Genomic DNA, 214,931 nt, shown 5'->3' with positions numbered 1-214,931 from the left:
GTGGGGGAAACGCCCGGTCCCATTCCGAACCCGGAAGCTAAGACCCACAGCGCCGATGGTACTGCACCCGGGAGGGTGTGGGAGAGTAGGACACCGCCGGACACACATTAACAGGGGAGCCCCGATCACGACGGTCGGGGCTCCCCCCATTTAACACCCCAACAGCTCAGGTACTGTCGTGGGATGAATCTCACCCGGAACATCCCCTTTGACGCCGCCCACACCGCGGACGGGCGCGGGCCATTGACCTTGCGCCCGTTGGAGTTCCAGGATGCCGGCCCTTTGGCCGCTGCCTACACGCGGAACCGTGAGCACTTGGCCCCATGGGACCCCCAACGGAGCGAGGAGTTCTTCAGCGAAGTTGGTCAGGCCAGGGACGTGGAAGCCAAACTGAACCTGTTCGCTGCCGGCAGCGAGGTGCCCTGGGTCCTCACCGCAGGCCTACGGATCATCGGAAGATTCACGCTCTCCGGCCTCGTTCGCGGACCGTTTCTCAGCGCGAACATGGGGTATTGGATTGACCAGGAGTTCACGGGCAGAGGCCTGGCATCTGCCTCCGTGGGTCATGTCCTGACCATGGCTGCGGATGAGTTGGGACTCCATCGCGTGCAAGCCGCGACCCTGGTCCACAACCTGGCCTCGCAGGCGGTACTCAAGCGCTCCGGGTTCGAGCGGATCGGGATGGCGCCAGAGTATCTGCAGATCGCCGGTAAGTGGCAGGATCACGTTCTCTTCCAACGCATCCTGTTCTGACAGGACCGGACGACTGCTCCCTGCCGACGGCGAAGGGTACGCCAAGGGCGTAAAGCGGTCCCAAAAACCCCTAAATTGCGGTGATTTTGGTCAAAAAGGCGCGGAAACACGCGGAATTTGCTGGCCATGGCTGCCCAAGCTGGTAAGTTTTCGAACAGTGGCTTGCTCGCATTCCGCTTGAAAGCTCAAAAACGTATGAGTCCAGGAGGACGTAAATGGCTAAGAACCGTAGTGAACTCGTTGCAGAGGTAGCAGGCAAGGCTGGCACCAGCCAGGCAGCAGTCAACTCCGTGCTCGATGCACTGTTCGAGGTTTTCGAGACTTCTGTCGCCGCTGGCGAAAAGATCACCATCCCGGGCTGGCTCGCAGTTGAGCGCACCGACCGTGCAGCTCGCACCGGCCGCAACCCGCAGACCGGCGAAACCATCCAGATCGCAGCCGGCCACAGCGTCAAGCTGACCGCTGGCTCCAAGCTGAAGGCAGCTGTCGCCAAGAAGAAGTAATTACTCTTCGGCGAACGCCTTGAAGGGACGGCAACCTGATGGTTGCCGTCCCTTTTGCTGTTAGTTAATGCACATAGCGCGCCTTACGATTCGCAGCCCGGGAGCGGGTAGCGGACAATGGATAGGTGCCGTCAGCAAGAAGCTCCGCAACTGCCCCTTCGCCCGTTCCTAAGCCGGGAACGCGTGGAGGTGACTCCGTCGCGGGAATTTCCATTCCATGGCAGCTGGCCGGCTTGGCGGTCTTGTTCCTGGTTCTGGCCGGGGCACTGATCTTCTCCGGCGCTGCCGCAGCCCGGCAGGTCTCCGATCCCGGCGCTCTGGTCCGATGGGGTCTTCCCATTGCAAAAGCCGTACACAACATTTCTGTGGCCACCGTCGTGGGTGGGCTGATCTTCGCCGTCGGCATCCTGCCCAAGAACCTCGGCGGCTCCCGGTCACGGGAGAAGGACCTGGACGCTCCGGAGCATCCGGCGTTTACCCGGGCCCTTGGAGTTGCTGCGGCCGCCGGTGCCGCCTGGACGTTGTCGGCCGTAGCGGTTCTCGTTCTGACGTACGCGGATGTCGCTGGCCAGGGACTCTCCGGTGACGCCGAGTTCACTCGGGCGTTGGTGTATTTCATGACCGACATCGACACCGGTAAGGCGTGGCTCGCGGTCACCATTATCGCCGCAGTGGTCACCACGGCACTGTTCGGCGTCAGGTCATTGACGGGCCTGGCTTTCACTCTTCTTTTGGCCCTTATTGGTCTCGTTCCTACTGCCCTCATTGGGCACTCTTCAAGCTCCAGCGACCATGAAGGTGCCATCAACTCCCTGGGCCTTCACCTGGTGGGAGTCTCAACATGGGTGGGTGGCATCATCATGCTCGCCGTCCTGTCAGGACTCCTCACGGGTTCACGAAGCCAAGGGCGCCCGGACATCACGGAGCAAACCCTCCGGCGCTTCTCCGCCCTGGCAGGCTTCGCGTTCGTTCTTGTGTTCGCCTCGGGTGTCATCAACGCAGCCATCCGGGTCACCAACCCGGCGGACCTTTTCGGTTCGCCTTACGGCCAGCTGATCGTCGCCAAGGCGCTGGCCACCCTGGTCTTGGGCGGCATTGGTTTCATGCACCGTCAGTGGGTCATCCCCCAGCTCGGCAAGGGCGGTTCGATGTCCGCGCGCCGCGTGCTGTGGCAGTTGGTGCTGGTTGAACTGCTCGTGATGGGTGCGACGTCGGGCCTCGCCGTGGCGCTTGGGCGCTCGGCACCACCGCAGCCCACCACCTACGCGCCGGACGCGTCGCCGTCGTTCATCCTCTCCGGCTACGAGCTGCCTCCCGAACTGACGCCCGAGCGGTGGCTCACTGAGTGGCGTTTCGACTGGCTGTGGGTAGGTGTAGCGCTCTTTGGCGCAGTCACGTACGTCATGGGCGTCGTAAAGGTCCGCAAGCGTGGAGACAAGTGGTCCTGGTTCCGGGCTGCGAACTGGACGATCGGCCTGGTGGTACTCACGTACATCACGTCAGGTCCGCCCGCTGTCTACGGCAGGGTGCTGTTCTCCGCGCACATGGTGGACCACATGGCCCTCACCATGGTGGCGCCGATCTTCCTGGTCCTCGGGGCGCCGGTAACCCTCGCCTTGCGCGCCCTCCCGGCCAGGGGCGAAGGAGCCCAGGGCTCCCGGGGACTGCGCGAGTGGTTGCTGTTGTTTGTCCACTCCAGGTTCTCGCAGATCGTCACCCACCCGCTGTTCGCCGCAGCGAACTTCGCAGGGTCGATCGTTTTGTTCTATTACTCGGATCTCTTCGGCCTGGCGATGCGCGAGCACGTTGGCCACGAGCTGATGAATGTCCACTTCCTGCTGACCGGATACATCTTCGTGCTCAGCATGATCGGCAGCGACCCGCTGCCGCGCCGTGCCCCTTATCCAATGCGCCTGCTTCTGCTGCTGGCCACGATGGGCTTCCACGCCTTCTTCGGCGTGGCCATCATGGGTGGTACGGGCCTGCTCGCCGCGGACTACTTCGGAAACCTCGGCCGTGCGTGGGGCCCGTCGGCCTTGGGAGACCAACAACTGGGTGGAGCCGTGGCCTGGGGCATCGGCGAGATACCCACGCTGCTGGTGGCGATCGGGGTGGCTGTCATGTGGTCCCGTTCCGATGAGCGCGAGACCCGCAGGGTGGACCGGGCGGCCGACAGGAATAACGACGCCGATCTCAGTGCTTACAACGATATGTTTGCCCGCCTGGCTGATCGTGACGCCAAGATGGCGGGCCGGAGCACGCAACCTGCCCGGACGGACCCCACCACGGACCCCGCCGGGCAGACTGAACCACAAACCAAGCTGGAAGGACGCTGATGAGCGAAACCGTACGCACCCAACTCCGGGTCCGGGCCTCCGAACTGGAGGGCCGCGGCTGGCTCAACACGGGCGGCAAGTCACTGGATCTCGAATCCCTGCGGGGAAAGATCGTGCTGCTCGACTTCTGGACGTTCTGCTGCATCAATTGCCTGCACGTCCTGGATGAGCTCCGCCCGCTCGAGGAAAAGTACTCGGACGTCCTGGTGACGGTAGGCGTGCACTCGCCCAAGTTCGAACATGAGGCCGATCCGGTGGCCCTGGCATCAGCCGTTGAACGCTACGAAATCCACCACCCGGTCCTTGACGACCCGGAGCTTGCCACCTGGAAGGCCTACACGGCCCGCGCGTGGCCAACGCTCGTCGTGGTCGATCCGGAGGGCTACATTGTGGCCCACCTGTCGGGCGAGGGCCACGCAGGCGGCCTGGCCGTGCTCCTGGAGGAGCTCGTAGCCGAGCACGAAGCCAAGGGAACCCTCCACCGCGGCGACGGTCCGTACGTGGCTCCAGAGCCGACGTCGGGTACGTTGCGCTTCCCCGGGAAGGCCACCCAACTGGCCAATGGCAACTACCTCGTGGTGGACTCCGGTCACCACCGGCTGGTGGAGCTCCGCCCGGACCTTGAGACCGTGGAGCGCGTTATTGGCTCGGGGACCAAAGGCTACTTGGACGGACAAGCTGAGATCGTTCAGTTCAACGAGCCGCAGGGCGTAGCTTTGCTCCCGTCTGAGCTCGCATGGAAGCTCGGATACGACGCCGTGGTGGCCGATACGGTCAACCACCGGCTGCGCGGAGTGACGCTCAGTTCCGGCTATGTGCAAACCGTTGCGGGCAACGGAGTGCAGCGCCTGCTGGACGCCGGTCCCGCCCGGGTCACCGACTCGGGTGCGGGTACGTGGTCCGAACACCACGACGACGGTCCGGCCGACTTTGCGGCGGACTCCGTGGACGTCGGAGCACTGGGACTTGGCACTGAAGTTTCCCTGTCCTCGCCCTGGGATGTGGTCTGGAGCCAGAAGCTGCAGAAGGTCGTCATTGCGATGGCCGGAACCCACCAGATTTTCGCTTTCGACCCCCTGACCAACGAGGTTTCGATCCTTGCCGGTTCCGGGCTTGAAGGCCTGTTGGACGGCAAAGCCGAGGAAGCCTGGTTCGCCCAGTCGTCCGGCCTTGCGATCGACGCGGACGACAACATCTGGGTTGCCGATTCTGAGACGTCCTCCCTGCGCCGCCTGGTTCTCAGCGACTCCGGCGTGACCGTCGAGACCGCTGTAGGCAAGGGCCTGTTCGACTTCGGGTTCCGCGACGGTGACTTCGCGGAGGCCCGTCTCCAGCACCCCTTGGGCGTCACGGTCCTCCCTGACGGTTCAGTGGCCATTGCCGATACGTACAACGGCGCCGTTCGCCGGTACGACCCCGCCGCCAAGTCTGTCTCCACGTTGGCGAGGGGCCTCGCCGAGCCGAGCGACGTCGTCGTGGTTCAGGTGGAAGGCAGCGAGCCGTTGCTTGTCGTGGTGGAGTCGAACAAGCACCAGCTGGTCCTGGTTCCCATCCCGAAGGAAGCCCAGCAGGTGGACGAGGGCGCGTCGCAAACGCACCGCCCCAAGAGCCCTGTCACGCCGGGAAACCTTGAGCTTGCCGTGCGGTTCAAGGCCCCCACAGGCCAGAAGCTTGATGATCGCTGGGGTGACCCGACGCAGTTGAAGATCTCCTCCACACCCCCTGAGCTGCTGGTTTCAGGTGGAGGGACGTCGGTGGGCTTGCTCCGTACCCTTGAACTGTCTGCCGACGTTCCCGAGGGCATCCTGCACATCACGGCACGTGCTGCCGCGTGTGATGGACCCGAGACCGAAGACGGCGAAATCCCGGACCACGCTGCGTGCCACCTCTATCAGCAGGATTGGGGCATTCCCGTGGTCCTGCAGGCCGATGGCGAGTCCGAGTTGGTGCTGGACCTCCGCGGCATGGACTAAGAACCCACGGACAGGCCTCAGAACGTCAGCATGGGCGTCACCGTCACGGTGTCGCCGCTGACGTCCAACTGGGTGGTGAAGCTGAAGTCGTGCTCAACGCTGAGGTCTTTGCCTGCGCCCGTGAAGAGGTCGATTTCGCGGGCGGTCAGCGTTGCCTTGCCATTCAAAGGCGCTACGACCCACTTGCCGCCAAAGGGCTCAATGGTGACCTTGGGGTATTCCGTGATGGCCCATTTGATGGTTCCGTCCACTACCCGGGCATTGCTGACGTGGTAGAAGGGGCAGTCCGGCTGGAGGCGTTGCTGTTCCGTCGCCTGGACGGCGCACGTGTCCAGGAACTCCTTGACTTTGCCCGCGACGGCGTCATTCATGGCCTTCGTGGACCGCGTCAAGAGGTTCAGGGGCGCTTGGCCGCCGTCGCGGGAGGACACGAGGGCGGAAGCCGGCGGAGCCTCGAAATAGGTGCCGTTCAGGCTTGCTTCGTATTTGCCGGGGAAGAAAACGGCGAAGGTGTTGCGGCCGTTGGGCATGTTGACGGGGACGCCGTTGAGCGTTGCTTCGCTGGCATTCACCACGGTGACGTCAATGGTGGGCAGGGTGGTGGGCACGAAGGCCCACTTGGTGAAGAACAGCCACTGGGTTCCGGTCCGCTCCATCAAGAACTCGGTGTGGAGGCGGTTGCCGTCCAGGGTGTATTCCACGGGTACGGCCATCCGGTTGCTGCCACGCGCTTCGGGGTTCCCCACCTTGACGTCTGACATCTTGGAGGCGGCGGTTTGTAGCGCAGTTCCGTCCAGCATTGCGGCGTTGGCGCTGGGAACTTTGGCCCTCAGCAGCCCCAGTGCTTGTGCGCCGTCACCCTTTTGCAGGGCTTGGAGGTATTCCTTGACGGGCTGTTGGGGACTGGCCACCGAGGAGCTCACCAGGTTGATGCATACTATGGCTCCGGCGGCAGCAAGCATCAGACCGAGCAGCCACCCGGCTGCGGTCCTGACCATCGCTTGACTCAACTGCACGCCCTTTACGTTACCTGCCGCAGCCGAAATCACTGTGCACGAAGGCGTCGGAGCGACTTATGTCCACCGTGTGGAGAAGGCACGACGGCGGGCGGCAGCTTATGGTGCCGCCGCCCGGGCCCGGCGAAGAGGGTTAGCGACGCCGGCGCGAGGAGGTGCCGAAGACACCCCGCATGAGGTCACGGCCAAGCTGGGTGCCCATGGACCGGACCATGCTCTTGAGGCCACCGCCCAACGCACCTCCCAAGGCGCCGGCGATGTCACCAAACATTCCGTCCTGTGGGTTGGGTGCCGGGGCAGGCGCGGGAGGGGCCGGCATGGGCGGGGCCGGGTAGGACTCGGGGGTGGAAGGCCGGGAGCTTGGACGGCCGAGGATTTCCTCCTCGATACGGCGGGCTTCGGCGTCGATGTCTGCCTGCGATGTTCCCGTGGAGGAAGCCGGCGCGGGCGGCAGGCCCGGTGCGGGGTCGCCTGTGGAGGCGGCAACCTGGCCGTTCAGCTTCTCGTACGCGGAGACGTTGTCCACCGCGGTACCGTACTTCGACAACAGCGCGGACGCAGCCACCGTGCTCCGGATGAGCTCGTCGGTGCTGGGTCCCATGACGGACTCGGGCGCCCGGAGGCGGGTCAGGGCAACAGGCGTGGGAGCTCCTTTTTCGTTCATGACGGTGATGACAGCTTCGCCGATGCCGGCGGAAGTCAGTGTTTTCTCCAGGTCGTAGTCGCTGACCGGGAACGTGGACACCGTGGCTTTGAGCGCCTTGGCGTCCTCGGGGGTGAAGGCCCGCAGGGCGTGCTGCACCCTGTTGGCCAGCTGGCCCAGGATGTCGGCGGGAACGTCTTTGGGAGTTTGGGTGACGAAGAAGATGCCCACGCCTTTGGACCGGATGAGCCGGACTGTGGTGGTGATGGCTTCAAGGAACGCCTTGGAAGCGTCGTTGAAGAGCAGGTGGGCCTCATCCAGGAAGAAGACCAGTTTGGGCTTGTCCAGGTCGCCGGCTTCGGGCAGGTCTTCGAAGAGGTCGGCGAGGAGCCACATCAGGAAGGTTGAAAACAGCAGGGGCTTGGTCTGCAGCGTCGGGAGTTCCAGGCAGCTGACCACTCCGCGGCCGTCCGGTGCTGTGCGGAGCAGCTCGGCGGTATCGAACTCCGGTTCGCCGAAGAATTTCTCCATGCCCTGTGCTTCCAATCCCACCAGTTCGCGCAGGATCACACCGGCCGTGGCTTTGGAGAGGCCGCCCAGGTTTTCGAGCTCCGCTTTGCCCTCGTCGGAGGTGAGGAACTGGATGACGGCACGGAGGTCCTTGAGGTCGATCAGTTCAAGGTTTTTCTGGTCGGCGAAGTGGAAGATCAGCTGGAGGCTGGACTCCTGGGTGTCGTTGAGGTCCATGATGCGCGAGAGCAGGATGGGCCCGAAAGAGGTAATGGTGGCGCGGACCGGGATGCCGTTGCCGTCGCCACCGAGCGACAGGAACTCAACGGGGAAGTTCTTCGCGGACCAATCCTGGCCCAGCGCAGAGGTACGGGCTGTCAGTTTCTCGCTCCCGGTTGCGGGCGTCGCCAGCCCGGACAGGTCGCCTTTGATGTCGGCGAGGAAAACCGGGACACCCGCCGTCGAAAGCTGTTCGGCGATCATGTGCAGCGTGACTGTCTTGCCGGTACCGGTGGCGCCGGCCACCAGACCGTGCCGGTTCATCATGGCCAGCGGGAGGCGGACCTGCGCCTCCTTGTGGACTTCGCCGTCCACGATCGCTGCACCAAGCTCAATGGTGGCACCTTCCAGGGTGTAGCCCTGCTGGATGGTGGCTAGTTTTTCGGCAGTGCTTTTGTTGGCCATGCGCATAGCTTAGCTGTGCGCGGCAAGATCCTTGCTGAAAGCCAAATGCTTGATTTCTTCGGGGTCTGCGGCGAGGTCGAACAGCGCCGTATACCCTGTGGCCAGGTACAGGTTTTTGGCCTCCGGCTGCCGGGGACCCGTGGTCAAGTAGAGCTTGGAGTAGCCGCGGCGCAGGGCCTCGGCTTCGAGCTCAAGGAGCACCCGCCGTGCCAGGCCGCGACGGCGATGCGCTGAGTGCGTCCAAATCCTCTTGAGTTCGGCGGTGTCCTGGTCATAACGGCGGAAGGCGCCGCCGGCCACTGATTCGCCGTTCTCCTGGAGGATGATGAGCGCACCGTGCGGAGCCGCGAACTCTTCGGCAGGGTAACGGTTGAGTTCCTCGGCCGCGCCCTCACTGCTGAACAGATTCCCGTAGCGCGTCTCATATTCGACGGCGAGCTCGTCCAGGAGCGGGCGGACGCGAGGATCGTCCATTGGCAGGCTCAGGACGGTGATGTCCGACGTCGAGAGGGTCGGCGAAGTGGTCATGTCATGCCTTTCGTGAACGGATACCAACCAGGTCACAGCTGCGAACTAGTTGGGTTGGAGCGCGGGGACGGCGGCAACCGCGGACAGGATCCTCCGCGCCAGGGCGTCATTTTCCCGGAACGGAGCTGCGTTGGTGTTGGGACGGGCAAAGGCGCCCGCGCCCCAACCGGAAGTCCATGGTCCCACCGCAAACAAGCCCTTCTGTGGAATACCAACAGGGGACAATACTTCGTGATTCCCGGAAACCAGGAGTTTCCCCGTTGAGTGGGTTCCTTCGGAGGTGAGCAGCCGCTGTTCGGTTCCCCATCCGGCGTCGTGCAGGTGCAGCAGGGCAGGGTTGGCGGACCGTTCCACCGACGCCGAGGGCAACCGCGCCTCGATATATGCGGACGAGTCAACCACCACGGGGGACTGGAAGGAGCCCGCGACGAACCGGCCAAGGGATTCATCAGCGCGAACCCACATGCCCGGGCCCAGGAATTTCAGGAGCCCGGCCCTGTGCAGCGCGAGCATCTCACGGAGGCGGTGGGAAGGGGGCCCGGAGTCAACGAAGCTGAAGAAACCGTGCCACCAGCCGTGGATCGCCTGCTGGGAGCGGGCGTTGAGCCGCTCCTGCGGGACAAGCCGGCCGAGATCCATGTACACAAACAACAACGCGGTGAACAGTGCGAGGGTTTCGGAGTGGTCGCTGCTGGTGCGGAGGTTGAGGTCGTTCTGGATGTACGCGGCCACCGAACGCTGCACGGCGTCATGGTCGGCGAAAGCGCAACCGCTCAACGGGTGGTCGAGCTTCTCCAGATCCAGCCGGAGGGCCGGATCCGGCACGGATACGGCCACCAGCTCTTCCCGTGCCGAGCTGTACCACTGGACGGCGTCAAAGTGCGCTTCGAAGCTCTCCCACGTTCCCAACACCCGTGACGGGTACCCGGTGAACAGTTCCCGGTAGTAGGCGTAGCCGGCATCCTTCGCGATCAGGGGCCACAGTTGGGTGCGGAAATCGAGCTCCTGATGCTCGGCCAACAACGACTGGACAGCCTCTGCAGTGAAATACCGGGGGCGGGCAATCGGCTCGCCGCGCAGCTCCGAGGAGATCTTGGAGTGATACGGCACCCCGCGCCGCGACCCTGCCCAGACCCGGGGTTCGGCGCCGGATGGCACGTAGTCGAGTTCGCCGTCGGGCCTTTCCTCGAACCTTCCGCCGCGACCTTCGAACAACAACACCAGCAGGTCAACGAACGCGAGCCCCATTCCGGAGACAATCACGTCCTGGCCTGCTTCCACGGCGGAGTAGTCCACATCAGTGGTGTACGACGGCGGCGCATGGAACCCGCCGTACGTGGCAGCGAAATCGCTGAGGCGGGCGGACTCGGGATCCAGCAAGGAGTCGGTGTGGCCGAGCGCGTAGACCACGACGTCGGCGACCACCACAGCGCCGGAAGCCAGCCGCACGTGGTGGGAACCGTCGTCGGAAGCGCGTTCGACGGCGGTTGCCGTGTCCTGATGGACCGTGACTGTCACATCTGTGCCGAGCGAAGAGACAGCCCGACGGAAGAACCACTCAAGGTACTTGCTCTGGAGTTGCCTGGTGGGAAAGGACGACGGCGTCAGCGAGCGGAGCTGTGCAAGCAGGTGCGGTTCCAGCGCTGGAACGTCGCGGATGGTGCCATCCAGCACTCCCGCGGCCCAGGTTGCGAGGCCCGGCCCATCGACGGAGGGTCCATCGCACGCCACCGACGCGTCAGTGAACATGGTGACGTCCGCTGCCGTTGAGTTGAGCAGGAGGCCGGGGTCCTGGTCGTAGCGCCAGATCCTGCCCGAGCCCGGCTGATGCGGCTCGATGACGTGGATGTCCAGGCGGCCGTCGAACAACGCGGGGCGGTTGGCTGCCAGCCGTTCCAGGACGCCGGCCGTGCGCGGACCGCCGCCAATGAAGGCGAGGGCGGGAACTCGTGACGGCATGGGATCTCCTGGCAAACAGTGGTTGGTGCAGTCCAATCTAGGGACCTCGGAGCGCGCCGGTCGAGGAGCGGGTAACGGCCGTTCACCACGCGTAACACCGCGTTAAGGCACGCAAAATCCCGACGCATATGGCGCTTGATGACAGTGATTGTGACGCCGTGCGAAGCCTTGCGAAGCCTTGCGAAGCTCCGCGAAGTCCAGTGAAGAAGTGCAAATTCCCGCCTTGCTGGCGGCTTCGGCGCGCCCATAGATTGGCAGCCATCCACTAGACAACAACCGATCTGAAATGAGGTGGCGCATGAGTGCAATAGCACCGCCTGCCACGGCGGACACCGCACCGCCCACCCCGGACTACTCCGAATACAAACTGGTCCCGGCCCGCCACCCCTGGCGTTGGGTGGGTACCGTGCTGGTTGCCGCCGGCGTTGCGGCCATCGCCTGGTCGCTGGTGACCAACCCCCGTTGGGAGTGGGGCGTGGTGGCCCAATGGTTCACCGCGCAGTCCGTTGTCAACGGTTTGGTGGAGACCCTCAAGCTCACGGCCATCTCCGGTGTCCTGGGCTTTGTGCTCGGGTTCATCCTTGCCCTCATGCGCTTGTCTGCCTCGCCGTTGCTGGTTTCAGTGTCCTGGACGTTCTCCTGGATCTTCCGCTCCACACCGCTGCTGGTCCAGCTCCTCCTTTGGTACAACCTGGGCTACCTGTACGAGAAGATCAGCCTGGGCATCCCCTTCACGGACGTCCGGTTCTTCGAGGCCCAGACCACCACGCTCATCAGCCAGTTCGCTGCTGCCGTGCTCGGCCTCACCCTGAACCAGGCGGCCTACTCTGCGGAGATCATCCGCGGCGGCATTCTCTCCGTGGACCAGGGCCAGCTGGAAGCAGCATCGGCATTGGGCATCCCTGCCTGGAAGCGTTCTACCCGGATCGTGCTGCCGCAGGCCATGCGCGCCATCCTGCCCAATGCCTTCAACGAAATCATCGGCCTGGTCAAGGGCACATCGATCGTCTACGTCCTGGCCTACTCCGAACTTTTCTATACCGTCCAGGTCATCTACAACCGGACCCAGCAGGTGCTCCCGCTGCTCCTGGTTGCCACCCTCTGGTACGTGGTGATCACCTCCGTGCTGAGCGTCTTCCAGTACTACATTGAGCGCCACTTCTCCAAGGGCGCCCTCCGGACGCTGCCGCTCACGCCGCTGCAGAAGGCCCGGAAGTTTTTCGCCACCCACGTTGCCTCTTCCCCCACGAAGGACGCCCGATGAGCATCATCGCCGCACGCAAGCAGAAAACGACGGCGGCACAGGCTGCCGCTGAAACCGCAGCCGCGGAGGCGGCCGGGGCAGCCGGCGAAACCACGGGCTCTACCGGGTCAGCCCAGGCCGCCAACGACTCAGCCCAGTCCAAGGCCGGCACCCGCGGCCAGGTCGATATCGCCAATGTCCGGAAGTCCTTCGGCGCCACCGAGGTCCTCAAGGGAGTTTCCCTCACCGTGCAGCCTGGTGGCGTGGCTGTGATCGTCGGACCGTCCGGGTCCGGCAAATCCACGCTTCTGCGGACCATCAACCACCTCGAAAAAGTCGACGGCGGATACATCACCATCGACGGCGAACTGGTGGGCTACGAGGTGCGCGGCAACAAGCTCCACGAACTGCGCGAGAAGGACATCCTCAAGCAGCGCACCAACATTGGCATGGTGTTCCAGAGCTTCAACCTGTTCCCGCACCTCACAGCCCTGGAGAACGTCGTTGAGGCGCCGATCGTGGCGCAGAAACGCTCCAGGGCCGAGGCCCGGAAACGCGGGCTGGAACTCCTGGACCGGGTGGGCCTGAAGGACCGTGCCGACGCCTACCCCCGGCAGCTCTCCGGTGGCCAGCAGCAGCGCGTCGCCATTGCCCGTGCGCTGGCTTTGGACCCCAAAATCCTGCTGTTCGACGAGCCCACCTCCGCACTGGACCCTGAGCTGGTCAATGAGGTCCTGGACGTCATCCGGGAACTGGCCAAGTCCGGGACCACGCTGATCATCGTGACCCATGAGATGGGCTTTGCCCGGGACGTGGCAGACACCGTGGTCTTCATGGACGACGGGTTGATCATCGAATCCGGTTCACCTCAGGAGATCTTCGCCAACCCGCGCGAGGAACGCACCCGGAGCTTCTTCTCCAAAGTCATCGAGCCAGCTTTCAACATCTAGGACACCCCATGCTTCGCACTACCTCCGCCGTCGCCGCGCATGAAACCAAGCTGCGCCCCACCAAACGCAGCCTTCTGGCACTCGCTGTACTTCCCGCCGTCGTGCTCCCCGTGCTGGCCGGTTGCTCCGATCCCGGAGCATCGGCAGCCAAGCCGGAATCGGCGGCCGCCAAGAACGGCATTGTGTACAACACCTCTGTTGACCAGAACCGGATCCGCGACGAGAAGGACGCCGCAGCGTCCGCCAAGGTACCTGCCGCCATCGCCAAAGACGGCAAGCTGACCGTGGCCACCACGGCGGGCTCCATCCCGCTGTCCTTCCACGCCACGGATGACAAGACCCCCATCGGCGTGGAGGTGGACATCGCCCAGCTCGTGGCCGACAAGCTCGGCCTGGAACTGGACCTCCAGGTGACCTCGTGGGAGAACTGGCCACTGAAGACGCAGTCAGGCGACTTCGAGGCTGTGTTCTCCAACGTGGGCATCAACGCCGCCCGCGTGAAGTTGTTCGACTTCTCCACGTACCGCGCCGCCTACATGGGGTTTGAAGCGAAGAAGAGCTCCAGCTACGACATCAAGGGCTCGGACGACATTTCCGGCCTGAAGGTCTCCGTAGGGTCCGGCACCAACCAGGAGAAGATCCTGCTGGCGTGGAACAAGGAACTCGAAGCCAAGGGCAAAGCACCGGCCACGCTGCAGTACTACTCCTCCGACGCGGACACCATCCTGGCGCTGTCCTCCGGCCGCACGGACCTGAACCTCGCTCCCTACCCGTCAGTGACGTACCGTGAAAACACCCGCGACGACCTCAAAGTGGTGGGCAAAGTCAATGCCGGCTGGCCCGCTGAAACCCTGGTCGCCGCCACCACGCTCAAGGGCAACGGACTGGCCCCGGCCATCACGGACGCATTGAACTCCACCATCAAGGACGGCTCCTATGCCAAGGTCCTGGAACGCTGGGGCCTCTCCGAGGAAGCCGTGACGGAATCGAAGACCGTCACAGAAGCGACGTTTGGTACCGGCAAATGAAGTTCCAGGTCCTGGACATCATCCCGCACCTGAAGAATCCGGTGACGGGGGAGATCGTCTCCACTGCTGATCGGCTCAACCAGGTAGTGGAGACGGCCCGCCGCGCAGAGGAGCTCGGCTTCGACAGCTTCTCCGTGGGGGAACGCCACGCCGGCGAGTTCGTCTCGTCATCCCCGACGACGGTCCTCGCCGCGATCGCCGCCGTCACCAGCCGCATCCGCCTCCAGACCGGGGTCACAGTGCTCTCCGTGCTGGATCCCGTGCGGGTGGCCGAGGACTACGCCACGATCGACCAGCTGAGCCGTGGACGCCTGGAACTGGTGATTGGCAAGGGCAACGAGGTGCTGCAGTACCCGCTATTCGGCCTAAACCTGGACGACCAATGGGACCTGCTCGCCGAAAAGTATGCGCTGCTGCGCACGTTATGGCGCAAGGAAAGTGTCACTTGGTCCGGCCGCTTCAGGCCCGCACTCACCGAACCAACGACGACGACGCCACGCCCCTTTGCGGGGTCGCCCCGGATTTGGCACGGCTCGGCTACAACCCTGACATCAGCTGCGCTCGCCGCCAAGTGGGGCGATCCACTGTTTACGGCCAACGCCATCCAGCCGCGGGAAAACTACAAGGTCCTGATCGACCACTACCGGGAAGAGTACGAGCGCCACGGCCATGATCCACGGCACCAATACCTTGGCTCGGGCAGCGGCGCAGGTGGAGTGTTCATCGCGGACACCACCCAGGAAGCCATCCGGCAGTACGGTCCCGTGTATGAGGGCCTGACCGCCGGGCGCAACGTTCCAGGGAACAACTCGCCTTTCCGAGATATCCAGCACGCAGTCGCCGAGGGCCCGGCATTGGTGGGCAGCCCGGAGCAGGTGATCGACAAGATCCTCAGCTACCACTCTTTGTACAGCCACGATCTCCAGTCAATTTCCTTGCCAACCACCCTGCCTTTCGAACAGCAGCTCGAGATCCTGGAACGCTTTGCCTCTGAGGTCGTCCCGGCCGTCCGGGCTGCGGCCCCCACCACGCTGTGGGAAGCAGGGGATCCTTTTGGTGGCCGCCCGGAGTTCGCCGGGGCCACCGAACCGGATGCCGCAGCAGCAGTCACCTCCGACCACGCATTGAACAGGAGCGACACCGCAAATGTCTACGCACACTGAAACTGCCCGTGAAACCTTTGAACAGGACTGGCAGGACTGGCACGACGCCCACGAACGACACCGCGCCCACCCGCACGGGTTCCTTGCCGTCACCCACCTGCACTGGCTCAGCAGCGAGGCGACCCGGCTGGAAGGTGCGCCTGGCATCTGGAGTGCGGAGGACGACGTCGTAAGTGTCGTCCTGGAACCGGGCGAAAGCCTGGAGCAGGACGGTGTCGCGCTCAGTGGCCGCATCGCCTTGGGACCCATCGCCGAACGCGGCGGGATCAACCTGGTCTCCGGCGATACCGTGATCGAGGTAGCCAAGCGTGGTGGCGAGTACATCGTGCGGCCGCGCAACCCGGAAAATGCCCTTCTGCAGGAGTACCAGGGCACGCCCACGTACACTCCCAATGCAGCTTTCGCGGTGGAGGGCACGTTTGTTCCCTTCGACGAGCCCCGCGCCACCACTGTGGGCGCAGCGGTGGAAGGTATCCAGCATGTCTATGAAGCCCCGGGTCAGATCCGCTTCAAGTTGGCCGGCGAGGAGCTGGCGCTGACTGCGTTCAACGGCTACGCGCCGGGATCGCTGTCCGTGCTGTTCACCGACCAGACCTCCGGTAAGACCACGTATGCCGCCAACCGCTCGCTGTCTGTCACCCCGGCAGCCGACGGAACCGTTCAGCTGGACTTCAACCGCGCGGTGAACCTGCCGTGCGCCTACACCGACCTCGCGACCTGCCCACTGCCGCCGGCCGAAAACCGGCTTCCGGTGGCCATCGAAGCCGGCGAAAAGATCCCCTACGAACGTCAGGACCAGAAGTGAGCAGCAACAACAACCAAGCCGGTTTCCTGGCCATTGAACTGGACGGGGCGGGCTACGCAAACCTGGCAGGTGCCGTGCTCGCCGCAGAATCAGCCGGGTTCCACGTGGCAACATTCAAGGACGCACCGGCGGCCGGCCGGGTCAACGCACTCCAGCGCGCAGCTTTCGCCGGGCCCATCACGCGCACCATCGCCGTCGTGCCGGAAGTGGACACCGTCTACACGGAGCCGTTCCACATCTCCACCCAGCTCGCCAGCCTGGACTACGTCTCCGGTGGCCGTGCCGGGTGGATCGCTACCGCCGCGGAATCGCCCGAGTCAGCTGCCGCCGTCGGACGCACCTCCGTGGAAGGTGACGTCCTGGCGCAGGAAGCTGCCGCCTCCATCGAGGTCGGCCGCCGCTTGTGGGATTCCTGGGAGGACGACGCCGTGATCCGCGACGTCGCCACCGGGCGCTACATCGACGTCGACAAGCTGCACTACGTCGACTTTGAAACTCCCGCGGACTTTGCCGGGACACCATATTCGGTGAAGGGTCCGTCCATCATCCCGAGGCCGCTGCAAGGACAGCTGCCTGTGCTCGCCGCCGCGTCGTTGGTGGGGGAGGGCCTGGTGCCGGCGGATGTCGTCGACGCAGTGCTCGTCTCAGCGCCAACCGCGGAGCTGCTGGCTGCCGAGATCCGGGACGTGCGGGCCCGGCTTGGTGCCGCTGTTGCGGTCATTGCGGAGCTCGACGTCGTCCTGGACTCGCGCGGGCAGGACGCCGCAGCGCGCTTGGCGGCTTCCACGGAAAGCGGACGCGCGCGGTTCGCTGGCACCGCAGCCGACCTGACGGAACTTCTTGACTCGCTTCTTCATGAGGCCGACGGCGTTCGCGTCCACCCCGCTGAGGTGGACGTGGACCTGGAGGAATTGGCACGTCTGGTCCTTCCGGAACTCAGGCGCCGTGGCTCGCTGCGGGCGCCCATCCAGGACGGGTCGTTCCGGGATGTGTTGGGGCTGGGGCCGGCGGAGAACCGCTATTCGACATCTGCCGCGGCTACCGCCGCCGGAAAGTAAGGGACCACCATGACACGAGACATTTTCCAGCCCAGCGGCCAGATCCAATTCGGCATCTTCTTCCAGGGCGTTAACTCCGGCACCATCTGGAAGGCGGAGGAATCGGGCTCACAGACGGATTTCGAATCCTTCCGCCACATCGTCCAGACCGCCGAACGCGGCAAGTTTGCTGCCTTCTTCCTCGGAGAAGGACTGCGGCTGCGCGAGCACCTGGGGCGCCCCCATGCGCTGGACGTGGTGGGCAGGCCCGATGCACAGACCATGCTCGCAGCGCTCGCCGCCGTGACCCGGAACATCGGCCTCGTTGCCACCCAAAACACCACGTACAACGATCCCGCCGATCTGGCCCACCGGTTGTCGTCGCTGGACCTGATCTCCGGGGGCCGGGCCGCGTGGAACGTGGTGACCACGGACAATGCCTGGACCGGGGCCAACTTCCGCCGGGGCGGCTACCTTGACCATGCCGACCGCTACAAGCACGCGGAAGCCTTTGTCGAAACGGCCAAGCGGATCTGGGACTCGTGGGAAACAGCCACCGGACCCGCACGCCACATCAGGCATGAAGGGCAGCACTACACCGTGGATGTCACACCGCGATTGCCGCGCAGCGCCCAGTACCGGCCTGTGCTCTTCCAGGCAGGTGACTCCCCGGAAGGCCGCGACTTCGCTGCCCGCCAAGCCGACGTGATCTTCTCGGCACACCCCAAGTTCGACGACGCCGTGGAATTCCGTCGCGACATCGTGAGCCGCTCCGTCGCTGCCGGACGGGGTGCCAACGCCGTGCAGATCATGCCGGCAAGCGAGTTCATCCTCGCCGCGACCGATCAGGAAGCGCAGGAGAAAAAGGCCTGGGTCCGCAGCCTGCAGATCGGTCCGCAGCAGGCCATCGCGTATCTGGAACAGTTCTGGGGGCGCGAACTCTCCTCCTACGATCCTGACGGTCCCCTCCCGGAGATCGATCCCGTGGTGGAGGAAACGTCAGAGACCCGCGGCAGCGGTTTCCACGGCGCCAAGGCCCGGCAGCTCGCCGATCAGTGGAGGGCCGAGGCCAAGGACAAGGGCCTGTCCATCCGCGGTTTCGTTACGTCCAAGACGGCGCGCATCGACTCAACGTTCACAGGTTCGTACTCCGCGGTGGCGGACCACCTTGCTGAGTACGCACGGGTGGGTGCCGTGGACGGGTTCAACATCTCGCCGTGGCTCATCCCCACCGGCCTGGACGACATCGTGAACCACCTGGTCCCCGAACTCCAGGAACGTGGCGTGTACCCCACGGAGTACCGCGGGACCACCCTGCGGGAAAACCTTGGATTGGAGACGCCGGTGCGGTCCGAAGAGTCGGTACGGGTCTCGTGAAAACGGGCCTCTTGCTGCAGCTTTGCCGTCGCTGGTTCGGTTTCTCGCCGGACCAGCACGGCGCAGCGCCCGACGGCGGCGAAGCGGCTGCCGCCGTCGTCGACCCTTCGCGCGGGACCATCAGCCTTCAGCTGACGGTGCTGGGGCAGCCGCTCTAAAGCAGCTCCTTGAAGACGTTCCAGCCTCGGCCGATGGGCCCATACGGACCGTACAACGCGCCGGTTGACGCGCCTGTGGTGTAGCCGAGAAGGTTGCCGTCCGCGTCCACGGCAGAGAGTTCGTTGTATTTGGAGTGGCCGGAACTGCCCAGTCCGGCCACGACGGTGAACGACTCCCATCCGACGCCGACCTGCGAAGGCTGCTCCCAGCCGCCTTCGCCGTCGGAGGGATACTGGTACAACTGGCCATATTGATCGAGGCCGAAAACATCCACCGCACCGTCGGCGTTCATATCGCCGCCTGTGATGATCTTCTTCATGACCTGCCAACCCCACCCCACCTGCTCGGGCGCAAGCCAGCCACCTTCGCCGTCGCCAGGGTAAAGGAACAGGCCGCCGCCGGTATCGCGTGCCAGCACATCGTTGGTGCCATCGCCGTTGAAGTCACCCGGTCCCACGATGGTATTGAAGACGCCCCAGCCCTGGCCCACCTGGCGGCGGGGCAGCCAACCGCCCTCGCCGTCACCCGGGTAGAGGAAGAGCTTGCCAGCGGCGTCCCGGCCCAGGAGATCGTTGAAGCCGTCGCCGTCGAAGTCGCCCGGGGAGAACACGATGTCAAAGACGTTCCAACCCTGCCCCACCTGCTGGGGTTCGTCCCAGGAACCCCTGTACGCAGGGCAGGGGCCTTCACACATGCCCTTGTAGTACGTGTAGGTCCGTGGGTAAAGGACGAGTCTGCCGTCGGTGGTCCGGGCCAAGGGCTCGAAATTGCCGCGCCCCGTCCATCCCATCGCCCGGCTGGAGGCTTTGACGGGCAGCGTTTCCGCGCTCAATTGCGTGCCTGTGGGACAACCGGCCTGGCCTGGGGTAAGCGGGTGCACCCTCAGCGATATCCGCCCGTCCCTGTCCTCCGGGAGGATTTTCAGGACGTCGCCCTGACGCTCCTGGGGAAGGGGAACACCGTCCCGCAACCATTCAAGCGTGATCCCGTCGCCGGATCCGTCAGGGTTCCGGCAACCGCTGTAGCTGTAGTCGTACTGACGGCGCATCTCGGCGCCCACGTACGGTACGCCGTCGATGGACGGTGTTGGCTGGGACGCTGCTTCGGAAGGGCCAGTGCCCAACAATCCCGCCGCCAACCCCAAGACCGCCGCCGATGCAAACCTGACAGTGCGCGCTCGAATAATCCCCATTGTTTCCCCCCGGAAGCCGGCATCGATGGTGCGTAGGTTTGTGCTGAGGCTACCGCACCGGGGGCGCTCCAGTCAGGGGGTTGCGGTAGAGACCATGAAAACGTCGATGGCATCCTCGGACTCCAGCACGAAGCCATGGCGTTCATAGAGTCGCCGCGCAGGGCTGCCCTGCAGGACGTCCAGCCGGAACGGCCGGTGGTCCGCCGAACCTTCCATGACGTGACGGAGCACGGAACCGCCCAGTCCTTTGCCCTGATGGGCCGGAGCCACGTAGAAGTGTTCGATCCACAGCGCATCCGCTTCCGGGCGAACCGCAATCACCCCGGCATCCACCCCATCGGAATGGATCACCGAAGTATGTTCCGGCTGGAATCCCTTCAGGAAACGCTCGCGGACCCGCACCGGATCGAATCTTCCAAGGCGCTCCAGGTCCGGGCGCATCACCACCGCACGAAGCTCGGCGATCCACGCCGCGTCGGAGGCTACGCAGGGACGAAGAATGAAATCAGCCATGCGAACCAGCCTATGCGCTCGCTGCCCGTGGCAGCGTCGTCACCTTGGCGACCTTAGGATGAAACGGACGAAAGGTGCCTCCCACATGGTCACACGCGAAGAAGTCGAAGCCGCATATTCCCGGACGTCAGGCTGGGTCCGCCACACACCTGTGGCCGAAAGCGGGAGCGCCGAGCCTTACCACCTGTGGTTCAAATGCGAATACATGCAACACACAGGCTCCTTCAAGGCCCGCGGTGCGTTCAACCGGCTGCTGACGGCGAAGGAAAACGGCGAACTGGATCCGGACGTCGGGATCGTGGTTGCCTCAGGAGGTAACGCCGGGCTGGCCAACGCCTACGCCGCAGCCAAGCTGGGCGTGCCAGCAACGGTGTTCGTCCCCGAATCCGCGCCGGCCAACAAGGTACACAAGCTTTATGCCATCGGCGCCACCGTGGTCCAGGGTGGCGCGGAGTACGCGGAAGCCTACGCGGCGGCCGTTCGTTTTGCGGAAGAGAAGGGCGCCGTCTATTGCCACGCCTACGATCAGCCCGAGATTGTGGCCGGCGCCGGCGGTGTGGGGCTTGAGCTGCTGGACGAACTGCCCGACGTCGACACCATCCTGGTCGCTGTGGGCGGCGGCGGGTTGATAGGCGGGATCGCCGCCGCCACCGAGGGCAGGGCACGCGTTGTGGGTGTAGAACCGGAGACGGTCCCCACCCTGCACACAGCGCTCGCACAAGGCCAACCCGTGGACGTGCCGGTTTCTGGAATCGCCGCTGATTCCTTGGGCGCCCGGCGCATCGGGGAGATCGGCTTCGGGGTTGCCCGGCGGACCGGCGTGCACAGCGTGCTTGTCAGTGACGAGGACATCATCCAGGCCCGGCGCAGCCTGTGGGAGAACCACAGGATCGTCGTGGAGCACGGTGCCGCCGCGGCTTACGCGGCGCTGCTCTCCGGAGCATATAAACCGCACGACGGCGAAACGGTGGCGGTCATTCTCTGCGGCGCCAACACTGACCCCGCGCACTTCTAACAGAGCCACAGCGCAAGAATCCCCGCCGGTTGGTGTCCGGCGGGGATTCGGCGTCGGCAGGTCTGCCCTGCCACAGCTGGCGTCCTACTTCTTGGGCAGACCCGCCGGGTTCAGTTCGGATGCCGGGATAGCCTCGGATGACAGCCCCCAACGGTCCAGGATCTTGCCGTAATCGCCGTCCTTGATGAGGGTGTTCAGCGCAGCCTGGGCCGCGACCGCCAAGCCGTTGCCCTTCTGGGTGGTGAACGCGATCTCGGCCTTCAACGGCCAGCCGCCTTCCAAGGTGCCTACTTGCTTGGTCTTTCCGTCCTTGGCTGCCTTGTATGCTGCCGAAGCATTGGGGCCAAACGTCAGGTCCGCGCGGCCGGACTGAAGGGCGAGCTGGGAGGCGGAGTCGTCGTCGTAATACTGGAAGGCGACCGGCTGCAGGCCGTTCTTCTTGTTCTCCTCGTCCCAACGCACCAGGATGGCCTCCTGGTTGGTGCCCGAGCCGACGATGATGCGCTTCCCGGCAACGTCCTTGGCTTCCTTGATCTCGCCGATGTCCGAGTCGCTCTTGGCGTAGAAGCCCAGGAGGTCGTTGCGGTACGTGGCGAAGTCGAACTTTTCCTTGCGGGCCTCAGTGACGGTGACGTTGGAGAGAACGGCCTCATACTTGCCGGATTCAACGCCCAACGGCCAGTCCGCCCACGCCACCGGAAGGACTTCGACCTGAAGGCCCAGGGTCTCACCCACGGCGTATGCGATATCCACCTCGCTGCCGATGAGCGTCTTGTTGTCCGTGGCGAACGTGCTCAGGGGCGGGGTGCCTCCCGTGGTCACCACCGTCAACTTGCCATCGGCCTTGATGGCATCGGGGACCAGGGCGGCGGCAGCCGAGTCGACGGCGACTTTGATGCGGTCCTGCTGCGGCGTCAGGTTGAACTCTTTGGTCGTGGAGCCGGACGAAGCGTTCGACGACGGGGCAGTTGCGTTGGTGGCCGCCGTCGCGCCCGGGTCCGAGCAGGCCGCGAGCCCTAACAGGGCGGTAGCGGCCAGCGCCGCGGTGACGCCGGTCTTGACTGCAAAACGTGCCATGGTTACTCCTCGTGTTCCCTCATTGGGAGGTCTGATGCGTGCTGTTGGCTGCAACTATCCGGTAGCTGCGAGAGCCGGGTCAAAGCGCTCTGAAACGCAGGGATACAGGCGTTCATGGCGCTTAATCGGGCGTCGAACGGGGTCACAAAACAGGCCCAGCAAGGCGGAAAAAAGGGGCGCGACGCAACTCACAGAAATAAGGCGGCCATTGTGGTGGTTGTCGCTAGAGTGCCGGCAATCAACCGTGCCGGCACCGCGAAACGTACCGAAAGGCATTTCTTGTGACTGTTCCTCTGTCCATCCTCGACCTGGCGACCATCGGGAAGGGCCAGACGGTGGCGGAAAGCCTCGCGGGCAGTGTTGCCATGGCGCAGAAAGCCGAAGAACTCGGCTACCGCCGTGTTTGGTACGCCGAGCACCACAACATGTCGGCCATTGCTTCCTCCGCTACGAGCGTGTTGATCGCACACGTCGCAGCGCACACCAACACCATCCGCCTCGGTGCCGGCGGCGTCATGCTGCCGAACCACTCGCCGCTGACCATAGCCGAGCAGTTCGGAACCTTGGAGACCCTCCACCCGGGCCGGATCGACCTGGGGCTGGGACGCGCCCCCGGCAGCGACCAGAACACCATGCGGGCCCTCCGCCGCGACCACACGTCCTCGGACAGGTTCCCGCAGGACGTCCTGGAACTGCAGGGATACCTGACAGGACCCACCCGGATCCAAGGCGTGGAAGCCACCCCGGGCAAGGGCACCAACGTTCCCCTGTACATCCTTGGATCATCCCTTTTTGGTGCCCAGTTGGCGGCCCAGCTCGGCCTGCCCTACGCGTTCGCCTCGCACTTTGCGCCTGCCGCGTTGCAGGACGCCGTGGCCATCTACCGGCGCGAGTTCAAGCCGTCGGAGCAGTTGTCCGAGCCACATGTGATCGCCGGCGTTAACGTCACTGCCGCCGACAGCAATGCCGAAGCCCAGGCAATACACCTTGCCGTGAAGCGTGCCCGCGTTTCGCTGTTCTTTGGCGGCGGCCGCGAGTTCACGGACGACGAAGCGGATATGGTCCTCGACTCCCCGCAGGGACAGCACATCGCCCAAATGATGAAGTTCTCCGCCGTGGGCACCCCCGACGTGGTGCACGACTACCTTGACGAGTTCGCGGCGTTCGCCGATGCCGATGAACTGATCGTGGCGCACCAGAGCATCGGTACAGGGGAACGCCTTCGCTCGGTTGAACTGGTGGCCGAAGTTGCAGGGCTCATTCCCGCCTAGGCTTTCAGGTCTGTCAGCCCTTTACTGTCCCCTTATCAGGTGGGCCAGAAGTGCTACGTGCAGCGAGGTGCGCGATTCGGGGTCGTCCAGGTCCACACCCAACAGTTCTTCCAACTTGGCGAGCCGGGCATAAAGCGTTGGCCGGCTAAGGTAGCCGCTGCGTGCCATAGCGGCTTTGTTGCCCCCGGATCCGAGATAGCGGCCCAACAGCTCCAAATATTCGCCTTTGCCTTCGGCTTCAGCACGGAGGACGGCAGACAACTCGGACTCCACGAATTGCTGGACCCGGGGATCCTTGCGCAGGAGGGCGAGCAGCCCGCGAAGGCGCACATCAGTAGCTCGATAGTAGGGTTTGCCTGTTTCCCGTAGTGTGGCGGCGCTTTCGGCTACGTGGGCCGCTTCGTCAATGCCCGCCGCGGCTTCCAGGAGCGTGGCCTTCATGCGGCCAACACCAATGATCCAGGTTGGAGGAATCGCGGGGATGGGGCGGACTCCGGAGCCGGCCACAACCACTGGGCCTGCGGCGGCTTCGGCCAATATCTGCAGCGTCGGTTCCTCCTGCTGCCGGGCCGGGAGGGCAAGGATCATTCCGACTGAACCGGACTGGATACTTGCCGCCAAGGCTGTTCCGGCGGTGGACTTCAAGGCTTTCGCCAGTCGCTCCAGAAGTTCGCGTTCGTCCTGCTGCCCCGCGAAGGGGTCGGTGGGCAGCACAGGGAGACCCCACGCTGGGAAGGCGGTCCTGAAAACGAGCGGCACGTAATAAGAGGAGCGTTTCAAACCCAAGGAACCAGCACGTGCCAGCGCCTCCGCCTCACTGAGTCCGCGGGGCTGGCGCAATGAGTTCAGAAGTCCGGCCTGGGCATGATGGCTGAGCTCTCGCTGATCGCGGTCCGCCAAGCGGTTGATCGCCAGGGTCTGGGCTGCCCGCTCAAGAACCATGACGGCCATGTCCTCATCGGCGCCACCAGCTGGCGGAGGCATCGGCACCACCAGCCTGCCCCATACCTGTTGCCTTACCCCCACCGCTGCCTGCAGCCACTGCTCCGGCCCGGACCTGCCGGTGAGCGACGGAAACGGCGTGGTCCTGGAGCGCCGCCCCCAATCGTCCAAGAGATCCGCGGTGGTCACGTGCCGGCCCGCATAGGCGAGCACCAAGTGCGAGAGGTCCTCCAACACGACAGGGGCGCCGATCATCGTGGCCGCCTGCTCCACGACGCGTTGGGTGTCTGCGCTTTCCAGGCTCAGCACAGTGAATGCCTCATGGACGTCCCGGGCCCGTTCCACGCGCTCAAGTTGGTCCGCGACGATCATCCTGTGGACGATCTCCGTGACCTGGACGAACCGCACCCGGCGTTCAACGATGACCACGGGAATCGAGGCTGTACGGGCTGCTTCCTCCAGGGCTTTCCGGCTGCGTTGCCGCTGGCCGACGAGTTCCACGATCAGGCCGGCCGCTCCGGCGGCCTCCAGGGAGTCAATGAACGACGCCGATGCTTCCGGTGATTTTTCCAGCTCCAGTCCGGTGGTGAGCACCAGCTCCCCGCCCGACAGCAGCCCGCCGACGTCGAGTATTTCGCTGACGTGCACCCAGCGGACCGGTGCGTCCAAACCGTTTGCGCTGCCGAGCACAAGGGGATCCGCGGCGCGCAGCACGGGGAGTTCGAGGACGGCACCGACGGTAGGAAGCATTTACACAGTGTAAGGGCGCAGTCCAATAACCTTACAGACGTCTCCTTATATAAGCGGTGGTGCGCGGCAAGACTTGTCCCAGGCCACCTACCAAGGAGAACTCTTGAACACCATCGAGCACTGGATCAACGGCAGCTACGTCCCGGCGGGCGACCGCACCGCTTCTGTCACCAACCCTGCCACCGGGAAGGTGACCGGACAGGTCGCCTTGGCCAGCGTCGAGGACGGCAACGCCGCCGTCGCTGCCGCGAAAGCCGCTTTCCCGGCTTGGCGCGAAACCTCCCTGGCGCGCCGCACCCAGATCCTTTTCGCTTTCCGCGAGCTCCTCAACTCCCGCAAGGACGAGCTTGCTGCGATCATCACCTCCGAGCATGGAAAGGTCCTGGACGATGCTCTGGGCGAGGTAACCCGCGGACAGGAAGTCGTAGAGTTCGCGTGCGGTATCCCGCACCTGCTCAAAGGCAGCTACACCGAAAACGCCTCCACCAAAGTGGACATCCACTCCATCCGGCAAGCACTGGGCCCGGTCGCAATCATCAGCCCCTTCAACTTCCCGGCGATGGTCCCCATGTGGTTCTTCCCGATCGCGATCGCCGCGGGCAACACCGTCATCATCAAGCCGAGCGAAAAGGACCCCTCGGCCGTCAACTGGGTGGCCGAGCTGTGGAAGGAAGCCGGCCTGCCCGACGGCGTATTCAACGTCCTGCACGGCGACAAGGTCGCGGTCGATACCCTGCTGACGCACCCGGACGTTAAGGCCGTCTCCTTCGTGGGCTCCACCCCGATCGCCAAGTATGTCTACGAGACCGCCACCGCCCACGGCAAGCGGGTCCAGGCCTTGGGTGGGGCGAAGAACCACATGATCGTCCTTCCCGACGCCGACCTGGACCTCGCTGCCGACGCCGCAATCAACGCCGGCTTTGGTTCCGCAGGCGAACGGTGCATGGCTGTTTCGGCGCTCCTGGCTGTAGGCGAGATCGCTGACGCACTGGTGGACAGGATCGCTGACCGGGCCCGGAACCTGCGCACCGGCGATGGGCTGCGCGGTTGCGACATGGGCCCCTTGGTCACCTCCCAGCACAGGGACAAGGTGTCGGGTTACGTCGACGCCGGTGAAGCCGCCGGTGCCACGCTGGTGGTCGACGGCCGCGGCATCGTTCCCGACGCTGAAGGCGATGGCTTCTTCGTGGGCCCAACACTGTTTGATCACGTCACCACCGACATGTCCATCTACCAGGACGAGATCTTCGGGCCGGTGCTCTCGGTGGTCCGGGTGGACAGCTACGACGAGGCGCTCGCCACCATCAATGCCAACCCGTACGGCAACGGTACGGCGATTTTCACCAACGACGGCGGTGCCGCCCGCCGCTTCGAGAACGAGGTTGAGGTGGGAATGGTGGGCATCAACGTTCCCGTCCCCGTACCCATGGCCTACTACTCGTTCGGGGGCTGGAAGAACTCCTTGTTCGGTGACACGCACGCCCACGGCACGGAGGGCGTCGGCTTCTTCACCCGCGGCAAGGCCGTCACTACCCGCTGGCTGGACCCCAGCCACGGCGGGATCAACCTCGGTTTCCCGCAGAACTCCTAAGCGCCAGAAAAAATTGTCAGTGCCAACGTCAGGACAATCACTATGACCGCCATCCTTGAACCATCACTCACGGACCCTGGGGCAGCCCAACGCGCCTACGAGCTGGACCGCAAGCACGTCTTTCACTCCTGGTCCGCGCAGGACACCCTGGATCCCATGGTCATCAGCGCAGCGGAGGGGTCGCACGTCTGGGACGGTGAGGGCAACAAGTACCTGGACTTCTCTTCCCAGCTGGTGAATACGAACATCGGGCACCAGCACCCGGCCGTTGTGGCGGCGATCGCGGCGCAAGCAGCCAAGCTGTGCACGATTGCTCCCAGCTATGTCAACGACGCCCGATCAGAGGCCGCGCGGCTGATCGCGGAACGGACCCCGGGAGAGCTGGACCGGATCTTCTTCACCAACGGTGGCGCGGATGCCAACGAACATGCTGTCCGGATGGCCAGGCTGCATACGGGCCGGCACAAGGTCCTTTCCGCCTACCGCTCGTACCACGGCGGAACACACCTGGCAGTCAACATCACTGGCGACCCCCGGAGGTGGGCCAGCGACCACGCCTCCACCGGCACCATCCACTTCTTCCCGCCCTACCTCTACCGCACGGCCTTCCACTCGGCCACGGAGGCAGAGGAAGCCCAGCGGGCATTGGAGCACCTGGAACAGCTCATCGAGTTCGAAGGCCCATCCAGCATCGCTGCGATCATGATGGAAAGCATCCCAGGAACGGCAGGGATCTACGTTCCGCCGGCAGGCTACATGCAGGGGGTCCGGGAGTTGTGCACCAAGCACGGGATCGTCTTCATTGCCGACGAGGTCATGGCCGGTTTCGGGCGCACAGGCAAATGGTTCGCCGTCGAGCATTTTGACGTCGTCCCGGACCTGATCACCTTTGCGAAGGGCGTGAACTCCGGATACGTACCGCTCGGTGGCGTAGCCATCAACCCGGAGATCGCGGCCACCTTTGGTACCAGGGTCTATCCTGGCGGATTGACCTACTCCGGTCATCCACTGGCCACGGCGGCAGCAGTCGCCACCATCAACGCCATGGAACGTGAAGGCATTGTGCAGCACGCGGAACGCGTTGGCACCGACGTGATCGGTCCGGCGCTGGCTGGATTCGTCGAACGTCACCGTTCTGTAGGAGAAGTGCGGGGTCTCGGCGTTTTTTGGGCCATCGAGCTGGTCAGGAACCGTGACACGCGGGAGCCGCTGGCGCCGTACGGTTCCTCCAGCCCCGAGATGAACCAACTGGTGGCGGCGTGCAAGTCGCGGGGCCTCATCCCGTTCGCGAGCTTCAACCGTATCCACGTGGTTCCACCCTGCAACATCAGCGTCGAGGACGCCCGCGCAGGCCTGGCCATTGTGGATGAGGTCCTGGATATGGCGGACGCTTTCACGGAGTAGGCAGTTCCAAATGTTTTACGCATTTGCAACGAATAAAGCATGACGGCGAAACCGTACGGGCGGAAACTGGATCTATCCGCTTCGGAAGGATTCCCCATGCCTACTCACTTGAACCAGTCGGTTGCCGATTCAGCACTGCTGATGAAGTCCCTTCCGCTCGGCCTGCTCCGGACTGCCCTTCAGTCCGACTCGCCAAACGGCATCACGCCGCAGCTGTTCTCGGAGCTCCGGGTCCTGGCCCGGGTTCCGGGCCTGCTGGTGGCCTGCAACTATGGCGGGACTCTCTGCGCGGCCGAAGGCGTGTCCACGGAAACACTGCCTTTGGACAGCGCCGCCGTGGCTTTACGGGCGCTCGCAGCGTTGCCGAACACGCACACCGCCATCATTTCCGGCCGCTCACTCAGGGACCTGGCAGCAGTATCAAGGCTGCCGGCGGAGGTGCATTTGGTGGGTTCGCATGGCGTGGAGTTCGACATGGGTTACGCCTACACCCTGTCCCTTGCCACGGAACAACTGCTCCAGCAGGTGGCCACGGCGTTGACCGAAGCCGTCGGGTTCGAAAAGGGCATCAGCGTGGTCCGGAAGCCCGTGGGCGTAGCCGTGCACACCCGGCCCGCGACACCGGAAGTCGTGGACCGGGTGGTCTACGCTTCGCAAAAGATCGCCATTGAATTTGGTTTGTACTTTATTGTGGACGGCACAGTCCTGGACCTCACTGTCGAGGAGCCTGCCAAGGGGCAAGCCTTGGAGCAGCTCCGGGCGCGGCTGGGCGTCAGCGCCGCACTTTACGCAGGAGACGCCGAGAGCGACGAAAAAGCGTTGGGGACCCTGCGCGGACCGGACCTTGGTTTGCACGTCGGTTCGGGGGATACGACGGCGGCACACACCATCCCGGATCCGGAAGCCTTCGCGAAGGTGCTGGCTTTATTGTTCGAGCTGCGCCGCGCCTGGCTCTTCGGTGAGGACGCCGTGGGGCTGGAACGACATTCGATGATCGGCAACGGCAGCTCCACCGCGTTGCTCACGCCCGACGCGAAAGTCTGTTGGATGAGCCACCCCCTGCCGGACTCGGGATCACTGTTCGCCCATATCCTTGGCGGGGATCCTGCAGGCCACTTCAGCGTAGAGCCAGTTAAGCCCTCGCAGGTGCTGGCCCAACGCTATGTGGATAACACCATGATTGTTGAAACCCGCTGGGCCGACGTCACAGTGACCGACTATCTGGAACCGGCACCGGAAGGCATCACCAGCCTGGTTCGCGTGCTTTCGGGAACAGGCACGGCCCGGGTGGTTTTCGCGCCGAGGCCCGACTACGCCAATGCACCGTTCGACATGGAGATCCGCGGCGATGACGTCCACATCATCGGCACCTCGGACCCCATCATCCTCTCTGCCCCGGGAGTTGCTTTCCAGGTCACCAGCGACGGCAGGTTCGCAACGGCAACAGCAGAAGTGGCGCTCAACAACGGACCCGTGGTGCTGAACATGCGTTGCGGTGACACCGAGCCGCCACCCGCGGACCCGGTGGGTGAGCCCCACCGGCGTGCCGCCGTCGGACTCGTCACGCGCGAGTGGGTCAAAATGCTGCAGCTGCCCACCATGAAACCGTCGCTGGTGCGGCGCTCGGCACTGGTGTTGAAGTCGTTGGTCCACGAGCCGACAGGTGCTGTCCTTGCCGCGCCGACAACATCGCTGCCTGAGGGGATCGGCGGCACCCGGAACTGGGACTACCGGTATTGCTGGCTCCGGGACGGTTCCATGACGGTCAACGCCTTGGTCAGCCTGGGCTCAACCGAGGAGGCTGAGGGATTCCTCAGTTGGCTGGGCCGGATCCTGGAGAACGCGCCGGGGCCGGAATGGTTGCACCCGCTCTACTCGGTGACCGGGGCTCCACTGTCAACGGAGGCGATCGTTGAGAGCTTGCCAGGCTACGCGGGTTCGCGGCCCGTGCGGATCGGCAACGCAGCAGACCACCAGGTTCAGTTGGACGTGTTCGGTCCAATTGCTGAGCTGATCCATGATCTCGCTGAGCGGAGGGGCTTCCTCCCGGACGACCATTGGTTCCTCGTGGAGCAAATGGCCCACGCCGTCCTGGCCCGCTGGCACGAGCCCGACCACGGTATTTGGGAGGCCCGCCGCGCGCCCAGGCACCATGTGTACACCAAGGTCATGTGCTGGGTGACGTTGGACCGGGCCCTCCGGGCTGCGGCGCTGCACGGCCGCGAACCTCACCCGGATTGGGAGCCTGAGGCCCGGACCATCCGTGAGGAAGTCCTCCGGGAAGGGTGGGACGGTTCGGCCGCGTCGTATTCCGTGGCCTACGACAGCCCGGACCTCGATGCCGCTGTCCTGCACGTCGGACTGTCGGGCCTCCTTGATGTCCAGGACCAGCGTTTCCTGGACACCGTCACTGCCGTCGAGCGGGAGTTGCGGGTGGGGCCCACGGTCTTCCGGTACAGGTACGACGACGGCCTGCCGGGCTTGGAGGGCGGCTTCCACATCTGCACCACCTGGCTGATCGAGGCCTACTTGGCCGTGGGGCGCCTGGATGATGCGCTGGAGCTGTTCAACCAGTTGGTGGCACTGTTCGGGCCCACAGGCCTGTTGCCCGAAGAGTACGACCCCGGCACCGAAACACACCTGGGAAACCACCCGCAGGCGTACTCACACCTGGGCTTCATCCGGTGCGCACAGCTCCTGGACCACTACCTGGCAAGCGCGGATGTGGAGTAAAACGGGCTAGGCGAGCAGCAACGCCACGCCGATCATGGCGGGCACGGCCACGATCGTGGTGATGAGCACGGTGTCCTTGGCCACGGTGATTCCGGCCTGGTAGCGGTTGGCTGCGACGAACACGTTCTGGGCTGTGGGAAGTGCGGACGTCACCACCACGGCAAACAATGCGTGGCCGTCCATTCCCAGGGCAAAGCGGGCAAACAGGTACGCGACCAGGGGATGCACGATCAGCTTGAACCCGCTGGCCAGTAACGTATCGAGCCGCCGTCCGGCGTCCTTTTGCAGTGGCCGGGACCCGTTGAGGCTCATGCCGAACGCCATCAGCATGGCCGGAATCGCTGCGCCGCCAATGAGGTGGACCGGTTCCAGGATGAGCGCCGGCACCTGGAATTCGGTACCTGCCACCAGCAAACCCAATGCCGAGCCCACGATCATGGGGTTCTTCACGATCATCAGCACGAAGCGCAGGGGAGTGGTGCGGTGCGAACTGGTGCTGGCATCCAGTGCCATCAGGTACATCGGGGTGAAGAACGCCAACTGGAAGATCAACAGCGGGGCCACATAGCTGGCATCGCCGAGGACAAAAACGGCGATGGGGATGCCCAGGTTCGCGGAGTTCGCCAACGACGCACTCATGGAGGACATGAGGGCTTCGGGCATCGAACGCTTCAGCCAGAATTTCACGATCAGGAAGAACAGCAGGCCAGTGATGACAGCGCCCACGGCCGTGACAAGAAGCGGTGCAGCGAACACGTCGTGCAGCTTGGCCTTGCTCAGTGTTTCAAAGAGCAGCGCAGGGCTCGCCACGAAGAATGTCAGCGAACTCAGGACGGACCGGGCGTTCTCGCCCAGAATGTTGCGGCGTCCCACGAACATGCCCACCAGGATGATGGCCCAGACAACAAAAAATCCCGACAGGACGCCGATCATGGCAGCGTGCGGGCGGGGGCTCTTTGGGTCACGAACTACAGCCTAGCCAGAACCGCCCGGCGAGTAAGCGTTTTCTGCCGGGTGTTCCGTCATATGGACGCCCATAACGCGCTCGACGTCGGCACCCGGATGGGTACCGACGTCGAGCGCTGCTGAGGCTTAGCTGAGGTGCGCCGCGTTGTTCAACGCGTGCGGAGGGCGCATGAGCCCGGGGGTGTGCGCCTCTGCGGGGTCGTTACCCAACTGGAGGATGTGGTTGTCCTCTCCCACGTGGACCACCTTGGGCTGGTAAGACCTGGCCTCTTCGGTAGTCATCTGCGCGTAGGTGATGAGGATGACCAGATCTCCTACGTGGACCTGGTGGGCGGCGGCACCGTTGATCCCGATCACGCCGGAACCGCGCTCGCCGGCGATCGTGTACGTCTCCAGGCGGGCACCGTTGGTGATGTCCACAATGGAGACGAGCTCGCCGGGAAGGATGTCCGCGGCGTCCAGGAGGTCCAGGTCGACAGTGACCGAACCGACGTAGTGGAGGTCGGCGTGGGTCACCGTTGCGCGGTGAATCTTGGACTTGAACATTGTGCGGATCATAATGCGACCAGTTTAGCGCGGCACCCTCGTCCGGCGCTGTGACGTACCAGACTCCTGGCCCTGAGGGGAGGACGCCCATGGGGTAACGTCTTTTGCGGTGAAGTGACCCCGATCGAAAGGCCCAAAGCGTGCTGGAGTCTTACGCGCAGGGGAGACCGCTGGAGTATTGGCTCTCGGCCGATCTGGCCAAGGTCAGTCCTCCCCAAGCCCCTTCCCGTCTGCGCCAACTTGCCGATGCGCAGGGTGCCTTGGCAGCGGCCTGGAGCGGTGCGATCGGCGGTGGCCCCTTGATGCTCCTTATCGGCACCGTTGTTTCCACGCTGACCGGTAATCCCGCGTGGGTACTGTCTTTGGGACTGCCGGGAATTGCCCTGGGCTGGCTTGGTTGGCGGGGCTGGAAGAAGGTCCGGAGCAGACTGCCGGACACAAACAAGCTGCTCATTAATCGCGGACCGGGATCTGCCAAGGGTGGCGTGTGGGCGACCCTTGGGATGGCGGGCCTGCTGGCTGCTGGTTTTGCTTTGGCGGTTCCCTCGGCATTTGAACGAGGATCACTCGCCACGCTGTCGGGCGTCTACTTCATGATGGTGCTCCTGTTGGTGGTGGGTATCCTCATACCTTCCGTAGTCATGGGCAGGGCGCGTGAGTCGTTCCGGGAGAGGTTGCTGGTGGATCCGGACCTCCGCCGGGCGGTGGAGGCGGACATGGCCACGTGGAGGGACCCGCACGGCGGAAGTACGGCGTACGGGCCACTCTGAGGTTCGACTTTAGACCGGGTTGCTCATCAACGCAGGCTGGTACTTTTCCAGCGCAACCCCGGAAGCAGCCAGCGACCTCACTTCGGCCAGGTCGCCTTCCACCACGCCGCCGGCGCGTGCCTGCACCAGGACATTGCCCAATGCAGTGGCCTCTACGGGACCGGCAATGACGGGTTTTCCGGTAGCGTTCGCGGTCAGTTGGCACAGGAGCCGGTTTTGCGAGCCACCACCCACGATGTGCACCACTGTGGTGTTGCGGCCGGTGAGCCGTTCGGCGTCGGCCAGCGTACGTGCGTAACCGGCCGCGAGGCTGTCCATAATGCAACGCACGACGGCGGCAGGACGGTCCGGAAGGACGTCGCCGTTGTGCCGCACGGCTGCGCGGATACGGTCCGGCATGTTGTCCGGTGCGGTGAAGGCGGGATCATCGGCGTTGATCTGCGGCCCGTCCTGGGGGAGTGCCGCAGCTGAGTCCAGCAGTGCCGGCAGGGACTGGCTGAATCCTTGTGCGGCCCAGGAACGCTGGCATTCGCTCAACAACCACAGGCCGCCGACGTTGCGCAGGTACCGGATGGTGCCGTCCACTCCGCGCTCGTTGGTGAAGTTGGCCTGGCGGCTTGCCTCGGAGAGGACGGGCGAGGGGAGTTCGACGCCCACCAAGGACCACGTCCCGGAGGAGATGTACGCAAAATCCTGGCCCTCAGCGGGGACTGCGGCCACGGCGGAGGCGGTGTCGTGCGAACCAACGGCCACCACCTTGGTGTCAGCTGAAAGGCCGGTCCGCTCAACAATGGCGGGCAGCAAGGTACCAATGGTCTCGCCGGGCTGAATCAGCGGCGGGAAGATATCCCGAGGCAAGCCCAATGCATCAAGGAACCCCAATGCCCACTGGCCCGCTACGGCGTCGAAAAGCCCGGTGGTGGAAGCGTTCGTGGCCTCGGTCCGCCGTTCGCCGGTGAGCAGGAAAGCGATGAGGTCCGGAATCAGCAGGGCCTGGAGTCCATCCACGTCCTTTTCCGTGGCTAGTTGATACAAGGTGTTGAACTGCAAGTACTGCAAGCCGGTGGTGGCGTAGAGCTTCTCGGGCGGGATCACTGCGTGTACCCGCTCCACAGCGGCCCGGCTGCGTTCGTCGCGGTAGCTGTAGGGCTGCGCGGTCAGTTCGCCGGCGTCGTTCACCAATCCGTAGTCAACCGCCCACGTGTCGATGCCGATGCTCGCGATGCGCTCGCCGCTGCCCGCCGCCACGGAAGCAGCGGTAGCGAGTCCCTTGAGCACCTCCGCGAAGAGGGCGTCGAAATCCCAGTGGAGGCCGCCGTCGAGCTCTATGACGCCGTTGGGAAAGCGGTGGATCGTTTCCAGTGCGACGCCGGACGTCGGCGAGACGCGGCCCAGCATGACGCGGCCGGAGGACGCGCCGATGTCGATGGCTACGAAAACCTGGTTTGTTTGCGGAGAGGACACCGCCCCGGCGTGGGCCGGGGCGGTGTCCGTGGCGGTTCCGTTCGTCACTGTTGGTCCTAGCGGAGGAAGGCGGCTGCCACGCCGGCGTCCACGGGGATGTGGAGGCCGGTGGTGTGGGAGAGCTCGTTGCTGGTGAGCACGGACGCGGCATTGGCCACGTGTTCCGGGAGGACTTCGCGCTTGAGGAGCGTGCGCTGGGCGTAGTACTTGCCCAGCTCCTGCTCGTCCACGCCATAGACGGCTGCGCGCTTGGCGCCCCAGCCGCCAGCGAAGATGCCCGAGCCGCGGACCACGCCGTCGGGGTTGATGCCGTTCACGCGGATGCCGTGATCGCCCAGTTCAGCGGCCAGCAGGCGAACCTGGTGCGCTTGGTCTGCCTTGGTGGCGGAGTAGGCGATGTTGTTGGGGCCGGCGAACACGGAATTCTTGGAGGAGATGTAGATGATGTCTCCGCCCAGGCCCTGGTCGATCATCACCTTCGCCGCGGCCTTGGACACCAGGAACGAGCCTTTGGCCATGACGTTGTGCTGCAGGTCCCAGTCCTTCTCCGTGGTTTCCAGCAGCGGCTTGGAGATGGACAGGCCGGCGTTGTTGACCACCAGGTCCAGGCCGCCGAACGCGAGCACTGCCTCCTGGATCGCGGCTGCGATCTGGGCTTCGTCGGTCACGTCGGCCTGGACGCCGATGGCGACGTCGGAACCGCCCAGTTCCTCGGCTACCTTTTGGGCGTTCTCCAGGTTCAGGTCGGCAATGACCACGCACGCGCCGTCGGACGCCAAACGCGTGGCGATCGCCTTGCCGATGCCCGACGCCGCACCCGTCACCAGCGCGATGCGGGTGGCGTGGGACTTGGGCTTGGGCATCCGGGCGAGCTTGGCTTCTTCCAGCGCCCAGTATTCGATGCGGAACTTCTCGGATTCCTCGATCGGCGCGTAGCTGGAGATCGCCTCGGCGCCGCGCATCACGTTGATGGCGTTGATGTAGAACTCGCTGGCCACCCGGGCGGTCTGCTTGTCCTTGCCGAAGGAGAACATGCCAACGCCAGGGACCAGCACAATGGCCGGGTCCGCGCCGCGGAGGGCCGGGCTGTTTTCGTCTGCATGACGGTCGTAGTACGCCTGGTAGTCCTCGCGGTACGCGGCGTGCAGTTCCTTGAGGCGGTTGGTTGATTCCTCGATGGTGGCGTCGGCCGGCAGGTCCAGGACCAGCGGCTTGACCTTGGTACGCAGGAAGTGGTCCGGGCAGGAGGTGCCCAGCGCGGCGAGGCGTGGGTGCTCGGTGGCGGCGAGGAATTCAAGGACGACGGCGTCATCGCTGAAGTGCCCCAGCTGCGGTTTGTCGGTGGAAGCCAAGCCGCGGATCACCGGGGCGAGGGCGGCTGCCTTGGCCCTGCGCTCGGTCTCCGGCAGGGCGCCGTAGCCGGGGAGCTTGGCGCCGAAGGGTTCGGTCTTGCCGTTGTCCTTGATGTAGTTCTCGGCCTGATCGATGATCCACAGCGAGTTCGCTTCGGCCTCTTCGGTGGTGGCGCCCCAGGCGGTGATGCCGTGGCCGCCCAGGATGGTGCCGATGGCCTGCGGGTTGGCTTCCTTGATCGCCGCGATGTCCAGGCCCAGCTGGAAACCGGGGCGACGCCATGGAACCCACACCACTTTGTCGCCAAACACCTTGGAGGTCAGCGCCTCGCCGTCCACCGCGGTTGCAATCGCGATGCCCGAGTCCGGGTGCAGGTGGTCAACGTGGGCAGCGTCCACCAGCCCGTGCATTGCGGTATCGATCGACGGCGCCGCGCCGCCCTTGCCGTGGAGGCAGTAATCGAAGGCGGCCACCATCTCGTCTTCACGTTCGACGCCGGGGTAAACATCCTTGAGTGCCTGGAGCCGGTCGAGTCGGAGTACAGCGAGGTTTTCGGCTTTCAAGGTGCCGAGGTCGCCGCCGGAGCCCTTGACCCAGAGAAGCTGGACGTCCTGGCCGGTGACGGGGTCCTTCTCGGTGCCCTTCGCTGACGTGTTGCCGCCAGCGAAGTTGGTGTTCCGCTTGTCCGCACCCAGGCGGTTGGAACGGTTGATCAGCTCTTCAACAGTGGTGTTGTCTGTGTTCTGCATGTTCATGCCTTTACGCGCCCCATCCGGCTTGCTGGCCGCCTGCGCGGTCCTCGTTGATCTTCTTCTGGTAACCGCTGGCCTTGTAGGCGGCCATCGGATCGGCGGGCAGGCCGCGGGACTCGCGCCACTGCGCCAGGATCGGGCGGACATCGGTGAAGAAGGCATCGTTGAAGATGCCGTTGGCGGCCAGGACGTCGCCTGCACGCTGTGCTTCGTTCAGTGCAGCGGAATCCACCAGGAGGGCACGGGCCGTCATTTCCTGGACGTTGAGCACCGAACGGATCTGTCCCGGGATCTTCTCCTCCAGGTTGTGGCACTGGTCCAGCATCAGGGCAACGCCTGACTCCTTGCCGAAGCCACCGCCGCGGATCACCTCGTGCATGATGCGGAACAGCTGGAAGGGGTCGGCCGCACCAACAATCAGATCATCGTCGGCGTAGAAGCGGGAGTTGAAGTCGAAGGACCCCAGCTTGCCCAGGCGCAGGAGCTGCATGACGATGAACTCGATGTTGGTTCCCGGGGCGTGGTGGCCGGTGTCGAGGCAGACGAAGGCCTTCTCGCCGAGGGCAAGGGTCTGCGCGTACGAGGTACCCCAGTCAGGAACATCGGTGTGATAGAAAGCGGGCTCGAAGAACTTGTATTCAAGGACCAGGCGCTGCTGGTCACCGAGGCCCGCGTAGATCTCCTGAAGGCTTTCCGCGAGGCGGTCCTGCCGGCCGCGCATGTCGTCCTGGCCCGGGTAGTTGGTGCCGTCAGCCAGCCAGATCTTCAAATCCTTGGACCCGGTGGCGTGCATGATGTCGATGCACTCCAGGTGGTGATCGATGGCCCGGCGACGTACGGATTCGTTGGACGAGGTCAGGGAGCCGAACTTGTACTCGTCATCCTGGAAGGTATTGGAGTTGATGGTGCCCAGGCCAACGCCCAACCCTTCGGCGTATTCGCGGAGTGCGGTGTAATCGTCCACTTTGTCCCAGGGGATGTGCAGGGCCACGGTGGGAGCCAGCCCCGTGAGTTCGTGGACCTTGGCGGCGTCGGCGATCTTTTCCTGGACGGTGCGCGGAGTACCCGGGGTGCCGAACACCTTGAACCGGGTGCCGGAGTTGCCGTAGGCCCAGGACGGCACTTCAATGGCCAGTTCCCCGAGGCGGCCAAGGGCCGATTCTGTGGTGTTCATGCTTGTTCCTTTGGGTGTTCGTGGGCTGGGTCTATGTCTTTGTGTGCGGTGCCGGTGGGGTCTGTGGCGATCCCCGCAGCGGCCAGTTGATCGTCCAGGTTGAAAACTTCCTCGATGATTTCGAAGCCCTGGTCGGGTGGGAGGTCGCTGCCTGCGAAGAGGGTCGCCATCTCGGCCTGCCAACGGGCATTGACGTCGGTCAGGGCCATGCGTGCCTGCGCTGCCCGGTAGTCTTCGCATTCCAGGTAGCCGATCAGCTGGCCATCAGGGGCGAGGAACAGGGAGTAGTTGTTCCAGCCCGCACTCTTCAGCGCTGACAGCATCTCCGGCCAGACGGCCGCGTGGCGCTCCTTGTACTCGTCCATCAGCTCCGGCTGAACGGAGGAGCGGAAACAAACCCTCATATGGGATCTCCGGGTTACTCGTCTTTGAATCGTTTCATTTGTTACGATTCAAATTACCCTCGGAAACGGGAGGGTGTCAAGGCGTTTCCAGCACTTTGACTTCGGCCCACGGAGATCGGAAAGCATGTCCACGACAGCCAGCATCAAAGACGTTGCCACCCATGCACAGGTAGCCGTGGGAACTGTTTCCAACGTGCTGAATTATCCGGACCGCGTTTCCCAGCGGACCAAGGAACGGGTCCTCAAATCCATCGCTGAGCTGGGTTTCGTACGCAACGACGCCGCCCGCCAACTCCGGGCAGGACAAAGCCGGACCATCGGCCTGATTGTGCTCGATGTCGGAAACCCCTTCTTCTCCTCCGTGGCCCGTGCGGCTGAGGACGCAGCTACGGCCCTGGGAAGCGTGGTGCTGGTGGGGGACAGCGGCCAGGACGCTTCCCGCGAAGCGCACTACATGGACTTGTTCCAGGAACAACGGGTCCAGGGCCTGCTGATCTCGCCCGTCGGCGATGTGGGCCAGCGGATCGATACGCTTCGCGAACGCGGAGTGCCTACCGTCCTGGTGGATGAACTGGCCGACACCGGGCGGTGCAGCTCAGTATCCGTTGATGACCAGGAAGGCGGATATTTGGCCGCCAAGCATCTGCTGGACATTGGCCGCCGTCGTTTGGCCTTTGTCGGAACGCCGACCATCCGCCAGGTGGCCAGCCGACTCAAGGGCGCGCAGCGCGCCGTCGCCGAAGTATCCGGAGCCAGCATCGAGGTGCTCGACTCCGAGGGGCAGACCGTCCTGACAGGCCGCAAAGTGGGCAACAGCCTGGTGGAACGTTCTCCGGAAAAGCGCCCGGAAGCTGTCTTCTGCTCGAACGATCTCCTGGCCCTGGGCGTCATGCAGTCCCTGACCATGCTGCGGACAGTCCGGATTCCGGAGGACATTGCTTTGATCGGCTATGACGACATCGATTTCGCCATCTCCGCTGTAGTGCCGCTGTCCTCGATCCGCCAGCCCACGGAAGCGCTCGGCCGCACGGCGATCGAGCTGCTCGCGGAAGAACAGGAGAGCGGCGGGACCAAGCACCGGTCCGTAGTGTTCACGCCCGAGCTGGTGGTCCGCCAAAGCACTGCGGGCGCAGGAAGCTAACGCCCGGCCCGTTGAGTGCTACAGAGCGTAGATGCTCCAGGATGCCGTGTGCTCAGCGCCGGGCTCAAGCCGCATCAGGTTCGTTCCGCTGTTGAACGCATCCGGTGGGCAGGTCATGGGCTCCACGGCCAAGCCGATCCGGCTCGGAATGGGGGCCGGCTTGTCGGCCGTGTGGATCTGTAGCCACTGGCAGCTTTCGTCCCAGGACATTCCGACGCCGGTGCCCGCCGGATCCCGCACGGAAAGCCGCGCCAGCCCGTCGTCGAACGTTATGCCCGTAAAGGCGTGATCGATCTCGGTGCTGCCGATGGCGCGCGGAGCGCGGAAATCGAACTCATGACCTGCCACGGGTGCCAATGAAAGCGGCAGCAGCCTGTCCGGCGTGACCTCCAGGAACGAGTCCGCGGCGAAATCCAGGACCCACTCATCCAGCGGCGACGAACCGGCCACAAGGTATGGGTGCGGGCAGACTCCGTAGGGTGCTGCCACGTCCGCGGCATTCACAGCCGTTACGGAAGCGTGCAGCCCGGAATCGTCCAGCACGTACCGGGCCGAAAGTTCCAGGGCGAACGGGTAACCCGCGGTCGGACCTACCGTACACGTCAAGGTGACCGAACCGGCGTCGGACTCCTTCATTGTCCAGTCGAGCGGGAAGGCGAGGCCGTGCAAAGCCGTGCCGCGTTCCGGTTCGTTGACCGGCAACTGGTGCGTGACGCCGTCAAAGCTGTACCTGCCATCCGCGATCCTGTTGGGCCACGGTGCAGCGATGATGCCGCGATAGTCCGGGATGGGTCCACCCTGGGGAAACTGGACCACCAGGTCCCGGCCGTGGAACTGCAGGACGCGGAGCGCAGCCGCGCGGGCGGTCACAACAGCCGTGTAACCGCCCGCGCTCAGCGTGAATTCAGTACTCACAGGCCGCCGGCCAACTTGTAATAGGCGGCGTTCCAGGCGAGTTCCTTCTTGAACTGTTTGATGGTGGTGTCCTGGTCGATGGTCAGGAGTTCGGTCTTGGCGATTTCGGCGAAGTCCTCGAATACCTCCAGGCCCACCTGCGTGGACAATACCGTGTGGTGCGCTGCGCCGGCGGTGAGCCACGCGGCGGCCGAGGTAGCGAAGTTCGGCTTGGGTTCCCACAGCGCGCGGGCGACTGGCAGGTTGGGGAGCGGTTGGTCGAGGTCGACGACGTCCACCACGTTCGCCACCAAGCGGAAGCGATCGCGCATGTCGGACAGGGCCACCACCACGCCGGGGCCGGCGTCGGTGTCGAAGACCATGCGGACGGGATCTTCCTTGCCGCCAATACCCAGCGGGTGGATCTCAACGCGCGGCTTCTTGGCGGTCAGCGACGGGCAAACCTCCAACATGTGCGCGCCCAGGATCTTCTCGCTGCCGGGCTCCAAGTGATACGTGTAGTCCTCCATCAGCGATGCGCCGCCGGGCAGATCCCCACCCATGACCTTGGCCGCGCGGACCAGGATGGCGGTCTTCCAGTCACCCTCGGCACCGAACCCGTAGCCATCGGCCATAAGACGCTGGACGGCCATGCCGGGGAGCTGGCGCAGTTCGCCCAGGTCCTCGAAGGACGTGGTGAAGGCCGCAGAGCCGTTGGCTTCCAGGAAGCTGCGCAGTCCCAGCTCGATGCGTGCACTGTAGCGCAGCGACTCGTGGCGGTCGCCCCCTGCCTTGAGTTCGTCAACCACCTCGTAAAGGCGTTCGTACTCCGCGACCAAAGCGTCGACGTCGGATTCCGCGGCGCCGTGGACAGCCTCGGCGAGCTCGTTCACGGACCAGGTGTTCACCGAGACGCCGAAGCGCAGCTCGGCCTCGGTCTTGTCGCCTTCGGTGACTGCGACGTTGCGCATGTTGTCACCGAAGCGGGTGAGCTTCAGCGTGCGGACGGCGGCCCACCCGGCCGAGGCGCGCTGCCAGGCACCCACCTGGCGGGCTACCTCGGGGTTGCTGACATGCCCGACGACGGTCTTCCGCGGCACGCCCAGGCGGGACTGGATGTACCCGAACTCGCGGTCACCGTGAGCTGCCTGGTTGAGGTTCATGAAGTCGAAGTCGATATCAGCCCACGGCAGGTCCCGGTTGGCCTGGGTGTGCAGGTGCAGCAAGGGCTTGCGGAGGGCGTCCAGGCCCTGGATCCACATCTTGGCCGGGCTGAACGTGTGCATCCATGCGGTCACGCCGATCACGGAATCGTTGGAGTTCGCTTCCAGTGCGGTGCGGCGGATGGCGTCCGAGTCGGTGAGGACCGGCTTCCAGACGAGTTTGACCGGGACGTCGTTGCTGGCGTTGAGGGCGTTGGCAATCTCCTGCGACTGCGCTGCGACCTGCTTGAGGACGTCCTCGCCGTAGAGGTGCTGGCTGCCGGTGAGGAACCAGACCTCGTACTGCTCAAGTGACGTGTTGTTGGCCTTTGCCATGGGGGTGCTCCTGGGGTTGTGTTCTTGTCCGGGCTGGCTGCTGAGGGCTTAGCGGCCGTAAACGTTTTGGTAGCGGTCGTACAGCGATTCGATCTTGGCCCGGTCAATGGGAAGGGGTTCTCCCAGCTGTCGGGATATGTGTACGGTCCGGGCCACTTCCTCGCACATGACAGCGGCCTTGACCGCGGACCGGGCGTCCTTGCCGATGGTGAACGGCCCGTGGTTCTGCATCAGCACCGCTGGTGAATTGGAGTTTTTGAGCGTCTCGACAATGCCTTGGCCGATCGAATCGTCTCCGATCAGTGCGAACGGCCCTACCGGGATGGGGCCACCGAATTCGTCGCCCATCATGGTCAGGACGCAAGGGATTTCCTCGCCGCGGGCAGCCCACGCCGTGGCGTAGGTGGAATGCGTGTGCACCACGCCGCCAACCTCGGGCATGTGGCGGTAGACGTAGGCGTGCGCGGCTGTGTCCGAGGACGGCGAAAGATCCGGATTTCCCCAGTCAACGGTGCCCGCGCTGCCGGTGTTCATGCCCCGGACCGGTGTGCCGTACAGGTCGGTGACCACCATGAGTTCCGGTGTGAGGTCGTCGTAGGAAACCCCGGAGGGCTTGATGACCATCAGGTCGTGGCCCGGGATGCGGCCCGAGACGTTCCCGGCGGTCCACACCACCAGTTCATACCTGGTGAGTTCTGCATGGAGTTCGCAGACTTCCTTGCGGACCCTCGCGATGGTGTCCAGGAGCGCGCTCATGCGGACACCCGCTCAGCTTCGTCAGTGGAAGGGTTCGACGCCGGTTCGGTCACCGTCGCGGCGCCCTGCGCCTCGCGCTGGATCGCCTTGAGTCGGTGCATGACATTGTTGGTTCCGCGGCCGAAGTAGTCGTGCAGTGTCCTGTATTCCTGGAAGAGGACGTCGTACGCGGCAACGTTTTCAGGAATGGGCGTGTACACCGCGCCCGGAGCTGCGGCCATGGATGCGGCGGCCTCGCGGATGTCCTTGTACTTCCCGGCAGCGACTGCAGCGTGGATCGCCGAGCCGAGCGCGGGTCCTTGTTCAGAGCCGATCGTGGAGAGTTGCAAGCCGGTGATATCCGCGTAGACCTGCATGAGGAAGGTGTTCTTCAGCAGGCCGCCGGCAACGATGAACTCCTTGACCGGGACATCGGAATCGCGGAAGGCATCCACGATGGTGCGGGTGCCGAACGCCGTGGCCTCCAGCAGGGCCCGGTAAGTGTCCTCAGGCTTGGTGGCCAGGGTTTGGCCCACCACGATGCCGGAGAGTTCATGGTCAACCAGCACTGACCGGTTGCCCGAGTGCCAGTCCAGGGCGATGAGTCCATGCTCGCCAATGGCCTGTTTCTTGGCGAGTTCGGTGAGATGTTCGTGGATGCTTCTACCCTGGGCTGCGGCGGCCTGGTGGTATTCCGGCGGGACACCGTTCTTAGTGAACCAACCGAAGATGTCGCCTACACCGGACTGGCCGGCTTCGTAGCCCCACAGGCCGTCAACGATTCCGCCGTCGACGACGCCACACATGCCCGGGACTTCGCGCAGGACGTCGCCGTTCATGACATGGCACGTGGAAGTACCCATGATGGCAACAAGCTGCCCAGGCTCCACGGCATTGGCTGCCGGTGCGCTCACGTGCGCGTCAACGTTTCCCACGGCTACGGCAATCCCTGCCGGAAGCCCCGTCCATGCGGCGGCTTCTTCCGTGAGCTGTCCGGCGGCCTCGCCCAAACGGCCGATGGTGTGCTCGAGTTTGCTGCTGACGAAGTCCTTGAAGTCAGGATTAAGCGCTGCCAGGAAATCTTCCGACGGGTACTTTCCATCCTGGTAGATGCCCTTGTATCCAGCGGTGCAGGCGTTCCGGACGTAGCTTCCGCATAGCTGCCAGACGATCCAGTCGGCGGCCTCAACCCAGTGGTCCATGGCGCCGTAGACTTCGGGGTCCTCTTCCAGGAGCTGCAAACCCTTGGCGAATTCCCATTCGGAGGAGATCAGGCCGCCGTAGCGGGGGAGCCAGGATTCGCCGCGCTTTTCAGCAAGCTGGTTGATGCGGTCCGCTTGGGGCTGGGCGGCGTGGTGGCGCCACAGCTTCACGAACGCGTGGGGTCGGTCAGCGAAGCGTTCCAGTTCGTTCAGCGGCGTGCCGTCCGCCGTCGTCGGAACCATGGTGCAGGCGGTGAAGTCAGTGGCGATGCCCACCACGTTCTTCGGGTCGATGCCGGCATCGGCGACGGCGGCCGGTACAGCATTGCGAAGGACGTCGCGGTAGTCGTTGGGGACCTGGAGCGCCCAGTCGGCGGGCAAGCGCTGGCCGCTGCCGGGAAGCTTTTCCGTGACCACGGCATGCGGGTATTCGAACACGCCACTGCCGAGCTCGGCGCCGTCCGAGACACGAACGACGACGGCGCGGCCGGACAGGGTGCCGTAGTCCACGCCGATAACGAATTGCTCATCGAGTGGGGAATTTTCTGAGGTATTCATGAGGTCTCCATCCGGCTGGCCAGGGCCTCATTGCCGGGGTTCGGGGTGGAAAAGTGAAGAAGGTCTGATGCAATTGTTAGCGCTCACAACTTTGATGTCAAGAGCGGTTCGCCGCTGTGTCCAAGTCCGCTCACGGGTAGGCTGGCAAGACAAACTGTTTGGGGGAACATTGAGATACCGCGAGATGAAGTCCGCTGCCGCCGCTGTGGCGCTCCTGCTGCTCGCCGGGTTGCTTGCCGGGTGCTCCGGGATTGCGGCCGTACAACGGCCCGCCGAGGCTAAAGATGCACTGCCCGCCGATATTCGGAGCAAAGATCCGGAAATGCCCTCAGGCTTCCGATTTTTGGCTGAGGACGACGGGGTTCAGTACTTCGCGGCAGAAAGCCCCGAGCGCACGACGGCCTGCATCGCCGCCTATCCCGTCGACAAGCCGGACCAGTGGATGCTGGCTTGTTCCGATGGGATTACCGGTGAACGGGAAATCGTAACCACCAGCCACATGGGGCAGCCCACTGTGAAGCTGGTGACAACCGGCTTCGACACCAAGGCCCTCGAAGCAGAGGGCTGGCGCAAGGTTCACGCCAATGTTTTGGTGGGGGCCGTGGCCAACCCCTAAGCCTGCCCCTCGGCAGGGTCCGGGCTAGGCGGTTCGGGCCTGGGCGGTGGTGGAGCGGACAACCAGGCGAGGCGTGACCGTCGCCGGCGCCTGCGATGTGCCCTTGTCCAAGTGCTCGAGCAGCAGATCGATGCAGCGCTGGCCCAACTCTTCGAAGTCCTGGGCAACGGTGGTCAGGGGTGGAATGAAATACGCGGATTCCGGCTGGTCATCGAAGCCCACCACGCTGATGTCGGCGGGAACCTGGACGCCGGTCTCATTGAAGGCCCGCAGGACCCCCAGGGCCATCTGGTCGTTGGCAACAAAAAGAGCCGTCATTGAGCGCTCCGCCGCGATCTTCAGGCCTTCGCGATAACCGCATTCAGCACTCCAGTCGCCCTCGATGAGTGTCGCCGGCTCAAGCCCCGCCTCAGCCAGGGCATCACGCCAGCCGTCGATGCGGGCCGCAGCGTCGATCCAATCGGCCGGCCCGGACAGGTGGCCTATCTTGGTATGGCCAAGGTCCAGGAGGTGGTGGACTGCGAGCCGGGCACCTTGCCGTTGGTCGACCGTGGCACCGCTGAGGTTCTCATCGCCCACAGACCCTACGGCCACCAACGGAACCTGGGCTGTAATGTCCCGCAGGACGTCGAAAGTTCCAGGGTGTGGCACCGTCACCACAATGCCGTCCACGCCCTGGTCCATGAAGTGCGCGATGGCGTCCTTGATGGTTTCCGGGGTGACCTCGCGCAGGCCTGCAACGCTGACGAAATAGCCGGCATCCCTCGCAGCCTGCTGAACGCCCAGCAGTGTGTGGGATGGTCCGTACTGCGCCAGCTCACTGCCGAGCACTCCAATGGTTTGGGAGCGCCGCGTCACCAGGCTGCGGGCGGCTACGTTGCGGCGGTAACCCAGATCGGTGATGGCCTGTTCGACGCGCTCGCGGGTCTTGGAACTCACGTTGGGGTGGTTGTTGAGCACCCGTGAAACGGTCTGATGGGACACCCCGGCAACGCGGGCGACGTCTTCCATGACCGGCGGGCGGGTTGGTGCAGTTCGTTCAGAGCTCACCCTGTCACGATAGAGCACTGGCCACGATGATCAGCCGATGGCCGCCCTTGCGGCGTAATGCCGGTACCTCGTAAGAAAGGCAGCGGGCGCGTCGCCGTTCCGTGCGCTCACGTTCACGCCTTCCGCCGGCCAGTCAGGCACCGTGCCCGCCAGGACACCCGCTGCCTGCCGCGCGGCACCGTCAGCAACGTACTCGCCCGGCTTCGGCACGAAGACCGGAACCCCGAATGCGGCGGCGGCCACCTGTTGGACGGCTTCGGATTGTGCGCCCCCGCCCACCAGGATGATGCGCTGGGCTTCGACACCCTGGGCCTGGAGGGCTGCCAGGCCATCGGCGAGTGAGCACAGCACGCCCTCGACTGCGGCCCGGGCCAGGTTGGCAGGGGTGTAGTTGGAGAGGGTAAGTCCGTGGAGCGAGCCGGTGGCGTTCGGCAGGTTGGGTGTCCGCTCGCCCTCGAAATACGGCACCATGGTCAGTCCACCGGATCCCTCCGGCGCGGTCAACGCCAGCTCCCCCAGTTCCTGGAGCGTTACTCCCAGCAAAGCGGCGGTGGAGTCAAAAATCCGTGTGGCGTTGAGCGTGCACGCCAGCGGAAGGTAATTCCCGGTGGCATCAGCGAAACCAGCCACCAGCCCGCTGGCGTCGCGTGAGGAAACATCCGAGACGGCGAATACTGTCCCTGATGTCCCAATGGATATGACTACATCGCCGACTCCGGCATTGACACCCAGGCCCGCGGCAGCGTTGTCGCCGGCACCCGGCCCGATCAAGGCACCGTCCGGAGTCTTGCCTGCCACTTCCAAAGGCCCCACGACGGTAGGCAGCACCGGCACGTGCCCCAGCGTGCTTCGAAGTACTTCGGGAAGATACTCGCCGGTGGTGGCCGAAAAGTAGCCGGTGCCGGAGGCATCGGACCTGTCGGTGCGGAGGAGCTCCAGCGACGCAGGCCCTGTTCCGGGACCGTTACCTGCCAAGCGCCAAGACAGCCAATCATGGGGAAGGCACACCGCGGCCGTACGGGCGGCGTTTTCTGGCTCATTGCGGGCCAACCAGCGCAGCTTGGTGGCCGTCAATGAAGCGACCGGCACGGTTCCTGTGCTGGTTGCCCACTGGGCGGCACCGGCCACTGAATCGCCATCACCGGCCTCGCGGATGAGATCCTCGGCATCCGGTGCTGAACGTGTGTCGTTCCACAGCAGGGCCGGGCGAACAACGTCTCCGGATTCGTCCAGGCACACCATGCCATGCTGCTGCCCACCGATGGAGACGGCGTCCACATCATCGAAACCGCCCGCGTCCGTGATCGCTTCCTGCAGCGCAGTCCACCAGTGCTCAGGGTGAACCTCGCTTCCCTCCGGATGGGAAGCCCGGCCTTGTCGCACCAAGGCGCCTGTGGCTGAGTCCCGGATGATCACCTTGCAGGACTGGGTGGAGCTGTCTATCCCGGCTACGAGTGGCATGGGTAAATCCTTTGGGGGACATACCGGACGCGCCCTGAAAACAAGGGCACGTCCGGCATGGATGGTGGTGGACGGGAGTGGCTTAGCGGGCGCCGAGGAGGTGCTCGATGGCCAACTGGTTGAGGCGGACGAAGGCGAACGAGCGCTCCGCGGCCTGGTCGGCGTCGAACGTTTCGAAAGCGCTGGCATCAGCCAGCAGGTCCGCGGTGGTCTCGCCGGCGCTAAGAGTCGGCTCGCCCAGCTCGAACACGCCTGAGGTGGCCAGTGCTTCCTGGACCTCGGGATCCGCGCGGAACGCAAGCGCACGCTCCTTGAGCAGGAGGTACATGGACATGTTGGACTTTGCGGATTCCCAAACGCCGTCGTAACCGTCAGTGCGGGACGGCTTGTAGTCGAAGTGGCGTGGGCCGTCATACTTCGGTCCGCCGTTCGGGAAGCCGTTCTCCAGGAGGTCCACGGTAAAGAAGGCGCTGGTGAGGTCGCCGTGGCCGAAAACAAGGTCTTGGTCGTACTTGATTCCACGCTGGCCGTTGAGGTCGATGTGGAAAAGCTTTCCGGCCCACAGGGCCTGTGCGATGCCGTGGGTGAAGTTCAGGCCCGCCATCTGCTCGTGGCCCGTCTCGGGGTTGAGGCCCACGATGTCACCGTGTTCCAGCTGCGCGATGAACGCCAGACCGTGGCCGACAGTGGGAAGGAAGATGTCGCCACGGGGTTCGTTCGGCTTGGGCTCCAGGGCGATCCGGAGGCCGTAACCCTTCTCCTTGATATAGCCGGCCGCTGTGTCAACGCCTTCCTTCATGCGGTCCAGTGCGGCGGAAAGGTCCTTCGAACCGTCATATTCGCTGCCTTCGCGGCCGCCCCACATCACGAACGTCTCGGCGCCAAGCTCGGCGGCGAGGTCGATGTTGCGGAGGATCTTGCTCAGGGCGAAGCGACGGATGGAGCGGTCGTTCGACGTGAAGCCGCCGTCCTTGAAGACGGGGTGGCTGAAGAGGTTGGTGGTCACCATGGGTGTCTTCAAGCCGGTCTCGGCCAGTGCGGCCTTGAAGTTCTTCAGGATCAGTTCGCGTTCGGAGGCCGTGGCATCGAAGGGGATCAGGTCATTGTCGTGGAAAGTGATGCCGTAGGCGCCGAGCTCGCTGAGCTTGTGCACGGCTTCTACCGGGTCCAGGGCCGGGCGGGTTGCGACGCCGAATGGGTCCGCGCCAGTCCAGCCAACGGTCCAAAGGCCAAAGGTGAAACGGTCCTGGGGGGTGGGCTGCAGGGTCATTTTGCTCCTTTGCAAAGCACTGGGAAGGGACGGAAAGTCATGCCCTCCAATTAGTTTTCAATCTGAACTATATGGGGGATGATGGATTATGGTCAATGGAAGCCGGCAGAAAGTTTTTCGAATCCGCAGGGAGGTCCCTTACCCGTGATTGACGCAACCGCGCCGGGGCGCGTAGGTGATGTCCGCCGTCGTAATCTTTCGCTCGTGCTGGACTCCATTGCCAAGACGGGCGATGCCAAGCCCAGCCGCGCGCAGCTTGCCGCCGGAACCGGACTTACCAAGGCTGCGGTGTCCAGCCTTGTCGCCGATCTCGTGGAGTCGGGGCTGGTCGCCGAGGTGGGCCTCTACCGCGACGGCGAGCGGGGGAGGCCTGGCCAGGGCCTGGAGCTCAGTTCCCGGCGCGGCGTGATCGGCATGGAAATCAACGTGGATTACTTGGCCGTAGGCGTGGTGGACCTCGGTGGCAACCTGCGCTTCCATTCAAGTGTTGAGTCGCCCAACCGGGGCTTGGGGCCGGCGACGGTGATGGAGCGTCTCGGCGCCTTGGCGGCCGAGGCGAAGGCTGCTGCGGCCGCCGAAGGCATAGCCATCCTCGGTGGCGGCCTGGCTGTCCCTGGGCTGGTGGACGAGCAGCGAAGCGTCGTCCTGTCCGCCCCCAATTTGCATTGGGAAAATGAGCCGTTGAATCCACGGGCCCTCCTGGAGGGGGCCCCGCTTGGAGTGCGGTTGTCCAATGAAGCCAACAGTGCAGCGCTGGGCGAACTTTGGTATGGAGGTGGGCCCGCCGACTTCCTCTACGTATCCGGAGAAGTGGGTGTAGGCGGCGGCGTCATCATCGCGTCCGAGCTGTACACGGGGCCGGGTGGCTCCGCGGGAGAGTTGGGGCATATCGTAGTGAACCCGGACGGGCCGTCCTGTTCGTGTGGCGGGGCGGGGTGCCTGGAAACCTTCGCTGGTCAAGAGGCGATATTCGAGGCGGCGGGCATTCCGCCCGGCGCGTTGGAGGAGCGCGCTGAGTTGCTGCTCGCGGCTCTTCGGCAGCGGGATCCGCAGGCCAGGAAGGCAGTCGACGACGCCGGACGTTACTTGGGAGTCGCACTGGCCTCCTCTGCCCGGTTGATGGATATCGAGGCTGTAGTGCTCGGCGGACACTTTGCCGTGCTGGGAGAGTGGCTGCGACCAGCCCTGTTGGCCAGTCTGGAGCGCCACGCGCCCGGGCTCCTGGATCCGGAGAACCTGACATTGTCCGGCTTGGAGCATTCCGGAACGCTTCTGGGGGCAGCCGGCCAGGTGATCCGTTCTGTGATTGAGTCGCCGTTCGAGTTCCTGCTGGCCGCGAAGCTGGCGTAGTTTCCGGTGAAAGTCGGCGTGGGTTCTTCCTAAAGAATCATCAGCATGCTTAGTATTGATGGGTCAGTTGTTCGCGCAACCTACCCCCACGGACGAGTGCCCCATGACTACACAAGATTCAGCCCACACAAGCACTGCGAAGGCGCAGACCGCACCTTCCCCGGAAGACTCGCGCAAGCCGGACAGTCCCAACGACCTCGTCAAGCCCACTTGGATGTACATCGCCAAGAGGACCCTGAGGGAGTTCACCAAGGACCAGTGCCCGGACGCTGCGGCAGGCTTGACGTACTACGGTGTGCTCGCGCTCTTCCCCGCCCTCCTTGCCTTGGTTTCGCTTCTCGGCATATTTGGCGATGCAGGCAAGACCACGTCGGCATTGCTGGACATCGTCCAGCAATTTGCTCCCGGACCGGGCGTTGACACCCTCCGAAAGCCCATCGAGGAACTGACCCAGTCCAATGCGGCCGGCTTCGCCCTGTTCTTTGGAATCGTGGTGGCCCTATGGTCGGCCTCCGGCTATGTTTCCGCTTTCAGCCGCGCAATGAACCGCGTCTATGAAGTGGACGAAGGGCGCGGTTTCATCAAGCTCCGTGGCACGATGCTGGCAGTGACGGTGGTTGCCGTGGTTGGGGCCGCCCTGGTCGCTGGCATGCTGGTCCTCAGTGGGCCAGTGGCAGAAGCGATCGGCGGTGCCATTGGATTGTCCCAGGCGTTCCTGACGGTCTGGAACATCGCCAAATGGCCGGTGCTCATCGTCATTGTGGTGGCCATCATCGCCGTCCTCTATTACTTCACCCCTAACGTCAAACAGCCCAAGTTCCGCTGGATGAGCATGGGCTCCCTTATCGCCCTGGTCATTTTCGCCCTTGCTTCGCTGGGCTTCGGCTTCTACGTCGCCAACTTCAGCAACTACAACAAGACCTACGGCGCCCTGGCCGGCGTCATCATCATGTTGCTGTGGCTCTGGATTCTGAACATGTCCTTGCTGTTCGGCGCCGAATTCGATGCTGAAATGGAGCGTGGCCGCCAGTTGCAGGGTGGCATTGAGGCTGAAGAGAGCATTCAGCTCCCGCCCCGCGACACCAAGAAGAGCGACAAGATGCAGGAAAAGGAAGATGAAATTGTCAGGACCGGAGAGGAAATCCGTGAAAATCATGGCGGGGAACCGCGGAAAGACAAGTAGCCGGAACCCTGCCGCCGACGCCGTCACAACCAAGCTCAAAGCGATCAAGCACGGGGATAGCGTGAAGATCCGGAGCGAGGTATTCCGGGTCCGTTCGGTGCAGTCCACGGGAGACTCCTCGAACATCACCCTGGAACTGCAAGGGCCCGACGGCGGTTCGGTCACCTTTATCGGTCTGCCGAAGGCCCGGCTGGAGCTGGCAGGAAGCGGGCCCCTGCCGTGACCGTGGCAGGGACCCGCTGGCTTTGGAGCGATCCTCCCGCGGCGCTTAGGGCATCCGCGGGAGGATCACGTAGTTACGCGAACGGGAGGACGAGCTCCGCGTAGCGCTGCTTCATGGTTTCCAGGACGCTGTCCCCATCGGCATCCCAGATCTCCTGGTTAAAGATTTCAACCTCAATGTCGCCCCTGTACCCGGCGTCCCTGACCCAGGCGCCGATGGTCGCGAAGTCGATGACGCCGTCGCCCATCATGCCGCGCGACAACAGCGCGTCAGCGGCGATCGGCAGGTTGAAATCGCACACCTGGTAGGACGCGATGCGGTTCTCCCGGCCAGCACGTTCAATCTGGGCCTTGAGTTCTGGATCCCACCAGACGTGGAAGGTGTCGACGGCGACGCCAACAGCCCTTGCGTCGTAAGGCGCCGCGAGATCGAGTGCCTGGCCCAAAGTGGAGATCAGGGCACGGTCAGCGGCGTACATCGGGTGCAGGGGTTCAAGAACCAAGCGGACGCCGTTCTCGGAAGCGAAGGGAACCAGCTCTTCCAGGCGATCGGCCACGCGTTGACGGGCCGCAACCACATCCTTTTCGCTGGGGGCGAGGCCACCCACCACCAGGAACAGCTCCTGGGTGTCGAGCGCTACTGCTTCGCGGACGGCGTCGAAGTTGTCTGCCAGAGCGGCGGCCTGTCCTTCGGCATCGGCCGCTGTAAGGAAACCGCCGCGGCACAGCGAGGAAACCCGGAGCCCGGCGTCCTTGATGAGCTTGGCTGCTTTGTCCAAGCCAGCCTCGGCCACGCGGTCACGCCAAGGGCCAATCGCGGGAATGCCGGCGCGGGCACAGCCGTCGACGGCCTCGGCAAGTGTCCACTTCTTGGTGGTGGCGCTGTTCAAGGACAGCCGCGAGAAATCGGTGCTCATGCGCCTACTCCGTTGATCCGGAGGTAGTCCGACATGCGGAAGGCTGCCAGTGACGGATCCTTCAACAGTCCGGCTTTGTCCGCCAGTTCGAAGGTCTTGGCCAGGTGCAGGACCGACCGGCCGGAGTGGAGCCCGCCCACCATCTGGAAGCCGGGCTGCTTTCCGTTGAGCCAGGACATGAACGCGATCCCGGTTTTGTAGTAGAACGTGGGGGCGCTGAAGATGTGCTTCCCGAGCTCGCGGGTGGAGTCCAGGATGGCGCGGCCCTCGGCGCCCTGACCGGCGTCGTACTTCTGCAACGCAACCGAAGCGGCCGGGTAGATGGCGGCGAAGATGCCCAGGAGGGCGTCCGAGTGGTGCGTCTCGTCGCCGTCGATCAGTTCCGGGTAGTTGAAGTCGTCGCCGGTGTAGAGGCGGACGCCTTCCGGCAGGTTGGCGCGGAGGGCGACCTCGTGGGAAGCATCCAGCAGCGAAACCTTGACGCCGTCAACCTTGTCCGAGTGCTCGCGGATCAGGCTAAGGAACGTTTCGGTGGCGACGGAGACGTCATTGGAGCCCCAATACCCGGCCAGTGCGGGGTCGAACATGGTGCCGAGCCAGTGCAGGATGACGGGCTGGTCAACTTCCTGCAGGAGCGTGGAGTAGACGTGCAGGTAGTCGTCGGCGCTGTTGGCGACCTTGGCCAAGGCGCGGGAGGCCATGAGGATGACCTTAGGCCCGGCCTCGCTGACGACGGCGATCTGCTCACGGTAGGCGTCGATGACGGCCTGGATACCGGCCGCGCCATCTGGGAGGGCGGCAATATCCAGCTGGTCGGTTCCGGCGCCACAGGAAACGAGGTCCCGCACGGACTTGCCGACCGTCGCCGCATTGTTGCCGGCCACGACCGAAGCGGCCTCGGCACCTGTGCGCTTGATGAGCTGCTGGGTTGCTGCCCAGTCCAGGCCCATGCCGCGTTGGGCGGTATCCATGGCGTCGGCAACGCCCAAGCCATAGGACCACAGCTCGTGCCGGTACGCCAGGGTGGCGTCCCAGTCGAGCTGCGCCGGGGCGCCGGGGGTGTTGTCCGCGGCGACCTCTGGGATGACATGCGCTGCGGCGTAGGCGCGGCGGGCGGTCAGGGGAGCGGTCGGCTTGGCCCACGATGTGGCTGCCTGGAGGCGGTACTCGCGGGTGCCGCCGTCGTCTGTGGGAAGAATCAGTGACGTCATTAGAGGGTGATCTCCGGGATGTCGATGGTGCGGCGCTCGGCCGAGGACTGCAGGCCGAGTTCGGCCAACTGCACGCCGCGGGCTGCGGAGAGCAGGCCGAAGCGGTGCTCACGGCCGGCGGCGACGTCCCGCAGGAATTCTTCCCACTGCAGCTTGAAGCCGTTGTCCAGCTCGGCGTTGGCGGGAACTTCCTGCCACTGGCTTCGGAAGGATTCGGTGACGGGCAGGTCCGGGTTCCAGACTGGCTTGGGGGTGTGGGCGCGCTGCTGTGCAACGCACTTGTTCAAACCGGCGACGGCGGAACCGTGCGTGCCGTCGATCTGGAACTCAACCAGTTCGTCGCGGTAGACGCGGACCGCCCAGGAAGAGTTGATCTGGCCGATGACGTCGTCGCCGCCCGGGGTTTCGAGCTCGAAGATGCCGTAGGAGGCGTCGTCTGCGGTGGCCTTGTATTCCTTGCCGGCCTCGTCCCAACGGGCGGGGATGTGCGTGGCTGTCTTGGCGTTGACGCTCTTGACCTTGCCGATGATGCCTTCAAGGACGTAGTTCCAGTGGCAGAACATGTCCGTGGTCATTCCGCCGCCGTCTTCCTTGCGGTAGTTCCAGGAGGGGCGCTGTGCAGCCTGCACGTCGCCTTCGAAGACCCAGTAGCCGAACTCGCCACGGATGGAGAGGATGCGGCCGAAGAACCCTTCGTCCACCAGGCGGCGAAGCTTGACCAGGCCGGGGAGGTACAGCTTGTCGTGCACAACGCCTGCGGTGACGCCGGCTTCCTTGCCGATCTGTGCGAGCTCGATGGCCTCTTCGAGGGTTTCGGCCGTGGGCTTCTCGGTGAAGATGTGCTTGCCGGCGCGCATGGCCTTCTTCAGGGTGGCGGCGCGGAGGCTGGTCATGGAAGCGTCGAAGATTATGTCCACGGTGGGATCGGCGATGACTGCATCCAGATCGGTGGTCCATTCGGAAACCTTGTGGAGCTCGGCGAGTTCGCGGATCTTCGCTTCGTTGCGGCCTACGAGGATCGGTTCGACCTGGACCTTGGTGCCGTCCTCAAGGGTAAAACCCCCGGCGTCGCGGATGGGAAGGATGGACCGCAGCAAGTGCTGGCGGTATCCCATGCGGCCGGTGATGCCATTCATGGCGATGCGGATCGTCTTTGTTTCGAAACCCATGTTTTCTCTCCAGTACCTTGTGTGCCGGTCGCTCTGCGGTTGCCGGTGCTTGCTTTTGCATGTGTTGGAAAGCGCATTCCCATTGCAAAGAATCATGCACCATGGCGCGACAGCTTGGCAAGCGCTTTCCCGAATTCGCGTATGCCCTGACATAATTTCCCTAGCGCCAGTCCCGACGCCTGCAGACAAGGAGGGCCCCGTGGCCGCCAGCACACTCAGTGAAGTTGCCCGTTTGGCCGGGGTTTCCCTGGCCACGGCATCGAGGGTCCTCAACGGCTCATCCCGGAAACCCGCGGAAGACATCGCCGAGCGCGTCCGCGAAGCCGCGGACAAGCTCGGCTACGTCCCCAATGCGCAGGCCCAGGCGCTCGCGAAGTCCAGTTCAGGTTTGATCGGCCTGGTTGTCCACGACATTGCCGATCCATACTTCTCGGCAATAGCCCGCGGAGTGCAGGAAGCCGCGCGGCAGCAGAACCGCATGGTGCTGCTGGCAAGCACCTCCGGTACCCCCTCGGATGAGCGCGAGGCAGTAGCAGCCTTCGCTGCCCGCCGCGCGGACTCCATCGTCATTGCCGGTTCACGCTCCGTGCGGGCCGAGGACCGGCAGGGCAACGCCGAGCTCGCCGCTGAGTTGGATCGGTACTGCCGTAACGGCGGACATGTGGGCGTGGTGGGGCACCCTGTCGTGGGCGCTTCCGCCTCGGAGGGCTACCACGTAGTGAAGGTCCCCAACGAGGAACTCGCGGCTGGCCTTGCCGCAGAACTGGCTGCCTCCCATGATGGCCCGTTCCTGATCATCGCAGGCCCTGAAGGCCTGTACACCTCCGACGACAGGGTCCGCGGATTCCAGCGCGGACTCGCCGACGCCGGCAGGGTACCGGCCGAGGTTATCCGGACCGGCTTCAATCGTGCGGGAGGATACGACGCCGGCCTGGCGCTCGCGGAACGCATCAAGTCTTCCGAAGAGCGGCTCTGCATCTTCGCGGTCAACGACGTCATGGCTATCGGAGTCACAGCGGCGCTGCGGCCGGAAGGGGTGTGGATTCCCCGCGATGCCACCATTGCGGGCTTTGACGATATCGAGACCCTGCGCGACTTCCGGCCGGCGTTGTCCACGGTCCACCTGCCGCTTGAGGACATTGGCCGGCTCGCTGCCGGAGACCCGGATACGCCACCTGTCAGCGGCGTGGTCAAGCTTCGCCGCAGTACTGAGGCCCCGGTCGCGGAATCGCCCGCATAACCATGCCGCCGCGCGGGCGACCCGGGCATCCGCGGTGATTCCCGACGTCGGGCGTTCCGGTGTGGTTCCGCCGGGCACGCGGCGTTCGCGCTAGTCCTCGCCCAGGGTGATGGTGTGCAGAAACGCGGCGTCATTGAGGACGTTCTCCGGGAGGTCGTCCTCGACGAATTCCAACATGATGTCCATATCCTTGCCGTTGCCCCGCAGGACGTCGGTGACGGTCTGCCATAGCAACTTGCGGTTCCGCAGGGGGAACCGTTCGGCTTCGGGCCCCCAGGAGAAGCAGTGGACGCCCACCACGTGCGGCAGGATTTGGTGGAGCGAGTCGAGTGCCTGCTGGTCGGAAAGCCCGACGGCGGGTTGCCAGTAGGTGCCGACGTTGGCATGGTTGACGCGGTTCAGCAACTCGAGGGTAGTACCGGGGGAGTCGGTGAGGGTGTTGCCGTGGTATTCGAAGGCGATGCCGATCCCGCGCTCGGCCCCGAGGTCGGCAATACGCTGGGTGTCTGTCACCACCGAGTCCCAGTGCTCCGGGCCGGCACCCTCGGATCCGAGTTCCCCGGCCCATACCCGGATCCTTGGGGCGCCCAGCGCGGTAGCGAGATCCAGCGCCCTACCGAAATCTCCGAAAGCGCCGCATCGGTAGTACGAGCCAAGCGACAAGACCCTGAGCCCAGCGTCTTCCGTCGCGCGTTTGGCGTGGGCGGCTGATTCCGTGTCACTTACGTGGACATCGGTGCCCCATTCGATGCCAGCCAGGCCAGCCTCGGCGGAAACCCGCACAACGTCGTCGATCCCGTGCGCTCTGAGGGTGACGGAACAGATGCCGGGCGTGAGGTCAGCCAACGTGGTGAGGTCGATCATGCTTCACAGGATACCGGGAATGCGCTTACCCAGTAAGACCGTATCGCCTGCTGAACATTTGTGCCGCGCCCTTTCCCGCCCCGTGCGCTGGGTACGCCCGGATACCGCGGCCGTTCGCGCCCGGTGCGCCGGAGGTTACTGGTGCGAACAGCGGAAAGGGGTGCCTCGGGAAGGGTGCCCGGACGTGCCGCGCACACGCACGCTACAACTGGACCCAGTAGCGCCGGATCGCATCGGTGACTCCTAGTTCCGGGGCAGAACTCTCCGGTGGCCGGACGCTTTCAAGAACGCCGCCGCACGCCTCGATGGTGCGGGCCGACGCCACGTTCGGCTGCTTGCAGGTCACGAGCACTCGTTCCATGCCGAGGTCACGACCCTCCAGAAGGGCGCTTTTCAGTGCTAGTTTGGCGAGCCCCCGGCCCCGCGCACTGGGCCGGATGCCGTAGCCGATGTTGCCTCCCACCTCAACGAGGTAGTCATTGACCAACGAGTGCCTGAGGCTGGCGGCGCCCAGGTAGGTGTCATCCTCGACTACCCAGATGGTGGTCTGGTTGGCCAAGCCTTCGGGAGGTTGGAAGCTCTCCTTGGGCAACTCGTGCAGCAGGCCAACCCATTCCGCGAAGTCGCTGCTGTCGCGTAGATCCAGGCCGTACCTCGCGGCCACAAAAGCCGCCGAGCCATCCTGATTAAGGGTCCCCCACTCGTTCCAGCTCTCCACCCAGGAAGCATGGAAGTTTGCGGACGGCCTCGTGAGCTTGGCGTCAATCATTGGGTGAGCGTACTACGGCCGCTTCAACGGGACCGGCACGCGTGGCCATTAATTCGACTTACTCAGTGTGCGGCCCATGATGGCCTGGGTCAGGGCGTCGATCACTTCAGCGTTGGCCAGCGGATTGCGGATCAGGGTGAAGTCGACGTCACCCACCGGGGGCAGGCCGAAGCGTTGCGTGATGACTTTCAGGTCTTCCGGTACCAGCGAAGCAGGCATCACGGCCACGCCAATACCTGCCCGGACCGCAGCCAGGACACCGCTGATCTGCTTGGTACTGCAGGTGATCCGCCAGGTGCGGCCCTCGGCTTCCAAGGCATCGATGGCGAGCTTTCGGCTGAGGCTGGGTGCCGGGTAGGCGATGAGTGGGACTGGCGCTCCAGGTTCCAGCACGGTCTGCTCGACGCCTACCCATGCGAAGTTGTCATGCCGAACCACCGTGCCTTCCTTTGCTCCGGCCACCCACTTCACGAACACGAGGTCCAGTTGCCCCGCATTGAGCCTCTTGTACAGCTGATCGCTTTGGCTGACGGTGAGCTCCAGGTTGATCTGCGGGTACAACTGCCGGAACTCGCGCAGGATCCGCGGGAGGCCCGTGATGGCGAGGTCGTCGGCGGTACCGAAGCGGAGTCGGCCGCGCATGGCCGAACCCGAAAAGTATCGTGCGGCGGAGTCGTGGGCGGCAAGGATACTTCGGGCAAAGCCGGCCATGGCGTCACCGTTGTCCGTCAGCCTGACTTCGCGGGTATCGCGGGCCACAAGCACCCGTTTCGCGGCAGCCTCGAGCTTACGGACGTGCTGGCTGACCGTCGGTTGCGCAAGTCCCAGACGCTCTGCGGCTTTGGTGAAACTCAGCGTCTCTGCGACGGCCAAAAAGGAACGGAGCTGGACAGGTTCGAACACGGAACTCCTAAAGCGCAGGTCAACGCCGGGTCGGAGCACTGCGCCACCGAACACCGCTCATTGCATTCCGCAATGCTAGTTATAGGCGCAATACGCTTCCATAATTGCTGCTGGCAACCATAGCGTTAAACGCATCCCACCGAAACTCTCCATCCGAGGACTACTTTTGGCACCCCCACCGCCTTCAGCGGCACACGTCAGCCAGCCCGTCATCGATTCTCTGTCCGCCCGTCCCTTGCCGGACACAAACCAACCGGACACCGTCACCCAGCCACTCGCCGTCGTGAGTGAAAAGCTGCCCTGGCGGCACACTTTCATCTCCCTGAAGGTCCCTAACTTCAGGATCTTCGCGATCGGCCACTTCATTGCCGTGATCGCCATCTGGATGCAGCGCATCGCCCAGGACTGGATGGTGCTGGAACTTTCCGGTTCCGTTACCGCCGTCGGAATTACCGTGGCGCTGCAGTTCATGCCGTCGCTTTTCCTGGGACCGTGGGGCGGCATGATTGCCGACCGTTTCCCCAAACGGAAGATCCTCATTATCTGCCAGTCGGCAGCTGCGGTGCTGGCTGCCCTGTTGGCCGTGCTGTCACTGAGCCAGCGGGTTGAGGTCTGGCACGTGTATGCCATTGCCCTGGCGTTGGGCTTCGTGACGGTCCTCGACCAACCGGCACGGCAGGTCTTCGTCAATGAACTCGTCGGGCCAAAATACCTGCGCAACGCCATCAGCGTGAACTCAACGACCTTCCAGCTCGGCGGCCTGATCGGGCCGGCCCTGGCCGGTGTGCTGCTCACTGCTGTCGGTGCGGGCTGGGCCTTCGCCGCCAACGCGGTTGCGTGCTGCTCCACCGTGACCATGCTGCTCATCCTGCGCAAGGACCAACTGCACCTCAGCCAGCCCACACCGCGCAAGAAAGGCATGCTGCGCGAAGGCCTGAACTATGCGCTCAGCAAGCCCACCATCTACTGGCCTTGGCTCATGGCGGGCTTCGTCGCAGTTTTCGCGATGAGCCTTCCGGTGCTGTTGGCGGCTTTTGCGGACCACGTGTACGACGCCGGCGCCGGAGGCTACGGCCTGCTGAACGCGATGGTTGCGCTCGGTGCACTGACCGGCGCGGTGGCGTCCACCCGACGTCGGCAGTTGCGGTTACGTTCGGTGGTCACGTCCGCCGGGTTGTACGGCCTGATGCTCTGCCTGTCCTCGATCATGCCGTCCATGGTGTGGTTCAGCGTCATCATGGTGCTCGCCGGATTCTGGTGCCTGATGTTCCTGACCGCCGCCAACCAGATGGTGCAGACCAGCTCCAACATGAGCATCCGCGGCCGCGTCATGAGCCTGTACCTCGTGGTGCTGATCGGTGGCCAGGCCATCGGCGGCCCCATGATGGGTTGGCTCGCCGAACACCTCGGTCCGCACCTGGCTATTTTGATAGCGGGCGGCGTGCCGGCCATCGCGGCCGCGGTAGTCGCCGTCGTACTGGCCAGGAAGTCGTCCTTGCACCTGAAGGTAGACCTGCGCGACCGGCGCCGGGTGCTGCGGATTGTGCAGGAGCCCCAGACGGCTTAACAGGGAAAGCAGCGCCGGCGGTGAACCGCCGGCGCTGCCTTCTGTTTGGTGCTACGACGTTGCGAGGTGCGGGTACTCCGCCGAGCGACCCTGGAACTCCAGGACGTCCAAGTTGCGGATGACGCCGTCGCGGATTTCGATGGCGCGGCTGATGGTCTCGTTGGCATCCCACGCGTCCGGTCCCGCCACCACAGTGTCCAAGAAGGGCAACAAAGCCTCGCTGATTTCCCAGCTGGCCGAGTTCCACAGGTAGGACGGACTGTGGTCCACGGCGTAGTAGTTGACGTGCCCGCCCACGCGGAACATCGGCTCGTCGAACGTGGTGGTCCGCGCCCAGCTGAAGCCCATGCCTTCGTCGCAGGACACATCCACGATCAAGCTGTCCGGCTGGAATTCCGCCAGGTCCTCGGTTCGCAAGTATGTCAGCGGCGCGTTCGGGTCCTGCAGGGTGCAATTGACCACGATGTCGGCCGCCGCAAGGAAGGGCGCCAACGGCTTGCGACCGTTGTTCGTGATGACTTCGCTGAGGAACGGGGCCTTACTGTCATGGTCGAACTGTACGATTCGAACTGAATGGATCGGCGATCCCACGGCAGCGACACCCCGGTTGGTCAGGACCTGCACATCGTGGACGCCATGGGCGTTCAACGCGGTGACGGCACCGCGGGCAGTGGCCCCGAAACCGATGACCACCGCACTCAAGCGCCGGCCGTAGTCGCCCGTGGAACCCGTCAGGGCCAAGGCATGCAGCACGGAGCAGTACCCGGCGAGTTCGTTGTTCTTGTGAAAGACGTGAAGGCCAAAACCGCCGTCCCCTGCCCAATGGTTCATTGCCTCGAAGGCAATGAGCGTGAGCTTCTTATCTATCGCCAACTGGGTGATAGCCCGGTCCTGCACGCAGTGAGGCCATCCCCACAACGTTTGGCCGTCGCGGAGTTCGGCCAAATCCTGGGCCTGCGGCTTCGGGAGCAGGATGACGTCGCTGTTGGCGATCAACTCCTCGCGCGTCCCGAGCCCGCCCACCAAAGATTCAAGTTTGCTGTCCGGGACGCCGAACCGTTCGCCGTAGCCGTATTCGAACCGGAGCTGTTGACGCACTTCCGGAGCAATGCGCTCCAAATGCTGGGGATGGATGGGCAGGCGGCGCTCATTGGGCTTCAGCGAGGAAGCGAGGACGCCTATGCTCAGCTGGCCAGTTGGCGCGGTCACTTCTTGTTGCCGGTGGAAGGCTTCGCGGCCTCGGTGGCGGAGGACTCGGAAGCCCGCTTGTCCGCCCGCTTTTCCTTGATGGACTTACTGGACTTTTTCGATGCAGTTTGGCGCGGTGATTTGTCGCCCATGATGGCTCCCTTAGAGCGGAGTCGACATGACTCCTGACTCCTGACGATACACCTCCGCGGAACACGCTGTGGCCGGGGTCACTGGGGATCTGCGCGCAAGGGAGAGGTGAGCCTCGGGCAGGCGGCCCGCGGGGCGGTCAGCCTCGGGCAGGCGGCCGGAGATCAGGCCTGGGACAGAAGAAACCCCGGATCGCTGGATCAGGGGTTTCCTTGGAGCGGGCGACGGGAATCGAACCCGCGTATCGAGCTTGGGAAGCTAGCGCTCTACCATTGAGCTACGCCCGCACTGCCCCGGGAAAATCCCCTGAGCGAGTCCTAGCTTAGCGCAGTTCCAGCGCTGCTCTTGACCGCGCCGCGGTTCCCGTGCGCCACTCCCTGTGGCATTTACTTGAACAGCTTCATGCCGCTCCAACCGTTGCCCACCTGGCGTTGCGTCGTCCAAGCGCCCAGTCCCAAGCCGTAGCTGACCAGGTAGCCGTCCACGGTTTGGGCCGTGATGCTGCGCGTACCGGGCCCGGACAATCCGAAAGTGGGGACCAACGCCTTCATGGTTCCCCAACCTGAGCCCACCGTGACAGGAAGGCCCGCAAAGCCGCCCGCGCCGTTGCCGCGGTAACTGAGGAGTTGCCCGGACGTGTTGGTGGCAAGGATGTCGTTGGCGCCATCAGCGTCCCAGTCGGCCATGGTCAATCCCATGCCCGCCCACCCGCTGCCGATGTCGACGCGGTAAGTCAGCGCCCTCCCTGACGTGTTGGGGTAATACCGGAGCCCGCCATCCGGGAAGTAACCCACGATGCCCGGGTAACCCTGGGCATTCGACCATTTACCTACCGTGATGGTCATCTTGTCCCAGTCGCCCGTTCCCACCACAATCTGGGTTGAGAAAGCCCCGCCTGGCCAACCTTTGAACAGGCCAAGGGTGCCGTTGTTCCACTGAGCAAGGATGTCGTAGACGCCATCGGAGTCCCAGTCCACAACGAATGCCTGCTTCAGGCCAGTCCAATTGGAACCAATCTGCACGGGGGCTCCGTAGCCTCCCCACGCCTGAGCCGGATAACGCAGAAGCCGGCCGTTCGGGTCTGCGGCCACGAGGTCCGCTCCGGACGTGATGCTTGCATAGGCCGACGGATTGCCGGCGAAATAATGCTCCATGGTGGGAATGCCGCGACGTTTCATATCGGTGGCCAAATCCACGCCCACATAGCGCAGGTGCCACGGCTCATAGCTATACCCCGTGGTGCCCGTGTAACCGTTGGGGTAGCGGACAATGAAGCCGTACTTATAAGCGTTGGCAGCCACCCAAATACCAGCCGCGGTGTCCCCGAAGCACGTGCTCAATCCGCACGAGCCGTTGGCATTCCCGACATCCACGGCCAGGCCTGTCTGATGCTCGCTGTACCCGGGACGGGCGGAGATCAAATCGGCTTGCGCCTGACCATAAATGCTGACGTAGTACGCATACAACTGCTGCTGCTGGGCGTATGAGCGGTAACCGCTGACCACCGCAAGCCCGCCCGTTCCGGCGTCCGCAGCACCCTGGAACAAACCATTCAGCCATGCCGCTGCTTCCGCGCGCAAATACTGCCCCGAGCCGCGGGCATTGACGAGGTCGCCGGGTGCGTAACTTGCCGGGTTGAGCGGTCGCGACTTGTTGACCAGCACAGACAGGCCGGCCGGATCGCCCAAGGGGTCCACGCCAGGGAGCGGATTCGCCGCAGCCGGAACCGCTGCCGCGACCCGGGTATCCACCGCCGACGCAGGAGCGGCGAGCACGGCTCCGCCAACCACCGCAAGACTGAGGAAAGCTGCGCACGCCGCAAGCCGCCGTCGGACGTTCCCCATGGAAACCCGACCGTTATAAACCCGCATTACGCCCCCAATTTTGGTTTTAGCCAGCGGCAGGCACTCTACCGGGCCAAGCCGCGCATGTCAGCCATGCCCCGAAAATTCGCAGGTAACCATTCGGTCAAGGCTCGTCAGTCCTGTGTCGAACACGTTCGAGGCTGACTATTCTGAAGGTGTTAGCTGCAGTGTATGGGGAACCCGGCTACGACAATTGAACCGTGCGCCGAAAGAGGTTTCCGTGGCATTCGCAGCCCATGAAGTGGTGATCAACAAGGATGCCATGACTGTTTTCCAGTTCCTGATGGATGGCACCAACAATTCCCTCTGGCGGTCAGGTGTTCGCAGCATCTCGCTCCGATCGGGAATTCGCGGAGAAAAGGGTGCTGTGTACCAGCAGACGCTCACCGGGCCCGGTGGCCGCCCGATTGCCGCCGACTTCAAAATCACCGACGCCCGACCCGGCGCTGAAGTCCGCTTTGAGGTAGTCAACGGACCGGCGAAACCCACCGGGGGTTATTACCTCAGCACCGAGGGCGCCACCACGCGCCTCCGCTTCGCGCTGGAATACCACCCCAAGGGCCTGCAGAAGCTGATGAATGGCATGATCCAGAAGACCATGGAAAGCGAAGTAGCCCAGCTGGAACGGCTCAAAACAGTGATTGAGTCGCGCTCGGCGGCTTAGGCCGCGTTAATTCACGACGGCGGTAGCCAGCCTTGGGTGCCCCAAACTGGTCTACTGCGCGAACTTCAGTCCGCCCCAACCAACCCCGATGGTCACGGGGGTTGTGAGACGCCCGGTAGTCAGGTCCCAATATTCCACCACTCCGTTGCGGTCCAACCCGGCGATCCCCACCGAATCGGGCCCTGTGACACCCCGCAGGGCGCGCAATCCCGTGTAGTCGGTCCAGGCTGCGCCGACTGCCGGCCGTGATTCCTGTTTCGGAGTGCCCAGGCCGCTGCCGCGATAGAGCCGCAAGGTGCCGTTGGCCTCGGTGGTCAGGAGGTCCTGGAAGCCATCTGCGTTGTAGTCCACCATGCTCAGACGGATCGCTGGGTTGCCGGTACCGATGGCGGACTGCGTCTTTATGGGGCCCAAGCCCGCGTTTCTGTACAAATACAAGTTGCCGCCGGAGTCCATGGCCACAATCTGGGGGAGCCTGTTGTTGGCGCACCATGTGCCAATTGCAATGTTGAGCGTCCCCCATCCCTGGCCCAACGTGATCGGCGGCTTGAAACCACCGGCCTGGAGGCCGGGGAACACCAAGAGGGCGCCATCGATCCTCTGCGAGACGAGGTCGAATACGCCATCACGGTCCCAGTCCACAATGAAGAGGTCCTTGATGCCGGTGAACCCACTACCAATCGTTCTGCCCGCACCGTAGCGGCCGCCGCCCAAGGACGGGTAAGCCACCACGGAGCCGTTCCCGGAAATGGAGACAAGATCGGCCGCACTGCGGATGGATGCTTTGCTCAAGTTCACGGTTGGGGGTTGGTATTTGTTGTCGGGTTGGCACACAGCCACCGGATCGGTGGGCGGTGTGACCGTTCCCCCGGGCCGTGTGGTGGTCCCCGCCGGGAGGGTGGTGTAGCCAAAGAAGTTCACCACACCCCAAATCGTGTATCGGTTCGGCGTGGTCTGCCAGTTGCCGTCCGTGTACGTGATGCCAATGCCCATCACGTTGAACCGCGGATCCCGGAGGAGGGCATCGTGGCCCGGTGACTGCTTCCACCACTCCACAAGCTGCGCGGCGTCACGGTCCCAGCGGACTGCGATGACTTCGCCCGCGCCGTTGTTCGGGTTGAGTGCCCGGGGGTCGGTCCAGAAATTGGGACGGTGCTGGATCACTTCGCGGGTCGCGATGTTGTTGGACCACTCCTGGGCCAGGCTTGCCACCGTTGCGTGGTACTTCACCGGTGCCAAGCCGAGGGACGCGCGGTAGCTGTTGATCGCGTTGAAGACCGTCAGGATCGCGGCCGCATTGCTGTCAGGAAGGAGCGCCAATGCTCCATTGTCGGGTCCGGTTGACTCGCTGGGTGCCTTGCCAGGGAAGGGGGTTGGGGTTGTCGTGGGTGATGTCGGTTTCGGGGTTACCACCGACGGCGTTGGGCTTGGCGTCTGGGTAGGGGCGGACGGCGTTGTTGCAGCCGACGGCGATGGGCTTGGAGTCTGGGTAGGGACCGACGGCGCGGGGCTTGGCGTTGTTGCAGCGGACGGCGTTGGAGTCGGCGTCTGATGTGGAACCGGTCCGATAGCGGGAGCCGTTGGCGCGGGATCGGGTACCACGGCGGATGTGGTGTCCCTTGGTGCGGGCTCAGCATCCGCTGAGGGAGGGTCAGTGATGCCGGTATCCGGGACACTGGGGTTGTCCGGTCCCCACGACGGGCCGATGTTCGGTACCGGCGGCGGCGTCTCGAACACTGGATCAATCGCCACCGGCCCACCGCCGCCAGCTGGTTCCGCAGCCGGAATGCTTGCGGGATCATCGGCGCTGCCGGCTACTGGAGGGGCTTCGGAAGGTACAGGGTCGGCGATCGGTGCCGGGTCCGCCGTCGTGCTCGCTTCCGGGGCGTTCAGTCCCGACGGGACGCCGGCTGAAGAAGCCGTGCCGTCAGGGACGGTTTGGGTGGCCGGGAGGAGCTGGCTTGAAGCAGCCACGCACAAGGCCAGCGCTCCGGCCAGCACAATAGCGGCAGGCGCTGCCAGTTTTTTCACAATTACCCCGCGAATGCTCGATGCTCCCAGGTACGGGCGCGGTTCTACATGTCCGGGAACTATAGTCCCATGGGGCGGCCCGGACAATGCATCGGGTATTTGGTGCATGGGGTATTTTTGATGCTGTGCTGATCTCTGACCGCGATATTCGTGCCGAAATAGACTCCCAACGGATTGTTCTTGAACCGTACGACCCTGCGATGGTCCAGCCGTCTTCCGTGGACGTCCGGATTGACCGGTTCTTCCGGCTGTTCGACAACCACAAGTACGCCCACATTGACCCCGCCGAGGAACAGCCGGAACTGACGCGGCTGGTAGAGGTCGAAGGCGACGAACCCTTCATCCTTCACCCCGGCGAATTCGTGCTGGGTTCCACCTACGAAACGGTCAGCCTCGCGGACGACATCGCCGCGCGCCTCGAAGGAAAGTCGTCCCTGGGGCGCCTCGGGCTGCTGACGCACTCCACCGCCGGCTTCATCGACCCCGGGTTTTCCGGGCACGTGACATTGGAACTGTCGAACGTTGCCACCCTCCCCATCAAGCTGTGGCCGGGCATGAAGATCGGCCAACTCTGCTTCTTCCGCCTCACGTCGTCGGCCGAGCACCCCTACGGCTCCGGCGAATACGGCAACCGCTACCAGGGCCAGCGCGGCCCTACCGCCAGCCGCAGCCACCAGAACTTCCACCGGACGTCTATTTAGTTCTTCTTGGTTCTTGGCGTCGAGGGGTTAGCTCTCGCGTCTTTCGTTGGCGCTGAGGGGTTAGGTTTCGGCACTTTGGGTGATGCTTTCTCCCGAGATCTCACCCCTCGCTGAGGTCCCAAGACCCCACTATTCCTCCACACTGTGGGTAACCCCATGGTGCTCCTCAAACGTGCCAACAATGGCTGATGAGGATTACTCCGCCGCTTCCGGCTGAACTTCAAGGACGTTCATTCACGCTCGCCGAACAACGTGCTGCCGGCCTCCCGGATCACCGGGCGTGGAACGATGATCTCCTCGTTGCCAGCAGAGGAGTTCGCGTTCCGTGGGGCCAGGCGCAGGATCCCGCGCATACAGCACGGCTCCTTACGGCTCTAAGTGAGGGCGCAGTGTGCTGCCGTGAAACCGCGGCGACACTGTGGGGTTGCCCGTTGCCGTGGGATTCCCAGCACGACCTCCTGGTGCATTTGACCAGGCTTGACGGCAGTTTTCGACACCAGCGCAAAGGGGTTCGAGGCCACCGGATGGTTCTATCGCGTGGGGATGTTTGCCAAGTGGACGGCATTCCTGTCACCAGTCCTGCCAGGACATGGCTCGATCTCGCCGCGGTGCTTCCCTTCGAGGACCTCGTTGCGGCCGCGGATCATTTCATCTGTCGGCAGACGCGAAGCTTTGGGCACAACAGGGTGCCGTTCTGTTCTGCCGAGGATTTGAAGGCCCAAGTTGATCGGCATCGCGGCGCACGAGGAATTCGGAAAGCACGTGCGGCGCTGGAGTTGGCACGCGTCGGAGCCGATTCCGCCCCAGAGACAAGGCTGCGACTCGCCATTGGCCGCGCGTTCCTGCCCGAACCGGTGCTGAGCTACGTCGTTCGCGACCCCTTTGGCCGGGAAGTGGTGTGGCCCGATCTCACCTTTCCGGAGTTCAAAGTCGCAATAAATTACGACGGCGGTCATCACCTCAGCGCCGCGCAGAAGGAATCCGACCGCAGACGAGAGGCTTTGCTCGCAGAAAACGGCTGGATCTCCGTGGTGATTACGGTCGAGCAAGTTCGCGAGCATGGGTACGACGGCGTTGCCCGGCTCGTCCGGGATGCCCTCATCCGTGGTGGATGGTCCCCGAGGGGTTAGCTTTCGACTCTTTCGCGGGCCCTCATTCAGCCGAGACGTCGCCCCTCGGGGGAGGGTGAGTTCGAGATGTCGCCCCTCGGCGGGAGGGTGGGTTCGAGACGTCGCCCCTCGGCGGGAGGGGAAGGGCGGGGTGGCTTAGGCGGGGGCGCGTTCGGGGCGGCGGGGTGGGGCTCCGGGGGTTTTGCGGAACACCTTGACCACGGGTTCGACGAACCGTGCCACTAGCGGACCGAGGATGGCCATGATGAGGACATAGGCCGTGGCGAGAGCGGCGACCTGGCCTGGGACTGCCCCGGATGTGACGGCGAGGCCTGCGATGACGATGGAGAACTCGCCGCGTGCGATCAGCGCTGCCCCTGCGCGGAAACGACCAGGCACCGCGATGCCGGCACGTTTCGCAGCCCAGAATCCCGTGAGCATCTTGGTGAGGGTGGTCAGCACGGCCAGGATAAGGGCCCACCCGAGCACAGGTGGGATGGACGTGGGGTCTGTGTTGAGCCCGAATGCCACGAAGAAGATAGCCGCGAAAAGGTCCCGCAAGGGTTCCAGGATCCGGACGGCGTTGTGGGCGGTCGCCCCCGAGATCGCGATGCCCAACATGAAGGCGCCCACAGCAGCCGATACCTGCAATGCCGAGGCTATGCCCGCGACCAAGAGGGCGAGACCCAGCACGTTGAGAAGGAACACCTCGGAGTTTTCGCTGTGGATTGCTTGGGATACACGGTGGCCGTGCTTGAGGGCGATCACGAGCACCACCGTGACCACTGCCAGGGCGATGCCCACGGTCTGCAGTCCGCCCAGGAAGCCGACACCGGCAAGGATCGCGGTGAGGATGGGGAGGTAGATGGCCATGGCGAGGTCTTCGAACACCAGGATGGACAGCACCACCGGCGTCTCGCGGTTACCGATGCGGCCCAGGTCGGTGATGACTTTCGCTGCAATGCCAGACGAGGAGATGTATGTGACGCCACCCATGACAATGGCGCCAACCAGGCCCCACCCCAGGAGGACAGCTATGCCGGCTCCAGGAATGAAGTTCAGGATGAAGTCCAGGACGCCGGCCTGCCAGGAGCGCCTCAGCCCGGTAACGAGCTCTGATGCCGTGTATTCCAGTCCGAGCATCAGCAGGAGCAGTATGACGCCGATTTCGCCGGAGAGGTGCGAGAACTCGTGCATGCCGTCCAGCTTGACGAACCCGCCGGCACCGAAGGCCAAGCCGCCCACAAGGTAGAGCGGAATGGGCGACATACCAATCCGACCCGCTAACCGAGCCAGGAGACCGAGGCAGAAGACGACGGCCCCCAGTTCAACGAGGGCTAGGGCCAGCGGATCCATCCGGGTTAGCCGTTACGCAGGATGTCGGCTGCTGAGTCAAGACCTTCCTGCGTGCCGACTGCTACAAGTAAGTCACCGGTGTGGAGTACGACGTCGGGCGCGGGCGAGGGGACGACCTCGCCTTCCCGCATGATTGCGACGATGGAAACGCCACTGCGGGTACGAACCTGGGCTTTGCCCATGGGCTGGTTGACGAAGGGCGAATCCGGGGTGATGGAGAATTGCCGGGTGACGATGCCCGGGACCTCGCGGTGGGCTTCGGCCAGCCGCATGGCAATGTGCTGGCCGCCGAGGAGGTTGCCCAGGGCGGCTGCTTCATCGGCTGTCAGGGGTATGGTCGCCTGGCAAGTGTCGGGGTCGTCCCACGTGGAGACGAAGAGTTGGGTTTCACCTTCCCGCAGTTCCACCACGCCGATACGCCGGCCGGAGGCCGTGACGAAATCCTTGCGGACACCAAGGCCCGGGAGTTCAGTCTCATCCACATTCATAGCTACACCCTAACTCTGGGAACCGGTCTGGTGTGGGGGTGGCCCTCCGCCGGTCCTATGTAGTTAACGCTCTGGCACCACAGCTATTTCCACTTTCGCGGGCGGCTTTACGGGCAGGATCACCAACAGCCCGGCGAGGAGAACCACCATGATCCCAAGGATGCCCCAACGTTGGGCCTGGCCCTCCGCAACAAGGGGAGAGGCAATGGCGATGCAGAGGGTAAAGAGCATAGGAGCCAGGAAGCTCACGGCACGTCCCGTGGTGGCGTAGAGGCCGAACAGTTCACCGGATTCGCCGGCCGGTGCAAGCCTGGCCAAATACGCGCGTGAGGATGACTGGGCAGGTCCGACGAACAAGCAAAGCATCAGCCCGAAGACCCAGAACGTGGCGGACCCCGGCCAGTCTTTGCCGAAGAACACGTAGTCCCCGTTGCCCAAGACCAGGATGAGCGTACCTGCCACGAGGAGGCCCACCAAAGACAGAACGATGACGGCCTTGGGACCGATCCTGTCGTCAAGGAAGCCGCCGATGATGGCACCGACTGCTGCGACAACGTTGCCGAAGATGGCAAAGAAGATGACGTCCTTGAGCTCAAAACCGAAGGTGCCCGCCGCGATGACGCCGCCGAAGGTGAACACTGCGGCCAGGCCGTCGCGGAAGATGGCACTGGAGAGCAGGAAGTAGATGGTGTGGGGGCTGGTCCGGTAGATGGCCGCGATGCGCCGGATGAGCAACTTGTAGGACGCGAAGAATCCCAGCGAGGCGGCTTCTTTTTTCACGGATACTTCGGGTACCGCGAACATGACCGGCAGGGCGAAGATGAAAAACCAGAGTGCCGAGAAAATCGCGACGAGCCGGATGTTGAGGGAGTCCTGGGTGGACGCACCGAACCATTCAAACGACGGCTGGACAAAGAGTTGGAGCACCAGCAGGAGCGCCACGATTCCGCCGAGGTATCCCATGCCCCATCCGAAGCCGCTGACCTTGCCGATATTCCGCGGCGTCGAGATCTGGGCCAGCATGGCGTTGTAGTTGACGCCTGCGAACTCGAAGAAGATGTTGGCCAGTGCAATGAGGCACACGCCCAGCAAGAGAAACTCCGGGCGGGGGAAGACGAAGAAGCATAGCGCCGTGAGGACCGCAGTGGCGGCAGTGTTGACCCCGAGCCACAGCTTGCGCCGACCTCCCGCATCCGACCGCTGGCCTGTGACCGGAGCGAGCAGGGCAATGGCGAGGCCCGCGATGGCCAAAGCGGCTCCCAGGGCCGCCGACGCTGCGTCTTCTCCGCCGAAAGCATTCGATGTCAGGTAGACGGTGAAAACAAAGGTGGTCATCACGGCATTGAAGGCTGCCGAACCCCAATCCCAGGAGGCCCAAGCAAGGATTTGCCCCTTCTTTGACGCGACGGGACCGGAGGCGAGCTCGGACGATGGGTGGGTTTCGGGAACTGCAGCCGCGTTCATAGCTTGAATGCTATCGGGAGCACGCGAACAGCGCGGGCATGACAGACCTTATGTGGATATGACTGTCCGTGCCCCTTGATAAACTGGATAAACCGAACCCAACGTATGACCGCTTGCTCCAACTTTTGACAATTCGTTCCTTACTTTGCGGAGAAAACAGTGATCACAGTTCTCGCCATCACCTTTGTAGCGGCAACTGTGGCGCCCTTGATCTTCCGCAAAATGGGCAGGAACGCGTTCTACGCCCTGGCTGCCGTTCCCGCGGCCGGGTTCGTGTGGCTGCTCTTCCAGTATGAATCCGCATATTCCGCCGGCGGCATAGAAGAGATCCTCCCGTGGATACCCACCCTGAAGCTTGAGCTCGCGTTCCGCATGGACCCGCTGGCGTGGGTGATGTCCTTGCTGATCCTCGGGGTGGGTTCATTGGTGCTGGTCTATTGCGCCCGGTACTTCAAGGACAAAGATCCCGATCTTGGTGGATTCGGCGCCCAACTCCTCGCCTTTGCGGGAGCCATGTTCGGTTTGGTTACCTCCGATGACCTCCTGATGCTCTTCATTTTCTGGGAGCTCACCACCATCCTGTCCTACCTTTTGATCGGCTACGCCCGGACCCGCCTGGCCGCCCGCCGATCGGCGCTTCAAGCCCTGATGGTCACCACAGCCGGTGGCCTTGCCATGCTGGTGGGCCTCATCATCCTGGGCCAGGCCGCGGGAACGTACCGCATTTCAACCATCCTGGACCAAGCCGGGTCCCTCATGGCCGGGCCCATGCAGGGGGCGGTTGCTGCCGCCGTCGTGCTTGTCCTGTCCGGTGCGGTGACCAAATCGGCGCTGGTTCCGTTCCATTTCTGGCTGCCCGGTGCGATGGCCGCTCCCACTCCCGTGAGCGCCTACCTCCACGCAGCCGCGATGGTGAAGGCCGGCATCTACATTGTGGCCCGTTTGGCCCCTGGGTTCGCCGAATCACAATTCTGGCTGCCCGTGGTTCTGGGACTCGGGTTGGCCACCATGCTTGTCGGCGGGTACCGGGCCCTCCGCCAGACCGACATTAAGCTCATCCTCGCCTATGGAACGGTCAGCCAGCTCGGCTTCCTGACCATGGTGGTTGGGCTGGGTCGTCCCGATGCGGCGCTGGCGGGGCTGGGGCTGCTGCTGGCCCACGGCCTGTTCAAAGCGGCCCTCTTCCTGGTGGTGGGCATCATCGACCACCAGTCCGGAACGCGCGATATCCGCAAGCTTTCCGGCGTCTTCCGCTCTTCACGCGCGCTGGGCGTCGTGGCGGCCATCGCCGCAGCGTCCATGGCCGGTGTCCCGCCCTTGGCAGGTTTCGTCGCCAAAGAGTCGGTCTTTGAGGCTTTCGTCCACTACGGAACGGGCCATGACGCCCCGGCTTGGGGCATCTGGATACTGGTCGGCCTGGTGATCGGATCGATCCTCACCTTCGCCTACAGCGCCCGATTCATGTGGGGTGCGTTCGCCACGAAGCCCGGTGTGGAGCCCACACCTTTCAAGCCCATCAAACCCGCGTTCCTTGCAGCTCCCGCCATCTTGAGCCTGCTCACGATCGCCTACGGCCTGTGGCCCGTGCCGGTGGATACGTGGATACAGCCTTACGCGGCATTGTTCGCAGGCCGTCCGGACGCGGTCGACGCCGGACACTTGGCTTTGTGGCACGGCGTCACCCCGGCTTTGGGTCTGACAGCGATAACGTTCGCGGCCGGCGCCGCGATGTTCTACGGCCGCAATCTCGTTTCCCGCGCCCAAGGCCTGGTCCCGGACTGGGTGGACGGCGACCGCGCCTACCAGAACACCATTGGCGCCTTGGACGATATTGCTGTGTGGGTCACGGGCCGCACCCAGCGTGGTTCGCTGTACTTCTACCTGGCTGTCATCCTGACGGTCGCGTTCGCGGTCCCGGCCACGGCGCTGATCATGGCCAATAAGCCCTTGCCGGAGGGCATCTACTTCATCGACCCCAATTCCCCGCTGCAAATAGTGGCCGGTGCAGGCATCGTGGTGGGAGCTCTTGCGGCCGTTCGCGCCAACAAGCGCTTCCTTGCCGTGCTCATGGTGTCCGTGACGGGCTACGGCATCGCCCTGATGTTCGCGCTGCAGGGCGCCCCGGACCTGGCCCTGACGCAGATGCTGGTGGAAACCATCGTGCTGGTGGCCTTCGTGCTGGCCATGCGCAGCCTCCCCGCGGAGCTGCGGGACAGGACCGGCGGCAGGCTCCGGGTGATCCGTGTGATCATCGGTGCAGCGTTCGGCATCACCATGATCTTCGTCGCGATCTACGCCATGGGCGCCCGCGTGGCAACGCCTGTTTCCCTGGATTTCCCGCGCCTGGCCTACGAAGGCGGCGGGGGATTGAACGTGGTCAACGTGACCCTCGTGGACATCCGTGCCTGGGACACCTTTGGTGAGATCTCCGTGTTGGCTATTGCCGCCACGGGTGTCGCCAGCCTGATCTTCGTCCGCAGCCGTGGCGACCGGATCAAGACCTCCGAAGCGGTGCCCGAAGGCAGCGTGGGGCGCCGCACCGGCGTCGAACGTGGTTCCCGGGCCGATGCCACGCTGGCCGTGGCGAAAAAGTTCACCGGCGTGACCCGCGACGCCTGGCTCGTGGCCGGCCGCACCTTGGCGCCGGAGCGGCGTTCGATCATCTTCGAAGTGGTGACCCGGCTGATCTTCCACTCGATGATCGTGTTCTCCCTTTACCTTCTCCTGGCTGGGCATAACCTGCCCGGTGGCGGCTTCGCGGGCGGCCTCACCGCAGGACTCGCCCTGACCATCCGTTACCTGGCTGGTGGGCGGTTCGAGTTGAGCGAGGCGGCGACAGTCAGCGCCGGAACCCTCTTGGGGACGGGTCTTGCGACGGCGGCGGCCTCCGGTGTGGTTCCGCTTTTCCTGGGCGGGCAGGTTTTCCAAAGCGCGATTATCGAGTTCTGGCTGCCGGTGTTCGGCAACATCAAGTTCGTCACCTCCACAATTTTCGATATTGGCGTGTACATCGTGGTGGTGGGCTTGGCCCTCGACGTCCTCCGCAGCCTCGGTGCCGAGATCGACGAACATTTTGAAGGCCAAAATTCGCTGGCAGAGGAAGACGCCGCGGGACTGGCCGAAGAAGCAGCCGAATCGGCCGCATCCGGGAAAGGTACCGCATGAGCATCAACCTGACCCTGCTGATCGTCATGGGCGTGCTTTACGCCTGCGGCATCTACCTGATCCTTGAACGAAGCCTGACGCGAGTGCTGTTGGGCTTGATGTTGCTGGCCAATGCCACCAACATCCTGATCCTGAGCACCGGAGGCTACGCCGGGCTGGCACCGCTGTTCAGTAAGGAGACGAACCCCGATGCTTACAGTGATCCCTTGCCGCAGGCACTGATCCTGACATCCATCGTGATCTCGTTCGCGGTGACCGCCTTCATGCTGGGCATCATCTACCGGACGTGGGTCCTGGCCCGCCAGGACGAGATCCAGGACGACCTTGAGGACGTTCGCGTGGCCAAGACTCCAAGCTTCGACGCCGAAGACGACGCCATTGTTCCCTTGGAAACCTCGGAGTTCGCCGTAACGCCCATCACGACGACGGACCGGAGCCATCCGGAAGCCACGGAAAAGCCGCACACCAGCACCACCCAGGAAGGAGGCAGCGCGTGAATCTCGCGAGCCTGTCGCCGCTAGCAGTCCTCCTGCCGATCCTGGGTGCAGCACTCGCATTCCTGTTGATCCGGCACCACTCAGCCCAGCGGGCGGTGAGCATAGGCATTCTGAGCGCCACCCTCTTGCTCGAGTGCCTGCTCCTGGTATCCGTGTGGAACGGCGGCACCACGTCCGTAACCCTGGGCGGTTGGCTGCCTCCGTGGGGCGTCGTCCTTGTAGTGGACCAGTTCTCCTCGCTGATGCTGGTGGTGTCCACCGTGGTGAGCCTCGCGGTGTTGATCTACGCCACCGGCCAGGGCATGGCTGATGGCGACCAGGAAGCGCCGGTCTCGATCTTCCACCCCACATACCTGATCCTGGTGGCAGGCGTGTCCAACGCGTTCCTCACCGGCGACCTCTTCAACCTTTACGTTGGCTTCGAGATCCTGCTCACGGCAAGCTACGTCCTGATGACCCTGGGCGGGACGGGGCCGCGCATTCGTGCCGGCGTCACGTACGTGGTTGTTTCCGTCGTGTCGTCCGTGTTGTTCCTGGTGGCCATCGCCATGATTTACGGTGCCACTGGAACCATCACCATGGCGGACCTGGCGATAAAGCTCGCCGAATTGGACCAAGGTACCCAGAACCTCCTGCACGTCATGTTGCTGGTGGCGTTCGGCATCAAGGCCGCAGTATTCCCGCTGTCCTTCTGGCTTCCCGACTCCTACCCAACAGCGCCGGCCCCCGTCACCGCGGTGTTCGCTGGTTTGCTCACCAAGGTGGGCGTTTACGCCATGGTCCGCACCGAGACGTTGCTGTTCCCGGGAGATACCCTCAACGTCCCCTTGATGGTGGTGGCGTTGCTGACCATGGTGGTGGGTATCTTGGGCGCTTTGGCCCAAAGCGACATAAAGCGTCTCCTGTCCTTCACGTTGGTGAGCCACATCGGGTACATGGTGTTCGGCCTCGCCATGAGTTCCGTCGCAGGCCTGGGCGCCGCGGTCTTCTACGTGGCGCACCACATCACTGTGCAGACCAGTCTGTTCCTGGTGACGGGCCTTATCGAGCGCCGGGGTGGCAGTTCGTCCATCGACCGACTGGGTGGTTTGGCCAAACTCTCGCCTCTGCTGGCCCTCTTGTTCTTCGTTCCGGCCATGAATTTGGCGGGCATACCGCCCTTCTCCGGCTTCCTTGGCAAGTTGGGCCTCCTGCAGGCAGGCGTGGAACTGGGCACACCGCTGGCCATCACCTTGGTGGTCGGCGGCGTGGTCACCAGCCTGCTGACCTTGTTGGCAATCGCCAGGGTCTGGAACAGGGCTTTCTGGCGAAAGCCCGAGGACGCTGAATACCCGGATCCTGTGCTGTTGGCCAGTGGGAACGTCGGGGTGCTCCCGCGCACCATGGTGGGTTCGACGGCGGGACTGGTGGTTTTCGGGGTGGCGTTGACGGTGTTTGCCGGGCCGCTCTTCCACCTCGCAGACGGTTCGGCCGAGATCATGCTGGACCGCTCGGCGTACATCCATTCGGTCCTGGGTGATTCGGTGGAGATTCCGGCGTTGCCGCAGAGGGCTGGTGCCAAATGAGCCGTAAACCGAACTCCTTCCGTACTGAACTGCCGCTGCTCATCTGGCTGGTCATCGTCTGGGGTGCCCTGTGGCGCGATTTCAGCCCGGGCAACCTGCTGTTCGGTGCTCTGATCGCGGTCTTGGTGGCAAAGTTCTTCTACTTGCCTCCCGTTGAGCTTAGCGGCAGGTTCAACGTGCTGCGCGCCATTCCGTTCGCGCTGATCTTCCTCGCCAAAGTGGTGGCAGCGAGCTTCCTCGTGTTGTACCTGGCTGTGGTCAAAGGGCCAAAGGTGCGCAGCGCCGTCGTCGCCGTTCCGTTGCGTAGCCATTCCGACCTCATGGTGACGGCAACAGGGCACGTCATCTCCCTGATTCCTGGCTCGTTGGTGGTGGAAGTGGACCGATCGACGTCCACGCTGTACCTGCACGCGCTCAACATTTACCAAGAGGCTGACATCGAAAAGATCCGTCAGGAAGTCCAGAACATTGAAGCCGGCTTGATCCGCATCATGGGCACCCGCGAGGAAGTCCAGGCGTTGGGAGCCGAGATCAGTCCAGGCGTGAAAGGGGCAGCCCTGTGAAGGAAATCGTCCTCATAGTTACGGCCGTGATTCTTAGCCTGGCCGCTGCCGGCGCCATTGTGCGGATCGCGATCGGTCCTTCGCTGCTGGACCGGGTCTTGGCATCCGACGTTTTGCTGGCCATTCTCGGTGCAGCATTGGCGATCGACATGGCGGTGAACCGGCACCTGAATAACCTGATGCTGCTGGTAGCGCTGGCCGTGATCGGCTTTATTGGCTCGGTGACAGTTGCCCGGTTCGTGGCTGAGCGGAGGGAACAGAGCAATGAGTCCTGATGCCACCGGCGTGGATGCCGTCATCGATGGTGTGACCGCTGTGTTCCTGGTGGTGGGAGCGCTGATGTCCCTCGGCGCCGCGGTGGGTTTGCTGCGTTTCCCTGACCTGATGAGCCGCATGCACGCTGCTACCAAACCGCAGGTCCTGGGCTTGTTCCTCATGCTGGCGGCCATCGGCCTGCAGATGCGGACTTGGTGGGTTTGGCCCGTGCTGTTGGTGGCGTGGATTTTCCAGCTGCTGACCGCGCCCGTGTCGGCACACATGGTGGGTCGGGCCGCGTACCGCACCAAGCACGGCCACCGGGAGATGCTGACCAAGGACGAACTTGAGGCCGTCGTTCAGAGGGCGGCTGCGGGGCAAGTCGACCCGGAGGGTTAAAGCCAACGCGGGGTCACTTCCGGCCCATCCCAGGGGGATTTATGGGCCGGAAGTGACCCCGCGTTGCTTCAAACGGTGATGCGCTAGACGATGTCCTGGGACTTCGCGAAGCGGGCGATGGCACGCTGGGTGCCCCTGCTGGCCAGCACCTGGATGAGTGTGCTCACGAACGCCGAGATCAGGGCGAAGGTGAGGGCGGAGCGAAGGCTCGTTTCCATGTCATCGTTGCCTGTGGGCGGCTTGTTGCCTGTGGCCTTTTCCCACCCTTTGTTGACGAGTTTTGTTCCGACGAAGCCTGCCCCGAGGCTTACTCCGGCGCCGATCAGCTTGAAGAAGAGGTTCATGCCCCCAGCCTAGCCGCAACGCGTGGACCGGCAACGCTAGCGGCGGCTTTCCCGTTCCTTGAGGAAGGCGACCAGGGAGCCTACAGGTGCCAGCACGGGGACGACAGGGTGATCGGCCGACCATACGGCGTCGACGGTCCCGTATCCGGCGATTTCCTTGAGGAGGTAGTAGGTGGGCGGCATCAGTTTCAGGGTGCCTGCTGCCTCTGCCGCGAGGATTCCCTCCACGGGCATCCACAGGGATTGCCACGCTTCGGTTGTTTGGTGGTGGGGCTCCCTGTCTGTCGAGGGCCTGGCCACATAGAAGAACGTGTCGAAACGCTTGGGCATGTCGATCGGGGTAATCCAGTTGGCCCATGGGCGCAGGTCACCGGCGTCGATGCTCAGCCCGGCTTCCTCACGGACCTCCCGGATCGCGGCTGTGAGCACCATTCCTGCTTTGGCAGCGGCATCGTCGGAACCGATGGAGCTGGCCTGCCAGTCCGCAGCATGCCTGCTGAGCAGTTCGGGGGCGTAGTCCCACCCGGAGTGGTCGGCGGGGTCCACGCGTCCTCCCGGGAAAACCACCATTCCTGCGGCGAAGTCCATGGTGCTGACCCTGTGCTGGACGAACGCCTCAAGCCCGGACGGGGTATCGCGGAGCAGGATGACGCTTGCGGCGAGGCGTGCTTCAGCCACGTCAACGTTGTCTGGGAGGCCAGAGCCGGGTTGGTCCGTCATGAAGTGTGCCCCTTCGCTTTGGATGTTGCTGGATGATTCTCTCAGGTCCGTTGCGAGGCCTGGTGTGCGTGCCAAGCGTGGGGCAAGGCTGCAGAGTGGGCCTCGCAACGGTGAGGGTGGGCCGGAATGTGACCGGACCGCAGTCCCCACCGCGGAGTGCAGGTGTAAACTGAACCAGCCCAGCAGGGCAGATTTAATAACGACAGGGGAGCGCCGCCGTCGGAACCTGCAGAGATGCGGGAGCCGCGAGGGCGCTGAGAGTGCGGACAGCCGCAGACCCTCGAACCTGATCCGGTTAGTACCGGCGCAAGGGAGTCGAGCTTCTCAGAGTGTCCGGAACCGGGCGGCGCAGGCCGGCCGGGTAATCCGGGGAGCACTTTCCCCTCCTGTAACTCAGGAGGCAGAAAAATGACCACGGTAAGCGTGAAGAAGACCAGTTATAACTGGCGTGTTGTAGACATTGTGGTGGCAGCTTTGATCGCCATCGCCGGCGGCGTGATTTTCTGGGCATGGTCCCAAGGCGCCGCACTGGTATCCATCCCCATGAACGCGGCGTATCCGCCGCTGACGGGCCTGATCGCTGGCGGTTGGATGATTCCGGCGGTCCTGGGCATGCTCATCATCCGTAAGCCGGGTGCCGCCCTGTTCTGCGAGTCCGTTGCTGCCACAGGCGAACTCATCATGGGCTCCCAGTACGGCACCACCGTACTGATCTCCGGCGTCCTTCAGGGCCTTGGCGCGGAGCTCATCTTCGCCGCGTTCCTCTACAAGAAGTTCAACCTGCCCACCTCGCTCCTTGCCGGTGCAGGTGCGGGCCTCTTCTGCGGCCTCAACGACTCGTTCCTTCCCTGGGGCTGGAACATCGCCTACGAGGCAATCGACAAGCTCACTTACATCACGTTCACCACGATCTCCGGGGCGATCATTGCGGGCGCACTGTCGTGGATTGCCACCCGCGGCCTGGCGAAAACCGGCGTCCTTAGTTCCTTCGCGTCGCGCAAGGCCGCTTCGGAGCCCGTCTTCAGCTGATGCCCGTCATTGAACGCGGCAGCCACGTCCGGCCTGCCGCCATCACAGCCGAGGGCTGGGGATGGCGGCACGCCGGAAGGGCCACGCCAGCCATCCAAGGCCTTGACCTCAGGATCGAACCGGGGGAGCGGGTACTGCTGCTCGGCCCCTCGGGTGCGGGCAAGTCCACGCTCCTGCATGCCCTCGCGGGGGTGTTGGGGGACGAAGAAGACGACTCGGACGAGACCGGCTCGCTGCTGCTGGACGGCGCTTCTCCCCGGGAGCAGCGCGGCCGTGCGGGCCTGATGCAACAGGACCCGGAAACGCAGGTTGTCCTGTCCCGGGTGGGGGACGACGTCGCCTTCGGCGCCGAGAACCTGGCCGTGCGGCGGGAGGAAATTTGGGCCCGCGTCCATGAAGCGCTCGACGACGTCGGGTTGCGGACCGCTGCCGGCGGCGGACTGGCGTTGGATCATCCGACGGCGGCCCTGTCCGGCGGGCAGAAACAGCGCCTCGCGCTTGCGGGGATTTTGGCGATGCGGCCCGGGCTGATCCTGCTGGACGAACCAACGGCCAACCTGGACCCAGCAGGGGTCCTTGAGGTGCGGGACGCAGTGGGCCGCTGCCTCGACAAAACCGGAGCCACCCTTGTTGTGGTGGAACACCGCGTCTCCGTGTGGAAGGACCTGGTGGACCGGATTGTGGTGTTGCAGCCAGGATCCGCGGGCAACGGCACTCCGGGCGTCCTGTTGGACGGCCCGCCGGAGCAGGTCCTGTCCGAGGCCCGCACCATGCTGATGGCAGCCGGCGTCTGGGTTCCCGGATACGTCCCGGCAACCCGTGCCCGGCGCACTGAGACCTCCGCCGCACAACTGCTCCTGGCTGCCCAGGATGTGGCAGTCTCGCGAGAAAAGCCCCGCCGAAAGGGATTCCGGACCATCCCTCCGGTTCCTGTGCAATCCGATGTCAGCGCCCAGGTCAGGGCGGGCCAAGCGCTCACCATCACTGGTCCGAATGGTGCCGGTAAGTCTACGTTCGCGCTCACGCTGGCCGGCCTTTTGGCGCCGGTGGACGGCAAAGTGAGTGCCGCCGTCGAGCTTTCAGAAGGGGCCGGGATCGACCCGTTCAAGTGGAAAGCCGATCAACTGATTTCACGCATCGGGACAGTGTTTCAGGAGCCCGAGCACCAGTTCGTCACGGGCAAGGTGCTGGATGAGCTGATGTTTGGTCCGAAGCACCTTGGCCATGGCGAGGAACGCGTGGACGAACTGCTGGAGCGGTTGCGGCTCACCCACCTGGTGGACGCGAACCCGTACACCCTGTCCGGCGGCGAGAAGCGCAGGCTTTCGGTGGCCACGGTGCTCGCCGCGCATCCTAAAGTCCTTGTCCTCGATGAGCCCACGTTCGGCCAGGACGCGAACACTTGGGCCGAGCTGGCGTCGTTTCTTTCGGAGTTGCTCGACGCCGGAACGGCTGTGGTCTCCGTAACCCACGACCAGGAGTTCAGCGCCGTGCTGGGCGGCACGGAGCTGCGCCTGGACCCCGCGGCACGTGCAGCAAGCCGCCAGGAAGCCGGTGCAGCATGAGGGACGCATTGAACCTGCGGGGTAATCACGCCCTGCTGACCACAGCGAACCCGCTGGCCAAGTTCGTCGCGGTCTTCCTGATTTCGCTGGTGTTGGCCCTCTCCATCGACTGGGTTTCGGCAACTACCGCGCTGGTGGCCGAGCTGGCGCTGTTCCCCCTTGCCGGGCTCACGCTGCGGCTTTTGTGGCAGCGGGCCTGGCCGTTGATCATCGCTGCGGCGATTGGTGGCTGGAGCACAGCGATCGTGGCGGCTGACAGCGGCGCTGTACTGCTCGACGTCGGACTCTGGTCCATCAGCGAAGGTTCCCTTGAGCTCGGGCTGGGTTTCATGCTGCGCGGCCTGGCGATTGCCCTTCCGGCGATCCTCCTGATGACCTGCACCGACCCCACGGACCTGGCCGATGCCTTGGCACAGAAAGCGAAGCTGCCGCACCGGTTTGTCCTGGGATCCCTCGCTGCCATGCGCTTGGTGGGCCTCATGGCCGAAGAATGGCAGACCATTGGCATGGCCCGCCGTGCACGGGGTGTCGGTTCGCAAGGCAACCCGTTCCAGCGGTTGAAAGCCACCCTCGGCCAGAGCTTCGGGTTGCTGGTCCAGGCTGTCCGGCGGGCTTCGCGGTTGGCTGTGACCATGGAAGCGCGGGGCTTTGGCGGCGGCCAGCGGACGTGGGCGCGCGAATCCACGTACTCGGTGCTGGATATCTGGGTGGTCCTTGGCGGAGTGGTCATCGCAGCGGGTGCTGTGCTGGCCGCCGTGGGCGCCGGGACCTGGAGCTTCGTCTGGCGCTAACGGGCGGCGCGGTCCTGGACTTCATCGAATCCCGCCCGGGTGAGGAAACCCAGCTGTGCCTCCTTTTCCGCGAGCTGGACGATGGGTCCAAGCTCGAAGCATGTTGCTTCGAGGCGACGGAGGGCCTTGGCGTTGCGGGCATCGGGCTCCACAACGATCCGGTCCTTGCCCGGCAGGGAAAACATGTACTTGATCAATGACGTGGCCAGCCGGGGCGTGAAGTGCGGGATGGGGCGCGTGGCCGGAGCCAGCAGCAGGTGCATGCCGATGTCTTCCTCGCGGGCGGGGTACGCCTCGCCCACGGGGTCGTGCAGGGGCTCGTAGGTCTGGAACAACGCCAACGCCTCCCCGTCCAGGGTCACCAAGAACGCGTGGTGTGTCTCCAGTGAGTCCAGGAATTCGTAGATGCCCAGGACCTCCTCAAAGGTGTGCTCGGTCATTCCCCAGAACCTGGCGCGGGGCTGGGTCACCCACTCGAAGACAAGCCCCAAGTCCTCGTTGGGGACCAGCGGGACGATCCGCAGGGCACCCCATCCTTCGAGTTCTTCGGAGTAGACGGTGGTGCGGGCGGAGAAGTCCGGGGCGGTGGTGGTCATGTCTTCCTTCGGGTGCTGGGTATTCGGGTGCGACTGGGTGCAGAAGTGTCAGGGTTCGTCTTTGCTGAGGACCGACCACCCGGTAACCACCGGGGCGAGCTGCCCGGCGGTCCACACGGGCAATTGGTCGGCGAAATGCTGGTGGCCCGGCGTCCCGGCGGCGCCGAAGGGAACAATCCACCGGCTGTTCCGGCGCTCGGACAGGTCCCAGACGTAGCGGGCCACAGGGCCGCGGAAGCTCCGGTCATCCATGCCCGGGAGGCTCTCAGTGCATAGCACGCATCCGGTGTCGCCGCTGAGACCGGCAGTTGGCGCGGCGTCGGCAAGGGAACCGGGGAGGAGATGAACGGCCAGCAGCTGATGGCGGTCACCCCATGAAGCTCCGTCCAGAAGTGCCTCTTCCAGCGCCGCGTCTTCAAGACTTGCAGCCGCTTCCACTCCAGCATCGATGCCGAGCTCCGAACCTCGGAGCAGCAGCGTCTCAAGGGCGAAACCGACCCGGGAGGGAACGGACAACCACGGCCCGAATAACGGTGAATAGCCTGCGGGGTCGTTCAATGCAGCAAGGGATGGGTGCTTGGCCAAGCGTTGGACCAAGGCACCCCTCCACCCGGAAAAGAGGGCAGCCGGCTTGCTGCCGGCGTCCATCCGGCCATCCCAGCGAAGCAGTCGTGAGCGCACTTCCTTGGCCTCCCGGGACAGGTCAGCGGGATCCAAGGCGGCCAGGATCGAGCGGTACAACGGCCATGGACCCAGCAGAGTATCCATGTGGATGGCCTGCATGTGGTCGGGAGCGAGAGGGCCTTCAACCGCTTCAAGCAGCTCGCGGATCCGCGCGGCGCGGTATGCGGGTGCAAACTCCATTGCGACGGCGTCCCCTCCGCCTGCTGCGCGGTCATTCGCGCTGACGGCGAACGTTTCAACCGCGGACCGGGGAAGGATCACGTATTGCCCGTCCCACGCATGGCGGGCTGAGTATGCGGGTGCGGGCAGGCGACGGTTGGCGGGATTCCGCTGGGGGACCAGCCCGGCAACAAACTGGGTCACGGTTCCTGACGTATCAGCGGCGATTACGCTGTTGACCGGTTCCACCCAGGCATCCAACGCGGCTTCCACCTCGTGAACGCTCCGGCTCCGCAGCATCGGCAGGAGGGCCTCGAAACCCAGCCGCCCCTCAACCCGCGCGGGGAAACGCAAACTCAGGGCGCCGCCGTCGGGCGTTTCGGAGATGACCGGTCCGCGGGCGGTCTCAATAATGTCCACGGACACGGACTCACCGTCGCGGACGTGAATGGTCTCCAGATTCACGACGACGGTTTCCCAGCCTTCCGCGCCCCGTGCCTCGATGCGCTCGCCGGAGTAGTCGGTGACCCGGCGCAGCTCTTCCTCGAAGAGGTCCTGGTAGTCGGCCATGGCGTTGGTGACGGCCCACGCGGTGTGCTCTGTCTGGGCGAAGTGCGGAAGGCCGGGAACTCCTGGAAACGCGAACCCGACGGCGTCGAATTCCGGGCAGGCGAGCCGCACCTGCTGGTACACGCCGGGCAGTTCCATGAGGCGGTGCGGGTCACCGGCAACCAGTGGCAAACCGCTCACGGATACCGAACCATGGGCCGCCCAGGCGTTGCTGCCGGACCACACCGGAGCTTCGATACTGAACAGGCTGACGGCATCCTCGCCGAGGGTCCTTACGACGTGGGCGCGGAACAGCTTGTTCGGGAACGTGGAAAAGAGGATGTGGTGAACCAGGAAGACGCCAAGGGGGGTCCAAGGGTTCCACAGCTCGGGACTGCTACCCGACTCGGTGAATTCCGGGCTGTCCCGGAGGCCGTCGGCCAGTGCGCGGTTGACGCCGTCCACGTACTGACCACACCAACGTTGGGTGTCGGCGTCGAGGTTCTCGAAGCAACGGCGGGCGGTGTCATCCAGCCGTGCCTGCCGGGCGAACCGGTCCCAGGCCACCGCGTCTGCGCCAAGTACTTCCGCTGTGCGCCCCTCGGATCGCCAGCGCTCCAATTCGATCTGCCAGGACCGGTCGATCGCGGCATTGCGGCCTTGCAGGAAGGCCAGTTCATTGGCAGATCCGGCCCAAAGATGCGGGATTCCCCACGTGTCCCGGTACGTTCCCGGGCCGCCTGCCGGACCTGATTGTTGCGTCGGGGCAGGCGTCATCTTCTCGATCACTTTCATACTTAGGTTAGGCTTACTTAAGTTCAAGATAAGTGGCTTTGGCTCCGTGCACCAAATCGTGGCCATTCGTGAAGGAGAGTTTCTTGAAGCGCAATTGGGAAGGCGTGGTCCTCAAGGTGATGGGCGCCAAGGACTTCACCCTGAAGGTGACGGGGCGCGAGGAGATCACCCCGGATTTCCTCCGAATCCATGTACGGGACGGCGGACTCCTGGAGCGCAGTGGCGTGCACCCCACCATGTGGATCCGATTGTGGTTCGACGACTCCGGAAAAGCGCACCAGCGCGCCTACACCGTGGTGAACGCGGACCCGGCGGCAGGCACGTTCAGTATGGACTTCGCGATGCACGATGGCGTGGCGGCGGATTGGGCCTGGTCGGTACAAGCCGGCGAAACCATCGAGGCCACCGTCCAGGGCAGCTCATTCACCTTCCCACAACCCACCCCGCGCCGCATCTGGGTGGTGGGGGACCCCGCGTCCATCCCCGCCATCAACTCACTGCTGGACGAACGGGACCGATGTGCCCCCGGAGCGGCGCCGGTGACGGCCTGGTTGGAATACCAGCACGACGCCGATACCTCACTGCAGGTGCGCACGTCCGGTTCCGACGTCGTCACTTGGATTCCGCGCAAACGTGACGGGGCTGCCTTGGTGGAGGAGGTCTGCCGCGCCCTTGATGCTGACGTGGTCTCGGCCTCTGAGGACTTCTTCTGGGTAGCCTGTGAAGCGTCCAGCACGAGGGCCATCGTCAAGCATCTGCGCAAGGAGCTCGGTGTGGACAAGCACCGCATTGACGCCTTGGGATACTGGCGGGCTTAGGACTCCCTCCAGCTCAGGAAACCCTTCTGCCCGTCCGGCGGCGTAAGGACCACATCACGGCCGTACTTCTTTTTGGCTTCGGACCCGATGAACGCGTCGGGAACGATCCGGACCGCCTTGGCAACTTTGCCGTCCTTCATGAAGACGAACAATGCCGGCGATGCCGTATAGCGGTTTTCCTTGGTGATGGGTTCGCCGAAAGCCGCTTCGATGTCTTTGGCCAAGGTCCCCTCCATCACGAAGCCGGCCTGGTCCCATTCGAAATCAGTGGCATCGGCAAGCTTCAAAGCGGTGCCCTTCGTTGCGGCTTCGAGTACTTGGCTGTTGAGTTTGTCGTTGGATTCGGGCATGACAGATCCTCCCAGGGAGCAGGCGGCCAGTATGCAGGCCAGGACGAGGGCGGCCAGGCCCAGCAGGGCAGCGGACGTTCGCCCTTGGGGTCGGGCCGGGTCAAGATGTGGTGGGTTCACGAGGTGGTCCGCGATTCCCGGCCTACTTCATTGTTGTACAGATCCATGGCCTCGCGCGGGGCAGGGTTACCGGGGAGTTGCTCGTGTGCCGTGGCGTAGTCCTCAGCCCACTCTGCGCCGAATTCCTTCGCCATCAGGGCGTTCCAGTACGCATGGCGGAAGGCGTCGTTCTGGTCGTCGTTTTGGTCTGCGCTGGGGAAGCGTTCATCAGCGACATTGAAGGCGTCATCGTGGATGCCCTTGAAAGCGTTCAGTTCGAAAGGTCCAAGACCATTCAGCATTTCGGCCTCCTTCTCGGTGACAACCCTCTGGTCCACCACGAACTTCAAAGGGTCCCAATCGCCCGGCCAGTTGGTTGTCTCCGCATCGCTGACCTGGTATTCCTCGAGGATTTCCTGCGGGCTGGGGCGGCCGGGGTCGGTGTTCGTGGCGGCCCACTGAATGGTTCCGCTTCCACCGGACCCGCCACCGACGGAGGCTTCCATGGAAGCACCCGATTGCTCCTCTGCGTTACCACGTGCAGACTTTGATGCCTCGTCAATTCCGCGTGACACCAGGTCCAGCAATGGGCGTAAGCTTCCATGCCACTCGGCAGCGAAGCGTTGGGCATCCTGACCTTGCCAATAGCCGCTTCTGGTGATCAGGGAGTCCAGCTCGCGTGCCCGCGCCGTCAGCATGGAGGCGCCGTGCGCCAAAGACTTTGAGAGTGCTTTGAGGTGGTCGACGTCGGCGCCGTAGAAAGCCATGTTTCCCCCTTGAACTTTGGTGCAATGTTTCGCCATCGGGCTGTTGAGCACAATGGGGACAACTTCCCCTGTGGAAAGGGAGGCGCCTTACCCGCATAGGCGACTACCGACGTCGAGCTTCATATCTCACGGTACGGGTACGGTGTGACATTAACCGCTCGAGCGGAGTTCTGCTGGCCACTTCTAGCTCATTTGTGATATTTCTTTGTTATGACGCAAGCTACGCCAGAACATATAGGCCTCCTGCTCCGCAACGCTCGGAGCGAAAAGGGCTGGACGCAGGGGCAGTTGGCTACCGAGCTGGGAACCAGCCAAAGCGCAATTGCCCGCATGGAACAAGGTAAGCAGAACCTGAGCCTCCGAATGATTGAACGCCTTGAAGCGATTTTTGGGCGATCGATCGTCAAAGTCGGCAAGCCCCAGATGACCCACCTGCGGGTAGAAGGTGGCCGGACGCTCTCCGGCGAGGTGGACGTCAACAGCAGCAAGAACGCCGGCGTGGCGCTTCTTTGTGCAAGCCTCATCAACCGTGGCACCACCACGCTGCGCCGCTTGGCCCGCATCGAGGAAGTCAACAGGATCGTAGAGGTCCTGACCTCCATCGGTGTCGAGTGCACGTGGCTCAACGGCAGTGATCTCCGGATCCGCAGGCCCGAGGTCCTGGACCTCGAATCGATGGACGTCGACGCCGCCCGCCGTACCCGCAGCGTCATCATGCTTTTGGGTCCGCTCCTGGACGAGACAAGCGAGTACCTGCTGCCCTACGCCGGGGGTTGCGACCTCGGAACCCGCACTGTTGAGCCGCACATGCAGGCCTTGCGTCAGTTTGGACTCGCTGTGGAGGCCCGCTCCGGGTTCTACTCGGTGACCGCACCACCCGCCGACGGCGATAACCGGTCCTTCGTCCTGACCGAACGCGGCGACACCGTTACCGAGAACGCCATCATGGCCGCCGCCCACCGCGAAGGTACGACGGTCATCCGCAACGCCAGCCCCAACTACATGGTCCAGGACCTCTGCTTCTACCTGCAGGGGCTTGGCGTGGAGATCGACGGCGTAGGAACCACTACCCTCAAGATCACGGGCCGTCCGGCGATCGATGTGGAGATCGAGTACTTCCCTTCAGAGGACCCCATCGAGGCCATGAGCCTCATCACCGCGGGCATCGTCACCAACTCGGAGGTCACCATCCGCCGGGTGCCCATCGAGTTCATGGAGATCGAGCTCGCCACGCTGGAGCAGATGGGCCAAAACCTGGAGGTCTCCGGCGAGTACATGGCCCGCAACGGCCGCACCCGCCTGGTGGATGTGACCACCAAGCCCTCCGAACTCCGGGCTCCCCAGGACAAGATCCACCCGATGCCCTTCCCCGGCCTGAACATCGACAACCTGCCGTTCTTCGCCGTGATCGCAGGCAACGCCGAGGGCCAGACCATGATCCACGACTGGGTCTACGAGAACCGTGCGATCTACCTGACTGAGCTCAACAAGCTCGGTGCCCAGGTGCAGCTGCTGGATCCGCACCGGATCTACGTCAACGGACCCACCAAGTGGCGTGCCGCGGAAATCGGCTGCCCGCCGGCCCTGCGTCCGGCAGCCTGCCTGCTCCTGGCGATGCTGGCGGCCCGGGGAACGTCCGAGCTGCGCAACATCTACGTGATCGAGCGTGGATACGAGGACCTGGCAGAGCGACTGAACACCATCGGCGCGAAAATCGAGTACTTCCAGGACTAGCCTGCGGGAGCGTCGGCTTCGGCTCTTCCGGCCATGGTTCGTTGACCTGGACCCTCCGGTTCCTTCCAGGACATAAGGTAGGCCCCGGTGGCTCCTTCGATGAGGTAGAAAACGAGCGGCGGGATGTCCTTCTTGGCGATCAGGATTCCCCCGAAGACCGGAGCGCTGGCCGCTGCGGTATAGCCGATCCAACGCTGGGCGGGCGACGAAAGCAGGCTCCCGCCCAGCGCCCCGAGCGCCACAACATGCAGTGCTGAATACACAAGGAACGGCGCATTCGATCCGCGTCGGGCAGCGAAGCGCTCCAGGTCCGAGGCGCGGCGCGAAAGGCTGTAAACAAAGAACGGGGCACCGGCGAGCAGTGCGGCCGCGGCGGCAACGGCCCACTTCTTGGGCTTTCCAGGTTCTTTGCGGGTGTCCGGAACGGCGCCTGCGAACGCTGCGAATCCCACCGGCACGGCGACGGTTCCGGCGGCAGTCAAGTGCTGTCCCACCATCCAGCCACGTCGACCCGCATGGAGCATCCGCAGTCGTTCTGCTGCGTCCGGCGTGATGTACACACGGCTGACAGGTGAGATTCCCACGAACCACACCACCGTGCCGGCAACGATGACTGCTCCGGCACGGCGGTAAGGATACGTCCCGCTCATGGCAGCAAGGTTAGACCTGTTTGAGGGCCTTCTCCAGATCCAGGATGAGGTCGTCCACGTCTTCCAGGCCCACGGACAAGCGAACCACGCCATCGCTCAGCCCAATTGCTGCGCGGCCCTCCGGGCCCATGGCCCGGTGGGTCGTCGTGGCCGGGTGGGTGATGAGGGACTTGGAGTCGCCCAGGTTGTTGGAGATGTCGATGACTCCCAGGCCGTCCAGCAAAGCGAAGGCGGCCTCCTTCGCGGAACGTCCTGACGACGGGGACAACTCGAAAGTCAGCACTGTTCCGCCGGCCTTCATCTGCTTCGCTGCGAGCTCGTATTGCGGGTGCGATTTCAACAGCGGGTACTTGACCCAGCTGATGGCGGGCTGCTGTTCGAGCCATTCCGCGATCTTCAAAGCGGACGCTGAGCTGTGGCTCACGCGCAGTCCCATGGTCTCCAACCCCTTGGTCAGCACCCAGGCGTTGAACGCGGACAGCGAAGGTCCGGTGTGCCGCATGAGCTGCTTGACCGGGCCGTCGATGAACTCCTTGGTGCCCAGGATGGCGCCGCCAAGAACGCGGCCCTGGCCGTCGATGTGCTTGGTGCCGGAATACACGATCACGTCGGCGCCCAGCTCACCACAGCGCTGCAGCAGTGGAGTGGCAAAGACATTGTCGACGACGACGGTCGCGCCGGCGGCATGCGCCAGCTCGCTGACCGCCGCGATGTCGACGATCTCCTGCATGGGGTTGGACGGAGATTCGAAAAACACGGCCGTGGTGGGCTTGGACAAGGCTTCACGCCACTGGTCCAGGTCGGGTCCGTCAACGAATACTGTCTCCACGCCCCAGCGCGGAAGGATTTCGTTGAGGATCACGAAGCAGGACCCGAACAGGGAGCGGGCGGCGACTACGCGGTCCCCGGCAGCCAGCAGGGCACCCAAGGCGGTGAATACCGCAGACATGCCGGACGCCGTCGCAAAGCAAGCCTCGGTGCCTTCCAGCAGGCGGAGCCGTTCCTGGAAGGTGGCCACGGAGGGGTTACCGTAACGGGAGTAGACGAATCGTTCGTCCTCACCGGTGAAGGCACGTTCGGCAGCGGCAGCCGATTCGTAGACGAAGCCGGAGTTCAGGAAGACGGCCTCGGACGTTTCCTGGAAGTTGGTGCGGTCAAGACCGCCACGGACGGCCTGGGTATCAGGATTCCAGCCAGCGGCGTCGGGATTGAAAGTCACTTAGTCGGTCCCCAGGTTCGTTGGTAGGCCACGGTTTTTCCAGCCATTTACAGTGCGCTCGCCATAGCGGTCAGGTTCGCCTTCAAAGCCCTCAAGGACGTTGTACGCGGTGAAGCCTGCCTGGGTTGCGGCGATGGCTGCTGCGATTGAACGCTGGCCGGAGCGGCACAGGAAGACGAGCTCCACGCCGTCGTCTTCGGGCGCTTGCTGCCGCAGGTCCTCAATGAAGCGGGAGTTGGGGATGCCGCCGGCGAGGTTCCACTGGATGAACAGGGGATCGTTGTCCGTGGCTTTGGTGTCCGGGATACCGATGTGGGCCCATTCGCCCTCGGTACGGACATCCACCAGGATGGCACCTGCCTCAAGTTTGGCCCACGCGTCCTGCGGGGTCAGGTCGCCTGCGTAGCTCATGCGTGGCCCTCGAACGCTTCGTCGTCGTCATTTTCAAGCTGGTCGACGGCGTCGGCCACGGCGGCGTCTGCGTGGGCGATCGCTGCGGGAAGCACGATTGCCTGGGCGACGATGACGTCCGTGCCGTTAAAGGTGGCTGCCGGGCTGCCATGGAGCACATAGCCCTCGGCGAGTGCGGAGCTGATCCGCTCGCAGAAATCGCGGGTGTCCGGGCCTGTGATCAGGCGGTAGGAGAGTTTTTCTTCAGTGGGTTCAGGCATTGCTGGTGCTCCTCAGTCACGCTTGCAGTTCGAATTTGTCCGATACGCCGAGTAGTCACCTGAGGCACCCCGCCGGAGAGAGGGTTGCCGACCAGCAAGTCAGGGCTTCGCGCTGGTACTCATTACTCAAGAAAAACGTAGCATTCAGGGCGCCTGGGCTGCATGTGGCGGGGGTTTGCCCGCCGTCATGTTGCGTAACCGGAGGGTGCTGTGGCAAGGCCCATTTATGACGTCCCGGGAGCATAATTGACGCAGTACGTCCCCCTGTAACTTCGCAAGAAACCAGGTCGCGGTGAACGAACAGAGCAGTCCTACACTCAAGCCCATGCTGCATTTTGGATGGTTCGTGGGCCACGGATTCGGAGTTCAGGGTTGGGGGACGCCCGGCTACGGGCTGGGCTATGACTGGAAGAAGCCGGCCCTGTACCAAGAGGCCGTGCGCGCCTTTGAGCGATCCGGGCTCGACCTGTTCATCATCGAGGACTCACTTACCGTTCCAGATACATATGGCGGTACGGCCGAGGTGTCCTTGGCGCACGCATCCTTCGCGCCCAAGCACGACCCCCTCGCATTGGTTCCCTACCTGCTCTCCGCGACAGAGCACCTCGGGATCGTGCCCACGGTCAGCGCTTCCTTCTACCCGCCCTTCACTGCCGCCCGGCTGCTGGCCACCTTGCAGCACTTCTCAGAGGGGCAGCTTGGCTGGAACGTGGTGACTTCCGGCAGCGACCTCGCCGCGCAGAACTACGGGCTGGACCAGCAGATTGAACACGACCTGCGGTATGAGAAAGCGGAGGAATTCGTCGACGTCGTGAGGCGGCTTTGGCGGAGTTGGGAACCAGGCGCCGTGCTTGAGGACGTTTCCGCCGGGGTATTCGCAGACCACACCAAGGTTCACCCGATCAACCATGAAGGCGACTTCTTCAAGGTCCGGGGCCCGCTGAACACGGCGCCCCTGCCGGAGGAGCCCGTGTTGGTTCAGGCCGGGGCTTCACCCCGCGGCAAGGCCTTCGCTGGCGGGCATGCCGATGTAGCGATCGCCTTGGCACGAGGCGCAGACGGGATGAAGGCATACCGGGACTCCATCCGTGCCGAGGCTGCGAAGGCCGGCAGGAACCCCGATGACGTGAAGGTCCTGTTTGTCCTCAAGCCCACGGTGGTCGGTTCGGCTGCGGAAGCTGAGGAGCTGCGTGCCCAGCGGCGTGAGCTCACCCAACGGGACATCGACAGCCAGCTCAACTCCATCTCCTACCTTTCTGTCATCGACTTCAAGCAGTTCGACCTCGATGCCCCGTTGCCCGAGCTGACTACCAACAGCAACCAGGGCACCTTGGAGCACTTCGCCAAAGCAGCGCCGCCAGGTTCCACGCTTCGCCAGATCCTGCAGGCCCGTAGCGGCGGGGCAGGGGACTCGATCATCGGTACGGTGGGCGAAATCGCCGACTATCTCGAGGAGACCGGCTCCGCGGTGGGCGGCGACGGGTTCCTTTTCTCCGGCTTCGTGGATCCCGTGACGGTGCATGGAGTGCTGGACAAACTAACCCCTGAGCTGCGTCGGCGGGGGCTGTTGAGGAAGAGTTACGGCAACGGCGGATTCCGGCAGAACCTCCTGGACTTCTGATGACGTCTGATGATGCGGGGACCCTGGTGGTAGGGACGGCCCCGATACGCGCTGAACGCTTGGCCCTGGTTGCCAGCAACGACTCGTTTCACGTGAAACTCAACCATGATGCGTTGACTTTAATCGGCCGATCCCGGGAGATCCTGGAGGAGGCTGCGGCGTCCGGCCAGCGGGTCTACGGGCTCAATACCCTGCTGGGATCCGGTCGTGACACCGTTGTGGAGGACAAGTCGATCCTCAGCTATCAGGTTCAGGTTGTCCGGTATCACAACAGTGGCGTGGGCCCCTATCTGGACCGCGCCGCCGCCCGGGCCGTCATTCTTGCCCGCCTTGTGGGATTCAGCCGTGGTGGCTCAGGAGTGCGTCCCGAGACTGCCCGTTTTTACGCCGAACTCCTGAACCGCGGCGTCCACCCCGCCATCCCTTCCGAAGGCTCAGTGGGCTCATCGGACCTCACCCAACTCGCCGCCGTCGCGGCTGTGGCCCTCGGCGAAGGTGAAGCGTTCGATGCCCACGGCACCTTGGTCCCGGGGGCCAAAGCGCTCGCTGACGCCGGGCTGCAGCCCCTCACTCTCGCAGCCGGTGAGGCCCTGTCACTGGTGAGCGCGAACTCCTACTCCGTGGGCGTCGGTGCCCTGGTCCTTAGGCGACTGCGGCACTTGGCCGAACTTGCCGACGTCGCGCTTTCCTTGTCCCTTGAGACCATCGCAAGGTACGACGGCGGCGGGAACCTCAGCCCGTTTTCGCCAGCCATCCAAGCGGCCAAGGCAGTGAACGGGCAGCGGGACTCGGCCGCTGCTGTTCGTCGACTTTTGAGCGGCGGCTGGCTGGAGGATGTCCGGCCTGAGGTTTCGGTTCAGGACGCCCTCTCCTTCCGCGCCGCACCGCAGACGCACGGGGCATTCCGGTCCTTGGTGTCGGATCTGGGTGAGGCGCTGGAAGTCGAACTGAACGGTCGCGGTGATAACCCGTTGGTGGATGTCGGGTCCGGGCAGGTGGTGTCTGGCGGGAATTTCCAGCCCACCCAGTTGGCGGTGTCCTTTGAAGTGTTGCGGCTCGCTTTGGCCCATGTGGGCATCTCCAGCGAGCGGCGCATCGCCAAGTTGTACCCGCCGCAGCGAGCCATCCGGGCCAAGCACCTGGCCGCGGCCGCCAACGGGTCGGGCCTTGCGCAGGAAGAATTGCCGGGACTGCTCTGGTACTCCGCAGCGGGGCTCCTTGCTGAACTCAAATTCCTCGCCGCGCCGGCGACCCTTGGAGCACCAACCCTGTCAGCCGACGTCGAAGACCACTCCACCCTGGCCCCGCTCGCGTTGCAACAACTCGAAAAGTCGGTGGCGGCCTTGGAGAAGCTGTTGACGATTGAGGCACTCACCGCGTCCTACCTGCTGCTTGAGGCAGGGGCTGCGCAGCCACTCGGTAAGGGGACGGGCGCCGTCGTCGGTCGCTTGGCCGATGTGCTGGCGGACCGTCCGTCCGCGCCGGATCTGGTGGAGCGGGCGCGGACGGAACTGCGCGATCTCGTGCACCACGTCATCGGGTCCGAGGGAGGGGAACCATGGTGAACACCGATATCCGCAAACACGGCGCGCATTCAGCCGGTCCAACACCGGACGTGCTGGATGCTTCAGTCCTGGAGAAGGTGGGAAACACCCCGCTGGTGAAACTAGAGGCCCTGAGCCGTGGGTTGGGCAGCGCCGTCCACATCAAACTCGAATCCGAGAATCCCGGCGGCTCCATTAAGGACCGCACGGCGTTGAGCATGGTCCGTGCCGCCGAACGCTCGGGGGAGTTAAAACCGGGCGCCACGATCGTGGAGAGCACCTCCGGGAACACCGGGATCGGGCTGGCCCTGATCGGGCACCTCACCGGCCACCCTGTTGTTGTCATCACCGGTGACACCATCTCGCAGGAGAAGCTCGCTGCACTGCACAACTACGGCGCGCGTGTGATCCTCACCGACTGGAACGCCCCCTCCGAATCGCCGGAGAATGCCCGTGCCGTGGCGGCGCGCATCACCGCAGAGACGCCCGGCGCCTGGCGGCCGATGCAGTTCGATAACCCTGCCAATCCCGCCGCGCATTATGAGAACACGGGTCCTGAAATCTGGGAACAGACGGGTGGCCTGATCACACATTTCGTGGCAAGCATCGGGACCGGAGGGACCATCAGCGGCAACGGGCGGTTCCTGAAGGAGCAGGTGGCAGCTTCACGGCCGGGAGGCCACCTGGAGGTCGTGGGTGCGGACCCCTACGGATCCGCGTACAGTGGCGGCCACCCCGGCGAAATCCTGGTGGATGGCGTGGGCAACTCGTGGCCCGAACCCGAGTGGCCCAAGGCATTCAACCGTGGGATCGTGGACCGTTTCCTCCGGATACCCAACGATGAGGTCTACACCACCGTGCACCGGCTCCTGGACGAAGAGGGGCTGGCCCTGGGGCCGTCGTCCGGGCTTGCTGTGGCTGCAGCCCTCCGGGTGGCCCGTGCTGCGCCGCACGGTTCGGTGGTGGTAGCCATAGCCCCCGACGCCGGCACCAACTACCTGAGCAAGGCTTTCAATCCGGTGTGGCTGGCTGAGCACGGCATCCGCCTCGCCGCCGACGCTCCCGACGCCCGCAACCCCCGCCAGTAGACGCTCGCTCACGTTCCGCCCGCTTGGGCCGGGCGCTCTCTCACGTTCCGCCCGCTTGGGCCGGACGCTCGCTCACGTTCCGCCCGCTTGGGCCGGACGCTCGCTCACGTTCCGCCCGGTTGGGCCGGGCGCTCGTTCACGTTCCGCCCGCTTGGGCCGGGCGCTCGCTCACGTTCTGGTTTGTTACTTCTTCGTCGCGCGTACGGGGTGCTCGCTCAGAATGGAGAGCCGATTGAAGGCGTTGATCCCGATCGCTGCCATGCAGAGGACGCTGATCTGTTCGTCGCTGTAGTGCTGGCGCGCCTGTTCGAAGAGTTCAGGACTAGGCCTCGAGCTGCTCATGCGCGTGATCTGTTCTGCGATCTCCATGGCTACCACTTCAGCTGGTTCGAACAGCTGGACTTCCCGGTACACGGCCACCAAGGAAAGCCTCTGTTCTGTTTCGCCGTACTTCAATGCCCGCCGGTGATGAAGATCCAGGCAAAATGCACAGCCGTTGATTTGCGAGGATAAGTAATTTATGAGCTCGAGGGTTCGCCGCGGAACACCTAGCCGGTCAGCTTCTTCGACGAGCTGTTGGGAATAGTGGCTGAGCGTGGCATAAAGGTCGGGCTGCTGCTTATCCAGATAGCCGGCAAGACGTGGTTTCGTTTCCTGTTCGGGCATGGATGGAGCCTAACGCACCGAGCGCGGGCCAACGAAGTCAGTGAGCGTTGGGGTGATGGGGGTGGGATGTGAGTGAGCGTTGGGGTGATGGGGGTGGGATGTGAGTGAGCGTTGGGGTGATGGGGGTGGGATGTGAGTGAGCGTCAGACGGGACCAGCCCCTGGGAAACCGTTCAGGTTGTCCAGGGGCTGGTTCTTCGTCACGCGAGGTGGGGAGGCTCCGGGCCTAAGCGCCGGCAACCTTCTTGAGCGACCGCCGTCGTCCGTACTTGAAGTAGAAGAACGCGTAGCAGGCTCCAACAAACGGAACACCGAACAACAGCGCGGCGACTTGGTTGGGATCAAAGGCAATGCCGATCAGCGACACCAGGCATAAGGCGAAGGCCAGGATCGGGACCAAGGGGAAGAGCGGGGCCTTGTAGGGGAGCGTTGAGAGGTCCCCTCCGTTCTTCACGAAGGTCCGGCGGTAGATGAAGTGTGAAGCGACGATCGACATCCAGACACCCACCGTCGCGAAGCCGGCCACGGACACCAGCACGAGGTAGACAGTGGAAGGCGCCACAACGCTGCTGATCAGCGAAGCCAGGCCGCCAAGCATGCTGACACACAGGGCGATCATGGGGATGCCTCGTTTGGTCAGCTTCTTGAAGGCCTTGGGTGCGTGGCCTTCGTCTGCCAGCGAGAACAGCATGCGGGCACAAGAGAAGAGCCCGCAGTTACCGGCCGAGAGCAGCGCCGTGATGATCACGAAGTTCATGATGTCCGCGGCGAAGGGGATCCCGAGCATGGAGAAGACGGTGACGAACGGGCTCTCATCCACGCTGACCTGCTCGTACGGGATGGTGGCCGCGATGACCACGATTGCGCCGACGAAGAAGATCATGAGCCGGATGACCGTAGTACGCATGGCCTTGGGGATGGTGGCACCGGGGTTGGCCGTTTCCCCTGCTGCGACGCCGATCAGTTCGGAGCCGGAGAAGGCGTAGAACACGGCCAAGCAGGTGACGAAGACCCCTGTGAAGCCGTTGGGGAAAAGACCATCCGGAGTGGTGAAGTTCGAGCCAAATGAGGGATAGTCGCCGGTGGCGAGCGGGTGGAAGCCAGCCAGCGCGGCACCGCCCAGGATGATGAGGCCGACGACGGCGGCGACCTTGATCAGCGCGAACCAAAACTCAGATTCGCCGAAGACACGCGATGAGATGGCATTCAGTGTGAAAAGGACTGTTGCGAAGACAAAGCACCAGATCCATACGTCGACACCGGGGAACCAACGTTGCATCAGGAGGCCGGCCGCGGTGAACTCGGAGCCCAGGGCAACTGCCCAGCAGAGCCAGTAAAGCCACGCGGTGGCGAAGCCCGTTGCAGGGCCGATGGTCCGGGCCGCGTAGATGTGGAAAGCGCCGGAAACGGGGAACGCTACGGCGAGTTCCCCGAGGCAGGCCATCACCAGATAAACGACGACAGCGCCGATAAGGAACGCCAGGACCGCGCCCAAGGGGCCTGCGGTGGCGATCGTGTAACCGGAACTGACGAACAGGCCAGAGCCGATGACGCCACCCATGGCGATCATCACCAGGTGCCGGGCCTCCATGGACCGGCGAAGACCTGTTGACGGGGCGTCAGCCTGGGGCTGCGCCTTGGTTGCCGATGCTTCGGCCTCTGTGGGGGAGCTGAGTCCCATATTCCCTCCGGGAAGTTAGCCAGCAAAGTTTCGGGTAGTGCCAGCCGGACGTGATCCAACTAACACGAGAACAAGATTCATCACATGACGGATGAGCATTTCAAGGAGGATAAGAATTGCGATTGGACCCGCAGGAGCGTTGTGGCTGAGGCCAAGCATTTCTTATCTATAAGTCACGCGAGCGATTACTCTGCTTGTGACCTGCTAGGTTCCAAGCGGAGCCCCCTATCCGTGGGCTCCGCGGGACAGGATTACTCGATTCCGGCGAACAGCTCGTTCAACTCGGCTGTGAGCTGCTTCCGCACAGCGGGCGTGCCGATTTCCTTGCCGTTGATGTGGTTCACGGGAGCGATCAAGCGGATGCTCGAGATAAGCCAGACAGCGTCGGCGTCGAACAGGTCCTGTGGGACGAGCGGCCCGTAGCCAAGCTCCCAACCTGCTGCCTTCGCTGCAGCAAACAGGGCGCCTTGGGAGGTTCCGGGCAGAATGCCGCTGTCGTGTTGGGGTGTGATGAGGCGGCGTACAGTCCTGACCGAACCCTCGCCGTCGTCGATTTCCTCAAGGTGAGCCAGCAGCACGGTGGACGTCGGGCCTTCCAGGACGCGGCCGTCTGTGGAGGTAAAGATGGCGTCGTCAGCGCCCTGCTTGTGCGCGTAGCGGAGGGCCGCCATGTTGACCGCATACGAGAGCGTCTTGGCGCCCAGCAGCAGCCAGGGTGCACGCTCTCCGGCTTCGGTGTCGAAGCCGCGGTCCAAAAGGACGACGTCGATGCCCGTCTCGCGTTGCCGACGGCCGCCCGCTGGGGACGGTGAGGCCTGTACCCAGCAGGTGGGACTGGCAGCGCCTTCGACGCCGCGGGTCACGATCAGCTTGACGACTACCTCGTCCTCCTCCGGCGTCGGGGCCGGGTGGACGCGGCGGAACTCGGTTATGGCGGTATCTATGGCCCTGCGCCAGGCGTCCTGCTCCGGAAGTGTGAGATCGAGCGCATCCGCGGAACCGCCCAAACGGTTCAGGTGCGCCTGGACCTTGCGGGGGTGTCCCTGGACCGCCAGCAGCGATTCGAACACTCCATCGCCACGTGTGGCGCCCAGATCCGTTGCCATGAGCTGAGGTTGGCTGGAATCGGCAAGTCGGCCGTTTTCGAACGCGGGATCCAGGAAAACCAGGACCGTGGGGGCAGGTGAAGTCATGGTCCCAGCTTAGTGCCGGGCCATTGGATATGACTTTGCCGGATAGGCTGTGGTCACTGTTGTTCACGGAACGTGGGGGTTGGTCGGTGCTCTTTCCTTTTCCTTTGGGCCAGGAGTGGACCTGGTTACTGGGTGTTTGGGCCATTGTGGAAATTGCCATGCGCATCGTGCTGCTTGGCATCATTCCCGGTAACCGTCGTCCCACCACGGCCATGGCGTGGCTCCTGGCTGTGTTCCTCATCCCATCGGTCGGATTCGTCCTGTTCCTTCTTTTCGGAAACTTCAAGCTGTCAAAGCGCAGGCGTGAGCAGCAGGAAGAAGTCAACCGCCGGGTCCGCGCCGTAACCTCCGATCTGTCCGATCCCGTGAGCGATTACTCGGGCCCCGAATGGGTGAAATCGGCAGGAGAACTCAACCATCGGCTGGGTTCCTTGCCCATGGTTGATGGCAACAAGGTAGAGCTCATTCCTGGCTACGAAGAGTCCATCAAGGCCATGGCCGAGGCAGTCAGGGGTGCCACCAGGTACGTCAACGCAGAGTTCTACATCATGAGCAGCGACTCCGTCACGGACGAGCTGCTGACGGAGTTGGAAAAAGCGGCTGAACGTGGGGTTGAAGTCAGGCTGCTTTTCGACCACATCGGGACACTCAGGGTGAAGGGCTACCGGCGGCTGATCCGCAGGCTCAAGGCTGGAAAGATCCAGTGGCGGCGGATGCTTCCTTTGCTTCCCATCCATGGCCAGTGGCGGCGCCCTGATCTCCGGAACCACCGCAAGATCCTGGTGATTGACGGAATCGTTGCCTTCACGGGCTCGCAGAACCTGATCGAGCCTTCGTACAACAACCCCAAGCACCGCAAGGTGGGCCGCAAGTGGGTTGAACTCATGTCCCGACTTGAAGGCCCGATCGTGGCGACCCTCAACGTCGTGTTCGCGACGGACTGGCTCAGCGAGACGGACGAATCCCTGGAGGACCAGCTCCGGCTGCCTTCCCAGCCGTCTCCCGGCAACGTCACGGCTCAAGTGGTTCCGAGTGGTCCGGGTTTTGCGACGGAGAACAACCTCCGCTTGTTCAACACCCTGATCTACTCCGCGCAGCACAGAATCTCCATCTGCAGCCCGTACTTCGTTCCGGATGACTCGTTGCTCTACGCCATCACCACTGCGGCGCAGCGGGGCGTGGACGTGGAGCTGTTCGTCTCCGAGAAAGGCGACCAGTTCCTGGTCCACCACGCCCAACGCTCCTACTACGAGGCCCTCCTGGGTGCCGGCGTGCGCATTTACCTGTACCGGGCACCGTACGTCCTCCACGCCAAGCACTTCACCATTGACGATGAAGTGGCAGTTCTTGGTTCCAGCAACATGGACATGCGCTCCTTCTCCCTGAACATGGAGGTTTCGGTGATGTTGTTGGGCACCGAAACCGTGAACCTCATGCGCGCCGTGGAGTCCACGTATCGCGAGGTGTCCCGTGAGCTTATGTTGGAAGACTGGGTTGATAGGCCCCCGCTGGCCAAGTATGTGGATAACGTGGCCAGATTGACGGCGACGCTCCAGTAGTTCCTCAGTCCGGGAAGCCTGCGCCGAGCGTGGACAGCACGCCGTACGCCTTGGTCCGGATTTCCTCGTACTCGTCATCGGCCACTGAATCTGCGGTGATAGCCCCGCCCACGCCCAGGCTCAGGGTCCGCCCGTTCGCTCCGGAAGGGTTTACCACCAGGGTTCGAATGACCACGGCGAGGTCCGTGGCAGCGTTGAGCGAGAAGTAGCCGATAGCTCCCGAGTAGATCCCCCTGGGCCCCGACTCAAGCTGGTCGAGGATGTCCATGGTGCTGATTTTGGGAGCACCGGTCATGGAGCCCGCAGGGAATGCGGCGGCAACCGCTTCGGCCCGGGGAGCCCCCGGATTGAGGTGCGCATCCACTGTGCTTACCATTTGGTGGACCGTAGCGTAGCTTTCGATCGCGCACAGCCGGCTCACAGTGACCGAACCCGGGATCGCGAAGTGGCTAAGGTCGTTGCGCAGCAGATCCACGATCATGATGTTCTCCGCGCGGTCCTTAAGCGAGGTCTCCAGGTCGTGCCGCAAGGCTGCGTCCTCAGCCGGATCGGAACTGCGTCCGCGCGTGCCCTTGATCGGCTCGGCGCGCATGCCGCCGTCGGACAGGATCCGGAGGAACCGTTCGGGTGACGTACTCGCGACCACCAGTTCGCCGAACCGGAGGTAACTGGCAAACGGTGCCGGGTTGCGGCGTCGAAGGTTTAGGTACGCAACCCAAGGATCCAGGCTGCCGGCGGGTGCTTCAAGGGTGGTCGTGAGGCAGACCTCGTACGAGTTGCCTTCAGAAATTTCGTGTTGGGAGGCCGCGATTTTCCGCTTGTAGTCTGTAGCGGAGTCGCGGCTGACGAATTCAGGGACCGTCCCCGAAGGAGCGTCGACGGCGGTGGCAGCCGGGACGGCGGCGGCCACGACGGCGCTGCGTGCCGTGCGGAACCAGGCGTCGGCGTCGGGCGCATCCAGGGCGAGCAGCCACGCGGTTTGTTCGCGGTGATCGAGGACGATGGCGCGGCCGGCGAAGAGCAGCGCTGCGTCGGGGGTTTCGGACTGGACGTCGCTCCCGCCGGTTTCGCGTTTGAGCTCATACCCAAGGTATCCGAGCCAGCCGAGCGTGAACTGGCCGTCGTAACCGCGGGGTGCCCGGACTGCCCGGCGGCCCCACACGGAGTCGAGCCACCGGAAAAACGTCCCGGATGTGGCCACTGTGGCGCAGCCGGCAGTAACTTGCGTGACGCCGGATCGGTGCATTGCCAGCTGGCCGTAAGTGCCGCCGTCGTCAGCCAAAATACTGAAGCGGCTGCGTGCCGCGGCCTGGGACGTCCCCGCAACGGCCGAGGCGTTGGAGGAGTCCAGCCAGACAGTGTTGGCGGACTGGCCGTAAAGCGCCTCGAAAAGCCGGGCTGCGTCAGGCATGGTGTCCACGCGCTCGGACCGGAGCTGAAGTCCGCGGCGGGCACTGAGCTCCGGGGCGAGGATTGCCGCCATGGACGGCAGGTACATGAGGGCCTGCAGGACGTCGTCGGGGGCGCTGCCATCGGCGCGGTTGAGGACGCGGACGTCCGCGGCGCTGGCCACCGGGTCCGATTCCAGCCAGGCGTCTTCCTGCGCCGCCCAGGTGTCCCAGTACGGTTCGTAGGTACTTCCGTCCCGCGTCAAGGCCCGACGACGGCGGTCGTCACCGGGGGACTCGACCCACACCACGGCGTCCAGCATCGGCCGGGCAGCTTCCGCAGCGGCGCCAACGCCTTCCACGATCACGATCTCGGCGGGCAGGGTGACTTTCAGGCCGCCGTCGTAATGGCGTTCCCAATCCCAACTTGTCCATTCGGCAGCGACGCCGGCATTCAGGGGCGGGAGGACCGTGGCAACGTACCGTTCGATGCCGGGCATGAGGCCGTTCCAGCCCGGATAGATGTCCTCCAGGTGGAACAGTGAAACTTTGTGGTGCTGCCGCAACCGGGCCGCCAATTCGACGGCCAGCGTGGTTTTCCCTGCGCCAGACCTGCCGTCAACAGCAATGATCACAGGTGCAGGGGTCATGACATAGAGGTTACCTGCTGGTGATCGCCGGATTTGGCCTCGACCTGGGGGCCGATGGCTGTTTTGACGTGTTGGACGATCCCGGGAATGGCGTCCTTGATAAGGGTCCAGGTGGTGTCGAAGTCTGTGTGGCCTCCGTACCAGGGGTCTTCGATGCCCAAGTCGAGGGAGCTGCGACCCGCCGTGGCGGGATCGAAACTGCGCAGCATCCGGACTCTTTCCAGTGTGCCGGCGTCCGGGGCGCCCTCCTGGAGCCACCCGAAGTGGTCAACATCCAAGGCGAGGATCAGGTCCCGCTCAGTGAACCATTCACTGCGCCACTGGCGGGCAACGTGGTTCTCCGACGGTATGTGCTTGGCGGTCAGGACACGCGCGGCCCGGGGGTCTATGGGGTGTCCGACCTCGTACCCGGTGGTGCCTGCCGAATCCACCACCACAACGTCGCTGAGCCCTTCCGCTGCGAAGGCTTCGGTGAGCATGAGGGCTGCCATGGGTGAGCGGCAGATGTTCCCTGTGCAGACCGTAATGATGCGGTATGGGCTCGACGTTGAGTACATGAGGCAAGCATGATTGATGGCACCCCCTCTTGGCTAGGGGCTACTTCACAGGCGAGTCACTTTTCGTGTCAAACCTGTCACAAGGTTGCTGGAGTCAGGCTGTTGTCGCTTCGGCTGTTGCCGGTTCAGATGCCGACGCTTCGGCGGCCAGCGCGGCAGCCATCAAGTGGACGGTACGCACGACGGCGGCGCGTCGCCTTTCGGTGCGGCCCGGGTTGTCGCCGGCCATCAGTCCGTCAAGGGCCGGCAGAACGGGAGCGGAATCGCACAGGCTGACGATGGTGATGAGGAGATCGCCCGCGTCCTCCCGCGAGATGCCGGGGAGGGCTGCAATGGTGCTGTTGACCTTGGATGCGCAGTTGGCCATCCGCTTGGGTAGGCCCACAACGTCGGTTCCGCGTTCCAGTCCCTCCCAGAACAGCAGTCGCGGCGCAGTGGCATCCACCTGGTGGTGATCGAAAAGTCTCCCGGCGTAATCAGCCATGGCTTCAGGGCCGGAGCCCTCGATGGGGACTTCATCCATGAGGTTGGTCAGGGCGGTGACAATCACGGCGTCGAACAATGCGTTCTTGTTGCCGAAATATTGGTAGATCCGTTCCTTGTTGACGCCGGCCTCGGCGGCGATCCGGTCGATGCGGGCGCCAGCCAGTCCGCGCGTGCAAAATTCTGTGGTTGCCGCACTGAGCAGCAGCCCCTTGGTTCGCTCCGTGTCCCAGGCCATACGGTCATCTTAGCATTTTCCAACTAAGTGGTTGTAATTTCATGTTGTCCGGGGTTATGGTGATTCCAGTCAATTGCAACTATCTGGTTGGAGAAACCTCGTGACCATCGAAGCCACTACCGAACAGGCCACGCCTACCCGCGTCGAGCCGGCAACGCCAGTGCACCCGAAAGCCCCCTCGGTCCACATGCGAGCCCTGATCACCTGGCTGGCAATTTTCCCGCTGGTTTCCATCGGCATGCTGCTGCTGGGCCCCATCATGGAGCCGTTGCACCCGGTGCTTCGCGCCTTGATGCTGACGGCTCTGGTGGTTCCCGCTGCGGTATACGTTGTGGTTCCCCGGCTCATGGCCGGTCACGGCGCACTCAGCCGAAAGGCAGCGGAACGCTCAAGCCAACGCGCTGCCCGCCGGTCCGCCTAAGCGGCGTAGCCGGAGGTTGAGCTGGTGCCCGGCGGAGCGCGGCGCCATCGGGCCTACTTGGAAGACGGACTGTAGTCGGGGTAGTACCGCTGGATCTCTTCGACTTTCAAACCGAACTCAACCATGCGTTCAAGGGACATGAGCGAACGGACTTCCTCGTCTGAGGACCTGGTGCTGTTCCAAGGACCTATTGTCTGGTAGCAGAAGTCATTTGGATCGTTGAGCTTGGTGGCGTTGTAGCACTCCGGGTGACTTTTTTCGCCTGCCCCTGCGGTCACAGCCCGCGAGGGTGAGGAAGCGACAGCCCACGCAAATCCGAGTCCAATTATTGGCGCAATAGCCAAGGCCGCGATGGCAGATTTAGTTCGTTTATTCATGGTTCCCCCAAGTTCCCGATGACTTGGAGAGCCTATAGCAAAGGGACATGAAACGAGAGTCGGGAAGCGGCGGCGGTTGAAACCGACGCAGCTTTGGCAGCGAGTTCAGCGAGGTCCGCCGGTCGGACGGTGTGCATTCCTGATCCGGTTCCCGTGGCTTTATTCTGCCTGCCGCCGCAGTTCCTCAACCTCAGCGGCGCTCGGGTACGCGGCCTGCGTGCCCTTCTTCGTGGCAGCAAGCGCGGCTGCCACGGAAGCGAAGGCAGCGGCTTCGGCCAAGGAATCGCCTGCGGCCAACCGCGCGGCGACCCCGCCGGTGAACGCGTCACCGGCTCCCGTGGTGTCCACGGCTGTGACGCGGGTGGGCTCAATCCTGGTGATCTGATCATCGCCGCGAGCCAACGAGTCCAGCACCACAGAGCCTTGGGCGCCAAGGGTTACCAGTACCCGCTGCAAGCCCCTCTCAGCAAACTGGCTCCGGACCGGCTCCCATGCCTCCACGCCAGCCTCAGCGTCAGGAATGTCCGCTTCCGAACCCAGGAACAGCGAAGCCTCGTGCGCATTCACCAGCAACACGTCGCTCAACCCGGCCAGTTCCTCCGGCACCTCGGCGTAAGGCGAGAGGTTCAGCAGGACTGTAGCTCCGGCGTCGTGCCCTGCTTGAGCGGCGGCCACCACGGTATCGGTGCCCACCTCCAAGCAAAGGCACACCACGGCGGCGTCGCTGAAAGCAGCAGGCTCGACGTCGGCCGGGGTCAGGGTGCCGTTGGCGCCAGCCGAAATGATGATGCTGTTCTCGCCGCTCGCGTCCACTGAAATAACCGCGACACCGGTTGCAACATCCGCACGCCGCACGCGGGACACGTCCACCCCGGCGCTGGCCGTTGAATCCAAGAGCATGGTGCCGTTGGAGTCCTCACCCACCGCGCCGATCAGGCTGACGTCGCCGCCGAGCTTGCTCGCAGCCACCGCTTGGTTGGCGCTTTTGCCGCCGGGATTGACCGCAAAGCCGTTGCCGTGAACCGTCTCGCCGGGTTTGGGGAGCCGGTCCGTGTAGATGGTCAGGTCCGCATTGAGGGATCCGACGACGACGATTCCAGCCTTGGGCGCGTTGGCTGCGGTGCTCATGCGGTGACCTCTTCCTCTGCCGAAACCTCGGCTTCAACGGGCTTGGGGATCAGCAGGGACGCTGCGAAGGCCGCCAGGGTAATGGCGAGTCCCACCACAATGACAGTCAGGTAGGACGCCTTCGCGTCGCCCAATGAGGCCGTAGCCACCAAGACGGCGGGGAGTACAAGGAAGCTCAACCCGGCGCCGAGGTTGAAGGCGCCCGCGTTCATGCCGGGAAGGAATCCGGGGTTTCCCTTGGGAGAGAGCACAACGCCAAGGCCATTGAGCATGATGTTGACCGTACCGGCGTACATGATGCCCAGCAAGGCGGTTCCGACGATCATCAGGGGCAGGCTGCTGAGGCCAAAGAACGCGATGATGGCCAGGGCTACGATGCTGCCGATCATGCCGATGCGCAGGACCTTGGTGTAGCCGAGGACCGGTGCCAGGCGGCCGCTGATAGGACCGAAGACCCACCCCAAGAGGGCGTAGGGCGTGAGGATCATCAGGGACATCTCGGTGGGGCCAACGCCGAAACCGGGCTCTGCTGCCTGAACGTAGGCGGGCACGATGCCGTTGATGACCGCGAAGATACCGGTCATGGTCAGCGTGGTGGTCAGCAGCGGAGCCCAGGTGGAACGCTGGCGCAGGTGCACGGTTTCCACCATGGGCTGCTTGGCACGCTTCTCAACGGTCCAGAACGCGTAGAACGCGACGGCGGCAATCACCGTGAGGACGATCGCGAGGGTGAGGGTGCCGGAGTCGAAAGCGCTGGCCAGCTTGGAGCCCTCGTTCAGGGCCGTCAGCAGCGCGCCCACGGCGATCACGATGAAGAAGACGCCCAGCCAGTCCATGGTGGTGCCCGCGGCAGGCTTGCTTTCACCGGCCAGGACTGCGACCAGGGCGGTCGCTACGACGGCCAGCGCCACCATGAGCCAGAAGATGCTCCGGAAGCCGAAGTTCTCAGCGAAGTAGCCACCAACAAAGGAATCAACACCGGCCACGCCGCCGTTGACCGCCGTGATGAGGCCCATGAGGGTGCCGTATTTGCGCGGGTTGCTGACCGCAGAGCGGAGCATGATCAGGCACAACGGAACCGTGGGACCGCTGACACCCTGGATGATGCGGCCCACGAACAGCCACGTGACATCGGGGGCCAGGGCGGCGATGACGGAGCCCACTGCCATGAGGAGCATCATGCCCACCAGGATCTTCTTGCGTCCCACGATGTCGCTGAGCCGGGGGAGGAAGAGGGAGAACAGTGCTGCGGCGGTGAAGAACCAGGTCTGGGAAAGCCCGATGGTGGCTTGGTCGGTCTGGAGCTCGTTGCCCATGGTGACTAGGGCGGGGCTGAGCATCGAGGCGTTGAGTTGGAAGGCAACGCAGGCGGCCAGCAGGGCCACCATGAGCGCGGTGACGTTGCCGCGGGTGGACTTGGTCTCGGCGAGGATGGACATTACTTTGCCTCTCCTGCCAGAACGGCCTGGGCCGTAGCGTCAACAGTGGTGGCGTCAGCGCCGCCGTCGAGCGTTGGCTCGCCAATCCTGACGATCGCATCGGTGACAAGATCCCAGAACTTCTTGTGGTCCAGGTCCACGGCCACCGAGGTGTGGCAGTCTTCCGGCGCGGGGGCGCGGAAATCGGCAACAGTCATGCCGAGCGTGAGCTTGCCTTGGAGTTCTATGTCCACGGGGACCTTGCGGGTGGTCATGACGGAGGGATCGATCACGTAGGCCACGGCGCAGGGGTCGTGGACGGGCGGGAAGTCGAAGCCCTGGGCATCCTTGTAGGTCTTCTGGAAGAAGTCCATCAGCTCCATGACGAACTTGGCGGGCTTGGTGCCGATCCTTGCGATGCGCTCCACCACCTCGTCCGTGGCCAGAGCCTGGTGCGTGAGGTCCAGGCCCACCATCACTACGGGCCACTTTTCGTTGAACACGATGTGTGCGGCTTCGGGGTCGATGATGATGTTGAACTCCGCCACGGCGCTCCAGTTGCCCACGTGGTAGCCGCCGCCCATGAGGACGACTTCCTTGACGCGTTCAACAATGCGCGGTTCCTTGCGGGCTGCCATGGCGATGTTGGTCAGGCCCGCTGTGGGAACCAGGGTGACCGTGCCCGGCTCATGTGCCATGACGGTGTCAATGATGAGGTCGACGGCGTGGCGCGGGTCCAGCTCAATGGCGGACTCGGGCTGCTCGGGGCCATCCATGCCGGAATCGCCGTGGATGCTGGGGGCGGTTTCGATGGTGCGGACCAAGGGACGGTCGCAGCCGGCAGCGAAGGGAACACCGGTGATGCCGGCAATGGTTGCCACCGAAAGGGCGTTGCGGGTGACCTTCTCGAGGGTCTGGTTGCCCACCACCGTGGTTACTGCGAGCAGTTCGATGTCCGGGTTGCCATGAGCCAGCAGCATTGCCACAGCGTCGTCATGGCCAGGGTCGCAGTCAAGAATGATCTTCTTGCGGGTGTTGGGATCCACGTTTCTCTCCACGTCATTGGGGCCTGCCAGGTACTTGCCCGGGGCAGGGCGGTAAGCATTCAGGGGTGATTCTGGCACTGCGAAGGGTGTCGCGTCAAACGCTTAACGTGATTGCTGTGGTCATTGCGTTAAGCGCTTGATGCCTTCTCGCAGGTCAGGGCGGCATAACAGCGCTACGATCGATGCATGGAATCCCTGGAACGGCGCCATGCCCGCGCGCCACGAGTGACCGCCGCGATGGTGGCCGCCCGGGCGGGTGTTTCCACGGCGACCGTATCGCTGGTGGCCAACGGCAAGACGCAGGGCCGCGTGTCAGACGACAACATCTCCCGCGTTCGTACCGCCATTTCCGAGCTTGGTTACGTGGTGGACAGCATCGGCAGTTCGCTGGCCCGCGGGGTGAGCTCCATTGTCATCCTGGTGACCCCGGACGTGTCCAACCCGTTCTTCGCCAATGTGATCGCAGGAGTGCGGGAATCGCTGGGTGCCGAATACCAGTTGCTGCTGTCAGTGGCAGATTCGGGGGAGTCGCCACAGGCCTCCGACGTGCGCAAATTGCTGGCCCTCCGCCCCGCTGGCCTGCTGGTGGGCGCTCCCAGTGCCGAATTCCTGGAAGATCTCTCAGCGGCCGGACCCCTGGTGCTCCTGGACGCGCCCGGACTTGAAAGTTTCGCACCATCCGTCAACCTCGACGTTGCCCAGGGTGCCCGCGAACTTGCCCGGCACTTGGCCGCCTCCGGGCACACGAGGGCAGCGTACGTGGACGGCATTACCGGAACGGAAACGTTCAAGCTGCGCCGGGACGCTTTCCTGGAGGAAGCCGCCTCGTTGGGCCTTTCCGTCTCACAGGAGCACATCATCAGAACAGCGATCGACGTCGGTGCTGCCGCGGCCGCTTTCGCCGACGCCTGGCCGGGCTGGCAGCGCGAGGGGGTGACCGCCGTCGTCAGCGGAACCGATACGCATGCTTATGGACTGCTGCAGGAGGCGCGGGTAGAGGGGGTCCGCATCCCCGATGAGCTGGCGGTGGCCGGCTTTGATGACTTGCCCTATTCGGCCACCAGCAACCCCAGCCTCACCAGTGTCCACCTGCCTGCGACCCCGCTGGGACGCAAAGCGGGGGAGCAGCTGCGCGGGCTCATGGAGGGCCTCGAGTTGTCCGAGCCGCATGTGACCTTGGAGAGCTCGCTGGTAGTGCGGGGTTCTACGGTCTCCAGCTGATCCTGGCTAGTGGATGACGGCCAGCAGGATGCCCACCAGCACGAACAAGCAACCGAAAATGCGGTTGAGGACCTTCTGGCCACGTTGGTCGTGGGTGAAACGCTGGAATGAACGCGCTGCCAGGGCGAAGAAGAACCACATCACCATGATGTCGATCGCCAAAACTGTGGCGGTCAACACCACGTATTGCTGGACCAACGGCTGGTCCGGGCGGATGAACTGCGGCATGAAGGCCAGGAAGAAGACAATGGCTTTCGGGTTCAGCAGGTTGACCCAGACGCCCCGCTGGAACATGGATAGTGCGGGTTCGTTCTTCTTGTCCTCAACCTGTTCTTCGTCCAGATCGGGTTTCCGAAGGAACTGCCGGATGCCGAGGTACACCAGATAGGCCGCGCCCGCGTATCGGATCACATTGAAGATGACCGGGGAGTTGGAAACCAGGACACCCACACCCAGGGCCACGATCAGGATATGGATGACCAACGCCACCTGCTGGCCCAGGATGCCCCAAATGGAACGTCGGAAGCCAGAGTTGAGCGAGTTGCTCATGGTGAAGATGGCACCCGCGCCGGGAGTGAAACTGATCAGGGTGCCGGCACCAACCAAGGCCAGCCAAAGAGAAAATTGCACCACCTCAGCTTATGCCGGTGAACGGAGTGGTTGGGACGCGTTGCTTCCTGACCCTCTTTGGCCGCGCCGTGGCGGGAATGCATCCGAAAAAGGTTGATTTCACCGGCAACCGATCCCAAAGAAGGTGGTGAAGGTACAGCCAAGGCCCGCGGCCATGGGGCAGACTGATCCCGTGAGCGGAATTCCGTGGGTGTTGCACGTTGATCTCGACCAGTTCATTGCGGCGGTCGAGATACTCCGGCGGCCCGAACTTGCGGGCAAACCGGTCATTGTGGGCGGCAGGGGAGATCCCACGGAACGGGCTGTGGTGTCCACGGCATCCTACGAAGCAAGGGCCTTCGGTGTCGGCTCAGGGATGCCCCTGCGGATTGCGGCCCGGAAAGTCCCCGACGCCATCATCCTGCCAGTGGACCAGGAGGCCTACCTGGCGGCTTCAGAGGTGGTGATGGCGACCCTGCGCGAGCAGCCGGGCGCAACTGTTCAGGTGCTCGGCTGGGACGAGGCTTTTGTCGGCGTCACAACGGAGGATCCCGAAGCTTACGCACGGCAGATCCAAAAAGCCGTCCTGGAACAGACCCGGCTTCACTGCAGTATCGGCATCGGGGACACCCTGGTCCGCGCAAAGAATGCCACGGACTTCGGCAAGCCGGCAGGGATGTTCAGGCTGACCAAGGAAAACTGGCTGGAGGTCATGGGAGACAAGCCCACCAAGGATTTGTGGGGCGTCGGAAGCAAAATCTCACAGCGCCTCGCGAAGCACGGCATCACCACGGTGAACCAACTCGCCGCAGCCGACCCGCAGGAGCTGGTCCCGGAATTTGGCCCCAAGATGGGGCCTTGGTACGCGCAGTTAGGTCGCGGCGAAGGTGCCACCGAAGTCGACGACACCCCGTGGGTTGCCCGCGCCCACGGCCGCGAGACAACCTTCCAGCAGGATCTCACCGAGCCGGGCGAGGTGGACGCCGCCGTCAAGGAGCTGACCGCCCGAGTCCTTGAGGATGTTGCCGCCGAGGACCGGCCTGTGGTGGGTCTTACGCTGAAAGTCCGTTACAAGCCGTTCTTCACCAAGACCTATGCAAGGAAAATTCCGGCAACCTTCAGCCGTGACGAAGTCCTGGCCCAGGCCTTGGACCTCACCGGAAAAATCGAACCGGACCGGCCCATACGGCTCCTTGGATTGCGCGCCGAAATGGCCATGCCGGACGACGCCCGGAAGGGACACACCCCCACCAGGAGTGGTTGGTAAAAACCACGCCCGACGGCGGCCTGGCGGCTACCAGCGCGGGTGAATCGCTTCGCGGAAGTAGCGGTCGTAGATGTCCCGGACCCCGTCGGCCAGTCCCGCACCGACCACCGGCATTTCTCCGGCCTCGGCGTTGACGCGGGCCTGCTCGGCGGACCGTGCTCCGGGGATCACGGAAGTGACGCCGTCCTGTGCCACGACCCAGGCGAGGGCCGCTTGGGAGGTGGTGACGCCGTCGGGAACCAATGCACTGAACTCCTGGGCGGCTTTGACGCCGGTTTCGAAGTCGACACCGGAGAAGGTCTCGCCGACATCGAAAGATGATCCGTCGCGGTTGTAGTTGCGGTGATCGTTAGCCGGGAACTCAGTTGCGGCCGTGTACTTCCCGGACAGCAGGCCTGAGGCCAGGGGAACACGGGCAATGATCCCCACGTTGGCCGCTTTCGCGGCGGGCAGCACCTCATCGAGGGGCTTCAGGCGGAAGGCGTTGAGGATGATCTGCACGGAGGCGGTGTTCCCGCGCTTGATGGCTTCGAGGGCCTCGTCTGTGCGTTCGACGCTGACACCGTAGTTGCGGATGGCCCCTTCGCTGACCAGCGTGTCCAGTGCGTCGTAGACTTCGTCGCGGCTGTAGACGGCGGTGGGCGGGCAGTGGAGTTGGACGAGCTCCAGGGTGTCCTGTTGGAGGTTGCGCCTCGACCGGTCTGTCCATGCGCGGAAGTTCTCGAGTGTGTAGTTTTCGGGCACCTGGTCCACGCGGCGGCCCATCTTGGTGGCCACGGTGATATCCAGACCGGGGTTGGCGCGGAGGAATTTTCCGATGATTTCCTCGCTGCGGCCATCGCCGTAAACGTCGGCAGTGTCGAAGAATGTGACGCCGTGGTCTACGGAAGCCTCAAGCACAGCAACCGCATCCGCTTCGCTCACGTCTCCCCAGTCCGCCCCGAGTTGCCAGGTGCCGAGCCCTACTGTCGAGACGGATCGGCCGGTCTTGCCAAGTATGCGCTGTTCCATGGGTTCGACTATAAGGGTTCTTCCTTTGTTAGCGCTGCCATTTTGCCTGAAGACACCGCCGCTCCGGGATCCTCAGCTCGGGGAACGCCGATTGCGCGCTTGGCGGGCCAGCTGAATGAACCCATAAACGAAAGCAGCTTGCACAAGCACCATCAATCCCAGGAGCAGCCACTGACTCGGGGCGATGAAGACTACGGCGCCTGTGACTACCAGCGTGGTTCCCAGAACAAGGGCATACACGGCGAATCCGAGGGCGACTTTCGCGCTGCGCACACCCGTTCTGAAACCGAAACCCGCAGGTTGGTTGTTTGGATGGCCGCCCATGGGATCTGGGCGGGCAGGTTTGAGGTTGTCGAATTCTGCCCAGAGGTCCGGGTCCGGATTGCTCATGACTTCATCATCCCAAAGCCGTCCGCGGTTTGGTGAACAAACCCAGGCATGGGACGGCCGATGTCTGCGGCAGCCGGGAGCCGGTGCCTAGTATCTGGCCGCGAAGGGGTAGAGCTCCATACCCACCATTGAACTGATGTTCGAGACCGTGATGCCTTCCTGGGGGTTCAAAGCCTGCACTACCTGCCCGTTCCCCAAGTAGATTGCCACATGGTAAAAGTTGGACGGCGAACCCCATACCAAGAGGTCTCCACGGCGCGCCTGTGACAGCGGGACGTGGACCGGGGCTGCGGCGTACTGCTGCGAGGCGGTGCGCGGTAGTCGCATCCCGGCGGTGCCGAAGGCGGCCTGCACCAGTCCTGAGCAGTCAAACCCGTAGGGTCCGGTACCGCCCCACTGGTAGTAGAACGGCGAACCGACTTTACCCAAGGCACTGGAAATTGCTGTTTCGTAAGACCCGCTCGATGGCGGCGCAGGCGCCGGGGCGGGCGCAGGCGCTGGCGCGGGCGCAGGTGCAGGTGCCGGGGCGGGCGCAGGAGCGGGCGCAGGTGCCGGAGCGGGCGCAGGAGCCGGAGCGGGTGCTGGAGCGGGCGCCGGTGCTGGCGCAGGAGCCGGAGGTGCGGCGGGACCCTGGACTGGGGCTGCCGGAGCCGGTGCGGCGGGCCCAGGCGCGTCCGGCGGCGTTGCCTCATCCCGGGCTGCCTGATCCGGCTCTGCCTTGTCGGCACTGGCGGTCAATGCCGCGAGCCGTGCCTCTTCGCGCTGCCGGTCCAGAGCATCCACCCTGGCCGTCTCAAGCTCAACAGTGGTGTTGCGGAGCTGGGCCAACTGGTCCACGAAAGTGGTCCGCTGCGCTTTCGCGTCGGCCACGACCTTGACCTGCGCCGCGTTGGCCTGTTCAGCCTGCGTTTTGCGCTGTTCGGCTGTCTTGGCCGCGTCGTCCGCGGCTTTGGTGGCGTCATCCGCAGCTGCAGAGAGGGACTTGGATGCGGCGGCGGCACCGATGGCAACTTCGAGATCGCGGTTTCGCCTGGCTGAGAGGGCCTCCAGTGTGGCGGCCTGCTGGAAGCTTTCACTACCGCCGGCCAGCGTAACGAGTGCGGGATTCACTCCACCGTTGCGGTACAGGTCACCGGCGATCTGCCCCACTTGTTTGCGCGTCCTGTCCTGTTGTTCCCGGGCGGCAGAGGCTTGGGCGCGGGCTGTAGAGGCGGTTTTGGTCCTCTGCTGCAGCTCCACCAGGGCCTCGCTGTAGGCATTGTTGGCCTGCATGGCAGCTGTGGAGGCTGCCTGCTGGTTAGCGGCTGCGTCCGCGAGGATCCGCTCAATGGAGGCGACCTGGTCCGCCGTCGCCGCTTCACTGGCTTTGGCCGCCGCGATTTCCTCGGGTGAGGGCACCTCCGGAGATGCCCGGACAGTGAGGGGCACAGTTCTTGCGGGTACAGCCGCTGAGGGAGTTACCACTGCCCCGGCGAGTACGACGACGGCGCACAGCACCGCGGCCCCGCGGGCGGATCGGGATAAAGCCATGTACAGAAACCTCGAAACGGGACGGGGGGAGCGAGGTTCTGGAGGAGGCACGACTGCGGCCCCTCAGATGCTCCCGGCAGTCCTGAGGTTACGTGAGCGCTTGCACATTGGCAACAGCAGTCACACCAGTAACATAAACCACAACGGTGTGATTTCGGCGGACACTGCGGGTGTGTCGTAGGTCAAGCCCCGCCGGTATCCAGCCCTGCCACCTTACCCATCAGATACCGCCGCTCCGGGAGGCTTCCGGCTTTGGCGGCCGCCGCGAGGTAGGCGTTCCGGGCTTCGGCGCTGTCTCCGGCCAGCTCATGAAGATGTCCCCGAACAACATCAAGCCGGTGGGATTTCCCCAGCGCCGAATCGAGGCCGTCCAGCAGGGCGAGTCCAGCTGCAGGGCCCTTCACCATCGCCACAGCAACGGCACGGTTGAGGGTCACCACGGGACTGGGAGCCATCTTCTCCAGAACCGTATACAGGGCCAGGATCTGTGGCCAGTCGGTCGCGGCGTCTGTGGCGGCTTCGGCATGCACGGCGGCGATCGCAGCCTGTAGCTGGTAAGGGCCCGGACGGGTCCGGCCCAGGACTGAACTCAGGAGGGCAAGGCCGTCCTGGATCTGTTGATGGTTCCACAGGCTCCGGTCCTGCTCCGCCAGCGGCACCGGAGTCCCGTCAGCCAGCGTCCGTGCCTTCCGACGCGAATCCGTGAGGAGCATCAGCGCCAGTAAACCGGCGACTTCCCCGTCATCAGGCACGGCCGCCATCAGCAACCGCGTTAGCCGGATCGCCTCGGTGGTGAGGTCTTCGCGCTGGAGTGAGGCCCCGGAACTGGCCGCGTAGCCTTCGTTGAAGATCAGGTACAGGACGTGAAGTACGACGCCGAGCCTCGCCTTTTGTTCGGCAGGCGGCGGCATGGTGAAGGTCGCTCCCGCCTTCTGGATCCCTTGTTTTGCGCGGCTGATGCGTTGTCCCATGGTAGCTTCGGGGACAAGGAAAGCTGAGGCGATTTCCGCCGTCGTGAGTCCTCCAACTGCCCGCAGCGTCAAGGCGAGTTGCGACGGAGACGAGAGCGCTGGGTGGCAGCAAAGGAACATCAAGGTCAGGGTGTCGTCGGCCCCTGATACTGAGGTGGACTGGGTATCCATGGCGCTGAAATGTTCCTCTCGGGAACGCCGTGCACTTTCGCTTCGGTAGAAATCCACCAGGCGCCGGTTGGCGACAGCCATCAGCCAGGCTTTTGGTTCGCGTGGCAGCTCGGCAGGCCACTTCAGCGAAGCTTCCAGCAGGGCTTCCTGGACGGCGTCCTCACAGGCGTCGAACTGCCCGTGCTTGCGTGCCAGCACGCCGAGGACCTGCGGCGCCAGCGTGCGCAGCAGGTCCTCGATTCGTTCGTGCGGTGGGAGTCCCAGTCAGACCTCCGGCGGCCCATCGGCGAGGGCACGGAGCTCCACGAGCTGGGAGTACTTCACAATGCTGGAACAGATCTCCACGGCGCGTTCCTCGCTGGCAACATCGATCACCCAATAGCCCACCAGTGACTCTTTGGATTCGGCGTAGGGGCCGTCCGTGGTGATCACGCCGTCGGGTGTCTGCTTGACCAGTTTGGCTGTGCTTCCGTCAGTCAGGCCTGCGTTGAAGACCAGTTCGCCGGACTCCGTCAGGTCCTTGTCGATCTGGATCATGAACCCGATCATTTCCCGGATCCACTCAGGGTCGGCGGTTTCCATCATGCCCTCAGCCGACCCGAACATCATGATCATGTATTTCATCTCAAACTCCTTATGAACGGCACCCCGTGTGGGTGCTTTCATCCATGGGTCGGAACCGCGGTGGGCATTTCTACATGGTGCGACAAACTTTTCCGGAATCTTTCGGGTTTTTATGCGCGGGCGATCACCTCACCGTTGGGAATGAGGAAATAGCCATCCTCCGTGGCACCCCACCGGTGCCAGCCCGCGGCGATCCGGGCAAGATCGGCTTCGTTTGCCAAGCCGTATTCAAGAGCCTGTTCAGCGAAAGCGGAGTGCAGCACACGTTCGCTCCAGACCCGGGATTGCCAGGCGCGCTGCTGGGCGGTGGCGTAGAGCCAGTTGCTGCTGGTGGGTGCCACCTGGGTGAATCCGGCTTGCTGGGCCCAGGAGACCAAGCGTCGGCCGGCATCGGGTTCTGCTCCGTTGCGTCGGGCGATCTTCTGGTACAGCTCCATCCAATCGTCGAGCTCCGGGACTTCCGGGAACCAGCTCATGCCATGGAAATCGGCGTCGCGAACCGCAACGATGGCTCCGGGTTTGGCTACCCTGCGCATCTCCCGGAGCGCCGCGACCGGGTCGGTCAGGTGCTGGAGGACCTGGTGGGCGTGGACGAGGTCGAAGCTCTCATCCTCGAAATCCAGGTCATAGATGTTGCCGGTCTGAAAGCTCACGTTGTCCACGCCACGCTCCGCGGCAAGTTCGGTGGCCTGGGCAACGATGTCAGGTGAGCGGTCCAGGCCGATCACCTGGGCGGGCGCAACCAGCCCGGCGAAATCGCACGTGATGCTCCCCGGTCCGCATCCGACGTCGAGCACTGACGTGCCAGGGGTTAGGTGCGGTATGACGAACGCCGCCGAATTCTCGACCGTCCGTGAGGCGTGGGCCCGGACAACCGACTCGTGGTGCCCGTGGGTATAGACATCTTCAGGCTGCTGCGCGTTCATAGGCAAACGCTACCCAACGGGGTGGCATTATTTCGCGTTTTGGGCGCTGAAAACGCGGACTAATGCGAGCTAGTTGGATTGGGGGTGGCTGGCTTCCTCGCGGGCAGCCATGGTTGCTTCCACCATGTCCGTCATGAAGCGGCTGACAAGGTCCAGTTCCTCGGCACTGTAAGCGGCCATGGCCTTGCCCATTCGGAGGGCCAACGGCAGGAACATGGCGCTGCCGTCGCGATAGGCCTTGGGCGTCATATGGAGCTGGACCTGCCGACGGTCAGTGCCCAGCCGTTCCCTGACGACGTGTCCGGACGCATGGAGCCTGTCGATCAATGCCGTCGTGGCAGGCGAACTAAGCCGGAGCTCGGTCCGCAGGACGCCAGGAGTGACCACCCGGCCCGCGGCGGAGTGGCGCATGATCACGGCGAGCGCATTCAAGTCCGTGCGGTGCATGTCGTTGCGTCCGCCGGCTGCGTCGACGTAATGGTTGGCTTCGAGTGTGAAGTCCTGGAGGAGCCGTACGAGTTCCTGCGGGGCTGCGTTCTCGGGCCTGCCGGCGTCATGGCGCGGAGCTGATGGGTCAGACATTGCGCCCTCCTGCCAGCGTTCGTCTCTTGTTTACTGCCTTCCGGATATTACTCCCAGCTGCCACAGATTCCGGCATCAGTTGATGAGCACTCTTGGAATAGTTCCATCATAGAGATAATCTATGATGGAATAAAGCCCTTGATCATCCCTGGAGAAGAAGGACATATGAACGCGCAGAAAGTACCGTTCTGGCTGAGATGGCTGGTACCTTTGGTGCTGGTCATCACTTGGCTGGGTATCGCCGGAATTGGCGGCCCGACGTTCGGCCGGCTCAGTGAAGTGTCCTCCAACGACCAAGCCTCCTTCTTGCCTGCCGGCGCCGAAGCCACCGAGGCCGGTGAGTGGCAGGCCAAGTTCAGGGATTCGGAAGAGATCCCGGCAGTGGTCATCGTCGAAAACGACGCTCCTTTCACCCCCGCCCAGCTGGCTCAAGCAGCCAAGCTCAAAGGCGACATTGAGGCACTCAAGCTGGGGAGCGCCGTCGTCGGCCCCATCCCGTCGCAGGACAGCAAGGCTGTTCAGTTCATTGTCCCCATGGCGTCCTCGGACGAGCTAAGGGAAAAGGTCAAGGAGCTGCGCGACGTGGTTCAGCCGGGGGCTCCGGATGGCATGAAGGCGTTCGTTACGGGGCCCGCCGGGCTGACCGCGGACCTTGTGAATGCGTTCGGCGGGATTGACGGCATCCTGTTGCTGGTGGCCCTGGGGGCAGTGTTCGTGATCCTGTTGCTCGTCTACCGGTCCGTGGTGCTGCCTCTGGCGGTGTTGTTCACGTCGGTGTTCGCGCTGTGCGCAGCGATCCTGCTGGTCTTCGGTATGGCCAAGCTCGGCTGGATCCAACTCAACGGACAAAGCCAAGGCATCCTGTCCATCCTGGTGATCGGCGCAGCCACCGACTACGCTCTGCTGTTTGTGGCACGGTTCCGTGAAGCGCTGACGCACACCACCAACCGCACCCGTGCCGTCATCACAGCGTGGAAGGCATCTTTCGAGCCGATCGTCGCCTCGGGCGCCACAGTCATCATCGCCCTACTCTGCCTGCTTTTCTCCGACCTGAACTCGAACAAGGCGCTGGGGCCCGTGGCTGCGGCCGGCATTCTCTGCTCCCTGTTTGCCGCGCTCACGCTCCTGCCGGCCCTTATGGCACTGCTCGGACGTGCAGCCTTCTGGCCCTTCCGGCCCAAGCTACTACCCGACGACGAACGCGAACCCGAGCTTGTTACTGGCCTGGAGGGGCAAAAGGGTCTCTGGAAGGGCGTTGGAACCCTCGTCTCCAAGCGCCCCCGGGTGGTCTGGATCGCTTCGGTCCTCCTGCTGCTTGTAGCGTCCGCGGGCGTGCTGCAGCTCAAAGCCAACGGCGTCCCACAAACCGACGTCATCCTGGCCAAGTCCGACGCCGTAGACGGCCAGGACGCGCTGGCGCGCCATTTCGACGCCGGCAGCGGCAGCCCCGCCGTCGTGGTCGCCTCCCAGGGTGCCGCGCAGCAGGTCCTGGACAAGGTCAAAGCGGCCGACGGCGTGGGCGACGCTTACTTCCTGGCTGACGGGAACGTGCCGATCACCGGAGCTCCGGGCGCCCCCTCCGAACCGGCAGTCCGCGATGGCAGGGTGCTGATCAACGCCACGTTGAACTCTGCGGCCGATTCGATCGAAGCAGAGAACGCCGTGAAGGCCCTGCGAACCGAGGTCCGGGACGTTGACTCCCAAGCCCTGGTGGGCGGTGTGACGGCCACTGCGTTGGATACCAACACCACCGCGCAGCGTGACCTGGTAGTCATCATCCCGGTGGTCCTGGTGGTCATCCTGTTCATCCTGATGCTCCTGTTGCGATCCGTGGTGGCGCCAGTACTCTTGGTGCTCTCCGTGGTGCTTTCTTACGCGGCAGCCCTTGGTGTCTCTGCATGGGTGTTCAACGGGATCTTCAAGTTCTCCGGAGCTGATGCCACCGTGCCGTTGTTCGGATTCGTGTTCCTGGTTGCGTTGGGGGTGGACTACAACATCTTCCTGATGAGCAGGGTCCGCGAGGAATCCCTGAAGCACGGGACCCGCCCCGGTATCCTCCGTGGCCTGGCCGTAACCGGTGGCGTCATCACCTCCGCAGGCGTGGTGCTGGCCGCGACGTTCGCAGCCCTGGGAGTCATCCCGATCATGTTCCTGGTGCAGTTGGCGTTCATCGTGGCATTCGGGGTGCTGCTGGATACGGTGCTGGTCCGCTCGCTCCTGGTGCCCGCACTTGCCTACGACATCGGGGCCAAGATCTGGTGGCCCAGCAAGCTGGGACGGTCCTCTGGCGAACCCGTAGTCCGGGCGCCGGAGGAGGAACAAGCATCCGTCGGGCGGTAGGCGCCGGTGATCGCCGGTCTTCAGGCGACTTGCTTCTGCTTTGCCTTAGCCGGTGACTTTCGCTTCCGTTTCCGCCGCCGCTTGGCTTGAATGTTGAACGGTGGGCGGGGTTCGCCGAGCCGCGGACCCCGCCAATAGCGCCCACCCAACAGGATGCCGCCCAGAACGCCGTACGCCCACACAAAGGGAAGGGCTAACTGGCCGGTATTGCTGCCCAGGAAAACCAGGAGAAAGAATTCAACGGGTATGACCAGAAGGAGCACGTTCCTGGTAAGTAGCGACGGCGGGAAGCGGAACATTGCCCAGCCGGCAACCAAGGAGCCAATCAGAACGGCGCCGACGGCCGGCGTCGGCGATTGCAGGCCGAAATGGGCGACGCCAATCGCGAGCAGGACAACGGCGCAGGCCGCGTTGATCAGTGCAAGGCGCCGGCCGCCGGTAAAGCCTTCACCGTTGCGTTCCCGATTCTGCGTCACCTCGGACCCTGCGCGCTTCCCGGACCACGTGTGGCCGCCCGCGATTCCGCCGGCGAGGATTCCCAAGAACCATGAGCCGGCCGCCAATGCTCCCAAATCATCCTTGACGGAAATCAAGGAAAAGAAGATCAGGCCGATGGCGAAATGCATCACCGTTGATGCGCGGCTCGATCGCCAGACGACACGAAACAGGAAAGCCGCATACGCCGCGCCCAATGCAAAGAAAACAGACGCGGGGACGAGGTCGTCGTGGGCCACCCAAACGAACAATGCCACGATAGCCGCGATCATTACGGCATAGACCAGCCGCACATTTGCCGCGGTCGATTTTTTCGTCACAACAACACCCCCGCGTACAAGGATAGGTGACGTAACCGGGCGCACGGGGAGGACCGAGCTTGACCGATGGCCTGGCGCGCACCCACGATTTAGTTGTTACCGTCAGGAGAATCAATGACCGGCAAGAAGCCGTCCGTACTGTTCGTCTGTGTGCACAATGCAGGGCGCTCGCAGATGGCTGCCGCCTTCCTTACCGCACTCTCCCAAGGTGCCATTGAGGTCCGGTCCGCCGGCTCCCAGCCAGCCGACACCGTGAACCCGGCCGCGGTCGAAGCCATGTCGGAGCTGGGGATCGACATGTCCGCCGAGATCCCCAAAGTCCTCACTACTGAGGCCGTCAAAGAGTCCGACGTCGTCATCACCATGGGTTGCGGCGACGAATGCCCGTACTTCCCCGGGAAACGTTATGAGGACTGGGTTTTGGAGGATCCCGCAGGGCAAGGTGTGGACGCTGTCCGGCCCATCCGTGACGAGATCCGGACACATATTGAGACTCTGATCGACTCGTTGATCCCCGCTGCCAGCTAAACACGACCACCAGGAGCGTCTCCCATGAGTAACGAACAACTGATCATCATCGGGTCCGGTCCTGCCGGTTACACGGCAGCCATCTACGCTGCACGTGCCGGTCTGAAACCCCTGGTCCTGGCCGGGTCTGTGACTGCCGGCGGTGCGCTCATGAATACCACCGAGGTGGAGAACTTTCCCGGCTTCCCGGCCGGCATCCAGGGCCCCGAGCTCATGGACAACTTGCAGGAACAGGCCGAAAAATTCGGGGCCCGCATAGTGTTCGACGACGTCACGTCGGTGTCGCTGCAGGGTCACCTGAAGAGCGTGGTCACCGGCGGCGGCGAAACCCACGAAGCGCCGGCCGTCATCCTTGCCACGGGCTCTGCGTACAAAGAACTTGGCTTGCCCGAGGAGAAGAAGCTCAGCGGACACGGCGTCTCCTGGTGTGCCACCTGCGATGGATTCTTCTTCCGCGAACAGGACATCATCGTGGTGGGCGGCGGTGATTCCGCCATGGAGGAAGCGACCTTCCTGACGCGGTTCGGGAAGTCAGTGACCGTCGTCGTGCGTAAAGGTGAACTTCGCGCTTCCCGGATCATGGCGCAGCGGGCCAAGGACAACCCGAAGATCAGCTTCGCCTGGAACTCGGCCATCACCGCAATCCACGGAGACACAAAAGTCACGGGCGTGACGCTCAAGGACACCCGCACCGGAGAAACCCGCGAGCAGGCGGCGGCGGGCATCTTTGTCGCGATCGGCCACTTGCCGCGGACGGAACTGGTGGCCGGCCAGGTGGAGCTCGACGCCGAAGGCTACATCAAGGTTGACTCACCCACCACGTGCACCAACCTGTCAGGCGTCTTCGCCTGTGGTGATGCCGTTGACCATCGCTATCGCCAAGCCATCACCGCTGCGGGAACCGGATGTGCTGCGGCGTTGGACGCTGAGCGCTATCTCGCCGCCTTGGAAGACGCAGCCAGCATAGCGACGGCGCTGGTGGAGGAACCGACGCATTTCTAGGTGGACTTAAGCGACTACTTGGTTTCGTTCGGGTGGTGAGTGTGCACTTGTTCCAGATAGACCACTTGTTCCTCGACGAAGAACCAGATTCTGGCGTTGCCCTTGAGCGTTGGCTTGTGCTGCCAGCGCTCATACGTAGAGCCGTTGTGGGTAACAAGCCCCAACTCGCCACGCAGTGGGTAATTGGTGGGAGTGCTGAGTTGAGGTGTCCGCGTGAGAAAGTCCCAAGAGTCAGCAAGCGCATTACGAGTGGTTGCTCGCAGATCTATCCACCCGCGTCTCGCTTGAACAGAGGCGAACCGAAGTTCGTATTCAGTCTTTTTTATAGGGCGCTCAACCTTTGAATCCTTCGCCATGCCCTAGGGACGCTCTACGGGTTCGGGCTCTTCAAGCCACTCAATGGGTTCCCGGCCCAGACCGGCTGCCATTGCCGTTGCCGACTCACGCCAAGCAGTCAGCTCGGCAATGGCCAGGTGAGGTTGGTTCGTAGCGAACGACGCCCGGGCAGCTGCTAAAATTCCGCTCGCACAGGTTTCCTGGTCGGCTTTGCTTAGAGCCAGCATCCATGGGAAGCGGTCGCTCATGCGGCCGGCCAGCGTCCCCTCGGTGCTGGTTGAGACAGCCACGAGTTGGGCTGCAAGCTCCAGGAGGGAAACTCTAGCTTGATCTGCGCTTTCTGACATCAATACGAGTGCCTCCCCATCTCGGCGGGTGACCCGGACAGGGTGATCCGCCGCGGCCGCGAAGACCTCTGCGGAAGACCTGCTGAGCTCAGAAGACTGGAAAGTTGTCCTTGAGGTGGTGGCGGTGCTCATGCCCTCAATTGTATTCAGAATGTGTTCTGAATGAAAGATGGCTTACCTTTCAGGCCTTGACCGTGTTCCGTTCGCGGTATCCGTCGGCTGCGTAGACGCCCAGGACCCGGACTTCGGTGGTGAAGAATTCGAGTTCCTCAAGCGCGCGCCGGAGGCGTGCGTCCTCGGGGTGGCCTTCAACGTCGGAAAGGAACATTGTGGCGGCAAACTCATCGCCCACCATGTAACTTTCCAGACGGGTCATGTTCAGGCCGTTGGTCGCGAAGCCGCCGAGTGCCTTATACAGGGCCGACGGGACGTTGCGGACGCGGAAGACGAAGCTGGTGATCGCCGGACCCGGCAGTTCTTCCTTGGTGGGAAGCTCGCGTTCCCGTGCCAGGACAACGAAACGGGTGGTGTTGTTGGGGTCGTCCTCGACGCCGGACGCCAGGACCTCCAGGCCGTACAGTTGGGCGGCAAGCGGCGGCGCCAACGACAGTTTGCGGGGATCGTTCCAGTCCCTGACTTCACGCGCCGAACCTGCCGTGTCGCCGGCGATCACAGGCTTGAGGCCTGCTTCGCGGATGATTTGGCGGCATTGTCCCAGTGCGTGGATGTGACTGTGCACCTCCGTGGCGCCTTCAATGGTGCAGCCCGGAATTCCCATGAGGTCAAAGCGGATGGGCAGGAAGTATTCGCCTACGATCTGCAGCTTCGACTGGGGAAGGAGAACGTGGATGTCGGCTACGCGGCCGGCGATGGAGTTCTCGATCGGGATCATGGCAAGGTCAACCGCGCCGGTGGCGACGAGCTCAAACGCGTCCTCAAAGCTGGCACACGGAACGCTTTCGAGTTCGGGGAACATTTCCTTGCACGCGAGGTCCGAGTTGGCTCCGGGCTCGCCTTGGTACGCAATCTTCTGGGACATGGTGCTCATGGTTACACGCGGAACTCCCGGCGGCCCAAACGCGTCCGCCCTGTGACCCGATTATGGGCCGGTGTTGCCGTGATCGGGTGCGGTGCGGTCATCCTTGCAGTCGCCGTTCTCCCCGCGCTGGTTCGAGCCCGAAGTGCCTTTTCATTTCCATCACGCCGAGGTCAGTGATCTTCAGGGCCCGGCTTTGAGGCGTGGGAAGCACCCATCCGCTGGCAAGGGCATGCCTGCAGATCGCCCCGCCCACCAGCCCAGCCGCATGGTACTGGCGCCCGGTCCAGTCCAAGCAAGTTCGTATCAGCGGTCTTGTTCCTTGTCTCTCGATTGAGATTCCGGCCCGCGCCAGATCCTGCTCACCTTTGGGGGTCAGCTGTACCCCGGAGTCGAGATTGATGATGTTCTTGGCGACGAGGGCGTTCATCAAACTGACCCCCAGGTCACCTGCAAGGTGGTCATAGCAGGTGCGGGCCCGCCTTAGGGCTTGGTCACGAGTGATGGAGGTGTACGAGCGGCGATTGCTGGGAACCGGCTCGACGTGGCTGGCCATGGTCTCGATCAGCTCCGCGATCCGGGCATCTTCAAGCCGCACGTAACGGTGCCTGCCTTGGCGTATCTCCGTGAGTATCCCTGCTCCGATGAGCTTGTTGAGGTGCTCGGTGGCTGAAGACTTCGGCACCTGGGCGTAGTTTGCCAGTTCAGAGGCGGTCCATGCGCGCCGGTCCAACAGCGCCAGGCAGAACGTCGCACGAGTCCTGTCAGCAAAGAGTGCAGCGAGGGAAGCAAACCCCTCTCCAGCCGGAAGAACGTCGGTAGCCATGCGTCCATTATTGGCCCTGCATAGTTCGGTCCGTGCCGAACCGTTGGCGCCCTACGCTTCTAAACCATGTCACCGCATATTGAATTGGACCCCAAGATCCTTTACTTCGGCACACCCGTGGTCTTGGTTTGCACTGAGAATTCCGATAGATCCTTTAACCTCGCACCTATCTCCTCCGCGTGGGCGCTTGCTCGCACCATTGTCCTGGGGTTAGGGGAGGACGGGCACACCATCAGCAACCTCCGCTCACGCCCGGAGCTGACCTTGAACTACCCCGAGCCCCACCTTTGGCCGGCTGTCGAGCGGCTTGCTTCGCTGACAGGAGCGAATCCGGTGCCACCGACTAAACCTGTCCGCACTACCTTCGAAGCCAACAAGTTCGCGGCCGCCCGACTCAACAGCCAAGGCTCGGTTGGTGTTCGTCCGCCGCGGGTACAGGAGTGCGGCATTCAACTTGAAGCCCGTGCGACAGTGATCTCTCCATCAGGCGCAGGAGAATTTGCGGTCGTCGAATGCCAGGTGGAGAAGATCCACGTGCGCGAATCCTTGGTCCTGCCGAATACCCAGCACATCGATCCGACGCAATGGGAACCGTTGATCTACAACTTCAGGCACTATTTCGGGCTCGGCCCGGAACAAGGCTTCTCCTACCGTTCCGAAACCCCGGGAGGGCGCCCGAAAACCCAACTGGGCAGCAGCTAACGCCCTTATGGGAAAGTCCAAAGGGCGTTAGCTGCTACCTGGTTTGGGAAGGAGATGTCAGCCGTTGATGACCTGCGGTACGCCCAGGGCCTTCAGGCCTTCGGCGCCGAACTCCAAGCCATAACCGGACTGCTTGGCGCCGCCAAACGGGACGCGGGGGTCCACGGCGCCGTGCTTGTTGATCCACACGGTTCCGGCTTGGATACGGGCGGCGACTTCGCGGGCCGCACCCAGGTCGGACGACCAGACCGAGGCGCCGAGTCCGACGTCGAGCGCGTTCGCCTTGGCGACTGCCTCGTCAACGGTGCTGTACTTGATGATCGGCAGGGCGGGCCCGAACTGTTCCTCCGCGACCAGCGGGTTGTCGTTGTCGATGTCCGCCACCAACGTCGTCGGGTAGAAATTGCCGGGCTGGTCAGCGTCAGGGTTGCCGCCCACCAGGATGCGGGCGCCCGAGTCGCGGGCGGCTTCAACCAGCCGGGCCACGATGTCGTACTGCTGCCGGTTCTGCAGCGGACCCAGGACGTTGTTCTCATCCAAGCCGTTACCCATGGGCATGGCGGCAGCGACGGCGGCGAGCTCGGAGCAGACGGCCTCGTACTGGGATTCGTGGACGTAGAGTCGCTTCAGCGCGGCGCAGGTCTGGCCGGTGTTGATGAACGCGCCCCAGAAAAGGCCCTCGGCGATTGCCTTCGGGTCGGAGTCAGGGAGGACGATGCCGGCGTCGTTGCCGCCGAGTTCCAAGGTGAGGCGCTTGACGGTGTCGGCCGAGGAACGGATTATCGCCTTGCCCGTGGCGGTGGAACCGGTGAACATGACCTTGCCGATCGCGTCATGCGAGGCCAACGCTTCGCCGACATCACGGCCGCCGGACACCACGCTGAGCAGCCCCTCAGGAAGCTCTTCGTTGATGATGGCAGCCAGCGCCAGCACGGACAACGGTGTGTACTCAGAGGGTTTGACCACGACGGCGTTGCCCATGCGCAGTGCCGGGGCGATCTGCCAGACGGTGATCATCATGGGCCAGTTCCACGGTCCAATGGCACCCACGACGCCGATGGGCCGGTAGTGCAGTTCGGCGTGGGTTTCGCCGTCATCCACCACGGTTTCCGGGTCGAGCGGCGTAGCGGCGGTGGCGCGCAGCCACGCCGCGCAGGCGCCGACTTCGAAACGCGCGTTCGGGCCGTTCAACGGCTTGCCTTGCTCGCGGGAGAGCAGTTGGGCGAGCTCTTCGGCGGACCGTTCGACGGCGTCGGCTGCTTTCAGGAGCGCAGCGGACCTGGCGTCGTGACCCAAGGCAGCCCATGCGGGTTGCGCTGCTGCTGCAGCGTCGATGGCGGTTTGAAGGTCTTCGACGGTGTGAACAGGCGCTTCGCCAACGGCCTGGCCCGTGGCCGGGTCGAAGATGGTGCGGCTGTTCTGGCCGGGGGCTGGTGTGATCGATGCCAGCAGGGCGTCGTAAGTCTCCATTGGTACTCCGCTCGGGTAGTAAGTCTTGGCGGCCAGTGAGGCACGCGGCGATGTTTCCAGTGTGGTGGGCGTCACGGGTATGGGCCTTGTCTATGCACGAACAGCCCTTGACGGGAAGTGAACGCTTTCCGTGGGGGCGCCTGTGCCTGATAATCGAGCTTGTGACGCTTGCTTCCCTCGCCGCCTTCGCTGGCCTCTGCCTCGTCTTGTCCGTGACGCCCGGCCCTGACACGTTCCTCGTGTTGCGTATTGCGTTGAACCGCCCCAGCGCGGGGATCGCTGCTGCCGCGGGTTCGGCGGCCGGTGCGATTGTCTGGGCAGCCCTGGTGGGCGTCGGGCTGGCGGCACTCCTGGAGCAATCGGCCGAACTGTTCCGTTGGCTCAAGATCGCAGGCGGCCTTTACTTGCTGTACCTGGGCGTCTCCTCATTCATCAAGTCCCGGAAAGCCGCGAAGGCCGCGACCATGGGCGGGGCAACGAAGAATGCGCCCCTCCCTTACAGCCGGCTTTCCGCTCTGGGTGCCGGAGCGCTGTCAACGATGCTCAACCCCAAGGTTGGGCTCTTCTACTTAGCCGTGGTCCCGCAGTTCATTCCCCACGGGGGCGACACCATGGGCACTTCCCTGATTTTGGGTGTGGTGGTGGCCGTCATCGCCTTCGCGTACCTCTCGATGATCGCGATGGTCGCTTTCAAGGCCATGCGGTGGCTGAAGCGCCCCAAGGTGAGCACCGCCGTCGAGCGTGTCAGCAGCGGCGTGATCGCCGGCCTGGGCGTTGGTGTGGTGGCGTCAGGGGCCAGCAGCTAGAGCTAATTCAGTGAGAGACGAAGACGTTCCACGCCCTCGGCACATTCCGGCACCTGATCCATGAGCTCTGGTTCATTGGCCAGACGGCCCAGCATGTTCGCCAGATGGTTTTGTTCAGCAGGCTTGTAGGTAATACCGCGAAGGTCCGAGGCGCGCACAACAGAGGCCAAGGTCAGGAAATCATCTACGTGCCGTCGCCAGAGGGGGTCGTTGACGATGGTCAGCGCTCCCGCTTTGCCTATCAGGCTGCCCAGGATGGTTGGCCGGATGACGCTGCCGGACACAAATCCTGCCAGAACCTCGACGGTCTCGGAGCGGTCAAGCGCTTGCTGGCTGGCCGGCGCAGCAATGGTGGTTCCACCAGTAACTCCGCGTCTCTTCTCCGCCCGTTCCCCCAGGTGTCGAGGAATCAGGACATCCACCAGAGCATCTCCGCGTTTCCATCGATGTTGGTACCCCTCGAGGGATTCGCCTTGGGATTCGAAGCCGAGATGCACCAGCAGTTCCGTGAAGTCGTGAAGCATCGTTGGGAATGCCCGGATGTCGAGTGCCATGTCCGCGTCCTTAGTAGCCCGCACGGCCGGAGCACCACGCTCGACGGCGTGCAGGAAAACGGCTTGGCCGCCTACCAGGACCCATCCTTGGGGCATTGCTCTATGTATTTCAAAGACCGCCTGCCAGGCCTCCTGTTGTTCGTGGGGCATTGCCGGCAGTTCAATGGGCATGGATTGTCCTGAGGATTTCGCGTGCGGCTTCCTGTTCTCGTGCACCCCGCCGTTCGGCCAAGTCCACCGCGACCGCAAGTGGTGGGAGCTCATCCGGGATTCGTTCGGCGGCTCGCAGCACCACATTGGGTCTCTTGCCGGGGGACGGCTCAACCAAGAACCAGTCTTTGACGATGTCCTCAAGTTCGTCGCGTTGCACGTAGGCCTCCAGCTCCGAATTGGCCAGCAGCCCAGACTGCGGGTGCGAGACTCCGGAAAGGTGGATCCGTTTGTCCTCGCGAAGCTCGGCAAGGTCGGCCGGGCTGGAAGAGAACTGGAGCTTTTCGGCCCGATTAGCCAACCATGCCGCCAGGAGTTCCAGCGAAGCGGGGGATTCGCTCAGTCGGCTGATGCGTTCCTTCAACCGGTGCTGTTCTACGGGTGAGGGTGCCAGGTACTCCGGGAGGGGGCGGCTCTGGCTGTCGTCCCAGAAGCATGCCATGAGTTGCCAGGCGCTGCGTTCGGACAGGGGGCGTCCCGCAGGCCGGCCAGGCAGGTATTGGGAAGCATCGACTTCCTCAACAATCCAGCGCCCGCCCACCCGTTGACCTCGGATACGTCCGGATTGAACGAGGTGGCGCGCTCGGCTTTCGTTGACGTGGAGGCGCTTCGCCAAGTCGGGAATGCTGAGTACCATTACACAATGGTATCGGTTGCGCTAGTAATATGCAATATCTGATCTCAAGGTTTTCCTGTGGTCCTCCACTGGGAATGCCGGGTCGCGAACACTCCGGTTTTATCCAGCCAGCAGCGCCAGGTAGTTGTCCAACTGCCCGGCAAGGTCCTGCGAAAAGTGTTCGTCGGGGGACAATGCCGCCACGATCTGCGCGCCGAGCATCATGTTGAGCAGGTGGTCGGCGACGGCGGCGTCCCCGATGGGGGTGCTGATCTCACCGGCCGCGCGGGCTGCTGCGGCATGCGCCGTGATGGTGGTGTGCCACTGGTTCATGGATGCGCTGTGGAGGGCGGCCATGTCGGCGTCGTTCAGCGCTTTCTGCCAGAACGGGATCACGATGCGGGCTTCGTTGACGCGTTCTTCATCCAGCGGCAATACCTCCGCGCAGAACGCCCGCAGCGCCGCTACTCCGGCCAGCCCTTCAGTCATCGAGGCGATGCGCTGGTTGGTGCGGTTGAAAACGTGCCCGAACGCCGAGGTCAGCAGCATGTCCTTGGTAGGGAAGTAGGGCTTGAGGGCGCCGTTGGCGAAGCCGGCTTCCTCGGCGATTTCGCGCATGGTGGCGCCCTCCATGCCCAGCCTCGCGATGATGCGCCAGGTTGCGTCCACCAGCTCAAGGCGTCGTTGATCGTGGTCCACAATCTTTGGCACTGTTGGGGCTCCCGGAAAAATATGGCGGACAGGTCTTGTGACCCATCTTACGTTTTGGTTATTCTCTACAACTATAGAAAATAAATCCTGACCCTACACGGTCCCGGACAAGAGGCAGCCATGACGCCCACAGCAACTGAGACAGCCGCCATCGAGGAAACGCAGTACCGCCTGGCCACAGACGCCGAAATCTCCCAGGTCCAAGGAATCCTGCAGGCCGCCGGACAGCTCGGCCCCGAGAAGCGGATTGCCTACCTGGGGCTGGTGGACCCCTCCCGCGGACAGGCAGACGAAGACCGTCGCTTCCGCATCTTCATCCACGACATCTCCGGTGGCGCACCCACCGACATCCTGGTCTCCGTGACCCGCGGCGAGGTCCTGTCCGCCGTCGAGCTTGACACTAAAGTCTCCGGTGAACTGCCGGTCCTGGAAGAAGAGTTCGAGGTAGTCGAGGCGCTCCTGGCAACGGATGAGCGTTGGCTGGCAGCACTCGCAGCCCGCGACCTTGACGTCGCCAAAGTCCGGGTGGCGCCGCTGTCCGCCGGCGTCTTCGAGTACGACGACGAGAAGGGCCGCCGCATCCTCCGCGGACTGGCTTTCGTGCAGGACTTTCCCGAGGACAGCGCCTGGGCCCACCCGGTGGATGGCCTGGTTGCCTACGTGGACGTGGTCAATAAGGAAGTCACACAGGTGATCGACCTGGGCGTCATGCCCATTCCGGCCGAGCACGGGAACTACACGGACCCGGAACTGACCGGCCCGCTCCGGGAAACCCAGAAGCCCATCAGCATCACCCAGCCGGAGGGCCCCAGCTTCACGGTCACCGGCGGCAACCATGTGGAGTGGGAAAAGTGGAGCGTGGACGTCGGTTTCGACGTGCGCGAAGGAGTTGTCCTCCACAACCTGGCCTTCCAGGACGGCGGCAAGAAGCGGCCCATCATCAACCGTGCCTCGATCGCCGAAATGGTGGTGCCCTACGGCGACCCCTCCCCAATCCGGTCATGGCAGAACTACTTCGATACTGGCGAATACCTGGTGGGCCAGTACGCCAACTCCCTGGAACTCGGCTGCGATTGCCTGGGCGATATCACCTACCTGAGCCCGGTCATCAGCGACGCCTTCGGGAACCCCCGCGAAATCCGCAACGGCATCTGCATGCACGAGGAAGACTGGGGAATCCTCTCCAAGCACTCCGACCTCTGGACCGGCATCAACTACACCCGCCGCAACCGCCGCCTGGTGATCTCCTTCTTCACCACAATCGGCAACTACGACTACGGCTTCTACTGGTACCTCTACCTGGACGGCACCATCGAATTCGAGGCCAAAGCCACCGGCGTTGTGTTCACCAGTGCGTTCCCGGAAGGCGGTTCGGACAACATTTCCCAACTCGCGCCAGGACTCGGGGCACCCTTCCACCAGCACCTGTTCAGCGCGCGCCTGGACATTGCGATTGACGGTTTCACCAACCGTGTGGAGGAAGAAGACGTGGTCCGCCAGGCCATGGGCGAGGGCAATGAGCGCGGCAATGCGTTCTCCCGCAAGCGCACCATCCTCACCAAAGAATCCGACGGCGTCCGGGAAGCCGACGCACGGGCAAGCCGGACCTGGATCATCTCCAACCCGGAGTCCAAGAATCGTCTGGGTGAGCCGGTCGGCTACAAGCTCCATGCCGAGAACCAGCCCACGTTGCTGGCCGATCCCGGTTCCTCCATCGCCAAGCGTGCGGCCTTCGCCACCAAGGACGTGTGGGTCACCCGCTACTCGGACGAGGAGCGCTACCCCACAGGCGACTTCGTCAACCAGCACTCCGGCGGCGCCGGCCTGCCGGCTTACATTGCCCAAGACCGCGACATCGATGGCCAGGACATCGTCCTCTGGCACACGTTCGGCCTCACGCACTTCCCCCGCGTCGAAGACTGGCCGATCATGCCGGTGGACACGGTTGGCTTCAAGCTGCGCCCGGAAGGGTTCTTCGACCGCAGCCCAGTGTTGGACGTTCCAGCCAACGCCTCGGGTTCAAGCTGCCACAGCGAGGCCGGTGCGTCAGGCGAAGAGCACGGCGAGCCCGCCGGGCACTGCCACTAACGTGGCCTCGGCCATCAGTGGAGGGCGGGTCCGGCCCGTCCTCCACGCCCGTGCCTGCGCCGTCCTGACGGCACTCTCCTGCGCGGTGCATCTTGGACTCGCAGCATCAGGGCACCACGACGCCTGGCTGGGTGTCCTCATGATCGCCCTGGCAGCCGTGTGCTTCCCCTGCACAGTCCACATCTGGCGCCACAGCCGCGTCGGTGCACTCCACCAAGTCACCGGCTCAGCCCTTGCCATGGTCGCCCTGCACGCTGTGCTGCTGCTCGGAGCGGGCGGTTCCGGACACGCCCATGGCGGCAGGCCGGCGTCGAACGTTGTTGACACAACCGGGGCAACTCAACTCCTGCTGGTGATCGGACTGGAAATCACGACGGCGTTGCTCGCCGCGACGCTGGTGGCCCGCCTCAGGCGGGTCCGGGCGCAGTCCAACTAACCGGAGTGCCCGCAAATTCGGCAGGATATTGCTGTTCGCAGGCAGTATCCCTGCTTGTTGGGAGCCTTCCGAATACTGTTCAGTGGAATGGTGAATAAAGCGGTCAATGGTTCGGGTCTGGGTCTCTTCCGTGCAACGGGAATCTATGTTGGTGCCATTCTCGGTTCAGGGGTGCTGGTTCTGCCTGCCATCGCCGCCCAGGTGGCTGGACCGGCGTCGATATTGGCGTGGGGTTTGCTCCTGGTGTTCTGCACGCCCGTGGCCTTCAGTTTCGCCGAAATGTCCAGGCAACAGCCGGACGCCGGCGGCATAGCAACGTTCGTCACAAGGGCCTTCGGGCCCCGCGCGTCAGTGGTGGCCGGCTACCTGTTCTACTTCGCGATTCCCTTCGGCGCGCCAGCGACCGCGGTGATTGGCGGGGAGTACATCGCCCACGCCATGGGAGGCGGACGGGAGACGGCACTGATTGCCGCGGCGCTGATCCTGGCGGCTGGTTTTCTGAGCAACGCGGTGGGCATCAGGGTCTCCAGCAAACTGCAGCTGCTGCTTATGGTCTTGTTGGTGGCTTTGCTTGCCTTCGCTGTTGCCGTGGCCGCGCCGTATGCCCGGGCCGAGAATTTTGAGCCCTTCGCTCCGCACGGCTACTGGGCGGTGGGAGGTGCGGCCAGCTTGTTGTTCTTCTGTTTCGCGGGGTGGGAAGCCGTGACCCACCTTGCCGGCGAGTTCCGCAACCCCGAGCGTGACCTGAAGCGGGCAACCTGGCTGACGCTCGTCGTCGTCGGCGTGGTGTACATCGGGCTCGTGGCTGCGTGCGTAGCTGTCCTGGGGCCCGCGCTCGCGGGCAGCAGCGTCCCGGTCGCCGAGTTGCTGGCGAAAGGGCTCGGTCCCGCGGCAGCACCGGTGACCGCCGTCGCGGCGGCGGTGCTCACGTTCGGTCCGTTGAATACTTTCGTGGCCGGTGCCAGCAAGCTCGGTGCCAGGTTGGCGTCCGACGGCGTGCTGCCGCGGGCTTTGGCGCGCGGCGCCGGGCCGGGGGAGGTCCCATCGGTGAGTCTCGGCGTGCTGGGCGTGTTGGCGTCGATCTCCTTTGTCCTCGCCGCAACCAGTCTGCTGAGCATGGAGTTCCAGATCGGCGCGGCCTCGGCGTGCTTCACCGCGGTGACTGCCTTTGGCTTGGCTGCCGGAGTGGTACTGCTCCGCCGTGGAACTCCGGCTTGGTACGGGGTGATCGTGGCGGCGGTGGTGATGCTCGTTGTGCTCGTGTTCAGCGGATGGGCGCTGCTGGTCCCGGCCGGCCTGGGTGCGGCGGCCCTGGCTGCCTGGCGAGTTCGCGGGAAGCCTGCCGCTTCGCACGGAAGTTTCCAGACGAACCCGCAGCCTTCCCGCGAACTCGCGGCTAGGAACGGGAGACCCTCGTAAGTTTGTCCGGATTGGACACTTGCCGCAGGCCCCGGATGCTTCCATCCGGGGCGGCGTCCAGCTCCATGACGTCGGAGCGGCCGTTATGCCTGAGCACCAAAGCCGCTCCGCCGTTGATCTCCACAACCCAGGCCCGGATCGGCTCCACAGGATCGAAGTCCACTGCCTTGCCGAGGATGCCCGCAAAGAAGCGTGCGATCCTCGAGGCCCCGAACAGCGGGTTCATGGCGCTCTTGACCTTGCCACCGCCGTCGGCCCACAGCACTGCGTCGCGGTGGAGCATCGAGACCACCGTGTTGATCTCACCCTGCTCAATGGCTTGGACGAGTTTCTCCAAGGCGCCCCGGTCCTTCGCCCGGGGTGCGGGGGCGTCGGGGTCAATATCCAGGCGGCGTTCGGCCCTCGAAATCAGCTGGCGAACGGCGGCCGGCGTCTTGCCCAGGACGTCCGCGATCTCCGGCGCGGTCATTCCGAAGGCGCGGTGCAGGACCAACGCCGCCCGCGCCTCCGGTGCCAGTTGCTCGGCCAGATGCAGCAAGGTCAAGGACAGCAGTTCGCGGTTGGCCACTGCCTCCTCCGGCAATTGGGCGGTGTCCACGGGCTCAGGCAGCCACGGTCCGGTGTAGTCCTCCCGCACCGCCGCGAGTTGGCGCACCCGATCGATGGAACGGCGCACGCACACGGTGGTCAGCCACGCCGGCCAGGAGTCCACGCGGCCGCCGTCAGTCTTCCGTTCCTGCCGTACGGCGTCGATTCCAACCTCGGAGACCACGTCCTCGGCGTGGCCGAAGTCGCCCAGCATCCGGTAGGCAATCCCCAGCAGGCGGTTCCGTTCGCTTTGCCACGCCACAGTGGCCGAGACTGCAAGAGTCATGCTGCCCACGTTACCGTTCAGACCAGCGGATTCTTCTCATCCACCGGCGGCTCCATCTGTGTGCTGATGGCAATCCTGTTCCACACATTGATGGTGGAGATCGCCAGGACCAAACCGCCCATCTGGCCGTCGTCGAAATGGGTTGCGGCAGCGTTCCAGATCTCGTCGGTCACAGTGTCGGGCCCCAACTGGGTCAAGGCGTCGGTGAGGGCGAGGACGGCCTGCTCCCGGGCGTCGAAAAAGACTTTCGAGTGCTGCCAGGCGGCCACAGCATGCAACTTCCGTGACGGGATGCCACGCTTGTGGCCATCGGTCGCGTGCATATCCACGCAGAAACCGCAGCCGTTGAGGATCGAGGCGCGGAGCTTGATCAGCTCGTAAAGATCGGGATCCACAGAGGTGCGGGCGTAGCCTTCCAGGCCAATGACGGCAGCGTAGCCGAGTTTGTTGCTGCGGCCGATGTTGATGCGGGTCATGCTGACTTCCCTTCAGAGTTGGTGCGTTACAACAGTGATGTCGGAAGCAGCAGCAAAAGTGTGACAGTGCTGCCCGATTGTTAGAGTCGATCCGTGCGAGCAGTGATTTTTGATGAGGTCCGGACCCAGCCCTACGTTCGGGAGGTCGACAAACCGGAGGCACCCGCAGGGGGCGTTGTGGTGAAAGTGCTCGCTACGGGCATGTGCCGCAGCGACTGGCATGCGTGGGCCGGCCACGACGATATTGCCATGCCCCACGTCCCGGGGCATGAGCTTGCCGGGGTGATTTCCGCTGTCGGGCACGGCGTTCAGAACTGGAAGGTGGGCGACCGCGTCACCGTCCCCTTCGTCTGCGGGTGCGGCACGTGCGAATGGTGCCTGGCAGGCGACGCGCAGGTCTGCCCCGAGCAGCAGCAACCCGGTTTCACCCACTGGGGATCGTTCGCCGAGTACGTGGCGCTGCACGCAGCCGACAGCAACCTGGTTGCCATCCCGGACAGTATTGAATTCACGACGGCGGCCAGCCTCGGCTGCCGCTTCGCCACGGCCTACCGTGCGTTGGCAGCCCGTGCGCAGGTCAAAGCCGGCGAATGGGTGACCGTGGTAGGCGCGGGAGGCGTCGGCCTCAGCGCCGTGATGATCGCAAAAGCCATGGGAGCGAGGGTCATTGCTGTGGACCGGAACGCGTCAGCCCTGGCTGTGGCCGCCCGGCTGGGCGCAGAACACACGGTCCTCGCTGATGGCACGGACATCCCTGCCACCGTAAACGTCTTCTCCGGCGGAGGCAGCCACGTGGCGGTGGACGCCGTCGGAAGTGAACAGACCTGCGCCGACGCGATCCTCAGCCTCCGCCGCCGTGGCCGGCACGTCCAGATTGGTTTGCTGCCGTCCATCGACGGCAACCCGCAAGTGCCCATGGCAAGGGTGATCGGTTGGGAACTGGACCTGTTAGGCAGCCACGGCATGGCCGCTGTGGACTATCCGGGGATGATGACGCTCATCGAACAGGGTTCGCTGCAGCCGCAGCTGCTGATCGAACGCACCATCGGCCTGGAAGAAGCGGCGGCGTTGTTGCCCGGCTTCGATCAGGCCAACCCGGCCGGTATGACCATGGTGGACCCGGCCCTCTAATTAACCTTTAGGTTACTGGGCTTCCCGTGCCGGCCGGTTTCGGTAAGCCGCGAGGAAGTGCGATATGCGGCGCACAGCTTCTTCGATGTCCTCCACTGCCGGCAGGATCACGAAGCGGAAGTGGTCCGGCGTTGGCCAGTTGAAGGCCGTGCCGTGCGAGACCAGGATCTTCTGTTCCTGCAGGAGTTGGAGGACGAACTTCTCGTCGCTCTCGATCGGGTAAATCTCAGGGTCCAAACGCGGGAACAGGTACATGGCGCCGGCGGCGGGGACACAGGAAACACCCGGGATGGCCGTCAACAGTTTCCAGGCCAAGTCCCGTTGCTCGCGCAACCGCCCGCCAGGACGAATGAGGGCCTCGATGCTCTGGTACCCGCCCAGGCAGGTCTGGATGGCGTGTTGCGCCGGAACATTGGCGCAGAGGCGCAAGGAAGCCAGCAGTTCCAAAGACTCACGGTACGCGGCAGTGGCAGCAAGTGGCCCCGTCACAGCGACCCAGCCGGCCCGGTACCCGGGCATGCGGTAGGCCTTGGACAGTCCGCTGAACGTCAGGACACACACGTCCTCAGCCACTGCCGCGGTGTGGATGTGGGGTGCGTCGACGTAGCGGATCTTTTCGTAGATCTCGTCCGAGAACAGCACCAGGTCATACTTCCGGGCCAGGGCGGCGAACTGCTCAAGGATGTGTCGCGGGTAGACGGCCCCGGTGGGATTGTTCGGGTTGATGATCACGATGCCCTTGGTGCGCGGGGTGATCTTCGCTTCGACGTCGGCCATGTCCGGCCACCAGTTCTCGTCCTCATCACACAGGTAGTGAACAGCTTGGCCACCGGTGAACGTCACGGCGGCGGTCCAGAGGGGGTAGTCAGGGGCAGGAATAAGGATCTCGTCGCCGTTCTCCATGAACGCCTGGAGGGTCATGGAAATCAGTTCGCTGACGCCGTTGCCAATGAAGAGGTCTTCGACGCCGATGTTCATCAGTCCGCGGGTTTGGTAGTACTGCGAGATGGCGGTGCGGGCGGAGAAGATCCCTTTGGAGTCGCTGTAACCCTGTGCTCCGCGGAGGTGGTGGATCATGTCCACCACAACGGACTCAGGCGCTTCCAGGCCGAACGGTGCGGTGTCCCCAAGGTTCATCTTGAGGATCCTGTGGCCTTCCGCTTCCATGGCCTTGGCGGCTTGGAGGAGGGGACCGCGGAGTTCGTAGCGGACGTTCTGGAGTTTGCTGGAGTGCTGCATCGGACGCATGGTTGATCTTTTCATGCCGCAGGGCAGGGCGGGCAAACTGTTCCAAAAACAGCGGGTTCACACCCAGCGGATCACTACCGGAAGGTCGCCGGCGATCGCTGAGACTTCCCTTTCGGTTCCGTCCACCGCTACGGCAAAGTGTTGCAGCTCGTCCATGGACGCGGGGACTTCGAAGTGCCCGGTGGCGTCGCTCCTGGCGGCTGACGCGGACGAGTGGGCGTGGATGTACGCATCAGGGATTCCCTTGTTGTGGACATCCACCAGGCGTCCCTGGATCCGGCGTCCCGTGCTGGAACTGGGGGCGGAGGTGAGCCGTTCGGGTGCCTCCGATGGTTCGTCGAAGCCCAGGGAAACCGGCACGCACACCAAGAACCCCAGGCCTTGGGAGGAAACGTCGGACTGCTCGGCTCGCGTCATGTCGCCCTTGGAAACCACGGCGTAATCCCCATGCAGTTCAACTGCCAGCAGGAGCCGTTCCATGAGGTCCAGCTGCTGCGGCCCATGGCATTGGACCGACACACGCAATTCCAGGTCCAAGACGGGCCCGTTGTGCCTGGACCGGCCCACCCGGGTGAGCGACGAAGCGCGGACGGTGACCGGAGCGTCCGGCGGGGGAACAACGGCGACCGGGGACCCGTCGTCGAACCTTAGCCGCTGTGGAGCGGCGGCCTCCGCGAGTACCAGCAGAAGGTCGGACAGTGAAGAACGAACAAGGCCCACGGCAGAACCCCAGCCGGACGGAATCCACTAAATCAACTGGAACAAGGCTACTCCCGCCGTCCGCTGTGATCGAGTTTTTGCACGAAAGACTCCCGCGCCGGGGTCAGGCCAGGCCAGGAACGCCGTCGGTGATCGTGAAGGATTTTTTCGTGCTGACCGGGGCGCCTGGTGTGGTGACGTGGTCAAGCACCCGTAAGTCGGTGAATATCCGGTTAATTGTGTGACAAAACGTGGCAACCCGCACTGGACCCCTGCCAGTCCTTAGGAGCGCTCGTCTATGCTCAGTCCATGATGACCGGGGAGCGACCCAAGCGCCCTGGTGCCGTGACGTTTTCGGTGGTCCTGATGTACGTCGGCGGCATCGCCCAGATCCTTCTTGGAATCCTCACGATCTTCCTGCGGTATACGCCCGAGGCCCAGTCAGGTGGCATCGCCTTTCCCATCACCCTGCTCGGTGCGGGGATGGTCCTCTTTGGGTTGTTGGTCATCGGCCTGGCGTCCGGTGTGGTAAGGGGAAGCACGGCGGCGCGTCGCGGTGCTACAGCTGTCATGCTGCTCGGGTTGGCCTTCGCTGTGCTGGACCTCATCATCGGCGCTGATGGAGACTGGTCCGCGGTCATTTCCCAATCCATCGCAACGGTGATGGTGCTGGTGCCGTTGTGGACGGCGCGGGGTCGCCGCTACTTCGAGGGGTGATGCAGGGCTTCCTGGGCATCCCGGTACGCCACCCGGCGGTGCACAAAACGGACAATCTCGATCAGCCCGATGCAGGCCGCGGACGTTCCCAGGATGAGTAGCGCAGTTTGGAGCGTAGGGTCAGTGAACTGCAGGAAGTCCCGCGCGACGGGCACGGAATACACCAGGACCAGGCCCACCATCATGGCGCCGATCACCAGTCCCTTGAACCGGGTCACTGGCCGTGAAAGCACCACCAGGATCCAGATGCCGATGATGGCCAGGATGAGTGTGGACCCCGTCCTGATCTCCACCTCGGGGATGGCCATGTTCGCGGCCAGGCGCGCATAGGACGCAAGCCCCAGCGTCACGGCCACTCCGGCTGGGACGGCGAAGGTCAGCGACCGCCGGAGGAAACCCGGAATGTAGCGCTGGGCGTTGGGCAACAATGCCAGGAAGAAGGCAGGGATGCCGATGGTGAGTCCGTCGGTGACCGAGAGCTGCCGGGGGAGGAAAGGGAACGGGAGCAGGAGGATGCCGAACGCGATGGCCAGGAAAGTGGCATATGCGGTTTTGGTAAGGAACAGCATGGAGACCCGCTCGATGTTGGCGATCACCTGGCGGCCTTCAGCCACCACGCTTGGCAGGTGAGAGAATTTACCATCCAGCAGGACCAGCCGCGCCACGGCTTTGGTAGCGGCAGCACCGGAGTTCATGGCCACGCCGATGTCGGCCTCCTTGATGGCCAGGGCATCATTGACCCCGTCACCGGTCATCGCCACCGTATGCCTGGCCGACTTCAGAGCCAGGACGATCCGCTTTTTCTGGTCGGGCGTCACACGGCCAAACACCACGTTGTTGTTGATGGCGTCCAGAAATTCCTGGTCATCGTCCGGCAGCTCACGGGCATCAAAACCGTGGGGCGCATCCAGGCCTACCTCCCGCGCAATCGCGGCCACTGTCTGCGGGTTGTCGCCTGAAATGATCCGCACATCCACGTCCTGCGCGGCGAAGTAGGCGAGCGTTTCGGCAGCGTCGGGGCGAATGTTCTCCTTGAAGGTCAGGAGCACCACGGGAACAGCGTCAGCGGGAACGGTCTCGTCCTGTGTTGGAGTTCCGTGGGCCAGGACCAGCGTCCGGCGGCCTGTTGCGGCCAATTCCTCGGCCTTGATCGCGAGCTGCTGCTGGGCGGGGTCGGTGGAGTTGCGAGCCGGGAAAACCATTTCAGGTCCGCCCAGGATCCACATTTCCTGGTCGAACACCACGGCGCTCCACTTGCGGGCCGAGGAGAACGGAACCCGGTCTGTTGGCAGTTCGGCGGGTGGAATGGTGAACTGCCCGGCGAGGCTGCACGCCGTGGCATTGGCGTCGTTTTGCACCCCATACCAAGCCAGAATGGCTTCCCACCCTGCCCGGACTGTCAGTGGGTGGGCCGCGTCGAAAACGATGTCGCCTTGGGTGAGGGTACCCGTCTTGTCGAGGCAGATGATGTCCACGCGCGCCAGGCCTTCGACGGCGGGCAACTCCTGGACGAGAACCTGCTGGCGGGCCAGTTTCACGGCCCCCACGGCGAACGTAATGCTTGTCATGAGCACCAGCCCCAAAGGGACCATCGCGACGACGGACGCGATGGTGGCGGTGGCCGCGTCACGCCAGGCGCCACTGGAGGAGGCATGGCCCCACCCGCCTTGAGCAATCATCTGTGCGTTCAGGACCAACAAAGCCACGGGGCCCACGAACCATGTCACCCACTTGAGGACCCGATCGATGGAGGAGCGCAATTCCGAGGCCACCAGCGAAAACCTCTTGGCTTCCGCGGCGAGCGAGTTCGCGAAGGAATCAGCACCTACCTTGTCCACCACGGCTGTCCCGTCTCCGGCCACCACCACGGAGCCGGACAGGACCCTGTCTTCGGAGGTCTTCTCCACGGCATCGGACTCACCCGTGAGCATGGATTCGTCCACCTGCAGACCGCGTGATCCCGTGACCACCGCATCTGCTGGCACCTGGTCCCCGGCCCTGAGGACAAGGGTGTCGTCCAGGACCACATCATCCAGTGGGATTTCCGCTTCCGAACCTTCGCGCATTACCCGTGCATGTGGTGCGTTCAGCAGTGCCAAACGGTCCAACGCCCGCTTTGCCCGGTATTCCTGGACGCTGCCGATAACTGCGTTCGCGATGGCACTGAATCCGAACAGGGCATCCTGCCAGCGACCGATCGCGAAGAGGACGATGAAGCAGGCAAGGATGATGCCGTTGAACAGTGTGAGAACGTTGGCGCGGACGATGCTCCACACGCTGCGGCTGGTGTCCTGGACGAAGGCGTTGGTTTGTCCGGCGGCGACCCTCTCGGCAACGTCTGCCGCGCCCAGCCCCTGCGTCGATGACACCTTCTGCCGGACGGCTGCCCTTTGAAGATCCTTCTCCATGCCAATCACACCACCGTTGGCCGCCACGGGGTGAGCCGGGGCCACCATCCCGGGACATTTTGCCGGTAATCCAAGTACTGCTCACCGTAAGTCCTGGTGAGGGTTGGTTCCTCGTAGCCCTTCACGAAGGCGACCACCGCGGCGAAGACGATCGTCCCGATCCACGCACGTGCTGGCGAGGTTGCCTGGGCCATGCGCGCCACAATAGTCCCCTTGCTCCGTGTGCGCGAGGGTTGGTGGCCGGTCGGCGGATCCTGATTCCGGACGCCCTCCCGCTTGCCGCCCAGCCGGACTAGGATGGCCCGCATCCAAGGGCAGGCTCGGACTTCCATCGAAGGAGCACACTATGGGCACACTTTCTGTTGACCTTTTCCTCACCCTCGACGGCGTCTACCAGGCACCGGGCGGACCGGACGAGGACACCTCGGACGGCTTCGAATACGGCGGTTGGCAGGCTGCGTATTCAGACGAAGAGGCCGGCGCCGCGATTACAGCGGGCATCGACCGCATGGACGCGCTCCTCCTGGGTCGAAAAACCTACGACATCTTCGCCCAGTATTGGCCACAGCAAAGCGGTCACATAGCCGACAAGCTCAATGGCCTGCCCAAGTTCGTGGTCTCGAGCACCCTGGCAAATGCCAAATGGGAGGGGACCACGGTCTTGGCCGAGGCAGAGGACGTGGCGGCGGTGAAGGAACGGTTCAACGACATCCACATCATAGGCAGCGGCGTCCTGGCACGCTCGCTCCTTGAAGCGGACCTCCTGGACAGGCTCAATCTCTACCTGTACCCACTGACGTTCGGAACGGGTAAGCGATTGTTCCCGGACGGCGCAGGCGTGCCCGCCGCCTTCCGGTTGGCCCAGCCACCACAGGCATTTCCCAATGGCGCCATCCTGCTCGCTTACGACCGCGCAGGCGAGCCCGTTACGGGCATTGACATCGGCCAGATGTAGCTCGACCACATCCAACAGGAGCGTGGCAAAGGCGCAGCCCCCCCCCCCCCAGACCCCCCGTGTGCGGCGCCCGCCCCCCCCCCCCCCCCCCCACGCTTCTGTTTTCTTCTTCTTTGGGTGGGCGCCCGGCATCGTCAGCCGGTTGCCAAGGGCAGCGTAATCCGCATGCAGGTGCCTTCCGGGCCTGTGTATGCGACGTCTGCGGTGCCGCCCGCTGCCACGGCAATATCGCGGACAAGCGACAGCCCGATCCCGAAGCTACGCTGCTGTTGGCCCGCGCGTGGGGCGGTTGTCCGGGCGAAACGGTCGAAGATCCGGTCGCGATCTATCCCAGTAATTCCGTGGCCCGTATCGGTGACGGTGATGACCGCCTGGTGAGCGGTCTCGTCACTGGCAACCGTGATGTGGCCGCCCGCCGGCGTATGGCCAAGGGCGTTCTCGGCCAGACCGAGGATGGCACGGTGAAGTCGCTGTGGCGTGATCATTGCCCGGGGGTGGCCGGCGCTTGAACAGTGCAGGGTGATGCCCCGGTCCGCTGCCAACTGCTGGAGGCTGTCCACCACGTCCTGGGCGACGTCGGAGATGTTCGTTGGCGCTGCGGCCGGTTCCTGGCGGGAGCCCGTGGCGGATTCGAGGAGTTCGTTGACGATTCCGGTCAGGGCAGCTGTGTCGTCCCGGATCCGCGAGAGTTGCTGGCCGGCAGGTGATTCCGGAGCAGTGCTGCGTTGTGCCACCTGGATTCTGGCATCAAGGATTGCCAAGGGTGTCCGCATCTCGTGGCTGGCGTCCTGGATGAAGCGTCGTTGCAGGGTCAGTGCTTCGCCGAGGGGCCGGATGGCGCTGCGTGCACTGAGCCAGCCAACGCCGCCGGCCAGCAGGATGCCTGCTGCCCCGGCGATGACCATGGCTTTGATCAGGTCTTTGGTGTCGAGATAGGCGTAAACGGCCCCGGGTTCGGCGGGTTCCGTGTTGCCGGCCCGGTTCAGCAGGTAGGCGGTGGCCGCGGCCAGGAGGCAGAGGACCAGCAGGGCGCAGACTGCGCTGATTCGGACCGCGATCTTCAGGGAAGCCTTGCGAAGGATGGCCTGGTCCTGGGACGCGGCCATGGACTGATCAGTCATGCGCTTCGCCTATCTGGTAACCCACCCCGTGGACGGTACGGATGACCGACCTGGCGACTTTTCGCCGGAGGTGATGGACGTGGGTGTCAATGACACCTGGCAGGTCACCTTGGCTGTCAGTGGCGACAATCAGCTCCTCCCTGGTGAACACCCGGTCCGGCTCGGCAGCAAGAACCGACAGCAACTCCGATTCGGTCGCGGTCAAGGAGGCAAGGAAGCCGTGAATGGAGCGCATGGACCTGGTGGTGGGGTCCAGTTCCCAGTCGCCGATAACAGTGGTCCGGGGCGCCTGGTGGTAGGTGCGGGTCAAGGCCCTCAGCCGCGCTCCCAATTCCATGGCGTCGAAGGGCTTGGTCATGTAGTCATTCGCGCCGGCATCGAGTCCCCGGACCTTCTCGTCCACAGCGCCCAGGGCGGTGAGGACGAGGATTGGGGTGGCGATCCCCTTGGAACGGAGCGCGGCGATCAACGAGATGCCATCCAGGCCCGGAAGCCCCCGGTCGATCACCATCGCATCCCAGCCTCCCATCAGTGCCTGCCGCAAACCCTCACGGCCGTCGACGGCGATGCGTACCTGGTAGTCGGGCTCAAGGAGCTCGGCGATCAGGGGTCCCAAGGCAGGATCGTCTTCCACCAGCAGGACGGACAGCTTGGAGTCAGTGATCACGGATCTATTCTTGCGCGGAGGAGGACTCCGATGCGCGGGCACGCCTGTGTTTGAGGTATTCGATGCCCCAGGGCAGCACCGACACCAACACCATGACCACGGCTATGACGTCGATGTTCTTTGCGATGACCTCGAAATGGCCCAACCAGGAGCCAAGGAGGGTAACGGAGCTCGCCCAAAGGATCGCACCCGTGATGTTCCAGAGGGCAAAGGACTTGTAGTGATACCGGGCGATTCCTGCGCTGAGGGGCGCAAAAGTGCGCACCACCGGTACGAAGCGGGCAAGGATCAGCGCGGGGCCGCCACGACGTCTGAAGAAGTCTTCGGCCTTTGCCAAATGTGACGTTTTCAGGACCCGGGCATCATCGGAGAACCACCGGCGTCCGAAGCGGCGTCCCAACAGGTAACCCACCTGGTCGCCCGCTATGGCGGCCACTGTCACCACCGTAATCAACACAGGAAGTGTCAGGTTCAGTTGCTGGTGAAGGAGTCCGGCAGTGAAGAGCAACGAGTCACCTGGCAGGAACGGGAACAGGACCCCCGATTCAATGAAGATCATCAGGGCCACCACTGCGAGGGTTGCCGGACCCAAGCCCTGCAGGAGGCTGGCGGGATCCAGGATGGGGAGGAGCTCGGTATGGTTCAGCGCAGGCGCCAAGGCAAAGGGATCCATAAGGGACTCTTTCATTTGGGGGTGCGTCGGGACATTGCACGGGAATGGATGGCGGTCGTGAGGGCAGGTGCGTAGCGGTTCCAGATTCCGGCCATGATCATCACCGCCGCAATTGATGCAGGGAGTGAGGCAACAACGTCCAGCGGGTAATGGGCCCCGATGTACACGCGGGACCAGGCAACCACAACAGTCACGACCGCCCCCGTGCAGAGGGCAGGCTTCGCCCATCGTGTTTCACGGACCAGAAAGAACACTGCCAGCGTGAGTGCGACGGCCAGGCACGTGTGGCCGCTGGGAAAGCTGTTGGATACAGGCTCCGGTACCAAGGGATCGAACAAAAGGGCAGGGTCCGGCCTGATCCTGCCAATAACTGCCTTGAACACTTGGCACGTCAACCACCCGGAGGCTACTGTGAGCGAAAAAAGTGCTGCATCCTGCGGGGAACGTCGGATCAGTGCGAGATACAGACTGACAACGATCACGATTACCGCGCCCGCGACCGGGCCGAACAGCACGTTCAAGACCAAGGCAAGCCCCGTCAGCACGGATGAGTGGTGACGGCTGAAGTCATCGTCAACAGCCAGTTCAGCCAGGGTCAGCCCAGGAACTGCTTGGATTGCCCACCCCGCCAAGACGACGGCCGCCGCGAGTACCAGCCCTATGGCCAGCCAGTGTTTCGGTGCGGGCAGAGGCATGAAGCGCACGGGATGCGGTGTGGACTGCTGAATCATGGAACCCCTCGACAGGACGAATCGTTTCTTCGATTCTGCGCCGAGGGTTTTAAGAACCCGTTAAGAATTGCCCCGGTCCGCCCCGCGCCACCACGCCATGGTTGTGGCGGCGGCTTCCGGCAGGGGAGTTGGGTCCAAGCCCAGTATCCGCTGGCTTTCGGAGGAATCCATCACGAATGGGCGCTCAAACTGATACAGCAATTCAGCCAGTTCGCGCATATCGGTTGAGACCAGTCCGGCGGCCCGCAGTACCCAACCTGGGACGGCGCTCACCTTCGGCGTCGTCAGGCCCGCCGCGCGTGCGTGCGCAACCGCGATTTCCCGCTGGGTCACGGCCGCGCCGGTGGGGGCATGCAGCACGCTGTTCCAGACTTCGGGCTTCCCCGCGGCAGCGATCATGGACGCTGCGAGGTCCGGTACGTAGGTGAATGAATGGGGCTGGTTCGCGCTGCCAATGAACTGCAGCCGTTTACCCGACAGGATCGGCGTGACCATGCGCTCGCCGGCATGTGCCATCTTCACGCGCGGCCCAAAGAAGTCACCCGCCACTACGCTCACGGTGTTTGCCGCGTGCTCGCGTCGAGCCTTCAGCAGCGCCGTCCGGATACCGCGCTTCCCACCGGCGGCTTCGCGGTGACTCGATTCGGTCATGATGCGTTCGGGCTCACTGTACGAGTACAGGCTTTCAGGAAATACGACGACGGCGCCCGCGGCTGCGGCTGCGTCCATCACCACTTGCTCGGCTTGGGGGAGTTCCGCTGCCCAGGCCGCCGCCCTGTAGGCGGATCCGTGGATGCAGTGGAAGACGGCCGTGGCACCGGCGACGGCTTCCTTGAGCTGGTCGGGATCGGATGCATCGACGCGCATCTTTTCCACCAGGGGATGGTCCGGGCCGCTGCCCGAGCGGGTCAAAACGCGTACGGGGTGCCCGAGACCTGCGAGTTGCTCCGCGATGGTGTAGCCAACGGGCCCTGCTCCTGTGACGACGTACATGGTGGCCTTCTTTCTCATTCTTCCAGTGGATTTCAAAACAAGAGCAGTGCTCTCTGAATCCAGAATGACGGCCCTTTGTTCCAAAGTCAAGAGCAGTGCTCTTGTTTGTTGACGCCGCTCTCCTTTGTGGCAAGCTAGGGGCATGACGTCAGCTGCGACCAAGGCCAAGCCCCCAACTCCCAGAGAGCGCGCCCGCGCCCAAACCATTGCGGACATCATCCGGCTCGGCCGTGAGCACTTGGCCCTCCACGGCGCTGCGGCACTGTCCCTGCGCGCGGTGGCCAGGGATCTCGGAGTCGTGTCCTCAGCCGTCTATCGCTACGTCGAGAACCGCGACGAGCTCCTCACCCTCCTGCTCATCGACGCGTACAACGAGCTCGGCGACCATGTCGACGCCGCCGTGGAGGCCGTTCCTGGCAGCGATTTCGCCGGGCAGTTCCGGGCGCTCGGCAACGCTGTCCGATCGTGGGCGCTTCGTGAACCGGCCAGCTACGCCCTGCTTTTCGGTAGCCCCGTCCCCGGCTACCAGGCGCCGGGCGAGCGCACCACCGTCCCTGGAACCCGTGTCATCGTCCGCCTCGTGGGCATCTTTGACGCCGCATACCGCGCCGGCGCCATGAATGCCGAGGTGAGTCCCGCCGTCGTCGTTCCTCCGGCCCTGGCCAAAGACCTGGCGGCCATCCGCGAGGACCTGAACCTCGCAGCTCCCGATCCTTCCCTGGCGCGGGGCGTGCTGGTCTGGACGTCCGTGTTCGGGGCCGTTAGTTTCGAGGTCTTTGGGCAGTATGGTGCCGATACCTTTGCTGCCCGGGATGAGCTTTTTGAACACCAACTGAGCGTCCTCCAGGGTGTCGTGGGGCTCTAGGCCGCGAACGGTAAAGTATTCAGATGGTTCGTGGACTGGCTGACATCGGGGCGGAGGGCGTGCTCCTCGCCGGAGCGGGCCGCGCAATTCTCCTGCAGATTGCCGACCCCAGGGTTGGCCATGGCGTGGCTGAGCACAGCAACTTCGCCGAGCGCCCTATGGACCGCCTCCGTGCCACCATGACCTACGTGTACGCGGTGGTGTACGGCTCGGAAGACCAACTCAAGGCCGTCCGACGTTCCGTTAATCGTGCCCATGCCCCTGTCCGGCGCGGACCCGACTCCACCTCCAGCGGGTACAGCGCCTTCGACGCGGAGTCCCAACTCTGGGTGGTCGCCACTCTTTACGACACCGCAGTCACCGTTTACGAGCAGGTCCACGGACCGCTCGACGACGGCGATGCCGACCGGATCTACCGCGAGTATGCGCGGATCGGGACAGCCCTGCAGCTCCCGGCGGGCAGTTGGCCGGCCGACCGGGCCGCCTTTGCCGCCTACTGGGACTCCCGTGTGCGGGGACTTCAACCGGACGACAAAGCGGTCAGGGTCGCGCGGGACCTCCTCTACCCGGCGGGCGGCCCACAACTCCTGCGCCTGGCGATGCCCTTTGCCCGGTTCCTCACGGCCGGCCTGCTGCCTGATCATGTGCGTGCCGGTTTCGGGTTCGACTGGGGGCCGGCCCGAGCCCGGCGTTTCGAGCGGACCATGCGGATGGTTGGCCGTCTCTACCCTCGGCTGCCCCAGCGGATCCGGCATTGGCCGCGCGACTACTACCTGGGCCAACTCGGAGCCGCTCCGAAGGGCGGCAATGCGTAACTCCACCCCGGTTGAACAGGCCATCGACAACCTCGCCTACCGGTATCTGGACGGCAGGAAGGGCAGCCGCTTGCAGTCCGGGCTCACCGAGTTCGTGGTGTTCGGGCTGAAGCAGGCCTGGGCTTGCGTGTTCGGTGCAGCGCTGCTCGCGGTGATCATCGCCGTCCGTCTTTGGTACCCCGACAACGCCGCTCTCGCCCGGAACGACTTCCTCACCCTTGCCGCCGTCGTCATCCAGGTCCTAATGATCACGTTCAGGCTGGAGACGCTGCGGGAGCTGCGTGTCATCCTGCTGTTCCACGTGGTGGGAACGGTCATGGAGTTGTTCAAAACCGACGTTGGCTCCTGGGCTTACGAGGCCGAGGGCCTCCTCCGGATCGGCGCCGTCCCGTTGTTCAGCGGCTTCATGTACGCGGCCGTGGGTTCCTATATGGTGCGCGTTTTCCGCTTGTTCGATCTCCGCTTTGACAGGTATCCCCGCCGGTGGATCACGGCTCTTGTGGCTGGCGCGATCTACGTGAACTTCTTCTCGCACCACTACATAGTTGACCTGCGCTGGGTGCTGCTCGGCGCCGTCGTGGTTGTCTACGGACGGTGCGTGATGCACTTCCGGGTGTTCCGGCGTCGCTTCCGCATGCCCATCCTGGTGTCCTTCCTGCTGGTGGCGCTGTTCATCTGGTTCGCCGAGAACATCGGCACGTGGTCGCGCGCTTGGCTTTATCCGAACCAACTGAACGGCTGGCAGGCCGTCTCGATCGACAAGCTCCTGGCGTGGTTCCTGCTGATGATCATCTCGGTGGTGCTGGTGGCGTGGGTGTACAAACCCGAGCCGCTTGGCGCTGCCGCTACCCAAGCGGCTGACGCCACCCAAACGGTTTGACGCCACCCACATTCAGTCGTGACACCCAAATATGGGCGTCGCCACTCCGGCTGAGTGGCACAGTGGATTTGCGCGTCGTGAGGCTTTGCTGGCAGTTCACCGTGGGCGAAACCAGCCCTGCAGCCGCGTAATTACGGGAGTTTTGTGGGTGGGTGAGCCAAAGTTGAGCGCACCTGACTCAACTTTGGATTGACATCTTTCTGAGCCTGAGTACAGTTGAGTGCAGAACGCTCAACTAGCCGATTGTTGAGCAAGCTCCCGGCACAACAACCGCCCAGCGGACCGATGCCGGACGCAATCTCCAACATCGGCCATTGAAAGGAAACAAGATATGTCACGTGCAGTAGGTATCGACCTCGGAACAACCAACTCCGTGGTCTCTGTTCTCGAAGGTGGCGAGCCCACCGTCATCGCCAACGCTGAAGGCGGCCGCACCACGCCGTCCGTCGTTGCGTTCTCCAAGTCCGGTGAAGTCCTGGTTGGCGAAATCGCCAAGCGCCAGGCCGTCAACAACATCGACCGCACCATCGCTTCCGTCAAGCGCCACATGGGCACCGACTGGACCGTCGCCGTCGATGACAAGAAGTACACGCCGCAGGAAATCTCCGCGCGCATCCTCATGAAGCTCAAGAACGACGCCGAGAGCTACTTGGGTGAAAAGGTCACCGACGCTGTGATCACCGTTCCGGCCTACTTCAACGACGCCGAGCGCCAGTCCACCAAGGAAGCCGGCGAAATCGCAGGCCTCAACGTCCTCCGCATCGTCAACGAGCCCACCGCGGCTGCACTGGCCTACGGCCTGGACAAGGGTAAAGAAGACGAACTCATCCTGGTCTTCGACCTCGGTGGCGGAACCTTCGACGTTTCCCTCCTGGAAGTTGGCAAGGACGAAGACAACTTCTCCACCATCCAGGTCCGCGCAACCGCCGGTGACAACCGACTCGGTGGCGACGACTGGGACAACCGCGTTGTCGAGTGGCTCCTGAGCCAGCTCAAGGTCAAGGGCATCGACCTCTCCAAGGACAAGATCGCCCTGCAGCGTCTGCGTGAAGCTGCGGAGCAGGCAAAGAAGGAACTGTCCTCCTCCACCAGCACCAACATCTCCCTCCAGTACCTCTCCGTCACCCCCGATGGCCCGGTCCACCTGGACGAGCAGCTGACCCGTGCCAAGTTCCAGGACCTCACCAAGGACCTGCTGGACCGCACCAAGAAGCCGTTCCACGACGTCATCGCAGAAGCCGGCATCAAGGTTTCCGACATCGACCACATCGTGCTCGTCGGTGGCTCCACCCGTATGCCTGCTGTCTCCGAGCTCGTGAAGGAACTCGCCGGTGGCAAGGAGCCCAACAAGGGCGTCAACCCGGATGAAGTCGTAGCCGTCGGTGCTGCACTCCAGGCCGGTGTCCTGAAGGGTGAGCGCAAGGACGTCCTCCTCATCGACGTCACCCCGCTGTCCCTGGGTATCGAAACCAAGGGCGGCGTCATGACGCACCTGATCGAGCGCAACACCGCTATCCCCACCAAGCGTTCCGAGACCTTCACCACCGCTGACGACAACCAGCCGTCCGTGGCCATCCAGGTCTTCCAGGGCGAGCGTGAATTTACCCGCGACAACAAGCCGCTGGGCACGTTCGAACTGACCGGCATCGCTCCGGCGCCGCGTGGTGTTCCGCAGGTCGAGGTCACCTTCGACATCGACGCCAACGGCATTGTCCACGTGTCCGCCAAGGACAAGGGCACCGGCAAGGAACAGTCCATGACCATCACCGGTGGCACTGCACTGTCCAAGGACGACATTGACCGCATGGTCCGTGAAGCCGAGGAGCACGCAGCAGAGGACAAGGCACGCCGCGAAGCTACGGACACCCGCAACTCCGCTGAGCAGCTCGCCTACTCCGTGGACAAGCTGATCGCCGACAACGACGACAAGCTGCCTGAAGAGGTCAAGACCGAGGTCAAGGCCGACGTCGACGCCCTCAAGTCCGCGCTGGAAGGCACCGACGACGCCGCCGTCAAGACTGCGTTTGAGAAGCTGCAGGCTTCCCAGACCAAGCTGGGCGAAGCCATCTACTCGCAGGCCTCCGCTGCTGATGCTCCGGGTGCCGGTGCAGAAGGTGCACCTGCCGGCGAGCAGGGTTCGGCTGACGAGGACATCGTCGACGCCGAGATCATCGACGAAGACGAAGCGAAGAAGTAGCCATGCCTCATCACGGCAACGAAGCAGAGCACTCTGAAGGCAACGAGCCGCGCAAGCCGGTGATCCGGGACAACCGCAAGGTTGACCCGGAGACCGGGGCGGCCCGCCACCCTGAGGGCGAAGCCGCGGCTCCTGCCGAAGGCAACGCTGCTCCCACGGACGGTGACGCCCTCTCCCAGGCTGAGGAAATCCTCAACGGGGTAGAGGTGCCGGCTGCAGAGTCGGTAGCCTCCGGTGCCGCAGCTGAAGCCCAGGCAGCCGAACTCCGCAACGACCTCCTCCGCCTTCAGGCTGAGTACGTCAACTACCGCAAGCGCGTTGAACGCGACCGGGCCGTAGCGGGAGAGATGGCCGTCATCGGCGTCCTGAACTCCCTCCTGCCGGTGCTCGACGATATCGACGCTGCACGCCAGCACGGTGACCTCGAAGACGGCCCCTTCGCCGCCATCGCCACCAAGCTGGAGACCGCGCTGAAGACGTACGGACTGGAGCGCATCGCGGAAACGGGTGTCGAATTCGACCCCACCGTCCACGAAGCACTCATTCAGCAGCCCGGCGAGGACATCCAGGTTGACACTGTCAGCCAGGTGCTGCGCTCCGGATACCGCTCCGGCGAGCGTGTCCTGCGTGCAGCCCAAGTAATCGTCGCGGTTCCCGCATAAGGTGAGTTGACCGCAGCGCGAAGTGGAATATGGGCCCCGGGCGGGGGCCCATATTCCACGTAGCGCACCGTAACGACAGATTTGAAAGGAAACGCTCTTGGCCAGCCAGGACTGGGTTGAAAAGGATTTTTACGCGATCCTTGGTATCGCCAAGGACGCGTCCGACGCGGATATCAAGAAGGCTTACCGCAAGCTAGCCCGGCAGTACCACCCGGATACCAATTCCGGGGATGCTGCCGCAGAAAAGCGGTTCAAGGACATTTCCGAGGCCTACTCGGTGTTGTCGAGTCCTGAGGACCGGCAGCAGTACGACGCCATCCGTGCCATGGGCGGCGGTGCCAGGTTCGCCCCGGGCGCCGGCGGCCGGGGCGGCGCGGGAGGCAATGGCGGGTTCGAGGACCTGTTCGGTGGCCTGTTCGGCGGCGGACCGGGTGCCCGCCAGCCCCAAGGCGGCGGTATTCCTCCGGAATTCGCCGACCTTTTCGGTGGCGGATTCGGCGGGGCCGGGCAGACCGGCTTCCAGCGGGCGCCTCAAAAAGGTTCGGATCGCACCGCCACCACGACCATCTCGTTCGCCGGCTCCATCAAGGGCACCACTGTGAGCCTGCGTGAAAGTAACGGCAACGTCATCGACGTGAAGATTCCCGCCGGCATCAAAGATGGCCAGAAGGTCCGCCAGCGGGGCAAGGGCAATGTTGGTCCGGCCGGCAACGGCGACCTCATCATCACCGTCAACGTGAAGCCGCACGACTTCTTCCAACGCGACGGCAACAACATCCGTATCCACGTGCCCGTCACGTTCGCGGAAGCCGCGCTTGGCGCCACCATTGAGGTTCCCACGCTCGACGGCGAGACGGTCAAAGTGCGCGTCCCGGCGGGCACGCCCTCGGGCCGCACCCTGAGGGTCAAGGGCCGTGGCGTGAAGACGTCCAAGGCCACAGGCGACCTGCTGGTGACCATCGACGTCGCGGTTCCGCAGAACCTCAACAAAGAAGCGGAGGAAGCCGTTAAGGCCTTCGCTGCGGCCACCACCGACGCTGATCCTCGGCACGACCTGGCCGCAAAGGCCCGGTTGTAAGGAGGCGGTATGGGCATCGACGTCAACCAGCCGATCTTCGTCATCTCCGTTGCTGCGGAGCTTGCCGACATGCATCCGCAGACGTTGCGCCAGTACGACAGGCTGGGCATCGTCTCGCCCAGCCGTGCGCCGGGCAAGTCCCGCCGCTACTCGCAGAACGACGTCAACAAACTGCGGGAGGTCCAGCGCCTCTCGCAGTCCGGCGTCTCACTTGAAGGCATCAAGCGCATACTAGACCTCGAAAACCAGGTTGCTGCCCTGCAATACCGGGTAGCTGAACTGACAGAGGAACTGACCCGCCGTCGCGCGACAGGGGACGCCCGCATTTTCGCGGCGGGAGCTGCAGGCGACGTCGTCTCGCTGGCACGTGGCCAGCGTCCCCGGGCGCGGTCCCAGGCCGTTGTGGTGTGGAGGCCGCGGCAGGGCGAAAGCCTCTAGCCCGTCACCGTGTCGGCATGCCGGTGCGCCACTTTCCATTCCCCGCCCTCGCGGCGGTAGACCTGGGTGGCGCGGAGCACGTACTGACGCGGTTCCCCATTGATGGACGCCGAGGTGTGCTCCAATCCGGCCGTGTAGGCCATGTCGCCTATCACGTCGTACGCCTGAAGCTCGAAGCTGTAGGAGAGGCAGTGCGAGAAACTCTCCGCCAACGCCGCAAAGAGCTCATCCAATTCCTGCTGGCCGTGCGCGTTCCGAAACGCGCCGAGCACGCTGACGGGCTCTTTTCGCGACCAGATTGCCCGGCGTAGCGAGGCATCGCCGTTGTGGAGGGCGAATTCCGCCTGATACAGGGTGGACCTGACCCATCCGAGGAAATCTTCGGTCCCATTCATGCCTTCAGTATGCGCCTTGCTAGCGCTGCCGGTCCCAGCTGACCACAACCCGTACAGCCCCGTTCTCGGTGCGTTCCACATTGGTGACGATCTGCTGTTCAGCTGCACCCATGGCCCTGATCTGCCGCCGATAGTCCTCGATATGCGCCTGCAAGGACTCTTCTGTCCATTCGCCCGGCCGCATCCGGGTCGAAATCTCGACTGGTTCCTCGCGGACCAGGATCTCCTCGGGCTCGCTCGGCGGGGCAGGTTCCGGCGTCCGCGCTGGGGGCACCAGCATGCGGAAGGCGAAAACTCCGCCCGCCACGCCTGCGACCAGGCCGGCCGCGATGAGCCAGAGCGTTCGCCGGGGTCCGCGGCCCGCGGGGGTGGTTTTCTGAAGCGCCGTGTTCTTTGCAGTTTTGTGTGCCATGGGAATTCAACTTTCCTGTCGGCGATCTTTGTCCGTGCTCGTGGCGCAATGGGCCCGCAGCTCCAGCGTATGCATATTCAGGGGCTGGAGGAACCCGCGGCAGGTGGAACCACGGCTAGAACCTGTCCCAGGGAACCTGTGGCACACGCACCGAATCGGGCAGATAATGAAGGCATGGCACGGCAAGCAGCGCACGTGCTGATGGCCTGAGCATCGACGCATTGTCGCGGACCTGCTCGTGTGGTGAGGAACTCCGGTGTCGTTGTCGGAAGAAGAACGCAGGAGCTTGGAGGAGCTGGAACGGGATCTTGCTGCAACGGATCCCGAACTCGCCTCCCAGCTGACGTCGGGCCGCCCGCGAGGAGAAATGGCCCGCATCATCCTGGGGAGCCTGGCTGTCCTTGCCGGGTTCGTGATGGTGATCGCGGGGATCATGACCCAGCTGGTGTTCCTGGGCGTAATGGGTTTCCTGCTTGCCAGCGCAGGAGCCTACTGGCTTTTCGCCAGGGCACCCCTTCGGCGGCGGATCCAACGGCACGACGGCGAAGCCGCACCCTAGTCGGCGCATCCGCGCCGCTTGTTGGGCTGCTTAGGGAGCCGGGGGCACGGGCGGCTTGACGGGCTCAGCCGGTCGCTTGGCTGGCTCGGGTTCGCCCGGAGGCACCATGGCGCGCCACGCCAGTACGGCTGCCGCGCCGACAACAGCTGCGGCCAGCGCCACCAACAAACCACCACGACGGGAGCGCCGCTGCGGGGCTTTCCGGCTCAACGCCTGGGTGGCCCGCTTAACGGCACGCGCGGCAGTGCGTTGGGCTTCCTTGGCCGTCTTCCTGTTGCCGGTCAGGGTGAGCATCACGCCGTGGACAACGGACGGGACGTCGGCGTGGTTGATCCGGGACAACGCCCATCCAACGACTGCCTCGGTTTGCGCGGATGTGCCTTCGGCGGCGTGGCCTACCCATTCGCGGGCCAGGTCCTGTGCAGCGGGAATGATGTTCTGTGCTTTGTTCATGGTGCGCCCCTAACGGAGTAGATGGCTTCGTGTGCCAGCCTACGCTGGAGTCCCATGGGCCAACAGATGCCAGACCCGGTTCCCGGGCTAGTCGCGGACCACGGCCGCCAGTTCCACCGGGTTCTCCAAGCCGGCCCACGTGCCGCTGAGGGTCAGCTCTCCGTGCAACTCGGGCGCAGCAGCAGAGTTCGCGGAGACATCGGCGGCCACATCCAGGACCCTGGCTACTTTCAGCCTCAACCCGCCCGCATCAATAATCGTCACGCCACTGCCCGATACCGGCGCCGAGGCACTTAGGGCGGGTACGCCGTCGTCGAGCTGTCCGCTGCCCTTGACCGTAACGGTGCTGGGGCGCGGTTCGGGCTCGCCGTCGACGAACTGCTCAGCTTCCCGTTGGCCTGTCAGGATCGCAGTTGCGAGGGCCTTGACGTAGATGGGGTCAGCACAGGCGTCGTACACCCAGCGCTTGCCCAGGACCGAGTGCTCCATGGTTCCGATCAGCCAGTCCTCGGCGCCCGCGAGTTCGTAACCGCGGTAGCTGAGGGGGACCTGGTAGATGCGCTCACCAGCAGTGACCACATGGGTTTCGAGGCCCACTTCGCCTGCGGGATCGTCAAAGCGGTAGGCGCCAATGAGCTCCGGCGTGCCGTCCTGGATGAACCAAGGTTGGTTCGGCAGGTAATCAGCGATGAGTTCGAGCTTGGACGGGGACAGGGTTGCCTTGTGAATGATCGCCATGGTCTCCAGCCTAGGGCAGGGGACTGCGGTCCCTGGCACCCTGCACCGATGGCTGGCGCACGAGTGACCCGGATGCCGCGCCCACCATTCCCTCCACCGCGCGGGCCAGGTGGCTGCCGCGGTCGTTGACGCCGTCCCAGCGGACCAAGGCCTGCGCGTTCAGGCCGTCCACCATGCCCAGGATCTGCCAGGCGACGGCGGCTGCATCGGAAACGTTGAATGCTCCGGATGCGTTCCCGTCCTCAACCACTCCTTGGAAAACCTTCTGCCAGGCGTCCATTTGCTCGCGGACGGAGGCGGCCAGGGCTTCGTTGCGGCGCCCCAGCGTCCAGGCTTCAACCCAGATGGCCGTGACATCGAGCCTGCTGTTGTCCAGGAGCGTGTCAACCAGCAGGCTGAGCCGCTCGGAGGGCCCGGGGAGCTGACTCAACAGGGCTGCGATTTCCTGTGTCTCCGCAGCCACGATGGTGGCAAACGTGTTGGAAACGAGCGCGTCCATGTTGGGCTGATAGTGCGCCACCAGGCCCGAGGCGACTCCTACCCGGGCGGCAACATTGCGCAGCGTCAGTGCCGTGAGGCCCGTCTCCAGTGCGATCTGGCGGGCGGCTTCCGTGATTTCTGTGGCGCGTTCTGCCGGCGACTTCCGGACCGCGCGCTTCTGTGGAGTGCTTGACATCAAGGACCAGTCTAGATTACCTTTTCAGCATTATTGATCGTGCGATCAACAAGACAATGAAACGCAGACGAAGGAGTCACCCATGGCTTGGAAAATGCCAGCCGAAACCGCGCCGCATGAACGCACCTGGATGGCTTTTCCGCGCCCCGGACTGACACTCGGCGACGACGCCGCCTCCGCTGAAGAGGCCTACGCGGCCTGGACCGCCGTCGCGCATGCCGTGGCAGAATTCGAACCTGTCACCATGGTGGTTGACCCGAGCGAGCGCCAGCGCGCTGCCCGGATGCTGGGCAGCGGCATCGAGCAGGTCGAGGCTCCGCTGGATGAGTTCTGGATGCGCGACGTCGGACCCACCTTTGTCATCGACGACGAACGTCCCGGCGTGCTTGGCGCCGTGGACTGGATCTTCAACGGCTGGGGTGCGCCGGCATGGTCCGAATGGCAGAAGAGCGCAGGCATGGGACGCTTCGTCGCGGAACAGTCGGGCGCTGAACTGGTCAGCTCACTGCTGGTCAACGAGGGCGGCGCTATCCACGTGGACGGCGAAGGCACCGTGCTGGTCACCGAAACCGTGCAGCTGGATCCGGGCCGGAACCCCTTCGCGGACAAGGCCGCAGTTGAGGCTGAACTGGCCCGCACCATCGGAGCCACCAAGGTCATTTGGGTTCCCCGCGGCCTGACCCGCGACTACGAAGACTTGGGCACGCGCGGCCACATCGACATGGTGGCCACGCTCCCCACCCCAGGCCGCATCCTGCTGCACTCCCAGACCAACCCGGAGCACCCGGACCACGACGTCAGCCGCACGCTCCAGGCATTCCTTGAGACTCAGACGGACGCGGCGGGCAAGCCCTTCGAGATTGTCCCTCTGCCGGCCCCGGCAACGCTCCGCGACGACGACGGCTTTGTGGACTGGAGCTACGTCAACCACCTGGTGGTCAACGGTGGCGTGATCGCCTGCGGTTACGGCGAAGAGCGTGCCGACTCCCTTGCAGCTGAAATCCTGGCGGAGGCTTACCCTGGCCGCCGTGTGGTCACTGTGGATGCCCGGCCCATTCTGGCCCGCGGCGGCGGCATCCATTGCATCACCCAGCAGCAGCCGCGTCTCAACGGAACACCGATTGCCGGAGGCACAGCGTAATGGCTCCATTCGACGTCGTTGAAGCCTCCATTGCGCAACTGCGCGGGGCACTTGAATCGGGTGAGGTGACCAGCGAGGAACTGACCCAGGCATACCTTGACCGCATCGAGGCCTACGACCACAACGGCATCAAACTCAACGCCTTGGTGGTCATGAATCCCGATGCGTTGGCAGATGCCCGGGCCTCGGACGAACGTCGGGCGCAGGGGGCGGCGCTCGGACCGCTGGACGGCATCCCCTACACAGCCAAGGACAGCTACCTGGCCAAGGGGCTCTCTGCCGCTGCCGGCTCGCCTGCGTTTGTGAATCTGGTGGCGCAGCGCGATGCGTTCACCATCGAACGGCTCAGGGATGCCGGTGCTGTGCTGATCGGCCTGAACAACATGCCGCCCATGGCCAACGGCGGCATGCAGCGTGGCTTGTACGGACGCGCCGAAAGTCCCTACAACGCGGACTTCCTGACGGCAGCGTTCGGTTCCGGTTCATCCAACGGCTCCGGCACCGCGACAGCGGCCAGCTTCGCGGCCTTTGGCCTGGGCGAGGAGACCTGGTCAAGTGGCCGCGCACCGGCGTCGAACAATGCTTTGTGCGCCTACACGCCCTCCCGCGGCGTTATCTCGGTGCGCGGCAACTGGCCGCTGGTCCCCACCATGGACGTCGTGGTTCCGCACACCCGCACCATGGCCGACATGCTTGAGCTCCTGGACGTGATCGTGGCCGACGACGCCGAGACGCGGGGTGATTTCTGGCGCGCACAACCGTGGGTTGAGATCCCGAAATCGTCCGAGGTCCGGCCGGAGTCCTACGTGGCGCTCGGTTCGGAAACGCTCGACGGCGGGCGGTCGGCCTTGCGGGGCAAGCGCTTCGGCGTGCCACGCATGTACATCAACGCAGACCCCGACGCCGGAACCAGCGAGCAGCCGGGGATCGGCGGGCCTACCGGGCAGCGCATTGAGACACGCGCTTCCGTGATTGACCTCTGGGAAGCTGCGAAGCGGGACCTGGAAACTGCTGGAGCTGAAGTGGTTCTGGTGGACTTCCCGGTGGTCTCCAACTACGAAGGCGACCGGCCCGGTGCGCCCACCATCGCCACCCGCGGCCTGGTCAGCTCCGAGTACCTCAAACGTGAAATCGAGGACCTTTCGGCCTGGGCGTGGGACGACTTCCTGCAGGCCAACGGCGATCCCGCCCTCAACAGGCTTGCCAATGTGGATGGCGAGGCCATCTTCCCCCACCCGAAGGGCGCCCTCGCGGACCGCTATACCGGATTCGACGACCACATCGCCGACTATCCCCGGCAGGTCCGCGAGTACGGTGTCTCCCACTTCACCGAGATCCCCGAGCTGGAAGCCGGAGTGCGCGGCTTGGAGGAGACCCGGCGCATTGACCTGGAGAACTGGATGGACGAGCTCGGACTGGACGCGGTCCTGTTCCCGGCAGCGGCCGACGTCGGACCTGCCGACATGGACATTAACCCGGCATCGGCGGACCTCGGCTGGCGCAACGGAGTGTGGGTATCCAACGGCAACCTCGTCCCGAGACACCTGGGCATCCCGACGGTCACCGTGCCGATGGGAACCATGGCGGATATCGGCATGCCCGTGGGCCTCACCTTCGCAGGGCGCGCCTATGACGACACGGCACTATTGGCACTGGCCGCCGCCTTCGAAGCAACGGGTTCGCGCCGGACGGCTCCACCCCGGACGCCGGCGCTATAGGGGATTCGACGGCGGGCCCTGCGCTCCTGCCCGGTTACTTCCGTGCTGTCATCGTAATTTTGCGGCGACTCCCGCGCGTCGGCCATCGTTTTGCGCCTGCTGGGGGAGGTAACTGGGAAGGAACGCGGGCAAGCGGCCTGGCCCCGATGCGTGAGGGGGCCGCTGCTCTGATTACAATCAAAGGGACGTCGACCACTGAGGGAATCATGAAGAAACTCACCACTGTCCTGATCGCTGCCGGGCTCATCGCCTCGGCATCCGCCTGCGCGGCACAGCCGCAGCTGACGACAGCAGAAACCTGTGACCGGGTTGGCGTCGCCGCAGCCGGCATCCCGAGCAACCAGAGCAAGACCGCCACGACCCGCGTTGCCAACGCCATCCGACCCCTCGAAGCGGTGTCTTCCACGGAGATGAAGCCTGTGGTGACCGCGATCCTGGAGTTCATGGATGAGCAGTCCAAGGAAAGCCCGGACGAGGCCAAACTGGCCGAACTTGGTCAGGCCTACCAGGAAGCCGGCACCAAATACGGCGAGCTCTGCCGCGGCTAATGACGCCCGCGGCCTAGCGGCCAAGCCGACTTTGCGGCGTGAAGGGGGCCGGTTCAGCAGAACCGGCCCCCTTTGTGTTCCCCAACGCTCTCTCACATCCCACCCCTTTCGCCCTGACGCTCTCTCACGTCCCGTCCCCTTAATCCAGAACCCTCTCTCACGTCCCGTCCCCTTTTTCCCGACGCTCCGTCCCTCTTCTGGAGAAGGGGACAGGGTTTGGGGTTTGGGGGTGGGGTGTGAGGGAGGGTTTGGGGTTTTGGGGGTGGGGTGTGAGGGAGGGTTTGGGGTTTTGGGGGTGGGGTGTGAGGGAGGGTTTGGGGGTGCAGTAGGCTCGCGGGATGACGGATTCCGATACCAAAGCCCGGCTTCTCGCTGCCTACGATGAACAACTCCGCACCGATGCCGAGACTCCAAGCGCTGTGGCGGTCGAGGAACTTGGCCCGCTCCGGTTGGTGACTTTCAGAGGCGGCCGTGGCTTCATCACGTACCAGGATCTGGCTGGCTCGGACGAGGAAGGTATCCGCAGCTTGGTGGAAGCGGCCGTTTCCTACTTTGGGGGCCAGCCGGAGATTACCAGGATCGAGTGGAAGACCCGCGGACATGACCATGCTCCCGGGCTCCACGAAGCCCTGACAGCCTGGGGCTTCACCGCGGATGAACCCGAATCGATCATGATCGGTGATGCCAGGGCCCTCAATGTCGATGTTCCTTTGCCCGACGGCGTGACCTTGCGCCGGGTGGTGGAGGAAGCGGATGTGCGGGCCATGAGTGCCATGCAGGATGAGGTATTCGGCGATCCTGTTTCGGATGAGATGGCGGATGCCCTGCTTCATCGGCTCTCGCTGAACGACGGCATGGAACTCTGGGTTGCAGAAGCTGACGGCATCGTTGTGAGCGCCGGGCGATTGGAACCCGTGGAAGGGACCGACTTTGCTGGGATCTGGGGTGGAGCCACCCGGCCGGAGTGGCGTGGCCGCGGGATCTACCGGGCCCTGACCGCCCGCCGCGCCCAGGCAGCTTTGGCCAACGGCAAAACACTCATCAACAGCGATTCAACCGAGTATTCACGCCCCATTCTGGAACGCTCTGGCCTGCTCAAAGTGTCGACGACGACGCCCTACCGCTGGGTGCGTGGCTAAGTAATTGCGACCCAAAGGCATAATGTGTATAGATGTATACAAGTACACCTTCTTCTCGGCAGGGCGGCATCACTTGGCAGATCCACAACCCCGCAACACGGGGGCACACTTTGTTTACCTCGAGCTCAAGCGGCAAATCCTTGATCTCGAACTCAAGCCGGGATCCCGCGTATATGAACCCGCGATGGCAACCGCGCTGGGGGTGAGCCGAACCCCACTGCGTGAAGCCATCCGCCGCCTGATCTCCGAGAGCCTCCTGGAACAGCAAGCCACAGGAGGAGTCATGGTCCCGGCGCTCGATGCGAAAGTCATCGCCGAGCTGTACGACGTACGCGCCGCCCTGGAGTCCTTAATGGCCCGCGAAGCCTGTGCCCGGGCCACGGAGCAGGACATCCAAAACCTGCAGGGAATCCTTGAGCGCAATGCAGCGATGGTGGGATTCGCGGACGAAGCCATGAAGTACGGCGTAACCCTCCACGCCACCATCGCCAGAATCGCCGGAAACTCGTGGGCGCAGCGTTTCCACCAGCAGATCGGAAGCCAGGTTGAGCGCTACCGGTACTTCACCAACAACTCGGCGGAGCGGCGTGAGGAAGCCCTGGCAAACCACCGCTTGCTCGTCGCCGCGCTCGCTGACAAAGACGCCGACCGTGCAGCGAAGATCGCCTTCGACCACGTTATTGGTGCCCGTGACGAGACACTTCGGATGATCTACCACAAAGGACTCGACGCCGAATGATCGGCGAACTCGGACGGCGCTCGTCCACCGCACTCCTGGTCCATTCGGCGCTCATCCAGGCAGTGACATTCCTGGTCCGCCCGGCCGCCACATACAGGGCCCTTGAGCTCGACGTTCCTGCGTTTGCCCTGGGTGTCCTCGCGGCCAGCTACGCCGTCTTTCCCCTGCTGCTCGCCCTGCCCATCGGCGGACTGGTGGACCGCTTGGGTGAGCGAAGGCTCATGGCGATCGGGGCCGCCGTCGTGCTGGGTTGTTCGGCTTTTCTGTTGTTTTGGGGAACCTCGGTGGCCGCTCTCGTGGCAGGAACGGCGCTGTTGGGCGCAGGCCAGTTGGCATGCGTGGTGGGGCAGCAGGCGGTGGTCGCGAACAACGCTGCTGCGTCCCGACTCGACTCGGCCTTTGGTTACCTGACTTTTGCTGCGTCCTTGGGCCAGGCATTGGGTCCGTTGGCGATCTCACTGGTGGGCGGCGCATCAGTCCGGCCCAATACGCAGGCGATTTTCACCCTGTCGGTGGCGATGAGCCTGGTGATGTTCCTGACCACGTTTGTCATTTCGGGAAAGGTGAGCAGGCGCAGGGGCAAAGCCAAGTCGCAGGACGCACCCAAGGGCGGTGCGGTGGCGCTGCTGAAAACGCCGGGAGTCGTCCGCGCGTTGGCCACCAGCGCCACCGTTCTCGCCGTCGTCGACCTGACCGTTGTCTACCTTCCCGCCCTCGGCGCCGAACGCGGCCTCACGGCGGCCACCGTGGGCCTGATGCTGACGGTCCGGGCAGTGTTCTCGATGGTTTCGCGCATTGGGCTGGGCAACATGTCCCGCAAATTGGGTCGGATGAAGCTGCTGGTGCTCAGCTTGGCGGTATCAACGGTGGCCCTTGCCGTGGCCGCGATTCCCATGCCCGTGTGGCTGCTCTTTGTGGTCATGGCCTTCCTGGGCCTGGGGCTCGGAATTGGCCAGCCCCTGACCATGTCGTGGCTCTCCGCCCAGGCGCCCGAAGGCCAACGTGGGCGCGCGCTTGCTTTGAGGCTCGCGGGAAACAGGGTGGGCCAGGTGGTCCTCCCCAGTGCCATCGGGGTGGTGGCGGTAGGTCTTGGAGCGGCAGGGGTGTTCCTGGCATCCGCCGTGGCTGTTGGCGGAACCATGCTGTTGCTCCGCGGGGTGCGGCTGGACGACTGAGCTGAACCTATTCCGCGAACAGCGCCGCCAGGTCCTCCGCCGTCAACGAACCACCGGCCAGGGCGTCACCTTCCATCACGTCCGCGAACAGCTGCGATTTCTTGGCTTTCAACGCCATGACCTTTTCCTCGATGGTGTCCTTGGCAACCAGCCGGTAGACCATGACGTTGCGGGCCTGGCCGATGCGGTGGGTTCGGTCCACGGCCTGGGCCTCGGACGCCGGGTTCCACCACGGGTCCAGCAGGAACACGTAGTCCGCCTCAGTGAGGTTGAGCCCAAATCCGCCGGCCTTCAACGAGATCAGGAACACCGGGGCCGAGCCGTTCTTGAACTCGCTCACCACGTCTCCGCGGTTCCTGGTGGACCCGTCGAGGTAGCAGTACTCGATGCCCTCGGCGTCCATGCGGTCGCGGACCTTGCCGAGGAAGCCGGTGAACTGGCTGAAGATCAAGGTCCGGTGGCCTTCGGAGATGATGTCTTCCAGTTGTTCGAATAACACATCCAGTTTGGACGACCGCACGGCAGACAATGAAGAGTCCACCAAGGACGCGTCCAGGCTCAGCTGCCGCAGCAACGTCAGGGACTGGAAAATCGTGAAGCGGTTTTTGTTCACGTCGTCGATCAGCCCGAGGATTTTCTGCCGTTCGCGCTGCAAGTGGGTCTGGTAGACCTTCTGATGCCGCGGGTTCAGCACGACCTCCAGGATCTGCTCCTGCTTGGGCGGGAGGTCCTTGATGACCTGTTCTTTGGTGCGGCGCATCATGAGCGGACGCACACGACGGCGGAGCTTACCCAGTTGCGCCGAGTCACCGTTCTTCTCAACCGGCTTTTGGTAGTTCTCGGCGAACCGTTTGGGGCTGGGGAACAGCCCCGGCGCCACAATCGAGGTCAGGGCCCAGAACTCCATGAGGTTGTTCTCCAGGGGCGTGCCCGTGATGGCCAGCTTGAAACGGGCCGGCAGCTTGCGTGCGCACTGGTACGCCTTGGACTGGTGGTTCTTCACGAACTGCGCCTCATCCAGCATCAGCCCGGCCCACTGGAACGACGCGTAGGCATCGTAATCGATCCGGAACAGCGCATAGGAGGTAATGACGACGTCGGCACCCGCCAACGCGTCCACCGGCGACAGGCCACTCTTGGCAAAGGTTTCACCGACGGTGCGGACCACGAGGTCCGGCGCGAACCGCTGCGCCTCCAAGGCCCAGTTGCTCACCACACTGGTGGGCGCGACCACCAGGAACGGCGCACGGGGAGCCACGTCCGCGGAAGGCCCTTGAGCAGCAGTAACGCTCTCCGCGGCCAGGTCCTTGGCCGCGCACATTAGCGCGATCGCTTGCACGGTTTTACCCAGGCCCATGTCGTCAGCGAGCACGCCACCGAGGCTGTGCTTGTACAGGAAGCTCAGCCAGTTGAATCCTTCGAGCTGATACGGACGCAGCTCAGCGTTAAGGCTGGCCGGCAGCGGGAGCCCGGTCACGCCGTCGTCGAGCAATCCGCCCACAGCTTCGCGCCACGCCGCGGCTTGCTCGTCCACAATCCCGAGCTGCGCCAGCTCGTCCCAGAGCCCGGCCTGGAAGCGGCTGATCTGCAGGGTGCCGTCCTTGTTGTCCGGGTTGTCCTGCAGGGAGCGCGCTTCGTCGATCAGGGCGCGCAACTGGTGGAGTTCGGGCAGGTCGAGCGAGAAGTAGGCGCCGCTGGGCAGCAACATGCGGCTCATGCCCGCGGCCAGGGCCGAGAACACCGCGGCAAAGGACACCGGTTCGCCTTCGAGCGTGATCACGATGCCGAGGTCGAACCAGTCGCCGCTGGCAGTCTCCTTCGTGGAAATCGAAACGACGGGAGCTTCGGCTGCTTCACGGTAGTCGGCGATGTCACCGGAGGTTTCCACCACGACGTCGGGCAGTTCCTTCAGCGCGGGCAGCACCTCCTCGGTGAATGCCAGGGTGTCCAAACCGCTGAGCTCGGCAGAGGCCGCGAGCCGTGGAGCACCCCAACCACCCGTTGCCGACTCCGCCAACGCAGCCACCACATCCCATGGACGGCCCAGCGATTCCAGGATCCGGGCTTCCTCGGGATCGTCGCGGTAGCCGCGGTCGTTCGGGTGCCGCCACAAAGGCTGCGCGGTTACCAAGGTGCCGGACTTATAGTGCCACTCCCAGTGCAGCCGGACCTTGTGGTCGTTGCCGTAGTTGGCCAGCAGGGACAGCGTGGGGACCGCCAGTGTAGGCAGCTCAACGGACTCATCCGCGGCCTGCACGGGTGTGGATTGCCGCAACTTCGGGTAGAACGACGTCAGGAAGCGGCTCTCATCCTCAGCAGGAATCTGAAGGGTTTGGCCATCGGTAACGAACTCCAGGAGCTCATCGCTGACATCGCCCTCGATCGGGGCCAGGGTGATCAGGTTATTCTGCTGCGGCACGCCCGGCAGGGTGGCGCCCGAATGCGTGAAGAAAATCCCGTTGGCTGGCTTGCCCAGAAAGCCCACAGTTCCGGCGTCAACAGGCTCCCCAGCAACGGTCACTGACGGCGCGAGCTGCAGGCCGCCGTCGTGCGTGTCCTGTTCTGTGCCGCTGCGGCCCGCGTCCAAGCGCGCCAAACTCAGGCCGACGACGGCGGGTTGGGTCTCGACGCGGACGGGCTCGCTCCCAGCCGAGTGGATGAGTGGGATGCCGGCTTTGGCGGCGTCGGAAAGGAGGGTCCACAGGTTCTTGGCAGCGAAGTCGTTCAGGCTCAGCCACATGGCGCCCGACGGTTGCTGGCGGCCGTTGCTGGAACCGTGGGCCGCGAGGAAAGTCTGCAGCCATTCGACGTGGATCTCGTTGAATTCGCGCCGGAAACTGATGTAGCTGAGGTTGTTCCAGGAGACGTCGCCGCGGATCCATTTGCCTTTCGCGCCCATCATGACGGGGCGGGCCTTGAGCTGGCGGACGCTGCGCATGGGGTCGCGCCGGCCTGTGTAGGAGAAGTGCGCGGCGGGCTCTTCCACCTCGAACTGGAGCGCGAGCTGAATGCCTGCCGCGCTCGGAGCAGTGCCTGGCTTCGTGATCAGCCTGTTGAGGGCTTGTTCCCAAGCCGGACGGGCGGTGCCGCCCTGCTGGCCCGAGCCCAGACGCGATGTCTGGATGCCGGGTGCCTGGGAAAGGAGCTGCGCGCGGATGGTGGGGTGATCCTCGGCAGTGAAGAGCAACGCGGCGACGTGCTTGCAATCCTTCCGGACCGGGCAGCTGCAGATACCCACAGTGCAGGTCCAGCCGCTGGGTTTGCGAACCAGTTTTGCCGATGTCGAATAGGGCTGTGGGCCGTTTCCGCGGACCTTGCCGAGGAGGAGCCCCGTAGCCGCGTCGAAAGAAATCCCGCTCACTCGGCTGCCCATGGCATACGCCAATCCGGCCGCCAGTGAGCGGTCGTTGATGGCAGGAGTCTGAATGGCCAGTTCCCAGGTTTCGTCTGTGTGGGACGGCATGCGTCGGGCTACTTTCGGCAGGAGGTTATCTGCTCAATCTTAGTCAGCAGAAAACAGCTCCCAAACTTCGCCCTCCGTTAACCTCAACCTCGATTGCGGCGCAGCTCCCACGCGTACGTTGAAAGAGTCCGGAGCACCATCAGCTTTCAGCAGTGAGGATTCCCCATGACTACCAACGAGTACCCCGTCGTCCTGAACAAGACCAGCTTCGAAGCAGGCAATGCGGATGTTGTGGATTCCAACGTCAACGTCGTGAACGAGATGTACCAGGAACTCCTGAACAGCGACGAAATCGCCACCGCTGCGCTCAACAGCTACTTCGTGGACTTCTACCTGACCCAGGCACTGGCCGGCGGTTTCGCCCAGTACGTCTTCACCGCACCGGAACGCGAAGAAGTGGACGGGTACGTCCGGGCAGGACTTTCGGAAATGGGCGCGGTCCGCCACCTGGATTTGTTCAACCGGACCGCGGCCGCCTTCGATGCACTGACCGAGGACGAAGCTGAGGCCTACCTCGACGGCGAACTGGACGAATCCGAAGCCCCGGTTCCCGCTGTTGCGCTCCTTGATGAACTGGACGGCGAGTTCGAAGCCCTCCTCGAAGAGGAGGACATCATCGACCTCAACGCCACCTACCTCCGTGACCAGTCCGAACTGCTGGTCCTCTCTGAAGAGGACATCGAGGCACACATCGCCGAGCGGGTCGCGCAGGTTCCTGACCTTGCCGAGCGCCAGGCCGAAGCCGAGGAAGAAGCCCTCGCCAACGCCCCCGAGTTCGAGATCATCATCCGCGAGCTGTGCGACGTGGCTGGCTACGCCCTGGAAAAGATCACCATGGGCGACCCCAACTACCAGCACGACGGCGTCACCACCCTCGCCTGGCACTTCTCCACCGACCACGGCGACTACATCATGGTGGAGGACGACGACGAGGCCTTCATGATCCACCCCGAGACGAAGGAAATCATCGCGGCCGTGGAGTTCGAGGAGTCCGACGAGTTCGCTGACGCATAGCCCGCTGGCCGGCTGGGTTTTGGGTTAGCTGGAGGGCCTTCGTTTCAGTTGGATGAAGCCCCAGATGATCGTCGCTTGCCAGAAGGCGAGTAAGCCGACCCAGATCCAGTCGAGGCCACCGTTCGTGGCGTTCATTACCATCGCAGTGAAACCCAGGGCCCAGGCCACTTCCTGCACGACGAGGAACGCCGGGCTGGGCGGATTCTTGGTGCCGTTTTGTGCCATCTTCCCTCCCCAATGAGTAGCCTGCAGTCTAACGGACCCCGAATTCGCTGGAACGGTGCGAGATCGCGGGTAGGCTCCGGCGATCTCGCACGATTCCCCGGGTTTCGGCGCACCAAACTCAGTAACCGGAGGCCGCGGCGCCCTTGACCATCTCACCCGTAGGGCTGACCAGGTACCAGACACTGCCAACACCTTGGCCGGTCACATCACCGGGAGCCTTGTCCTTGGCATAGTAGTAGAGCGGCATGCCGTTGAGGGTTACCTGTTTCTTGCCGTCCGGCGAGTTGATGGTTCCCACCTTGCCCGTGACGCCTTCAACGGCGGGCGCGTCCGACGTCGTGGTGAAGATCGGCCACGCAGTAAGGCAAGCGTCGACGCAGGCGCTCTTACCTGAGTCCTTAACGTCCTTGGTGAAGAAGTAGAGGCTCATCCCTTTGCTGTCCACCACGATCTGGCCGGCACTGGACGAGGCGGTTTTCATCTCCGCAGCCGCGGAGGTGGCCATGGAGGAGGCGGACGCTGATCCCGAGGAGGCGGACGACGGCGCTGTGGACGAAGCAGGCGGGGGAGCGGACGACGTGGTGGTTCCTGGACTTCCGCCACACCCCGTCAGTGCAGCGCTCAACAGCAACGCTCCGATTCCAAGGCTGAGTCGTGTTGTCATCTCTAGCTCCTTTGCTCGGCCGGCCGGGATGAGTCGGCGCTAACCCCTACGACGCGGATGGGGGAAGAATGGTTCACGGGACTGAACCATTTCTGCGCGGCAGGCGTCGTATGAGCGAAGGGGCAACCGGGAAGGGGTGGATATGCCGCTGGATGAGGACGTGGTGGCTGCGATCTATCGCGACCATGGCACGGCCCTGAAGCGCTTTGTGCTCAGCTGCACCCCGGACGCCCACCAAGCTGACGATGTTGTGCAGGAGACCATCCTGAAGGTGTGGCAGCATGCTCCACAAATCACGGGCAGCCTCCGCAGTTACCTCTTCCGCACGGCACGCAACGTGATCATCGACAATTATCGGAAGGCGCAGCGCCGTCCTGCCGAAACCGGAGAGCACGACCTTCCCGACCATGCCGCCACCGAACGCGTCGATGAGCTGCTGAACCGGGTCCTCATGGAGGAGGCCCTGCTCCGGCTCAGCCACGAACACCGCGAGGTCCTGGTGGCCTTGCACTACCAGCGGTTCACCGTCAGCGAGGCAGCACTGCAGCTGAACATCCCGGCGGGAACCGTAAAATCCCGGGCTTTCTATGCTGTGAAAGCCCTCCGAACAATCCTTGACGAAATGGGGGTGGAACGATGAACGGCAACTCCGTCCACCAATTGCTGGGCGCCTATCTTTTGGGCGGGCTCGACCCCGTGGAGGAGGCCGCCTTCCGGGACCACCTCGCCCATTGTGCCGACTGCCGTCACGAACTGGAGGAACTGGAAAGCCTCCCCGCCTTGCTCGACGCCGTCCCCGCGGCTGACGCTGTCGCCCTCACCGCGGCGGGGGGTGCCGGCGCCCTCGCGCCGCTGGAACCACTGCCCGAAGCGCTTCCGGAAAAGGTGCTGGTCGATTTGTCGGTCCGCAGGCGGAAATCACGACGCCGGTGGGCGGCTCTGGTGGGTGCAGTCGCCGCTGCTTGCCTGGCAGTTGGGTTCCTTGCCGGGCCGCTGCTGAACCAGGCACCGAAGCCTGATGCGAGCTACTCGGTCCAGTCGGACAGCGGATTACAGCTGACGGTGGGCATGGTGAAGAAAACTTGGGGCACCGAGCTAGAGGTGGAGGGCCGGAGCATGCCCCTCCAAGGGACGTTGTATTTGTGGGTGAAGGGCAGGGACGGGGCCGAGGAACGAACCTGTGGCTGGACAGCGACACCAAGCGGCCGGATCAAGATCACCGGCGCAACCCCGGTGCAGTTGGCGGGCATTGCCGGTGTTGAGTTGCGCGACGATACCGAGAAGACCGTGGCATCGATTTCGGTGCCTTAGGCCTCAGCGCTCCGGGGCGCCCTGTGATCGGAGTTCTGCCACGAGGGCAGGATCCTCGCAGGCCTTGGCGAACGCCTCGATGCGTCGCTCGATTTCCCGGCCAAGCAGCCAGCTGCCGATCCGCTCTGCCACTGGCTTCAGCAACGCCGGGCGGCATGAAAAGGTGTACTTCCAGACTGCCCGGGTTCCGCCGTGGTCCGCTGTGAACCGCCAACCGCCACCAAAGTTCTCAAAGAACCAAGGCCCGGAAACCATTGTCATGCCCACGTTGCGCGGTGGCGTGTACGAGACGTATTCGCTGACCATTTTCAGGCCCATGCGTGACACAGTCCTGGTGCGCACACCCTTGCCGGCCGTCGTGGCGCCGTCCAGGAAGCCTTGCGCCGAGATGAACGGGTCCCACTTGAGACGGAAGGCGCCAGTGGTTTGGGAGAGCGCGAAAGCTGTTTCGGGATCCAAGCGGATGAGGCGCTCGGCGCGGACCTGCGGCATCTCAGTTCCCCTGCCCCGCGCCGACCACAAGGAACACCATGAAGACCACACCAAAGATGTTGACCGCCATGATCGCAAGCCCGATGATGCCGGTAATGCGGCCCGCGTTCATTCGCCCGGCCCGGAACACAGCGATCAGCCCACAGACCACGGCCACGATGGCGAGCAGGACAGCGACACCAGCCAGCACCAACGCGCCGAACCACCAGGCATCGTTGCCCTGGTTGTAGCGGCTCACCGCCGAAGCGACGGCTGCTATACCCAGGGGGATGCTGACTACCGCCGCAATGGGTGAAAGGACTGCGGAGATGATGCTGGTGATGCCGGCACCCAGGCCACGATTACCGGACCGTTGGGGTTGCTGGTAGTAATCGACCGGTGGCTGGTAGCTCATGGTTCCCCCAATAAGTCTGGCTAGATCTTGCGGTATGTAAGGTCGAAAATCATGCGGCCGGCCTCATGGGCTTTGTTCTCGAAGCTCGTCCGGATGCGGCCCTCGAAGCGCGGAGCCCAGCCGCCCTCCTGGTCCACGCCTTCGTTCGGGCCCGTATGCTCCGTGCTGACCGGGGCGCGGCCCTCCCGTACCGGAGCGCCACCCACAACGGACTCGACGCCGGATTGCCAGACTTGCGTCAGCGGGCTTTCCTCGCCACTGCGCTCGCCGTCATGCATGTTCTCAAACTCCTTGGAATCGGCCAGGACTTCCCGGACGTGCACGGCATAGTTGGACCAGTCCGTGGCGATGCGCCAGTAGCCACCCTTTTCCAGGGCCTTGGCCGCGACGGCCGCGAACGCCGGCTGGATCAGGCGGCGCTTGTGGTGCCGTGCCTTATGCCAGGGATCCGGGAAGAACACCCAGAGTTCGCTGACCGACCCGGGTGGAAGCATGGACTCGAGAACCTCGGGAGCGTTGGCTTCCACCACGCGTACGTTGGTCAGCCCGCGGCTGTTGATCTTGATGATGGTGTTGGCCAGCCCGGGCGTGTAGACCTCGACGGCAAGGAAGTCCTTGTCCGGGTTCTGCTCGGCTGCGTGGACCACGGCATCGCCCAACCCGGAACCGATCTCGACGATCAGTGGAGCCTTGCGACCAAACACGGCCTCGGCGTCGAACGTGTAATCCGGGTGGACCGAGGTGTTGGCGACGTGGCGGGGCACTTGGATGGCCCAGCGCTCGGCGTGCTCTTCCCAAGCGGCCTGCCTGCGGCCCTGCAAGCGGGTGCCCCGGCGCACAAAGCTGACCGGGCGGCCGCCGTATGTGCCGAACGAAGCCTGGGTGCCGGGCGTGACTGGTCGCGGGGAATCTGGGGTTTCACTCATCCCTTCCAGAATACTTTGGTTCGGATGCGAGGATTCTCTGCGTTCCGGATCAGACCACCAGCGCCGCTCCGCCGTTTTGCCATGGGGAGTTGTGCCCCTGTGGGTAGAGTTGCCTGATGCTGGAGATCCGCCCGAACTGTGAATGCTGCGTTGCGTCTCATAGTTGTCCAGGGCAATGAATACAAGCGAGGAGACGCTGGAGCGGGTTCTAGGATCCCTGGTGGCGGCAACGAAAGGGCGCACCCCTTTTACGCTCGGTTTCCTGGGCACCACGGGAGCGGATGGAGGACCACGGGTCCGTGCGGTCATCGTCCGGGAGGTGGACCGCGCCGCTGGCCGGCTCATGGTGGCCACCAATTCCCTGTCCCGTAAGGTCGCCGAGATTGACCACCAGCCACGGGTGGCACTGACCTTATACGACGACGACCGCGGGGTTCAGCTGCGCATCAGAGGTGACGCGGCGGTGGTCGAAGATGAGAAGGAACGACGCCGGGCCTGGGAGCGGTTCAGCCCGAGCAGCCGTCACCTTTATGCGTCCCGCCTGGTTCCGGGAACTCCCCTCCCGGATCGGCCTGCTGATGGCCCCGATGATGGTGAGACGGCAATGGAGCGTTTCGCTTGGATCAGGATCGACATGACGGATCTGGACTGGTTGGACCTCTCGGGCGACCCCCACATCCGCTGGCAGTTCACCCGCGACGACGGCGGCTGGCACGGACTGGAAGTTGTCCCCTGAGATCGGGTCACATCACGGGCAATGGCTGCCAGCTGAAGTCCAGTAAGCACCGGCTGACAGAATAGGACGTGTGACCTCCTCCCAGAAGCCCGGCTACCCCAAGGATCAAGTCCCGCCGTCAATCGCGGTGGACGCCGAAACCAACGAAGAACCACCCGCGGATCCCACGCAGCTGCGCGGCAAGAGGGGTCTGGTTTACCTGGCCGTCTGCCTGGTTCTCATTGGCTTGAACCTCCGGACGGTCTTCTCGAGTTTCTCCGCGGTGCTTCCGGAAATAACGTCCGACGTCGGCCTGCCGGGCTGGGCGCTGGTTGTCCTCACCACCGTGCCGGTCACCTTGTTGGGCGTCTTCGCGCCTCTGGCTCCCATCCTTGCCCGCAGGTTCGGGGCGGAGCGGGTGCTGCTCGGGGCAATGGCTGTCCTCACCGCGGGGTTGCTCCTGCGTCCGGCCGACATAGGAAGCGCGGGCCATCTCCCTACGCTCTTGATCGGAACGGCGGCGTGCGGTGCCGCCATCGCGTTGTGCAACGTGCTTCTTCCCGGCGTAGTGAAGCGGGACTTCCCGCACCGACTGGGCCTGATGGGTGGGCTCTACACAACGGCCATCTGCGCGTCCGCCGCACTTGGTGCCGGCTTCACGTATCCGGTGTTTGCGGCTACCGGGCAGTGGACGTCGGCACTGTGGTTCTGGGCGGTTCCAGCCGCCGTCGTGCTTTTGCTTTTCCTGCCGTTGGCAATCCGCCAGCCCACGGTAAAACACCAGGCCGTTCGCAGTGGCGCGAACGTTTGGCGTTCAGCGGTGGCATGGCAGGTCACCCTGTTCATGGTGCTGCAGGCCATGATGTCCTTCAGCGTGTTCGCCTGGATGGCGCCGATTCTGCGTGAGCGGGGAGTCGACGGCGGAACGGCCGGACTGATCGTGTCGGTGTCAATCGTGCTCCAGATGCTTGGCTCGCTGTTTGCCCCGGCCCTGGCTACACGCTTCAAGGACCAACGGATCATCAACACGGTGGTGGCGCTCATGACGGGTGGCGGGTTTGCGTTGACGATCTTTGGCCCGACGGAACTCATCTGGGTCTGGACCGGGCTCAACGGCCTGGGTCAAGGCTCCCTCACTGCCGTAGCACTGACCATGATCATGGTCCGCACCCGGGACGCCCACACGGCATCGAATCTGTCCGGGATGATGCAGGGCGTGGGCTACGGAGTAGGTTCTGTTGGCACCTTGATGGTGGGCCAGCTTCACCAGGCCACGGGCGGCTTTGCTGCAGCGGGGATCCTTTTCCTGGTGATCGGGGCACTCGCCGCCTTCTTCGGCTACCGCGCTGGCCGCGACCGCTTCGTTTAATGTTGTGAGGCCCGCTCTGCGTCCCAAAACCTCGGGTAAGCGTGCAGAGCGGGCCTCGCAACGAAAGAGAACTCAGACGGTGAGGTCCTTGCCCTTCGTTTCCGGAATCGAGAAGGCGAACACGATGCCCACCAGCAAGAGGATCACCGCGTAGACATTGAACAGGTAGCCCTGCCCGATGCTGCCGAGCCAGGTCTGCAGGTATGGAGCCGTGCCACCGAAGGCGGCCACGCAGATGGAGTACGGGACGCCGACGCCGATGGTGCGGATGTGCGTCGGGAACAGCTCCGCGTAGACAGCAGGAACAATGGCTGCGCTGCCTGCGATGAAGAACAACATCACGGACATGGACACTGCCAACTGCCATGGTGAATCCTTCAGCAGCCACGTCATGGGGAAGTGCAGCAGTGCGGCGCCTGCGGACGAAGCGATGATGACGGGCTTGCGGCCGATCCGGTCGGACAGTTTGCCCCAGAACGGCAGGGCTGCGATGAAGACAACATTTGCGATCACACCCGCCCACAGGGCCGCACCGCGGTCCATCTTCAGGGAAGTCGCCGCATAGCTCGGAGCCACAACGCCCCAGATGTAGTACACAACGGTCAGGCCAACGGTGAGGCCGATAACCTGCAGCGCCTGCTTGCGATACTTGACGATCTGCGGCCAGACCGGCAGTCGCTTCTCTTTGGGGGCCTCGGCTTCGAACGCTTCGGTTTCCTTCATCTTGGCCCGCATAACCAGGGCGTAGACACCCAGCGCACCACCAACGAGGAACGGGATCCGCCAGCCCCACGCACTCATCTCTTCCTTGCTCAGGACAGCGGTGAGGATAGCGCCCAGCAACGTTCCCGCGAGGATTCCGGCCGTGCCGGAGGTGTAGATGAGGGTGGCCCAGAAGCCGCGCTTTTCCTTTGGAGCCATTTCAGACAAATACGTTTGCGACGACGGCAACTCACCACCGTGCGCCAGGCCTTGGATGAGGCGGGCCACCAGGAGCATCACCGAAGCGAACGCGCCCACAGCTGCGAACGTCGGTGCGATACCGATCATGAGGCTGCCCACGGCTCCCAATGCCACCGCGAAAGTCATGGAGGTTTTACGGCCAATGCGGTCGCCGATCCAGCCGAAAACGAAACCGCCGAACGGCCGGGCAACGAACCCGACTGCGAAGATCGCCAAGGTGGATAGAACGGCTGACGTGGGGTCCGCCTGGCTGAACAAAGCGCTCGCAATGAAGGGCGAGAATGTGGCGTAGATGGCCCAGTCGTACCATTCGACGGCGTTGCCAATGCCCGTTCCGACGAGCGTTCGCACATGGGACTTGTGGACTTTGACCTCGGGGGTCGTTCCTACGGTAGCGGTCATGTCATTCTCCAAGTGGGGGAGGGGCTGGGAGTCAGTTGCCGGCGAGGGCAGCGATGCGGGACACGGCGAGTTCGGCGTACAGCGCGGCACCGTCGGTGAGGACGCCGTCGTCGAACATTGCGTAAGGCGAGTGGTTGAACGGCGACGTCGTGTGGTCGGCGCCGGGGGCAACGGCGCTCAGTCCCACGAACGTTCCGGGAACTTCGGCGAGAACCCGGGAGAAATCTTCGGAGCCGCTGAGCGGTGTGGCCATCCGGGTGTGGCGTGAGTCGCCGAACATTCCGGCGATGACCTTCTCCGCAGTGGTGGTTTCGTGCTCGTTGTTGATGGTGAGGGGGTATTCCTCCTGGTAGTGCACGTCCACCTCCAAGCCGTGGGCTACGGCGATGCCCTGGAGCAGCCGGGGTACCACTTCCATCATCTTCTGCCGGGACGCTTCGGAGAAGGTCCTGATGGTTGCTTCGATGCGGGCAGTCTCGGGGATGACGTTGCGCTTGGTACCGGCGTGCAGGACACCGACAGTCAGGACGACGGGATCGAACATGTTGAACTGGCGCGTGACCATGACCTGCAGGGCGGTGACCATTTCCGCTGCGGCGGTCACGGGGTCCTTCGCCGAGTGCGGGGCCGAACCGTGGCCACCCGCGCCCAGCACCGTGACCACGAGGCCGTCGGAGGAGCTCAGCATGACGCCGGGCTTGGTGACGAACTGGCCGTGGGGTTCAAGGGAGGAGAAGACGTGCATTCCGTAGGCGGTGTCCGCACGACGGCCGGCTGCGTCCAGGACCCCCTCCTTCAGCATGTAGCTTGCACCGTCGTAGCCCTCCTCGCCGGGCTGGAACATGAGGATGACATCTCCAGCCAGCTGGTCGCGACGCTCCGCGAGGATTGTTGCCGCGCCGGCAAGCATGGAGGTGTGGAGATCGTGGCCGCAGGCGTGCATGGCGCCGTCCACCCGGGACGTGAAATCCACGCCGGTGCGTTCCTGCACGGGGAGCCCGTCCATGTCAGCCCGAAGCAGAACTACGGGTTTCTCGGCCGAGGCGTGGGCGGCGCCGCCGCGCAGAACCGCGGTGACCGACGTCGTTTCCTTGCCGAGCGTAATCTCGTAGGGGAGTCCGTCCAGCGCCTTGAGCACCTTTTCCTGGGTGCGGGGAAGATGCAGGCCGATCTCAGGTTCGCGGTGGAGGTCATGGCGGAGTCGGACGATGTCGTCCTGCATTTCCTTGGCGTCGGCCACGATGGTCATTTGTGCTCCTGTGTGCTTGGGGGCGGGTTCCTTAAGCCATTGTGTGGTGACGTGGTTCACATGCTTCTAAACATCTGAAAATATGCACCGAATCGCACCGAATTGCAGGAATCATGCACTGGTTCTGGATAATGGACTCATGGAACTCAGCGAGGAAGACCTGCGCCTGGTCAACGCACTCCAGATTTCGCCCCGGATCAGCTGGTCCGACGCCGGTCAGGTACTCGGCGTCCACGGGACCACGCTGGCTGCCCGATGGGAGCGCCTACGGGCGGCGGGTGCAGCCTGGACCACGGCCCACCTCATGGGTGATCCGAAGGACATGTGCCTGGCCATGGTGGACATCGACTGCGAAATGCACCTCAGGCCCAACGTCACGGCCGCCGTTGCCCAGCTCCCCGAAGTGATCACCGTGGAAGAGGCGGCCAGCAACCGCGACCTCACTCTCACCGTCATCACCCAGGACCTGGAACAGTTCAGCACCCTGTTGCTGCCCAAGCTGAAGGAAATCCAGGGGCTCACCAAATACCAAACGGCCCTCTGCACCCGGATCCACACCAGCGGTTACGCCTGGCGGCTCAACGTCTTGACCAAGGCGGAGCAACAGGCTCTGCGGAGTCTCGCGGGGCCCGAGTCGGCCAACCCCTCAGCGCAGGACGCGATCGTGGTCCCGCTCCCGGAAAGCCACCTGGCCCTCATCCCGTTCCTCGCCCGTGACGGACGCGCTACCGCTGCGGAAATTGCCCGCGCCTTGGGTCGGAATCCAGCCACCGTCCAGCGACAACTCGGGCGTGTGCTGGCCAGCCGGATGCTGTCCTTCCGCTGCGAAATTGCCCAGCAGTTCTCCGGCTTCCCTGTCACAGTTCAATGGTTCGCGAACGTTCCAGCGGGAGAACACGAAGCCGCCGCCACGGAACTCCGGGCCATCAGGAACACCCGCTTTTCGGCATCCACCACGGGACGCACCAACTTCACCATGATCATGTGGCTGCGTTCATTGGCCGATGTCATGGAGTTGGAGCTCATCATCCAACAGCGCATTCCGGGCATTGAACTGGTGGAAAGCGTGGTCATGCTGAACACGGCAAAGCGCGTCGGCTGGATGCTCAACCCCGACTCCACTGCCACCGGGCAAGTGGTTCCGGCGTATGGGGAGCTGCTTCCGGACGGCGTTTAGCTGTGACTTTCGGCGATAAATGGCGGTCTTTTGCAGCGCTGTTTGGCGTGCACGCACAGCCTTGGAACTTCAAGCTGCGCTCATAACTACATGCTGCCATACCAACCCGCCACAACTATCAAGGCAGCTGCATGCTTGAGGATGCTCAACCGGGCGTTCAATAAGCGAATGAATCAGATGTTCTCTCGGGTGAGGTCGATTTCGAGGCCGCAAGAAAATCGGTTCCAGTAATGGACTTCGTCCTCCTCGTTGCCGCCGTGGACGTCCGCGATGAGGAGATCACCGCCGAGCAGATCTTGAACGATGAGAGCTGTGGGTCCGCACTGGCCGTGTGCCGGGTTGTCAGGGTTCCACTCCGCAAGGCCCTTTGCGTCGAGGCAGGTCGTATCTGCGCCCCAAGATAGGCGGAATGCTCGCTCAAGCTCGAGCAACGTATGAGTCATGGCGCCAGAGTACCAAGGGCCTGCTGAACGATAAGGCATCTCTCAGCGGGTGCCGAGCGAGCACACCCTGCTGCCAACGGTTCGGTCCAGTCCGCGGTCCGGCAATCTGGTCCCGCAGTCAGTCTCGACCCTCCGCGCCGCTGTACTTGCCCAGCTTCGGAACTGTCTCCCAGGTTCCGGGGGTGGAGTGTCCTGCGCCAAAGATCGCATCTTCAGAGAAGCTGGAATTAGGAAAATCCTGGATGGTCACCGTTCCCTCGGACCGTAGATCCACGATGGCCGAGGATAAGTCGGTCTTCCTCAGGGGATCGCTTTCAGACGGGGAGAACTTCCATATCCCCACCACTTGTTCACGATCGGTGCGTGAGGAATCGGAGCCGAGCACGATGTCGTGGAGGAAGAGGCGGCGAACACGAGGACCAACGCGGATATGCGCAGAATGTTCCGTCGTTTCATCGCCGGGCGTTCCGTTCTGTTGTTGTAGCCCGCTTATGCAGTGCACCAGGTAATCAGGATTTGACGCGCCAAAGGCGGATCAGGCGAAGGGTTATGCTAATCGTTAGATTAACTATGTGGTGAAGGGGGTCGGAGTGGGGATTGTCTTTGATGAGGGTGCGGCCGATGCTCTGATCAGTGCCGCCGAGGCCGCGGAGGAGATCCTGCGGTCCGAGGGCTGGTTCCTGGGCGGTGCTATTGACCAGGCGATGCAGGACTTCAAAGGCGGTTACGCGCAGCTGTTCATCGAAGCCTGCGCCACGAGAGCTGATGACCGCGGCGCACTGGCCGGTGTCCTCGCCGGGCTCGCCGAAGACGTCCGCGGCGCGAAAGTCCGGGCAAGAGAAGAAAAAGCCCGGGAAAAACATCTCACCGCTTGGCGGCTACGTGCCGATGCCCGTCAAGAGGACCTGGCCTCTCTGGACCCGGCACGGCAGTCCGCGGCCATGCTGGAGATGGCGCACGATCCCAGGCCCGAGGAAACCCCCGTCCCGGCACCGAGCATCACCGCGGTGTTCTCTCCGAGGGACAGGAACCGGTACGCCGGCGGATCCGGGAACGGAACAAGCTCAGCGGACCCCGCAGCGTTGCGGGGATTCGCAGCCCAGTCCCGTGCCTCCTCGAACATCCTCAACAATGAACTCGGCCACGTGCGGAACGCGTGGGCCGTATTCGCCGCAGCGTGTTCCTGGGTGAACCACGGCGCGGTGACTTTCGTGGCCGGCTTCGAGCGGCTGCTGGCCGAGAACACCGCCGACTCTGACTGGATCGAGCAGATAGCGGGCGCGTTCGAATCAGCTGGCAGCGGCACCGTGACCGAGACCGTGCTTAACAGCGCCCTCATCCGGTACGCACCGCCGGGGCGAATCGGGTTGAATGACATCGGTGCCCTGAACAACGCACAGCTGAAAGCCTGGCTCGCCACCCCAGCGAACAAAGACCGGCTCCAAGGGCTCCTGCAGCAACCAGGACTGGACCCCGCGGTAATAGCGACTTGGTGGGCTGGGCTCGGCCACACCATCGCCAAAGACGGCTCTCTTGAACCCGGCGCAAGCCAGAAGCTTCTGATCGAGACCTTCCCCGGAATAATCGGGAACCTGAACGGAATCACGGCCACCGCCCGGAACGAAGCCAACCGGATACGCCTCGTCACTGAGCAGGAACGCATCAAGGCCGAGCTCGCCAGGACGCCTCAATTTCTGCCCGTCAGTCAAGGCCTGTCCATCACCAACCCGGCGTGGACACGGCTGCAAACGCAGCAGAAGGCCCTTGATGGCATCACCGACGCTGTAAGGAACGCGGGCGGCGTCAACGCTGTCCTACTCGGCTTTGACCTCACCAACGGTTCCCCGAAGGCACAGGTCTCTGTGGGTAACCCCGACACGGCTGACAACGTTACCTACGCCGTGTCCGGCATGCTCATCACCCCTCAAAGCGGCTTTAACGACTGGGCAACAAACGCCGCCAACCTCCAGGAGCGACAAGGGCGACACGACCCGAGGAAATCGTTCGCTGTGGTGGCGTGGATCAACTACGAACCACCAACAGTCCCGACCGTGAACAGCGGCGATGCCGCCCATGCCGGTGCGGACCGATTCGTCGCAGACCTGCAAGGGTTCAACGCCGTCAGAGACAGTCTGGGCAACAGAACCCCCGAGACCTTGAACGTGCTGGCCCATTCCTACGGCACCACCGTGACCTCCAACGCCCTCGCGTCCGCGCACTTGAACGTCGCCTCCTTCACGATGCTCGGTTCCGCCGGCATCGAAAAGGACATCCGGAACACCTCGGACCTCCACGTCCCCGCCGGACAGGTCTACGCCACCGAAGCCGCAGGTGACGGGCTGGCTGACCTGGGCCGCTTCCAACGCCAGGACCCGCGGATGGAATCCTTCGACGCCAAAGTGTTCTCATCAGAAACGGCCATCATCGACGGAACCGAATACCACGGCACCACCGAACACAACACACTGGTACACGGAACAGACAACAGCGGCTACGGCTACCTCGACAAAGACACCACCGCCCTCTATGAAGCGGCCCTCACCACCACCGGCAACGGCGACCGTATCCTGCCAGGCGCACGACCCGTAACGCCTCCGGCCGGATTTGCCGGCCGATAAACAACCCAGGAAGAGTGAACCCCATGCCCCACGAACCAAAAAACCGGCACAAGACCGGCCGTATCCTCGCCGCAGTGGTCTTCACGGCCATCGCGCTAAGCGCCTGCACCCCCACCACCACGGAGAACCCCATGACCGGCTCAAACAACCCCAGCGACCCCGCAACCGTCAAAGCCCAAGTCGAAGAACTCAAACAAGCCCTCACCGACCTCCACGCCTTCAAAACCGAAACCCAACAAACCATCGGAACCCAGAAATGGGAAGACAAAAACCTCCGGAACAGTTCGTGCACCACCGATGACGGCAAAGACGGGGTGAATTACCGCATCCTGAGTCAAACCCTCGATCCCGTGGATCTGGAAGCGTCCGTAGAAGTTGTCAAGAAGTTTTGGGAATCCAGGGGCTTCACCACCCGAGTCGAAACCAACCCCAAGGACCCGGGTCTCATCGACCTCTACGCCAATCAGAACGGCGGACACTTGGTGTCCTTCACCGCGAACGTACGGGGCTCCAGTTTGGGGATGGACACCGTCTGCGTCGCAGGAGACCAACACGCCATCTACAAAGAGCTCGATAGGCAGGAAGCAAGCGCCGCGCCCACTGAGACTGGAAAGTAGAACCTCCGACAGCGCGCGTTCCCTCTGTGCTGAATCGGTGCAGGCTGACGGCGATTGCTCTCTCGGCCAGCGCCCTCCTGCTGCTGACAGCCGGATGGGCCTCCATATCCACCTTCTCGTGAGTCCACAGATCCGAGAGTGATGCGACGTCCACCCCTTCTCTCGGGCGTATAAGCGTTTAGCCCGCTGGCTTCGTTGTCAGCCGCGTCCCTGGCCCAGTTTGGTGGCCTTGAGGACGGCGTCCGAGGTGGTTCCGGCTTCGCCGTTGGGCCCGGACACTGCGCGCTTCCTTTCGTCCACCACCTCTAGCTGCCAGTTGTCGCTGTTGTTCATGCCGAGCTCAGCGGCCAGTTGCTCCGGGGTGAAGAACATGCCGGAATCGTGGTGATGGCTCCACTCCGGCAGCCCCTGCGGGTGGTGCCCCACGATCAACAGCGTTCCGCCGGGCGCCACAGCAGCTGCGGCCTTTACAGCGGAGTCCTGCCACGGCAACAAGGGGGAATGCAGGAAATGGGCTGACACCAGATCGAATTCGGGCTGCGGCGCCCACTCCGTGAGGTCCTGTTGCTGCCAGATGATCCGGTCCGCGTACTCGGTTTCCGCAGCGTGGGCTGCTGCCCGTTCAAGCGCGACGGCGGACACGTCCAGTGCCGTAATGGTCCAGCCTTGCGCTGCCAACCAGATCGCGTCCCCGCCCTCTCCGGAGCCCAGATCCAAGGCCTTGCCCGGCTGCAAATCCGTGACCTCGGCAACCAACTGCGGGTTGGGGTTCCCGCTCCAGATTTTCGCCCGCTCCCGGTACATGCCGTCCCACATGTCCACGGCATTGTCAGCGTCTTCGTGGAGGTTGAGCCCGGTCTGTTGGGCACCATCATGGGTGTGGTCGCCGTGCTGGTGGGTGCCGGCGTCGTGCAGGTTTTCAGTCATGGGACAAGCGTGCCGTGCGCGACGCGCTCAAGGCAACGGCTGTTGCCGTTTCGGCAAAAGCGACTAAAGCCCGCCCGCCGGGTGGCCGGGCCCGCGGTCACCGCCGGCCGGTGCCTTGAGCCACGCCAGAGCGGCAACGACGACGGCGGCCGTGCCCGTCTGGAGGGTCGGGTCGATGACGGGGGCGAACCGGGGCGAATGGTTCGCTGGGATGTCCTGTGAGACGGTGCCGGCGGCCGCAGCCTTCGCGTACTGTTGCGGGTCGGTTCCACCGATACCCCAGTACGTGTACGGAACCCCCAAGGCGTTGGGAATGTCGCTGAAGTCCTCACTTGCCGATTGTCGGTCCAGGGTTATGGCCCGGTCTCCGAAATGGTCGGTGAAAGCGGCGGCAACCCTCGCTGTCACCTGAGGATCGTTTTTCGTTAGCGGGTAGTGGTCGTAGAGTTCGAATTCCGGCTCCTGGGGTGATCCGGCGGCTATGCACTCGCCGGTCACGATCCGTTTCACCGCCTCAAGGATCAGGTGGCGTATGCCGTCGTCGAAAGTGCGGATGTTCAGCTCAAGTACGGCCCGGTCCGAAATGATGTTGCTTTTCGAACCGACAGTCATTCGCCCAATGGTGAGAACGGCGAACTCCCCGGGCGGCACCTCACGGGAAACCACGGTTTGTAGCCGCAGCGCGATCGACGACGCCAGGATCACCGGATCCACCGCAAGCTGGGGCATGGATCCGTGGCTTCCCCGTCCAAACACGGTAATCCTCATGCTGTCGGCGCTGGACAGGACAGCGCCCGGGCGCGTGCCCAGGGTTCCGGAGGGGAATGCCAGAACGTGTTGAGCCAATGCGACGTCGGGCTGGGGGATTAGCCTGGCCAGGCCGTCGTCGATCATGGTGCGGGCGCCGTCGGCCAGTTCCTCCGCAGGCTGGAACAGTGCCAGGAAGGTCCCCTGCCAGGCGGGTCTTTTCGCGGCCAGCAACTTCGCCGCTCCCAGCAGGCAAGCGACATGGACATCATGGCCGCAGGCATGGGACACGGGGACTTCCGTTCCGGTGTCATCCGGAGCGGTGTCCTTGCTTGCGTAGTCCACCCCGGTTTCCTCGGCGACAGGCAGTGCATCCATGTCCGCGCGGACAAGCACTGTGGGCCCTTCACCGTTCCTCAGAATCCCGACAACGCCGGTTGTGCCGATGTTCTCGAGGACCTCGAAGCCAAAGCTCCGCAGCTCCTTGGCCGCGATCGAAGCTGTCCTGACCTCCTGGTTGCCAAGTTCCGGGTGCCGGTGGAAATCCATGTACAGGTCTTCCTGCCAGGCCCGGATGTCCCGCTGACCAGCCAAAACGACCGCGTTCGAATCGGCAGCGCTGCTGTTGGCACCCTGCAACGGTTCGAATGCTGGTGCGCTCATGGCTGTTCCTCCCTGATGACACTGCCCGAGAGCCTACTCCGGCAAGTGTCCGCCCGAACATTGGTGCCTGCAAGGCCCTGTCATCCGTCGGCGGGGGTCATCGCCTACTGCGCAAACCGGTCAGGTCGGTGCGTTCCAGCGCTGCGCCCCCGCGCCGGATGCGCCAAGTTCATCGGACGGGTTCTGCAGCGTGCACGACTTCAGGCTGAGGCAGCCACAGCCGATGCATCCGTCCAGATCGTTGCGCAGGTGTTGAAGGGCCGCGATCCGTTCGTCCAGTTCCTTCCGCCAGCGCAGCGACAGTTTGGCCCAGTCGTGCCTGGTGGGGGTGCGGCCCTCCGGCAGCGAATTCAACGCCTCAAGGATGTCCTTCAGGGGCAGACCGACCCGTTGGGACGTCTTGATGAACGCGACCCGTCGGAGCGTTTCGCGCCGGTACCGCCGCTGGTTTCCGGCGGTCCGCTCGGCGTGGATGAGCCCGTTGCGTTCATAAAAGTGCAGGGCCGACGCCGACACTCCGCTTCGTTCTGAAAGCTCGCCGATGCTGAGGGGCCGGTGCGTCTCAACAGGTGTCATGTGTTGCTCCGGAGAAAGGGTGTGGTGGATTGACCTCAACATTAGTTGAGGTTCTAGGGTAGCGTGCATGACCACTGACACCCCAACGGCCGGGATACTCGGCCGTCCATACCTGCTTGCCACCGTAGGGGCCTGCGCGCTCGTTTTCCTCAGCGCGTTCGAGTCCCTGGCGGTGACCACCATCATGCCGCTCGTGAGCCGCGACCTGGACGGAGCCGCCCTCTACGCGCTGGCCTTCGCCGGCCCGCTGGCTACCGGCGTGATGGGCATGGTGGGTGCCGGAAACTGGTCTGACAGGCGTGGTCCCGCAGCGCCGCTGTACTCCTCGGTGGCGCTCTTTGTCCTTGGCCTCCTTATTGCCGGGACCGCGGGGTCCATGGAGATCCTGGTGCTCGGCAGGTTGGTCCAGGGACTCGGTGGCGGCGCAATGACGGTGGCGCTGTACGTGTTGGTGGCGCGCGTTTACCCGCCTGCCCTGCACCCCAAAATCTTCGCGGCCTTCGCGGCGTCCTGGGTGGTGCCTTCCCTGGTGGGTCCCTTCGCTGCTGGTGTGGTCGCCCAGCTGAGCAGTTGGCACTGGGTGTTCCTCGGTGTCGTGGGCCTGGTGGTGCCGGCGTTGCTGATGGTGGTTCCCGCAGTGCGGGGAATGGACTCCGAACCCCCTGCGGATCCCGTTCCGTGGGCCTTCGGACGCATGGGATGGGCAGCCCTGGCGGCCGTCGCCGTCCTGGGACTCAACTTGTCCGCAGGGGTGCCGGGCGTCGGCGGGGTGATTGCCGCCGTCGCGCTTGTCCTTGCGTTGGTTGCCTTGCGACCTTTGGTGCCGCAGGGGACCCTCACGGCCCGCCGGGGATTGCCCAGTGTGATCCTGGTTCGTGGGCTGGCATCGGCCGCGTTCTTCGGCGCCGAGGTGTACCTGCCGTACCTGTTGACAGAGCGGTATGCGTTCACGCCCACGTTCGCGGGCCTCACGCTGACCGGTGCTGCGCTCGCATGGGCGGGGGCGTCGGCGATCCAAGGCCGGCTTGGTGGCCGCTTGGCTGACGATCTTGCCATCAAGATCGGCGCCTCGCTGGTCCTGGTCGCCATTCTTTCGACCCTGGCGACGGCGGCGTTCGCCCTTCCCGCAGCCGTGGCTATTGTGGGTTGGATCCTTGCCGGTGGCGGGATGGGGCTCATGTACCCGCGGCTCTCCGTCATGACGTTGGCCCTGTCCACGCCGGAGAACCAGGGCTTCAACAGCGCGGCCATGTCCATTTCCGACTCCTTGGGCGGGGCGCTTTCCCTTGCCGCCACCGGGCTGGTCTTCGCGGCCTTTACGACGACGAACTCGTTTGCGGGGGTCTTCGCGCTGACGGCGGTAATCGCCGTCGTCGGGGTTGTCATGGCCCCGCGGGTCGCCGCCCGCCCGGGCTCCTCCGACGCTCCGGGCGCCGCGGATCCCCAACCCGCCGACCCCCAAGCCGAACTCACGCGCCCCTGACGCGTTGTGAGGCCTACTCAGCAGGGTATTCCGCCCCGAAACCCTGTTGAGTGGGCCCCGCAACGCCGAGAGGGCGAGTTGCGAGGCCTGCTCTGCGTGCTTCGCGAGCCCGGAAGCGTGTAAAGGAGGCCTCGCAACGCACCCCTGACCTGCCCCGATGCGAGTCCCGCGCCCGGATGCTGCTAAGATGGGTTTTACTTGATGTGCGGTGACGCCCTGAAGCAGGTGGCCTGAAAGGCTACGCGGCGGGGCATTTTTCATGTGAGAGGCACATCCTGCGTCGATGAACGCGTTCTATTTGGTCCCGGCCACCGCTGTTGAAGCGAATCGGTAGACCACCTGACTTTTCCTCGGCGAACCCCTGGCCCAACCGGCGTCGGGGGCCGATGTCCGCAATTGGACACCGCCCGAAAGACATGAAGTTTATGACTACTTTTGCTGCCCTTGGCACGCCCAAGCCCATTGCTGAATCCCTGGCCGCAGATGGCATCGAAGAGGCATTCCCCATCCAGGTGAAGACCCTCCCGGACACCCTCGCAGGTCGCGACGTGCTGGGCCGTGGCCGCACCGGTTCCGGTAAGACCATCGCTTTCGCCATCCCGCTCGTGGCCCGCTTGGCCGAGCGCGAAGCAAAGCATTTCCGCAAGCCGGGCCGCCCCATGGGCCTGGTCCTTGCACCCACCCGTGAACTGGCAACCCAGATCAACGCCACCATCGAGCCGTTGGCCAAGGCCATGGGCCTGAACACCACGGTCATCTACGGCGGCATCTCCCAGGCACGCCAGGAAAAGGCTCTGCGCGCCGGCGTCGACATCGTCATCGCCTGCCCGGGCCGCCTCGAAGACCTGATCCGCCAGCGCATCCTGACCCTCGAAGCCGTTGAGGTCACCGTGCTGGACGAGGCAGACCACATGGCCGACCTCGGCTTCCTCCCCGTAGTCAAGAAGCTCATGGACATGACCCCCACCCAGGGTCAGCGCCTGCTCTTCTCCGCGACGCTGGACAACGGTGTTGACAAGCTGGTCAACCGTTACCTGTCCAACCCGCTGACGCACTCTGTGGACGATCCCCAGGCCGCTGTCACCACCATGGAACACCACGTCCTGGTGGTCAACGACCAGACCGTCAAGAAGCAGCTCATCGTTGAACTGGCCTCCGGCGCCGGCCGCCGCGTTCTCTTCATGCGGACCAAGCACCACGCCCGCAAGCTTGCCAAGACCCTCACGGACGCCGGCATCCCCGCCGTCGACCTGCATGGCAACCTGTCGCAGAATGCCCGCGACCGCAACCTTGCCGAGTTCTCCAACGGTGACGTCCGTGTCCTGGTGGCCACCGACGTCGCAGCCCGCGGCGTGCACGTTGACGACGTCGAACTCGTCATCCACGTGGATCCGCCCACAGAGCACAAGGCTTACCTGCACCGCTCGGGCCGTACGGCCCGCGCCGGTTCCGATGGCACCGTGGTCACGCTGACGCTTCCCGAGCAGCAGAGCGACGTCAAGAAGCTCATGAAGGCCGCCGGCGTTGATGTTTCGTTTGAACGCGTTACCGCCAACTCGCCGCTGGTAGCCGAGCTTGTGGGCGACATTGCCGACAAGGTCGATCCCCGCACCCGTGCGGCCCTCCTCGCGGCAAAAGCCCCGCAGGGTGGCGGCACCTCCACCGGGGCCAACGCCCAGCGCAAGCGCGCCCGCCGTTCCACCCAGGGCGCACCCACCGCGGGTGGCCGTGGTGGTCGCAACGGACGCGGCAAGGCTGCTGCTGAGCCGGTTCGTACGGACACCAACCGTGCGGATCGCCGCGCAGCAATGAACGACGACGTCGCCCGCAGCTCACGCGGTCGTGGCAAGGCAGCTTCCACTCACCGCAACGACGTTCCCGGCTCGCAGGGGCAGGGTGGCCGCAGTGGCCGTCCGGCTACCGGCCAGCGCTCAGCCTCGGCTCCGCGCACGGCGTCCACTACCTCTACGCGTACCGGCGGAAGCAAGGCCGTATGGTCCTCTGCTACGGGCGCTACGTCCGGGGGATCCTACGGTTCAGGTTCCGGCAACTCCGGTCGCGGTGGCTCGGGTGCGGGTCGTCCGGCACGCAGTGGCCCGCGTCGTGCATCTGCTCCCGCGTCGAACGAGCGTCGCGGCCGCTAATCTCTGGCATTGCGAGGCCCGCTCTGCGCGCTATTCCTGAGGTTTAGGACGCAGAGCAGGCCCGGCAACTTACCAGCCTCGGGCGCGCCACTCCTCAAGGTGTGGCCGCTCGGCTCCGAGGGTCGTGGGCAATCCATGGCCCGGGTGCACCAGGGTTTCGTCCGGATAGGCGTCGAACAGTCGTTCCGACACGTCGTTCAACAGAGAAGTGAAGCGTGCAGGATCTTTCTGTGTGTTGCCGACGCCTCCCGGAAACAGCGAGTCTCCACTGAAAATGTGGGCCGGCCCGTCCGGATCCTGGTAAACGAAAGCGATCGAGCCCGGGGTGTGTCCACGCAAATGGACCGCTGTGAGCTCCAGGTCGTCGAACCGCTCAACGTCGCCGTGACCGAGCCGGACATCCACCGGAACGGGCAACGCATCGGCGTCGTCCGCTCCTGCGGAGGTGGTTGCCCCGGTGGCGGCCACCAACTCCTCCAACGCACGGACGTGGTCCCAGTGCTGGTGGGTGGTTGCGATCCTCGCCAGTTTGGTGGGGGCCGACGAATCAACCGCGCTGTCCTGCAGGAGCTGCTGGATGGCGGGCAGGTCATCGGCGGCATCGATCAGCACCTGTGTTCCCGTGGACTTTGAGGTCAACAGGTAGACGTTATTGTTCATCTCGCTGACCGAAATGCTGCGGATGGTGACGTCACGGAGTGAATGAATAAGCGAGTCCATGCCTTCAGCCTACGTTGCCGGCTTCGCGGCCTTCCGATACCCAGTTGGGGTCGGCGGATCGTGAACCTACGACGGCGGACGCGGCCTGGTCAAGCAGCTCAAGGTGCGCTTCTCCCAGTTGCAGGGACAGTGCGCCCAGGTTCTCGTCGATCCGGTGCGCCTTGCGCGTGCCGGGAATGGGAACCACCGGAATCCCAAGGCGCTGACCTTGGGTGAACAGCCAAGCCAGGGCTACCTGGGCCGGAGTTGCATCCAGCCCGCTGGCTACCTCGCGGACCGCGGCCACGACGGCCTGGTTCGCATCAAGTGCCTCGCCACCAAAACGGGGGACCCTGTGGCGGAAATCGTTCTCGCCAAGGTCGCTCGCGCTGATGGTTCCCGTCAGGAACCCACGGCCCAGCGGCGAGTACGGCACAAATCCCACGCCAAGATCCTTGGTTGCAGGAACAACGTTGAGCTCAACATCCCTGCTCCAGATTGACCATTCACTCTGGACCGCGGCAATGGGATGGACGGCGCTGGCCTGCCTGAGCTCCTCGGCAGTCACTTCTGACAGGCCGAGGTGCCGGACCTTGCCCTCACGGACCAGCTCCGCCATGGCCTCCACGGTTTCCACTATCGGAACGCGGAGGTCACGGCGGTGCATGTAGTAGAGGTCAATGACGTCAGTGTCCAGACGGCGGAGGCTCGCTTCCACCGCCTGCCTGACGTAGGGTGCATCCCCGCGGACTCCCGTGTATCCGTCCGCGGGGTTGCCCTCAATTCCAAACTTGGTGGCCAGCTGGATCTCGTCCCGGCGATCCTTGAGCAGCCTGCCCACGAGTTCTTCGTTGCTGCCCGCGCCATAAACATCTGCGGTGTCGATGAACGTGATCCCCGCATCCACCGCGTGTCTGAGGGTTTTGAGGCCCTCCTCAGGATCGATGCCCCCGTACACCGGGGTCAGGGCCATCCCGCCGAAACCGAGGGGGCTGACAGTGAGGCCGTCGCCGAGCTGAACTGCAGTCATGACTTCTCCAATGCGCGTTTGGGTGCTCTTTATCAGTGCTCTCCTTGGCATGAACCTGACGCGACGCATGGGTATTCCTGCGCTCCCTCCCAGTTGGTCCGGTGATGCCCGGTCACCTTGAACGCGGGCTCCCGTCATTCCGGGGTTTCCGCGTGCATTCGGCGGGGTGCGGGGGAGGCAACTGGGAAGGAGCGGTGCGGCAGGGGCACCTACTCGGGCTTGGCCACAGGCTTCTCGGTAGGCAGGGCCTTCAAACCAGCGGCACAGCCCACAATGCCCGCGATGAACAGCAGCTTCAGCGGGCTCGCGGATTCCACGCCCGTGATCATGGCCCAGCCCACGGTCAGTGCCGCACCGATCCCAACCCACACTGCGTAGGCGGTACCCAGGGGGATGCGTTTCACCGCGAAGCCCAGTCCGAGCATGCTCAGGAGGGCAGTAACAGCGAAGACGATGGTGGGTGCGAGCTGCGTGAAGCCGTTGGAGAGGCCCAAAGCGGTGGCCCAGACGGCTTCAAGGATGGCCGATGCCAGGAGGATGATCCAGAAGATGCCGGTGTTCTTGGTGTTGGTCATGGCTATGCCACCACCTTCAGGCCCACCACGCACGCGCCGATGCCGGCGAGCAGGAGCAGCCGGGCGGTCGTCGCGCGTTCTACCTTGGTGACCATGGCGTACGTCGCTGTCAGTACCACGCCAACACCAACCCACACCGCGTAGGCAGTGCCCGTGGGAATGGATTGCATGGCGATTGCGAGTCCGGCCATGCTGGCAATCACAGACACGAGGAACACCACGGTGGGGACGGGTCTACGGAAGCCCTTGGAACGGTGGAGTGCTGCGGCCCAGACGGCCTCAAGCGCACCGGAGAGAATGAGAATTAACCACGACATGACATTTCCTTTGGCCAGTCTTGTCGCGTGCCGGGTACTGAACCGTCGTCCGGAGGTCCCAGAGCGGAACCTTCATTTCAGGCTAGCAAGTCCCGCACTGGGTGGCCACTTCCGGTGGTTAAGGTCACCAGTTACGGTTCTACGTGGTCGATCGAGATCACTGCTACGAAACCCCGGCCCGAGATCTCCGGGCTGCGTGAGTCCGAGCCCACGACGGTGTCGTAGCGGGACAACTCGACAGGTTCGCCGGCGCTGGTTGCCGCGGAATCGCCGTCGGACTCTGCCTCTGCAGCGGCGCCGGGAGCAACGGTGGCCTTGCCCTCCAACAAGACAGCCAACTGGCCCTCGAAGACAGGATGTGCGCGCTTCTTGGAAATTTCGACAATGGACGTATAGCCCTTGAAAGCCCCGGTCCGTGCAATGACGTTGAGGTCCCGGATGTCGCCAGTGGGAAGCGTCGCCGCGGAGGCAGCCTCGCCGGAGAAGCGGAATGGCCGGTACTTCTCCAAGGGGTGCTCGGCGCCATCGACCGTGAGGAGCAGCAGTTCGCCGTCGATGATGGTGATGACCCGCTCCATGCCCGGAAAGTTGGAGAACTCACCGGCTTTTGCGACATCGGCGATGCTCACGCGCCAATCCCAGGCGCCGTCCTGCGCCGAAGCGGCCTTCGGATGGCTGGCGAGTTCGCGCGTCACCCCGCCTCCGTTGCGCCACGGTTCAGGACGGATGTCGGCAAAGCGGATGATCTCCATTCGACCAGCCTAGTGGTGGACAGCGCTTCTTCGTTGACGATCCGGCTTGCTAACGTCGTATGTGGAAAACGTTGCGAAAATGGCTGGAGGCGCGGGAATGTTCGTCAAAGTGTGCGGCCTGAGCACGCCCGAGTCTGTGCGCGAAGCCGTGGATGCCGGAGCGGACGCGGTTGGTTTCGTCCTGACCTCGAGTCCCCGCGAAGTCAGCCCGGACCAGGTCCGCGTCCTGCTGCCGTTGGTTCCTTCCTCGGTCAAGGCCGTCGGAGTGTTCCGCCACGAGTCCGCCGCTGACGCCGTGGAAACGGCACGCGCCGCCGGGCTCGATTGGGTCCAGTTGCACGGTCGGCGGACCGCCGACGACGTCAAAACAGTGCACGACGCCGGGATGCGGCTCATCAGGGCCGTCACCATGGGTGCCGGCCAGGACGAGTTCGCTGATCTGGGCGAGGACCTGTTCCTGGTCGATGCCGCAGTTCCGGGGTCCGGGGAGGCCTGGGATTACGCGTCCGTGCAGGAGAAGGGGCTTGACGGCAGGGACTGGCTGCTCGCAGGAGGCCTCGAACCCGGAAACGTGGCCTTCGCTGCCACGGCGGCCGGAGCATGGGGTGTGGACGTGTCCTCGGGTGTCGAGGCATCGCGTGGCGTGAAGGATCTCGCGAAGATCCGCGCGTTCGTCGAGGCCGCCAAAGCCTGACGCTCCCTCACATCCCACCCGCTTCAGGCCAACCCTCCCTCACATCCCGGTCCGGTAAGGGGCTGCACCACAAGTCAGGGAAGATTCAGGGCAGACCCCTAGGCGTTTTGTCTGACCCAGAGGGGAGAATGAGGACTATGAAAACGACCCTTAACGTCATTTGGCTTGTCTTCGGTGGGTTCTGGCTGGCCCTGGGCTATTTCGCAGCCGGCATTATTTGTTGCGTGCTGATCGTGACCATACCGTGGGGCATCGCCTCGTTCCGGATCGGCGCCTACTGCCTTTGGCCTTTCGGGCAGATGGTGGTGGAGAAGCCCGGCGGAGCAGGGGTCTTCGCGCTCCTCGGAAACGTCATCTGGTTGCTGGTTGCGGGTATTTGGATTGCCATTGGCCACGTGCTGACAGCCTTCGCCATGGCGATCACCATCATCGGAATACCCCTGGCGATCGCCAACCTGAAGTTGATTCCGGTTTCGCTGATGCCGCTGGGCAAGCAGATCGTTCCCACCAACCAGCCGTTCGTCAGCACCTACCGCTAGGACACCTTCACGGCACCGGTGCGCAGATCGAAAGTGAACGTCCGGTCCAAACGCACGGGGCCTGCCGAAGGTCCGGACCCGCCGTCGGCCTTTACGGTGAAGACGAGGTCCAGCGACTCCCGCAGCAGGTCTGAATCGGTGATGGTGTACGTCGGCGTGAAGTACAGGATTTGGCCGCCTGGCGGCAGGTTCGTGGGTGGGAAATCCTCGGCGTTGCCGTGCGGTCCAAGAAGTACGACGCCGGTCGCCGCCTGAGTGCCGACGTTGCGGACACGTCCGGTGAAGGCCAAGATGTCCCCGGCCTTGTATCCGGGGATGATGTCACCGTAGTTGAGGTCCTGGGCTTCGCGTGTGCCCAAAACCTGCTCTTGGTCTGCGTATCCCTGGCCGATTTCCTTCCACGTTTGGATGTCCCATTGGCCGTCATTATCGGAAGGAACCACGTGGAAATCCCCGGCATTCTGCCAGACTGCGGGACGGCCGGGAGTAATGGAGCGCAGTTCCATGTGAAAGACCAAGCCGCCGGATTCAGCCGCGGACTCCCCAGCAGTGGACACCTCCGCCGCAAACGCCTCAGCCGCCACCGAGGCCGGGCCCGGGCCCGGCCCCAACTGGCCATTCAACTGCTGCGTCAGTTGCCCGGCCGGAATCGAAGCAAAAACAATCTCCCGGTACCCTTGCCGCTCGTAGAGAACCCCGATATTTCCGTCGGGTAACCGGGTGACGGTCGAGTACGCCGAGCTTCCGGGGCACACGATGAGCTTGGCGGGCCATTTGGCGCCGTTATCCGGCGAGAGGCCCAGGACAGTGTTCCGGCGAAGATGCGGATCCTGGTTGTTGCTGGCCAGCAGCCAACGCGTGGTGTCCGGCTGCGAGGTGCCTGGCACGGAAACCACAGACGGAAGTCCGTCAAAGCGGGCAACAGATCCGTTGTCGCTCGGGTCCGGCATATCCGGGATGGGCTGGAGCGGGGTCCAGGAAACCCCGCCGTCCTTCGAAAACGAAGACAAGCGGTGGGGGGTTGCCCGCGAGTGCAGGAGCAGTCGGCCGTCGTCGAGGCAGACAACCTTGTTTTCGTTGGGTCCTATGCCTGAATCGCCAGGGCCGATCAGCTCTCCCAGGGCCCAGTTTTCACCGTGATCGTCACTGAACGCCGAGGCGGCCATGATGGCACCGTCCACCAGCACCACGAACTGCTGGACCAGTCGGCCCTTGTAGGGGCCGGTATGCATCTGGATTCCTTGGCCTGCGGCAGCGAACAGCCCCGTGATCCGGCCTGTTTTGAGCTGTGCGGTGAGCCTGCGGTGCTGCCAGGTGTCGCCGTCGTCGTCTGAGTAGCTGAGATCGGCGTGCTGGACGTCCTCGTCAGGCTCCATACCGGCGACCGCTTCAAAGAATCCCGCGTGCGTTCCTGCCGCGTGGAACATGAAAATGCGGCCTGTCGCTGCGTCGACCAGCAAACTGGGGTCACCGAAACCCTGGAGCCCAGATCCTGTGCGGACCACTTGCTGAGGGCCCCAGGTGTTCCCGTTGTCCTCACTGCGGCGCAGGAGGAGGTCTATGGGGTTGGGCAGGTCGTCCAGGTTCGGCCTGCCGTCGTAGGCAGCCAGGACTGTTCCCCGGGTGCTCACTGCAAGTGCCGGGATGCGGTACTGGCGGTATCCGCCCGCCCCGCGAACAGCCAGGACGTGCTCCACCGACGGTTCCGCTAGTGGAGGATGGCCCTGTGACGGTTGGAGGTAGGAGGTCATACCTCCTAGTCTAGGGGGCTAGTCTAGACGGCTCGGCTAGACGCCTTGAAAAGCCCCGTCCCGCAGGAGAGCCACGGTGGAGCTGGCGTCCAGCCCGGCGGCGATCTCGACGTCGTCCGCGTAACCGGCATCCACGAGTTCCCTCCCACTGGAGCACCCACGCAGAACAGCTGCGAGCTGCGGTTCAGCGGCGTCGAAAGCCGCCGCCGCCGCTGCCGCCTCCGGGGAGAAATTGTGCCGCCCGGCCGCTGCTAGCCCTGCAATGAACGCGCCAGCCCCGAGTTGGTCTTCCAACGCCGGCCGCAGTGCCCCGTGAGCCCACTTCTCACCCGCTGCGATCACGGCGATGACCGCGCCCTCGGGCAGGGTGGAGTGGACCCAGTCGGCTGTCGCGGCGGCGTTGCGAAGCGACACCGCCACCACCTGCCGGGCCGAGGCCGCGAGCTCATGGCTGATCGCCGAACCATTGGGTGAGGGCAGCACCACGCGATCCAGCAGGTGGGCAGAGAGAAGGCTTGCGGGGGACAAACTGAGGCCTTCCGAGCCCCGCGCGCCCGCCAACGCGGCCCCGTTGCGGGTGGCGAACTCGCTGGCCCCCACGTCCCGCTGAGGGTACGGGAAGACCAGGGCCCCGCGGTCCACGGCGACACTGACGCACGTGGTGAAAGACAGAACGTCAACCACCACCGCGAGGTCAGCTCCGGGAACAACTGATCGGGCGCCGTCGAGCCCCCATTCGAACCGGACCGTGTACGGCAGTTGACGTTGCGGCGCCCCGGGTTCGCTCAGCACGCTGTTCACCCAAGTTCGCTGGTGAGGTTCCGGTGGGCTGCTTCGAGCCACAGCGCCTTGGCGCGTTCGCCGTTGAACAGCGGATCCAGGCCCAGGAGGTGGCGTACGACGGCGGCGCGCCCCTTCGCGAAGTCGTCGTCGCTGACGTGCGCGTAGTCTTCCCGGACGGCGGCCAGGTAGCGCGCGTAGGATGATTCGTCGCCGCCGAGCACGGAGAGATCGGCATCGCAGAGCAGGGCGCCGGCGTGGTCGCCGGGTTGGGGGTCGTGCGTGGAGGTGAGCCGGACAAGCCGCGCAACTTCAGCTACGTCGTCGGGAGCCAAGCCTTCCGCGGACAGTCGGGCCTCGGCAAGGAGAGCGGATTCTTCCTCGTCCTGGCCAGCCACGCCCTCATAGACGGCATCATGGAACCAGGCCGCCAAGGATACCGTTCGGGCCGGGAGGGCCGGCTCTGTGAGGGTGTCCAAGGCTTCGAGAACCGCGAGCAGGTGGGTGCGGCTGTGGTATTTCCGGCCGTCCTCTCCCCAACGCTCCAGCAGCTCAAGTCCCAGGGTTTCGTGGCCGGGGTAAATGCTGTTCCAACGCTCCATCAGTGGCACCGTCAGCGCCTTGCTTCGCTCACGGGCGGGGATGCGGAGCCCGCTGGCGATGAGCTTGCGGACCAGGATCCGTGCTTCCACCGGGATGGCGCCGGCTGCGACGAGGTCCTCGTAACGGCGTTCGGGAACGTCGTAGTGGTCGCCGTCGAAGGCCCGTTCCGGAACTCCGGCAGCGGCCGCGAAAGCGTGCAGCTCCTTCAGCGACTTGTCTGAAACGAGGTGCGAAAAAACGGTCCCATGAGCCGGCCAAAGAGGCGGATCGACGTAGATGGCCATGGCCAAAGTGTACCGAAACGATCCTTCCCGGCTGCCGGTCATCAGGACGTCTACCGCCGTGCTTGCCGTCCCGGAAAACGGGCGTCAGTGCCCGTGGTTATCACGGCAACCGGGAAGGAGCGCGGTGGACCGTTGGCGGGCTCAGGCTCCCCAAGAACAGGGTACGGCTGAGGAGCGCCGATGGGCCAGAGTTCGACGGCGGCCTGCCGCCTTCGAGGTGTCGGGGCGGCCATGCGTCATATTTGGTTTGCGGAACAGTCTCGGGATCTGAACCGTATCTGCGGAAGTACACTGGCTTCATGCCGCAAATACGAATTTCCGAGGCCGCCCGCTTCCTCGGGGTCAGTGACGACACCGTGAGGCGTTGGACCGAGAATGGAACGTTGACACCGCAGAAGGACGGAGCGGGCCGCCTTGCTGTGGACGGGCTTGAGCTCGCCACGCTTGCCAGGGACCAGTCCCATCTCCCTGACGACCCCTCCCGCTCGGGAAGTTCGGCACGGAACCGCTTCGTCGGCCTGGTTACGGGGATCACCATGGACAAGGTCATGGCCCAGGTTGAGCTGCAATGCGGGCCTTTCCGGGTGGTGTCGCTCATGAGCAGCGAGGCCGTCCGGGAACTCGGCCTGGAACTGGGATCCGTGGCCACCGCCGTGGTTAAGGCCACCACCGTCATTATCGAAACCCCGCAGGGAAAGAGCATCATATGAGGACACGCATCGTGGCCGCGGCCATCGTTGTGGCATTAGCCGCCGCCCTTGGGGCCTGCGGCACTACCGCCCCCGCAGCCGCACCATCGAGCAACAGCAGCACGTCCCAGCTGAGCGGAACAGTGACCATCTTCGCTGCGGCTTCCCTCAAGTCCACCTTCACCCAGCTGGCCAAGGACTTCGAAGCCAAGAACCCCGGCACCAAGGTGACGCTGAGCTTCGCCGGTTCCTCGGACCTGGTGACCCAGATCACCCAAGGGGCGCCAGCGGACGTGTTCGCTTCGGCCGACACCAAGAACATGGCCAAGCTTTCCGACGCCAAGCTGCTGGAGGGTACCGCAACGAACTTCGCAACAAACGTCCTGGAGATCGCCGTCCCGCCCAGCAACCCGGCGTCGATCTCTTCATTTGCGGACCTCGCCAAGCCCGGCGTAAGGGTTGTGACGTGTGCCAGCCAGGTTCCCTGCGGCGCGGCGACGGACACCGTGGAGAAGGCCACGGGAATCTCGCTGAGCCCGGTCAGCGAAGAGTCATCGGTGACCGATGTCCTGGGCAAAGTCACCTCGGGCGAGGCCGATGCGGGGCTGGTCTACGTCACGGACGTCAAGGGCGCCGGAGACAAGGTCAAGGGCATCGCCTTCCCAGAGTCGGACAAGGCGGTCAATACCTATCCCATAGCCACGGTAAGCTCCAGCCAGAACAAGGAACTGGCCGCGGCATTTATCGGCTCGGTGACCAGCGAGGCGGGTAAGAAGGTACTGGGCAACGCCGGATTCGGCGCGCCCTAAGCAGCGCGCCCTAAGCACCACGCCCTAAGCACCGAGCCGCACCACTTTGAGGAGACCATGAAGACCGCCACCGGCTACCAAGGCATCCCGCGCTGGATCTTTGCCGTCGCAGCTGTGGGCGGTCTGCTGGTGGTCCTTCCGCTGCTCGCGATGGTGGCCAAAGTGAACTGGCCGCAGTTCATTCCGCTCATCACGTCCGATTCGTCGTTGGCCGCACTGGGGCTGAGCTTGCGGACCTCGGCGGCGAGCACCGTCCTCTGCGTCGTGCTGGGTGTCCCGTTGGCGTTGGTGCTGGCCCGTGGCGACTTCCCCGGACAAAGGCTCCTGCGCTCCTTTGTGCTGTTGCCGCTGGTCCTGCCACCCGTCGTCGGAGGCATAGCGCTCCTGTACACGTTCGGGCGCCAGGGCCTGCTGGGGAAGTCGCTGGAAGTGGCCGGTATCCAGATTGCGTTTTCAACTACCGCGGTGGTGCTGGCCCAAACGTTCGTAGCTTTGCCGTTCCTGGTTGTCAGTTTGGAGGGTGCCCTGCGATCGGCCGGAAACAGGTATGAAGCCGTGGCTGCGACACTCGGTGCCCGGCCCACCACGGTTCTCCGGAGGGTCACCCTTCCCCTGGTGCTGCCGGGGCTGGCCTCCGGGGCTGTCTTGTCGTTCGCGCGGAGCCTGGGTGAATTTGGGGCCACGCTGACCTTCGCTGGGAGCCTTGAAGGGGTCACCCGGACGCTACCGCTGGAAATCTACCTGCAACGGGAAACCGACGCCGATGCCGCCGTCGCGCTGTCCTTGGTCCTGGTGGCTGTGGCGGTCGCCGTGGTGGGGCTCAGCTATGGTGCACGCCGGAGCAGTGCACCTGTGGCGGTCCAGCCATGAGCTTCGAGCTGCAGGCCAGTCTCCGCGCCAGGAATTTCGACATGTCCCTGAGCCTCCGCGATGGCGAAACCGTGGCCATCCTTGGTCCCAACGGGGCGGGCAAATCCACTCTGTTGGGAGTGATCGCGGGGCTGTTGCGGCCCGATTCCGGCTCGGCGCGGATCGGCGATAAAGAACTGTTCAACCTCGACGGCGGCTCCCGCCACTGGAGCCCACCGCACCAGCGCGGGACTGCCTTGCTTGCCCAGGAGGCGCTGCTTTTCCCGCACCTGAACGCACTGGATAACGTGGCTTTTGGTCCCCGCAGTGCCGGAGCATCCACAGCGGCAGCGCGGGAAGCGGCCCGCCATTGGTTGACGGAGGTGGATGCGCTGCCACTTGCCCAACGAAAACCCGCCCAACTCTCGGGCGGGCAGGCGCAGCGCATCGCCGTTGCCCGTGCGCTGGCCGCCGAGCCCGAACTCCTCTTGCTCGACGAACCCATGGCGGCGTTGGACATCCATGCGGCACCGTTGCTCCGCCGCGTGCTCAAACGGGTGTTGAAGGATAGGAAGGCCATTATCGTCACGCACGACGTCCTGGACGCTTACATGCTCGCCGACAGGGTGATAGTGGTGGAGCAGGGCTGCATCGCCGAAGAAGGGCCCACGCACCAAGTCCTGGAACGCCCACGAAGCCAATTCGCGGCTGGCCTCGCGGGGCTCAACCTCGTTTCCGGGATCATCACCAGGGATGGAATCAAGACGCCGGATGGCCGGGTTTTCGCCGGCCAGCACGATCCCGACTGGTCACCTGTGCCCGGCCAGGCTGGCGTGGCGGCCTTCCCGCCGTCGAGCGTTTCCGTCTTCCTGGGCGACGTCCACGGGAGTCCGCGCAACGCGTTCCCCGTCACCGTCACGGACCTTGAGCCGCACGGAGACCAGATCCGCGTCCGGGCCAGTGCTGGCGCGTTAGCCCAAGCCTTGTCCGCCGATATCACGCCCGCGGCGTCGGCAGACCTCGGCCTTGTGCCAGGAATGGACGTGCGGTTCGTGGTCAAGTCCGCGCTGGTGTCGGTTTACCCGGCGTGACGGGTCAGTCCCGGTACATTCCCTCGGCGTAGGACGGTCCGTAGTAGGACTCCAGTTCCTCCAGCGGGGCTTCGGGCTGGGTGTAGGTCTTCGCGAGCACCGCAATGCTCGGCAAATCGCCGCTCTCCCAGGTTTCGGGCTGCCAGAGTCCGCTGCGCATGAACGCCTTGCCGCAGTGCGTGAACACTTCCTCCACGGTCACCACGACGGCGGCCCGTGGGCGGTGCCCCTTGACCACCATGTGTTCAAAGAAGTCTGCGTCGCTGACGATGCGCGCGGTCCCGTTGATCCGCAAGGTGTCGGTGCGCCCCGGGACGACAGAAAGGATGCCGACGTTGGGGTTCTCCAGGATGTTGTGGAAGCCGAAGGCGAGCTTGTTACCCGGTCGTTCGGGGATGGCGATGGTGTTGTCGTCCAGGACGTGGATGAAGCCGGCGGGGTCACCCTTGGGTGAGGCATCCACACGGCCCTGGGCATCGGTTGTGGAGATCACGCAGAAGGGGCTCGCGGCGAGCCATTGCCGGTCGAAAGCGCTGAGCTGCCGTCGCACCTTCTTCCGTACGCGATCCAAGGGGCGTCCAATGAGTTCTTCGAGTTCCTCCGCGCTGGAGATAGTGTCCATGCCCCCAGCCTAAGCGCCTCCCCAACCCGAAGGCTCTGGACACTGGTTTCGCCGTGGGCAAACATGGAACACAGGGCCCCATATTTCAAAGTTGAGCGTAGTAGACTCAACTTGAAAGAATCGGTCTCACCAGAAAGGGTGCACTCTTTGGACGTCAAATTCACTACCAAAAGCCAGGAGGCCCTTTCTGCGGCCGCCATGAACGCCTCAACCGCGGGCAATCCGCAGCTCGAGCCCGCACACTTGCTCAAAGCACTCATGGACCAGCGCGAAGGCGTCGCAGTGGCGCTCCTGCGTGCCACGGGTGCGGACCCGGATGCCGTCAGCGTCCAGGCAAGCTCTGCCATCAAGGCGCTGCCGTCGTCCTCGGGCAGTTCGGTCCAGCAGGCGCAACTCTCCCGCCAGTCCATGCAGGCCATCCAGGCCGCCCAAGGCGAGGCCGACAAACTCGGCGACTCCTTTGTGTCCACCGAGCACTTGCTGCTGGGGCTCTCGGCCGGAAGTGACGCCGTCGGGAAATTACTGCGCGACGCCGGTGCCTCCCATGAGGCGCTGCTTGCCGCCTTGCCGGGTGTCCGTGGCGATAGGAACGTCAACTCGCCGGACCCGGAAAACACGTTCCAGGCCTTGGAGAAGTTCGGCACCGACCTCACGGCAGTAGCGCGGTCCGGCAAGCTCGACCCCGTCATCGGGCGCGACAGCGAAATTCGACGCGTTATCCAGGTCCTCAGCCGCCGCACCAAGAACAATCCGGTGCTGATCGGCGAACCCGGCGTCGGTAAGACGGCCGTCGTGGAGGGCTTGGCCCAACGCATGGTAGCCGGCGACGTCCCTGAAAGCCTTCGCGGCAAGACCCTGATCGCCCTGGACCTCGCTTCCATGGTGGCCGGGGCCAAGTACCGTGGCGAGTTCGAGGAGCGGCTGAAGGCTGTCCTTGAGGAAATCAAGAACTCCAACGGTCAGATCGTCACGTTCATCGACGAAATCCACACAGTCGTAGGTGCCGGGGCCACCGGCGAGAGTGCCATGGACGCCGGGAACATGCTCAAGCCCATGCTTGCCCGTGGGGAACTGCGCCTGATTGGCGCCACCACCCTGGATGAGTATCGCGAGAACATCGAGAAGGACCCGGCCTTGGAACGCCGCTTCCAGCAGGTCTACGTCGGCGAGCCCAGTGTCGAGGACACCATCGGCATTCTTCGTGGCTTGAAGGAACGCTACGAGGCGCACCACAAGGTAGCCATTGCCGACTCCGCACTCGTGGCTGCGGCCACCCTGTCCAACCGTTACATCTCTGGCAGGCAGCTGCCGGACAAGGCAATCGACCTTGTGGACGAGGCCGCGTCCCGGCTCCGCATGGAGATCGATTCCGCGCCGGAAGAGATCGACCAGCTCCGCCGCGCCGTCGACCGTTTGACCATGGAGGAACTGGCGCTCCAGAAGGAGACCGACCCGGCCTCGGTGGAGCGGTTGGCTGCGCTGCGTGCCGACATGGCCGATAAGAAAGAGGAGCTCAGCGCCCTCAATGCTCGCTGGGAGGCCGAGAAAGCGGGCCTGAACCGCGTTGGTGACCTCAAAGCCAAGATCGACGAGTTGCGTTCCGCCGCGGACAAGTCGCAGCGCGAAGGCGACCTGGAATCGGCGTCGCGCATCCTCTACGGCGAGCTGCCCGCCCTGGAACGGGAGCTGAGTGCCGCGGCCGAAGAAGAAGCCCGCACCAGTGCCGACAACAAGCCGGAACTCATGGTGGCCGAGGAGGTGACCGCGGACGACATCGCCGAGGTCATCTCCGCGTGGACGGGCATCCCGGCGGGGCGCATGCTCCAGGGCGAATCGCAGAAGCTCCTCCACATGGAAGAGGAACTTGGGAAGCGCCTGATCGGCCAAAGCAAGGCTGTGCAGGCCGTGTCTGACGCCGTCCGCCGGGCCCGCGCAGGCATTAGCGATCCCAACCGGCCCACGGGTTCCTTCCTGTTCCTGGGCCCCACGGGCGTCGGTAAGACGGAGCTGGCCAAAGCGCTGGCAGACTTCCTCTTTGATGATGAGCGCGCCATGATCCGGATCGACATGTCCGAGTACAGCGAGAAGCACGCCGTCGCCCGCCTGGTCGGTGCCCCTCCGGGATACGTGGGCTACGAGGAAGGCGGCCAGCTGACCGAGGCTGTTCGCCGCCGCCCCTACTCGGTGGTGCTGCTGGACGAAGTGGAGAAGGCCCATCCGGAAGTCTTCGACATCCTTTTGCAGGTGCTCGACGACGGTCGCCTCACCGACGGGCAGGGCCGCACCGTGGACTTCCGCAACACCATCCTGGTGCTGACGTCCAACTCCGGAAGCCAGTTCCTGGTGGACCAGTCACTGGACGCAAGGGCCAAGCGGGAAGCGGTCATGGCCGTGGTGCAGGCATCCTTCAAGCCTGAGTTCCTGAACCGCCTGGATGAAATCGTCCTGTTTGATCCGCTGTCCGTTGAGGAACTGGCCCGGATTGTTGAACTGCATGTGGCAGAGCTGGGCAACCGCCTTCGCGATCGCCGCCTGAGCCTGGAAGTCACCGACGGCGCGCGTGCGTGGTTGGCTATGTCCGGCTACGACCCCGCGTACGGCGCCCGCCCGCTCCGCAGGCTTGTCCAGCGCGAGATCGGCGACCGGCTCGCCAAGGAGATCCTTGCAGGGGAGATCAGCGATGGTGACACCGTGCTGGTGGACACTGCCGCGGACCTGGACGAGCTCACCATTGAGGGCTTTGAGGCGCTGACAGGGCCCGACGGCGGAATGCCGGTGGGTGCCGGCCTGACGGTCCGCAGGAAGTAGTGGACCCGGCAGCTACTTTTCGAGGAGGTTTTCCTTGATGGTGTTGCCGGAATCCACCACGATGAAGCAATCAACGCGGCGGTCGCCACGGTCCCAGCTGGTGGTGCTGGGGTAGACGTTCTGCTGAAGCAGGACGTAGTTGTCGGCCGCCGCGTTGAGCTTCACTGTCCGGCACACTTCGCGGCCCTTGTCACGCAACGCATTGGTTCCGGGGAACGACTCGTCTCCGGTGTAAGTGAAAACAGCGCCAAGTTGGGCCGAGTGCTCAGTATCACACGCCACGGCTCGCGCCTTGGACGCATTGGGGTCGAAGTCGGCAAAGCAGTCACCCACTTGGAAATCCTTGGCCTCGGTATCACGGGGGAGGGGGCCAAGTGTTGCTGTAGCGCTGGGGCTGGTTGTTGCCGCTTCCGGGCGGGTGCCAAGCAGGTTGAGCAGCACCCAGATCACCACGCCGATAAGCACAAGGACACCCAGGACGATCCCGCCGATGACCAGCCGCTGCCGCTTGACCGGGTCCCCATGCTGCTCGGGCTGCCACTCTTCGGACGCATTCGGTTGCTGGCCCGGATATGCAGCGGGGTAGCTGGGCTGCTGGCCGTCCGTCGGCGGGGCCGCGGGGTCCGGCTGCTCGCCGGGATTGGGCACAAAGTCGGGATCCATTTCGGGCGCAGGGTCTGGCTGCAATCCGGAAGGTGAGGCCCACGGTGCAGGAGGGAGCCCTGAGGGTGCGGTGGGCGCAGGGTCCACGGCGTCCTCGCCCTGTTCGCGTGGTGAACCGTCACGTGGTGGGGTGTTGTCCTGGCTCATATTCCGGTGAGTGCCTTCCTGCTCTGGGGTCGCATTGAGGCAGACTCTACCGAATTTTCACCCTTGTTGGAGGTGTCCAGCCTTGGTTTTGCTTGTGGTTGGCTGTGCCGCCGCGTTGTGTTGGCACGCAGGCACCTCCGAAAGCATGTAATCTAGACATACGACAAATTGACCAAACATTCCGGGGCCTCACCGATAGCCAAGGTGACCACCTCCGGTCCAAGTACAAAAGGGGGTCACGCCATGGGGCGCGGCCGTCAAAAGGCAAAAGCTACCAAGCAGGCTCGGGACATCAAGTACTACTCCCCGAACACTGACTATTCGGCACTTGAGCGGGAGCTCACGGGTCCGTCCAGTCGTGTAAAGAGCCACTTCCCCGAAGATCCTCCGGAGCCGGACTATTCGGCCTATGAGGACAAGTACGCGGAAGACGATGACGACGAGGTAGACACCCGCCGTATCGGATAGCTGTCGTGACCAACAGGTGCCTTTGGCACTGAGTTGCGGACCGCCGTCGTACATCAAGGTCAACGCGCATCTTCGGATGCCGTAAATCTTTTGAAAAGGGCCCCCAGGGCACGCCGATCTTTGGCGTACCCCGGGGGCCCTTTTCTGCGTAGTCTTGAGCTCGGGTGCATCGAAAGGGAGAACCATGCCGGAGGTCGATAGCTACAAGCAGGGGACACCGTGTTGGGTGGACCTGTCCTCCAATGACATCGACGTGTCCGCAAAGTTCTACAGCGACCTCTTTGGCTGGGAGCTGGAGGCGCGCGACGCCCGGGACGGTATGACGTACTACATGGCGAAGCTTCGCGGGCGATACGTTGCCGGCCTGATGCAGCAGTCGCCGGACGCGCCGCAAGGGATGCCGTCGTACTGGGCGAATTACCTTGCCGTGGATTCAGCGGACGCTGCTGCCCGGGGCGTGGAGGCCGCCGGAGGATCGTTGCTTTCGCCGCCCGAATCGGTTCCCAACGGCGGCGGCCGCATGTTCTTTGCCACAGACCCCACCGGAGCCCAGATCGGTTTTTGGGAGGCCCTGAACCATCCCGGTTCAGGTCTTGTGAACGAGCCTGGCACCATGATTTGGAACGAGCTTCAAACCAACGACGTCCCCAAGGCAGTGGCCTTCTATAAGGCCGTCACCGGATGCGACAGCCGGACAGAGCCGGCAGGGGACCTGCAGGAATACACATCACTGTTGGTGGACGGAAAGCGGATCGCCGGCGCGCTCACACTCCCCATCGAGGGCCTCTCGCCGTTTTGGATGACGTACTTTGCCGTGGCTAACGTGGATGCCGGCGTGGACATGGCCGTGGAACTCGGCAGCCACGTCATCGCCCCTGCTTTCGACGTGCCGGGCATAGGTCGCATGGCGGTGCTCATGGACCCGGCAGGGGCAGCGTTCAGCATCATGACAGGAGTTACAGCATGACGGTCCGGAAGCATTACACCAACGGTGAGCCGTGCTGGGCCGACCTGCAGGCCAGGGACGTGGCCGCAGCAAAGGAGTTCTACCAGCACCTTTTCGGCTGGAGCTATCAGGACCTGCCTACCCCGGACGGCCGCAGCTACTCCCAGGCCTTCATCGGGGAGCATCTCGTGGCCGTCATCGCCCCGCAGAACCCCCTCCAGGAAGCCGCAGGGACCCACAGCCAGTGGAACATCTACATTGCGGCCACGGACACCGAAGAAATCGGGGAAGACGCCGTTCATGCCGGCGGGAAGCTGCAGTTCGGGCCCGAGGCCGTGGCGGACACCGGGGTGTTGGCGTTCATCGAACCCCCTGGCGGCGGAACCACCGGGGTCTGGCAGGCTGGCACGCACATCGGCAGCCACCTCTTCAACGAGCCCGGCGCGTTGGCCTGGGCCGAGCTGTTGACGCCTGAGCCGCAGGCCGCCGTCGGGTTCTTCCAGCAGCTTTTCGGGCATGAGGTCACCGAATACCCGCAGGACGACGGCGGCAGCTACAGCACGCTGATGGTCAACGGTGACGAGGTGGCCGGCGTCGTTCCCGCGGACGAAGGCGAGGATGCCGCCTGGCAGATCTATCTCGGTGTCGCGGACGTGCGCCGGGCCGTTGACTCTGCGGTAGCTGCCGGGGGAGTGGTGCTGGTGGAACCCGAGGAGACCACCGAGACCGGATCCCTGGCCACCATTCAGGACCCCCAGGGTGGCGTCCTGAGCCTGATCCAGGTCTCGTCACGCTAGTTGGGAAGCCGACGAACAACAAAAGAGCGGCCCTGCAGTTCGAAACTGCAGGGCCGCTCTTTTTAAGAGGTGATAGACCGCTTAGGCGTACGCGTTCACCAAACGGACAGCGCCGCCGTCGACACCCTTGGCACCCTGGACGTAGTCCGGGCCGGCCTTGTCGAATGAGGTCAACTCCGAGTCAGCCGAAACCGTACCCATGACCCACGACGGCAGTCCGCGGTCATTGAGGCGGCCGACGGCAGCGTCGGCAACTTCGGGGGACACGATGGCGATCATGCCCACGCCGAGGTTCAGCGTGCGCTCCAGGTCGGCCAGCGGGACGTTGCCCAGCTCGGAGACCAGCTTGAAGATCGCGGGGAGTTCCCAGGTGTTGCGGTCAACCGTGGCAACCAGGCCCTGCGGGAGGACTCGGGCCAGGTTGGCGGCCAGGCCACCACCGGTCACGTGGCTGAAGCCGTGAACTGCGGCGCCACCCGTGAGCGGGAAGGTGCGTGCGAGGTCCAGGCAGTCGGCTGCGTAGACGCGGGTCGGCTCAAGGAGCTCCTCGCCCAGCGTGCGGCCGAGCTCGGAAACCTGGCGGTCCAAGGCCCAACCGGCGTGGTTGATGACGCGGCGGACCAAGGAGTAGCCGTTGGAGTGCAGGCCGGAGGATGCCATGCCGATCACGACGTCGCCGGCACGGACACGGTCCGGGCCAAGCAGGGCATCGGCTTCGACAACACCGGTAGCGGCACCGGCGACGTCGTACTCGTGCTCGCCCAGGAGGCCCGGGTGCTCGGCGGTCTCGCCGCCCACAAGGGCGGTGCCGGCAACGGAGCACGCAGCTGCGATACCGCGCACGATGTCGGCGATGCGCTCCGGAACAACTTTGCCGCAGGCGATGTAATCGGTCATGTACAGCGGCTCAGCGCCTACCACCACGATGTCGTCCACCACCATGCCCACCAGGTCGAAACCGATGGTGTCGTGGATGTCCATGGCCTGGGCGATTGCCACCTTGGTGCCAACACCGTCCGTGGACGTGGCAAGCAGCGGCTTCTTGTAGGTCAGCAGCTTCGAGACGTCGTACAGGCCAGCGAAACCGCCGACGCCGCCAATCACCGAGTTGTTGTGGGTCGCCTTGACGGCGTCCTTCATGAGTTCGACGGCGCGGTCTCCCGCTTCGACGTCGACACCTGCAGAAGCGTAAGTGATGGCGTTTGCATTCTGGGTGCTGTCAGCGGCGGGGGTTGCGGAGGTCATACAGACTCTTTCTTGTCGGCGTCGGTCAAACGATCAGCGTCGGTAAGGAGGTTTTCGAATTCGGCGTCGGGTCCCGGATCGCAGCCTGTGGCACCGGGCTTCTCGGCCGGATCCTCGGAGTCGTCCACGGACTCGGACTCAGCGGCCGGTTCCAGGCCGCCCAGGTCCGTGCGCTCCAGCAGGTTCTTGCCCAGCTTGTCCGCGTGCGGCAGCTCAATCGGGTACTTGCCCGTAAAGCAGGCCGTGCACAGGCGTTCGCGCGGCTGCTGGGTGGCGCCGATCATGCCATCCTCGGAGATGTAGGCCAGCGAGTCAGCGCCGATGGCCTGCGAAATCTCCTCGATGGTGGCGCCGTTGGCGATCAGCTCCGCGCGGGACGCGAAGTCGATGCCGTAGAAGCAGGGCCACTGCACCGGTGGGGAGGAAATCTTCACGTGCACCGCAGCAGCGCCGGCTTCGCGGAGCATTCGGACGATTGCGCGTTGCGTGTTGCCGCGGACGATCGAGTCATCCACCACCACAATGCGCTTGCCACGGATCACCGATTCCAAGGCGTTGAGCTTCAGGCGGATACCCAGCTGGCGCAGGGTTTGCGAGGGCTGGATGAAGGTACGGCCAACGTAGGCGTTCTTGACGAAGCCGTGAGCGAACGGGATGCCCGACTGTTCGGCGTAACCAACAGCCGCAGGGGTACCCGATTCCGGAACGGGGATGACCAGATCGGCCTCGTGCGTGTTTTCGCGGGCCAACTGGCGGCCCATCTCAACACGGGCCTCGTACACGGAGCGGCCGGCAATGGCAGCGTCCGGGCGGGCAAGGTAGACGTATTCGAAGACGCAGCCGGCGGGGGTAGCCTCAGCGAAGCGCTGCGAACGGACGCCGTCCTCGTCGATGGCAATGAATTCGCCGGGTTCGATCTCGCGGATGAAGCTCGCACCAACGGTGGCAAGGCCGGCCTGCTCGGAAGCGACCACCCAGCCACGGTCCAGGCGGCCCAGGCACAGCGGGCGGATGCCGTATGTGTCACGGGCTGCGTAGAGGGTTCCCTCGTCCATGAAGACGAAGCAGAAGCCACCCTTGATCTTGGGCAGCAGCTCCAGTGCGGTCTGCTCCAGGGTCTTGCCCTCTTCACCCTCAAGGAGTGCGGTCACCAGGGCGGTGTCAGAGGTGTTGCCCTGCTTCATCTCACCGGTCAGCTGGCCATCGTTGCGCTCAAGGATCATTTCCCGGAGTTCAGCGGTGTTGGTCAGGTTGCCGTTGTGGGCCAGAGCAACCGTGCCGGTTGCGGTCGCACCCAGGGTTGGCTGCGCGTTGGCCCAGTGGCTTGCACCGGTGGTGGAGTACCGGCAGTGGCCAACGGCCAAATGCCCGGTCAGGGTATTAAGGGTTGTCTCGTCGAAGACCTGGGACACAAGGCCCATGTCTTTATAGACATTGATGCGCTTGCCGTCACTGGTAGCGATACCAGCCGATTCTTGTCCGCGGTGCTGCAGCGCATACAGCCCGTAATAGGTGAGTTTTGCTACTTCTTCACCGGGAGCCCAAACCCCGAAGACGCCACAAGCGTCCTGGGGGCCTTTTTCGCCAGGGAGAAGATCATGAGAAAGTTTTCCGTCGCCACGTGCCACTGGTCGATTGTCTCATGTTGTGGCCGTGGTAGGTCCCCCCGCAGCCTATGTGACCCCGCGAACAGCGCCGATACGGGCAAAATGCGACACGTCTCACAGTGCCTCCCCCGCGAAAGGTGGGTCTTAACGCCCGACTTACCGGACGTCGTCGTGCTCTGGGCCTTCATCCGGAACCGAGTCCGGAACGGCTTCCACCACGGCGCGCTGTGAGCGCTTGACGCTGACCCGGTCCAGGACCAGGGCGAGGATCGAGAACACGATCACGCCGCCGCCGGCGCAAACGATCAGGAAGAAACCAAAGACGGTGCTGGCGTCGAAGGCGGGGTCCGCCGGGCGGCCGTAAGCGATGATCGCGGCCACGATTGCGCCCACCACCGCGCCCAGAATCATGAAGGGTACGAACTTGGGTGCCCGCCGAACCGTGATTTCGCGGCGGGCGGAGTTGGGGGTGGTGTCCTTTGAAGCCATGTGTTAAAGCCTACCGTTCCCCGCCGATACGACAGCTAATGCCAATGTTCCTGGGGAACATTGGCATTAGCTGGCAACTCGGCGGGGTGGGTTAGCTGCCGCGATACGTCGAGAACGCGAACGGGCTCAGCAGCAGGGGCACGTGGTAGTGCTCGCCGGCATCGGAAACTGTGAAGTTCAGGTCCACTTCGGGGAAGAACGTCTCCGTGCCAAGGCCTTCGTAGTAGGCGCCCGTGGCGAAGTTCAGCCGGTACGCTCCGCCGGGAATCCGCTCCGGGCCAAGGGTCTTGATGCGGCCGTCGGCGTCCGTTTCGCCCTTCGCCACCAAGGTCCAGTCGTCGCCTTCGCGGACGTAAAGTACGACGGCGACGCCAGCCGCCGGGCGACCGGAACCGGTGTCGAGGATGTGGGTTGTTACCTGCGAAACGCTCATGCGTTGACTCCTTCGCTGACCAGTCCGGAGAGGCGCAACAGTGCGATCTCCCGCAGCTGGCCGGCCACGATTGTGTCTTCTTCTTCGGGTGTGTGGGTAATGCGTTCCTGCAGCGTGGCGAGGATTTCCTCGGCGCTGCGGCCTGCGGCGCGGATCAGGAAAACCCTGCCGAATTTTTCCTCGTAGGCACGGTTCCCCTCGGCCAGGGCCGCTGTTGTCTGGTTGTCGCCGGGGTCAACTCCGGCTTGCTCCGAACGCGACATTGCGGCCTCGGTGGTCTGTGCCTTGGGGCGTTCGCCGATCCGGGGGTGGTGGGCCATGGCAGACTCCACTTCGGCCGGCGTGAGGGGGTGCGCGGCTTTGTTGGCGTGGGCCAACAAGTCGTCCACGCTTGCGAAGGGGCGGGCGTCGACGATTGTTTCGACCCAGCGGCTGATATCCAGGCAGGGTGTCAGGGTTTTGACGGCCTCATCCCGCTCAAGGCTGTTGAATACTGCAAGCTCCATGCTTGTCATCCTCAGGCAAATGCTGGCATCCATGGTGTGGGCTATGCGGAACTCCTGCTGTTCAGCAGGAGGAAGCGCGATACTTCTGCTTCCGCATCATGGAACTGTTATTTCAGCATATGTAATTTAGTTAAGCCGAGAGATCACTCTGGTGTCAAGAGACTACCGCGGTGTGGCGTCTCGTGCGCACGGTCAGATAGAGGCGATGGGCCGTGATGACCAGCGCCAACCATGAGATGCCAATAGCCCAGGCGGCCAGGACATCGGTCAGCCAGTGATGGCCGAGGTAGACACGGCTCAGGCCCATGGTGATGGCAAATGCCGCCGCCACCGCCACGGTAATGACCCGCGCGCGCAGGGTCTTGAGCCTCAGGATGACCAGGTACGCCACGATGCCCGCGATCACCAGGGAGTTCAGGGAGTGTCCGCTGGGAAAGGAGGGGGAGTGCTCGTAGGGCGGGATGGCGTCGGCAAGGTCCGGCCGGGTGCGGCCAAAGAGTGGCTTGCCGAGGACGGTGATGAGCAGTGAGCCGAGCCCGGCGGCAAGCATCAGGATGACCGGTGTCCAGGACTTCCTGCGCACGGCCAGGAAGATCATGATCACCACGGCAATGATGGGCATTCCCACAGTGCCACCGACGTTTGTGTAGGCAGTGATCGCAACATCCAAAGCAGGGGATCGGACCGTCTTGGCTGCATCAAGTGCTGGATGGTCCAGGCCTGCAACGCCGTCGGCTTCCGTGACCGATTCATAGACCTCGCCGAAAACCAGGGCCAACGACAATGCCACCGCAAGGCCCACGACCAGCGTGATGATGAGCGCTGCATAGGGGCCGAGGAGTCTGGTGATCCACTCGGCGCCCCTGGCCAAGGTGCGCCCGATCGGGGATTTCCAGCGCGTCAGGTCCTGTCCGGCAACGAAGCGGTCCTGGCTTACTTCGCCCTGGACGCCGGCTTCCGGTTGCTTCTGCCCTTCAGTCGTCACTCTTGTCCCCTATCCGTGGCGGCCTCCGCATTGGTGAGCAACCTTAGCATTTTCACCTTGGGCGATCCTGGGGATGCGTTCAGGGAAGCTGCTGGCCCACCTTGACCACCTGGGTTCCTTGGGGGTCGAGTCCTTTTCTGCCGGATCCGAAGGGGTGAAGCTGTGGGACGGGCTGTCCGGTCGACGTGTCGATGAGGACTGAGTGCCTTTCATCGGAACCGAAAGCGTTGCGTTCACCCCATTGCCGAAGGCTCAGGATCACCGTGAAGAGGTCACGCCCCGCATCAGTGAGCTCATACTCGCTCCGCGTGCCGCGGGGGTTGGGGACCCGCGTCAGGATGCCTCTGTCAACCAGTAGTCGAAGCCGGTCCGAAAGGATGTTCTTCGCGACGCCCAGGGACTTCTCAAACTCGGAGAAGCGACGTTTGCCATCCAGCGAATCCCTGATGATCAGCAGGGTCCATTTGTCGCCAACAAGGTCGGTCGCCCTGGCGACAGGGCACTCGGGATCTGTCCAGTCCACGTCGGTTGGTTGCAACATGAAACCATTCTGCCATACGCTCGCTTGGTTGCATATCGAAACCAAACGAAAGAGGTAAGGCCCATGGGCAACGCCACAAAATCCCCACAGGGCCTAAGCCCTGGACTCCTCTTGCTGCTCGCAGTCGCTGCCGGGTTCATGGTGTCCAACCTCTACTACGGGCAGCCGCTCCTCGAAGTCATTGGCTCGGACGTCGGGATACCCGTGGCAGGCATCGGCTGGATTGTGGCCTCAGCCCAAGCCGGGTACTTAGTGGGGCTGGTTCTTTTGGTTCCACTGGGAGACGTAACCGATCGCCGAAAGCTGATGGCCCTTCAAGTCGGGGCCAGTGCCGTGGGAGCATGCACAGTCACCTTTGCGTCATCGCCCACCCTCTTGCTCCTTGGATTCGTTCTCCTGGGAGGTGCCTCGTCCGTGGTGCAGACCATCGTGGCGTTCACCGCCGCATCCAGTAGCCCGGACCAAAGGGGCCGCAACATCGGTACCGTAACTGCCGGCGTCGTGAGTGGCATAATCCTTGCGCGGACCTTAGCGGGTGGCTTGACAGATGCGTGGGGCTGGAGGTCGGTCTATATCCTGGCGGCTTCGGTTGCGGTGCTCCTCTCCGCCGCTCTTTTCAGGGCGTTGCCTCCGGATCGGCTGGACCGAGGCGGCGTGAGCTATCGGCAGGCAGTCCTGTCGGTTGTGGTCCTCACCCGCAGCAATCCCGTTTTTCGGACCCGGGCCCTGATCACCATGCTTCTCTTCGCGTCCTTCGGCGTGCTGTGGAGCGGGATGTCACTGCTGCTGGGTGGCCCCGGCTGGGACCTGCCGCCCGGGGTCATTGGACTCTTTGGGCTGGCCGGCCTGGTGGGGATACTGGCCGCGTCAAAAGCCGGAGCAGCGGCGGACCGGGGTTGGGGCCAACGGGTCACCAGTGCGGGCTTAATCGCGCTGCTTGGCTCATGGGTCGCGTTGTGGTTGGGAGAGTGGTCTCTGCTGTGGTTCGTCGTCGGAATCGTCGTGCTCGACGCCGCCGTGCAGGCTGTCCACGTCAGCAGCCAAACGCTGATTGTCACGGGGGCCGAGGAGTCGGCCAGCAGCATCATCGGCAGCTACATGGTGTTCTACTCCGTGGGCAGCGCCGCTGGGGCCGCGACAGTAGCGCCCGTTTACGCCGCGTGGGGCTGGGCCGGTGCCAGTGTGCTCGGGGCGGCATTCGCGTTCGGAGCGCTGGCTATTTGGGGTGCCGACCAGCTCCGATCGGCCAATTCCGGCTCCACGGCAGGTGCGGTTCGCGCCTCCCACCACGCTGGGGCAGAATGACCACTACCAGCTGAAGGAGTTCCACATGCCAGACATTCTGACGTCCAGGTTCCTGTTCGGTCCCGGCCCGAGCAATTGCTACCCCGAAGCCATGGCCGCCTTGGCGTACCCCGTGCTCGGCCACCTGGACCCAGTGTTCATTGAGCGGCTGGACCACACCTGCGAGGGGCTCCGTACAGTGTGGGGGACTTCCAATGCGCGCACACTTCCGCTGAGCGCTACCGGTTCCGGCGGGATGGAAGCGGCTTTCGTGAACACCGTGTCCGACGGCGACGTGGCAGTCATTGCCGTCAACGGACTGTTTGGGGTACGGATGTGTGAGGTCGCCCGGCGCTGCGGCGCAGAGGTGGTCCGCGTGGACCATGAGTGGGGCCAGCCCATCGACGCCGACCGGGTGCTCTCGGCACACCCTCATCCCAAAGTGATCGCGGCGGTCCACGCTGAGACATCCGTAGGCGTGATCTCCGACATCGCAGCCCTCGGTGCCGGCAAGGGAGACGCCCTGCTGATCACGGACGCCGTCACATCGATCGGTGGGTTGGAGCTCCTGGCGGACGACTGGGGGATCGACGTCGGATACGCGGGCACGCAGAAGTGCTTGGGCGTCCCGCCGGGATTGTCGCCGTTCACCGTGTCCGACCGCGCGTTCGAACGCCGCGTTAAGGACCCGCGCTCCTGGTACCTGGATATTGGGCTGCTCGGCGGCTACGTCGGCGCGGCCAGCGGTGCCCGGACCTACCACCACACTGCACCGGTCACCATGATCGCCGGCCTGGAAGCTGCGTTGGACCGCATCCTCGCCGAAGGGCTGGACGTTGTGCAGGCCCGGCATCGCGCCGCTGGTGACGCGTTGCAGAACGGGCTGCAGGAGATGGGGCTGGAACTGTTCGCCGCCGAAGGTTCCCGGTTGCCGAGCCTCACCACCGTCAAGGTGCCCGACGGCGTCAACTCGGCTGCCGTGCGCGCCTACCTTTTGGAGCACTTCAGCATGGAAATTGGCTCTGGGGTGGGGGAATACGCGGACACGGTGTGGCGGATCGGCATGATGGGCCCTAACGCCAACAGTGCGTCGGTGACACTGGTGCTGGGCGCGCTGAAGGAGGCCCTCGCCAAAGCCTGACGCTCTCTCACGTCCCGCCTGCTTGGGCCTGACGCTCTCTCACGTCCCGCATGCTTGGGGGTGACGCTCGCTCACATCCCGGCGTCGTACTTCAACGTCACCGAGGCGAGGGCCGAGTCGTCGTCGGGCTGGATCCCTGTGACGGTGAGGGTCCCCGCGCCAGGGAGGGTGACGGACTGCCCCTCCCGGAAGGCCTGCTTCCGTTCCTCCTCTGCCGTCCGGATCCAGAACTGCACGGCAGGAGCTCCTTCCGCGATGCCGATCTTCACCACCCCAACTTTCACGCCGTCGAAGGTTGGCTGCATTCCTTGCTTCACGGTTACCAGCTGTTCCACGGCCATCCCTACTTCACATCCACGGAGTACACGGAATCGAAGTTCTCCTTGTACTCATCTTCGGTCAGTTCCAGCGTTCCGGACTTGTGGTCGCTGTCGCCCTCCATGTAACCGCCTGAAGGCCCCCATGGGTTGGCCAGCACGATGACCTTCTGGCCGTCGTCGTTGATTTTCACATCCACCACCATGTACGCGTGGTTGGGGACCACATCTGTGCGGTTGACCTCTTCAGATTCCCAGAACCAGTCGAAGTCGTCGTCTTTCACATCTTCGGTGCCTACGGAGACCGCTTTGCCGTCCGAAAGTTTGTCCTCGATGTCGTCCAGGTTCAGCTCCCCGTCCCTATCCGCGGACTTTCCGGTCATCAGCTCCATGGCTTCGTTGCTGTAGCCGCCGTCGATGTCATCGTAGGAGCCGCCCCGGTGCTCAGCGGCAGCGCGTTCGTAGATGGACAACCAGTTCGGTTGGCCGTCTGCGCCGCGGACTCCGCCCTCCGTGGACTTG

The 214,931-nt window shown here is 63.9% G+C and carries 213 protein-coding genes, 1 tRNA gene, 1 rRNA gene and 3 riboswitches (1 of these 218 running past the window's edge); of the genes, 95 read left to right on the top strand and 120 right to left on the bottom strand.

Going from position 1 to position 214,931, the window contains the following annotated elements:
* The 5 genes from rrf to ACNQOP_RS13875 form a co-directional block, all read left to right on the top strand.
* Positions 1-102, top strand: a 5S ribosomal RNA gene (rrf, locus tag ACNQOP_RS13895); the annotation flags it as partial.
* A gap of 81 nt (positions 103-183) precedes the next feature.
* Complete coding sequence (locus ACNQOP_RS13890) at positions 184-753, top strand: GNAT family N-acetyltransferase (protein ID WP_416404823.1); 570 nt, start codon at positions 184-186, stop codon at positions 751-753.
* A gap of 215 nt (positions 754-968) precedes the next feature.
* A complete protein-coding gene (locus ACNQOP_RS13885; RefSeq protein WP_011776355.1) occupies positions 969-1,256 on the top strand; it encodes an HU family DNA-binding protein in 288 nt (95 codons plus the stop codon).
* A 125-nt stretch (positions 1,257-1,381) separates the two neighbouring features.
* Complete coding sequence (locus ACNQOP_RS13880; RefSeq protein WP_374111524.1) at positions 1,382-3,592, top strand: cytochrome c oxidase assembly protein; 2,211 nt, start codon at positions 1,382-1,384, stop codon at positions 3,590-3,592.
* Entirely contained in the window at positions 3,592-5,565 is a 1,974-nt protein-coding gene (locus ACNQOP_RS13875; RefSeq protein WP_416404822.1) for an NHL domain-containing thioredoxin family protein, read from the top strand. Before ACNQOP_RS13880 ends, ACNQOP_RS13875 begins: the two co-directional genes overlap by 1 nt.
* Before the next feature lie 17 nt (positions 5,566-5,582).
* On the opposite strand, the gene ACNQOP_RS13870 is transcribed toward ACNQOP_RS13875, so the two are convergent.
* The 4 genes from ACNQOP_RS13870 to ACNQOP_RS13855 all read right to left on the bottom strand — a co-directional run bounded on the left by ACNQOP_RS13870 (position 5,583) and on the right by ACNQOP_RS13855 (position 10,905).
* Positions 5,583-6,563 (bottom strand): hypothetical protein, encoded by a 981-nt coding sequence (locus ACNQOP_RS13870; RefSeq protein WP_416404821.1) that lies wholly within the window; start codon positions 6,561-6,563, stop codon positions 5,583-5,585.
* A gap of 151 nt (positions 6,564-6,714) precedes the next feature.
* On the bottom strand, positions 6,715-8,418 hold the full coding sequence (locus ACNQOP_RS13865; protein WP_284987958.1) for a helicase HerA-like domain-containing protein: 1,704 nt from the start codon (positions 8,416-8,418) through the stop codon (positions 6,715-6,717).
* Between the two features lie 9 nt (positions 8,419-8,427).
* Entirely contained in the window at positions 8,428-8,946 is a 519-nt protein-coding gene (locus ACNQOP_RS13860) for a GNAT family N-acetyltransferase (protein ID WP_284987959.1), read from the bottom strand.
* Between the two features lie 45 nt (positions 8,947-8,991).
* On the bottom strand, positions 8,992-10,905 hold the full coding sequence (locus ACNQOP_RS13855; protein ID WP_416404820.1) for an FAD/NAD(P)-binding protein: 1,914 nt from the start codon (positions 10,903-10,905) through the stop codon (positions 8,992-8,994).
* 298 nt (positions 10,906-11,203) lie between these two features.
* Between ACNQOP_RS13855 and ACNQOP_RS13850 the strand changes: the two genes are divergently transcribed.
* From ACNQOP_RS13850 to ACNQOP_RS13815, 8 genes are read left to right on the top strand one after another with little or no spacing between them, the layout of a single operon-like run.
* Entirely contained in the window at positions 11,204-12,169 is a 966-nt protein-coding gene (locus ACNQOP_RS13850) for an amino acid ABC transporter permease (protein WP_257369305.1), read from the top strand.
* Positions 12,166-13,098 (top strand): amino acid ABC transporter ATP-binding protein, encoded by a 933-nt coding sequence (locus ACNQOP_RS13845; protein ID WP_416404819.1) that lies wholly within the window; start codon positions 12,166-12,168, stop codon positions 13,096-13,098. The genes ACNQOP_RS13850 and ACNQOP_RS13845 overlap by 4 nt, the downstream gene beginning before the upstream one ends.
* An 8-nt stretch (positions 13,099-13,106) precedes the next feature.
* Positions 13,107-14,126, top strand: a complete 1,020-nt coding sequence (locus tag ACNQOP_RS13840) for an ABC transporter substrate-binding protein (RefSeq protein ID WP_416404818.1) — start codon at positions 13,107-13,109, stop codon at positions 14,124-14,126.
* Positions 14,123-15,289, top strand: coding sequence for an LLM class flavin-dependent oxidoreductase (locus tag ACNQOP_RS13835; RefSeq protein ID WP_257369308.1), 1,167 nt, complete (start codon positions 14,123-14,125; stop codon positions 15,287-15,289). The genes ACNQOP_RS13840 and ACNQOP_RS13835 overlap by 4 nt, the downstream gene beginning before the upstream one ends.
* A complete protein-coding gene (locus ACNQOP_RS13830; protein ID WP_416404817.1) occupies positions 15,273-16,094 on the top strand; it encodes a DUF1684 domain-containing protein in 822 nt (273 codons plus the stop codon). The genes ACNQOP_RS13835 and ACNQOP_RS13830 overlap by 17 nt, the downstream gene beginning before the upstream one ends.
* On the top strand, positions 16,091-17,152 hold the full coding sequence (locus ACNQOP_RS13825; RefSeq protein WP_416404816.1) for an LLM class flavin-dependent oxidoreductase: 1,062 nt from the start codon (positions 16,091-16,093) through the stop codon (positions 17,150-17,152). The genes ACNQOP_RS13830 and ACNQOP_RS13825 overlap by 4 nt, the downstream gene beginning before the upstream one ends.
* Before the next feature lie 9 nt (positions 17,153-17,161).
* Positions 17,162-18,508 carry an NtaA/DmoA family FMN-dependent monooxygenase gene (locus ACNQOP_RS13820; RefSeq protein WP_416404815.1) on the top strand — a complete coding sequence of 449 codons (1,347 nt, stop codon included), beginning with the start codon at positions 17,162-17,164 and terminating at the stop codon, positions 18,506-18,508.
* The gene (locus ACNQOP_RS13815; protein ID WP_257369312.1) at positions 18,505-18,666 is read left to right on the top strand and encodes a hypothetical protein; all 162 of its coding nucleotides are present in this window, start codon (positions 18,505-18,507) and stop codon (positions 18,664-18,666) included. Before ACNQOP_RS13820 ends, ACNQOP_RS13815 begins: the two co-directional genes overlap by 4 nt.
* Here the strand turns inward: ACNQOP_RS13815 and ACNQOP_RS13810 are convergent.
* A complete protein-coding gene (locus tag ACNQOP_RS13810; RefSeq protein WP_416404814.1) occupies positions 18,663-19,859 on the bottom strand; it encodes an FG-GAP repeat domain-containing protein in 1,197 nt (398 codons plus the stop codon). The two genes, ACNQOP_RS13815 and ACNQOP_RS13810, sit on opposite strands and share 4 nt — an antisense overlap.
* Positions 19,860-19,931: 72 nt before the next feature.
* On the bottom strand, positions 19,932-20,372 hold the full coding sequence (locus ACNQOP_RS13805; protein ID WP_416404813.1) for a GNAT family N-acetyltransferase: 441 nt from the start codon (positions 20,370-20,372) through the stop codon (positions 19,932-19,934).
* Positions 20,373-20,457: 85 nt separating this feature from the next.
* Between ACNQOP_RS13805 and ACNQOP_RS13800 the strand changes: the two genes are divergently transcribed.
* Positions 20,458-21,387 (top strand): threonine/serine dehydratase, encoded by a 930-nt coding sequence (locus tag ACNQOP_RS13800; RefSeq protein WP_257369315.1) that lies wholly within the window; start codon positions 20,458-20,460, stop codon positions 21,385-21,387.
* A gap of 84 nt (positions 21,388-21,471) precedes the next feature.
* On the opposite strand, the gene ACNQOP_RS13795 is transcribed toward ACNQOP_RS13800, so the two are convergent.
* Positions 21,472-22,464, bottom strand: coding sequence for an ABC transporter substrate-binding protein (locus tag ACNQOP_RS13795; RefSeq protein ID WP_257369316.1), 993 nt, complete (start codon positions 22,462-22,464; stop codon positions 21,472-21,474).
* Positions 22,465-22,745: 281 nt separating this feature from the next.
* On the opposite strand from ACNQOP_RS13795, the gene ACNQOP_RS13790 reads away from it, so the two are divergent.
* Positions 22,746-23,735, top strand: a complete 990-nt coding sequence (locus ACNQOP_RS13790) for an LLM class flavin-dependent oxidoreductase (protein ID WP_235517928.1) — start codon at positions 22,746-22,748, stop codon at positions 23,733-23,735.
* A gap of 21 nt (positions 23,736-23,756) precedes the next feature.
* Here ACNQOP_RS13790 and ACNQOP_RS13785 read toward each other — a convergent pair whose 3' ends face one another.
* Complete coding sequence (locus ACNQOP_RS13785; protein WP_416404812.1) at positions 23,757-25,427, bottom strand: PucR family transcriptional regulator; 1,671 nt, start codon at positions 25,425-25,427, stop codon at positions 23,757-23,759.
* A 103-nt stretch (positions 25,428-25,530) separates the two neighbouring features.
* Here ACNQOP_RS13785 and ACNQOP_RS13780 point away from each other — a divergent pair, with 103 nt between their 5' ends.
* The 3 genes from ACNQOP_RS13780 to ACNQOP_RS13770 all read left to right on the top strand — a co-directional run bounded on the left by ACNQOP_RS13780 (position 25,531) and on the right by ACNQOP_RS13770 (position 31,155).
* Positions 25,531-27,018, top strand: a complete 1,488-nt coding sequence (locus ACNQOP_RS13780; RefSeq protein WP_416404811.1) for a CoA-acylating methylmalonate-semialdehyde dehydrogenase — start codon at positions 25,531-25,533, stop codon at positions 27,016-27,018.
* 42 nt (positions 27,019-27,060) lie between these two features.
* Positions 27,061-28,422 carry an aspartate aminotransferase family protein gene (locus ACNQOP_RS13775; protein ID WP_416404809.1) on the top strand — a complete coding sequence of 454 codons (1,362 nt, stop codon included), beginning with the start codon at positions 27,061-27,063 and terminating at the stop codon, positions 28,420-28,422.
* A gap of 96 nt (positions 28,423-28,518) precedes the next feature.
* Positions 28,519-31,155, top strand: a complete 2,637-nt coding sequence (locus tag ACNQOP_RS13770) for a trehalase-like domain-containing protein (protein ID WP_416404808.1) — start codon at positions 28,519-28,521, stop codon at positions 31,153-31,155.
* 6 nt (positions 31,156-31,161) lie between these two features.
* Here ACNQOP_RS13770 and ACNQOP_RS13765 read toward each other — a convergent pair whose 3' ends face one another.
* Positions 31,162-32,088 (bottom strand): AEC family transporter, encoded by a 927-nt coding sequence (locus ACNQOP_RS13765; RefSeq protein WP_416404807.1) that lies wholly within the window; start codon positions 32,086-32,088, stop codon positions 31,162-31,164.
* 159 nt (positions 32,089-32,247) lie between these two features.
* Entirely contained in the window at positions 32,248-32,679 is a 432-nt protein-coding gene (gene panD / locus ACNQOP_RS13760; protein ID WP_235517917.1) for an aspartate 1-decarboxylase, read from the bottom strand.
* 128 nt (positions 32,680-32,807) lie between these two features.
* On the opposite strand from panD, the gene ACNQOP_RS13755 reads away from it, so the two are divergent.
* Complete coding sequence (locus tag ACNQOP_RS13755; RefSeq protein ID WP_416404806.1) at positions 32,808-33,437, top strand: hypothetical protein; 630 nt, start codon at positions 32,808-32,810, stop codon at positions 33,435-33,437.
* Positions 33,438-33,446: 9 nt separating this feature from the next.
* Here ACNQOP_RS13755 and ACNQOP_RS13750 read toward each other — a convergent pair whose 3' ends face one another.
* From ACNQOP_RS13750 to ACNQOP_RS13735, 4 genes are read right to left on the bottom strand one after another with little or no spacing between them, the layout of a single operon-like run.
* Positions 33,447-34,949 carry a rhamnulokinase gene (locus tag ACNQOP_RS13750; protein WP_416404805.1) on the bottom strand — a complete coding sequence of 501 codons (1,503 nt, stop codon included), beginning with the start codon at positions 34,947-34,949 and terminating at the stop codon, positions 33,447-33,449.
* A gap of 8 nt (positions 34,950-34,957) precedes the next feature.
* Positions 34,958-37,009, bottom strand: coding sequence for a bifunctional aldolase/short-chain dehydrogenase (locus ACNQOP_RS13745; protein ID WP_416404804.1), 2,052 nt, complete (start codon positions 37,007-37,009; stop codon positions 34,958-34,960).
* A 4-nt stretch (positions 37,010-37,013) separates the two neighbouring features.
* Positions 37,014-38,180, bottom strand: coding sequence for an L-rhamnose isomerase (rhaI, locus tag ACNQOP_RS13740; RefSeq protein ID WP_416404803.1), 1,167 nt, complete (start codon positions 38,178-38,180; stop codon positions 37,014-37,016).
* Positions 38,177-38,584, bottom strand: a complete 408-nt coding sequence (locus tag ACNQOP_RS13735; RefSeq protein ID WP_284987988.1) for an L-rhamnose mutarotase — start codon at positions 38,582-38,584, stop codon at positions 38,177-38,179. The genes rhaI and ACNQOP_RS13735 overlap by 4 nt, the downstream gene beginning before the upstream one ends.
* A gap of 124 nt (positions 38,585-38,708) precedes the next feature.
* On the opposite strand from ACNQOP_RS13735, the gene ACNQOP_RS13730 reads away from it, so the two are divergent.
* A complete protein-coding gene (locus ACNQOP_RS13730) occupies positions 38,709-39,725 on the top strand; it encodes a LacI family DNA-binding transcriptional regulator (protein ID WP_416404802.1) in 1,017 nt (338 codons plus the stop codon).
* Between the two features lie 18 nt (positions 39,726-39,743).
* On the opposite strand, the gene ACNQOP_RS13725 is transcribed toward ACNQOP_RS13730, so the two are convergent.
* The 4 genes from ACNQOP_RS13725 to araB are packed head-to-tail and all read right to left on the bottom strand — an operon-like array spanning position 39,744 to position 44,652.
* Positions 39,744-40,640, bottom strand: coding sequence for an aldose 1-epimerase family protein (locus ACNQOP_RS13725; protein ID WP_416404801.1), 897 nt, complete (start codon positions 40,638-40,640; stop codon positions 39,744-39,746).
* Positions 40,637-42,157 carry an L-arabinose isomerase gene (gene araA / locus ACNQOP_RS13720; protein WP_257369330.1) on the bottom strand — a complete coding sequence of 507 codons (1,521 nt, stop codon included), beginning with the start codon at positions 42,155-42,157 and terminating at the stop codon, positions 40,637-40,639. The genes ACNQOP_RS13725 and araA overlap by 4 nt, the downstream gene beginning before the upstream one ends.
* A 48-nt stretch (positions 42,158-42,205) precedes the next feature.
* Positions 42,206-42,913 (bottom strand): L-ribulose-5-phosphate 4-epimerase, encoded by a 708-nt coding sequence (locus tag ACNQOP_RS13715; RefSeq protein WP_284987995.1) that lies wholly within the window; start codon positions 42,911-42,913, stop codon positions 42,206-42,208.
* Positions 42,910-44,652: a ribulokinase gene (gene araB / locus ACNQOP_RS13710; RefSeq protein WP_416404800.1), complete on the bottom strand. Its 1,743-nt coding sequence runs from the start codon at positions 44,650-44,652 to the stop codon at positions 42,910-42,912. Before araB ends, ACNQOP_RS13715 begins: the two co-directional genes overlap by 4 nt.
* Before the next feature lie 184 nt (positions 44,653-44,836).
* Here araB and ACNQOP_RS13705 point away from each other — a divergent pair, with 184 nt between their 5' ends.
* Positions 44,837-45,268 (top strand): hypothetical protein, encoded by a 432-nt coding sequence (locus ACNQOP_RS13705; protein ID WP_416404799.1) that lies wholly within the window; start codon positions 44,837-44,839, stop codon positions 45,266-45,268.
* Between the two features lie 24 nt (positions 45,269-45,292).
* On the opposite strand, the gene ACNQOP_RS13700 is transcribed toward ACNQOP_RS13705, so the two are convergent.
* The 3 genes from ACNQOP_RS13700 to xylA form a co-directional block, all read right to left on the bottom strand.
* Entirely contained in the window at positions 45,293-46,279 is a 987-nt protein-coding gene (locus tag ACNQOP_RS13700; protein WP_416404833.1) for a LacI family DNA-binding transcriptional regulator, read from the bottom strand.
* Positions 46,280-46,348: 69 nt separating this feature from the next.
* The gene (xylB, locus tag ACNQOP_RS13695) at positions 46,349-47,779 is read right to left on the bottom strand and encodes a xylulokinase (RefSeq protein ID WP_416404798.1); all 1,431 of its coding nucleotides are present in this window, start codon (positions 47,777-47,779) and stop codon (positions 46,349-46,351) included.
* 82 nt (positions 47,780-47,861) lie between these two features.
* Positions 47,862-49,049, bottom strand: coding sequence for a xylose isomerase (gene xylA, locus ACNQOP_RS13690; RefSeq protein ID WP_416404797.1), 1,188 nt, complete (start codon positions 49,047-49,049; stop codon positions 47,862-47,864).
* A gap of 81 nt (positions 49,050-49,130) precedes the next feature.
* Here xylA and ACNQOP_RS13685 point away from each other — a divergent pair, with 81 nt between their 5' ends.
* From ACNQOP_RS13685 to ACNQOP_RS13675, 3 genes are all read left to right on the top strand, one after another.
* Positions 49,131-50,399, top strand: a complete 1,269-nt coding sequence (locus ACNQOP_RS13685; protein ID WP_416404832.1) for an ROK family transcriptional regulator — start codon at positions 49,131-49,133, stop codon at positions 50,397-50,399.
* 103 nt (positions 50,400-50,502) lie between these two features.
* Positions 50,503-51,582: a YihY/virulence factor BrkB family protein gene (locus ACNQOP_RS13680; RefSeq protein ID WP_416404796.1), complete on the top strand. Its 1,080-nt coding sequence runs from the start codon at positions 50,503-50,505 to the stop codon at positions 51,580-51,582.
* Positions 51,554-51,805 carry a hypothetical protein gene (locus ACNQOP_RS13675; RefSeq protein WP_349471936.1) on the top strand — a complete coding sequence of 84 codons (252 nt, stop codon included), beginning with the start codon at positions 51,554-51,556 and terminating at the stop codon, positions 51,803-51,805. The genes ACNQOP_RS13680 and ACNQOP_RS13675 overlap by 29 nt, the downstream gene beginning before the upstream one ends.
* Positions 51,806-51,878: 73 nt before the next feature.
* On the opposite strand, the gene ACNQOP_RS13670 is transcribed toward ACNQOP_RS13675, so the two are convergent.
* Genes ACNQOP_RS13670 through ACNQOP_RS13660 form a run of 3 tightly spaced genes read right to left on the bottom strand, consistent with a single transcriptional unit; the run spans position 51,879 to position 55,101 of the window.
* Complete coding sequence (locus ACNQOP_RS13670) at positions 51,879-52,721, bottom strand: sugar phosphate isomerase/epimerase family protein (RefSeq protein WP_416404795.1); 843 nt, start codon at positions 52,719-52,721, stop codon at positions 51,879-51,881.
* Positions 52,718-53,932, bottom strand: a complete 1,215-nt coding sequence (locus ACNQOP_RS13665; RefSeq protein WP_416404794.1) for a dihydrodipicolinate synthase family protein — start codon at positions 53,930-53,932, stop codon at positions 52,718-52,720. Before ACNQOP_RS13665 ends, ACNQOP_RS13670 begins: the two co-directional genes overlap by 4 nt.
* Positions 53,932-55,101 (bottom strand): Gfo/Idh/MocA family protein, encoded by a 1,170-nt coding sequence (locus ACNQOP_RS13660; protein ID WP_416404793.1) that lies wholly within the window; start codon positions 55,099-55,101, stop codon positions 53,932-53,934. The genes ACNQOP_RS13665 and ACNQOP_RS13660 overlap by 1 nt, the downstream gene beginning before the upstream one ends.
* Before the next feature lie 199 nt (positions 55,102-55,300).
* On the opposite strand from ACNQOP_RS13660, the gene ACNQOP_RS13655 reads away from it, so the two are divergent.
* The gene (locus tag ACNQOP_RS13655; RefSeq protein WP_416404792.1) at positions 55,301-56,341 is read left to right on the top strand and encodes a LacI family DNA-binding transcriptional regulator; all 1,041 of its coding nucleotides are present in this window, start codon (positions 55,301-55,303) and stop codon (positions 56,339-56,341) included.
* A gap of 90 nt (positions 56,342-56,431) precedes the next feature.
* Here ACNQOP_RS13655 and ACNQOP_RS13650 read toward each other — a convergent pair whose 3' ends face one another.
* The 3 genes from ACNQOP_RS13650 to ACNQOP_RS13640 form a co-directional block, all read right to left on the bottom strand.
* Positions 56,432-57,205, bottom strand: coding sequence for a sugar phosphate isomerase/epimerase family protein (locus ACNQOP_RS13650; RefSeq protein WP_416404791.1), 774 nt, complete (start codon positions 57,203-57,205; stop codon positions 56,432-56,434).
* Between the two features lie 202 nt (positions 57,206-57,407).
* On the bottom strand, positions 57,408-57,974 hold the full coding sequence (locus ACNQOP_RS13645; RefSeq protein WP_416404790.1) for a GNAT family N-acetyltransferase: 567 nt from the start codon (positions 57,972-57,974) through the stop codon (positions 57,408-57,410).
* A 48-nt stretch (positions 57,975-58,022) separates the two neighbouring features.
* Positions 58,023-58,877, bottom strand: a complete 855-nt coding sequence (locus ACNQOP_RS13640; protein WP_024818365.1) for a LysR substrate-binding domain-containing protein — start codon at positions 58,875-58,877, stop codon at positions 58,023-58,025.
* 166 nt (positions 58,878-59,043) lie between these two features.
* Here ACNQOP_RS13640 and ACNQOP_RS13635 point away from each other — a divergent pair, with 166 nt between their 5' ends.
* Positions 59,044-60,444 carry an MFS transporter gene (locus tag ACNQOP_RS13635; RefSeq protein ID WP_235517884.1) on the top strand — a complete coding sequence of 467 codons (1,401 nt, stop codon included), beginning with the start codon at positions 59,044-59,046 and terminating at the stop codon, positions 60,442-60,444.
* Positions 60,445-60,495: 51 nt separating this feature from the next.
* On the opposite strand, the gene ACNQOP_RS13630 is transcribed toward ACNQOP_RS13635, so the two are convergent.
* The 4 genes from ACNQOP_RS13630 to ACNQOP_RS13615 all read right to left on the bottom strand — a co-directional run bounded on the left by ACNQOP_RS13630 (position 60,496) and on the right by ACNQOP_RS13615 (position 63,626).
* Positions 60,496-61,653, bottom strand: a complete 1,158-nt coding sequence (locus tag ACNQOP_RS13630; protein ID WP_235517883.1) for a N(5)-(carboxyethyl)ornithine synthase — start codon at positions 61,651-61,653, stop codon at positions 60,496-60,498.
* Positions 61,650-61,784, bottom strand: coding sequence for a hypothetical protein (locus ACNQOP_RS13625; protein ID WP_011776304.1), 135 nt, complete (start codon positions 61,782-61,784; stop codon positions 61,650-61,652). The genes ACNQOP_RS13630 and ACNQOP_RS13625 overlap by 4 nt, the downstream gene beginning before the upstream one ends.
* Before the next feature lie 211 nt (positions 61,785-61,995).
* Positions 61,996-62,069: transfer RNA gene (locus ACNQOP_RS13620), tRNA-Gly, on the bottom strand.
* Positions 62,070-62,168: 99 nt separating this feature from the next.
* Positions 62,169-63,626, bottom strand: a complete 1,458-nt coding sequence (locus ACNQOP_RS13615) for a M15 family metallopeptidase (protein ID WP_416404789.1) — start codon at positions 63,624-63,626, stop codon at positions 62,169-62,171.
* A gap of 241 nt (positions 63,627-63,867) precedes the next feature.
* On the opposite strand from ACNQOP_RS13615, the gene ACNQOP_RS13610 reads away from it, so the two are divergent.
* Positions 63,868-64,311, top strand: coding sequence for an SRPBCC family protein (locus ACNQOP_RS13610; protein WP_235517880.1), 444 nt, complete (start codon positions 63,868-63,870; stop codon positions 64,309-64,311).
* 51 nt (positions 64,312-64,362) lie between these two features.
* Here the strand turns inward: ACNQOP_RS13610 and ACNQOP_RS13605 are convergent, their stop codons facing one another.
* Entirely contained in the window at positions 64,363-65,631 is a 1,269-nt protein-coding gene (locus tag ACNQOP_RS13605; protein WP_257369349.1) for a CAP domain-containing protein, read from the bottom strand.
* Positions 65,632-65,695: 64 nt separating this feature from the next.
* Between ACNQOP_RS13605 and ACNQOP_RS13600 the strand changes: the two genes are divergently transcribed.
* Together ACNQOP_RS13600 and dcd are read left to right on the top strand one after the other, a co-directional pair.
* Positions 65,696-65,863 (top strand): hypothetical protein, encoded by a 168-nt coding sequence (locus ACNQOP_RS13600; protein ID WP_257369350.1) that lies wholly within the window; start codon positions 65,696-65,698, stop codon positions 65,861-65,863.
* Positions 65,864-66,467: 604 nt separating this feature from the next.
* Complete coding sequence (dcd, locus tag ACNQOP_RS13595; protein ID WP_011776299.1) at positions 66,468-67,043, top strand: dCTP deaminase; 576 nt, start codon at positions 66,468-66,470, stop codon at positions 67,041-67,043.
* Positions 67,044-67,273: 230 nt separating this feature from the next.
* Here the strand turns inward: dcd and ACNQOP_RS13590 are convergent, their stop codons facing one another.
* Positions 67,274-67,396, bottom strand: coding sequence for a hypothetical protein (locus tag ACNQOP_RS13590; RefSeq protein ID WP_284987483.1), 123 nt, complete (start codon positions 67,394-67,396; stop codon positions 67,274-67,276).
* 201 nt (positions 67,397-67,597) lie between these two features.
* On the opposite strand from ACNQOP_RS13590, the gene ACNQOP_RS13585 reads away from it, so the two are divergent.
* Positions 67,598-68,173 carry a hypothetical protein gene (locus tag ACNQOP_RS13585; protein ID WP_416404788.1) on the top strand — a complete coding sequence of 192 codons (576 nt, stop codon included), beginning with the start codon at positions 67,598-67,600 and terminating at the stop codon, positions 68,171-68,173.
* A gap of 135 nt (positions 68,174-68,308) precedes the next feature.
* Here the strand turns inward: ACNQOP_RS13585 and ACNQOP_RS13580 are convergent, their stop codons facing one another.
* The 3 genes from ACNQOP_RS13580 to ACNQOP_RS13570 form a co-directional block, all read right to left on the bottom strand.
* On the bottom strand, positions 68,309-69,508 hold the full coding sequence (locus ACNQOP_RS13580) for a cation:proton antiporter (RefSeq protein WP_416404787.1): 1,200 nt from the start codon (positions 69,506-69,508) through the stop codon (positions 68,309-68,311).
* Between the two features lie 5 nt (positions 69,509-69,513).
* Positions 69,514-69,996, bottom strand: coding sequence for a cation:proton antiporter regulatory subunit (locus ACNQOP_RS13575; protein WP_211713611.1), 483 nt, complete (start codon positions 69,994-69,996; stop codon positions 69,514-69,516).
* Positions 69,997-70,059: 63 nt separating this feature from the next.
* On the bottom strand, positions 70,060-71,460 hold the full coding sequence (locus ACNQOP_RS13570) for an MFS transporter (protein WP_416404786.1): 1,401 nt from the start codon (positions 71,458-71,460) through the stop codon (positions 70,060-70,062).
* Positions 71,461-71,619: 159 nt separating this feature from the next.
* Here ACNQOP_RS13570 and ACNQOP_RS13565 point away from each other — a divergent pair, with 159 nt between their 5' ends.
* The 6 genes from ACNQOP_RS13565 to mnhG are packed head-to-tail and all read left to right on the top strand — an operon-like array spanning position 71,620 to position 77,904.
* Positions 71,620-74,625, top strand: coding sequence for a Na+/H+ antiporter subunit A (locus ACNQOP_RS13565; RefSeq protein ID WP_416404785.1), 3,006 nt, complete (start codon positions 71,620-71,622; stop codon positions 74,623-74,625).
* Positions 74,622-75,122: a Na(+)/H(+) antiporter subunit C gene (locus ACNQOP_RS13560; RefSeq protein ID WP_257369358.1), complete on the top strand. Its 501-nt coding sequence runs from the start codon at positions 74,622-74,624 to the stop codon at positions 75,120-75,122. The genes ACNQOP_RS13565 and ACNQOP_RS13560 overlap by 4 nt, the downstream gene beginning before the upstream one ends.
* Positions 75,119-76,687, top strand: a complete 1,569-nt coding sequence (locus tag ACNQOP_RS13555) for a Na+/H+ antiporter subunit D (RefSeq protein WP_416404784.1) — start codon at positions 75,119-75,121, stop codon at positions 76,685-76,687. Before ACNQOP_RS13560 ends, ACNQOP_RS13555 begins: the two co-directional genes overlap by 4 nt.
* Positions 76,684-77,250: a Na+/H+ antiporter subunit E gene (locus ACNQOP_RS13550; RefSeq protein WP_257369360.1), complete on the top strand. Its 567-nt coding sequence runs from the start codon at positions 76,684-76,686 to the stop codon at positions 77,248-77,250. The genes ACNQOP_RS13555 and ACNQOP_RS13550 overlap by 4 nt, the downstream gene beginning before the upstream one ends.
* Positions 77,247-77,525, top strand: a complete 279-nt coding sequence (locus tag ACNQOP_RS13545; RefSeq protein ID WP_211713617.1) for a monovalent cation/H+ antiporter complex subunit F — start codon at positions 77,247-77,249, stop codon at positions 77,523-77,525. Before ACNQOP_RS13550 ends, ACNQOP_RS13545 begins: the two co-directional genes overlap by 4 nt.
* Positions 77,515-77,904, top strand: coding sequence for a monovalent cation/H(+) antiporter subunit G (mnhG, locus tag ACNQOP_RS13540; RefSeq protein WP_257369361.1), 390 nt, complete (start codon positions 77,515-77,517; stop codon positions 77,902-77,904). Before ACNQOP_RS13545 ends, mnhG begins: the two co-directional genes overlap by 11 nt.
* 83 nt (positions 77,905-77,987) lie before the next feature.
* On the opposite strand, the gene ACNQOP_RS13535 is transcribed toward mnhG, so the two are convergent.
* Both ACNQOP_RS13535 and ACNQOP_RS13530 read right to left on the bottom strand, forming a co-directional pair.
* Positions 77,988-78,248, bottom strand: coding sequence for a DUF4235 domain-containing protein (locus ACNQOP_RS13535; RefSeq protein WP_257369362.1), 261 nt, complete (start codon positions 78,246-78,248; stop codon positions 77,988-77,990).
* A 36-nt stretch (positions 78,249-78,284) separates the two neighbouring features.
* Positions 78,285-78,968, bottom strand: a complete 684-nt coding sequence (locus tag ACNQOP_RS13530; RefSeq protein ID WP_416404783.1) for an NUDIX hydrolase — start codon at positions 78,966-78,968, stop codon at positions 78,285-78,287.
* Positions 78,969-79,162: 194 nt separating this feature from the next.
* Positions 79,163-79,299: riboswitch (TPP riboswitch) on the top strand.
* Between the two features lie 77 nt (positions 79,300-79,376).
* Here ACNQOP_RS13530 and ACNQOP_RS13525 point away from each other — a divergent pair.
* The 3 genes from ACNQOP_RS13525 to ACNQOP_RS13515 are packed head-to-tail and all read left to right on the top strand — an operon-like array spanning position 79,377 to position 82,353.
* The gene (locus ACNQOP_RS13525; protein WP_235517858.1) at positions 79,377-79,997 is read left to right on the top strand and encodes an ECF transporter S component; all 621 of its coding nucleotides are present in this window, start codon (positions 79,377-79,379) and stop codon (positions 79,995-79,997) included.
* A complete protein-coding gene (locus ACNQOP_RS13520; RefSeq protein ID WP_416404782.1) occupies positions 79,997-81,562 on the top strand; it encodes an ABC transporter ATP-binding protein in 1,566 nt (521 codons plus the stop codon). Before ACNQOP_RS13525 ends, ACNQOP_RS13520 begins: the two co-directional genes overlap by 1 nt.
* Positions 81,559-82,353: an energy-coupling factor transporter transmembrane component T family protein gene (locus ACNQOP_RS13515; protein WP_416404781.1), complete on the top strand. Its 795-nt coding sequence runs from the start codon at positions 81,559-81,561 to the stop codon at positions 82,351-82,353. The genes ACNQOP_RS13520 and ACNQOP_RS13515 overlap by 4 nt, the downstream gene beginning before the upstream one ends.
* On the opposite strand, the gene ACNQOP_RS13510 is transcribed toward ACNQOP_RS13515, so the two are convergent.
* A complete protein-coding gene (locus tag ACNQOP_RS13510) occupies positions 82,350-82,949 on the bottom strand; it encodes a GNAT family N-acetyltransferase (protein ID WP_257369367.1) in 600 nt (199 codons plus the stop codon). The two genes, ACNQOP_RS13515 and ACNQOP_RS13510, sit on opposite strands and share 4 nt — an antisense overlap.
* Before the next feature lie 48 nt (positions 82,950-82,997).
* Positions 82,998-85,130 (bottom strand): penicillin acylase family protein, encoded by a 2,133-nt coding sequence (locus tag ACNQOP_RS13505; RefSeq protein ID WP_416404780.1) that lies wholly within the window; start codon positions 85,128-85,130, stop codon positions 82,998-83,000.
* 89 nt (positions 85,131-85,219) lie between these two features.
* Between ACNQOP_RS13505 and ACNQOP_RS13500 the strand changes: the two genes are divergently transcribed.
* Positions 85,220-85,954 (top strand): siderophore-interacting protein, encoded by a 735-nt coding sequence (locus ACNQOP_RS13500; RefSeq protein WP_416404779.1) that lies wholly within the window; start codon positions 85,220-85,222, stop codon positions 85,952-85,954.
* Here ACNQOP_RS13500 and ACNQOP_RS13495 read toward each other — a convergent pair.
* Together ACNQOP_RS13495 and ACNQOP_RS13490 are read right to left on the bottom strand one after the other, a co-directional pair.
* The gene (locus ACNQOP_RS13495) at positions 85,951-86,424 is read right to left on the bottom strand and encodes a hypothetical protein (protein WP_257369371.1); all 474 of its coding nucleotides are present in this window, start codon (positions 86,422-86,424) and stop codon (positions 85,951-85,953) included. The two genes, ACNQOP_RS13500 and ACNQOP_RS13495, sit on opposite strands and share 4 nt — an antisense overlap.
* Entirely contained in the window at positions 86,421-87,170 is a 750-nt protein-coding gene (locus ACNQOP_RS13490; protein ID WP_416404778.1) for a DUF6973 domain-containing protein, read from the bottom strand. The genes ACNQOP_RS13495 and ACNQOP_RS13490 overlap by 4 nt, the downstream gene beginning before the upstream one ends.
* 210 nt (positions 87,171-87,380) lie before the next feature.
* On the opposite strand from ACNQOP_RS13490, the gene ACNQOP_RS13485 reads away from it, so the two are divergent.
* Positions 87,381-88,904, top strand: a complete 1,524-nt coding sequence (locus ACNQOP_RS13485; RefSeq protein ID WP_416404777.1) for a UDP-N-acetylglucosamine 1-carboxyvinyltransferase — start codon at positions 87,381-87,383, stop codon at positions 88,902-88,904.
* Here the strand turns inward: ACNQOP_RS13485 and ACNQOP_RS13480 are convergent.
* The 4 genes from ACNQOP_RS13480 to ACNQOP_RS13465 are packed head-to-tail and all read right to left on the bottom strand — an operon-like array spanning position 88,901 to position 91,444.
* On the bottom strand, positions 88,901-89,554 hold the full coding sequence (locus tag ACNQOP_RS13480; RefSeq protein WP_416404776.1) for a hypothetical protein: 654 nt from the start codon (positions 89,552-89,554) through the stop codon (positions 88,901-88,903). The genes ACNQOP_RS13485 and ACNQOP_RS13480 overlap by 4 nt on opposite strands.
* Positions 89,555-89,564: 10 nt before the next feature.
* Complete coding sequence (locus ACNQOP_RS13475; RefSeq protein WP_416404775.1) at positions 89,565-90,773, bottom strand: O-succinylhomoserine sulfhydrylase; 1,209 nt, start codon at positions 90,771-90,773, stop codon at positions 89,565-89,567.
* On the bottom strand, positions 90,774-91,184 hold the full coding sequence (locus ACNQOP_RS13470; RefSeq protein WP_257369377.1) for a rhodanese-like domain-containing protein: 411 nt from the start codon (positions 91,182-91,184) through the stop codon (positions 90,774-90,776).
* Positions 91,181-91,444 carry a DUF1737 domain-containing protein gene (locus tag ACNQOP_RS13465; protein WP_211713632.1) on the bottom strand — a complete coding sequence of 88 codons (264 nt, stop codon included), beginning with the start codon at positions 91,442-91,444 and terminating at the stop codon, positions 91,181-91,183. Before ACNQOP_RS13465 ends, ACNQOP_RS13470 begins: the two co-directional genes overlap by 4 nt.
* A 13-nt stretch (positions 91,445-91,457) precedes the next feature.
* A riboswitch (SAM riboswitch) is annotated at positions 91,458-91,571 on the bottom strand.
* 165 nt (positions 91,572-91,736) lie between these two features.
* Between ACNQOP_RS13465 and ACNQOP_RS13460 the strand changes: the two genes are divergently transcribed.
* From ACNQOP_RS13460 to ACNQOP_RS13450, 3 genes are read left to right on the top strand one after another with little or no spacing between them, the layout of a single operon-like run.
* Complete coding sequence (locus ACNQOP_RS13460) at positions 91,737-93,065, top strand: NtaA/DmoA family FMN-dependent monooxygenase (RefSeq protein ID WP_416404774.1); 1,329 nt, start codon at positions 91,737-91,739, stop codon at positions 93,063-93,065.
* Positions 93,065-94,630 (top strand): aromatic amino acid ammonia-lyase, encoded by a 1,566-nt coding sequence (locus ACNQOP_RS13455; RefSeq protein WP_416404773.1) that lies wholly within the window; start codon positions 93,065-93,067, stop codon positions 94,628-94,630. Before ACNQOP_RS13460 ends, ACNQOP_RS13455 begins: the two co-directional genes overlap by 1 nt.
* Entirely contained in the window at positions 94,624-95,697 is a 1,074-nt protein-coding gene (locus ACNQOP_RS13450) for a PLP-dependent cysteine synthase family protein (protein WP_416404772.1), read from the top strand. Before ACNQOP_RS13455 ends, ACNQOP_RS13450 begins: the two co-directional genes overlap by 7 nt.
* 183 nt (positions 95,698-95,880) lie before the next feature.
* Here ACNQOP_RS13450 and ACNQOP_RS13445 read toward each other — a convergent pair whose 3' ends face one another.
* The 3 genes from ACNQOP_RS13445 to ACNQOP_RS13435 form a co-directional block, all read right to left on the bottom strand.
* Positions 95,881-96,363: a carboxymuconolactone decarboxylase family protein gene (locus ACNQOP_RS13445; protein WP_284987505.1), complete on the bottom strand. Its 483-nt coding sequence runs from the start codon at positions 96,361-96,363 to the stop codon at positions 95,881-95,883.
* Between the two features lie 225 nt (positions 96,364-96,588).
* On the bottom strand, positions 96,589-98,043 hold the full coding sequence (locus tag ACNQOP_RS13440) for an amino acid permease (protein ID WP_416404771.1): 1,455 nt from the start codon (positions 98,041-98,043) through the stop codon (positions 96,589-96,591).
* Between the two features lie 251 nt (positions 98,044-98,294).
* On the bottom strand, positions 98,295-99,236 hold the full coding sequence (locus ACNQOP_RS13435) for an aminodeoxychorismate lyase (protein ID WP_257369386.1): 942 nt from the start codon (positions 99,234-99,236) through the stop codon (positions 98,295-98,297).
* 86 nt (positions 99,237-99,322) lie between these two features.
* Here ACNQOP_RS13435 and cls point away from each other — a divergent pair, with 86 nt between their 5' ends.
* On the top strand, positions 99,323-100,795 hold the full coding sequence (gene cls / locus ACNQOP_RS13430) for a cardiolipin synthase (RefSeq protein ID WP_416404831.1): 1,473 nt from the start codon (positions 99,323-99,325) through the stop codon (positions 100,793-100,795).
* Between the two features lie 4 nt (positions 100,796-100,799).
* On the opposite strand, the gene pabB is transcribed toward cls, so the two are convergent.
* From pabB to ACNQOP_RS13415, 3 genes are all read right to left on the bottom strand, one after another.
* A complete protein-coding gene (gene pabB / locus ACNQOP_RS13425) occupies positions 100,800-102,833 on the bottom strand; it encodes an aminodeoxychorismate synthase component I (protein WP_416404770.1) in 2,034 nt (677 codons plus the stop codon).
* A complete protein-coding gene (locus ACNQOP_RS13420; RefSeq protein WP_416404769.1) occupies positions 102,830-103,390 on the bottom strand; it encodes a low molecular weight protein-tyrosine-phosphatase in 561 nt (186 codons plus the stop codon). Before ACNQOP_RS13420 ends, pabB begins: the two co-directional genes overlap by 4 nt.
* A gap of 94 nt (positions 103,391-103,484) precedes the next feature.
* Positions 103,485-104,111 carry a TetR/AcrR family transcriptional regulator gene (locus tag ACNQOP_RS13415; RefSeq protein WP_416404768.1) on the bottom strand — a complete coding sequence of 209 codons (627 nt, stop codon included), beginning with the start codon at positions 104,109-104,111 and terminating at the stop codon, positions 103,485-103,487.
* Between the two features lie 100 nt (positions 104,112-104,211).
* Between ACNQOP_RS13415 and ACNQOP_RS13410 the strand changes: the two genes are divergently transcribed.
* Entirely contained in the window at positions 104,212-104,532 is a 321-nt protein-coding gene (locus ACNQOP_RS13410; RefSeq protein WP_416404767.1) for a hypothetical protein, read from the top strand.
* 53 nt (positions 104,533-104,585) lie between these two features.
* Here the strand turns inward: ACNQOP_RS13410 and ACNQOP_RS13405 are convergent, their stop codons facing one another.
* The 4 genes from ACNQOP_RS13405 to ACNQOP_RS13390 form a co-directional block, all read right to left on the bottom strand.
* Entirely contained in the window at positions 104,586-104,909 is a 324-nt protein-coding gene (locus ACNQOP_RS13405; protein WP_416404766.1) for a hypothetical protein, read from the bottom strand.
* Between the two features lie 159 nt (positions 104,910-105,068).
* A complete protein-coding gene (locus ACNQOP_RS13400; RefSeq protein WP_416404765.1) occupies positions 105,069-106,037 on the bottom strand; it encodes a ribokinase in 969 nt (322 codons plus the stop codon).
* The gene (locus ACNQOP_RS13395; RefSeq protein ID WP_416404764.1) at positions 106,034-107,476 is read right to left on the bottom strand and encodes an MFS transporter; all 1,443 of its coding nucleotides are present in this window, start codon (positions 107,474-107,476) and stop codon (positions 106,034-106,036) included. The genes ACNQOP_RS13400 and ACNQOP_RS13395 overlap by 4 nt, the downstream gene beginning before the upstream one ends.
* The gene (locus ACNQOP_RS13390) at positions 107,476-108,513 is read right to left on the bottom strand and encodes a nucleoside hydrolase (protein ID WP_416404830.1); all 1,038 of its coding nucleotides are present in this window, start codon (positions 108,511-108,513) and stop codon (positions 107,476-107,478) included. The genes ACNQOP_RS13395 and ACNQOP_RS13390 overlap by 1 nt, the downstream gene beginning before the upstream one ends.
* 174 nt (positions 108,514-108,687) lie before the next feature.
* On the opposite strand from ACNQOP_RS13390, the gene ACNQOP_RS13385 reads away from it, so the two are divergent.
* Positions 108,688-109,722, top strand: coding sequence for a LacI family DNA-binding transcriptional regulator (locus tag ACNQOP_RS13385; RefSeq protein WP_416404763.1), 1,035 nt, complete (start codon positions 108,688-108,690; stop codon positions 109,720-109,722).
* Between the two features lie 6 nt (positions 109,723-109,728).
* Here ACNQOP_RS13385 and ACNQOP_RS13380 read toward each other — a convergent pair whose 3' ends face one another.
* Positions 109,729-110,352, bottom strand: coding sequence for a LysE family transporter (locus tag ACNQOP_RS13380; protein WP_309993846.1), 624 nt, complete (start codon positions 110,350-110,352; stop codon positions 109,729-109,731).
* A gap of 154 nt (positions 110,353-110,506) precedes the next feature.
* On the opposite strand from ACNQOP_RS13380, the gene ACNQOP_RS13375 reads away from it, so the two are divergent.
* Positions 110,507-111,598, top strand: coding sequence for a DNA polymerase IV (locus ACNQOP_RS13375; protein ID WP_416404762.1), 1,092 nt, complete (start codon positions 110,507-110,509; stop codon positions 111,596-111,598).
* Positions 111,599-111,625: 27 nt separating this feature from the next.
* On the opposite strand, the gene ACNQOP_RS13370 is transcribed toward ACNQOP_RS13375, so the two are convergent.
* From ACNQOP_RS13370 to ACNQOP_RS13340, 7 genes are all read right to left on the bottom strand, one after another.
* Positions 111,626-112,609, bottom strand: coding sequence for an aldo/keto reductase (locus ACNQOP_RS13370; protein ID WP_257369407.1), 984 nt, complete (start codon positions 112,607-112,609; stop codon positions 111,626-111,628).
* 72 nt (positions 112,610-112,681) lie between these two features.
* Positions 112,682-112,999 (bottom strand): hypothetical protein, encoded by a 318-nt coding sequence (locus ACNQOP_RS13365; RefSeq protein ID WP_416404761.1) that lies wholly within the window; start codon positions 112,997-112,999, stop codon positions 112,682-112,684.
* An 87-nt stretch (positions 113,000-113,086) separates the two neighbouring features.
* Complete coding sequence (locus ACNQOP_RS13360; RefSeq protein WP_416404760.1) at positions 113,087-114,529, bottom strand: NlpC/P60 family protein; 1,443 nt, start codon at positions 114,527-114,529, stop codon at positions 113,087-113,089.
* A gap of 182 nt (positions 114,530-114,711) precedes the next feature.
* Entirely contained in the window at positions 114,712-115,911 is a 1,200-nt protein-coding gene (locus tag ACNQOP_RS13355) for an RNA polymerase sigma factor (RefSeq protein WP_416404829.1), read from the bottom strand.
* A 24-nt stretch (positions 115,912-115,935) separates the two neighbouring features.
* A complete protein-coding gene (locus tag ACNQOP_RS13350; protein WP_416404759.1) occupies positions 115,936-116,295 on the bottom strand; it encodes a YciI family protein in 360 nt (119 codons plus the stop codon).
* A gap of 110 nt (positions 116,296-116,405) precedes the next feature.
* On the bottom strand, positions 116,406-117,221 hold the full coding sequence (locus tag ACNQOP_RS13345) for a methyltransferase domain-containing protein (protein ID WP_257369412.1): 816 nt from the start codon (positions 117,219-117,221) through the stop codon (positions 116,406-116,408).
* 69 nt (positions 117,222-117,290) lie between these two features.
* A complete protein-coding gene (locus tag ACNQOP_RS13340) occupies positions 117,291-117,803 on the bottom strand; it encodes a MarR family winged helix-turn-helix transcriptional regulator (RefSeq protein ID WP_284987521.1) in 513 nt (170 codons plus the stop codon).
* Between the two features lie 165 nt (positions 117,804-117,968).
* Here ACNQOP_RS13340 and ACNQOP_RS13335 point away from each other — a divergent pair, with 165 nt between their 5' ends.
* Complete coding sequence (locus ACNQOP_RS13335; protein WP_416404758.1) at positions 117,969-120,143, top strand: MMPL family transporter; 2,175 nt, start codon at positions 117,969-117,971, stop codon at positions 120,141-120,143.
* A 20-nt stretch (positions 120,144-120,163) separates the two neighbouring features.
* On the opposite strand, the gene ACNQOP_RS13330 is transcribed toward ACNQOP_RS13335, so the two are convergent.
* Entirely contained in the window at positions 120,164-120,958 is a 795-nt protein-coding gene (locus ACNQOP_RS13330; protein WP_416404757.1) for a hypothetical protein, read from the bottom strand.
* 114 nt (positions 120,959-121,072) lie between these two features.
* Between ACNQOP_RS13330 and ACNQOP_RS13325 the strand changes: the two genes are divergently transcribed.
* Both ACNQOP_RS13325 and trxB read left to right on the top strand, forming a co-directional pair.
* Positions 121,073-121,486, top strand: a complete 414-nt coding sequence (locus ACNQOP_RS13325) for an arsenate reductase ArsC (RefSeq protein ID WP_416404756.1) — start codon at positions 121,073-121,075, stop codon at positions 121,484-121,486.
* A gap of 24 nt (positions 121,487-121,510) precedes the next feature.
* Positions 121,511-122,488, top strand: a complete 978-nt coding sequence (gene trxB, locus ACNQOP_RS13320; protein ID WP_416404755.1) for a thioredoxin-disulfide reductase — start codon at positions 121,511-121,513, stop codon at positions 122,486-122,488.
* A gap of 14 nt (positions 122,489-122,502) precedes the next feature.
* Here the strand turns inward: trxB and ACNQOP_RS13315 are convergent, their stop codons facing one another.
* The 4 genes from ACNQOP_RS13315 to ACNQOP_RS13300 all read right to left on the bottom strand — a co-directional run bounded on the left by ACNQOP_RS13315 (position 122,503) and on the right by ACNQOP_RS13300 (position 125,033).
* A complete protein-coding gene (locus ACNQOP_RS13315) occupies positions 122,503-122,844 on the bottom strand; it encodes a hypothetical protein (RefSeq protein WP_416404754.1) in 342 nt (113 codons plus the stop codon).
* A 3-nt stretch (positions 122,845-122,847) separates the two neighbouring features.
* Positions 122,848-123,303, bottom strand: coding sequence for a prevent-host-death protein (locus ACNQOP_RS13310; RefSeq protein WP_235517806.1), 456 nt, complete (start codon positions 123,301-123,303; stop codon positions 122,848-122,850).
* Positions 123,304-123,352: 49 nt separating this feature from the next.
* Positions 123,353-124,210, bottom strand: coding sequence for a prephenate dehydratase (locus tag ACNQOP_RS13305; RefSeq protein ID WP_416404753.1), 858 nt, complete (start codon positions 124,208-124,210; stop codon positions 123,353-123,355).
* Between the two features lie 97 nt (positions 124,211-124,307).
* Positions 124,308-125,033 carry an ArsR/SmtB family transcription factor gene (locus ACNQOP_RS13300; RefSeq protein WP_235517804.1) on the bottom strand — a complete coding sequence of 242 codons (726 nt, stop codon included), beginning with the start codon at positions 125,031-125,033 and terminating at the stop codon, positions 124,308-124,310.
* Positions 125,034-125,099: 66 nt separating this feature from the next.
* Between ACNQOP_RS13300 and ACNQOP_RS13295 the strand changes: the two genes are divergently transcribed.
* Complete coding sequence (locus tag ACNQOP_RS13295; protein ID WP_416404752.1) at positions 125,100-125,735, top strand: flavin reductase family protein; 636 nt, start codon at positions 125,100-125,102, stop codon at positions 125,733-125,735.
* A 57-nt stretch (positions 125,736-125,792) separates the two neighbouring features.
* Here ACNQOP_RS13295 and ACNQOP_RS13290 read toward each other — a convergent pair whose 3' ends face one another.
* Positions 125,793-127,205 (bottom strand): aldehyde dehydrogenase family protein, encoded by a 1,413-nt coding sequence (locus ACNQOP_RS13290; protein WP_416404828.1) that lies wholly within the window; start codon positions 127,203-127,205, stop codon positions 125,793-125,795.
* Between the two features lie 161 nt (positions 127,206-127,366).
* Between ACNQOP_RS13290 and ACNQOP_RS13285 the strand changes: the two genes are divergently transcribed.
* Complete coding sequence (locus ACNQOP_RS13285) at positions 127,367-128,011, top strand: LysE family translocator (RefSeq protein ID WP_416404751.1); 645 nt, start codon at positions 127,367-127,369, stop codon at positions 128,009-128,011.
* A gap of 2 nt (positions 128,012-128,013) precedes the next feature.
* Here ACNQOP_RS13285 and ACNQOP_RS13280 read toward each other — a convergent pair whose 3' ends face one another.
* The 3 genes from ACNQOP_RS13280 to ACNQOP_RS13270 all read right to left on the bottom strand — a co-directional run bounded on the left by ACNQOP_RS13280 (position 128,014) and on the right by ACNQOP_RS13270 (position 130,102).
* Positions 128,014-128,736, bottom strand: coding sequence for a hypothetical protein (locus ACNQOP_RS13280; protein WP_416404750.1), 723 nt, complete (start codon positions 128,734-128,736; stop codon positions 128,014-128,016).
* The gene (locus ACNQOP_RS13275; RefSeq protein WP_416404749.1) at positions 128,726-129,412 is read right to left on the bottom strand and encodes a helix-turn-helix domain-containing protein; all 687 of its coding nucleotides are present in this window, start codon (positions 129,410-129,412) and stop codon (positions 128,726-128,728) included. Before ACNQOP_RS13275 ends, ACNQOP_RS13280 begins: the two co-directional genes overlap by 11 nt.
* A 99-nt stretch (positions 129,413-129,511) precedes the next feature.
* Positions 129,512-130,102, bottom strand: a complete 591-nt coding sequence (locus tag ACNQOP_RS13270; protein WP_235517801.1) for a TetR/AcrR family transcriptional regulator — start codon at positions 130,100-130,102, stop codon at positions 129,512-129,514.
* A 120-nt stretch (positions 130,103-130,222) separates the two neighbouring features.
* Here ACNQOP_RS13270 and ACNQOP_RS13265 point away from each other — a divergent pair, with 120 nt between their 5' ends.
* The 3 genes from ACNQOP_RS13265 to ACNQOP_RS13255 all read left to right on the top strand — a co-directional run bounded on the left by ACNQOP_RS13265 (position 130,223) and on the right by ACNQOP_RS13255 (position 134,045).
* On the top strand, positions 130,223-132,190 hold the full coding sequence (locus tag ACNQOP_RS13265; RefSeq protein ID WP_416404748.1) for a primary-amine oxidase: 1,968 nt from the start codon (positions 130,223-130,225) through the stop codon (positions 132,188-132,190).
* Position 132,191: 1 nt separating this feature from the next.
* Positions 132,192-132,626 carry a hypothetical protein gene (locus tag ACNQOP_RS13260; protein WP_416404747.1) on the top strand — a complete coding sequence of 145 codons (435 nt, stop codon included), beginning with the start codon at positions 132,192-132,194 and terminating at the stop codon, positions 132,624-132,626.
* An 87-nt stretch (positions 132,627-132,713) separates the two neighbouring features.
* Positions 132,714-134,045: an APC family permease gene (locus ACNQOP_RS13255; RefSeq protein ID WP_416404746.1), complete on the top strand. Its 1,332-nt coding sequence runs from the start codon at positions 132,714-132,716 to the stop codon at positions 134,043-134,045.
* On the opposite strand, the gene ACNQOP_RS13250 is transcribed toward ACNQOP_RS13255, so the two are convergent.
* Positions 134,023-134,919, bottom strand: a complete 897-nt coding sequence (locus tag ACNQOP_RS13250) for a sigma-70 family RNA polymerase sigma factor (RefSeq protein ID WP_257369432.1) — start codon at positions 134,917-134,919, stop codon at positions 134,023-134,025. The genes ACNQOP_RS13255 and ACNQOP_RS13250 overlap by 23 nt on opposite strands.
* A gap of 17 nt (positions 134,920-134,936) precedes the next feature.
* Positions 134,937-135,395, bottom strand: a complete 459-nt coding sequence (locus ACNQOP_RS13245; protein WP_284987537.1) for a carboxymuconolactone decarboxylase family protein — start codon at positions 135,393-135,395, stop codon at positions 134,937-134,939.
* A 93-nt stretch (positions 135,396-135,488) separates the two neighbouring features.
* On the opposite strand from ACNQOP_RS13245, the gene ACNQOP_RS13240 reads away from it, so the two are divergent.
* On the top strand, positions 135,489-136,526 hold the full coding sequence (locus tag ACNQOP_RS13240) for a zinc-dependent alcohol dehydrogenase family protein (protein ID WP_416404745.1): 1,038 nt from the start codon (positions 135,489-135,491) through the stop codon (positions 136,524-136,526).
* A gap of 12 nt (positions 136,527-136,538) precedes the next feature.
* Here the strand turns inward: ACNQOP_RS13240 and ACNQOP_RS13235 are convergent, their stop codons facing one another.
* Positions 136,539-137,774: a pyridoxal phosphate-dependent aminotransferase gene (locus ACNQOP_RS13235; RefSeq protein WP_416404744.1), complete on the bottom strand. Its 1,236-nt coding sequence runs from the start codon at positions 137,772-137,774 to the stop codon at positions 136,539-136,541.
* Between the two features lie 57 nt (positions 137,775-137,831).
* Positions 137,832-138,494: a hypothetical protein gene (locus ACNQOP_RS13230; protein ID WP_416404743.1), complete on the bottom strand. Its 663-nt coding sequence runs from the start codon at positions 138,492-138,494 to the stop codon at positions 137,832-137,834.
* Positions 138,495-138,782: 288 nt separating this feature from the next.
* Here ACNQOP_RS13230 and ACNQOP_RS13225 point away from each other — a divergent pair, with 288 nt between their 5' ends.
* Positions 138,783-139,190: a hypothetical protein gene (locus tag ACNQOP_RS13225; protein ID WP_416404742.1), complete on the top strand. Its 408-nt coding sequence runs from the start codon at positions 138,783-138,785 to the stop codon at positions 139,188-139,190.
* On the opposite strand, the gene ACNQOP_RS13220 is transcribed toward ACNQOP_RS13225, so the two are convergent.
* Together ACNQOP_RS13220 and ACNQOP_RS13215 are read right to left on the bottom strand one after the other, a co-directional pair.
* Positions 139,175-141,598, bottom strand: coding sequence for an HAD-IC family P-type ATPase (locus ACNQOP_RS13220; RefSeq protein WP_416404741.1), 2,424 nt, complete (start codon positions 141,596-141,598; stop codon positions 139,175-139,177). The genes ACNQOP_RS13225 and ACNQOP_RS13220 overlap by 16 nt on opposite strands.
* 5 nt (positions 141,599-141,603) lie before the next feature.
* Positions 141,604-141,792, bottom strand: a complete 189-nt coding sequence (locus ACNQOP_RS13215; protein WP_416404740.1) for a methyltransferase family protein — start codon at positions 141,790-141,792, stop codon at positions 141,604-141,606.
* A 152-nt stretch (positions 141,793-141,944) separates the two neighbouring features.
* On the opposite strand from ACNQOP_RS13215, the gene ACNQOP_RS13210 reads away from it, so the two are divergent.
* Positions 141,945-142,553: a dihydrofolate reductase family protein gene (locus ACNQOP_RS13210; RefSeq protein ID WP_416404739.1), complete on the top strand. Its 609-nt coding sequence runs from the start codon at positions 141,945-141,947 to the stop codon at positions 142,551-142,553.
* Between the two features lie 134 nt (positions 142,554-142,687).
* Here ACNQOP_RS13210 and ACNQOP_RS13205 read toward each other — a convergent pair whose 3' ends face one another.
* From ACNQOP_RS13205 to ACNQOP_RS13185, 5 genes are read right to left on the bottom strand one after another with little or no spacing between them, the layout of a single operon-like run.
* Complete coding sequence (locus tag ACNQOP_RS13205; protein ID WP_416404738.1) at positions 142,688-143,674, bottom strand: sensor histidine kinase; 987 nt, start codon at positions 143,672-143,674, stop codon at positions 142,688-142,690.
* Positions 143,667-144,341, bottom strand: coding sequence for a response regulator transcription factor (locus ACNQOP_RS13200; protein WP_416404737.1), 675 nt, complete (start codon positions 144,339-144,341; stop codon positions 143,667-143,669). The genes ACNQOP_RS13205 and ACNQOP_RS13200 overlap by 8 nt, the downstream gene beginning before the upstream one ends.
* A 4-nt stretch (positions 144,342-144,345) precedes the next feature.
* Positions 144,346-145,029, bottom strand: coding sequence for a DedA family protein (locus tag ACNQOP_RS13195; RefSeq protein WP_349472089.1), 684 nt, complete (start codon positions 145,027-145,029; stop codon positions 144,346-144,348).
* Positions 145,026-145,745 carry a phosphatase PAP2 family protein gene (locus ACNQOP_RS13190; RefSeq protein WP_416404736.1) on the bottom strand — a complete coding sequence of 240 codons (720 nt, stop codon included), beginning with the start codon at positions 145,743-145,745 and terminating at the stop codon, positions 145,026-145,028. Before ACNQOP_RS13190 ends, ACNQOP_RS13195 begins: the two co-directional genes overlap by 4 nt.
* Positions 145,746-145,805: 60 nt before the next feature.
* Entirely contained in the window at positions 145,806-146,738 is a 933-nt protein-coding gene (locus tag ACNQOP_RS13185) for an NAD-dependent epimerase/dehydratase family protein (protein WP_416404827.1), read from the bottom strand.
* A 142-nt stretch (positions 146,739-146,880) separates the two neighbouring features.
* On the opposite strand from ACNQOP_RS13185, the gene ACNQOP_RS13180 reads away from it, so the two are divergent.
* The 7 genes from ACNQOP_RS13180 (at position 146,881) to ACNQOP_RS13150 (ending at position 153,673) form a co-directional block, all read left to right on the top strand.
* Positions 146,881-147,603 carry a TetR/AcrR family transcriptional regulator gene (locus ACNQOP_RS13180; protein ID WP_416404735.1) on the top strand — a complete coding sequence of 241 codons (723 nt, stop codon included), beginning with the start codon at positions 146,881-146,883 and terminating at the stop codon, positions 147,601-147,603.
* Between the two features lie 23 nt (positions 147,604-147,626).
* Positions 147,627-148,418, top strand: a complete 792-nt coding sequence (locus ACNQOP_RS13175) for an oxygenase MpaB family protein (RefSeq protein WP_416404734.1) — start codon at positions 147,627-147,629, stop codon at positions 148,416-148,418.
* Entirely contained in the window at positions 148,411-149,298 is an 888-nt protein-coding gene (locus tag ACNQOP_RS13170) for a DUF817 domain-containing protein (protein WP_416404733.1), read from the top strand. The genes ACNQOP_RS13175 and ACNQOP_RS13170 overlap by 8 nt, the downstream gene beginning before the upstream one ends.
* A 331-nt stretch (positions 149,299-149,629) precedes the next feature.
* Complete coding sequence (dnaK, locus tag ACNQOP_RS13165; RefSeq protein WP_257369456.1) at positions 149,630-151,495, top strand: molecular chaperone DnaK; 1,866 nt, start codon at positions 149,630-149,632, stop codon at positions 151,493-151,495.
* 2 nt (positions 151,496-151,497) lie between these two features.
* Complete coding sequence (locus ACNQOP_RS13160) at positions 151,498-152,157, top strand: nucleotide exchange factor GrpE (protein WP_416404732.1); 660 nt, start codon at positions 151,498-151,500, stop codon at positions 152,155-152,157.
* Between the two features lie 97 nt (positions 152,158-152,254).
* Positions 152,255-153,235: a DnaJ C-terminal domain-containing protein gene (locus tag ACNQOP_RS13155; RefSeq protein ID WP_416404731.1), complete on the top strand. Its 981-nt coding sequence runs from the start codon at positions 152,255-152,257 to the stop codon at positions 153,233-153,235.
* A gap of 9 nt (positions 153,236-153,244) precedes the next feature.
* Positions 153,245-153,673 carry a heat shock protein transcriptional repressor HspR gene (locus ACNQOP_RS13150; RefSeq protein WP_416404730.1) on the top strand — a complete coding sequence of 143 codons (429 nt, stop codon included), beginning with the start codon at positions 153,245-153,247 and terminating at the stop codon, positions 153,671-153,673.
* Here the strand turns inward: ACNQOP_RS13150 and ACNQOP_RS13145 are convergent.
* Entirely contained in the window at positions 153,670-154,068 is a 399-nt protein-coding gene (locus tag ACNQOP_RS13145) for a nuclear transport factor 2 family protein (RefSeq protein WP_309993914.1), read from the bottom strand. The genes ACNQOP_RS13150 and ACNQOP_RS13145 overlap by 4 nt on opposite strands.
* A 19-nt stretch (positions 154,069-154,087) precedes the next feature.
* Positions 154,088-154,480: a hypothetical protein gene (locus ACNQOP_RS13140; protein ID WP_416404729.1), complete on the bottom strand. Its 393-nt coding sequence runs from the start codon at positions 154,478-154,480 to the stop codon at positions 154,088-154,090.
* A gap of 256 nt (positions 154,481-154,736) precedes the next feature.
* On the opposite strand from ACNQOP_RS13140, the gene ACNQOP_RS13135 reads away from it, so the two are divergent.
* Positions 154,737-155,039, top strand: a complete 303-nt coding sequence (locus ACNQOP_RS13135; RefSeq protein ID WP_257369463.1) for a DUF3040 domain-containing protein — start codon at positions 154,737-154,739, stop codon at positions 155,037-155,039.
* A gap of 30 nt (positions 155,040-155,069) precedes the next feature.
* Here the strand turns inward: ACNQOP_RS13135 and ACNQOP_RS13130 are convergent, their stop codons facing one another.
* From ACNQOP_RS13130 to ACNQOP_RS13120, 3 genes are all read right to left on the bottom strand, one after another.
* Entirely contained in the window at positions 155,070-155,492 is a 423-nt protein-coding gene (locus ACNQOP_RS13130) for a hypothetical protein (RefSeq protein WP_416404728.1), read from the bottom strand.
* An 87-nt stretch (positions 155,493-155,579) separates the two neighbouring features.
* Positions 155,580-156,230, bottom strand: a complete 651-nt coding sequence (locus ACNQOP_RS13125; RefSeq protein ID WP_257369465.1) for a CG0192-related protein — start codon at positions 156,228-156,230, stop codon at positions 155,580-155,582.
* A gap of 10 nt (positions 156,231-156,240) precedes the next feature.
* Positions 156,241-156,906, bottom strand: coding sequence for a TetR/AcrR family transcriptional regulator (locus ACNQOP_RS13120; protein ID WP_257369466.1), 666 nt, complete (start codon positions 156,904-156,906; stop codon positions 156,241-156,243).
* Between the two features lie 82 nt (positions 156,907-156,988).
* Between ACNQOP_RS13120 and ACNQOP_RS13115 the strand changes: the two genes are divergently transcribed.
* The 6 genes from ACNQOP_RS13115 (at position 156,989) to ACNQOP_RS13090 (ending at position 163,366) form a co-directional block, all read left to right on the top strand.
* Positions 156,989-158,047, top strand: a complete 1,059-nt coding sequence (locus ACNQOP_RS13115) for an agmatine deiminase family protein (RefSeq protein ID WP_416404727.1) — start codon at positions 156,989-156,991, stop codon at positions 158,045-158,047.
* A complete protein-coding gene (locus ACNQOP_RS13110) occupies positions 158,047-159,765 on the top strand; it encodes an amidase (protein WP_416404726.1) in 1,719 nt (572 codons plus the stop codon). The genes ACNQOP_RS13115 and ACNQOP_RS13110 overlap by 1 nt, the downstream gene beginning before the upstream one ends.
* A 206-nt stretch (positions 159,766-159,971) precedes the next feature.
* Complete coding sequence (locus ACNQOP_RS13105) at positions 159,972-160,313, top strand: hypothetical protein (RefSeq protein ID WP_235517772.1); 342 nt, start codon at positions 159,972-159,974, stop codon at positions 160,311-160,313.
* Between the two features lie 338 nt (positions 160,314-160,651).
* A complete protein-coding gene (locus ACNQOP_RS13100; RefSeq protein ID WP_416404725.1) occupies positions 160,652-161,452 on the top strand; it encodes a GNAT family N-acetyltransferase in 801 nt (266 codons plus the stop codon).
* A gap of 73 nt (positions 161,453-161,525) precedes the next feature.
* Positions 161,526-162,191 carry a GntR family transcriptional regulator gene (locus ACNQOP_RS13095; RefSeq protein ID WP_416404826.1) on the top strand — a complete coding sequence of 222 codons (666 nt, stop codon included), beginning with the start codon at positions 161,526-161,528 and terminating at the stop codon, positions 162,189-162,191.
* Complete coding sequence (locus ACNQOP_RS13090; protein WP_416404724.1) at positions 162,188-163,366, top strand: MFS transporter; 1,179 nt, start codon at positions 162,188-162,190, stop codon at positions 163,364-163,366. The genes ACNQOP_RS13095 and ACNQOP_RS13090 overlap by 4 nt, the downstream gene beginning before the upstream one ends.
* A 7-nt stretch (positions 163,367-163,373) precedes the next feature.
* Here ACNQOP_RS13090 and ACNQOP_RS13085 read toward each other — a convergent pair whose 3' ends face one another.
* Positions 163,374-166,829 carry an SNF2-related protein gene (locus ACNQOP_RS13085; protein ID WP_416404723.1) on the bottom strand — a complete coding sequence of 1,152 codons (3,456 nt, stop codon included), beginning with the start codon at positions 166,827-166,829 and terminating at the stop codon, positions 163,374-163,376.
* Between the two features lie 165 nt (positions 166,830-166,994).
* Between ACNQOP_RS13085 and ACNQOP_RS13080 the strand changes: the two genes are divergently transcribed.
* Positions 166,995-167,843, top strand: coding sequence for a hypothetical protein (locus tag ACNQOP_RS13080; RefSeq protein ID WP_416404722.1), 849 nt, complete (start codon positions 166,995-166,997; stop codon positions 167,841-167,843).
* A gap of 24 nt (positions 167,844-167,867) precedes the next feature.
* Here ACNQOP_RS13080 and ACNQOP_RS13075 read toward each other — a convergent pair whose 3' ends face one another.
* Positions 167,868-168,068, bottom strand: a complete 201-nt coding sequence (locus ACNQOP_RS13075) for a hypothetical protein (protein WP_235517766.1) — start codon at positions 168,066-168,068, stop codon at positions 167,868-167,870.
* 118 nt (positions 168,069-168,186) lie between these two features.
* Positions 168,187-168,732: a hypothetical protein gene (locus ACNQOP_RS13070; protein ID WP_416404721.1), complete on the bottom strand. Its 546-nt coding sequence runs from the start codon at positions 168,730-168,732 to the stop codon at positions 168,187-168,189.
* Between the two features lie 142 nt (positions 168,733-168,874).
* On the opposite strand from ACNQOP_RS13070, the gene ACNQOP_RS13065 reads away from it, so the two are divergent.
* Together ACNQOP_RS13065 and ACNQOP_RS13060 are read left to right on the top strand one after the other, a co-directional pair.
* Positions 168,875-169,372, top strand: coding sequence for a sigma-70 family RNA polymerase sigma factor (locus ACNQOP_RS13065; RefSeq protein WP_211713707.1), 498 nt, complete (start codon positions 168,875-168,877; stop codon positions 169,370-169,372).
* Entirely contained in the window at positions 169,369-170,043 is a 675-nt protein-coding gene (locus ACNQOP_RS13060; protein ID WP_284987567.1) for an anti-sigma factor family protein, read from the top strand. The genes ACNQOP_RS13065 and ACNQOP_RS13060 overlap by 4 nt, the downstream gene beginning before the upstream one ends.
* Positions 170,044-170,046: 3 nt before the next feature.
* Here the strand turns inward: ACNQOP_RS13060 and ACNQOP_RS13055 are convergent, their stop codons facing one another.
* Genes ACNQOP_RS13055 through trmB form a run of 3 tightly spaced genes read right to left on the bottom strand, consistent with a single transcriptional unit; the run spans position 170,047 to position 171,855 of the window.
* Positions 170,047-170,535: a type II toxin-antitoxin system RatA family toxin gene (locus tag ACNQOP_RS13055; protein WP_416404720.1), complete on the bottom strand. Its 489-nt coding sequence runs from the start codon at positions 170,533-170,535 to the stop codon at positions 170,047-170,049.
* 1 nt (position 170,536) lies between these two features.
* Positions 170,537-170,929, bottom strand: a complete 393-nt coding sequence (locus ACNQOP_RS13050; RefSeq protein ID WP_416404719.1) for a hypothetical protein — start codon at positions 170,927-170,929, stop codon at positions 170,537-170,539.
* A gap of 20 nt (positions 170,930-170,949) precedes the next feature.
* Positions 170,950-171,855, bottom strand: coding sequence for a tRNA (guanosine(46)-N7)-methyltransferase TrmB (gene trmB / locus ACNQOP_RS13045; RefSeq protein ID WP_284987569.1), 906 nt, complete (start codon positions 171,853-171,855; stop codon positions 170,950-170,952).
* A 220-nt stretch (positions 171,856-172,075) separates the two neighbouring features.
* Here trmB and ACNQOP_RS13040 point away from each other — a divergent pair, with 220 nt between their 5' ends.
* Together ACNQOP_RS13040 and ACNQOP_RS13035 are read left to right on the top strand one after the other, a co-directional pair.
* Positions 172,076-172,591 (top strand): pyridoxamine 5'-phosphate oxidase family protein, encoded by a 516-nt coding sequence (locus ACNQOP_RS13040; protein ID WP_284987570.1) that lies wholly within the window; start codon positions 172,076-172,078, stop codon positions 172,589-172,591.
* 70 nt (positions 172,592-172,661) lie between these two features.
* Positions 172,662-173,939: a CynX/NimT family MFS transporter gene (locus tag ACNQOP_RS13035; RefSeq protein WP_416404718.1), complete on the top strand. Its 1,278-nt coding sequence runs from the start codon at positions 172,662-172,664 to the stop codon at positions 173,937-173,939.
* A 72-nt stretch (positions 173,940-174,011) separates the two neighbouring features.
* On the opposite strand, the gene ACNQOP_RS13030 is transcribed toward ACNQOP_RS13035, so the two are convergent.
* Both ACNQOP_RS13030 and ACNQOP_RS13025 read right to left on the bottom strand, forming a co-directional pair.
* On the bottom strand, positions 174,012-175,304 hold the full coding sequence (locus ACNQOP_RS13030) for an MFS transporter (protein WP_235517757.1): 1,293 nt from the start codon (positions 175,302-175,304) through the stop codon (positions 174,012-174,014).
* A 31-nt stretch (positions 175,305-175,335) separates the two neighbouring features.
* On the bottom strand, positions 175,336-176,553 hold the full coding sequence (locus ACNQOP_RS13025; RefSeq protein ID WP_416404717.1) for a M20 metallopeptidase family protein: 1,218 nt from the start codon (positions 176,551-176,553) through the stop codon (positions 175,336-175,338).
* 139 nt (positions 176,554-176,692) lie between these two features.
* Here ACNQOP_RS13025 and ACNQOP_RS13020 point away from each other — a divergent pair, with 139 nt between their 5' ends.
* Positions 176,693-177,730 (top strand): Lrp/AsnC family transcriptional regulator, encoded by a 1,038-nt coding sequence (locus ACNQOP_RS13020; RefSeq protein ID WP_416404716.1) that lies wholly within the window; start codon positions 176,693-176,695, stop codon positions 177,728-177,730.
* 173 nt (positions 177,731-177,903) lie between these two features.
* On the opposite strand, the gene ACNQOP_RS13015 is transcribed toward ACNQOP_RS13020, so the two are convergent.
* Positions 177,904-178,173 (bottom strand): hypothetical protein, encoded by a 270-nt coding sequence (locus ACNQOP_RS13015; protein WP_257369498.1) that lies wholly within the window; start codon positions 178,171-178,173, stop codon positions 177,904-177,906.
* Positions 178,174-178,745: 572 nt separating this feature from the next.
* Here ACNQOP_RS13015 and ACNQOP_RS13010 point away from each other — a divergent pair.
* Positions 178,746-180,791, top strand: a complete 2,046-nt coding sequence (locus tag ACNQOP_RS13010) for an alpha/beta hydrolase (protein WP_416404715.1) — start codon at positions 178,746-178,748, stop codon at positions 180,789-180,791.
* A 23-nt stretch (positions 180,792-180,814) separates the two neighbouring features.
* Positions 180,815-181,408: a hypothetical protein gene (locus ACNQOP_RS13005; protein WP_211713720.1), complete on the top strand. Its 594-nt coding sequence runs from the start codon at positions 180,815-180,817 to the stop codon at positions 181,406-181,408.
* Between the two features lie 198 nt (positions 181,409-181,606).
* On the opposite strand, the gene ACNQOP_RS13000 is transcribed toward ACNQOP_RS13005, so the two are convergent.
* The 3 genes from ACNQOP_RS13000 to soxR all read right to left on the bottom strand — a co-directional run bounded on the left by ACNQOP_RS13000 (position 181,607) and on the right by soxR (position 184,390).
* Entirely contained in the window at positions 181,607-182,335 is a 729-nt protein-coding gene (locus ACNQOP_RS13000; RefSeq protein ID WP_416404714.1) for an SAM-dependent methyltransferase, read from the bottom strand.
* 63 nt (positions 182,336-182,398) lie between these two features.
* Complete coding sequence (locus ACNQOP_RS12995; RefSeq protein ID WP_416404713.1) at positions 182,399-183,745, bottom strand: amidohydrolase; 1,347 nt, start codon at positions 183,743-183,745, stop codon at positions 182,399-182,401.
* A 120-nt stretch (positions 183,746-183,865) separates the two neighbouring features.
* Positions 183,866-184,390, bottom strand: a complete 525-nt coding sequence (gene soxR, locus ACNQOP_RS12990) for a redox-sensitive transcriptional activator SoxR (protein ID WP_416404712.1) — start codon at positions 184,388-184,390, stop codon at positions 183,866-183,868.
* Here soxR and ACNQOP_RS12985 point away from each other — a divergent pair.
* Entirely contained in the window at positions 184,389-185,804 is a 1,416-nt protein-coding gene (locus tag ACNQOP_RS12985; RefSeq protein WP_416404711.1) for an MFS transporter, read from the top strand. The genes soxR and ACNQOP_RS12985 overlap by 2 nt on opposite strands.
* A gap of 425 nt (positions 185,805-186,229) precedes the next feature.
* Entirely contained in the window at positions 186,230-187,948 is a 1,719-nt protein-coding gene (locus ACNQOP_RS12980) for a DEAD/DEAH box helicase (protein ID WP_416404710.1), read from the top strand.
* Between the two features lie 69 nt (positions 187,949-188,017).
* On the opposite strand, the gene ACNQOP_RS12975 is transcribed toward ACNQOP_RS12980, so the two are convergent.
* The 5 genes from ACNQOP_RS12975 to ACNQOP_RS12955 all read right to left on the bottom strand — a co-directional run bounded on the left by ACNQOP_RS12975 (position 188,018) and on the right by ACNQOP_RS12955 (position 191,321).
* Complete coding sequence (locus ACNQOP_RS12975; RefSeq protein WP_284987581.1) at positions 188,018-188,668, bottom strand: MBL fold metallo-hydrolase; 651 nt, start codon at positions 188,666-188,668, stop codon at positions 188,018-188,020.
* Between the two features lie 4 nt (positions 188,669-188,672).
* Entirely contained in the window at positions 188,673-189,677 is a 1,005-nt protein-coding gene (locus ACNQOP_RS12970) for an aldo/keto reductase (RefSeq protein ID WP_416404709.1), read from the bottom strand.
* A gap of 209 nt (positions 189,678-189,886) precedes the next feature.
* On the bottom strand, positions 189,887-190,252 hold the full coding sequence (locus ACNQOP_RS12965; protein WP_416404708.1) for a DMT family transporter: 366 nt from the start codon (positions 190,250-190,252) through the stop codon (positions 189,887-189,889).
* Positions 190,253-190,254: 2 nt separating this feature from the next.
* Positions 190,255-190,569 carry a DMT family transporter gene (locus ACNQOP_RS12960; RefSeq protein ID WP_235517746.1) on the bottom strand — a complete coding sequence of 105 codons (315 nt, stop codon included), beginning with the start codon at positions 190,567-190,569 and terminating at the stop codon, positions 190,255-190,257.
* A gap of 9 nt (positions 190,570-190,578) precedes the next feature.
* Positions 190,579-190,644: riboswitch (guanidine-III (ykkC-III) riboswitch) on the bottom strand.
* Between the two features lie 56 nt (positions 190,645-190,700).
* Entirely contained in the window at positions 190,701-191,321 is a 621-nt protein-coding gene (locus tag ACNQOP_RS12955; RefSeq protein ID WP_416404707.1) for a HutD family protein, read from the bottom strand.
* A gap of 97 nt (positions 191,322-191,418) precedes the next feature.
* On the opposite strand from ACNQOP_RS12955, the gene ACNQOP_RS12950 reads away from it, so the two are divergent.
* Together ACNQOP_RS12950 and ACNQOP_RS12945 are read left to right on the top strand one after the other, a co-directional pair.
* Complete coding sequence (locus tag ACNQOP_RS12950) at positions 191,419-192,015, top strand: phosphoribosylanthranilate isomerase (protein ID WP_416404706.1); 597 nt, start codon at positions 191,419-191,421, stop codon at positions 192,013-192,015.
* Between the two features lie 137 nt (positions 192,016-192,152).
* On the top strand, positions 192,153-192,554 hold the full coding sequence (locus ACNQOP_RS12945; RefSeq protein ID WP_416404705.1) for a YccF domain-containing protein: 402 nt from the start codon (positions 192,153-192,155) through the stop codon (positions 192,552-192,554).
* Here the strand turns inward: ACNQOP_RS12945 and ACNQOP_RS12940 are convergent.
* The 3 genes from ACNQOP_RS12940 to ACNQOP_RS12930 are packed head-to-tail and all read right to left on the bottom strand — an operon-like array spanning position 192,551 to position 195,972.
* Entirely contained in the window at positions 192,551-194,305 is a 1,755-nt protein-coding gene (locus ACNQOP_RS12940) for a sialidase family protein (RefSeq protein WP_416404704.1), read from the bottom strand. The genes ACNQOP_RS12945 and ACNQOP_RS12940 overlap by 4 nt on opposite strands.
* Before the next feature lie 36 nt (positions 194,306-194,341).
* Positions 194,342-195,106: a 2-phosphosulfolactate phosphatase gene (locus ACNQOP_RS12935; RefSeq protein ID WP_416404703.1), complete on the bottom strand. Its 765-nt coding sequence runs from the start codon at positions 195,104-195,106 to the stop codon at positions 194,342-194,344.
* Entirely contained in the window at positions 195,103-195,972 is an 870-nt protein-coding gene (locus ACNQOP_RS12930; RefSeq protein ID WP_416404702.1) for a DUF4031 domain-containing protein, read from the bottom strand. The genes ACNQOP_RS12935 and ACNQOP_RS12930 overlap by 4 nt, the downstream gene beginning before the upstream one ends.
* A 299-nt stretch (positions 195,973-196,271) precedes the next feature.
* Here ACNQOP_RS12930 and ACNQOP_RS12925 point away from each other — a divergent pair, with 299 nt between their 5' ends.
* The 4 genes from ACNQOP_RS12925 to ACNQOP_RS12910 are packed head-to-tail and all read left to right on the top strand — an operon-like array spanning position 196,272 to position 199,410.
* Positions 196,272-196,682, top strand: coding sequence for a TOBE domain-containing protein (locus ACNQOP_RS12925; RefSeq protein WP_235517734.1), 411 nt, complete (start codon positions 196,272-196,274; stop codon positions 196,680-196,682).
* A complete protein-coding gene (modA, locus tag ACNQOP_RS12920; protein ID WP_416404701.1) occupies positions 196,679-197,470 on the top strand; it encodes a molybdate ABC transporter substrate-binding protein in 792 nt (263 codons plus the stop codon). The genes ACNQOP_RS12925 and modA overlap by 4 nt, the downstream gene beginning before the upstream one ends.
* 57 nt (positions 197,471-197,527) lie before the next feature.
* Positions 197,528-198,340 carry an ABC transporter permease gene (locus tag ACNQOP_RS12915; RefSeq protein WP_257369519.1) on the top strand — a complete coding sequence of 271 codons (813 nt, stop codon included), beginning with the start codon at positions 197,528-197,530 and terminating at the stop codon, positions 198,338-198,340.
* The gene (locus tag ACNQOP_RS12910) at positions 198,337-199,410 is read left to right on the top strand and encodes a sulfate/molybdate ABC transporter ATP-binding protein (protein WP_416404700.1); all 1,074 of its coding nucleotides are present in this window, start codon (positions 198,337-198,339) and stop codon (positions 199,408-199,410) included. The genes ACNQOP_RS12915 and ACNQOP_RS12910 overlap by 4 nt, the downstream gene beginning before the upstream one ends.
* 4 nt (positions 199,411-199,414) lie before the next feature.
* On the opposite strand, the gene ACNQOP_RS12905 is transcribed toward ACNQOP_RS12910, so the two are convergent.
* A complete protein-coding gene (locus tag ACNQOP_RS12905) occupies positions 199,415-200,032 on the bottom strand; it encodes an MSMEG_1061 family FMN-dependent PPOX-type flavoprotein (RefSeq protein ID WP_235517724.1) in 618 nt (205 codons plus the stop codon).
* Positions 200,033-200,179: 147 nt separating this feature from the next.
* Here ACNQOP_RS12905 and clpB point away from each other — a divergent pair, with 147 nt between their 5' ends.
* Positions 200,180-202,840 (top strand): ATP-dependent chaperone ClpB, encoded by a 2,661-nt coding sequence (gene clpB / locus ACNQOP_RS12900; RefSeq protein ID WP_284987593.1) that lies wholly within the window; start codon positions 200,180-200,182, stop codon positions 202,838-202,840.
* 12 nt (positions 202,841-202,852) lie between these two features.
* Here clpB and ACNQOP_RS12895 read toward each other — a convergent pair whose 3' ends face one another.
* Positions 202,853-203,650 (bottom strand): septum formation family protein, encoded by a 798-nt coding sequence (locus ACNQOP_RS12895; RefSeq protein WP_416404699.1) that lies wholly within the window; start codon positions 203,648-203,650, stop codon positions 202,853-202,855.
* 243 nt (positions 203,651-203,893) lie between these two features.
* Between ACNQOP_RS12895 and ACNQOP_RS12890 the strand changes: the two genes are divergently transcribed.
* The 3 genes from ACNQOP_RS12890 (at position 203,894) to ACNQOP_RS12880 (ending at position 205,861) form a co-directional block, all read left to right on the top strand.
* Positions 203,894-204,118, top strand: coding sequence for a DUF3073 domain-containing protein (locus ACNQOP_RS12890; RefSeq protein WP_024818182.1), 225 nt, complete (start codon positions 203,894-203,896; stop codon positions 204,116-204,118).
* Between the two features lie 184 nt (positions 204,119-204,302).
* Positions 204,303-205,085, top strand: coding sequence for a VOC family protein (locus tag ACNQOP_RS12885; RefSeq protein ID WP_416404698.1), 783 nt, complete (start codon positions 204,303-204,305; stop codon positions 205,083-205,085).
* On the top strand, positions 205,082-205,861 hold the full coding sequence (locus ACNQOP_RS12880) for a VOC family protein (protein ID WP_416404697.1): 780 nt from the start codon (positions 205,082-205,084) through the stop codon (positions 205,859-205,861). Before ACNQOP_RS12885 ends, ACNQOP_RS12880 begins: the two co-directional genes overlap by 4 nt.
* 81 nt (positions 205,862-205,942) lie before the next feature.
* On the opposite strand, the gene purM is transcribed toward ACNQOP_RS12880, so the two are convergent.
* The 7 genes from purM to ACNQOP_RS12845 all read right to left on the bottom strand — a co-directional run bounded on the left by purM (position 205,943) and on the right by ACNQOP_RS12845 (position 211,667).
* A complete protein-coding gene (gene purM, locus ACNQOP_RS12875) occupies positions 205,943-207,106 on the bottom strand; it encodes a phosphoribosylformylglycinamidine cyclo-ligase (protein WP_416404696.1) in 1,164 nt (387 codons plus the stop codon).
* Positions 207,103-208,734: an amidophosphoribosyltransferase gene (purF, locus tag ACNQOP_RS12870; protein WP_235517716.1), complete on the bottom strand. Its 1,632-nt coding sequence runs from the start codon at positions 208,732-208,734 to the stop codon at positions 207,103-207,105. Before purF ends, purM begins: the two co-directional genes overlap by 4 nt.
* A 135-nt stretch (positions 208,735-208,869) precedes the next feature.
* On the bottom strand, positions 208,870-209,202 hold the full coding sequence (locus ACNQOP_RS12865; RefSeq protein WP_235517714.1) for a hypothetical protein: 333 nt from the start codon (positions 209,200-209,202) through the stop codon (positions 208,870-208,872).
* Between the two features lie 91 nt (positions 209,203-209,293).
* On the bottom strand, positions 209,294-209,635 hold the full coding sequence (gene uraH / locus ACNQOP_RS12860; RefSeq protein WP_017199951.1) for a hydroxyisourate hydrolase: 342 nt from the start codon (positions 209,633-209,635) through the stop codon (positions 209,294-209,296).
* On the bottom strand, positions 209,632-210,141 hold the full coding sequence (uraD, locus tag ACNQOP_RS12855) for a 2-oxo-4-hydroxy-4-carboxy-5-ureidoimidazoline decarboxylase (protein WP_416404695.1): 510 nt from the start codon (positions 210,139-210,141) through the stop codon (positions 209,632-209,634). Before uraD ends, uraH begins: the two co-directional genes overlap by 4 nt.
* 154 nt (positions 210,142-210,295) lie before the next feature.
* Positions 210,296-211,126, bottom strand: a complete 831-nt coding sequence (locus tag ACNQOP_RS12850; RefSeq protein ID WP_284987601.1) for a phosphatase PAP2 family protein — start codon at positions 211,124-211,126, stop codon at positions 210,296-210,298.
* 79 nt (positions 211,127-211,205) lie between these two features.
* Entirely contained in the window at positions 211,206-211,667 is a 462-nt protein-coding gene (locus tag ACNQOP_RS12845; RefSeq protein WP_416404694.1) for a winged helix-turn-helix transcriptional regulator, read from the bottom strand.
* Between the two features lie 63 nt (positions 211,668-211,730).
* Here ACNQOP_RS12845 and ACNQOP_RS12840 point away from each other — a divergent pair, with 63 nt between their 5' ends.
* Together ACNQOP_RS12840 and ACNQOP_RS12835 are read left to right on the top strand one after the other, a co-directional pair.
* Positions 211,731-212,972 (top strand): MFS transporter, encoded by a 1,242-nt coding sequence (locus tag ACNQOP_RS12840; RefSeq protein WP_416404693.1) that lies wholly within the window; start codon positions 211,731-211,733, stop codon positions 212,970-212,972.
* Positions 212,973-212,997: 25 nt separating this feature from the next.
* Positions 212,998-214,092 (top strand): pyridoxal-phosphate-dependent aminotransferase family protein, encoded by a 1,095-nt coding sequence (locus ACNQOP_RS12835; protein ID WP_416404692.1) that lies wholly within the window; start codon positions 212,998-213,000, stop codon positions 214,090-214,092.
* Between the two features lie 71 nt (positions 214,093-214,163).
* On the opposite strand, the gene ACNQOP_RS12830 is transcribed toward ACNQOP_RS12835, so the two are convergent.
* The gene (locus ACNQOP_RS12830; RefSeq protein ID WP_416404691.1) at positions 214,164-214,427 is read right to left on the bottom strand and encodes a hypothetical protein; all 264 of its coding nucleotides are present in this window, start codon (positions 214,425-214,427) and stop codon (positions 214,164-214,166) included.
* 8 nt (positions 214,428-214,435) lie between these two features.
* Positions 214,436-214,931, bottom strand: partial view of a C2 family cysteine protease gene (locus tag ACNQOP_RS12825; RefSeq protein ID WP_416404690.1) — the 3' portion only. It continues 590 nt past the right edge of the window; 496 of the gene's 1,086 nt are visible here — the last part of the coding sequence; the start codon falls outside the window, past its right edge — the gene reads right to left on this strand; it ends in the stop codon at positions 214,436-214,438.

Source organism: Arthrobacter sp. LFS091 (assembly GCF_047977885.1).
Classification (GTDB): domain Bacteria; phylum Actinomycetota; class Actinomycetes; order Actinomycetales; family Micrococcaceae; genus Arthrobacter.
The sequence above is the reverse complement of the archived record's forward strand: the minus strand, read 5'-3'. Positions and strand labels throughout refer to the sequence as shown.

Coding starts and splice junctions, on each gene's coding strand:
- ACNQOP_RS13860 (WP_284987959.1), bottom strand. CDS start 8,946: ATGACCACTTCGCCGACCCTCTCGACGTCGGACATCACCGTCCTGAGC.
- ACNQOP_RS12835 (WP_416404692.1), top strand. CDS start 212,998: ATGCCAGACATTCTGACGTCCAGGTTCCTGTTCGGTCCCGGCCCGAGC.
- ACNQOP_RS12985 (WP_416404711.1), top strand. CDS start 184,389: ATGACCACTGACACCCCAACGGCCGGGATACTCGGCCGTCCATACCTG.
- ACNQOP_RS13195 (WP_349472089.1), bottom strand. CDS start 145,029: ATGAAAGAGTCCCTTATGGATCCCTTTGCCTTGGCGCCTGCGCTGAAC.
- ACNQOP_RS13550 (WP_257369360.1), top strand. CDS start 76,684: ATGAGCCGTAAACCGAACTCCTTCCGTACTGAACTGCCGCTGCTCATC.
- ACNQOP_RS13485 (WP_416404777.1), top strand. CDS start 87,381: ATGACGCAAGCTACGCCAGAACATATAGGCCTCCTGCTCCGCAACGCT.
- ACNQOP_RS12980 (WP_416404710.1), top strand. CDS start 186,230: ATGACTACTTTTGCTGCCCTTGGCACGCCCAAGCCCATTGCTGAATCC.
- ACNQOP_RS13685 (WP_416404832.1), top strand. CDS start 49,131: ATGGATTATGGTCAATGGAAGCCGGCAGAAAGTTTTTCGAATCCGCAG.
- ACNQOP_RS13870 (WP_416404821.1), bottom strand. CDS start 6,563: ATGGTCAGGACCGCAGCCGGGTGGCTGCTCGGTCTGATGCTTGCTGCC.
- ACNQOP_RS13055 (WP_416404720.1), bottom strand. CDS start 170,535: ATGCCGCAGGTCCGCGCCGAGCGCCTCATCCGCTTGGATCCCGAAACA.
- ACNQOP_RS13705 (WP_416404799.1), top strand. CDS start 44,837: ATGAAGTCCGCTGCCGCCGCTGTGGCGCTCCTGCTGCTCGCCGGGTTG.
- ACNQOP_RS13590 (WP_284987483.1), bottom strand. CDS start 67,396: ATGCGCGGGATCCTGCGCCTGGCCCCACGGAACGCGAACTCCTCTGCT.
- ACNQOP_RS13615 (WP_416404789.1), bottom strand. CDS start 63,626: ATGGGGAACGTCCGACGGCGGCTTGCGGCGTGCGCAGCTTTCCTCAGT.
- ACNQOP_RS13890 (WP_416404823.1), top strand. CDS start 184: ATGAATCTCACCCGGAACATCCCCTTTGACGCCGCCCACACCGCGGAC.
- ACNQOP_RS13120 (WP_257369466.1), bottom strand. CDS start 156,906: ATGTCAAGCACTCCACAGAAGCGCGCGGTCCGGAAGTCGCCGGCAGAA.
- ACNQOP_RS13345 (WP_257369412.1), bottom strand. CDS start 117,221: ATGAACGCGCAGCAGCCTGAAGATGTCTATACCCACGGGCACCACGAG.
- ACNQOP_RS13415 (WP_416404768.1), bottom strand. CDS start 104,111: ATGGCCTGGGACACGGAGCGAACCAAGGGGCTGCTGCTCAGTGCGGCA.
- ACNQOP_RS13795 (WP_257369316.1), bottom strand. CDS start 22,464: ATGGCACGTTTTGCAGTCAAGACCGGCGTCACCGCGGCGCTGGCCGCT.
- ACNQOP_RS13775 (WP_416404809.1), top strand. CDS start 27,061: ATGACCGCCATCCTTGAACCATCACTCACGGACCCTGGGGCAGCCCAA.
- ACNQOP_RS13700 (WP_416404833.1), bottom strand. CDS start 46,279: ATGGAAGACGTCGCCCGCGTTGCCGGGGTGTCCCATCAGACCGTTTCA.
- ACNQOP_RS13085 (WP_416404723.1), bottom strand. CDS start 166,829: ATGCCGTCCCACACAGACGAAACCTGGGAACTGGCCATTCAGACTCCT.
- ACNQOP_RS12925 (WP_235517734.1), top strand. CDS start 196,272: ATGCCGCAAATACGAATTTCCGAGGCCGCCCGCTTCCTCGGGGTCAGT.
- ACNQOP_RS13235 (WP_416404744.1), bottom strand. CDS start 137,774: ATGCGTCCGATGCAGCACTCCAGCAAACTCCAGAACGTCCGCTACGAA.
- ACNQOP_RS13400 (WP_416404765.1), bottom strand. CDS start 106,037: ATGAGCACCGCAGCCAACGCGCCCAAGGCTGGAATCGTCGTCGTCGGA.
- ACNQOP_RS13645 (WP_416404790.1), bottom strand. CDS start 57,974: ATGATTGACGCCAAGCTCACGAGGCCGTCCGCAAACTTCCATGCTTCC.
- ACNQOP_RS12840 (WP_416404693.1), top strand. CDS start 211,731: ATGGGCAACGCCACAAAATCCCCACAGGGCCTAAGCCCTGGACTCCTC.
- ACNQOP_RS13675 (WP_349471936.1), top strand. CDS start 51,554: ATGGCGGGGAACCGCGGAAAGACAAGTAGCCGGAACCCTGCCGCCGAC.
- ACNQOP_RS13715 (WP_284987995.1), bottom strand. CDS start 42,913: ATGAGCGCGCTCCTGGACACCATCGCGAGGGTCCGCAAGGAAGTCTGC.
- ACNQOP_RS13625 (WP_011776304.1), bottom strand. CDS start 61,784: ATGGGCGACAAATCACCGCGCCAAACTGCATCGAAAAAGTCCAGTAAG.
- ACNQOP_RS13125 (WP_257369465.1), bottom strand. CDS start 156,230: ATGGCGATCATTCACAAGGCAACCCTGTCCCCGTCCAAGCTCGAACTC.
- ACNQOP_RS13730 (WP_416404802.1), top strand. CDS start 38,709: ATGTCCACGACAGCCAGCATCAAAGACGTTGCCACCCATGCACAGGTA.
- ACNQOP_RS13105 (WP_235517772.1), top strand. CDS start 159,972: ATGAAGAAACTCACCACTGTCCTGATCGCTGCCGGGCTCATCGCCTCG.
- ACNQOP_RS13885 (WP_011776355.1), top strand. CDS start 969: ATGGCTAAGAACCGTAGTGAACTCGTTGCAGAGGTAGCAGGCAAGGCT.
- ACNQOP_RS13805 (WP_416404813.1), bottom strand. CDS start 20,372: ATGGCTGATTTCATTCTTCGTCCCTGCGTAGCCTCCGACGCGGCGTGG.
- ACNQOP_RS12950 (WP_416404706.1), top strand. CDS start 191,419: ATGTTCGTCAAAGTGTGCGGCCTGAGCACGCCCGAGTCTGTGCGCGAA.
- ACNQOP_RS13060 (WP_284987567.1), top strand. CDS start 169,369: ATGAACGGCAACTCCGTCCACCAATTGCTGGGCGCCTATCTTTTGGGC.
- ACNQOP_RS13785 (WP_416404812.1), bottom strand. CDS start 25,427: ATGCTTCCTACCGTCGGTGCCGTCCTCGAACTCCCCGTGCTGCGCGCC.
- araB (WP_416404800.1), bottom strand. CDS start 44,652: ATGAATACCTCAGAAAATTCCCCACTCGATGAGCAATTCGTTATCGGC.
- ACNQOP_RS13325 (WP_416404756.1), top strand. CDS start 121,073: ATGACCGGCAAGAAGCCGTCCGTACTGTTCGTCTGTGTGCACAATGCA.
- ACNQOP_RS12880 (WP_416404697.1), top strand. CDS start 205,082: ATGACGGTCCGGAAGCATTACACCAACGGTGAGCCGTGCTGGGCCGAC.
- ACNQOP_RS13660 (WP_416404793.1), bottom strand. CDS start 55,101: ATGGGTTTCGAAACAAAGACGATCCGCATCGCCATGAATGGCATCACC.
- ACNQOP_RS13090 (WP_416404724.1), top strand. CDS start 162,188: ATGATCGGCGAACTCGGACGGCGCTCGTCCACCGCACTCCTGGTCCAT.
- ACNQOP_RS13370 (WP_257369407.1), bottom strand. CDS start 112,609: ATGGAACAGCGCATACTTGGCAAGACCGGCCGATCCGTCTCGACAGTA.
- ACNQOP_RS13310 (WP_235517806.1), bottom strand. CDS start 123,303: ATGAGCACCGCCACCACCTCAAGGACAACTTTCCAGTCTTCTGAGCTC.
- ACNQOP_RS12940 (WP_416404704.1), bottom strand. CDS start 194,305: ATGACCTCCTACCTCCAACCGTCACAGGGCCATCCTCCACTAGCGGAA.
- ACNQOP_RS13560 (WP_257369358.1), top strand. CDS start 74,622: ATGAGCATCAACCTGACCCTGCTGATCGTCATGGGCGTGCTTTACGCC.
- ACNQOP_RS12945 (WP_416404705.1), top strand. CDS start 192,153: ATGAAAACGACCCTTAACGTCATTTGGCTTGTCTTCGGTGGGTTCTGG.
- ACNQOP_RS12905 (WP_235517724.1), bottom strand. CDS start 200,032: ATGGACACTATCTCCAGCGCGGAGGAACTCGAAGAACTCATTGGACGC.
- ACNQOP_RS13470 (WP_257369377.1), bottom strand. CDS start 91,184: ATGAGCTACGCAGGCGACCTGACCCCGCAGGACGCGTGGGCCAAACTT.
- ACNQOP_RS13580 (WP_416404787.1), bottom strand. CDS start 69,508: ATGGATCCGCTGGCCCTAGCCCTCGTTGAACTGGGGGCCGTCGTCTTC.
- ACNQOP_RS13140 (WP_416404729.1), bottom strand. CDS start 154,480: ATGGCACACAAAACTGCAAAGAACACGGCGCTTCAGAAAACCACCCCC.
- ACNQOP_RS13365 (WP_416404761.1), bottom strand. CDS start 112,999: ATGAGCAATCCGGACCCGGACCTCTGGGCAGAATTCGACAACCTCAAA.
- ACNQOP_RS13000 (WP_416404714.1), bottom strand. CDS start 182,335: ATGACTGAAAACCTGCACGACGCCGGCACCCACCAGCACGGCGACCAC.
- araA (WP_257369330.1), bottom strand. CDS start 42,157: ATGGCAAAGGCCAACAACACGTCACTTGAGCAGTACGAGGTCTGGTTC.
- ACNQOP_RS13850 (WP_257369305.1), top strand. CDS start 11,204: ATGAGTGCAATAGCACCGCCTGCCACGGCGGACACCGCACCGCCCACC.
- ACNQOP_RS13295 (WP_416404752.1), top strand. CDS start 125,100: ATGTCACCGCATATTGAATTGGACCCCAAGATCCTTTACTTCGGCACA.
- xylA (WP_416404797.1), bottom strand. CDS start 49,049: ATGACCCTGCAGCCCACCCCCCAGGACCGTTTCACCTTTGGCCTTTGG.
- ACNQOP_RS13225 (WP_416404742.1), top strand. CDS start 138,783: ATGATGACCGGGGAGCGACCCAAGCGCCCTGGTGCCGTGACGTTTTCG.
- ACNQOP_RS13315 (WP_416404754.1), bottom strand. CDS start 122,844: ATGGCGAAGGATTCAAAGGTTGAGCGCCCTATAAAAAAGACTGAATAC.
- ACNQOP_RS12890 (WP_024818182.1), top strand. CDS start 203,894: ATGGGGCGCGGCCGTCAAAAGGCAAAAGCTACCAAGCAGGCTCGGGAC.
- ACNQOP_RS13455 (WP_416404773.1), top strand. CDS start 93,065: ATGACGTCTGATGATGCGGGGACCCTGGTGGTAGGGACGGCCCCGATA.
- ACNQOP_RS12915 (WP_257369519.1), top strand. CDS start 197,528: ATGAAGACCGCCACCGGCTACCAAGGCATCCCGCGCTGGATCTTTGCC.
- ACNQOP_RS13205 (WP_416404738.1), bottom strand. CDS start 143,674: ATGACTGATCAGTCCATGGCCGCGTCCCAGGACCAGGCCATCCTTCGC.
- ACNQOP_RS13800 (WP_257369315.1), top strand. CDS start 20,458: ATGGTCACACGCGAAGAAGTCGAAGCCGCATATTCCCGGACGTCAGGC.
- ACNQOP_RS13115 (WP_416404727.1), top strand. CDS start 156,989: ATGGCTTGGAAAATGCCAGCCGAAACCGCGCCGCATGAACGCACCTGG.
- ACNQOP_RS13065 (WP_211713707.1), top strand. CDS start 168,875: ATGCCGCTGGATGAGGACGTGGTGGCTGCGATCTATCGCGACCATGGC.
- ACNQOP_RS13145 (WP_309993914.1), bottom strand. CDS start 154,068: ATGAATGGGACCGAAGATTTCCTCGGATGGGTCAGGTCCACCCTGTAT.
- mnhG (WP_257369361.1), top strand. CDS start 77,515: ATGAGTCCTGATGCCACCGGCGTGGATGCCGTCATCGATGGTGTGACC.
- uraD (WP_416404695.1), bottom strand. CDS start 210,141: ATGGAGCTTGCAGTATTCAACAGCCTTGAGCGGGATGAGGCCGTCAAA.
- ACNQOP_RS13670 (WP_416404795.1), bottom strand. CDS start 52,721: ATGAGCACCGATTTCTCGCGGCTGTCCTTGAACAGCGCCACCACCAAG.
- ACNQOP_RS13450 (WP_416404772.1), top strand. CDS start 94,624: ATGGTGAACACCGATATCCGCAAACACGGCGCGCATTCAGCCGGTCCA.
- ACNQOP_RS13745 (WP_416404804.1), bottom strand. CDS start 37,009: ATGAACATGCAGAACACAGACAACACCACTGTTGAAGAGCTGATCAAC.
- ACNQOP_RS13210 (WP_416404739.1), top strand. CDS start 141,945: ATGGGCACACTTTCTGTTGACCTTTTCCTCACCCTCGACGGCGTCTAC.
- ACNQOP_RS13765 (WP_416404807.1), bottom strand. CDS start 32,088: ATGATCGGCGTCCTGTCGGGATTTTTTGTTGTCTGGGCCATCATCCTG.
- ACNQOP_RS13150 (WP_416404730.1), top strand. CDS start 153,245: ATGGGCATCGACGTCAACCAGCCGATCTTCGTCATCTCCGTTGCTGCG.
- modA (WP_416404701.1), top strand. CDS start 196,679: ATGAGGACACGCATCGTGGCCGCGGCCATCGTTGTGGCATTAGCCGCC.
- ACNQOP_RS13840 (WP_416404818.1), top strand. CDS start 13,107: ATGCTTCGCACTACCTCCGCCGTCGCCGCGCATGAAACCAAGCTGCGC.
- ACNQOP_RS13305 (WP_416404753.1), bottom strand. CDS start 124,210: ATGTCCCAGAAGATTGCGTACCAAGGCGAGCCCGGAGCCAACTCGGAC.
- purM (WP_416404696.1), bottom strand. CDS start 207,106: ATGACCTCCGCAACCCCCGCCGCTGACAGCACCCAGAATGCAAACGCC.
- ACNQOP_RS13100 (WP_416404725.1), top strand. CDS start 160,652: ATGACGGATTCCGATACCAAAGCCCGGCTTCTCGCTGCCTACGATGAA.
- rhaI (WP_416404803.1), bottom strand. CDS start 38,180: ATGAACACCACAGAATCGGCCCTTGGCCGCCTCGGGGAACTGGCCATT.
- ACNQOP_RS13405 (WP_416404766.1), bottom strand. CDS start 104,909: ATGAATAAACGAACTAAATCTGCCATCGCGGCCTTGGCTATTGCGCCA.
- ACNQOP_RS13175 (WP_416404734.1), top strand. CDS start 147,627: ATGGTTCGTGGACTGGCTGACATCGGGGCGGAGGGCGTGCTCCTCGCC.
- ACNQOP_RS13820 (WP_416404815.1), top strand. CDS start 17,162: ATGACACGAGACATTTTCCAGCCCAGCGGCCAGATCCAATTCGGCATC.
- ACNQOP_RS13375 (WP_416404762.1), top strand. CDS start 110,507: ATGGGGCAGACTGATCCCGTGAGCGGAATTCCGTGGGTGTTGCACGTT.
- ACNQOP_RS12895 (WP_416404699.1), bottom strand. CDS start 203,650: ATGAGCCAGGACAACACCCCACCACGTGACGGTTCACCACGCGAACAG.
- ACNQOP_RS13070 (WP_416404721.1), bottom strand. CDS start 168,732: ATGACAACACGACTCAGCCTTGGAATCGGAGCGTTGCTGTTGAGCGCT.
- ACNQOP_RS13300 (WP_235517804.1), bottom strand. CDS start 125,033: ATGGCTACCGACGTTCTTCCGGCTGGAGAGGGGTTTGCTTCCCTCGCT.
- ACNQOP_RS12995 (WP_416404713.1), bottom strand. CDS start 183,745: ATGAGCGCACCAGCATTCGAACCGTTGCAGGGTGCCAACAGCAGCGCT.
- ACNQOP_RS12885 (WP_416404698.1), top strand. CDS start 204,303: ATGCCGGAGGTCGATAGCTACAAGCAGGGGACACCGTGTTGGGTGGAC.
- ACNQOP_RS13440 (WP_416404771.1), bottom strand. CDS start 98,043: ATGGGACTCAGCTCCCCCACAGAGGCCGAAGCATCGGCAACCAAGGCG.
- ACNQOP_RS13535 (WP_257369362.1), bottom strand. CDS start 78,248: ATGAACCTCTTCTTCAAGCTGATCGGCGCCGGAGTAAGCCTCGGGGCA.
- ACNQOP_RS13245 (WP_284987537.1), bottom strand. CDS start 135,395: ATGACCCGCATCAACATCGGCCGCAGCAACAAACTCGGCTACGCTGCC.
- ACNQOP_RS12865 (WP_235517714.1), bottom strand. CDS start 209,202: ATGGCTTCAAAGGACACCACCCCCAACTCCGCCCGCCGCGAAATCACG.
- ACNQOP_RS13015 (WP_257369498.1), bottom strand. CDS start 178,173: ATGACTCATACGTTGCTCGAGCTTGAGCGAGCATTCCGCCTATCTTGG.
- ACNQOP_RS12975 (WP_284987581.1), bottom strand. CDS start 188,668: ATGGACTCGCTTATTCATTCACTCCGTGACGTCACCATCCGCAGCATT.
- dnaK (WP_257369456.1), top strand. CDS start 149,630: ATGTCACGTGCAGTAGGTATCGACCTCGGAACAACCAACTCCGTGGTC.
- ACNQOP_RS13030 (WP_235517757.1), bottom strand. CDS start 175,304: ATGACCGCTACCGTAGGAACGACCCCCGAGGTCAAAGTCCACAAGTCC.
- ACNQOP_RS13290 (WP_416404828.1), bottom strand. CDS start 127,205: ATGGAGACTTACGACGCCCTGCTGGCATCGATCACACCAGCCCCCGGC.
- ACNQOP_RS13490 (WP_416404778.1), bottom strand. CDS start 87,170: ATGGCTTTCTACGGCGCCGACGTCGACCACCTCAAAGCACTCTCAAAG.
- ACNQOP_RS13515 (WP_416404781.1), top strand. CDS start 81,559: ATGAGGGACGCATTGAACCTGCGGGGTAATCACGCCCTGCTGACCACA.
- ACNQOP_RS12910 (WP_416404700.1), top strand. CDS start 198,337: ATGAGCTTCGAGCTGCAGGCCAGTCTCCGCGCCAGGAATTTCGACATG.
- ACNQOP_RS13835 (WP_257369308.1), top strand. CDS start 14,123: ATGAAGTTCCAGGTCCTGGACATCATCCCGCACCTGAAGAATCCGGTG.
- ACNQOP_RS13360 (WP_416404760.1), bottom strand. CDS start 114,529: ATGGCTTTATCCCGATCCGCCCGCGGGGCCGCGGTGCTGTGCGCCGTC.
- ACNQOP_RS13520 (WP_416404782.1), top strand. CDS start 79,997: ATGCCCGTCATTGAACGCGGCAGCCACGTCCGGCCTGCCGCCATCACA.
- ACNQOP_RS12930 (WP_416404702.1), bottom strand. CDS start 195,972: ATGGCCATCTACGTCGATCCGCCTCTTTGGCCGGCTCATGGGACCGTT.
- ACNQOP_RS13350 (WP_416404759.1), bottom strand. CDS start 116,295: ATGAAATACATGATCATGATGTTCGGGTCGGCTGAGGGCATGATGGAA.
- ACNQOP_RS13025 (WP_416404717.1), bottom strand. CDS start 176,553: ATGACCATCGTGGCCGACGCCAAGGAAATGCAGGACGACATCGTCCGA.
- ACNQOP_RS12955 (WP_416404707.1), bottom strand. CDS start 191,321: ATGGAGATCATCCGCTTTGCCGACATCCGTCCTGAACCGTGGCGCAAC.
- ACNQOP_RS13385 (WP_416404763.1), top strand. CDS start 108,688: ATGGAATCCCTGGAACGGCGCCATGCCCGCGCGCCACGAGTGACCGCC.
- ACNQOP_RS13480 (WP_416404776.1), bottom strand. CDS start 89,554: ATGAGCGGGACGTATCCTTACCGCCGTGCCGGAGCAGTCATCGTTGCC.
- trxB (WP_416404755.1), top strand. CDS start 121,511: ATGAGTAACGAACAACTGATCATCATCGGGTCCGGTCCTGCCGGTTAC.
- ACNQOP_RS13445 (WP_284987505.1), bottom strand. CDS start 96,363: ATGCCCGAACAGGAAACGAAACCACGTCTTGCCGGCTATCTGGATAAG.
- ACNQOP_RS13075 (WP_235517766.1), bottom strand. CDS start 168,068: ATGGCACAAAACGGCACCAAGAATCCGCCCAGCCCGGCGTTCCTCGTC.
- ACNQOP_RS13650 (WP_416404791.1), bottom strand. CDS start 57,205: ATGATCGACCTCACCACGTTGGCTGACCTCACGCCCGGCATCTGTTCC.
- ACNQOP_RS13020 (WP_416404716.1), top strand. CDS start 176,693: ATGGAACTCAGCGAGGAAGACCTGCGCCTGGTCAACGCACTCCAGATT.
- trmB (WP_284987569.1), bottom strand. CDS start 171,855: ATGAGTGAAACCCCAGATTCCCCGCGACCAGTCACGCCCGGCACCCAG.
- ACNQOP_RS13190 (WP_416404736.1), bottom strand. CDS start 145,745: ATGATTCAGCAGTCCACACCGCATCCCGTGCGCTTCATGCCTCTGCCC.
- ACNQOP_RS13180 (WP_416404735.1), top strand. CDS start 146,881: ATGACGTCAGCTGCGACCAAGGCCAAGCCCCCAACTCCCAGAGAGCGC.
- ACNQOP_RS13665 (WP_416404794.1), bottom strand. CDS start 53,932: ATGACGTCACTGATTCTTCCCACAGACGACGGCGGCACCCGCGAGTAC.
- ACNQOP_RS13525 (WP_235517858.1), top strand. CDS start 79,377: ATGACCACGGTAAGCGTGAAGAAGACCAGTTATAACTGGCGTGTTGTA.
- ACNQOP_RS13265 (WP_416404748.1), top strand. CDS start 130,223: ATGACGCCCACAGCAACTGAGACAGCCGCCATCGAGGAAACGCAGTAC.
- ACNQOP_RS12965 (WP_416404708.1), bottom strand. CDS start 190,252: ATGACCAACACCAAGAACACCGGCATCTTCTGGATCATCCTCCTGGCA.
- pabB (WP_416404770.1), bottom strand. CDS start 102,833: ATGACCCCTGCACCTGTGATCATTGCTGTTGACGGCAGGTCTGGCGCA.
- ACNQOP_RS13215 (WP_416404740.1), bottom strand. CDS start 141,792: ATGGCCCAGGCAACCTCGCCAGCACGTGCGTGGATCGGGACGATCGTC.
- ACNQOP_RS13855 (WP_416404820.1), bottom strand. CDS start 10,905: ATGCCGTCACGAGTTCCCGCCCTCGCCTTCATTGGCGGCGGTCCGCGC.
- ACNQOP_RS13575 (WP_211713611.1), bottom strand. CDS start 69,996: ATGAATGTGGATGAGACTGAACTCCCGGGCCTTGGTGTCCGCAAGGAT.
- ACNQOP_RS13005 (WP_211713720.1), top strand. CDS start 180,815: ATGCCCCACGAACCAAAAAACCGGCACAAGACCGGCCGTATCCTCGCC.
- soxR (WP_416404712.1), bottom strand. CDS start 184,390: ATGCACGCTACCCTAGAACCTCAACTAATGTTGAGGTCAATCCACCAC.
- ACNQOP_RS13220 (WP_416404741.1), bottom strand. CDS start 141,598: ATGGAGAAGGATCTTCAAAGGGCAGCCGTCCGGCAGAAGGTGTCATCG.
- ACNQOP_RS13865 (WP_284987958.1), bottom strand. CDS start 8,418: ATGGCCAACAAAAGCACTGCCGAAAAACTAGCCACCATCCAGCAGGGC.
- ACNQOP_RS13130 (WP_416404728.1), bottom strand. CDS start 155,492: ATGAACAAAGCACAGAACATCATTCCCGCTGCACAGGACCTGGCCCGC.
- ACNQOP_RS13395 (WP_416404764.1), bottom strand. CDS start 107,476: ATGTCCATCCTCGCCGAGACCAAGTCCACCCGCGGCAACGTCACCGCG.
- ACNQOP_RS13510 (WP_257369367.1), bottom strand. CDS start 82,949: ATGACCACCACCGCCCCGGACTTCTCCGCCCGCACCACCGTCTACTCC.
- ACNQOP_RS13335 (WP_416404758.1), top strand. CDS start 117,969: ATGAACGCGCAGAAAGTACCGTTCTGGCTGAGATGGCTGGTACCTTTG.
- ACNQOP_RS12970 (WP_416404709.1), bottom strand. CDS start 189,677: ATGACTGCAGTTCAGCTCGGCGACGGCCTCACTGTCAGCCCCCTCGGT.
- ACNQOP_RS13110 (WP_416404726.1), top strand. CDS start 158,047: ATGGCTCCATTCGACGTCGTTGAAGCCTCCATTGCGCAACTGCGCGGG.
- ACNQOP_RS12845 (WP_416404694.1), bottom strand. CDS start 211,667: ATGTTGCAACCAACCGACGTGGACTGGACAGATCCCGAGTGCCCTGTC.
- uraH (WP_017199951.1), bottom strand. CDS start 209,635: ATGAGCGTTTCGCAGGTAACAACCCACATCCTCGACACCGGTTCCGGT.
- ACNQOP_RS13875 (WP_416404822.1), top strand. CDS start 3,592: ATGAGCGAAACCGTACGCACCCAACTCCGGGTCCGGGCCTCCGAACTG.
- ACNQOP_RS13255 (WP_416404746.1), top strand. CDS start 132,714: ATGGTGAATAAAGCGGTCAATGGTTCGGGTCTGGGTCTCTTCCGTGCA.
- xylB (WP_416404798.1), bottom strand. CDS start 47,779: ATGCCACTCGTAGCCGGGATAGACAGCTCCACCCAGTCCTGCAAGGTG.
- ACNQOP_RS13080 (WP_416404722.1), top strand. CDS start 166,995: ATGACTACCAACGAGTACCCCGTCGTCCTGAACAAGACCAGCTTCGAA.
- panD (WP_235517917.1), bottom strand. CDS start 32,679: ATGATCCGCACAATGTTCAAGTCCAAGATTCACCGCGCAACGGTGACC.
- ACNQOP_RS13465 (WP_211713632.1), bottom strand. CDS start 91,444: ATGCCTGAACCCACTGAAGAAAAACTCTCCTACCGCCTGATCACAGGC.
- ACNQOP_RS13830 (WP_416404817.1), top strand. CDS start 15,273: ATGTCTACGCACACTGAAACTGCCCGTGAAACCTTTGAACAGGACTGG.
- ACNQOP_RS13050 (WP_416404719.1), bottom strand. CDS start 170,929: ATGAGCTACCAGCCACCGGTCGATTACTACCAGCAACCCCAACGGTCC.
- ACNQOP_RS13735 (WP_284987988.1), bottom strand. CDS start 38,584: ATGAGGGTTTGTTTCCGCTCCTCCGTTCAGCCGGAGCTGATGGACGAG.
- ACNQOP_RS13160 (WP_416404732.1), top strand. CDS start 151,498: ATGCCTCATCACGGCAACGAAGCAGAGCACTCTGAAGGCAACGAGCCG.
- ACNQOP_RS13530 (WP_416404783.1), bottom strand. CDS start 78,968: ATGACGGACCAACCCGGCTCTGGCCTCCCAGACAACGTTGACGTGGCT.
- ACNQOP_RS13570 (WP_416404786.1), bottom strand. CDS start 71,460: ATGAACGCGGCTGCAGTTCCCGAAACCCACCCATCGTCCGAGCTCGCC.
- ACNQOP_RS13280 (WP_416404750.1), bottom strand. CDS start 128,736: ATGCCCATTGAACTGCCGGCAATGCCCCACGAACAACAGGAGGCCTGG.
- ACNQOP_RS13170 (WP_416404733.1), top strand. CDS start 148,411: ATGCGTAACTCCACCCCGGTTGAACAGGCCATCGACAACCTCGCCTAC.
- ACNQOP_RS13435 (WP_257369386.1), bottom strand. CDS start 99,236: ATGACTTCACCTGCCCCCACGGTCCTGGTTTTCCTGGATCCCGCGTTC.
- ACNQOP_RS13770 (WP_416404808.1), top strand. CDS start 28,519: ATGCCTACTCACTTGAACCAGTCGGTTGCCGATTCAGCACTGCTGATG.
- ACNQOP_RS13810 (WP_416404814.1), bottom strand. CDS start 19,859: ATGGGGATTATTCGAGCGCGCACTGTCAGGTTTGCATCGGCGGCGGTC.
- ACNQOP_RS13845 (WP_416404819.1), top strand. CDS start 12,166: ATGAGCATCATCGCCGCACGCAAGCAGAAAACGACGGCGGCACAGGCT.
- ACNQOP_RS13275 (WP_416404749.1), bottom strand. CDS start 129,412: ATGGTACTCAGCATTCCCGACTTGGCGAAGCGCCTCCACGTCAACGAA.
- ACNQOP_RS13680 (WP_416404796.1), top strand. CDS start 50,503: ATGACTACACAAGATTCAGCCCACACAAGCACTGCGAAGGCGCAGACC.
- ACNQOP_RS13420 (WP_416404769.1), bottom strand. CDS start 103,390: ATGTACTCAACGTCGAGCCCATACCGCATCATTACGGTCTGCACAGGG.
- ACNQOP_RS12960 (WP_235517746.1), bottom strand. CDS start 190,569: ATGTCGTGGTTAATTCTCATTCTCTCCGGTGCGCTTGAGGCCGTCTGG.
- ACNQOP_RS13250 (WP_257369432.1), bottom strand. CDS start 134,919: ATGACTCTTGCAGTCTCGGCCACTGTGGCGTGGCAAAGCGAACGGAAC.
- ACNQOP_RS13185 (WP_416404827.1), bottom strand. CDS start 146,738: ATGTACGTCGTCACAGGAGCAGGGCCCGTTGGCTACACCATCGCGGAG.
- ACNQOP_RS13340 (WP_284987521.1), bottom strand. CDS start 117,803: ATGTCTGACCCATCAGCTCCGCGCCATGACGCCGGCAGGCCCGAGAAC.